Genomic DNA, 230686 nt, shown 5'->3' with positions numbered 1-230686 from the left:
CGCCGGCAGACAGGACTAACAGGCCTCCCCCTATCGCTAGATTTCCATAGATAACATAACCGACCCCGAACAAAAAGAAATAGACGGAGAAGCTCCCTACTACGAAACTGGCAATCCCTCGCGTTATACTTTCTCCTGCCACCGGCTCGGGGAAGGGAATATCTTTCGAAGTCAGGGAGCGTCGCACTTCCTCCCAACCGGGTCCTACCGGACGGATTGCCAAATAAAACTTCTCCAGCACCTCGGGCGAGCTTGGTGGGGTCAGGAAGGTCACGGCTAGCCATAGTACGGTCGTCACGGCAACGCTGGCAATTAACTGCACGTGCCCCGCAATCGGCTCGAATCCGAAACGCTCATAGCCAAACTCGAAAAACAGGGCCACGACGAAGGAAACGATCATACCCGAGATCTCGGTCGCCGCATTCACCCGCCACCAGAACCAGCGCAAAATAAAGATCAACCCCGTACCCGCACCGATCGACAAGAGAATATTGAAGCTCTGCATGGCACTCTCGAGGAAAAGAGCCACCGTCCCCGCGAGCACCATCAGGACCACCGTAGAAATCCGGCCAACGTTGACCAACTCCCTCTCGCTCGCCTCGGGTTTAATAAAACGTTTATAGACGTCGTTCACCACGTAGGACGAACCCCAGTTCAAATGGGTCGAGATCGTCGACATGAAAGCAGCGACCAGTGACGCGACCACTAATCCCAATATCCCTGCCGGCAAAAAGGCGAGCATAGCGGGATATGCCAAATCGTCCTGGATAAAGTTTTGGTCCAACGCCGGAAAAGCAGCCTGTAGAGATTCGAGGTTTGGATACACGATTAAGGATGCGAGGCCCATTAATATCCAAGGCCACGGACGCAGTCCGTAGTGAGCTAAGTTGAAGAAAAAAGTCGCTCCAATCGCGTGCCGCTCGTTCTTGGCGGAAAGCATTCGCTGAGCGATGTATCCACCACCACCCGGCTCCGCTCCCGGATACCACACACTCCACCATTGTACCGCAAGCGGTACGATAAATACTGATACAACCATCGTCGAGTTGGAGAAGTCCGGGAGCAAGTTCAGCTTACCCACGACGTTCGGATGCGTCAGCAACCCATCCAGCCCTCCCACTTCCGGCATGCCCACGATCAGCGAGGTAGCCCAGATCGACCCTATCATAGCGATTCCGAATTGGATAAAATCAGTGATCAAGACACCTCTCAGACCTCCGAGAGAACTGTAGACAACAGTGATCGCCGAAGCGATCAACAACGTCTCAACTGGCGACAGACCCAAGACAACTCCCCCTAGCTTGATAGCGGCCAAACACACGTTGGCCATTATCATCACATTGAAGAAGACGCCAAGATAGATCGCTCGAAACCCGCGCAGAAACGCGGCCGACTTGCCGCTGTAGCGCAGTTCGTAAAACTCTAGATCAGTTGAAACTTTGGACCGACGCCACAGGCGGGCGTAAACGAAAACCGTCAGCATCCCCGTCAGCAGGAAAGCCCACCAAACCCAATTCCCCGCGACTCCATTCTGGCGCACGATGCCTGTTACCAAGTTCGGCGTGTCGATCGCGAAAGTGGTCGCCACCATCGAGACGCCTAACAGCCACCAAGGCATACTCCGACCCGAGAGAAAGAACTCCGAAGAAGAAGTACCTGCGCGCCTCGAAACCAATAAACCTACAATGAGCGAAACCACAAAGAATACGGCAATAATGATCCAATCGAGAGAGGATAAGGACATAAGTTTTCGGGGAATATTAGATTAGAGGAGTAAGAAGGAGGGACGACTCCTACGTCGTCCGCTTTGCAGAATCAGAAACTCATTTAGCCAACAACCGCTCAACAGCGTCCACTACCTGCAGCTCAACCTTGGCCACCGGCTCTCGAGCCCGTTCCAAAATCGCCGCAGACTCAGTCGCTTCGCCATCCAAGGAAGATAATGCCAACTCCGCCAAATCTCGCAGAGCTTCTGACAATGGCAATGCTTCCCGTAAAGCCGGTGACCGAGCGGCAAGCTGCGAAAGTGCCGTATGGTTTTCAGACCACTCTTCAAGTTGAGCTCGAATAGCAGCCTTGTCCTCCGCGCCTCCCATTTCCAGATACTGATCGACTAAAGCACCAAACCGCCGAGCATCCTTCGCATCCGCTACTGCAACATCAGGAAGAAGGGTGTACGGCGAATAGGAGCGATAGCTGAGATCTGAGTTACGACGGTAGATTTTAAGCGGTTCCACTACATCCGCCAATACGCGGAGAGGCTCCGTCTCGTACCCTCCTGCCAAACGGCGCATCATCATCGCCCGGTTCTTCAGGTGCGTTAACCCCAGCTCCTCAAGCTGCAAAGCGATCGTATCCAATCTACGGTACATATCCTCTACATCGTCTACAGATTGATCAGACCAGAGACGTTCCGCGATCGCCGCCGTACGCGGCCAAATCCTGGAGTCTATCGTTTCGACTGTCACGTGCTCGCTCCACATGGTCGCTTCTCCACCGTACACCCGCGAACGCTGGTCTTCGTTTAAATCGATATCCGCTGGCAGTGGGTCCACAAGGTAATGGTCACTCGCGGGTTGCATTAGATCGATATAGTAACCGTTGGACAAAATGCTTGAATAGCCAGCTTTAGCGGCCGCAACCATCGAGTCCTGACCTCTCCAAGAATGGATCATGATATTGGTCGGCATGTCCGGCTGCAGGATCTCGTCCCAACCGACCATTTTCTTTCCAAGTTCATCAAGGATGGGAATCAGGCGCTTGTTGAAATAACTCTGCAGCTGGTGATTGTCCGCAATTCCTCGTTCCTTCATGAAGGCCTGAATATGATCAGCCTTGTCCCAATGATGCCCCTCATTTTCATCGCCACCGATATGGAAATACTCGTCGGGAAATATAGCGGCCATCTCAGTAAAGACTGCCTCAAGGATTTCGTAGACGACGTCCTTTGTCGGATCCAATGTCGGATCAAAAATGCCCCAACCTCTCTCGATCTCGTAAGGTCCGGGTAAGCTCGCCATCTCGGGGTGGCCCACCAGCCAAGCGGTCGCGTGACCAGGGACGTCAAATTCTGGATACACCCGAATCCCTCTATCAGATGCATACGCCACAATCTCCTTCAATTGATCCTGAGTGTAGAACATCCCATCCGAGCCCATCTCGTGCAACTTCGGGTAGCTCTTGACCTCAACACGAAACCCTTGGTCTTCAGTCAGGTGCCAGTGCAGAACGTTCATCTTCACTGCAGCCATTCCGTCCAAATTTCGCTTGATGACATCGAGAGGCATGAAATGACGAGCGGAGTCGATCATAAGCCCTCGCCACGGAAAACGTGGCATGTCCGAGATGCTGGATACAGGAAAGTAGTAGCCTCGGTCGTCCGCTGACAAGAGCTGCAACAGAGTCTCTAGACCGTGCATGGCTCCCAGGTCTGTCTCCGCTTCGATGCGAACACCCGCAGCCGTCACCGACAAGTGATAGGACTCCTCCTCTCCCAAGTTAACTTGCCCAGGACGCTCGACTACGATTTCAAGCCCTACTTCAGACAGGTTTTCGCCTTTTTCCACGTAGTCTTGCGGAAGGAAGAGCCCGGTCCGCTGATCAAGCCGACGAAGAAATCGGCTCGCAGCCGGGTACATGCGCTCATCGGGCTCTCCGCTAACTTTCACTGTAAACGTATCATCGATGCGAAAGCGACCTTCTCCCACGAGCACCTCGCGCGGCACAGGAATCAAATTTGAAAAAGCGGGCTCGCTCTCCAATACGCTCCCTAAACTGATATAACTTACTCCCATGACCAATGCTACCGCTACCGTTTTTAAGAGACGCTTACCCTTCATAATTTTCCTACCATTTTTTGGATACGATTTAGAACATCCGATTTAAAGCGATCCAAGTGGCCTTCCACAAAGTCCTGCACACTTAGAGATTCATTCGACACTAATGGACCGAGATCCATGGCAAAGGTGTACCCACTTACCTCATCCACCTCGTGGGATTGGTAGAAGGTCGCATTGGCGTGGCGGCGGCCTAAGGTCGCGTTCACATAGTCCTTACCTCCCACAACTTGTGACTCGAAGACCGCAACAAGGTCGCGGGCGAGGATTGGATATTCGTCAGCTGGCAAGGCAATCTTGTAAGCGTCATCCATCCAATCCAAGTCTCGCCAAACTTCGCAACCGTAAATCCGCTCCGGCCGATGCTCAAGCGGCATGCTCCTGAGAGCCTCCAAACACCGTGCCAATACAGCGATATGCGTATCGTGCTTGTCCGCCGGATTGTGCAGGTAAAGCGTATGGGGACGGCACGCATCTAGCAGCGTGAAAAGCTCGACTTCAACTTCCACCGACGCATCCGCATCCTTCACGATACGGCTGGGCACACCTAACTGGGACTGAATCGAATAACCTCCCATATTGGCCGCACGGTTCTGCTCACGGTAGCGAACCTCTTTCATCTGCTCGTCCGTGAAATCTCGATACGCTCCTACGCGGGCACTGCCTCCGCCATCTGTCACCGTTACTCCCGCAAACCAGTTCGAGGCCGATCGATAGCAAGCTGCGATCCCGTGGTACGCAAAGATCTCCAAATCATCTTGGTGAGCACCGATGCCCATATGCGTCACCCGTGCTTGAGCAACCTGCAGACTAACGCCATCCGGTATGTAATGCTTGTCCATACTATTTCTCGATCCCCTTCGATGGCATCTTCCAACGCACAAAACACTCGATCGCCTCGTACTCTGCCAGGCCAAGCCGATCGTATAAGGCAGCGGTTTCACGATTGCATTCGATCGCCTGTTCCCAAGCTTCACTCTGCTCGGGGTTCATGACGGGCAGTTGGCTGCGTTGGGATCGATGCTGGTAGATCGCCTGCGCCTTGGCTTTCACTTCGTCGGGGCTACAAGGCACAGACATTTCAACTTGATGGATCTCCCACTCGCGCCCATCGCTGCGGTACAGCCAAACATAACAATCATCGATCCACGGTTCGACCGACAATCCTCGTATCGCGTCCTCGAATACGGAAAAGCATTTTGCCTGTACGGAGCTAGGATCCGCGGCTTCGCCCGTGACGAATACTTGGTGCGGACGAATTTCCTGCAACAAGGTTCGCGTGGCAGCCACATCAGATTCCCCCGTCTCGAATCGGCGATACCGGCCGTTTTCATAGAACGGTAAATCCAAAAACCGAATACAACCCTTCGGTAAACTGCACATCTCCAATGAAGCCCTCGCTTCATTTCTGCGTATATAGGATTTGAAGCGTCTCAATTTCTCGGAGTCTTCAGAAAATGCTCCTTTAGCATCAAGCTCGTCCAGGACCTCGGAAGCGATACTAGCTCCGCCTGCTTCCTGCATCAGATCCGCTGCCCAATTCGCTTCCTCGTCCGGCACGCCGAGGTTTCCGGAGGTGAGATAGGCCACCGTGACTTCATGCCCGTGAGCGACCAGTCGACTAAGCGTTGCTGCCATCGACAAGACGTCATCCTGCGGCTCCGGGCTTAAAACCAGAACCCGCTTCCTCGCAGGCAAGGCACGCTCCGGACGGTAGGTGTCGTCAGCATCTGGCTTGCCTCCGGGCCAGCCGGTAATGGTGTGTTGCACCTCGTTGAATACCCGGATGTTCAACCCATAGGCAGGACCTTTCTCCGTAACGAGTTCCGAAAGTCCATTCTCCTGGTAATCCTTGTCTACAAGTTTTAACAGCGGCTTGCCCAACTTGAGAGACAGGTGCGTCACCGACTCGCGAGCCAACTCAGGCGTCCATTCCGGAAAGCCCACCAGCCAAGGGCACTTGTAACGGATCAATTCCGAAGCCGAAGCTGTATCCAAAACGAAGGACACGTTTAGATGCTCTTGCAAAAAGCTCGCTGGCAAACTCTCTACCGGAGCATCTTCCACAGCCGCCTTGACGACTTCCGCCTTGGAACGCCCCCACGCGAGCAGGTACACTTTTCGAGCGTCCATGATCGTCTCCACTCCCATGGTTACCGCATAACGAGGCACATTGTGCTCACCCTGGAAATCGCGTGCCGCGTCCTGCCTGGTCAAGCGATCGAGCGTGACAAGCCGCGTTCGCGAACTGGGGCCCGACCCTGGTTCGTTAAACCCGATGTGACCTGTGCGGCCGATTCCCAGGATTTGCACATCGATCCCGCCACAGGCCAAGATTTTCTCTTCGTAGGCTTGGCATGCTTCAAAGACTTCGTCACGAGCCACAGCTCCTTGAGGGATGTTGATCTGCGATTCCGGCAAATCGATATGATCGAAAAGCTGCTCGCGCATGAAACGATGGTAGCTCTCAGGGTGCCTCCCATCGATGCCGAAATATTCGTCCAAGTTGAAGGTGGTTACATTCGCAAACCTTAGCCCCTCTTCCCGATGCATTCGAATTAACTCCCGATAGAGCGGAACCGGTGTAGACCCAGTCGCCAAGCCAAGAACGAATGGCTTATCCTCATTTTGGCGAAGGCGAATTGCGGCAGCAATTTCTTTGGCCACTTCGCAAACCGCCGCTTGGGCATCGTCGAAAACTTTTACCGGAATGCGTTCATACAATTCTTGTCCGCTGCGGTCACTCATAAAGCTGTGGAGTCGAGTTCGATGGGGTAAAGGGAAGCGTCGGCAAACAATATACGACAAATATCGATGGCAAATATTTGCAAAGATGATCGATTGTTTGATATTTCCGATCACATGCAGAGTCCCTTCGAAATCGCCGCCGCCCAGTTGGTCCAATTGCAAATGCGGCCACCGGACGATTACTTCCACGGTTTGAAGGCCCGTAACCTTTGCGTCGCCGACAACCTCGTTGTCTTTCTCAGAGAACAAAAGAGTGAACTCCAGCGACGCAATTTCGAAAGTCGCCCCCACCACCGCTTCGTGCTCATAGTCTGCTTCAAAACTGAAGGATCCATAAACGTAGACGGCCGCATCTTCCATCTCCGTCCGGGCGATGCCTTTCTGGTCAAGCCCTACCAGTTCCACTTCTATATGGAACTTTCGGACGAGTCCTTAAACTGGCTATTCCTCACGTTCGAGACTCGCAACGCCAAGCCGTTCGACATCTTCGCCAACACCCCCATACGCCTCAGCGCCGAGCGCTGCAGCGAAGCGGTCGAAATCGCAAAACGCTACACCTTACGCGAATCGCTCGACGAGGTGACGCTCGATATGACGACGTTCGCCGCTTCCGATCTGCTGAACAAACTCCGGGCCCACTCGCTCAATCGTTCGCGCGAACTGATAGATTCTCCCAAGTACCCATCTGCTGGATACGATATCGTGGATCGCATCAACTCACTCCTGGAGCATCGACTCGCCGACAGCATCAGCATTGTCCAAATCGCGGAAGCCCTTTCCCTTTCAGAGAGCCACCTGCGGAAACGCTTCAAAGTTCTGACCGGCATCAGCTTGGGAAGCTACCTCGTCCACTATAAACTAAACCGCGCCGTGAAACTGCTCGTCCATTCCGACGATTCACTCACTCAGATCGCCCTCGACTGCGGCTACGAATCCCTCGCCGCCTTCAGCCGTAGCTTCAAAAAGCAACTTGGCTCCACACCCTCCAGCTACCGCAAGACCGCACGCTTCGAAAAGGCGAGGTAGCGCTATCACAAACATAGCGCCGCGCTTCAACCCTACGACCTCGCCATAGTGGATCGGCAGACAAAAAGAGACCTACTCGCTGACGAGTAGGTCTCCAAAATCTTGATACAGTTTGTAGTATTAATAGCCGTCTTGGTAACCGCCACGACGATCTCCGCCGCCACGACGATCATTACCGCGGTGACCGCCACCGCCGCCGCGACGATCTCCACCGCCGCCGCTACGGTATCCACCGCCGCCGCCGCGCGGACGATCTCCGCCGCGGAATCCGCCACCACCACCGCCGCCGCCGCCGCCGCGTGGCGCTCGTGGCGCTCGTGGTGTTGCTTCGCGAACCGAAAGCTCACGTCCATCGAGCTCTTGCCCGTTCAATCCGGCGATAGCTGCCGCGCCTTCATCGGCATTATCCATCGTGATGAACCCAAAACCACGCGAGCGACCCGTTTCGCGGTCGGTGATGATCTTGAGTTGTGAGACCGCGCCGAATTGTTCGAACGCGTCTTGCAGGTCTCCTTCTGATAGCCCGAAGGAGATGTTTCCTACGTATATTTCCATTTATCTGATATTTTGAGCGTCGTATTGAGAATAGGCAGTTTCAAACAGCGACGCTACAACCGGAAAATACCCCGAACCACCCAGAGATGGTTTAACTTAAACGAAGCTCAACACGCATCAGATTTTCCGCAAACAAGCGAGCGGAAAAGCGAGGCCTCACGCAACAACACCTACGCTTTTCCACCTTCGTCACACAGAGAGCTGCACTTTGCAATCCACCGAAGATGTCTCGGCTTCTTGCCGAATTTTAGACCCAGAAAAATGGGCGTCACCGCAGCGAAATATCCCCTCCGACGCGTCAATACTAGTTGAGACTTTTTCTCAACAAACCCTTGACTCGTTATTGAGACACAGTTTCATTCGCCGCCTTTGTCAATCTGTTGATACTGAGTTTCAAGAACGATTCTGAATAAGACCGCTCAACACCCGATTTCACCTAAAAACGCCATGAACGGTAACCAAAATTGGACACGCCTCGCAGTCGCAGGTATCGCCAGTATCACCGCTTTCGGAAGCACGCTCAACGCCCAGGACAACCTCCCTAGTCGCGAGGAGATGTGGGCCATCATCCAGAAACAGCAGGAGCAGATAGACTCCTTGCTCGACCGCGTCGACGCCACCGAGGGCAACCTCGTCGAAACCAAACAAGCCATCGAGGTCACCGCGAACCAAGTCGAGACCACCGCGACTTTCGTAGAGGGCTACGTTGCCTCTGGCGCAGCTGGTGAGGGCGACTCCGGACGCACGCATCTCGGCGGCTACGGCGAGCTCCACTACAATTTCGGCAAGGCCGACAAAGCGGACTTTCACCGCTGGGTCCTTTTCCTCGAACATTCCTTCAATGACAAGGTTCGCCTCGTCTCAGAAGTCGAGCTTGAGCACTCCATCGCCGGCGATGGTCAAACCGGGGAAATCGAGCTCGAGCAAGCCTATGTCGAATTCGATATCAACGAGAGCGACACAGCTAAGGCCGGCCTCTTCCTGATCCCAGTCGGCATTCTCAACGAGACCCACGAGCCCGCGACCTTCTACGGAGTCGAGCGCAATAACGTGGAAAAGAACATTATCCCAACCACTTGGTAGGAAGGCGGCGTCGCTTATCGTCACACCAACGACGCAGGTTGGGCTTTCGACGCGGCTGCCCACACCGGCCTCTTTTCTCCGACATCCGGCAGCAAGGCTTTCAACATCCGTAGCGGCCGCCAAAAGGTGGGCAACGCGGAAGCTTCCAACGGAGCCATCACCACTCGCGCTACCTACACCGGAACACCTGGCCTCCAAGTTGGAGTCTCCGCTCAGTACCAAGCTGACATCGCCCAAAGCACTTTCTCGGAAACCATCGACGCCACGCTCCTTTCCGCCCATGCGGATTACCAACGCGGCGGGTTCGGTCTCCGCGCCCTCTACGCTCGTTGGGACCTAGGTGGAGCAGCCCCAGGAGTTTCAGGAGCTGACGAACAATTCGGCTACTACATCGAGCCGTCCTACCGCTTCGAAACCGATGCTGGAGACGTTGGCTTCTTCGCCCGCTACAGCGTTTACGACAACTACGCCGGAAGCGCCTCCAACACAGAAGACGCCTTCTTCGATATCGGCATGAACTACTGGCCGATCGAAAACGTAGTCCTCAAGTGGGATGTACAATTCACCGATTACGCCGACTCCTCCAAGGACGAGGAAATCATCAATCTCGGAGTCGGCTACCACTTCTAATATTTCGGAAACACTAATACTCGAAGCCGAAGGGGATTGCGCCCCTTCGGCTTCTCCGTTCTCTCATCTTCGATGACTACGCTTACCCAGAAATGCCTCGCTGCCCTCGCCGCGCTTGCTTTCGCGTATTCGTCTTTTGGCGACACTCCGAACGAGGATGTATACCTCGCACCCGACGTTTTCGTGGCAGAGTCCTTTGACGGTGCCCCACCTAAGCCCGCTGTCCTCTGGATTACCAAGGAACTCAAGCCGGAAATCCAGAAGATACTCGGTCACGACTACCCAGCGCTTCGTGTACGCTACTGGTCTGAAGGCGAACGATCCGCTTGGATACTGGAGGAGATAGGCAAGGTAAAGCCTATCACCGTCGGCATCGTAGTTGAGAGCGACAAGATTGTCCGGCTGAAAGTTCTCATTTACCGAGAAAGCCATGGCTGGGAAGTGAAGCACAGCTTCTTCACCGACCAATTCAAGGAGGCAGAGCTCACCAAGAAACTACGCCTCAACAAGAACATCGACGGAATATCCGGAGCCACCCTTTCGGTCAACGCCCTTGAACGTCTGGGAAGGCTCGCTCTCTTCCTCGACCAGTGCCGCGCCCAATGAGCAAGCCGAAGCGAGTGCCCAGAAAACGCCGCGGCCCCGGACGCGCCCTCCTTCGCTTGCACCGACGCGTCGGAGTCGCCCTTTCAGCAATTTTTATTCTCATCTGCCTCACCGGTATCCTTCTCAATCACAACGATGACCTCGACTTCCAAAGTCGCCCCATCGAAGCGGATTGGGTATATGACTGGTATGGACTCAAGCCCGCCGGGAAGCTGGTCCACTACCTGCTGCCAACCGGTAGCCTCTCTTCGCTGGACGACCAACTTTTTCTCGACCAGCGCAGCCTCGGACACTTTCCCAACCCCCGAGAGATTGCTGTACTCGAAGATATCTACGCCATCGCATTTCCCAACAGCATCTTACTCATTACCCCAGAGGGCGATATCATCGAAACGCTATCCGATTCAAACATCCCCGGAAGCGAAATCTCCAAAATTGGAACGACTGACCATCGTACCCTATTTATCAATACAGAGCTCGGCCAATATCGTTCCGACGAATCCATACTCGTTTGGACCCCGACCGCGACTAAGCTCGAACTCGCAACTATCGAAGCGAGCCCCGCACCCGAAATATTGGAGAAAAAGCTCCTTAGATCGTTTCGCGGAGAAGGCATCACGTGGGGCCGTGTCATCCTCGACATTCATACAGGTCGCTTTTTCGGTGGCGTCGGAAAGTGGATCGCAGATCTCAGCGCCATTGCCCTCATCCTGCTCACGCTCACCGGGGTGTACTACACCATGAGGTACCTGAAGAAAGCGCGCGAACGCTCCTGATACAAACTAGCCATGATTTCCTCTCGACGCCGTTTCATTAAAATCGCTGCCACGAACTCTGCTGCCTTCGCGCTCGCCAGTCAGACTCGACTTTTCTCCGCGCTACCCTCCGCAACGCTACGAAAATGGGAGGGCATCGTGCTCGGTGCACAGGCAACGATCCAGCTGAACTGCGAGAGCGAGAACAAGGCCGAGAGGGTACTCAAGAGCTGCGTATCCGAAATCCAACGACTAGAGAACATATTCAGCCTCTACGACGAGAGATCGAGTCTCTCCCTTCTGAACCGATCCAAGCGACTCTCTTCGGCGCCTACAGAGCTTGTCGAACTTCTTCGCTACGCCCAATCCTTCGGGCAAAGTACCCGCGGGATTTTCGACGTGACCATCCAGCCTGTCATCACCGCTTACCGAGAGCACTTCGAGGCGAATGAGTCAGGACTTCCCTTAAATCTAAAAGAAGCCCTACACGCTGTCGATTACCGCCACATCAAAATCAACCGCCGAGACATCGAACTCTCGCATCCCCAAGCAACCGTCACCCTAAACGGAGTTGCTCAAGGATACATCACCGACAAGATAGCAGAGTTGCTCCGTGGCGAAGGCTTCGGCCACACGCTCATTGACCTTGGCGAAAAGCGAGCCCTCGACAATCATCCAAGCGGACGGGACTGGCAACTCGGACTGGCAAACGGCTTCGGTTTGCACGAAGTGGCAGAGCTCAACAACAACGCCTTGTCATCCTCTGGCGGATACGGAACCTCCTTTGACTCGACCGGTAAACACCACCACCTGATTGACCCGCGGACCGGACTATCCGTCAACCATCACGCCTCCGTTCACGTGATCGCAAAAACAGCCACGCTCGCCGACGCTCTTTCGACCACGCTCGCCACCTGCTCTCGCGAAGAGGCAAAAGAGATTGAACAGAGCTTTCCCGAAGCCCGCGTCGCTAGATCTTAAACTCGCCCACCTTGAGCGAATGGTTTTGGGGCTGTCCGAGATGAGCTCATCTATCTCAGCAAAGAGATGGTTCTCGAGCAAACCGACGGTTCGCCAGCGATACGATAACGGCGAGCGTCAGCCTGTTGATGGTCCAGAATAAGGATACTATTTTCATCGCGATTCGTCCCTAGGCAGGCTATCGACGCTTCGATTTTTACGTACCAGACGATCGCGATTGAGAGCCGTTTTGAAAGACTGCAGCCTACCCACTCGACTTATGGCCTGCAAACGCGTCGAACAGTGAAACTGCTCGAATCATCCTCGAATCCGCCTAACCCGTAAACCGATTTAAAGAATCCTTGAACCTCAGCCCCGCTTTACACACTCACTCCTTACAATGCTACTTCCAATCATCGCACTCGTTATCGGCCTGATCGTCCTTATCTGGAGCGCCGACCGCTTCATAGACGGAGCATCCGGTGTGGCAGGGCACTTTGGAATGCCGCCACTTTTAATTGGCATCATCATCGTCGGCTTTGGCACTTCTGCTCCTGAGCTCGTCGTATCCGCATTCGCCGCCGCCCAAGACAACCCAGGCCTCGCCCTCGGCAACGCATTCGGCTCCAACATCGCCAACATTGCCCTTATCCTCGGCGTCACCACCCTTATCGCACCAATCACCGTACGCTCTAGTATCCTCAAGAAAGAGCTACCTATCTTATCGTTCGCCACTATCGTCGTCGGCTACCTTATCTGGGATCTCGATATCTCAAGAAATGACGGAATCATCATGCTGGTCGTCTTCGCCGGCATCATGGCTTGGACCACCCGAGAGGGCATGAAAGGCAACAGCGACATCCTAGCCCAAGAGTTTACCGAAGATCTGAACAGCAAGAAAAGCTCTCTTGGAATGTCCTTCTTCTGGCTGATCCTCGGACTCGTCCTCCTCCTCGCTAGCTCCCGCTCCATGGTTTGGGGCTCCGTCGAAATCGCTACTCAGCTGGGCGTGAGCGACCTCGTCATCGGTCTCACTATCGTGGCAGTCGGCACCTCCTTGCCGGAGCTAGCCTCCTCCATCGCCGCAGCACGCAAAGGAGAACACGATATCGTGATCGGCAATATCATCGGCTCAAACATGTTCAACACGCTCGCCGTGGTGGGAATAGCCGCCGTAATCCGTCCGTTTCAAACCGTATCCGAAGTGCTCACCCGCGACCTGCCCAGCGTCGCCATCCTTACCGTCGCCCTCTTTTTCGTCTGCTACCGAAAAGGTGGTGAAGGTCGCGTCACCCGCATCGAAGGCACGCTATTGGTGATAGCCTTCGCTGGATACAACAGCTGGGTATTCCTCAGCCAGTAGCGGCGTCCTGACTCGTTAGGATTGCGGCTCATCCGCAAACTGCGTTGCAGGATCCCACAAAGAAGCGAGGCCGCATCACCAGCCTCGCTTCGGAGAATCCATCTCTTGTTAGGAACAATATCTATCGTTAAAAAAATCTAAGAACCAAACAGGTTCACGATTCCGTAACGGCCTCTCCAACCCTTTCCTTTAAGCGTTCTCGCGCAAATGATGGAGAAAAGCGCTCATCGTCCGGCGGACGGACTCTAGCGATTTCCTCCCGGCGAGCCAAATCAGACGGGGCGAGTTGCAGAATCAACTCCCAGCAACAAACGCCGGAAAATCCACTTCCGTCATCGATCGGTAACATTTACCTGCTAAGTTCTGAGCGAAAACGGTTTCCAAGTCGCTCGACATCGCTTTCACTCCCGTCTCTCCCGATTTCTTACCGCTCCCTCCGCCGTGATCGAAGCCAATAAGCTTACTAAAACCTTCCGTGACCGGAAACGCGGGCTCGTTCGAGCTGTCGACCGCGTCTCTTTCAACTGCCAGCCAGGCCAGATCTTCGGCCTCCTCGGAGCCAACGGAGCCGGCAAGACCACGACCTTGCGTATGCTAGGCACTTTGCTGGAACCTACCCAAGGTTCCGCGACCGTGGCAGGATTTGACGTCGTCAAGCAGCCAGAAGACGTGCGCCGTTCCATTGGCTTCCTGTCCAACGGCACCGCCCTTTACGGCCGCCTCACTGCCCGCGAGATGCTCGAATACTTCGGCCGCCTCAACGGCATCGAGGGAGCCGCCCTGCGCAGCCGGGTCGACGAGCTTATCGAACAGCTGGAGATCGGCGAATTCCAAAAAGGCCGCTGCGACAAACTTTCCACCGGGCAAAAGCAACGCGTCTCCATCGCACGCTCCATCATCCATCGCCCGCCCGTAATGATATTCGACGAGCCTACCACCGGACTCGACGTCATGACCTCCCAAACCATCATGGGCTTCATCGAGCAGTGCCGCGACGACGGACTGACGGTCGTCTTCTCCACCCATATCATGAGCGAAGTGGAACGCCTCTGCGACCAAGTCGCCATCGTGCATCACGGCAAGATCGCCACCGAGGGCACAGTATCCGATATAAAAGTACAAACCGGCGAAGAGGTCCTCGAAAACGCCTTCCTAAAAATCGCCCACGAACTCGACGCCAAGGTCGCTGCCAAAGAGTAGCCTAAGAGAGCACCTTTTCGAGACCTTCAAGACTCATTCTTCACTTCTCACCCATTCGAATGTCCCTCACCCAAGTCATCTTTCTCAAGGAACTCCGAGAAACCCTACGCGACAAACGTGTCATACTCGGCGTCATTGTTTCTCCTCTGCTGCTCACCCCTTGCCTCATGGGCGCGGTCATATTCTTCGGCAGCAAGAAGGCCGTCGAGCAACAGACAGCCACTCTCGAAGTCGGAATTTACCAAGAAGCGGAATTTCCAGAACTCACAGATTTCATCGAAACCAACGAATCCATCGAAGTCTCCCGCTACCAAAGCCGAGACGAGTCGATCGACGCGATCAAGTCCTTCCAGTCCCGCGCCGTGGTGGTTATTCCTCCTACAGCCCGCTCCTCCTTCCAATCCCAAGGCACCGCTCCCATAGAGATCCTCTACGACCAAGCCAACGAGAACTCCGGCAACGCCCACGGCCGCTTAAGAGGAGTCCTCAATGAATTCAACAAGCAACAAATCAAATCGCGTCTAGCTTCCGCCGACCTCGACGAAAGCTTCATCCAGCCTACTCAGATCAATTCTACCAGCATCGCCGAAGATACTGCCGTGTCAGGGTTCGTGCTTTCCATCTTCCTCCCCTACATCGTGATCATGGGCGCCGCCTTCGGAGGCTTGAACACCGCCTTCGATCTCTGCGCCGGCGAAAAGGAACGCGGCACTATGGAAACGCTGCTCGTCTCCCCCGCTTCCCGAAACGACATCGTGCGCGGCAAGCTCTACACCATCTTCGTCGTCAGCCTCCTCTCCGCGATCTGCTCCATCCTCGGGATCGTAGCTGCCATCAGCTTCGGCCAGCAAATCGTCAGCAGCCTTTTCGGGGAATCCTTTTCCCTCTCCTACGTGAACCTGGCAGCCCTCGTGGCCATCGTCGTTCCGCTTGCTCTCCTAAGCTCGGCCGCCCTCCTGCTGGTCTCCACCTTCGCCCGCAACCCCAAGGAAGCTCAGGCCTACATCTTCCCCTTCATCGTCATCTTCCTCTTTCCCGCGGCCCTCTCCTTCGTCTTCGACGCCGAGAGCCCCCTCTACGTCGGCTTCATCCCCGTCCTCAACATTGCTCTCTCCATGAAGCAACTCCTGAGCGACGCCTTCGACCTCCCTTTCTTCACCGTCACCCTCGCCAGTTCGCTGGCGTACGCTTGGCTCTCCATCCGTCTCGTCGCCTCCTTTTTCCAACGGGAATCCATTCTCTTCCGTTCATAGTATCGATTAGTTTTTCTAATTTTATCTGTTCCCAGAATAAGCATTTGCATTTAGCGACCTAAAGCATAAGCTTCTCTGCTAATTAACAATTTCTAATCACTAGCGTTTCTAACCAATCCCTAGCATAGCCATGAGCAAACCAGTCATCTTCAACAACACCGTGCTTCGCGACGGACACCAATCCCTCGCGGCCACTCGCATGACCACCGCCCAAATGCTCCCTGCCCTCGAGGTCTTGGACGGCATGGGCTTCGGCTGCTTGGAAACTTGGGGCGGCGCCACCATCGACGCCGGCCTGCGCTTCCTTAAGGAATTCCCCTTCGACCGCCTCGACGCCATTCGCTCCCGCACCAAGTCCAAGCACATGATGCTGCTGCGCGGGCAGAACATCGTCCAGTACGCCCACTTCCCAGACGATATCGTCGAAACGTTCATCAAGACGTCCGCCAAGCACGGCATGGACATCTTTCGCATCTTCGACGCTCTCAACGACCCGCGCAACATGCGCACCGCCATCAAGGCTGCTAAGCAGGCCGGTAAGGAAGCTCAAGGCGTCATCTGCTACACCACTTCCCCCGTCCACACTACCGATGCCTTCGTCAAGCTCGGCCAGGAGCTGGAAGAATTAGGCTGCGCTTCTCTCTGCTTGAAGGACATGGCCGGACTCGTTCCTCCGCAGCAAGCCTATGACATCATCAAAGGCCTCAAGGACCGCGTGAAGATCCCCGTCGTCATCCATACCCACGACACCGCCGGACTGGGAGCCACCACTTACTACGCCGCCGTAGAAGCGGGAGTCGACTCCATCGACACTTCTATCATCCCGTTCGCCAACGGTACTGGCCAACCGGATACAGCCCGCATGCTCTCCCTCCTTGAGAACCACCCCCGTTGTCCGAAGTACGACCTCGACGCCCTGCAGTTCCTCCGCGAACACTTCACAAAGGTTTACGAAGAACTTAAGGACTTCACCAGTTTCTCCAACGAGCGCGTCGACTCCGACGCCCTCAAGTATCAAGTCCCAGGCGGCATGCTATCCAACTTCCGCAATCAGCTCAAGGAGCAGAAGATGGAAGACAAGTTCGAGGACGTCTTTAAGGAAATCCCCGTCGTTCGCGAAGCCCTCGGCTGGATACCGTTAGTTACGCCCACTTCCCAAATCGTCGGCGTGCAAGCCATGCTCAACGTCAAGTTCGGCCGCTGGAAGAACTTCTCCCCCCAGGCTACAGACATCGCACTCGGCTACTACGGTCGCACTCCCGCCCCCGTCAATCCCGAGGTGCAAAAGATCGCCGCCCAAAAGTCCGGCAAGGATCCTATCACGAAACGCCCAGCCGACCTTAAGGATCCTGGCATGGACGCCCTTCGCAAAGCCCTCGCGGCAAAAGGAATGCCCACCGACGATGAACACTGCGTTATCCAAGCGATGTTCCCTCAGGAACTCGACGCGTATTACAAAAGCAAGGACGCGCCAGCTCCAACACCTTCACCCGCTCCTCAAGCGACTGCCGCCGCAGCTATAGCTCAGACCGGCCCTTCGGAAACGATCGAGCTCAGCGATTCAGCCCGACGCTACAATATCGCAGTCAAAGGCAAAACCTACTCCGTTGCTGTCGAAGAAAGGTAGTTTTAATTTAGATACACATTCCAAGACCCGCTCCCTGAGCGGGTCTTTTTCTTGTGGGAGCTTCTACTCCCGATCCTTTACCAGCAACAATTCCACTCTTTTAATTTCCCTCAGGATCCGGTTGCTGTGCATCTCCATCCAAAAGTAGATCTTGATCATGGAGTTTATCAAAACCCCCAGCACGCATACGCCCGCCCAGATGAGTTGATCTTTTACCACATCCGCAGCGGCAAACTTGAAGCAGGCCCAGATCGCAAGTCCTGTTCCCGCCGCTCCAAAAACGAAGCCCATCAACATCGTCCAGCGATGCCTTCCCCGGAAAGGAGACAGCACCTCGGCGACCATGCTTTGGTCTTCCAATAACTCTTCGCCATCAAACCCATCCCTCAACGCAGCCCTAATCTTTTCATCAATATCACTCATCGTATTTTCCTTTCGAGTTTCGCTTTCAACTTTTCCCTAATGGCGAATAAGCGCGACTTTACGGTGCCTGCTCGCAGTTCCATGGCCTCTGCTACTTCCGAAACAGAGAGCCCAGTTTCATAAAACAAATGTATCAGCATTCTAGAACCTGTATCCATTTTTTGGATTTCCTCTAGAAGCTCTGAAACAACCATGCTCTCGCCTTGAGCTTCATCCCCCTGAACTTCAACGTTGGACTCCAGTGCTAGCTTCTTCTTTCGGTCGCTCTGTTGTTTACGTAGCCAATCGATGCATCGCCGCCGAGCGATGCGAAAGGCCCAGCTGCAAAAGACGGAGGGATCATCGAGTCGCTTCAATCCGCGAGCTATCGATATCCAAGCCTCTTGGGCGATTTCTTCAGCAGCGTGACTTTCCTTAATGATGAAGCGAATCAAGCGAAAGAGGTCCTTGCTCCACGTCTCGTACAGGTCGGTAAACGCTGCCTCATCGCCGCCTTGAGCTTTGAGGACGAGCAATTCCGTCAATACCTGTTTCGCGTCGCGCTTCATGATCCGTTTCCCAAGCAGTCGTCAAATAGAGCGGTACGGTTCGAAAAACTTGGTGTATCACTCTCGCCCTCAATAGGGGCGAAGATTTGGCAGCGCTCACTCAAGGACTAAAGCTCCGCACTACCTGCACTGTCCCCGAAAAAAGGCGTACCGACTAAGTCGATACGCCTTTTGAAATTTATCCTTTCGATTGTTGCTTAGAGCGGGAGGCACGTTTCACCCATGAGGTGCTGGTCCACCGAGCGAGCCGCTCCGCGACCTTCGTTGATCGCCCAAACGATTAGGCTCTGTCCTCGGCGAGCGTCGCCCGCAGCAAAGATGCCGTCTACGCTGGTCGCATACTTGCCATAGGTTGCCTTCGCATTACTGCGCTCGTCTGTTTCAACGCCGAGTTGCTCGATAATGGTTTGCTCCGGTCCGAGGAACCCCATGGCGAGGAGGGCCAGCTGAGCAGGCACTTCCTTTTCGCTGCCTTCGACTTCGGCGGGGATGAAGCGTCCTTCTGGATTCTTCTTCCACTCGACTTCCACGGTTTTGAGAGCGCGGAGGTTGCCGTCTTCGTCGCCTAGAAATTCCTTGGTCATGACCAAGTACTGGCGTGGGTCTTGGCCTTGTTTCGCGATCGCTTCTTCCTGGCCGTAATCGACCTTGAGCACGCGAGCGTACTGCGGCCACTCGTTACCGGGAGCGCGTTCTTCTGGAGGACGTGGCATGATCTCGAGCTGGATGACGCTTTCGCATCCATGGCGAAGCGAAGTCCCCACGCAGTCCGTGCCGGTATCGCCACCACCGATGACGACGACATTCTTGCCCGTGGCGGAGATGTAGTTGCCGTCCTCGTGCTTGGAATCGAGCAGGCTTTTGGTATTGGCACCGAGGAACTCCATCGCGTAGTGAACGCCCTTGAGCTCGCGGCCCGGGACGGTAAGATCGCGAGGCTTAGTCGCTCCGGTACAGATAACCACGGAATCGTAGTCGTCCTTAAGACGAGTCGCGGTGATGTCCTTGCCGATCTCGACGCCGCAGCGGAATTCGATGCCTTCGTCTTCGAGCAGCTTGATGCGGCGTAGCACCACATCCTTCTCCAGCTTCATATTAGGAATGCCGTACATGAGAAGTCCGCCTGGACGATCGGCGCGTTCGTAAACGACTACCGAGTGTCCGGCTTGGTTGAGCTGGTCAGCACAAGCCAGACCTGCTGGACCGGACCCTACGACTGCCACTTTCTTGCCAGTACGCTTGGTAGGGACATTCACTTCCACCCAGCCCATTTCGAAGGCGCGATCAATGATCGAAACTTCGTGGTGCTTGATGGTCACTGGCTTCTGGTTGATACCGAGTACGCAGGAGCTTTCGCACGGAGCGGGACAAACGCGTCCGGTGAACTCCGGGAAGTTGTTCGTCTTCATCAAGCGACCAAAAGCATCCTTCCAGCGGCCCTTGTACACCAAGTGATTCCACTCGGGGATCAGGTTGTTGACGGGACAGCCAGCGATGCCGGTGAAGTGCTGCGAATCGCCTGCGTGGCAAAACGGTACGCCGCAATCCATACAACGAGCAGCCTGCGCCTTGATCTCGTTTTCTGGCATTTCTTCGTGCACTTCTTCCCAGTCGCTCAAGCGAGCGATTGGATCACGATCATGCGCGTTCTGACGGTCTTGTTCTAAAAATCCTGTAGGTTTTCCCATGGTCTTCGTTCTCTTTCGGGTGTCTGCTTAGGTGGTGGGGTTATGCCATGGAGGCGAGATGCATATCGAAGGCTTCTACCGCGACGTCGTACTCGTTCTCGAACTTGTTCGTAGCGCGCGCCTTGTCCATGAGCTCGAGCATCCGCTCGTAGTCGACTGGCATGACGAGGACAAACTTCTGTAGCGAAGCTTCCCAATCTTCGAGTAGCTCCTTGGCCACGTCGGAACCCGTTTCCTTGCGGTGGCGTTCTACGAGGCTCTTTAGTTCGTCCTTGTGCTCGTCCTTTTCGACGGAGCCAAGGCGAACCATTTCCATGTTGCACTTGGAGGCGAAGCTTCCGTCGCTATCCAGCACGTAAGCTACGCCGCCGGACATACCAGCTGCGAAGTTGCGTCCTGTTTCGCCAAGGATGACGACACGGCCGCCAGTCATGTATTCACAACCATGGTCGCCAACGCCTTCCACGACGGCCGTTACACCGGAGTTACGAACGCAGAAACGTTCGCCCGCCATACCGCGAATGAAAGACTGACCGGCAGTACCACCGAAGAAGGCGACGTTACCGATGATTACGTTTTCGCGTGCATTGAAAGGAGCGGCCTTGTCTGGATAGACGACGAGCGTTCCACCCGAGAGGCCCTTTCCAAAGTAGTCGTTGGAATCGCCCTCGAGCTCAAAGCGAACGCCCTTCGCAGTGAAGACGCCGAAGCTTTGACCGGCAGAACCATTGAATTTCACATCGATGGTATCGTCCGGCAAACCGTCTCCCTTGTAGATCTTGGAGATTTCGTTGGAAAGCATAGCACCCACCGAACGGTCTGTATTCACAATCTCATACGACAGCTTGACTGGCTCGCAGTCGGCAAGCGATGCGGCAGCGTCCTTGATGAGCTTGCGGTCAATAATATCGTGGATCAGATGCTTCTGCTCAACGGTCTGGTACAGGCTGTCTTCTTCGTGAGCGTCTTGCTTAAAGAGGATCGGCGAGAGATCCACTCCCTTGTACTTCCAATGATCAACGTCTTCGCGGAATTCGAGGCACTGGCTTTGGCCCACCATTTCGTCAACGGTGCGGAAACCAAGTTCAGCCATTATCTCGCGAAGGCCTTCCGCCATCATGGTGAAGAAGTTTACGACGTGCTCAACCTTGCCACGGTAACGGCTGCGGAGTTCGCGGTTCTGCGTGGCAACGCCAACTGGGCATGTATTCAGATGGCACTTACGCATCATGATACAACCTTCAACAATAAGAGCCGCAGTAGCGCTTCCCCACTCTTCCGCACCGAGGAGCGTAGCGATCGCCAAGTCACGAGGCGTCTTGAGCTGACCATCCGTCTGCACGACAATACGGCTACGGAGACGATTGCGAACGAGGGTCTGGTGAGTCTCAGCGAGGCCGAGCTCCCACGGAAGACCCGCATGTTTGATGGAGCTTAGGGGCGATGCGCCAGTACCGCCGTCGTATCCAGCAATCAATACAACATCGGCATAACCTTTACAAACACCGGCGGCGATCGTGCCAACACCTGCTTCGGAAACGAGCTTTACATTAACACGTGCGTCGCGGTTAGCGTTCTTCAGGTCGTAGATCAGCTGCGCCAAATCCTCGATCGAATAGATATCGTGGTGAGGAGGTGGAGAGATGAGTCCTACACCTGGAGTGGAGCCACGCGTTTTGCCGATCCAAGCGTCGACCTTATGGCCGGGTAGCTGTCCCCCTTCACCTGGCTTCGCGCCCTGAGCCATCTTGATCTGAAGCTCGTCGGCGTTGGTCAAGTAGTAGGAGTTAACGCCGAAACGTCCGGATGCGACCTGCTTGATAGCGGAACGCATGGAGTCGCCGTTTTCGTCCGGGGTGAAACGGATCGGGTCTTCACCCCCTTCGCCAGAGTTGGACTTGCCGCCGAGACGGTTCATCGCGATCGCGAGGGTGGTGTGAGCCTCCCAAGAGATCGAGCCGAAGGACATCGCTCCGGTGGCGAAGCGTCTGAAGATCTTTTCGGCCGGCTCGACTTCCTCGAGCGGGATGCTCTTGCGGTCGGACTTGAACTTCATCAAGCCGCGCAGCGTGTAGGCTTCCTTGGACTGGTCGTCAATGTTGCGAGCGTACTCGCGGAAGACATCCGAGTTGTTAGTCGCAGTCGCTTGCTGGAGCAGGCGAATGGTAGTCGGATTGAAGAGGTGGCGCTCACCGTCACGACGCCACGCATAGCTGCCACCGGATTCGAGTTCGTCTTCGTCGAAAATGTCGTGGTCCTTCGGAAAACCAGCGCGATGCTTGGCGAGCGCTTCGCGAGCAATTTCGTCTACCCCGATGCCTTCGATGCGGCTGACCGTGCCCGCAAAGTACTTGTCGATAACCTTCTTGTTGACCCCGAGAGCTTCGAAGATCTGGGCACCTTGGTAAGACTGCAGCGTCGAGATTCCCATCTTGGAGAAGATCTTGAGGAGGCCACTGTTAACCGCCTTGCAGAAGCGCTTGTAGAGCGTCGCGTCGTCGAAGGTCACATCGATCACTCCCTCGTCGCGAAGAGCGCTGAGCGTCTCCAGGGCTAGGTATGGGTTTACCGCAGCCGCTCCGTACCCGACGAGGGTGGCGACGTGGTGTGTTTCCCAGACGTCTCCAGCTTCCACCACGATTTCGGCATCGGCACGGAGGCCCTTACGGATGAGGTGGTGGTGAACCGCTCCCGTCGCAAGCAGCGATGGCACAGGCGCGTGGTCACTGTCGATGCTACGGTGGGAAAGGATGATGATCTGATAGCCTTCGATGGCGGCATCTGCAGCGTCGCGGCAGATTCGTTCCAGCGCGTGCTCGAGGGCGCCTTCTTTGCCATTCGCTGGGAACGTACAATCGATCGCGCGAGCTTGGAAATGATCGTGGTCGATATACTTGATCTTGAGCAAGTCCTCGCTGGAGAGAACGGGCTGGCGAATCTCGATCTTGTGGCAATGACGTGGCGTCTCGTCGAGCAGGTTCAACGAACCGCCGATGTAGCTCTGTAGCGACATGACCATCTCCTCACGAATCGGGTCAATCGGTGGATTCGTGACCTGGGCGAAGAGCTGTTTGAAGTAGTTGGAGAGGTGCTGCGGCTTGTCGGAGAGGATAGCCAACGGATTGTCCGCGCCCATGGAACCGAGCGGCTCTTTAGCGGTGCCAACCATACCGGCGAGGATGAGGTTGAGATCTTCCTCGGTGTAGCCAAAGGCCTTCTGGCGGTTTTGCAGCTTGTACTTGCTCTTCGGAGTCACCGTGATTTCCGCCTCGGGAAGGTCCTCGAGGGTGATCTTATGCTCCTTGAGCCACTCGCCGTAAGGCTGGCGGGAGCTGACTTCGTGCTTCACTTCGTCGTCGGAGATGATCCGTCCCTGAGCCAAGTCGGCGATGAAGATCTTGCCTGGCTGGAGACGGCCCTTGCGGACGACCTTGGACTGGTCAACCTTCAAGCTGCCGGTCTCGGAGCCCATAACGAGCATGTCGTCATCGGTAACGAGGAAGCGGGAGGGACGGAGTCCATTGCGGTCGAGAGTCGCGCCGATGACGTTACCATCGGTAAAGGAGATAGACGCAGGTCCGTCCCATGGCTCCATGATGCAGGAGTGGTACTCGTAAAAGGCGCGCTTAACAGGATCCATATCGTCCTGCTTTTGCCACGCTTCTGGAATAGCCATCATCATCACGTGAGCAAGCGGACGACCGCTGAGCACGAGCAACTCGATTACCATGTCGAGGTTGGCCGAGTCGGACATGTGGCTGTCACAGATCGGGTGGAGCATCTTGAGCTCCTCCTTGCTGAAGTTGCTGGTTTCGAGCAGCACTTCGCGAGCTCGCATCCAGTTAATGTTGCCGCGGACCGTGTTGATCTCACCGTTGTGGGAGAGGAAACGGAAGGGCTGAGCCAAACGCCAAGCTGGGAAGGTGTTGGTCGAGAAACGGGAATGGAACATCGCGAGGGCTGAGACCACCTTCTCTTCCTGGAGATCGAGGTAGTACTCGCGAACCTGGGCTGTGGTGAGCTGGCCCTTGTAGGTTATAGTGCGCGCCGACATCGAGATGATGTAAAAGTCGTCGCCAATGCCGCTTACGGTTTCGCGGGCGAGGTGGATCGAGTAATTACGAGCTACGTACAGCTTACGCTCGAAGCCTTCCGCATCGAGATCCTCGGGCTTGGCTACGAACACCTGCTCCACGTTTGGCTCCGTTTCGAGAGAAGCCTGTCCTAGGCCGGAATTGTCGCGGGGAACTTCGCGATAACAAATCACTTCGAGGCCAAGAGTCTGGAGATTGCGATTGAGCAAGTCACGGCACTCCTCGCGACGAGTCTCGTCCTGAGGGAAGAAAATCATGCCCACACCGTAGGCACCCGCGTGCGGAAGGCGGATGTCGCGCTTGGCAAGGTCTTCCTTGAGGAAAGCATGCGGGACCTGAATTAGAAGCCCGGCACCGTCACCACAGCAAACATCGTAGCCCGTGCCGCCACGGTGCTCCATGTTAGTTAGCATCACGAGAGCGTTCTCGATCACATCGTGCGACTTGCGGCCCTTCAAATTCGCCACAAAACCGATACCACAACTATCGCGCTCCAACTCTGGGCAATAGAGCCCCTTCTTTTCTTTTTGGTTATCGATCATATGCCTAAAATCTTGGTGTTATCTCAAAAATGTAAGTCGCTATTTACGTGGTGGTTACACGACAAAAAAACGGCTACTATTAGTAGTCGTTGTTCTGCTCATCGAAAACTATAAATTATAGTTATATAAAGTTGTATTCGATAAGTCGCACCCCACAAGCTAAAATATGGTCGCCCCCAATTTTCGCTGAGGATCGGTGCGGGACTTACCGAAGGACCTCACCCAGCGTGTGAAGCCACGCAGGGAGGCAGCACAAGAGCCGTTTGGCGGAAAGCTTTCAAGGCAAATTTAATCCGAGGGCTTGGGTCGCCCTCGCAGGCTCTTGGTCTTGCCGCGGATGGACTTTCCTTTCAGCCGCCTCTCTTTGGCCCCGCGAGTCGGTTTAGTGGGGCGACGCTTCTTTGGGGCGACCAAAACGCTCGCTACCAACTCGGAAAGGCGAGCGAGAGCCGCCTCCTTGTTCGCTTCCTGAGATCGAGAGTCTTGGGACTTGATCACTACTAGGCCATCGTCGCTTATCCGGTGGTCCTTTCGCTCAAGAAGCCGATTCTTGATTGCTGGAGGAAGCGAGGAGGTTCGAATATCGAAAAATAGCTGGATCGCGGTGGATACCTTGTTCACGTGCTGACCGCCTGAGCCTTGGGCTCGGATGGCTTTTATCTCAATCTCCTTCAAGGGGATCCCTATTCTGCTCGACACCCGCAACATCCCCCCACCCTAAGAGGGAAGCGTGCCGCCATGCCATCCAATAAGGAAGCGACTGACTCCACGATTGACGGATGCCTACCTCTTAAACACAAGTTGCCGCCATTTCGCCACCGCTGCTCGCCATGATCGCTCTTCAGAACATCACCCTCCAATACGGAGAACGCTATCTCTACAAGGAGATCAACGCCACCATCACCTCCCACGACCGTATCGGTCTCGTGGGCAGCAACGGCGCCGGCAAGAGTACCTTGCTGAAAGTTCTTTGCGGACTCGAGGAGTTCGACAGCGGCAAAGTCGACAAAGCCAACTACGTCACCTTCGGCTACCTCCCCCAGGACGGTATCGAAATGCATGGCAAAACTCTCTTCGAGGAAACGGAGACCGCCTTCGCCGACATCCTCGGCCTCAAGGCTAAGATCGAGGAAGCGGAAGCTCGTCTCGACGAAATGGATACCTCATCCGAAGAATTTTACGAAACCCTCGAACTCATCGGAAGCTGGGAGCACCGCCTGGAGGACCTCGACGTCGGCAAACTACCGTCCCGCATCGAGTCTGTGTTGCTTGGCTTGGGCTTTTCCACCAAGGACATGAAGCGCAAGACCGAGGAATTCTCCGGCGGCTGGCAAATGCGTATCGCCCTCGCCAAGCTGATTCTCGCCCAGCCGTCCCTTCTCCTTCTCGACGAGCCGACGAACCACCTCGACATCACCTCTCAGCATTGGCTCGAATCCTACCTGAAGTCCTACGAAGGCTCGCTGCTCATGATCTCTCACGATCGCGGCTTCCTCGATGAGATTTGCAACCGGACTTTCGAACTTTCTCTCGGCAACCTCTACACCTACACCGGAAACTACAGCGTCTACGAACGCCAAAGCGCAGAGCGAAAGGAGCTACAGCTCAAAGCCTACAAGAGCCAGCAAAAGGAGATCGCCCAAGCCGAGCAGTTCATCAACCGCTTTAAGGCGAAGGCTTCCAAGGCCCGCCAGGCCCAGTCTCGCGTCAAGCAGCTCGATAAGATCGAACGCATCGTCATCGACAAGGAAGAGGACTGGGTCTCCTTCTCCTTCGCACCGCCGCCCCACTCTAGTCAAACCGTCATCAAGCTAGACAGCCTCAGCAAATCTTACGGCGACCACGAAGTCATCAAGGACGCCGACCTGCGCATCGAGCGCGGCGACCGCATCGCCGTGGTCGGCGTCAATGGCGCCGGCAAGACCACCATCGCCAAAATCATCGCCGGAGTAGAACCTTTCCAGTCCGGCGAACGAGAGCTCGGCGGGGCCACTCAGCTCTCTTACTTCGCCCAGCACCAAGCCGACGAGCTCGACCAAAATCTCACCGTGCTCGAAACCATGGAAGAGGTCTCCTCCGGGAAGAACGGCACCTCCATCCGCGGCATCCTCGGCACCTTTCTTTTCCGCGGCGACGACGTTTTTAAAAAGGTCAAAGTCCTATCCGGCGGAGAACGCAATCGCCTCGCTCTCGCCAAGATGCTGGCCCAGCCGGCAAACTTCCTCATCCTCGACGAGCCGACCAACCACTTGGACATGCGTTCCCAAGACGCCCTGCAGAAAGCCCTCAAGGAATACACCGGCGCCTACCTCATCGTGACCCACAACCGCGCCTTCATCGACCCGATTGCCACCAAGGTCCTCGAAGTGCGCAAGGACGGGCTCACCCTCTTCCCAGGCAACGTCAGCGACTACCTCAACCACCTCGACCAGCTCGAAGCGGCCAAAGCACGGTAGCAGAATGGGAGCGTGCGCTCGCCACGCTATTCCCGCGCGGATCTGACCTCCATTTTCGGGATTCCACCTGTTCCAAAAATGGGACGAATCGATGTAGCTCGATCCCGATCAATTTCAGGAAAACTTTTATTTAGCTCCAAAAGAAAGACTTACAAAAGATCAACTCAAACTTGGCACGGTGTGTGTTTAAGGGAAGGCACGTTCAACGAAACGAAGTTCAACCTTAACAACCATACACACCATGATCACAGTAATCGTATATTCCGTTCTCATTCTCAGCTCGCTCGTCTACGTCACCATTCAAGACCTCCTACGCGGCTAGAACCTCAAGATCCATAATTTGGATACTTCAAGACGCCAACCAAAGCCGAGGGAAGCGAGGAGCGCGAAGCGCTAGAATCGCCCATCTCCCCTTCCCTCGTTTAGCAACTACTCCACGAAACCGCGCCACAGAAGCACCGAACAGAGCCTCCACCCTACTAATCGCTGCTCGCAGTCATTCACCCGTCCATCTCGTGAGTTCTACAAGGAACTTGACCGCCTTTCGCCAAGGCGAGAGAACTGAGACACCCGTGCATGACTGAAAAAACCAACAGAAAGACCCAAATCATCGAGGTCGCCTCTAAGCTCTTCTTCGAGCAAGGCTACCACGTGACTGGCATCAAGCAGATCATCGAGGCTGCCGACATTGCCAAAGGAACTTTCTACTCCCATTTCAAATCGAAGGAGGAGCTCGGACTCGAATGGCTACAACGTGGCAGCGAAAAATGGATAGCTTGCCGCAATTCCTACCTCGAGCAGTTCAGCGAAGACCCAGCTCGCAAGCTGGTCGCCCTTTTCGACTACCAGGCAAAGGCCGCCGAAGCCTGCAGCTACCGTGGCTGCGCCATGCTCAACATGCTTGCCGAAACTCCCGAGCTGGGCTGCCCCATGCGACAAGCCATTCGCGGATACAAGAAAGAGTTCCTCGCCTTTATCCGTACTCTTGTCGACCAACACTTGCCCAACGCTAGCGACGCAGACCGGGAGCAACGCGCCGGAGCCATCTACCTCCTCTCCGAAGGCGCCACGGTGGCCGCTCAAAACTTCTGTAGAATCGGTCCCATCGAAATAGCGAAAAGGCAGGTGGAGAAAATCCTCGCCGAATAAGAACTCAAGGCCGCGAAACTTCTCCCAGAGCAGGCGGTCTCGGAGAAAATAAGACTCCTACCCCCTTTCAGGCCGTGAAGAATACTACCATCCCTTTCCTGCTCCTCGTTGGCATCGTCAGCGTCATCGCCTTCCAGAGCAAACCGAGCGCCGCTTCGGACGCCGACGCTTTCATCGGCAAACCCGGTCCCGAATTCCACGCTCAAGAGTGGATTTCCGAAAAGCCTGAAATGGAGGGAAAGTACCTGCTCGTCGACTTTTGGGCGACATGGTGCGGGCCCTGTATCCGAGCCATTCCCCACATGAATGAGCTGCACACAGAGTTTCAAGATCGGCTAACTATCGTCGGCTTATCCAATGAGTCCCGCCAAAAGGTTGAGTCAATGAAATCCCCTGAAATGGAATACTACAGCGCCCTCGACCCCTCGAGCCGCATGGCGGGCTTCTTCGAAATACGCAGCATCCCTCATGTCGTTCTTATGGATCCAGAAGGCATCGTCGTCTACAAAGGCCATCCCGCCTACCTCACCACGAGTAAGGTTGAAGAGCTGCTCTCCTCAAACTAGGCGGTTCAATATCGCATTATCCCGAGCGGCATCTCAATCAGGAGTGCCGCTTTTTTGTGTCTGTCGCATGCCACCGAGAGTCTCCCATTCCTGCAGGGCGTGGGTTAAAACAAGCCAGTGTTCCCCGGACCTCCTCCCTGCTCAGTCATCTGCAACAAACGTCTCCATCACTTTAAAAAACCCACATGATTCTCAATAACAACACTTTAACCATCCGTAACCCAAACGTCTCAAACATTTTCCTAGCACTTTTTTAGTTTTTCGAAAACTATCGGCAATCAAACCGACCGACCGGTCGCTTTATCTGTTACAAATTCAAACACAAGCCAACGAATTGCCATGAAGTCCAACATCGAATCCTCTCCTATCCAGTCCGCGTCAGAACTCATCCGCCAAGGACGGAACTACGCCTACGGGTTCACTCGCAACACCCACGACGCCGAGGATCTCGCCCAGCAGGCTTGGCTCAAGCTGGTGCAAAAGTACGGCGAGGTCACGGACCGACGCCTGCTCTACCGAGCTATCCGCAACCTTTTCATAGACGGCGTTCGCCGGGCCAAGATCGTACAGTTTGACTCACTTGAGGATCGCGACTTCGCCATCGGTCGCGAACAAAGCTTCGGAGCCAATACCGACATCGATTCGCTTCTCAGCGTGCTCAGTGATAACGAGCGCACCTACCTGAAGATGAACGTAGTCGAAGGCTATACCGCTTCCGAAATCGCGGAGCGTACCGGTGTGCCACGCGGCACCATCCTCAGCCACACGCACCGAGCTCGCAAGAAACTGCACAAGCACTTCGAGTCCGAGTTCAACGAAGTGCAAGAGGAAGAAGCCGAATTGGCTGTAGCGGTGTAACGCCGCAACGAAACGAAACCGACATCCACTTTAAGAGGTCTACAGCAAATCCTGCTGTCAGGGGCGGAGCCTTGCCAAGAAACGGGGCACGCCCTGCAGCAAGCCTAACTTAAGCTTAATCAAATGACTATTAGCACAGTCAGATTGAAGACGCGCCAGCTGATCCGCGGGACCGCTCTCCTGCTAACTATACTCGTTGGCACCACGCTTGAAGCCGACCGCGAGATCGATTCCTTCACGATCCGTATGGAAAACGATGCTCCTGCCGGAACTGATTCCCGCTACACCGCTGGCACCGAATTCGACTTTGCATACAGACCGTATAACAAGCCCAACGAGAGCGCGAGCTACCACACTACGCTCGCCCTCGGACAGCTCATCTTCACTCCTGAAAACCTCGTTGCCGAAGAAATCGTAAAGGACGACCGGCCTTACGCAGGATGGAGCTACCTTCGATACGGCACCCACAAGAGCACTTACAATTCGCTCAAGTCTTGGCAACTCACGCTCGGTTTAGTCGGACCCAGCTCCTTCGCCGAAGATATCCAGCGGGCCGTGCACGAGTTGATAGACGACCGTATGCCGCTGGGGTGGCACAACCAGCTATCTGATGAATTCGGATACGCGATTGAACACAGCCGCAGTAAGACTCACATCGACTGGCAGCTGGGGGATGAACTGAATTTACAATTCTCCGAAAGCAATCGCGTTTCGTTAGGAAATATTGACAGCAGCCTAAGCCAAGGTTTTCAAATCCGTTTCGGCAAAAGGCCCGACATCGCTCATTCCTTTGATAGAATAGGCTCTCCCGCAACTGGCGTCACCCCGCGGGCTCCTTATCTCGCGGTACCTAAAGAACTACGTCCGTCGCGGGTTTACTGGGTACTCGGGGGCAAAATGAGCTACGTCGCTCAAAACCTGTTCATCGACGGAAACTCAAATGGCAGAAGTCACAGCGTCACTCGCAATCCTTGGGTCCAAGAGGTAGAAACTGGTTTATCGTATTCGAAACCTGGATTCAAACTCTCGGCTTTGATGATTTACCGCAGCGAGGAATTCCGAGAACAAGAAGGAGGCCAAAGCTTCGCCTCCGTTAGCCTCACTTTTCGCCGCTAAGGCCAGCTAATACCCGGTCCGCTCCATAGATCCCCAACAGAACAAACAGGAAGAAGAGCACCGTGGGAAACGAGCCTTGCCCCAAGATCACAATCGACGGTCCAGGGCATAGCCCGACCATCCCCCAGCCGATCCCAAAAAGGATACAGCCAGAGAAAAAACGCACGCCCATCCGCTCCGGATCAGAACTTACTCTGAAACGTTCCGGCGAAACCCAAGCAGCTATTCGCGTACCCAAGAGATAAATACACACAGCTGGCCCCAAAACAAAGAGCAGCGTTATATCCCAATCACCAAAGAAGTCTAAGAAACCACGCACCTTAGACGGTTGCGACATCCCCGAAACGCCTAGGCCTAGAGCAAATACCACGCCAGCAAGGAAAGCGAAAACGTTCTGTTTCATTATGAAGTTCCTCCCATTACGAGGACTGCAACCGCACCCGATACGATAAAGATTACGGTCGCAACTACGGAATCGAGATCCAGATTACCCATGCCACACAAGCTGTGACCGCTCGTGCAACCTCCCGCTATCCTTGCTCCGCCTCCGACCAGCAAGGCTGCTAAGCCTAAGACCCACAGATCGGCGCTCAATGGCTCCGAGATCGCTGAGGGGTAAATCCAGTTCAGAGAAAGGGCCGCTAAAAGCATTCCAGCCAAGAAACTCAGCCGCCATCCCGCAACCGTAAGCTTGAAGCTTAAGGCTTTACTCAAAAAGCCTGAAATTCCTAGAGGATATCCTAGCGCCAAACGCAAAAACAGAGCCGTGCCTCCCAGCAGTACTCCTCCAGCCAAAGCACTAAGGTAATCGTTCATAGAGCGAAAAGAAATATCGCTATCCTCCTAAGGTCAACTCTCGCCACCACCCTTTCCGAGTGCTCGATGGAAGAGTCACAGTGGCCGTATTCGTCAAAGAGTTACGGAGCGCCCAGCACAGACTCATCCGATCAATTCGGACTCAGCACTATGAAATATGAGATAGAGAGCGCTGATCGCACGATGAGATTTGCCTTCCAGTCCCGAATCTCAAAAGGTGAAAAGACGCTATAAACTATAACTTTCTACCCGTTCACAGCATGAGCTCTGCCCCTATCCCTAGAAGAGACTTCATTAGGAAATCAGCCGTCGGTCTCGCGGCTGCCGGTATCACCTCTCGAGCTCTCGCGTCCGCCGAAACGACTATGCAAACGAAACCGCTCCATCAATCCCTGCCGAAATGGAAAGGCTTCAATTTCCTCGATTTCTTTGTGCCTAACCCTCAGGAAGGCCGACCGAAGACCGCAGAAGAGAGTTTCAAGTGGATGCGAGACTGGGGATTCGACTTCGTGCGCATACCCATGGCGTATCCATATTTCCTAGACATAGATTACGATAGAGATATCACTCCGGACGAGGTCTATGAGTTTTCCGAAAAGAAGGTAGCGGAAGTCGATGCCATTATCGAAAAGGCCCACAAATACGGCCTGCATGTCAGCCTAAACCTCCACCGAGCCCCAGGCTACTGTATCAATGCTGGCTTCCATGAACCCTACAATCTCTGGACCGACCAAGCCGCCCTTGATGCTTTTTGCCACCACTGGGGCATGTGGAGCAATCGCTACAGCGGCCTTTCGAAGCAGCTCATCAGCTTCGATCTCCTCAACGAGCCATCCCTGCGCGAGGACATGAACGACCAGCACGGCAAACGTGAAACTGTGCCACCGGAAACGTACCATCGGGTTGCTAAGGCTGCAGTGCAAAGTATCCGTCAACACGCCCCCGACCACCTTATCGTAGCCGATGGGAACAATGGTGGACACGTCGCCGTACCCGAGCTCGCCGACCTGGATATCGCCCAAAGCTGCCGCGGCTATTTCCCTTTCGATATCTCCCACCACAAAGCGCCGTGGGTCTACAAAGACACAGAGAATCTGCCTCCCCCTAAATGGCCCGACGGCCCCGGGGCCAACCGGAGAGCCCTCGAAGAATTCTACAAGCATTGGTTCGACCTACAAGACCAAGCTGTCGGCGTGCACTGCGGCGAATGTGGTTGCTACAACGAAACTCCACACGACGTATTTCTAGCCTGGTTCGGAGACGTACTTAGCGTGCTCGCGGAGCGAGACATCGGCTTCGCGCTTTGGGAAATGCACGGCGACTTCGGCATCCTTGACTCCGGACGCTCCGACGTGGATTACGAAGACTGGTACGGGCATAAGCTCGACCGCAAGCTTCTCGAGCTACTGCGAAAGGTCTAGACCACCCAGATTCAAGCGTCGCCTTGATGCTCTGATCGGCGCGGAACTGTCACCCGTCGATCGAATGTATTGTTGCCAGCAGCAGCCGAGCGAAGTCTATTCGATCCGCATTTTGCCCATGAAAGATTCGCCCGAATACCAAGCCGAACTCCAAGACCTACAACGCGAGCTCGTCCTCCTGCAGCAAGACATCGCCAACAACAACAAGCGGCTGCTGATCATTTTCGAAGGGCGCGACGCCGCTGGAAAAGGCGGCGCCATCCGCCATTTCACCCGCCATCTCAACCCGCGGGCCATGCGCGTCATCGCCCTTCCGAAGCCGACAGAAAAGGAGCTGGGGCAATGGTTCTTCCAGCGTTACTTCCTCGGGCTCCCTAACCCTGGCGAAATCATTTTCTTCGACCGCAGTTGGTACAACCGGGCCGTCGTGGAACCCGTCATGGGCTTCTGCACCAAGGATCAATACGAAGAGTTCATTGGGCAGGTGAACAACATCGAGAAGATGCTCATCGACGATGGCATCCAAATCATAAAATTCTGGTTCTCCATTAACCGCACTGCCCAGCACGACCGCTTCGAAGCACGAAAGTCCGACATCCTAAAGCAGTGGAAACTCAGCACCGTCGACGCTCTCGCCCAAGAGAAATGGGACGATTTCACTTTCTACAAGGAGAAGATGTTCGAACGCACTCATACCCTCAGCTCCCCTTGGGTGATCGTGAACGGAAACCACAAACCCAAAGCACGCCTCGAATCGATTCGCCACGTGCTCACCCAGTCTGACTACGAAGGCAAGGGCACAACCGGCACACGGCTACACCCGGACCCCAAATTAATTCGCCCCTACGACCTCGACTACCTCGTGGCTAAACGCGAATCCGATAGGCTCTGAGTAAAGCCGGACAACGAGGGTCGGACAAAGCGACGTGAAATCGCTATTCGTACCCAATTTATTCATACAATCTAGACGTAGCTTAAGTCCCCTCGCGCAACCAGGCCCGAGCCAACTCGATTTCGGTAAAGTCGTAATAATTCACGTCCGCCTTGGTAAAGGGTTTGCACAAGGTAGCCATTGCCTTTTCCCAGGTCTTGTTACCCACGATCGCCATGCGGAAAATTGCATTATAATGATGCAAGCCGAACTTCGCATCCTCAAGAAGGCCATCTAAGGTCCAGCCATCGAATTCAACGCAATCGAAGAGCAAGCGAATCTGCCCGAACCTCGCCACCCCATCATCCACAACCGGGATAAACTGCTCGCAGTCTGCCTGCGTCAGCTTTCCGCAAACCTTAACCTCAACGATCTTGCCATCAGCCCAAGTCCGGACCTGCAAGTCATGCATCTTTATAGCCATGAGAATCCTTCTGTCTACGCGGAAGGCCTCTCCTTCCGATTCGAAGAAACTTAAACGCAGTGCTCACTATTCGCAAACTCGTCCCACGAATATATAAAATTAGTCCCGAGCGGAGGTCGTCGCTATTTCGAAACAAACTTGCCCCCATCTATCTCCTAACTATTCCCAAGCACACTCGAAATCGCACCGCAAAGCACCGAATACCATGAAACACTCACTCTACGACATCTCGATACTCTCGAAGCACCTAAGCCGCAAAGGCTTGGGCGAACGCGAGCTTCGTCGTAGCAACCGCCTGCTCTTCCGTGAATTCAAACAGCTCGAAGAAATTGGCTGGGACAAGCCCCTTCTTGAGGACATCAAAAACAACTTCGAGACCTCTTACCTCACACTCGTTTCCCGCATCGATTCCAACGTCGACGGCGCCAGCAAGCTGCTCTTCGAAACACGGGACGGGAAAAAGATCGAAACCGTCATCCTCCGTATCGCCACCGGACGCACCAGCATCTGCGTTTCCTCCCAAGTGGGCTGCACCGAAAAGTGCCGTTTTTGCGCAACCGGCGAGCTGGGCTTCTTTCGCAACCTCAAACGCGAGGAAATCCTCGACCAAGTCGTACAAGCTGGCCGCATCCTTGCTTCCGAAGACCGCAACCTCCGAAACATCGTCTTCATGGGCATGGGAGAGCCGCTGCGCAACTACGAGAACCTCATGGGCGCCCTCGAACTGCTGACCACCCAAAACGTCTTCGATTTCGCCCCAAAACGCATCACGGTATCCTCTTTGGGGATACCGGAACTGATTCTCAAATTTGCCCGACGCTTCCCCCAAGTCGGATTCGCGCTCAGCCTAAACGGGTCCAATGACGAGGGACGTAGTGCCGTGATGCCCATCAACGACCGCTACCCCATGTCCCAACTCCGCTCCATGCTCGAAAAGCTAGAGGAGATTCGCGGCACCGGCGCCATGATCGAGTACATCATGTTCAAGGACCTCAACGACAGCCTAGAAGCCGCTGACGAAGTTGCCGCATTCCTGAAAGGTCTCGACACCCACATAAACCTTATCCCCTATAACCCCGACTACTCCCTCGACAAGTCCTACCTCCCTTCCGACACCCCAACCATCGAGGCCTTCAAAGAGCGCCTGCAAGACGCCGGATACACGGTTACCCGACGTTTCTCCCTCGGCCAAGACATAGCTGCCGCCTGCGGCCAGCTCGCCAATAAGGGCTAGGGGCGGCTTTCCTCCAAAACACGGGGAACGACAGTGCTTTCTCTCTCCATTTGACCATTTTCACCCTTTACCTAAGGTCTTGGTACAACCCTACCCATGAAGCTACAAAACGCCCTAATCGTCGCCTTACTCCTTACCGTGCCTGCACTTCTCTCTGCGGCCCAGCTTAAGCTTAGCCTGAACAAGACAGACGGAGTCTACCAAAAAGGCGAAACCGTCGAGCTAAGCTTCTCGGCTGATAGCGAGCAAGACGCCCCTCTCCAACTGAAAATCCAGAAGAACAACCAGGAGGTGGTAGATCAAACCCTCGCCCTCCCCTCAGGTACCTCAAACCACACTTTCCAATACACGTTCAACGAAGCAGGTAGCATCATCTTCGAAGCCCACTACGGCGATGCCAGCGATACAATCGGAATCGTCATTTCACCGGACGAATTAAACCCTGGCAGCCAGCGTCCCCAAGATTTCGATACTTACTGGACCAAGGAAAAAGCGAGGTCGAAAGAGCTTCGACTCAAAGTTGACCAACAAGCTATCGAGCTCGATCCGAGCGAAAGCGGCCACGAGGCCTACGACGTCGAAATCAACAGCCCCGGACCACAACCGATGCGGGCAATCTTCGCCAAGCCAGCAAACGCGCAGCCGGGTACCCTACCCATCGTCATCCAATACCGAGCGGCAGGTGTCAAAGGAGAGTGGTGTCGCGCCAATACCCACGAGGCCCTTAAACTCTCTAAACGCGGCAACGGAGCCCTCGCCCTCGACACCAACGCCCACGGCATGCTCAACCACGAAGAGGAGGCCTACTACGAAGATCTGGAGAGCGGACCGCTCAAAAACTATTCCGATTTGGGCAATACCGACCGCGACGCCTTTTATTTTCGCTTCATGTACCATCGCATGCTCCGAAGCATCGAGTTCATGACTCGCCAACCCGAGTGGGACGGCAAGCGAATCCTCGTGATCGGCGAAAGCCAAGGAGGTGGCCAAGCGCTCGCCGCAGTTGGGCTAGACCCGCGTGTGACCGCCGCTGTCGTCAATGTCCCTGCCATGTGCGATTGGGGAGGTCCGCTCGCAGGACGAAAAGGTGGATGGCCCAAACCCATCGATTGGAACAAGGGCAATCCTGAGATTCTAGAGGCGGTTCCCTACTTCGATGCCGCACATTTGCTGACGGGCTCGCAAGCGACCATCTTCGCCGAGATAGGCCTGATAGACCAAACGTGTCCCTCAACTTCGATCTACGCTGCTCTGAACCAAGCTGACGGAAAAGTCATCAGCTACCCCGTCACATATCGCGAGCACGGCTGGCCAAAAGGCGAAGACCGCGAGCACTGGGATGTGCACGCTTTCGCCGCGAGAAACGCCTTCATCGAAGACTATTTGAAATAAGCTATGCTACTACTGGGCAAACACAGGCCCATCTACCCAGCTAGCGATTAGCTGAAAATCGCCTTAGCGATGCGTCGCCATGCGACGCTCGCGAGCAGTGCGGTTCAGGGCAGACTTGATGAGCTCGGCCCTCTTCTTTTGAGCTTCAGTTAGCTCAGGGCGCACGGCTTGCTTCTGCTCTTCTTCAGACCGCTGAGCTTCAGATTCTCTACGGGTAGTATAAGTTTGGTAATTCATAACGACGATAGGAGTTTGTATTGGAGTGTCCCTTTTGGGACGAGCACAGGAGAGCGAACGAGCTCCCTTCCAATCGAGCCATTCGCGTACTTTTGGTGAGGCGCCTTGAAAGGCGCAAAAACCGGAATTCTAGAGGAATTCCGGTCGTACCAGATCCAGATTTCTTCCCAAATGCATGCTAATTGCCAAGATGGGATCGAGAAAAACGGACCACTTGAACGAGTACCCTAGCCAAGCTTCCCCAAAGGTAAAGCAATGTAAGTCGATTTCACAAAACAATGCGGATCGCTAATACACCGGGACAAAATTGCTCCACCTTCGGGAAACAAAAAACCATGCTGTCGCATCGGTCCTTTCACAAAGACGCGACGCCAATGAGACACTTTTTACGATCGTCCCTACAGGTTTTCCAAAGCTCGAATCATTTCCGCAGCTTCTACCGGCTTGTCGAAAAAGCGGTCTACGCCGACCCGTTCCGCCTCGCCCCGTAATCCTGGGTCTACACAGCCTGTAAGCATGAAAATAGGAGCTGAGGAGCGCAGCTTCAACTCGCGAATCGTATCGATCCCGCTCGTTCCATCCATCCTCTGGTCCACCACGGCCAGCTGGTAATCGATCGGCCGCAGGGCATCGATCACCGAATCTCCATCTTCCGCCGTCAAGACATCCCAGCCATAGTGGCTAAACAGCATATCCAATGACTCCAAAACCATGGGATCGTCATCGATAATGAGCACTCGGTTGCGCCCGCCCTGTTTACCCTTCGACAGCATCAATATTTATTCTCCAATCAACTTCTTTTCCCATGCTCGCTCCGCTTCCATCACCCGCTGAAGGAATGCCTCCTCGCCTTGCAATGACGGCATCGAACTTGGGTCAACTGGAAGCCAAATATCGAAGCGAACACCTCCCATTTCAGATTTCTCAGCGCTGATCGAGCCGGAATGGTGATGAATGAGGAAAAAGGCCGCCAAGAGGTTGATTCCATACTGATCAGGCTGGCCTCGACGGGTGAAGAACGGGTCGAAAAGGCATTGTAGATTCTCTGCCGTCAGCCCTGGTCCGTCGTCCTCGAGAACCGCACGCACACCAGCCTTGCCATCAACTGAATCCTGCGATTCCAGGGAAATCCGAATCGTACCCCCTTCGTTCGCATTCGCACTCTCATCCTTCAGAAGCAATTCGAAAAGACGGGATATCATTCCTCGACTCGCTGCGATCGGAGGAACTTCTCCAGCCGAAAATTCCACCGTGATAGAGCGACCTGAGAACACTTCGCTCTCTCGCTCCAAAGCTTCGCGAACGACAGTAGCCAGGTCGACCTGGTCGTCGTCTGGCACGGGCGGCGGTTCCGGGATTTCCTGCACCTCCTTGAGAAGATCCAACACTTTCTGCATCGAATCCTGAGCGGTGGTATAAAAGTCGTTCCAGTAATTCGGATTACGCAAGCTGTCCAGACTCACGTTCTCGCTCTGAAGCTTGAGCGGAGCGAGGTCGAGAAAGGTCTTAACCGCGGTCAGCCCGTTGCGCATGTGATGGTTCAACCCGGCCGCGAAAACCCCTAGGCTAATCAAGCGATCCGTCATCATAAGGCGCTGCAGAGCAGAGAGCTTCTCCCGCATCAAAAGGTCGCGCTCACGCTGTATCAGGTAAAATTCCATGGAGCGCATCACGTTCATCTCCAGCTCCGGAGTTTCCACGGGCTTAGTGATATACTTGTAGATGGCTCCTACATTTACTGCATCGATCGCCGCTTGGATGTCCGCGTAAGCAGTACAAAGAATTCGGATAGTGCGCGGTCTCGCTGCCCGGATCTTTTCAAGCAAATCCGTTCCTTGATCTCCAGGCATCCGCTGGTCTGTCACGATGACCGCAAACGAGTCCGGATTTTCCTCAAACTTCGCCCAGGCCTCTTCCGCATTGTAAGCAGGCACGATATCAAAAGTATCCATAAGATACTCACACACTAAGTCTGTGGTTTGAACTTCGTCGTCTACGAAGAGAACTCGATATTTCTTATAGTCGTATTGGCCTGTCATTTAGAGTCGGATACAGTTTTTTGAGTTGTTGAGTATGCAGGGAAAGTCATCGAGAACCGGCACCATTGGCCTGCTTCGCTTTCCACGAATACAGTTCCTTGATGCTGCTGGATTATTCGGTGGCAAATGCTTAGGCCGAGGCCCACGCCTTGTCCAACCTTCTTGGTCGTAAAGAAAGCATCAAAAATTCTCGCCAGAGCTTCCTTCTCGATACCCATTCCATTGTCTTCGAAACTGATATGTACGCGCTCAGAGTCCACTTGGCAGCTCACGTTCATCTCCCGTTTCTCTGCGCCTTTTTCCCGAAGGCTGTCTACGGAATTTTGCAGCAGGTTGATGAATAAGTGTACTAGCTGGTTCTGGTTTCCCCGAATCAAAGCTGCACCTTGCAGGTCTTTTTTTAGGCTGATCTCCGATACGGGAATCTGCACGAAGCGAATTGCATTTTCCAGAGCCGCATTCAAGTCGACCTTATCAAATCGCTTTGTGTCTGGGTGGGTGAACTCGCGAAGACTCGAAACGATCTCGGATACACGCCGAATCCCATCATGCAGATCGGCTAAGGGCTTTTCCAAAAGATCGGGCTCCGGATGAGGCGAGCGAGAAAGCCGCTTCTTGATCAAGTGTATCGATGTAGTGGCGAAGTTGAGCGGATTATTCACCTCGTGCAGCAACCCAGCGCTAAGCTGACCTAGAGACGCCATCTTGGCCTGCTGCACCATTTGCGTCTCGGTCTGCTTGATTAATTCGAGAGCCTCTTCGAGTCGCACCGTACGGTCTTCGACCTGCTGTTGCATTTCGTACACCGATGCAAGATTGCGACAACGAGCAAGCAACTCGGTCGAGGAAAAAGGCTTCGTCAAAAAATCCGTCGCCCCAGCGTCAAGCGCCTGAAACTTAGACTCCTCGTCCGCCCGAGCAGTCAGAATCACGATCGGCACTCCGCGATGACTTGGCATCTCACGCAGGCGACGCGTCGCTTCGATCCCATCCACCCGCGGCATCATGAAGTCGAGCAATATTAAATGGTGGCGCCGTTCCGCGGCTATCTTCAGGGCTTCAGCCCCATCACGAGCCTCGTCGATACGGTACCGCCCGCGCAACTGAGAGCGGAGAAAGCGCATCATTTCAGGCTCGTCATCCGCAACGAGAATTCCGGGTAGCTCATCTTCTTCGGGACCCTCGCCTCGTACAACCGCGCCCTCAGACCGAGCACTCGTATCCGCGCCATTGCTACTTTTGGCATGAGAAGGGAAGAAATCTGCCCGTCGATACAACTGCTCCAGCCACTTCGTATTCACGCCCTCATTACTATCTGGAGCCTCCGGAGTGACAGGTTCCAGTGGTACGGATACATCCAAATCTACCTGCATCGTAGTGCCCTCTCCAAGCACGCTTTGAGCGGAAACCCCTCCGCCGTGGAGCTGGGCCAAGTCACGAACTAAAGCCAATCCAATCCCGACGCCTTGATAACGCCGGTTCGAAGCAGTCTCGGATTGCCAAAAACGATCAAACACGCTGGCCAATTCCTCGGGAGCAATTCCTTTGCCCGTATCGATCACCTCGATACGCAGGAGATTCGCCTCGCGACGAGCGCGTAAGACAATTCGTCCACCGGGCGGAGTAAACTTGATAGCGTTAAAAAGTAGGTTCAGCAAAATCTTCTCCACCTTCTCCCGATCGAGATTAACCGTCTTGTCCGCTCCCGCCTCGATCTCCCACGAAAAGTCCAAACTCCGCTCTTGGGCCATCGGATAGAAGGATCGACATACCCCCTCCAAATAGGCGACCAACTCTACGCTCGCTGGGCGGAGCTTGAGCGACCCTGCGTCGAGACGGACGAGGTTGAGCAAATCGTTAATCAGACGCATCAAACGCATCGCATTCTGCTGCATGATGTCGAGCAACTCCTCGCGTTCCTCTTCCGAAAAATCTTTGCCCGGACGCCGCATTCGATCGAGCGGTCCAATCAAGAGAGTCAATGGCGTCCGCAGCTCATGACTGATATTGGCGAAAAAGTTCGTCTTCGCCTTATCCATTTCAACCAGTTTCAAGTTCGACGCCTCTAACTCCTCTCGATTAGCGTCCAACTCGTGCCGCAATCCGAACTCGCGATAACGCATGCGGTTGAGAAAAAAGCTTCCCGTCACCACAATCACGCCAGTCAGCACGATAAAGTATAGATTGTTGATTAAGAGCGAAAGCGAACTGTCACCATGGAAATAACAGGCCGCCCCATACATGACTAGTGTCAACAAAACGGATACAAGGCTCTCAACGAAATCGACCTGGGCAACCCACGCCAAACCGATCAAAACCAAATTCAAGCCTGCGTAGTAAGGCGAGTATACGCCCTCAGTATAATAAATCATCAAAGCGATGAACAAGGATGGCTGCGTATACCAAAGCAGTCCGAAGAGGCGGTAGTAGCGCTTCCCAAAGGCTTGCCCCAAGGACCACCAAATTCCGAATACAATCGCAGAACAAAGAACTCTTAACTGAAAGAAAAAGCCGAGTTGATCGGGATAGACGAAGTAGTCGAGCAACGCACCGAAAGGCATCAGGAATACAACAAGGAGACAGCCAACTCTAGAGTTCGCTATACGAAAGGACTTGTTGTAATCGATGAAACGCTCGCGAAGCTCCTCCTCGCTCCAACCCGACTTTCGAGGCTCACTCATCCGGCTTTCGCACTTCCAAGAAGATGTTAACCCCCGTCTCATCTTTATGGACCTTGACGGCTTCAGGATCAGCGGCCCTCGGGGCGAGGTTCGCCAACTCGTCCGCATCGCGGTAGATCAAGTGCCACTCCATCACGTATTCCATCATGTAGCGGACTGGATTGCTCGAATCTACGTTGGTCGCGACTAGCAAGCCGCCTGGTGCCAGCATCTCGTAAAACGTCTCCAAAAGCCGCTGGCATACTCGATCCGAAAGGTAGTCAAACAGTCCAGCGCAATAGACGACATCATAGCGTTGAACACCCTCGTCCGAATCGCCGATTCGTGCCCCCTCCCGCAGGATTTGGTTTACCGAGCGTTGGATCATGCGAAGGGGAGTGGAGCGCCGATGCTTCGCTTTGATATCACCTAGCAATTGGGCCGTTCGGTCGATTGTTTCTTTATTGAAGTCGAGCAGAGCAAAGTCTGCTCGTTCACACAAATCGTCGTCCATGAGAAACCCCTGCACCTCGCGAGCTGGGCCACAGCCAAGGTTGAAGATTCGCGCGGTCTTGCCCGCGCGCATGCGGCGGCGCGTTTCGGACGATAGCATGCCCATCAGGTAGGTTATGCGGTTACGGTGGGCCTCTGCTGGGGGCGCCGCTACGAAAAAGCTGTTAACTATCTTGGCGAAGATAGAAGCTCCCTCCTTCGGGTCGCGCAAAATCATGTTCACCATTTCATAGTCGCCCGCGTAACCGAGAGGCTTCTCGTAAGTGCGATGCACGAAAGGAGCGCACATGACGAGAGGGTGAAGCTGGCGGCGGCAGTAGGCCCGGTGAATGGACGCCGCCTCGTCGGCTACTCTCTCCGTGACGACCTCAAATTTCTTGAACTGCTCGGCAACGACAGGGAGTACCATTGTATTCACTCTTTCGATCACCTGCACCTCGTTGCGTGCGCGGTCGGGTGGAGGTGACGAACGTACAGCAATCTCCAATTGCTCGGTCCAGCGCTGCAAGTCCGTCAACAAGGTCTCGATGTCCGAAACGACAACCTTCAACTCGGGGGAAACCGCTTCGAGCTTGCTCCAATCCTTTATCAGGCGATCGAAGTCTGAAGCCAGCCGCTCGACTTGGGTCGCCGGAGACAGGATTTCCACATCCATCCAGCTCTCGTCATCCAGGGTAGCCTCGCAGACCAGCACCAGGCCCGTGTTCACCATGTTGCTCACGATGGCCCGACCGCTGTAGACCTTACGCGAATTTATGATGATCTCAAATTCACCCAACACCTCGGACAGCTGCAAGATGCTGTAAGGATTGTAGACCTCGAAGGTGACGAGATAACGGGTCATCCGCATCAAGGTGGCCCTTAATTGGGTCCCCTGGCTGTTGCGGCAAATGATAATACTTTCGTTTTCTAGGTCTTGGCTGCTGTTCATCTACAAGCGGGAAGCTGGACGGTAAATGTGGTTCCGCGACCGGGTCGCGAACAAATGGTTATCGATCCCTTGGCTCCCTCCACAATGTGGCGGGCGATAAAAAGCCCCAACCCGGTACCTTTCTTTTTGGTAGTATAGCGCGGCTCAAAAACGCGTTGGGTCTCACTCGGCGCGATCCCGTCGCCATTGTCGCGAACCGTAAACTCTACGGATTCGTCCCGCGAATACGCCCGGAGGATCACCTTCCCAAAGGCTCGAGGCGATGCTTCTATCGCGTTCTGCAGGAGATTTACTAAAATCCGAGCCGTCGCATGGCGGTTTAGCTGGGGGATGACATCACCCTTCTCCACGTCCATTATCAAAGACACTTCCTTGGCTTCCGCTCTCAGGCTAACAAATCCCACCGCCTCCTGCGATATCTCCTCAAGGGTCGCATAATCGTTTACCAAAGTGTGCGGCTCGGAAAACGCTCTCCACTGGTCAATCAAGGACCCGAGGTAAGCCACATTCTGTTCGATCATTCGGGCGAGCTTGCGACGTGTTTCCTCGTCGTCCGTACCTTCCTTGAGAAGCAGGGTTAAGGCCTGCAGACTGGTCAAGGGGTTGCTAACGTCATGCAAGAACGTGGAGGAAACCAATCCTTCCTCTGGCACCTCATAGCGGCTGCGCTCTTCACCCACCCGCAACTCTTGGGCTTCCGCCTCTTCTTCATCCACGAGCTCCTTCAGGCGAGAACGCAACTTCGCCGCATCGAAGGGCTTGTGCAAGCAGTCTGACGCCCCCAAGCGCATGGACTCCTCCACTACGTCCAAAGTCGCGTAACCCGTTAAGATTATGACTCGCACCGATCGGTCTAGAGTCCGAATCGATCGCAGCGCCTCCAATCCATGCTGGTCGGGCAAATGCAAATCCAATATCACCACACTCGGCTGGATCGTATCGAAGAGCCGGATGCCGTCTCGCACTGTATCCGCCGCATAGGGCTCGTAGTCATCCTTGAGCAACATCGAAAGCGCTGCGCTCACGGAAGGGTCGTCGTCGATGAGTAGTATTTTTTTTTTATTATTCGTCAAAACGGCACTCTCCCAAATCTTAAAAGCACAGTTGTAGGATCACTCAGGAAACATACAAGTGCCAAAGCCCAATATTGGGCCCAAGGCTAGCCAATTATGCATTACAGTAAATGCCTTTCACTGATAAAGTTAGGGGAAAAATGTAGCGTAATTTACGGAGCCATGGAGTACTTACCCTAAGCACCAAAAAGACCCCTCAGAAGCCGCGGAGCGATCCACCTTATGCGCTTTCGATTTCATATTGCCCCCTCCGAGCGAACTCAGAAGACGACGCCTCCTACTATAGGACACTCTCTGGTCGACATTTATCTGGACGATCAGAAATCATAGATGCCACGAGCTATAGGACCTAAATCGATTGGCGAACGAGCGAGAAAAGGACGCCTCCAGAATCCAAATGAAACGAAACGATCCTCTCAAAGCCTCCACCCTCCTCGGCTTCCTCACTGCCCAGCAGGGTCCCTTTGCGTGGTTTCATTTCTGGCGAACCTTCAGCGTCCTTGCAGTCGTCCCCTTTCCGCTGATCACCCAATACATAGTCGACCACTCCATCCCCCGCAGCGACATGATGGAGATGCTACTGTTCTGCGGATACGGCTTAATCCTTATCTTCATCCACTACGGTGCCATGTACTTCGCCCTGCAGATATTGTCCAGCCGCGTGCAGGTGGTTATGGTCAGCCTGCGCTCGCGCATCTTTCGCAAGCTCCAGTTCATGCACTTTGGCTTCCTAGACAAAACTCAGACTGGTCGACTTCTCAGCAAATACGCTTTCGACACCCAAAACATCGAAGGCGCGGTCATACCCATCCTGTTAAACATAATTCCGGAAATTATCCGCTCCGTCGCCCTCATCGCTACCCTCGTCTGGATCAACCCATGGAACGCTCTTTTCGTCTTCACCACCGTCCCCATCTTCGCGCTGATCCGCTTCCGCTACACTGCCCGCATCGAGCGCAAGAACCGCGAAGTCCGCCTCGCCCGCGAAAAACTAACCGGTAAGGCGAGCGAATACATCTCCGCCCTAAAGTTGGTTCGCGGATACGGCCAAGAGCCTCAAGTCCAAGGCGAACTCGACGGCGTCAGCGACGCCTACTCCTCTACCCGCGTCAGCCAAATGCTCGTCAACCAAGGCATGAACGTGGCCGTCTTTACCATGCACTCCGCTATTAATATCCTAGCGGTCTGCTTCGGCGCCTACCTAGTGATCATCGGAAAAATGAGCATTGGCGCACTCATCGCTCTGGTAGGCGCCCTCCCCACCATTCTCAATCCTATCAATATCTTCGCCCAATTCAGCATCCAGTATTTGCTAGCAGCCGAGAGCTATAACAGCATCAAGGAGCTCATCGACTCCGACTACGTGGAACAGTGACGAGGCCAGGAACGCCCAAAGTACTTGCGTGGCGCAGTCGACTTCCAAAATGTCGCCTTTTCCTACAAAAAAGACGGGGTCAAAGTCCTCCAAAATATGGAGCTCTCAATTGCCCCGGGCGAAAACGTCGCCTTTGTCGGTGGATCCGGTTCTGGCAAGAGCACCCTCGTCAACCTCTGCTCGGTCTATACGCCCCGGAGGAAGGCCGCATCCTCATCGACGGCCAAGAACAAGCCATTATCGACATGCGTCACCTCCGTCGGCAATGCGCCATAGTCATGCAAGACAGTATCCTGCTTTCGGGTACCATTCTCGAAAACATCCGCTTCGGCCGTCCGGAAGCTACCGAGGAAGAAGCGATCGAAGCCGCTCGCCAAGCTAACGCTTGGGAATTCATCTCCCAACTCCCAGATAGCATGCAAACCCGAGTCGGAGAACGAGGAGCTAGCCTCTCGGGCGGCCAACGCCAACGCATCGCCATCGCCCGCGCCATCTTGCGCGACCCCGCCATCCTCGTGCTCGACGAAGCCACTTCCGCCCTCGACAACGAAAGCGAAAGACTCGTGCAGAAAGCCCTCGAGACCCTCGCCCAGGGCCGAACCACCATTACCATCGCCCACCGGCTCAGCACCATTCGCAGCGCTGACCGCATTGTAGTGGTAGAGTCAGGACGAATCGTCGAAACCGGTAGCTACGGCGAACTCTCCCAACGCAACGGAAGCAAATTCCAGAAGCTCCTTGCCGCCCAACACTAATCCTACCAACGCATACGTAGCCCTACCTTCACGCTTCGCCCCGGCACGGGCGTCAAATCTTTAAGGTAGAAACCGTGCGGACGCCCTTCCTCATCGCTAAGATTGCTTCCAACCCAAAAGACATCGACCGTCCCGCGCGCCGACTCCCGCAATCGACAATTCACGTCTGCGCCCCACATGAAGTAACGATCCGTCGGCAGCTCATACGGAGCCAAGTGAGAAGCTGCCTCATGTAGGCTACCTTCCCAACCGAAAATCCACTTACCCAAGCTGTACTCCATTCGCGTTGATACCCTCCGCGTCGAAATCGGCGGCAAATTGGTCCCGAAACTCTCGTTTGTCGCACGCGTCTGTTCCATCAACAAGTCGATGTAAAGATGGTGGCCCTCCTCCTCGGTTGCGTGATACCTCAAATCTAATTCGAAAGCGTAAAACCGTGCATCCGCGGCCGTCACGACCGAAAACCGTTCCCACGTCGTCACCTTCGAACACTGAGTGCTGGTAAGTGCTATAACTTCCTTAGACCTCCAAAACCTTAGACTTCGGACTAGGGGCTCTGTTCTCTTGAGCTCAAGACCTGAAGCAGGCTTGTCACCATCACGATCTCCCATTCACTCTCGAACGATACAGCCACGTTCATGCCAGAGCCAAAACAAACCAATAAAGACCAAGTCTACGCCGACCCCCGCGGCCAAGTCGCGGCCTTCGCTTTCGACGAAACCGTAGCCGAAGTCTTCGATGACATGATCCGCCGGTCCGTACCCGGTTATGGCATGACCTTATCCCTCCTCGGAATCATAGCCCAACACTACGCCAAGCCAGGCACTCGCATCTACGACCTCGGTTGCTCGCTCGGAGCCGGCATCGCCTCCATGGGCGCCAAGCTAAAAACGCAAGACGTCACCTTCGTAGGCGTCGACAACTCCGCCGCCATGCTCGACCGCTGCCGCCCCAACCTCGCCGCTGTCGAAAAAGCTCACCGCATCGAGCTCAGCTGCCAGGACATACAGGACACCCTTATCGAAAACGCCTCCATCGTCGTCCTCAACTTCACCCTGCAGTTCATTCCGCAGGAGGAACGGTGCGCCCTGCTCACCCGCATCCGCGAAGGCCTCATACCCGGCGGCGTACTGGTGCTGTCCGAAAAGATCCTCTTCGACGACCCGCAAATCCAAGCCGACCTCACCACCCTCCACCACGACTTCAAACGAGCCCATGGCTACAGCGACCTAGAGATCGCCCAGAAGCGAGCCGCCATCGAGAACGTACTCATCCCCGAAACGATCGACGCCCACGAAACCCGCCTCTCGCAAGCCGGCTTCGCTCGCGACGAAATCTGGCTGCAATGCTTCAACTTTGCCTCCTTCCTCGCCTTTAAGTAAGATTCTCCCACAAATCAATCGGAGCTTCACGAATTCAACAACAGCCGATTCGCGCAAATTTGCGAGATTCGTGGGCAAAAATTATGTCACCACTTTCCACCTACAAGAAACTCTACGAGAAACTCGCAGACACCGATCTTGAGCCTTGGATCCCCACCCTTCGCCAAACCGTCGAGCCGACCATCCTCGAGTCCAACAACGGACACCTCGACCGCTGGTTAAACGCCATCGACGCTCTACCCGATGTAGGCGGGTGCTTGTCACGCGATCTCTCAACCTCCCCTGCAATCCAAATCGGCCTTCCAGAAGATCTGGATACAAACCAGCGTGAGTCCCTGCCAGAGACCCTTCATAACTTCCGCCCTTGGCGAAAAGGCCCATTCGACTTTTTCGGAACCCATATCGACACCGAGTGGCGCTCCGACCTCAAGTGGGACCGTCTCCTAACCAGCATCTCAGATCTTGCCGGACGGCTCGTCCTCGATATCGGATGCGGCAGCGGCTACCACTGCTGGCGCATGGCTGGCGCTGGAGCCAAGCTCGCCCTTGGCACCGACCCCTTCCTCCTCTACGTCATGCAGTACCTTGCCGTACGCAAATACTTGCAAGAGCCCCCGGTCTGGGTCCTGCCCTTCGGCATCGAAGGCCTCCCTCCCGCTCTTCCCGTATTCGACACCGTATTCAGTATGGGGATACTCTATCACCGTCGTTCCCCAATCGACCATCTCTACGAACTACGAAATTTCCTGCGCCCCGGCGGCGAACTGGTGCTCGAAACCATCGTCGTCGACGGCCCCCTTGGCTACTCTCTGGTGCCCGACCAGTACTACTCAAAGATGAAAAATGTCTGGTTCATTCCCACCGTCGAAACCCTTGTACAATGGATGACCCGATGCCGCTATCGAGATATCAAGGTCATCGACGTATCCACTACAACAACTCAGGAGCAACGTAGTACAGACTGGATGGTCTTCCAATCGCTCAAGGACTTCTTGGACCCGAGCGACCCCAGCAAGACCATCGAGGGTTACCCCGCCCCTAAACGGGCCGTCATCACCGGCTCCGCACCGTAGGAAACCGGATAATTGGTCGCAGAACTATTCTACCCCAAACTACCGACGATCTCAACAGCTCTCGGGGCACTCGCTACGCTTGCCTGATCGTAGACGTTTATTGAATCTATTCACCCTTCTGTACCACGACTCCTCCCCATGGAACTTTCCAACCAGCTGCCAATTTACCTGATCCAAGACTTCGCTGTCGTACTCGTCTCCGCCGCGATCGCAAGTTGGGTCTGCCGCAAGATCGGATTGTCCTCCATCGTAGGCTACCTACTCGCCGGCATCATCGTCGGCACGCCTCAAATCACATTCCCTTACGTCACGGATACCCTCCGCATCCAGCTTCTCTCGCAAGTCGGTTTGGTATTCATCATGTTCTCCATCGGCATGGGCTTCCGGCTCCAACGCTTTAAGCAATTAGGCATCGGCGTCCTCATCGCCACCTTTTCGACCGCCATGCTAGTACTCTCACTCACCCGTTTCATCGGCGGTCGATTGGGGTTCAGCGCCGCCGAATCCCTCTTCCTCGCTGCGATGCTTATGGTTAGCAGCTCCGCAGTCATTGGAAAAACCCTGCAGGAAAACGGCCTCACACATCGTCGCTTCGGACAACTTGCCCTGGGGATGACGCTCTGCGAAGACATGGTCGCCATCGTGCTGCTCGCCTTCCTCGGAGCCTACACCTCCCTCGACCCTGCGGCCAGCGGAGACTGGACCAGTATGCTGGGCAAGGTGGGCATGCTCCTCGGCTTCGCCAGCCTTATTCTAATCCCCGGACTCGTCCTCGTTCCTCGCCTCCTTAGGCACCTTAGCAAGGGTGGCGAAAACAACCGTGAGCTGGAGAGTCTTGTCGCCCTCGGCCTGCTCTTCAGCATGGCTTTCCTTACGCTTTGGGCAGGATACTCACTTGCCCTTGGTGCCTTCCTCTGCGGCATGATCATCGCCGAAACCCCCAAAGTCCGCCTCTTTAACGAAAGCTTCTCAGGACTGCGCGACATGTTTGTAGCCGTCTTCTTCGTCGCCATCGGCATGGCCGTCGATATCACCCAGCTACCTTCCGCCCTAGGCCTCATAGCCCTAGGCGTAGCGTTAGCCCTGGTCTTACGCTGGACCGCTGCAACCTTCTCACTCCTGCTGGTAGCCGAAGATCCAGAAGACGCCCTGAAAGCCGGTATGTCCTTAACCCCCGTGGGCGAATTCTCCTTCGTGATCGCCGGCATAGGCATTGCCGCTGGGGCCATCGGTGAAAACTTCCAAATCGCCGCCGTGGGAATCTCCTTTGCCACCACGATCCTATCCCCGCTCATTCTCTCTAAACGCGAGAACATCATCCGCTTCTTACCTTTGCACAAGCTCCCCATCCTGCCCGCCTACCAGCGCCTTTGGCAAAAGGTTGGGCAGCGCCAAGACAAGAGCCTCCTCTGGCGCATCGTCGGGCCACGCCTCTGGCAAATCGGAGGATGGCTCGTCTTCGTCACTGCACTACTCGTATTCAGCGAACCCTTACACGACTTTCTCAGCCAGGATAAACCGCATTGGAAAAATCACTACAGCTGGATCTACTGGAGTGCCACAGCCCTGTTCGTACTGGCCCCCGCCCTAGCCCTCTTCCGCAACGTAAACGCCATCGCTTCCATTGTCGGCGAATCGGTTTCCCACGGGCTACGCAACCGTAAAGCTTTTCGTCAAACGGTTATCGTGCTCATGCGCGGTCTCGGCCTGTCAGGCCTCGCCCTTTGGATAGCCAACTTCCTACCCATCAGCCTAGACACACCCGTACTCCTAGCCGCCGCCGGTATCACCGTCTGCATAGCCCTCTTCTTTGGCTGGCGCCTCATCGTTCGGTTGCAAAGCGACGCAGAATTCGCCATCCACAGTGCCGTCAACCAAGAAACCCCGCTCGAGCGAGGAGCCCGCACCCTTCAGCAAGCGGGTTCCGACTGGGGCGTACGTCTTGAAGACTGGGTTCTCGGGGATTCCGCCCAAGCGGGAAAGAGCATAGGCGAGCTTGGCCTCCGCAAACGCTGCGGAGCCACCATCGTGAGCATCGAACGACACGGCTACTACTTGCCGACCGTCGGCCCCAATACCCACCTTTTTCCCGGCGACCACATCTTCGCAACTGGCTCTCGAGAAGAGCTGCAATCTCTCCGCAAAATCCTCAGCGAATCTCCCGATGACGACAGCGATGCCATCGACTTCAACGATGCTATTTTAAGCTCTCTTACGCTGGAACCAGGCTCCCCCACTATCGGGGCTACGCTACGCACCCTCAAGTGGCCGCGCCTTATTGGCGTACAAGTGGTTGCTTTTCGCCGAGGGGAACAGCCTCCAAGCCCGCCCAACCCCGACGAAACATTGCAAGTAGGTGATCAACTTCTCCTGGTAGGCACCGCAAATTCCCTAGCCGACGCCCAAACCCAAGCGGCCCCTCAAGCGAGTTAAGGTCGATCCGCAACTCGCTGCGGAATCGCTCAACCCAATACCACTGAAGCCACGCCCCTCACTAAGCTTCCAAGCAGGGGTGGCTAAAAAAATGGCTAAAGCGACTTTGCGATCTCATCGGTCAAGGATGCCAAAGCGCTCACATGAGCTCGTACTGCGGCAGGATAGCCACCTTCTCCAATTCCCATCTGGATGGAAAAAGCACTTCTTTGCGCATCGTCTCCCCGTATACGCCAAACTCCCTTGAGGATCACTCGGCCCGATGCCGTCGCGTGAAAAAGCTCTACCTTTAAATCAATTTTCATCGGAACAACCTCTCGATCCACATACTTCAGACGAGAAACCAATTCCGCTTCCAAAACGCGTCGCATCCCTTCTTCCATTGGCTCACTCCATAGATGATACTGAGCTGGACGTATCTCATTATCGGATACACCTAGCATAACACTCGAGCTCTTGAGGTAAGCCGGGAGTTCAATGTTCGCTACTTCGACAAACTCTCGAGGAAGGTCATTTACCGACGGCTGGAGCAGATAATAATGCACCTCGGCTGCGGGTCGAGATTGGCAGCCAACGAGGACGACCACCCCGACCCACATCAAGACGGCCCGAATGGCTCGTTTCGTTTTACTCAATTGCAGATCGTTCATTTCGCGGCCTTGGGTTCAGGGTCTGGCTTCGACGGCTTCGAGAATAAGATGGCATTGGGTTGGCGCTCGAGCTTTTGGGCCAAACGCTGCAAGTCAGAAAGGGCCGCATTCAAGCTTCTGAAACTTGCCTCCAGTTCTCCGTACATTTGCGAATCTGGCGAGAGCCCAGAAACCGCAGATTCAACTGCATCCAAGGTTTTTCGAAAAGAGTGGGGAAGGGTTAGGGCTCCTTCACTAGAAAGTAATGTATCCAGATTACCAATCAAGCCTCTCGAATTATCGAACATCTCACGGGCGTGAGCAATTGCCTCCCTGACTTCCACTGTAAGAGCCTTTAAAGGTAGAGAATCAACGGTATTGAGAATCCCTACAATCCTACGCTCGATCTGCTCTAATCCGACCGACTGAGTTGGAAAAACCTCGTACTCCCAATCGACTCCGGAATCCGCATGCACATCGTCGCCCTGCTCATAAAAGTCCAAGCCTACAAAGAGGTTCCCTGTCAGCAAGCTGCCCCTCTGCAAAGCTGCCCGTAAGCCAGAGTCAATGTGTTGCTCCACTAGCTCCTTCATTTGTGCCAATCCCTCCGGCGAATCGTCCAATTGAAAGTGCCCGGGAAAAATCCGGATCAAAGCAGGCACTGGCACTTCCTCCGTCCCGAAAAAATTAGTGCCCCGTAAGTAGGAAAAGGATACATCTTCGACGTGCCCCACTTGGATCCCGCGGTATTCGACAGGTGCCCCGACTTTCAAACCGCGAACCGAATCATTAAAGAAAAGCAAGTACTGGGCATAGTGGCGGTATGGGAAGCGGTCGATGTCATCCTTGGACTCGTACAGCCAAAAAGAGTCTCCGTCCGACACCTCAGCACCTGCCACCCTGCCCTCTGGCAGATCAAAAGCGACTCCCCCCGCCAAGATCGACTCCATCGAGTCAGCATTGATTGATATGCCATCCGAATCCGCTTTCAGCTCGACCGCGCTGGCTTTCCAGAAACGGGTCGGCGAAGTGACCAACGCGTCAAAAGGCGCTTCAACAAAAACTTCGTAGCGAAACCGATTGTTTTCGAATTCGAACTCAGTCGCGTCGACCTGTCCCACCCGACGCCCACGATAGAGGATCGGATCTCCGCAATTTATCGCGCCCGAATCCTCGCTGAACAAGCTTATCCGCAGACCCTTCGCTGAAGGAGGAGTCGCTGGCGGAGCTTCGAGTCCCACGAACTCGCTCCAGCCTTCGTCGCTTTCTCCCGGCTGCAATACAATGTACGCACCGGACAATATCGTCCCCATCCCTGAAATACCGCCAAGACCGATACGCGGGCGGGCTACCCAAAATCTACTGTCCTCTCTCAGGAGAGAAGCCGCTGTTCGTTTGATGCGTAGCGATACCACCACAGACTTGTTGTCGTCGCTCAAACGCACATTTTCCACTAGTCCAATTTCGATGCTACGCGTCTTCACCTTGGTGCGCCCAGCTTCGATCCCGTCCGCCGTATCGAAGCGTATTTCGACAACTGGATCCGCATTAACCACCGCGTTCAAAAGCATCCACGCACCCAACAAGAGGGCGAGACCGGGTATTATCCATATCGACGAAATTCGCCTTTGCTTCCTGACTTCCGCCTTATCCATGATTCATCTCTTCCTCTCTCCTTTTCGCAACAGCATCCCAAATCAAACGGGAGTCAAACGCATGGGCCGCCAACATCGTACTGATTACAACTCCGGCAAATGCCAAACCGGCAGGTCCTGACTCTATCTTCAATAGTCCCCCAAACTGTACCAACGCAACCAATACAGCTACCACGCAAATATCGATCATGGACCATCGACCCAAAAGCTCTGTCAAAGCATACAACTTGCTATGCTGCGAGCGGCTTATTCGATATCCCCCGGAACTGATCCAACACAGCCAAAACAACGATAGGATCTTTGCCACCGGAACGATCACGCTCGCTAAGAAAATTATACCCGCCGGCAGATAGGATTGGTGATGCCAGAGTTGAATAACCCCTCCTACGATTGTGCTTTCCGTGGGGGACCCAAGGTAGCTCGTCCTCATGATCGGCAGAAGGTTTGCCGGTAGGTATAGAACCACTGCCGTAACCAACCACGCCAAGGTACGCTGCAGGCTGTTATGCCTGCGCGGCTCAATTTTAGATGAGCACAATTCGCAACGAGACGCCGATCCAAGTTTGTTCAAAGTACCGCAGTGGAGACACAAGCATGCACCTTCCGCCGCAGCGCGCCTCGTTACTATTTCTACCCGATCAGTCGACATATTGATGTAAGGAAAAAATCACCCGCTTCGTATCCAAACTCGAATACGCAGCGATAAGATAGACAACAAAGACCACGAAACTCCAAAACGAGACCCCAAAACTCACCTCAGCAAGGGAAGCTACCTTGATCAGACTCACCAGTGTTCCCACCAAAAAAACGTCTGCCATACACCATGGATGCAGATGCTCGATCAAGCTCGCCACCCGCTTCCAGCGTAAACTGGGATTCCCTCTCAAAAAAGCGACCGACAATCCAAAGATCGCAAGGCATTGCAGCATCGGACTACCAACGAAAAACAGCCCTACTAAAACTCCCAGCAAAGGCCTTTCCAGAATCAACGCCCAGGCCACACCGACTACCGTTGAGGACGATTGTCCACCCGCACCCCTCAGCGATAAATAACTGAATGCCAGCGAGACAAACAACGCAATCAGCGCTAACGACGAAAAAACAACCACTCGAGCCCAACCCCCTTTGAAGCGTTTCGCTATCGTAGTCCGGCAGCGAGGGCAGCAGGCCTCCTCGCGCTCCGCCAGAACCGGAACCTCCATAGGCAAGTCACATCGCGGACAGGCAGTATAAGGCTGGAGGGAGACTTCAGGCATCAAACAAGAAGGAGGAACGCTCCAAAACTGTCTCAGCCATTCCCGTAGGTCAAGCGCCCGCGAACCTCAAAACGCTCCCCTTTTGACGGGCACCGTCTCGGCATAGCCTACCCATGGACCCTCCGACCGACCCATCATTGCTGACCAAAACCAACTCGACGGATCCGTCCAAGCCTGACCATCCTGGGAAACCACCCGCTCCCGTACCTCCAGGCACTCCCCATCACGCGTCGCCATAACACGTCCCCACAAGGAACCGTCCACCGCCATGAAGATTGGCATCGGCTCCGTGTCGTATCCAATTGCTCGATAACAATCTGCAGAAAGGTGGTATCGCCGCGTAGCCCTATCAATCACTCGCACCGCCAAGCGACGCTCGTCCCTTCCGTAAAGTTCAATTTTACCGGGAAACCCCTTCGCATATTCTACTGCCCTTGGCTCCAATGGAATCTCGTACCAGCCTTCCCGATACAGATCTTCCTGAATCGAATCTAAGATGTCGGCACTCGCAATCGTTCCCTCTGGAAGCCTTCGAGCCGATTCGATATTGGAAAACCCGACACAGCCTAACACCAATACCAAGCAAGTTGGCGGTCCGACTCTATCCAATGAGGTTCGGACCAAGATTGATTTAGAGGGAGCGGCGCCACCTTTTACTCTACCTCCCACCCAAACGATGGCTGCCAGAACCATGGCAAACACGATCAGCCCTATCGGATCGTGCCCCCATTTACCGATATTCCAAACACCCGATTCTAGGAAAAATAAGAGAACATTTCTCAAAACGTTTCCCAAAAAGGCACTCACACCGGCTACCTGAAGGACCAACAGCGAACCTCTAAAATTGGGTTTGTGAATACAGATCATCAAGCACGCCAAGAACACCGAACTCCAAAGCATCTGTACCCCACTGCAAGGAGCGTCGATTGCGACTACCTCACCTCGCCAGTGCAACATCGTGCCTTGTGCTTCCACGCCAAATCCTAAAACGCCCAGCAACGCCGAGCTCGCTTTTCCGATCACCCACCGTAACGGAAATCCACCGTAAAACTGCAATGAGGAGATCAATGGCAAGGCCAGAACAAACAAGCCCACGTGGCCGACCCAGCACCGTCGATCTACTAACAAGGACGCTAAGGATAGCGCGACAAAAAGCGACTGTATTAGCGGCGTCATAAACACTCCACTCACAAGCGGAAGCAGCATCAACATAGCCGCTACCAAATACCGCCAAAACGCAAAACACTGACGAACACCTAGAAACGAGAACCCGAACCCCGTCGCCAAAGCAAGCACGCCCCAAGGTTCATCTGAACCATCCAACATGCGTGCTCCGTACCAACGAACGGAAGGCCAACTCGCGAGTAGGAGAAATAGGACGATCCCGTAATGCGAGGCTTTAGCCCGCATCAGCTTCCTCAGATCGAACCATCGGTGTCGCGGGCTGATGCTCCGTACTACAGAATCTTTAAATACCACGTCGAAGAAGTATCCAACTAACTGCTACAAGGACTAGACCCATCAAGGCCCACATCTCAGGCTCAGGTGTCACCGGTACCGAGCTTCCTCCGATACTCTGCGCCATACCCTCGGGAATGGGCAACGGCTGCGAAACTGTCTGCAAGCCGTTACCATCGCTCCTTATCACCTTGTCCACCGCGACGAACGAAGTGTATTTGGTGAGCAAGGAATGTTTCAGACCTAGCTTGGTGATTTTCTGCCTCCTTTCCTCACTAGGCCACAAGCCGTTATAATCGGAAATGCGGCGAATCCGCTCCCGAGCCCAAACATACTCGAGCGAACGAGACTCTGCCAAATTCACCGCATCCGACAAGTTTGTGGTCTCCTTGTACCCAGAATCACCTGCCCGTGCTGAAAGAACAATCTTGCCGGACAAGTCTCCCGCAAACTTACCAAAAACCACCATAGGTCGCTCCGCCAATAAGTCCGGCAAGGATATGGGCTCCACCTCAAAAACCTCCATGCCATCGAACGTCACTGCTAGTTCCGTAAGAATAGGCTCACTAACGTATTCAGAAAACAAATTCGCGACTCGACCAGTCTCTTTCGGATCACCCACAAAAAACGGTTCCCCTTGCCCGACCTTAGCTATGCCTTCAATTAAGAATCGGTTCGGAGCAGAGCCAATTCCGCATGCAAAAACATTCGCTTCATCCAGCCGAGAACGAATTAAATCGAAGACGCGATCTTCTACCGTCACATATCCATCGGTCAGCACTACAATATTTCTGCTAAAAGCTGGATCCCGCGGAGTACCGTAGACTGTCTTCAACGCCTGCAGCAATCGAGTACCGCCGCTTCCCCGCGTGTCGTAAAGAAATTCCACCGCCGCTAGCAAGTTTTCCACGGTCGCCGGAACAGGCTCTGGAGCAAAGGTATCCGACTCACCCGCAAATAAGATTAAATTAAATCGATCCGTTTCCTCAAGTCGAGCCACCAAGGCTTCCATCATCGCCTTCGCCGTGTTCAACGGAAATCCGTGCATCGAACCCGAAACGTCGACTACAAAAAAATATTCTCTTGGAAGCCGTCCTCTCATTCTCCCCACTGGCGGTTCCAAACTCGCCATAAAATACTTCTCTCCTCCACTTTCGCTCACCCAAACACCCGACTTAATCTCGTCACCAGATACTTGATACCGTATACGAAAGTCACGATTACCCACTGACTCCGCATCGCCATCCAGCTCCACATGTACCGTGCGAGCATTTTCGAAGACTGGCAAAGCGTCATGCGAGTCGCAGACAGCTTGCTCGATAGAAACAGCCGAGCGGATACGTGCCCTGATTCCATATTTCACTACCTCCAGGTTCCCTCCTGCTAGGAGGGGATTCTCAGCCGAAGCTTCCTCTTTCTCCGTATAACGCGATCCTACAGCTAAGGGCAATTCGAACGCGTATTCGTCCTTTTCACGTCGTATCCACTCTGCGTACTTAAGTGTCACCTCCACCACGTCGCCCGGCTGGATATTGGCCAGATTCATTTTAAAAACATTAGGCCGATTCTGCTCGAGTAAACTAGTCGTCTTCCCCTCGGCCTTTGCCATTTCGTAAGTCCGCCGAGCCTGAGACTTTTCCTGGATCTCGGCATCGACCACCCGGTCGCCAACTCGCATTGTCAAAGCAGTAACTGCGGAACGAGTCGATCCAGGAAATACGTAAACCGCCTCAATCGCTTCGCTTCCTGTGTTCGCATATATCTGAACCAACTCGACCTGAGCCAGCGTACCCACGATTTCGATACTGGTATCCACACTCTTCAACGGCAGACAATCGACAGATCCGAACGCTCCCTCCACCTTGAAGTAGGGTACCTCTGTCTCCAAACCGTCCTGGCCTCTGCCAACAGAGGCCAAAGCGCAGAGCAGAGCGATATGACAAAATAGAGCGAGCAAGTGACGAGATGGAATAGAAGAGATGCAATTCATTGCCATCTAAGCTAAACCACCTCTGCGCACCTTTTGTGAAACGAAGGTGATCTCTCTGTGAAATCCACTCCTATGTGGAAGATAATAAACAGACTAGATACTCACTCGCAGTTGATGAACTTTAACGGGCCTGTGGAGCCGGTCGACTCAAGGAAATCCCAAAACCACCCGCACGCCACCCGGCCCACGGTTTTCGACCCGCAGTGTCCCTTCGTGCAGGCCCATGATTTCCTTCACGAAACTTAGGCCCACTCCGCTGCTCTTCTCTCCCGTCTTAGGTCGGACCAAGGAATAAAACCGTTCCGTCACCTTGGACAAAGCGTAATCCGGAATTCCCGGCCCCTCGTCCTCTACGCAGACCGAATGCTTTTCGATAATTACAGAGACGCTCGAACCTGTCGGCGAGAAATCGAGTGAGTTTTGCAAAATATTTTGAATTGCCTGTCGAACCAAGAACCGTTCCCCACGGATCGACTCCGCCCCTGATCGTTGAATCGAAACAGCGACGCTTTCCTGACGAAACCGAGGCTCCAAGGTTTCCACAATCTCCTCCACCAATTCAGCCAAGTCTATCGACTCCACGTTCTGCAGAGCCCGCCGCGCCTCGACCGAGGCGAGGTCCAACATCCGGTCCACAATCCGTCTCAATCGCTCCGACTCACGCCGAACATTAGCCAAAAACTTTATCCGCTCGGCTTCCTCCATGCCGCCCTCAAGCAATTCTGCCGCGCCACTGATCCCTGAAATCGGTGACTTCAACTGGTGAGTCAAACTCTGCACATAGCGCTCCACATATTGCTTCCCCTCCAGGGCCACCCGCATCTCCTCGAAAGCCCGTCCCAACTCGTTCGCTTCGATACCAAAAAGCCGTGGATACTGGGCCTTGCGTCCATCCCGCAAGGCATTGGCATAGGCGATGAGTCGCTTGATCGGTTGGGTCAGCCAAACCGAAAGCACCGCCCCGAGCAGCAGTACCGCCACCCCAGCAATCACGACATAGAGCTCGAACCGGTCCTCTGCTCGCGAAATTAGTTCGTTAACATAGGAAGTCGGCTTCCCTACCGTCACCACGCCCTGGATACGTCCGTCGAGTCGAACCGGAGCTGCCACATAAAGGACAAGCGCTTTCTCCCCGTTTCGCGATGTCCACGTCGCCCGTGCCCCGTACTGCCCTTCCAAGGTTCGAGACACGTCGATCCATTGCGAGAAATCTTTTCCCTCGTTCGTTTTGTCGGACGAGTCGAACAACACTTTCCCTGCGGCATCGGTCAAATAGACTTCCAAGTCCACCGACTCTTTTCTCAGGGTGTAAATCTGCGCTTCGAAACGCCGCTCGTAGGCGCGTTCGAATATTTGAGCGATCGTGTCCGCCGAGAGACCCTCTCTTTCAGCAGTGTGTTCCAGCTGAGCCGCCAGGATGTTTGCCGTATCCACCAGCGATTCCTCCATCGACTCCAGATAGCGTGGCTGGATCTCCTGCGTCATAGTGGACATGATCGCATAAAAACCGCCGCCAACCACCAGGAGATAGACCAACAATATGCTCGCCCGAATCGAAATCAGCTTCTTCGGCAAGCGTAGCCAGAGCGGCCCACGTAAGTCAGGATTCGTCAGAATTCTCCAAAGCGACTTCATCTTATTATTCGAGGCCTTAGGAACGAGCTTTCAATACTGCATCGAGTATCCAATCCCACGATGCGTTACGATGTATTCATTCCCCGGTGACGCCTCTCTTAGCTTAGCTCGGATCGACTTTACATGGGCATCCACCGTGCGCTCACCACTTGCCTCAGGCTCCTCCCAAACCTGATACATCAATTGCTCCCGTGTCAGCACGCGCCCCGGGCGCTCTAGTAACACCTTCAACATCCTATATTCGTAACGCGTGAGGTTGAGCGGGCTTTCCGAGATCGATATTTGGTACCGCTCGCCATCCAACCGGAAGGGTCCCAGCTCCTTTCCTGCGGTCTCTCCGTCTGCCTCCAGCGAGGTCCCGCGACGCAGGATTACCCGAACCCTCGCTACCAACTCCCGCACGCTGAAGGGCTTGCACACATAGTCGTCTCCCCCGATCTCAAGGCCAAGGATACGATCTATCTCTTCGTTTCGAGCTGTCAGAAATATAATCGGTACTTGAGAAAAGCTGCGGATCTGCTTGCAGACCTCGAAGCCCGTCGTATCCGGGAGGCCCACATCCAAGATCACCAACACGTATTCGTTTTCGGCAATCTTCCGCAATCCTTCGACTCCCGTGGACACCCACTCGTTTTCGAAACCTTCCTTGCCCAAGCCAAAGCGAATATTGTCAGCTATACTCGGTTCGTCCTCGATAATCAACACGCACGGACGCTTCCAGTTCGATTCCAACTTCCTCACCTTACCAAGCTACTCGCCCCCTCCTCCGCTCATCAACTCTAGAATAATACACCCTATCACAATACCTCTTAACGTTGCGAAACACCGTCTAAGCCTCTACAGACCAAATCATCGTGATCGCTCTATTTGCCTATCTCTTGCTCTCACTCGGCGTTTCCTTTTTATGCTCTATCCTAGAGGCTGCGCTCCTCTCTATGCCTCCCTCATTCGTCCGCCAAGCGGAGAAGAGCGGAGCTCGCTACGGCAAACGACTCTCCCTCCTCAAGCGGGACATCGACCAATCGCTGGCTGCCATTCTCACCCTCAATACCATTGCTCATACAGTGGGCGCCGCGGGTGTCGGATCCCAAGCGGTGGCCGTTTTCGGCGAAGCCTACTTCGGTATCATCTCAGCCATCCTTACCCTCTTGATCCTTATCTTCTCGGAAATCATCCCAAAAACACTCGGGGCCCAAAATTGGCGATCACTCGCCCCGCTAACCACGTACACGTGCCACGCCATCGTCATCGGCACCTACCCCATCGTTGCCCTCTCGAAACAAATCACCGCGTTGCTGCGGTCCAGAGGCGAGCCGCACGCCAGCGTTAGTCGCGACGAAATCGTATCAATCGCGCAAATCGGAAAGTCGGAAGGCGTACTCGCAGAACGCGAATCCCAGATGATCCGCAGCCTCATTCGCTTCCGAGACCTCCGCGTCGAAAATATCATGACCCCTCGCACCGTTCTCGGCAGCCTATCTGAAGACAGTTCTTGCAGCGAAGTCGTCACCCAACCTGACATCATGCGTTTCACACGCATCCCGGTGTATTCGGACAACAAGGACAACATAACTGGCTACGTCATCAAGACTGACCTGCTTCAGTCTGTCGCCAACGAAAAACCAAAAGCGACTGTTGGCGAACTTAAGCGCCCGATCCGACTCGTGTCCGAATACGACACGCTCGCCAAGCTTTTCGACGAGCTCCTTCGCAGTCACGAGCAGATCGCTATCGTCGTCGACGAGTACGGCGGAACCAGCGGACTCGTGACGATGGAGGACCTGATCGAGACCTTAATTGGCTTGGAAATCGTCGACGAATCAGACTCGGAAGTAGACATGCGTCTCCTCGCCCGCGAACGTTGGGAAAAGCGGGCGAGAGCCATGGGAACCCTGACCGACGAACCAGACGCTTAAGCTACATCGCGCGTCTTCACCAAAAAGATAACCATGCCGACGATCATCAGAACAGGGATTACCGCCATGCCCGCCCGCTGGGAATCGAAGATACCCACCAGTTGGCCATAAAGCAGCGGTCCCAGAAACGCTGTCGCTTTGCCCGAAAAGGCGAAGAAGCCAAAAAACTCGTTGGCCTTGTCCTCCGGGGTCAGACGGCTCAGGAACGCACGACTCGCTGATTGGTTGGGCCCGAGGAAGATTCCGATCACCACCGCGCACACCCAGAACGCGGCTTTCGTAGTGATGAACAACGCAGCGGTCGTCGGCAAAACGAGTCCGATCAAAGAAATTACGATGGTAATCCGACTGCCGATTTTGTCTTCCATGAAGCTGAAAACCAGCGATCCCACTCCAGAACATACGTTCAAAGCGATTCCGAAAATCATCAGGTCCTGAAAGGTAAATCCGAATACAATCGTCGCATAGATTCCCCCAAAGGAAAAGATCGCCACCAAGCCGTCATTGTAGAAGAGACGCGCCACCAGCATCCAAAAAAGCTGCCGGTACTCGCGGATATGGCGAAACGTTTCACCGAGCCGGCGAAACGATTGCCTCGCCACCCGCAGGAAGCCATCGGGGTGCTGAGTTGCTTTCTTTTCCTTCACCCACAAAAGTATCGGAATACTAAATACGGCGAACCACACCGCCACCAGTACATTGGTCGCCCGCACATGCTGTTGGCCCTCCTTGCTCAACCCAAACCAAGGATCAGAATTGTCCGAAAGGAAACCAGCCAAAGCGATGAACAAGCAGATGAGTCCACCCGCGTATCCCAAGGCGAAGGCCTGGCCCGATACCTTGCCGTGCTTCTCCTTAGGAGCGATCTCCGTCAAGAAGGCATTGTTGAAAACGATCGAGAGCTCAGTCGCCACCAGAGCGATCCCGAAGAACCAAAGCGCCATCTTCACGTCTCCCTTCATGGGAAAATAGAGAGCCCCGATCGCCAGGCATGCCAGCAGGGTAGTCGCCGCGAGGAAGCGTTTTTTCCAGCCGAAGGCATCCGCCGCCGCGCCCAGCATCGGAGACAGCAGGGCAATAGTGAGCGAAGCGATCGCAACCGTATTACCCCAAAGTGTCGTCCCCGTATTCTGGTCTGGGGCGATAACCGTGGTGAAGTAAGTATTGAATACAAAGGTCAGGACCAAGGTTCCGAACGCCGAGTTGGCGAAATCGAAACAGGCCCATGACCAGACACGCTTAGAGGAGGATTCAGGCACGAGAACTAGCGTAGTGTTTCCCTTGAAAAAGGCGAGCCCTCAGAATTTCCTACTCCTTCTTTAGGTCGCGGCTCATCAAGTCGCTCAAAGCCTGCAGTGGCGGCTTCGACTCGTAGCAGATCTTGTAAACCTGCTCGAGGATCGGCGCCTCGATTCCTTTGCTCTGACACTCATTATGAAACGCCTTGGCGGTCCGGTAGCCTTCGACCGCCGTTCTTTGCTGGGCAATGATGTCGGCAGCCGTGCGTCCACGGGCGATCATCTCGCCAAAGGTACGGTTTCGACTCCACTCGCCGTGGCACGTAGCCACGAGGTCGCCAAAACCACTCAGCCCATAAAAGGTCTCCAGATTGGCACCAAGCGCCTGCCCGACGCGTACCATCTCAGCCACGGCTCTCGTGAGCAGCGAGGCCAACGCGTTATCGCCCAACTTGAGCCCTTGGCAGCAACCCGCCGCGATCGCATAAACATTTTTTAGGCAGCCACCCAGCTCCACCCCCTTGAGATCCCGGCTCGCGTAGACGCGCAGGTTTGGCCCGCTGATCGCATTTTGTAGGCGTTCGATGTCTCCATCTTGGCAATCATCGAAGGCGAGCGTCATCGCTGTAGGCTTGCCCGCAGCTACCTCACCCGCGAAAGTCGGCCCAGAAAGGCTCCCGACGGTAGCCCCCGGTAGCTCTTCTTTTACAATACCGCAAGGCGTCTGGCGCGTTTCCAATTCTAAGCCTTTCGCAAGGCTGACAAAGAGAACGTCTTCTTTCAGCACACCGGGCCTAAGAGCGGCTATTTGCTGGCACCAGGCGCGAAGCGCGTACGACGGTGCTCCCAGGAAAACGACATCCGCTCCAAAAAGGGATTTCGCCAGATCGGAAGTGACAGCGAGGTTTTCGCCAAAAGCGAAGCCAGGCAGGTAATCCTTGTTCTCACGATCGGCCGCCATGGCTGCCGCTTGCTCAGGCCGGCGGGCCATCAGAGTAGTGGCGAGTCCTTGGCGTTCGCAATGCAAGGCCACAGAAGTGCCCCAAGCTCCAGCGCCACAGACGGAAATTTTCAGGGGTTTGCTCATGCAGGATCCGGTTCTAAGGCAGTGCCTCCGCATGGCAATAGCGAGTTAAAGCGATTCCACCTAAGCACAGAACGGCCCTTTTTATCCGAAAATCCTTGTGTATAAGCGCTTAAATTGAAGTTTGCACTGAACACTTATTCACAAATGCCGTCTTTCATGGTATAGCGGTTCTTAACAAAAGTTCATCATGTTGCACTATCTCATATCACGACTAAGACGCTCCCCCATCCGGGAGGATGCGATGCTTAAGCGTACCGAGACGCGAGACGGCGTGAAAAATGTGCAGTTTGTCAGCTTCTTGCAGCAAAGCGGCTTCCGCAAACGGGCTCTCGACCGCCATGATAAGACCAAGCGCTTCAAAAAATCGGTAGCCATATTGGCAATCTGGAGCTTCCTGATAGCTTGCGGCTGGATCGCCTACGAAAGCGCCGAGGCCTTGGAGCTCTTTTAAAGCCCCCAAGACTTTCCTGAGGGACCGGTCCGCAGGAGAGCTTTCTCATCCTCCGATACGATCGGCGATGAACCAACAAAAAGACCGCAGCCCTCAAGCCACGGTCTTTGGAAATGAGTTAAGCCGTCGCTGTTCTACAAAGCTTTTGCCTTAAAGGAGCTTCGCAGAGTCGCAGAAACGAAGTCTCGGTTCAGCTTGGAGATGAACTCTTCAGAGATCAACTTCGGGCAAGCCGCCGAACACTCGTATTGGTTGGTACAGTTCCCGAAGCCAGCTTCGTCCATGGCAGCCACCATATTGAGCACACGCTTGTCCTTCTCTGGCTTTCCTTGCGGAAGCAAGTTGAGCTGTCCTGCCTTCGCGGATACGAAAAGCATGGCCGAAGCATTCTTACATGCCGCCACGCAAGCGCCGCATCCGATACACGAGGCTGCGTCCATGGCGAGGTCCGCTACGTCCTTGCCGATCGGAACGGAATTAGCATCCGGTGCGGCACCTGTACGAACAGTGACAAATCCGCCTGCTTGCTGAATCTTGTCGAACGCAGCCCGATCGGTGACCAGGTCCTTGACGATCGGAAACGCCGTCGCGCGGAAAGGCTCTACCGTAATGGTGTCTCCCTCCTTGAAGCTGCGCATGTAGGTCTGGCAGGTCGCCACTCCCTGTTCAGGGCCATGAGGCTCGCCGTCGATCATGCAAGAACAAGTGCCGCAAATTCCTTCGCGACAGTCGTGGGCAAAGGCGATTGGTTCATCGCCCGCATCGGTGAGGTCTTCGTTCACCACATCCAACATTTCCAGGAAGGACATGTTGGGGTTGAGGTCCTTAGCTTCGTAGTTTTCGAAGCGCCCCTCTGTTTCGCTATTCTTTTGACGCCAGACGCGTAGTTTAACGTTCATGGTAATAATTCCTTCTGTTGTTAGCTGGCTTACTTGTAGCTACGGGTGGCGAACTTGACTGATTCGTAAACGAGGTCCTCGGTGTGGCGAACCGGCTCTTGCCCCTCACCCTTATACTCCCAAGCCGCTACGTGAGCGAAGTTCTCGTCGTCGCGCTTGGCTTCGCCGTCTTCGTACTGGTGCTCTTCACGGAAGTGACCTCCGCAAGACTCTTCGCGGGTCAGAGCATCGCGGCACATGAGCTCGCCGAGCTCTAGGAAATCCGCCACACGGCCCGCGCTCTCGAGCGACTGGTTGAGCTCCTTGCCTTCACCCGGAACACGTACGTCCTCCCAGAATTCTTTGCGGAGTTCGGGGATAAGCTTGATCGCTTCTTCGAGCTTTTCTTTGGTGCGAGCCATACCACAGTGATCCCACATGATGTTGCCGAGACGCTTGTGAAAGCTCTTGACCGATTGCTTGCCTTGATTGGCAAGCAGCTGCTCGGTGCGCTCCTTGACTGCTTCCTCGGCCTTGACGAACTCATGGTCATCGGTCGACGGAGCAGAGGAGACGGACAGGTTTGCGAGGTAGTGAGGAATCGTATACGGAAGCACGAAGTAACCATCCGCGAGACCTTGCATTAGAGCGGAAGCCCCCAAGCGGTTCGCTCCGTGATCGGAGAAGTTCGCCTCACCCATGACGAACAGACCTTCGAGATTGCTCATCAGATTGTAATCAACCCAAAGACCGCCCATAGTGTAGTGAACCGCAGGGTAAATACGCATCGGAACGTCGTAAGCGCTCTCGTCGGTGATTTCCTTATAGATGTCGAAGAGGTTGCCGTAGCGCTCCTTGATGGTATCCGCTCCCAGACGCTTGATTGCGTCGCTGAAATCCAAATACACGCCGAGCCCTGTTTCACCAACGCCACGACCGTCGTCGCACGCTTCCTTGGCAGCACGGGAGGAAATATCACGCGGAGCCAAGTTACCGAAACTTGGATACTTGCGCTCTAGATAGTAGTCGCGCTCGTCTTCGGGAATTTGGCTTGGTGGACGTTTATCGCCCTTCTTCTTGGGAGCCCAGATGCGGCCGTCGTTGCGAAGCGACTCGGACATGAGGGTGAGCTTCGACTGATAGTCGCCGGAAACCGGAATACAAGTCGGGTGAATCTGCGTGTAGCACGGATTCGCGAAGGCTGCCCCTTTGCGGTGGGCACGCCAAGCTGCTGTCACGTTAGACTGGCGGGCGTAGGTCGAGAGATTGAATACGTTGCCGTAACCTCCAGTGCCAAGCACCACCGCGTGAGCGGAGTGGCGGGAGATTTCGCCTGTATTCAGATTTCGGGTAATGATGCCCTTGGCGTGTCCGTCGACGACTACCAACTCGAGCATCTCTTCGTTCGCGCAAAGCTCTACCGTGCCGAGCCCGACCTGGCGGCTGAGGGCGGAGTAAGCGCCGAGCAAGAGCTGCTGGCCCGTTTGTCCGCGAGCATAGAAGGTACGAGAAACCTGAGCGCCACCGAACGAGCGGTTGGCGAGAAGGCCTCCGTATTCACGAGCGAAGGGCACGCCTTGAGCGGCGCATTGGTCGATGATGTTGGCACTGACCTGAGCGAGGCGGTAGACGTTCGCCTCGCGAGAGCGAAAGTCGCCACCCTTGATCGTGTCGTAAAAAAGTCGATACACGCTGTCGCCATCGTTCTGGTAATTCTTGGCCGCGTTGATACCGCCTTGGGCGGCGATCGAGTGAGCGCGACGCGGGCTATCATGGAAAGTGAAGCACTTCACCTTGTATCCCAGTTCGCCGAGAGTTGCAGCGGCTGAAGAACCTGCCAAGCCCGAGCCGACCATGATAATGTCGTACTTGCGCTTGTTGGCAGGGTTGACGAGCTTGCCCTCCATTATGTGTTTCTCCCACTTTCCTTCAAGCGGGCCGGATGGTATCTTTGGATCTAATTTCATCGGAGGGAAAATCTAGTTGTTAGCCGCGAGGCGAGTTTCACAAACTTGGCAATTCGGCGTGCAGAGCTCCACCGCACTAGCCTGGAAGTTCTCGTTCCGGATCTCGACAAATCCAAAGTAGCAGGCTCCCACGATGGCCGCGTTTCCTAGGAAATAAAGGATGCAGATCGCGATCGCCACCTTGTTCAATGGCCCCGCCCAAGTGCGTGTGCGAAGTCCGATCGATTGGAACATGCTCGAAATGCCGTGGCTCATGTGCAACGATAGCAGGGCGATCGCCACGATGTAAAATAGAGACACCAGGGGATCTTGGAAACCGAGCACCATCAAGGTGTGAACGTCGAGCACCCGCACCCCGTCGAGGTCTACCCAAAACAACTCTGGGCCATACGCCTGTTTCGTAGTGAAGTGCAGGATGTGGTAGATAATAAACGCTAGCACGATCAACCCGCTCCACTTCATCGTGCGAGAGGCGAATGAAGCCCGCAGGGTTTTCTGGTCTGCGTACCCCTTCTTACCACGGGCAGCCTTGTTCTCGATGACGAGAGCCACCGCCGACCAGATGTGCAGTGCGACCATCAGGAGCAAAAACGCTCGGACCGCCCAAAGGGCAGGGCCCATGGACTGCAGCAACTGGGCGTAGGCATTAATCTTCTCCGGTGCGGAGAAAACCTGCAGATTGCCGACCAAGTGGCCAATTACGAACCCGACAAGGACCAAGCCAGTGACCGCCATGATCACTTTCTTGCCGAGCGAGGTTTTGAATAGGGCGTTGAGGATATTCATCGGATAGCTAGTCATTACATCGCTCTCGGACTATCCAAACACGGACCGCCCTTAACGAAGGCCGAAACGAGTAATGTCTTATCTTTATTGGGTCAATTAGGAATCAGACATAAATCATTCATCCCGACAAAGATAAGCTTATGCCATTCTGAGTATTAGCGTTCCTGCTAGCACTGTCCGCTATTAGGAAACCTCAAGCGACTTCCACGAACGAACTCTCGCCTCGTCGGGCTTCGAACTTGCGAGAATCAGTAGTTGTACTAACGTGTCTTTCGACACCGTTACTGTCCCGTGATTCCATCATCCAAACTCTACTTACCTAAGCGTGGCAAAAGCCAACCGTTCTCGCAGAAGGCAATTCAGCAACCATGCCTCTTCCGATGCACGCAGATCGCCCGTGACCCGACACTTAGACCGACTCCGCATCCGATAGCGTCATTTTTTCTGAATACGTTATCCTTTGAGATTTCGCCCTCGTTTTTGATTGCAGAAGTGGCAACAACCTCATCTGCAGCTTTCGAGAACAAGTCGGCAGTGTAGCCAATCCCGCCGAAACCAAATATGAGTAGGAGATTCACAATTCTATACGTCGATGACGAACCAGGAAACCTCAGCGCCTTCCGGATAACCTTTCGCCGCGATTACAATATCCTACTCGCCGAAAATGCAGAGGAAGGACTGCGCCTATTCGAGCAAGAAGAAGTCGACCTAGTCCTCTCTGACCAACGCATGCCCGGTATGAGCGGAGTCCAGTTCCTCGAGCGTGTCAGTGAGATAAATCCCGGACCTTGCCGCATCCTAGTAACTGCCTACTCGGATATCGACGCGATCCAACAGGCCGTCAACCGAGCCAGCATCTTCAAATACGTGCGAAAACCCTGGGACACCGAGAAGCTCTCCAAGACCATCGAGCAAGCGCTCGAAGTCTATGGCCTCCGGAAAATGAACCGCGCCCTAAACGACGAACTTTCCGATAAGAACAAGGCCCTCGAGGAGGCCAACTTCACTCTCCGTGAAAGCGATCAACTCAAATACGACTTCCTCAGGATCATCAGCCACGAGATGCGCACCCCACTCAATGGACTCCGTGGAGCGGCCCAACTCCTAAAAATCAACACCGACAAAGAGCCGACTTCACAGAACAAAGAGCTTGTGACCATCGTCGAGTCCTCGACGCACCGCCTGGAGCAATTTCTATTGCTCGCCGAACGCATCACCAGCCTGAAAGCCAAGCGATATAAGCTCGAATTGCAGGAGACAGATATAGCGAGACTCATCAGAAACGCCGTCTCCACCATCGCCAGCGAGCTGGAGCAAAACCAGCAAAGCGTAAACTACGAGCTCTGCCCCTATACCCATACTCTCGCTGACTCCCAACTTCTAAGCATCTGCGTGCGCGAGATTCTCAACAACGCCGTTCGGCACTCGCCTCAAAGAGGTGAAATCACCATCCGCACACACAGCGCCCACGAGAAACTGGCGATAGAGGTGTCCGACCAAGGCACAGGCTTCCCAGAACCCGTTCTGAGAAATCTCTTCAAGATCTTCATCCGCGAGGATATCGGTCAAGATCGGGGCCTAGGCCTAAATCTAGCCCTCACCAAGCTCGTCATGGATCTGCACGGCGGCACAGCCCTAGCCTACAATAATCCCAAAGGAGGCGCCACCGTCCGCCTCTCTCTGAAACACGAGCTAGCGGCCGCCAGATCCAGCACCAATGCCGGTGGCATACCAGCTCCTCAGGCGTAAGAAACGTTGGAGAGACCGGTTGCGCCCGGTCCGCGTTGCAGGAGCTGCCCTTTGCCTACCGCCGTCGCGCCCGGATCTTCAGCCACTCGGGATAGAACTGAAACAAGGCCGCCACTACTAGCGAGTGCTTAACCTCACCTCGGTGTGCCATGGCGTAGACTTCGTCTACCGCGAAAAGACGGACTTCCATTTCCTCATGCTCGTCCCAATCGAGATCGGACTGCAGCGTCACCGACTCTGCCCAAACGAAATGACAGTAGTTATCTAAGATAGCAGGGTTAGCCGCCACCTTGCCGATCACACGACAATTGCTCGCTACATAGCCCGTTTCCTCTCGAAGCTCCCGCTCCGCCGCCACCAGCGGATCTTCCCCCGCATCCATGATACCGCCCGGAATTTCCCAAGAGGTCTCCTCGATGCCAAAGCGATACTGGCGTACCAGCACCATTTGATAATCCGGCGTGACCGGTATCACATTCACCCAGTCCGAAGTTTTGAGTACATAGAAATCCCCCTCCGACTTGCGAAGCGGATGACGAAGCCGACGCGAGACAAGGTCGAAGATTGGACAATGTACCAGCACCTTTTCGCCCAGCATATCCCAGGCGTGAACCAGCTCCTCGCCCGGCGAGCCCTGCCTGTCCGAGGAACTCATAGCCTTCTACGAAATCGCTTCCGTTTGCTCTCCACGCGAAGCGGCATCGAGACGCGATTAGTTGGAGGGAGCAGGAATAGATACCTGCTGGCCAATGCGAAGTCGACGCGGATCGATACCCGGATTAGCCGCCTGAAGCTGGCTCAAGGAAATCTTATAGGCTGCCGCGATTTTGCCCAACGTGTCGCCGCTCTTGATCGTGTAGACACCCGAAGAGCCCGGCTTAGTGTCCGGAGTTTTGGGCGCAGCTGCTGGAGCGCTGGAAGGTGACGAAGTCGACGAGGGAACCACCGAGACTTGTACGCCCTTCTCCTCTAGCTCTTCGACCATCTTCTTAGCAGTCAGCGCGTCGATTGTTACTTTGCGAATGTCGCTGCGGACCTTGGTCATATCCGAGCGGATCCCGGTAATCGCTTCATTTACGCTTTTGGAGAAATTGTTCATGCTAGTCGAGAGGCTCTCGACCCTTTCAGAAGTCTCTCGGAGGGATTCCTCGAGTCCGGAGTCCTGGCTCGCCGCGTTCTCGAGGCGGACAACTTCCTTCTCTAGCTCGGCAGCGCGGGTGAGTCCCATCCAACCGATGCCCAAAGCCGCGAGAGCTACAATCACCGCCGCGATAGCGATAAAGAGCGGCGTTTTCGAAGGTGAATCCAGTTCTGAAGAAGATAAGTTTTCCATTTTTCCGAGTCCAAGAGCCCAACGAGGGGCAAATTTACCAAAAACAAGAAGCGCATTCTCAGAGCGGCGCAACGCCTATTTCCCCCCATCCCCGAGAGAAATCGAGTCGAACCGAAAAGTTTCGGAACTTGTTCTTGACAGAACCCCGGATTCCCAATCTTTTGCTCCTCCTTTTTACGGGGTGTAGCTTAGCCTGGTAGAGCGCCTGGTTTGGGACCAGGAGGTCGAAGGTTCGAATCCTTTCACCCCGACCATTTTTGGAATGGGCAAAGAACCGTAGTGATAAAACTACGGTTTTTTTGTGCCCAGAAATCGCAACGTGAAAGGATTTGAACCTGAGAATAAGGTTTTACGGAGCACCTACAGCTTCTTGTCGCGAAGTCAGTTGCCGACAATTCCAATCAAATGGAAGGCGAAGTGATAGGACAGCTCAGAAGTGAGAATTACAAAGCCGCCACCGGCACAGCACCCATCAAATTGAGATGACTCTAATCCTCCAGACTGCATAGATCGACGAAGAGCCTACCATAAGCGCGAACCAAGATGCGATTTGCACGCAACAGAAAGCAATATGCACGCATATCCGCATTATTTGAAAGAAACATTATCTCCATCCATTTAAAGAGAAGCACAACCCACCGTGAACGCACCCGCCTCTCAAAGGCATCCCTACTTGTTCCATAGGTTGACCACAAACACACATAATGTATCCGTTTTTTATTACGGATACACAATACAACGATATCTGATCTAGTCTTTCAATGCGGACTTGAGAGAATTCAAAAATACCTTTTCCCTAGAACAGCAGCGGAGCGTTTGAGCTATTGACAATGAGATAATTAGCCGAAGCACCACGACCGCTTAGGGTTTCTAGCGTAATCGAGTCCACAGCCTTGAGAGTCTCCAATGGAGTTTTATCTTTCCGGTGCACTGGTGGAAACCTCATAGATAAAATCGAATTCGAATCTCGGTTAAATTTTAAAGATTTCACAAAAGCCAGACGCCCCAAATTAATTTGAGAACAACGAGAGACTTGGCCTGCAGCTTGCAGAAAAGCGGGCAATGCCTGACGAGCCGTCGTCTCAATTCACCCATTTCTTTGGGAAGCTGGAGCCGAAACAGAAGTACGGCCAGACCCTCGCGCTTGCCCCGATAGCTCTCGCTGTTCTATCTGGATGTCACGGACCGCAATCTGCCTTGAATCCGGCGGGCAAGGGTTCCGCACCCATCGTAGACCTGACAGTTTGGCTCACAATTGGAGCAGCGATTGTGTGGTTCTCGGTCATCGGTTTCGCTGTATACGCAATTCGGCTTAATCCTTCCGCCCACAACAGGCGGCGCGCGCGCCGTCTGATTATCGGGGGTGGAGCAGTGGTTCCCACCATAGTCCTCACGGTCATGCTGTCATACGGGCTTTCGATGATGCCCGAACAGCTCGCTCCTGCTCCAGATGGAAGCCAGCGTATCCACGTATCCGGGGAACAATGGTGGTGGAGATTTGAATACGAGTTGCCAAGTGGTGAATTTGTGGAAACTGCCAATGAGATTTGGCTGCCGCTCGATGAACCTGTTGAATTTCTGCTTAATAGCCCGGATGTAATCCATTCATTTTGGATTCCATCGCTGGGTCGGAAGCTCGATATGTTACCTGGCACCGAGACAAGGCTCGCTCTTCATCCGCTTAAAGAAGGCTACTATCGCGGGGTCTGCGCAGAGTTTTGCGGTGAATCGCATTCCCTAATGGCATTCGACGTGAAGGTCGTGCCGCGACGGGATTTCGACGCTTGGCTCGAGAGACAGCGGAGCGACGCGGTTATCCGATCTCTGGAACAGGAAGGAGCTCGCACGTTTACCCGCAACGGATGTGGCGCATGTCATACCGTACGAGGCACGTTCGCCGATGGCTCAATCGGTCCGGACCTGACTCACTTCGGATCTCGTGAAAGCATTGGTGCCGGTCTTTTCAAAAACCGAAAAGACAACCTCGAAGGTTGGCTCCGCAAAACGGATACACTTAAACCGGGCGTCAACATGCCGCACTACGCGATGCTCTCCAATGCTGAAATAGGGGCAATCGCCGACTATCTTCTTTCCCTCAAGTGAGCTCAGAAAACACAGAACCAAAACCAGTGCTGAACGACGCTAATCCTTCGCAAGAACTCAAGGAGGCTCAAGAGCGGCGTCTTCTCAAGGCCTGGCAGACTCCCAAAGGATGGCGATACTGGTCGGAAGTGAACAATACCTCGGTAGGACTATGGTACACCATAGCAGCCTTCGGCTTCTTTCTTTTTGCTGGCGTATTGGCACTTTTAATACGCATCCAGCTAGCGATACCTAACAACGATTTTCTCTCCGCCGACACGTACAATCAGGTATTCACGATGCACGGCTCGGTGATGATGTTCCTCTTTGCGGTACCGATTTTCGAGGCTATCTCCATATTGTTGATGCCACAAATGCTGGGAGCCCGCGACCTGCCGTTTCCGCGTCTTTCTTCGTTCGGGTTCTGGTGTTACCTGATCGGTGGCTTATTCGTTTGCGGGTCGATCTTTTTCGATGCAGCCCCGAAAGGCGGTTGGTTCATGTATCCACCCCTCACTACCGATTATCAAACCGGAATCGGTGCAGATATCTGGCTGCTTGGCCTGAGCTTTATCGAAATCGCATCGCTCGCTGCTGCCGTGGAACTCATCGTAGGGGTTTTAAAGTGCCGTCCTCCTGGCATGAGGATCAACCTCATACCGCTGTACGCTTGGTACATCCTTGTAGTGGGGGCAATGATACTATTCGCATTCCCGCCTCTCATCGCTGGAGATATCTTGCTTGAATTAGAACGCCTGCTTGATTGGCCTTTTTTCGATCCGGAACGCGGGGGCAATCCCCTTCTATGGCAGCACTTATTTTGGATTTTCGGGCATCCGGAGGTATACATTGTATTCCTGCCCTCCATCGCACTCGTCGCTATGATCGTGCCGACCTTCGCCCGCACCCGCATGGTCGGATACAGCTGGATTGTATTGGCTGCCGTGGGTACCGGTTTTCTGAGTTTCGGGCTTTGGGTGCACCATATGTTTACCACAGGACTGCCAGGGATTTCACTTTCGTTTTTCTCCGCAGCATCAGAAGCAGTCGCAATCCCCACCGGAATCCAATTTTTCTGTTTTCTTGCGACGCTCATAGCGGGCAAAGTAACCCGATCAGTTCCCATTCTTTTCGTGTCAGCTGGTCTGGCTACTTTTATCATCGGCGGGCTGACCGGAGTTATGGTCGCGCTCGTTCCCTTCGATTTCCAGGCGCACGATACTTACTTCATCGTTGGGCACCTACATTACGTGCTCGTGGGCGGGACAATTTTTCCAATCATCGCTGGCATCTATTATTTCTATCCGATGGTTACAGGGAAGCTTCTGTCCGATAAACTTGGATACGCGTCCTTTTGGTTTCTTATCGTGGGGTTCAATGTCACATTCTTTCCGATGCATATCTCGGGCTTGATAGGAATGCCGCGTCGCGTGTTCACTTACCCAGCTGGTGCGGGTTTCGATATTCTCAACCTTGTTTCAAGTATCGGTGCTGGCATATTGGCCATCGGATTTGCGATCTTTCTCTGGGATTTTCTACGTCCTCGCAAACGCCAACCGTATGCTCCTCGAAATCCTTGGAATGCGGGCACCCCAGAATGGCTCGCACACAGCCCAAGCAAGCCGTGGGGCGTTCGTTCCGTTCCTGAAGTGAAAGCGCGTTACCCAATCTGGGATCAGCCAAATTTTGTCGAAGATGTAGACGAGGGACGCTTTTATTTGCCGGACGCCAAAGAAGAGAGACGCGAGACTTTGATTAGCTCAATCGTCGATTCGGTTCCCCAATATTGCCATCGGCTTTCATCACCTAGTTTCCTGCCACTTACAGCTGCCCTGTTCACGGGAGGCACTTTCGTCTTCGCGACGTTCCACTATTGGTGGAGCGCCGCGATTTGCGCCGGCTTCAGCTTTGCAACGATCGTCGCCTGGCTCTGGACCGGTACGGCGACCATTCCAGAAAAGCCAGACAAACGGATCAAAGGGGAACAGCGGGCTCCGCTCTACCTATCGGGCAGCAAGTCAGTGGGATGGTGGGCTATGTTTATAACTATGCTTGGCGACTTTACCGCATTCGCATCACTCATTTTCGCATATTTCTTCTACTGGACTGCAAGCGAGGAGTTCATTTCCCAAGCCATGTCGCGGGAAATGATAACGCTATTCATTGCCTCCTGTTGTTGTGGCTTGCTCGCATGGCTTTCGACGCTGCTAGCTCGAAAACTCAATAAATGGGAAACCTCGGTTCTCTACTTCGTCGCAATTGCATTCTCCGCTATCTGTTCTCTATCCGGTGCCACGTTGATTGTAATTGCATTGAGAAACTCCGGTTTCGATCCGACGGCTGACGTCTACCCGGCCATTGTCTGGGTCATCTCATTATGGATGGGGCTCCACCTTGCCCTAGGCGGTGTCATGCAATTGTACTGCTTAGCTCGCAAAGCCGCGAAGAGGATGACCGGGGAGTACGATATCGATATTCAAAACGTAAGTCTCTACTGGCACTTCGCAGCCCTGACGACCGCGATTACCATTCTAACTCTTTGCGGATTTCCGTCCCTCGCATGATCTATCAAGGAAAAGGTCCGTCCCATGAATCCAAGCAAAGCCTTTGGTTGCTGACGGCAGCTCCAATGATATGGGCAGGCCATTTCATCCTCTGCTATGTAACAACCGCGATCTGGATTGAGAAAGTCGCAGGGAGAGACGCTAGCTTGCTTCCTATGAGGCTGACAATCGGCGGGTATACTTTGTTAGCATTCATCGGTATTGGGGTTGTATTCGGGATCGGAAATCGTCGTCGCAACTTGGATACAGAAAAGAAATCCACGGACAACGACACCCCCGATTGCCGCCATCGGTTTCTCGGTTTCGCGACCATCCTGCTTTGCTGCCTGAGCGTGGTGGCTACTCTCTTTACCTCTCTGGCCGCAGTCTTTGTGCAAACCACTCACTGATGAAAATGCGCAGTGTTATAATTTTATTCTCCCTTGCCATGCTGCTCGCCCTTTGGTTTGGCCCGCTCGCAGTGTCAAGCCGCTATTCGTTTGCGGCTCACATGACAATCCACATCGGCGTTGTGGCATTCGCTAGCGCTGGGCTCGCGCTCGGTATTGCGGGAACTCGATTCGATCCGAGCCGCCGCTTCGCAGCAGCCTTCTCGCCGCTAATCGCGTCCTTCGTGGATCTCGCAATTATTTGGATCTGGCATCTGCCGTCACTCCATGAGTGGACACGCTCGAGCACGGCTGGATTCGTCTTAGAACAACTCTGTTTCTTGTTCGGCGGTATGTGGCTCTGGCTTTCTGCCTTCGGCGGTCAACGGAAATCGGAGCAGTCCCGCAATCGCCGTGCCTCAGGAGTCGCAGGGTTGCTACTGACCAGTATGCATATGACACTCCTCGGAGCACTGCTGGCCCTAACTCCTCGTGCCCTCTTTCCTAGCGAGCTGGTTTGCACCGGAGAAGCTTGGGCACTAGACGATCAACAACTGGGAGGAACGATCATGCTTCTTGGCGGCGGCATTGCGTACCTTGCGGGTGGATTGGGGCTCACTGCGTGTCTCCTCCGTGAAAAACAACACCCTACTGAAACCTCTTTGTATTCATGAATCGTCTACTGAAAATCATTGGTGCGGTCTCTCTTCTGGGTGCGCTTTTGGGTGGCATTATGGTGATCGCTGGTTTGCTGCCGCTGACAGCGAGTTCAGGGCATTGGTGGATCACGCGTGCCGCATTAGAGTTCGGAAAAAAGAGAGCCCTTTCTACCCAAAGCCATGGCATTCAAGCCCCAGACTTGAACGATCCCGAACTCATCGATCTCGGTGCGGGCGCCTACACGTTGAGTTGCATGCCCTGCCATGGAAATTTGAATACTGGCACAGGCGGTATCACCTTAGGAATGTTGCCGCAACCCCCGCATCTCAGTCATTTCATTGAGGGGTACCAGCCTCCAAAGTTGTTCTATATTATAAAAAACGGCATCAAACTCACGGGCATGCCAGCTTGGGCAGCTCAAGGCCGGGATGATGAAGTCTGGTCTATTGTCGCTTATATCACTTCTCTAAAAAAAACAGGTCACGGGCAAATCGAAGCATCGTTTCCAACCACGCCCACTCCACCTATCGAGTCGAAATCGTTTCCAGGAGACGTGATCATTGATTCATGCATGCTTTGCCACGATTCCAGTGCCGAACAACCAGATAACCGCTTCATCCCCATCCTCGCTGGCCAAAGCAAATCCTATTTGAGAGAAGCCCTTCACGCTTACCAAAAACGCGAGCGAGCCAGTGGCATCATGCAATCAGCCACGGTCTCCTTAGACGGGAGCACTATTGGCAAACTAGCAGACTACTTTGCGAGCCTTGACGCACCTTCGAAAATTCAACCCGATAAAGCTCCTGAGCTAGGGCAACAGCTCGCCCTGCATGGGGATCCCAGTAGATTGATCCCTTCGTGTATAGATTGCCATGACCCGGAAGGAGCAGAGAGAAAACCGGAATTCCCCCTTCTCTACGGCCAGCCAGAAACTTATCTCAAGACCCAACTCGAACTGTTTCGGGACGGCGTTCGAGGCGGAGGAGAGGCTGTCCACTTAATGCAAGAGTTTGCCCACCGGCTCACTGAGGATGACATCGACGCCCTCGCCGGTTACTTTTCGAAAACTGAGTGAGCGCCGCTTTCGGCACGGCCTCGCCATCTCGCGAAACCCATTATTAGCTGTTGACCAACAACGATCTGCTCTAGCCCTTTCGCCCCCTAACCATTTTAAGTGGAAACAGCACGGCGGTTCACTCGCGTTCTTTCTCTTCGCGAGAGCCCAAACCGCGGTTACTAAACGGTGTAAACCCCAAACAGTTGGCTAATGACCTCACCCTCGTCAGCATGCGATCCATGCCACCCCCAAATATTCTCTGGATCTCATTCGAAGACTTCAGCCCTCGGCTTGGCTGCTACGGAGATCGCTTTGCCCAAACACCCAATATAGACCGCCTGGCCGCACAGGGAATTCGCTACGAAAACGCCTTTGCAGTCGCAGGTGTCTGCGCCCCTAGCCGCTGCTCAATCATCACTGGAATGTATCCTACCAGCATCGGCGCCCACCACATGAGGACCACGCACGAGCATCCGATGGCGCCCGACCTCCCGACCCCCTACGAGGTCGTACCGCCGCCTTACGTTCGACTTTTGCCAGAGATTCTACGCTCCCACGGATACTACACCTGCAATAACGAGAAGACCGACTACCAATTCAGCGCGCCCTTCACCGCCTGGGACGACTGCAGCACCAGCGCCCAATGGAGAAACCGACCCTCTCACAAGCCATTCTTCTCAGTCTTCAACAACGTCCAGACCCACGAAAGCAATATGTGGCCGGACAAGGGGCCTCTTCCGAAGATCGATCCCGATAAGTTGGTCCTGCCACCACTTGTTCCAGACACTCCCGCCGCTCGCGAAGCCCTAGCTCGCCACTATGAGAACATCGCCAGTAACGACGCTTGGGCAGGGCAGATTCTTCGCGAGCTCGAAGAGGACGGAGAGCTCGAAAATACGATCATCATGTTTTGGAGCGACCACGGTGAGGGGCTTCCCAGAGCGAAACGTTGGCCCTACGACGCTGGGATAAAAGTCCCGCTTATCGTTAGGATTCCCCACTCTCTTGAAGCCGGTACCGTCAAGGAAGACCTCGTCAGCCTGGTCGACCTCGCCCCCACGACCCTCGCCCTCGCTGGCATCGACCCACCGACTTACCTCGAAGGCCAAGACTTCCTCAGCAGCCTATCCACGCCTCGTAGTTGCATATTCGCGACACGGGACCGGTACGACGAATCCTACGATCACGTCCGGGCCATACGCGACGATCGTTACAAGTACATTCGTAACTACTATCCCAATACACCCTATCTCCAGTGGATTCCCTACCGAAATCGGCATCCTGCGGTGAAGGAACTCTTCCGCTTAAAAGCATCCGGCGTACTGACAGAAGCCCAAAAATCCTTTCTCGGAAATCGCCCGGCCGAAGAACTTTACGATACCGTCAACGACCCCAATGAACTCGTAAACCTCGCTGGAAAGCCGGAGTTCGCCGAGCAGATGCAATCACTCCGCGAACAGCTCGACACGTGGCAAGCGAAGTTTGATCGGTATGGAGATATTCCCGAAAGCCAGATGGTACGCAACTGGCGGCCCGATGGGATACAACCCCAAACCGCTACACCGATAGCCCTAGCTCTCTCCGATGCGACCCTCGGCTATCGAACGGAAGACCCGCTTGCCAAGCTCGAACCGGGCGAGTTGGTCCAACTCCATTGCTCTACCCAAGGCGCATCCATCGGATACCGCTTTGAAGAAGAACCATGGCAGCTCTACACAGAGCCCTTCCTCCTTCCCGCCCACGCCACGACACTCACCGCGAAAGCGATTCGCATCGGCTCTGAGGAAAGTGCCGAGACAACCTACCGTTTAGGTTAACTTAACCCGTGAAGGTGCCGCAGTAGGAACTTCACCCGGGTGACGGCAAATCCTAGCATCATCCCGCATGAATTTACCGCCCCTCCTTCTCGTCGCCCTATTCGCAACCAACGCGGCTTGGAGCTCTGTACACCCAACCCAAGTCAGCGAAAACGGACGCTTCCTCGAAACTAGCGACGGCCAACCCTACTTTTGGCTGGCTGATACCGCCTGGTCCCTCTTCCACCACCTCGACCGCGAGGAGGCAACCGTCTATCTGGAGAAACGCTCCGAGCAAGGGTTTAACGTTGTCATGGCAGTCGCCCTCGCCGAACCAGACGGACTGCGAACCGAGAACGCCTACGGGGAACTCCCGCTACATGACCTGGACCCCTCGCGTCCCAACGAGGCCTATTTCGAGCACATCGACTTCGTCGTTGCGAAAGCGAACGAACTGGGAATCACCATCGGCTTGCTGCCGACTTGGGGCGACAAGTTCAACCTGAAATGGGGCGTTGGCCCCGAAGTCTTCGACCCGCAAAACGCCTTCGACTATGGACAATTCATTGGTAGTCGCTACGCGGATACATCCGTGGTATGGATCCTCGGAGGAGATCGCAGTCCGGAGTCGCAAGCTCACCTCGATATCATCCACGCCATGGCCCGCGGAATACAAGCGGGCGACCACCGCGGCCACCTGATGACCTACCACCCGCAAGGGCACCGGAGCTCATCGCTCTACTTCCACGAATCCGATTGGCTCGACTTCAACCTACACCAAAGCGGTCACGGCAACGTCGACTTCGCGAACTACAAGGCCACCTTACGAGACTACGCTCTCGTTCCAACAAAACCCGCTATGGACGGCGAGCCGTGCTACGAAGACCACCCCGTCAACTGGAAGCCCGAACTCGGTTGGTTCGACGAATTCGACGCCCGCCGGGCAGGCTACTGGTCGATACTATCGGGAGCCTCCGGGCATGCCTACGGCCACCACAGCGTCTGGCAGATGTGGGAACCCGGGAGAGAGCCTATCTCTAGCGCCCGCACTCTATGGCAAGAGGCCATCGACTATCCCGGAGCCCGTCAGCTCGGCTATCTTCGCAAGGCTTTCGAATCGATTCCCTGGTACGACTTAAGCCCCAAAAGCGAGTTGCTGGTGAGCGGACCCAGCACCGGCGCCAATGCCGTTTTGGTAGCGGCCAGTCCGGACCACTCCACGGTTCTAGCCTATACACCGCATGGAGAAAGTTTCACCATCCAATTGCCGGGCATAAAGACTTCAAAAATCGATGCCCAGTGGTTCAACCCCCGCGATGGGGACTCACAATCGTTTGAGCCCAGAACTCCGCAAGTCACCAACCTGTGGGAATTCAATCCCCCCTTCGGAACCGGAACGCGGCAACGATTGGCTTCTCATCCTCGATGCACTTTAAATCGAGGTAGGAATGACGCAGACACGGCCCTTCAGCTTTATCTTACACCTCTTGCCATCAGCCGCCCTCTTGGCGCTATTGATATCAAGTCAAACCACAGCCCAGGAAGATAAGACTCCACCTGATGAGGCAGCCCCCGGCGAGGAGCTGCGGTTCATCGATATCGAGTATGTCGAAAATGGGCATCCGCAGCAAAAGCTGGACCTCTATCTTCCCCATTCGGGAAACGGACCCTGGCCTGTGATAGTGTGGATCCACGGCGGTGGCTGGTTCATGGGCTCGAAAGACAATTGCTTGCCGCTTGAAATGGGATTTCTCGATGAAGGCTTCGCCATCGCCAGCATCGACTACCAACTAACAGGCGTGGCCCCCTTCCCCGCCCAGATCCAGGACGTAAAGGCAGCCGTACGCTGGCTCCGGAAAGCGGCGGCGGACTACTCGCTCGATCCGGATCGCTTCATTGCTTGGGGAGACTCCGCCGGCGGTCACCTGGCGGCGCTGCTCGGGACATCTGCTGGAGAAAAAAGCTTCTCAGTCGGCGCCAATCTGGATCAGTCGGAATCAGTGGCAGCCGTCTGCGATTTCTACGGCCCGACTGAATTTATATCCTTTGTGCAGACACCGGGCTACGAATCCCACGCCGCACCGAACTCTCCGGAGTCGCGGCTCATGGGGGCACCAGTACTCGATCGACCAGACCTTGCAAACAAACTAAGCCCACTAACATATATCGATCCCAGCGATCCTCCGTTTCTCATTATCCATGGTAGTAAGGATACAGTCGTACCCGTTAACCAAAGCGAGCAGCTCGCAAGTCAGCTCAACAGGGCGGGCGTTCCCGTATTATTCGAAATCCTCGAAGAAGCAAAACACGGAGGCCCTGCATTCTCGAGTGACGTTATAAAACAATCGGTTTTAGGTTTCATAAATACATCTTTATATGGCGGACCGCCCCACTCAAATTTAGAAGCAGACAATCAATAATTCAGAATAAATTGCCACACAGACGGGTTTCTAAAGATAAATGCCGTTTGGCTTAACTGGAAAAGCGGAGACGAAACTTCAACGAAGGCGCCAGCGAGCTATCACTCATGTAGTGACAAATCGCGTCGATCGAGTTTGTCCCAGGTCAACCCCGATTACGCAATGAGTAAGCCCCATTCCAGCTATCTGAAGAATCCCACCATAATTCGGTTATGGAGTGACGACGCCCCGAATAATAAGGCGTCAACAAAAGCTGAATACACAGAGGAGAAAAACGGCATAACGCTCATACGCTGTGTGCAAGAGCCGACTATAGAAGTTCGCCTACCCGCTAAACGTCAGATAAACACTCCAACTGTTCTCATCTTTCCTGGCGGCGGTTACGAATGCTTGGCGTATGAGTGGGAAGGAGTTGAGATTGCTAGTTTACTGAACGCCCACGGTATCGCAGCAGTCATTGTCAAATATAGACTACCCGATCCCGAATCGAATATCGCCTCGCACATCGTACCCTTGCTCGATGCAGAACGAGCCATAAGGACCGTGAGGCAAAACGCGGCTGTTTGGGGAATCGACAGAGAACGGATCGGAGTCATCGGCTTCTCAGCTGGCGGTCATTTGGCTTCCACCTTGGGAACACAGTTTACAACTGGAAACGAAAAAGCCCCGGACCCGATCGACCGGCTTTCTTCTCGGCCAGACTTCATGGGACTGGTCTATCCTGCCACCGAGTTCAGCAATTCGGTCTCCGAGTCCGCCTCGCGGGACAACTTGCTGGGCAAGGAGCCCAGCGAGCCCTTGATCGAGCGCTACTCGAATCGGCTGCATATCACACCTGAGACACCTCCCACCTTCCTGCTTCACGCATCCGACGACGAGGTGGTACCAGTTTCCGGTACCGTCTCCTTCTACCAAGCCCTACTCCGAGAAGGAGTTTATGCGGAAATGCATCTATACCCGAACGGGGGGCACGGCTTTTCCCTAGCACACGACAGGGGGCGACTGGCAAATTGGGGCCGTCTTTTCGTCGATTGGATTAAAGCCCTGTGATCTGCCTATTTCCAAAGAATCCAATCCTTGAAACGACACGTTCGTCTTAAATTTCACAGTCTCCCGCGGATGAACTTCACGAGAAAAGTCCAATAAACAAATGCCCGAAAACGCCACCCGTCTATTATCCATAGGAGAAACGATTTTGCCGAAGATCGTCACCGGCTCTTGAAGATCAATTTAAGACACCCCCCTTACACAACCCGTATTTCAATCGATCACCAAACATTTCCCTATGCCCCCTGCTAGCAAAATAGCACTCCACCTACACCGCTTGACCGACGAGCTTCCCTGCTTGCGGGCTCTGTTCGCCTGGATAGATGACGAAAGCCCGCGCCCCAACTCTTCTTGCCTCTTCCGTCGAGAGTTTGAGCTGGTCGAACTCCCGGAAAGCTACGAGATCATCGTCACCGCGGATAGCAGATACAAGCTATGGCTAAACGGCAGCTTGATTGGACGCGGCCCGCTCAAAGGCACGACTCAGCATTACCGCGCCGAGACCTACGATTTGGCGCCCTTGCTAAAGAAAGGAGGCAACGTTTTGGCGGTCGAGGTGCGCTGGTTTGGTTGGCAAGGCCCCGTCAGCGAGGTCCACAGCGAAATCGCGGGCCTGTTCGTCCAAGGCCTAAACGACGAAACGCTCGACACACCGGGCCACTGGCTCGTCACCCGAAACGCTTCCTATTCGCCAAACAGCAGCGCTCCCGAACACCGAGCTTTCCAATTTCTCGGTTGGATGGATAAAATCGACACCGCCAAACATCAAGCGGATTGGAAGGAACTCGATTTCGACGCTACGAGCTGGACTCCAGTGGTTGGCATCGGATTCCCGCCCACTCCAGACCAGTGGGGCGTCGAATCCTCTCACAATCTTGTCCCTCGAGAAGTACCGATGCTTTCAGAGAAGCAATGCGATTTCGCACGCTGCATCGTCAACAGAGAGCGTATCCACTTCCCAGTGAGAATCGAAGAAAGTGAAGGCGGCGAAATATGGCTCGACGTGGGAAGGCTAACCACCAGCTACCCGATGCTTGAATTCGAAGGCGGAAAGGATCGCGAAATCCGTGTCGTCTATGCCGAAGCCCTAGGAGAATGGGTCGATGATCCGCAGTTGGGCAGGGTCTGGCAAAAAGGTCAGCCGCGCGACGATTTCACCCGCCTCGAACCAGACGGTTACTACGACGTACTTACCCTTTCGGGCGATTCCTACCTTTTCGAACCCTTTCATTGGAGAGCCTTCTGGTTCATTAAGATCGAAATCGGGCCGGGCCAAGAAGCCGTGACACTCAAGTCCGCATCGCACCGATTCGTCAGCTTTCCACAGAAATTCAATGCTCGATTTGAGAGCTCGATCCCAGAGTCCGACAGACTACTCGAAACAAGCATACGCACGCTTCAGCTTTGCGCACACGAGACATACGAAGACTGTCCCTACTACGAACAACTTAACTATGTAGCGGATACGCGACTACAAATAATCTCAAGCTACTACCTCGCTAACCAAACCGAACTCGGTAAGCGCTGCATCCGACTCTTCCGCGATTCTATTTGCTCGAAAGGCCTTACCGCGAGCCGCGAACCCTCACGGCGACGCCAGGAAATACCAGCTTTTTCCCTTCACTGGGTTCTCATGGTGCACGATTACTGGATGTGGGTGGGAGAGCCGGGTCGCGATTTCGTCAAAACATGTCTGCCAGGAATCCATAGCGTACTCAGCTATTTCCGCGAACGCATAAACGATAAGGGCTTTGTGGGCGGAGTGAAAAGTTGGTCTTGGATCGATTGGGTAGACGATTGGGACAACGGCATCTCACCGGCCGCTCACGCCGGTACGGGCAGCTCTTACCTTACCGCCCTTTTCGCTCTGGCGGCCCACACAGTGGTCGATTTGCACGAGAAGCTGGGAGATCCTCAGGAGGCCCGCCTTTGGCAGCGGACTAGCGAGACGCTACGGCAAACGATTCGAGATCGAGCTTGGTCCCAAGAAGATGGATACTTTTCAGAAGGTCCGCATCACCAAAGCCACGAACACACGCAGCACACGCAAGCGTTCGCTATCTTGTGCGGTGCCACTACACCCGAACAAAACGCTTTACTAAAGGATAGGATCCTAGACGATCCAGAACTTCACAAGATGTCTATGTTCCAGCGCTTTTACCTTTCGCGCGCCATGCAGGAGATCGGCATTTACCATCGGCTCTTTCCCGAAGTCCTCGCTCCATGGTACCGGATGCTGGAGAACGGTTTCTCGACTTGGCCGGAAAAGGAAGTCGACCCTCGCAGCGATTGCCACGCATGGAACAGCTGGATCGCCATCGATCTCTTCGACAGCGTCCTCGGAGCCCGGCCGGCTAAACCCGGATGGAAGGAAATTGAGCTTCAGCCTCAGTATTCAATTTCCAACTACGCATCAGGAAGCTTCGAGACCCCTGTCGGTGAAATATCGGTATCGTGGTCACGAGACGAGGCTGGCACACTCGCCTTCGAAGCCAAGGTGCCCTTCGGGATCTGCACTCACCTGAAACTACCCGACGGTGACTTCCAAATTTGCGAAAACGGTGGTACGATCAGTTTCTCTTGGGGCGCCAATGACATGGCATTCGCCTAACACTTAATAAGTTCGATGTGTTTGGCCTATCGTCCTGCGGTTCCGATCAATGTCGTTATAGACATGCCCGGTACCGTGAAACTGATTTCACTGCCCGCCAATTGACTAAAGTTGATCGCCTCATGGTCTAGCGTCTCACTTGTCTGATAAGCTGTCCAACTCTCTGCGTATTCGCTATTCTTATACGATAGGCTCACAGGCTGATCGTTATCGGATTGATTGATAATCACCGTCACCAGCTCGCCGCGCTGTTCGTCAATGTACGAACTCGCCAGAATTGAATCGTTAGCACCTTCGAATCGTTCGGTCGTTACGCGCTTAGCCCCAGGTCGGATGTGCTTCCAAAAATGCATCGTCGCATAGGTTTTCTTAGTAGCATTGCGGTGGGCCATGAAATCGTGCTCGGAGCCCTGGCCGCCTTCGCCGCCAGCGAGCTGCCATCCGCAGAAGAGGCTCACATTGCTGTGCTCGAGTGCTACATGAAGCCGTGGAGCAATCCCGCTGGTTATCGGGGCTGGCCATTCGTGCTTTCCCGATCCACCTTCGGTCACCCAGTACGGCAAGCCGAATTGCTTGATCGAGTTCCAGTAGGCGACCGTAGACTGCCTATTGTCGGAACGAATCCCATCCGTGTATCCGTGAGTAGCAAAGGCGTCGAAATACTTCGCCACGTCTGGCGACATCAGGGCATCGACAAATGGCTTGTGACGCACCTCATCGCTATAGTTCGCCATGGTCATATCCTCCGGACCGAAAAACAAGGGCTTCCGCACGCCTTCGCTCTCGAACATCTCGCCCGTAATTCGAACAACTTTCGCGTATTCTTCCGCTGAATACATTGCGGATTCGTACCATTGCGTGAAGAGAAGCTCGTTTTGCAGGCTGATAGCGTAAAAAGGAGTGCCTTGCGATTCCATGTAGCGGCACCACTCCACCACCCACTTGGCGAAATGCTGGTAGTGGCTATCCCGCAAGCGATTGTCGTCGTCGTAATCTCTTTTCTCGCTGAGCAGGAAACCTCCTGCGGTTCCTTTGTGCGAATCGTTTTCCTTCATCCAATGCGGAGGGCTCCAGACCGAACCGATTATACGGACCTCGGGATTAGCCTCGACCATCGCCTTAGCCCAGTCGACATTCACCTTACCCCGCATCCCTGTGCCTTTCCACTTGAAGTTCTCGTAGGAAATATCCTTCCAATCATCGATTGGGTCCGGGCTTATCTCACCCCATATTTGCAGACGAAAGACGCTCATGCCCAACTCATTAGCGGCGTAATCGGCAAAGGTCTCGTCATAGAACAATGGAATCATCGGAGCCGTCCACCCATTTATGGAGCTGCCAAATCCCTGCACAGTCTGCTTGGTCTCGCCTGCATCGACGGACAGTTGCGTGACGTTCTCTCCTTCGCAGGAGGCGATTAGGAGGCCGGCTGCAAGCGCGACGCTAAAAAAGTGGAGTGGCTTCATTCTTCTGGGGGGCTTCGAGTGATTGGTCCAAGACGTGGATAAACAACTGATAAAGGTGATTTCTCGGCCCGAATAAAGTGATACCGTGCACCGCTGATCCCGTTATGTTCAACGGTCGTACCCGAGCTGCAACGGCAGGAAACGAGCCTGAGTTGGAATTTGCGTTTGCGACTTAACGAGATCCGTAGATTCGATAAGGGACTCTCTTGGATGGGTTGATTCCTATGCGGGAGAACCCCCGATACCTTGCCCCTAATCCTCCGATGAAAATCGTAACCAATCAGAAAGAGATCCCATGGACCTGGGTCTTCGTGCTGCTAATGCCATGGTTTGCCCACAACATGTGGGAGACGATCTCAGCTCAAGGGATGATTTTCACGCTTAGGAAATTCTATGACGACCCGGCATTTATGGGTCTGATCCTGAGCACCAACTACGCTTTCAGCCTCACTGTTGGCTCTGTGGTAGCGTTTGTCACCGACTACATTTGGACACCTATGGGACGCCGACGCCCCGCTCTCATGATCGCCTTCTTCGGAGGAGCTTTGATGAGCTTTTTCATTCCATTCGCCTCGACTGGTTGGGCTGTGATTCTATTCATCATCGGATATCAGTTCGTGGTCGACTTCGCGGTTTCATTCGAGCCGCTGACAATGGAGGTCGTACCGCCTCAGCAACGCGGTCGGTCTGGATCAGTCACGCATTGGTACAAGACCGCGGCCACCGCCGTCACCTTCGGCGTATTAATCGCTAACTTCGACAACGAGTTCGATCTCGGTTGGATCCAGTTCAACGGCGAGAAGCTGATGTACTGGACGAATTCCGTGGTGCTCGCACTTTGCGGCTGCCTTATCCTCTTTTTCGTAAAGGAGAAAAAGCCGAAGCATTTCGAGCGGCAATCTATCCGTAAACTCCTAGTTCAGCGTTTCTTTATCGAGCTGACTCGCCCGACCATCCTGCGCCTGATGGGCCTGGCGCTCGCAATTCAAACCTTATGGTTCGGGCTCCTGCAATACGAAGGGTTGCTCATCACCGAACAATGGGGGTATGAGAAAAGCGAATACGGATACTTGTCTACCGCTAGCCTTATCGCTACGGTGGCCCTAGTCCCCTTCGCCGGTTGGCTGTCGGACCGCTTCGACAGATTGTTCCTGTTAAAAGCGGGGCTGATCGGGGTCGTTGTCCTCAAGTTTATTTTCTATAGCTACATCGAGTTCGTGGTCGTCGGGCAACCGAGCATCTACGCTGTCTTCGCCATGGGAATGATAAAGTCTACCGCCGGGGGCCTCATCGCTGTAGCCTGCATCCCGCTGCTTTTCGACTTCGTCCCCAACGCTCGACTCGGTACTCTCGGATGCGGTCTCGGCTTCACGTTCGCCTTATCAAGCTTCATCGGTACGAACGTCATGGGCAACTGGATCAAGTTCGCTTCCCGCACCGTGTACGACATGCCCGAAGGCACGTACTATTACTTCGCCGGCTATCACTGGCTACTCCTCACCGGCGTCTTAGGCATCTGCTACGTCTTCTACTTCCAAAGGGCAGAGAAACGCGGAGCGATCGTCCGTATAAGCAAAGCGGAGCGTGAGGAGTCCGGCGAAGGAGAAGGCTGACCTTTCAAACTCAGACGGGGGCTTGCGCTGTCGAAGCACTGTACCACTCCGCATCACGGTCCAGCGGCACCAGCAGACGGGCGCCAAGCTTTGCAAGTTGGCAAACCAGCTTTACGGGATAATCTACTTCAACAAGTGCGGCACTTTTCCCGTTAAACATGGTCGTATGTTCCGAGTGCGGACCAGCATCGACTACAGCCGCACCCCCCCCCAACGATTCCCGTCGCTACCGATTTCACCCCAAGCCCAGGAGCCCCCATGTCCGATACCCCGTCCAGCAGTCACGCCCACCCGCGGGTCACTATGTCGACCATCGCCCAGCAAATCGGCGTTACCAAAACCACCGTCTCTCTCGCCTTACGCGACCATCCGAGTATTTCAAAAGCCACAACCGAGAAGGTTAAGACACTCGCGAAGAAACTTGGCTACCGACCCGACCCCGCCATCTCAGCAATCGCCACCCAGCGGTGGAGTATTGGCTCGCCCAGCAGCGGACGCGTCATCGCCTATCTTCGCCACGAACACGAGCATGCGAAGTCGACTCAAGGCGTCTACCTCGAGGCGGCGAGTCGTCGAGCCTATGAATTGGGCTACAAGCTAGAGCCTTTCAACGTCGACGAGTATCCAAACGCCACGTCGATCAGCAGAGTACTCTACTCGCGCGGCATTCGCGGAATCATCGTTCCGCCCATCGCCAACCCTAATTCTAAGCGAGTGCTCTACATCGAGTGGGACAAATTCACCGCTGTTTGCTGTGGCATAGGCCGCGTAAAACCACAGCTGCACACCGTCACTCCAGACACTTTCGCTCACACGCACCTCGTCTGGAAAGTGCTGCAAGAGGCCGGTTACAAGCGAATCGGAGCAGCCCTGATGAAGCACAACCCGCTCGCTTACGACGATCTACTAAGAGTGGGGGCAAGTACCGCAGCCATCCATTTGCTCGAACTCGAGGAAGCCGCTAAAATACCGATTTTCACCGGAGAGTTCGAGGACAAGAAATCGTTGATCAACTGGTACGAAAAACATCGTCCGGAAGTGCTGCTTGGCTTCAACCAATCGGTATGGGAAACACTGGACGAAGCGGGGTTCGACCTAGCAAGTGAAACTGAGTTTGTAAGCTTGCTCACCCCAGAAGGTTGCGAATGGAGCGGCATCGTCCACCACTACGAAGAAATCGCCGTGAAAGCCGTCGAGCTCCTCGACAGCGAACTCCGACACAATCAATGGGGCCTCCCAAAAAACCCAAACACCATGCTCGTCGTCCCCAAGTGGAACGATGGCAACACGCTCCGCGTGAAACCCGAGCTGCATGAGGGACGAATTGTATCGATAAAACCCCACGAAATTGAGGCGCCTGCACTCAAACCACTGGAAGAGCCAGAAGCCCTAACCACAATCAATTACAGTCGATAGACACTTTCTCATTCCCCGCCTTGAAGACGAACACGGAAACCCGCCTGTCCCGCTTCGGCCGCATGTGCCGGCAAAACGACTTCAAGTCGTTTAAGTCCGTCCATCTGCTTGTCAGCTGGATGTGGAGGACTCTGCAAAGAAACGACATTCAGCGCAGCCCCTGCTGGCTCCAATACTTGAATACGCAACGTTTCTCCGTCTTGCCTTAATACAGTGCCTTCGGGACTGGTCTCAACCTGAGCTTGGGTCGTAAGCTGCCACGCTACCTTCTGTGCTTCCCCAGAGAAGACCACATGGTCACCGATTTCCACGGTTCGATCGTCGATCACAGAGAAAGTCCGTTCCGCCTTCTCCACCTTGGATCCGAGCGGTTCTGATAAATCGACGGTCGCGGTGCGAGCCTCTCCATCGAAGGAAGTGATATTGGCCATTCCGCTAGCGATGTGTAGGGAGTCTGCCACCGTGAGGGTACTATGCCCGAAATTATTCTTGGTGAGAAGGTGCCAACGAGCACTGTCCTGCGCGCTCGACCAAAGATTTCCGCCGTGCTCTGAAAAGTAGGCTTCGAGTTCCGAGTAGCCTTGGTTACCCATATCGATGGCCCAGCGAACCCCGTCGAGCTCTAAGATAAACGAACCTGCATCCATATTCCCATGACCATTGGTGGCTTTGCCGCCCTTAAACGCTAGATACAGAGCTTTAGCGTCTTCGTGACTCGAACGGAAAACTCCGATAGGATTATCTCCGTGACCTACCCAGTTCAAAGGCAGCGGAGACGATGAGCGTTCTTGAAATTCGAGAAACCAAATAAACTCCACGGGCAGTAATCGCCCTGACGTGCTACTCGGTGGGAGGACCAAATCCCGCAACCCAATCACCTCTTCCCGCTGCAAGTAACGGACTTGGCCCGTCTCCTTCGCGAACCAAGATTGAGCAGACATGTAGCCGCCTGACGTTTTGCTGTCATAGAAATCATAATACATACCGCTCGGAGCATTGATGAGGTGTACGAAGTCCGCGCTCTCGATGAATCCCACTGCGTCATCGAGACGAAAACGATCTCCGAGCGCCGTATCCAACATATCGAACAGAACGACATTGAACTGTGTTCCGTAACCCCAATACATCGCCCCTTCGACGTAAACTCCATCCGGTCCGTACGTCTCCAAGACACGTGGCAGATGCTCGATCATGCGGTTAATCGCATCAGTCGCTAATTCAGGATGCTCCTCAGCGAGGACTAACGCAGCGGCTACGATGCCAGCATTACAGACTTGATTCCAGTTGTTCGAACTGACGAACGCGCCCCTATTTTCAGGCTGGGCTCCTGTCTCAAGACCAAGTTCGAAAAGAGCCCTGCGAGCAGTCTGCGATACTCCCGCATCGAGGTCGTCCCCAACCCAGTCCAGCGCCAAGGCAACTCCTAGCGACATTTCAGCCGTATCAAGAAAATGGGACGGATTCCAGTCGTCGAAAGAGCTGACCGCTAAAAGCACTTCCTCCAAGCAGTTCAGGTACTTTTCATCTCTCGTCATCTTCCAAGCAAAGGAAAGGTAAACCAATCGCTTTAGGCCCTTTCGCGAGACCGCCAGCAGGCGTTTTCCGTCCAACTTTCGCTCCAGCATCGGCAAGTCAATAATACCATCCGCCTGCGACATGATAAACGCATGGTAGGCAGCGGCAGCTTCATCGTTTTCAACCGCTTGCGTTATCGATTGCTCCAAGCCGTCCCGCCAGATCAATCGCGGACGGGCGGATTCTCGCAGAGTCTGGAGAAGCCACTCGGAATCGATCTGCTTCCGCGGCTGGCTTTGGGCTACTAGGTTTGTGGACAAAATGATGAAGAGGTTTAACAAAACAAGCCTGGCGATCCGAATCATACTAAAACGCAAACAGCACCATAGCCCGCCTCAAGCTTCATTCAACTTAACCCGTTGAAATATTGAAGTAACGAAAAGCGGTCTTGGATTCTGACTCACCTGTTTCCGACATAATCCTGGCCTCGAGCTCGGGGTGCATTCAGCCCCTGCCAAGTCACCGATGATGCACAACGCCCCTCAAATCGCTAATAGTCCCCCGAAATGGCCGTGGCACAGTTAGTGCAACGCGTTTGCGATGCCAGAAACAAGCGGTTCCCCTCTTCCCGAGCCTATCCCAATAACGCTCAAAATTAACGGATCGTCCCACTCTATTGAAGTGAGACCGTGGAGCACCCTTCTGGACGTCCTTAGAGATCATATCCACCTCACGGATACGAAGATCGGTTGCGATCATGGACAATGTGGAGCCTGTACGATTCTCCTCAACGGCCAGAGAATTAACTCCTGCCTCAGTTTAGCTGTCATGCACAACGGCGACGAGATAACAACGATCGGCGGCATCGCTGATTGTGAGAACCTACACCCATTGCAGCAAGCGTTCATCAAGCACGACGCGTTGCAATGCGGCTATTGTACACCCGGCCAGATCTGCTCGGCCATCGGACTCGTATCCGAGGGTCATGCCAAAAGTCGTGAGGACATTCGCGAGCTGATGAGCGGCAACCTCTGCCGCTGCGGCGCCTACACCAATATCGTCGATGCCATAGAAGAAGTTATGCGCAGCGAATCCTCTACGACATGAGACCTTTCAAGTATAACAGACCCCTTGATCTTGCCACTGCTAGCAATGCAGGCACTAGCGGATCATTCATCGCAGGAGGGACGAACCTACTGGACTTGATGAAGTGCGACGTCGAGCAACCCAGCCAACTCGTCGATCTAAACCATCTCGGTCTCGGCTCCATTTCGGAAACGGCTGACGGCGGACTCGAATTAGGAGCTCTAGCGACAAATACTACTACTGCCTACCATCCCATCGTCCAAGAGCGCTACCCGATTCTCTCGCGAGCAATTCTCGCCGGAGCCTCACCACAACTAAGAAACAAAGCAACAAATGGTGGGAACCTCTTGCAGCGGACACGCTGTCCTTATTTTTTCGATACAGACTCACCCTGCAACAAGCGTGTACCTGGCTCCGGCTGCCCTGCTAAAGAAGGGTACAGCAAACTGCACGCAATCCTTGGTGCCAGCGACAGTTGCATCGCGACCCACCCTTCCGATATGTGCGTCGCCTTGCGGGCGCTCGACGCTACGATCCGAGTTTCAGGTCCCCATGGAGAACGCCGAATCGAATTCGCCGATTTCCATCGATTGCCCGGCGACCAGCCGGAGATCGAAACAAGTCTTGAAAAGGGAGAAGTCATCACCGCCATCCTACTACCGGCGGATGGCTTTGCGGATAACTTCGCTTATTTCAAGGTCCGCGAACGTGCCTCCTATGCCTTCGCCCTTGTTTCCGTAGCGGCGGTCGCTCGCCTGGAAGGCAACCAGCTGAAAGAGGGACGCGTCGCCCTAGGTGGAGTCGCAGCAAAACCTTGGCGAGACCTCGAGGCCGAATCCCTACTCTGCGACCAACCCTGCAACGCCGAAACCTTTGGAAACTTTGCGGACGCTCTCCTGCAGTCAGCTAAGACATATCCCGGAAATAGGTTCAAAGTACCCATGGCCCGCGCAGCCATCGTTCGAGCTCTAAGCGAGGCAACCCACCTAAACCAGTTATAAGCCATGCCGACGAAACACATAGGGCAACCCTACGACCGATCAGATGCGCGAGACAAGGTGCTTGGGCGCGCGACCTACACAGCAGAGCACTTAGTGCCCGACCTCTTGCACGGACATGTCATTTCGAGCAAGATAGCATGTGGCCGTATCACCCATTTAAATACTGATCACGCTCTAAAAATCCCAGGGGTTATCGCTGTGCTCAGTCACAAAACCGACTTCAAGACCGCGCGATTCGATCTGAGCTACAAGGACATGGACTCGCCACCAGGCTCGCCCTTTCGGCCTTTCAGTACACCAGAGGTAAAATTCGCGATGCAGCCAATCGCCCTCGTGGTCGCGGAATCCACAGAGTTAGCCCGCTACGCCGCCAGATTGGTTGAGGTAACCTACGAGGTCGACCCCCATAACACCGACCTCATGGGAAGCCTTTCCGAGAGCAAAGCCGGCAAAGGACTGCGAGCTGGGGTAGAGTCGCCGTCCAACCGCGGGGACTTCCGGGCAGCTTACAACAAGTCAGAAGTTCAGACTAGCAGCGACTACCTTCACCCCAGCCAGCATCACAACCCGATGGAGATGCATGCCTCGATCGTGCACTACCACGACGAAAAATCGCTAACCATTTACGACAAAACTCAAGGGGTCAAAAATTCGCAGCACTATGTGACCATGGCCTTCGGATTGAGGAAGAAGAACGTTCGCGTGCTATCTCCCTTCGTCGGAGGCGCCTTCGGTTCGGGATTGCGGCCACAATATCAACTTTTTCTCGCCACCCTAGCCGCCCTTGAGCTGAAGCGGTCGGTCAAAGTTCAACTGACACGGCCGCAGATGTTCTCTTTCGGCCATCGCCCCAAGACCCACCAGACCGTGTCTCTAGGTGCGAGCCGCGACGGAAAAATCAACGCCATCTTTCACCACGCCGTCGGCGAGACCTCCCGTTTTGAGGACTATATAGAAAACGTGGCTACGTGGGCCGCCAAGCTCTACGATGCGGAAAACGTAGAACAGCAATATCGTATCGTTCCATTGGATACCTACACTCCTCTTGATATGCGAGCTCCGGGAGGAGCCTCGGGTCTATATGCCTTAGAGTGCGCCATGGATGAACTGGCCACCGAACTAAAAATGGACCCCCTGGATTTGCGACTGAAAAATTATTCAGAAGAAGACCCGAGTGCGGGAAAGCCATTTTCAAGCAAAGCCTTGAAGGAATGTTTCGCCCAAGGCTCTACTCGCTTTGGCTGGGACAGCCGTCATCAGAGAACGGATACGCCCTATGGCAAGCACCGCGGCAGCGGGATGGCCACTGGGATTTGGGATGCACTGCAGTTCCCGACTCGAGCTGCAGCCACACTGGCATCCGACTTGAAACTAGAAATTCGGATCGCCACCGCCGACATCGGCACAGGCACCTATACAATCATGAAGCAAATCGCGGCTGAAGAGCTCGGTCTCCCAACCGAAAGCGTCGACGCGAAACTGGGAGATACCGACTTCCCTTTCGCTTTCATCCAAGGCGGGTCTGCAACCGCTGCTTCGGTCGGTTCCGCAGTACGCAAAGCATGCCGCAAGGTTCAGAAGCAATTACTCAAAGAAGCGGGTAAAATGAAGAATTCCCCTTTTCAACACGCGGACATAGATGACGTAGTATTCGAAGACGGACTGCTAAAGCGAAAAGACGATCCGCAAATGCAGACCTCGCTGAAACAGATCTTCGCAGATCGTGATATCGACCAAATCGACAAAAAGTGCACCTGGACGCCCAACCTATTAAAGCAGCGTAAGTACTCTATGAATACACATTCCGCTGTTTTCGTGGAGGTCGAGGTAGACGCCGACGTTGGGTTCGTCTCGGTCGAACGAGTTGTCGTCGCAGTCGCCGCTGGACGTATCCTTAACCCCAAGACAGCTCGTAGTCAGATCCTCGGTGGTGTTGTTTGGGGCATATCCATGGCCCTGCACGAGGAATCCTACATGGACAATTCCCTGGGACGCTTCATTAACCACGACTTCGCCAACTACCACATTCCAGTGAATGCCGATATAAAGGATATCGAAGTAATCTTCGTCGAGGAGGACGATACAGTCGTGAATCCGCTTGGAGTGAAAGGACTGGGCGAAATCGGCCTCGTCGGCGTGCCCGCCGCGGTGGCGAACGCAGTTTTTGACGCGACTGGCAAGCGTGTGCGCGAGCTACCGATAACTCCAGATAAACTATTTGCAGAACCTTAAGGACAAAAAAGCGCCGACCCGAAGGTCGACGCTTAGACGTTTAACTAACTCAGTTGAACCAGCCCCGCCAGCACTGCTAGCGGAGCTTTATATAAAGATTAGAACAGGAAGTTCGCGCTGAAGGTGTAGGTGCGTGGATCGAGGTAGTAGAAGTAGGTATCCAGCGAATCGGAGTTTGGGTTGTACTGGGACCCGAGCACCTGCAAATCGTCGTTGTCCAAGGCATTGCTGATGTTCATTTGTAGACGAACATCAACCTTTTCGCTGACGGTGAACTCGTAGCTAGCCATCGCGCTGTAGGTTGTGTACGCCCCACCCCAGAAAGTGCGCGGCTCCGGGCTATCAACCGAACCAGGGTCGATCCCGAGGATTGCATCTCCTCGGTAATTGAATCCACCACCGAGGGTAAGCCCCTCGAAAGCTCCGTCGTTGAAAGTGTAAGCCGTGAAGAGGTTCGCGCTCTCGGGGCGGTAGTTAACTTCTCCTACACCTTCGCCAGCTTGCTTGTAGGTGAGGAATTCCTGCAGTCCATTGACGAGATCGCCAACCGTGTTGTCTCCTAAGAAGCCAGGCGACGAATCGAAGTCATAGGTAAGGCCAGCGTTCGCATTCCAAGTATCGATGTGCTTGGACATATACGCGTCAAGTCCTGTACCCAAATTCGAGACGACATTATCCGCATCGCTGTAGTTGAACGAAATGCGCCAATTCTCGGTTGGGTTGGCCACGATCTCGAGTTCGATTCCATCGGATACCTGCGACTTAGTTTCCGCCCCGCCAACTTGGTGGCCGTTTGGATTCTCTGTATCAGTTTCCCAAAGCGGATCGCTCGGGTCGGTGCGACCAGCAGCGTTGTTATCGATGGTTGTCCAGATGGCATTGATGTAGTTAACCACGTTACTGGTAAATCCTCCGCCTACAGCGTTGTCCTGAGAAACTTTATAGTAAGCGAGGGTAGCATATACCTTCTCATTTAAGTTCACCTTTACGCCAAAGTCCTCGCCGGTGCCTTCTAAGGCTCCGATTTCCATGTCCGTACGGAGATCTCGGTCTTCAAAGCGCTGAGCGCCTGCTTGGGTTTGGAAGTTCGTAGACTTGTTGGCAAAAATGCTCAGCCAATCAACTCCCGGGATATCGTAGACAAAGCCGATGGAATAGGTGTCACCGCTTTCGGTCTGGGCGAAACTTGGAGCTTCGAGACCAGTGACCTCACCAAGGTCGTCGTTAACTCTACCCCAGTTGCTGATTGAAACGTCATCGCGACGAGCGCCTAAGGTGGTTACGAGCGAATCGTTCAGTAGCTTGCTCTGGAGGGCAATCGCAGTAGACTCGATTTCAAACTCGCTTCGGCTCATGCTATTGCGAATCCACCCCGGCTGGAATGCGTATCCAAGGCTTGGATCTTCTCCCCATAGGATGCTGCTCGGTAGCGGGTTTTCCCAGGGATCTGGCACACCGCGCTCTGACAAGTTAGGTGACATGTAGTCGACGTGGACTGCGCGCCCGGGATAATTTGCTGAGTCAAACCAACGATCGTTGCGGGGGCGATTCGGAGATACGTTCGTCTCACGATATCCTTCCGAAAAACGTCCCGTGGTGGACTTTTGAGCGAAGGCCATGAGGTTGTGCGTGCCCCACTTGTCGCCTGGCTCAATCTTGTAGTTGGCGCTGAGGCGAATATCTTCCTGGGTTTCCTCGAGGTTTGTGTAGCTCGGGTTAGCGAGCACGAGGGTCTTGTTGAGCATTGGGTTGTTGATCAGCGAATCGAAGATCAAGGTGCCCTTACCTGCGCCCGGTTCCCCGCGCTCTCCGTGCGGCGGTGCGAGCTCCGCGTTGTAGGAGCCATCGTTGTTAAACGTTGGCAAGGTGCTCATAATATCCAAGTTGTACTTGATCTCGTTGAAGCCGACCACGTTCTTGTTCTGGCGTTCGTTCGTAGAATCGTTTGCCGTCAGGTTGAGGTTTAGGTTCTGACCAATCCGGTGATCGATCGAAAACCCTAAGGTCTGATAGTCGTTATATTGATTCGCTCCGGGACCCACTGGGTTCGCCCGGCGCGGTGCGACAGATTCATCATGATAAAAGGTAGGCGTATCAAATACGTTAACAGGACCCCCTGACACACGATAATAGCGTCCACCTTCTTCGCGACCTCCCACGTGGATAAACTTGCCGGCGAGCGGTCCCGTGGTCATGAGGATGTTAGGAGTACCGAGGTGGTGAGAGCGGCGCTCGAAATCGTCCGGATTTCCTGGTGTGAGATAATCGGGAAGGCCGTTCGAGTCAGGATTGACCCCAAAGCCCCAATATCCAGCTTGCGGAAGGTTGTCGCGCTTTTGCGTGTAGTTGTCATCGCCTGCTTCCCATGGGGACTCAGGAGTACCGTAGTCGAAGTAGTGAGAGCCATTCCACTCCCACTGTCCCACACCATCGAGCGGAGCCCAAGGGCGTACCCGGTTTTGGTTTAAAACACCCGCCTCGCCCGTGAAGCGAATCTCGGTGTTCTCGGAAAGGCGTGCGGTCGCAGCCAAGGCGAATCGTTCTTGGTCGTCACGCGCAAAGTCCTTCCAGCCATCTTTCTGCTGGTTCAGGTAATTGAAGCGAACCCCGAGCTTGTTGTCCAAAAACGCTTGATTGGTATCGAGAGTATAACGCATCAAGCCGTAATCACCCACCTTCACGCCTAGATTCGTGAACTCGGTTTCGGTAGAGGCGCGCTTGACTTGCGTATTAATGATACCACCCGGACCGCCGACACCGAATATAAGCGAATTCGGACCGCGAGCGATTTCGATACGTTCTATATTGAAGCTGTCCGATGCGATGAGCGTCGAAAAGTAATCGCGTGTCGCGGCGGCGTTACGATAACCGCGTACTTGAAAATTGTACTCGCTTCCCACGAGCCCGTTTCCCGTGACCGCCCCGGCATTGGTTCCGCCGCCGCCAATATCATTGCCGGCGTTTAAGCCGTAGCCAATGGCTTCGTTAATATTATCCGCGCCGATATCCTTAATGTACTGATCAGTCATTACGGACAAAGCAACGGGAGTATCGGCGAGCGAAGTGTTCAATCGACTACCAGCGAGTGTCGAGTTGGCTCGGTATCCTTGGTCTTTCGAACCATCGACGACAAACGGAGAAATGTTGAATACTTCTTCAGATTCCTCCTGTGAATATAGCGAAACGCTCGGCATCGCCAGCAAGGCAATACTCGAAACGGCTAATGCGGTTCTTCTTGTTTTGATCATAGGGGTACGAATGGGTTATGTTCGGATCACCTTGGACTTGGGTGGAACAGGGTGACGGTAGGTTTGGTAGGTTTAATAGGGTAAACTTGAAAGTGCTCATAAAAGTACCTCTACCACGGTCTCGATAAATTCAGCTTAGCACTTAACTCGTAAAACAAGGGTCATACCAACCTCTTCAAAGGAGTTAACCCGATGTACAGCAGGAACGAAGACATAGCTTTTTCCCTCGATCTGTATCTTCCACACCGCCTCGCGTCTTACTATTTAGCCTGCGGACTACGCACCTCAAGCACTGCGCTGAGAGGGAGCACGGACTCGCAAGTAAGTTCCAAACGGTAGCGCCCAGCCAAAAGCGGAACGGAAAGGGCCGTAGTCTCAGGCTCGGCAATCAACTCTGTACCAGCCCGCAGGGCAAGCGATTCGTTAACGGAAGCGAACTCGCTAACTTTCCAGTGACTATTTTCTTCCACGGGGACCCATGCTTCCCCACTATGTACTGACAATTTCAATACATTACCCGATACAGTAGAATATATGACACCGCTCGCCTGTAACAAAACAGGCTCATTACCCTCTAGCACGAATTCGAGCGCCAACGGATCCGAGGCACTCGTAGTTCCGAATACTCGAGCTTGCTCTACCCCATCGGTCTCGCTGATAAGCCGCGGAGCATCAATACCACCGACACTGTTGGACACTAAATAGAGACCAGGACCCGCTATCTCATTTTCACTAACGGCGTGTTTCGGGCGAAGGACTTCCTCTGCTCGGTAATCAAGTTGAAGCAGTGGCAGTTCCCCTTCCGGTCCCGCAAGATCCATCTCCAACCTCGAAAACGCTGCTCCCGATTCGCCCGCCCGTCTCAGAGAAGCGAGCTTTACAAATGCCTCTACCCCCACACGCGAACCGAGGACTCGGCCGACCAAATCGTCAGCCCGCACGTGAATTCCACCAAACAACCGCGACAGGCCAGCCTGATCAGCCGCATCGTAATAGGTCGCCCACTGCAAAGTGACGTCCGAGCTGGGACCAGCCTCGAATTCTAGGAAGGCATTTTCTGGAAATACAAACTGACCCATCCCCCCTGGGAAAAACGGATCACCTGTCAACAGGGTCATCACCTCGGCCCCTGCTCGGCTAAAAGTGCTGTGACCCGAAACGTAGGCTGCGAATGCGGGAGTGACGAAGGTGCTGCGTTGGTATGGCACCCAATCTTCAGCCAGGATCCAGCCAACTCCTCCTACCTCTGTATGCGAATCGCCGGGTTCGCCAGCCCAAGCGAAGACGGCGACTTTGCCTGTACTCTCGCTAAGGTGCTCGTGCCGTTGCCCCTTTGCGACGCTCTCCGCCGAAACGAGCTCGATCAATCCGGGGATCAGAGGAAACCCGTCAGGATGAAAGGAGGGCAGAGTTGGATCACTCGACTGACCATTACCCCCGAAGTAGCGGATCATCGTAATCGGCCGCGAATAGTCGTACTGACGCTTCAGGGTCCAGGCTGCAACCGCCGCATCATGCATGGCTCCGTTTATTGCAAGGTATGCTGTGACATCCCACTCGAGCCAAGTAAGCTTCTCACCTTTTCCCATGAACCGTCGTTCAAACAAGGGATGGTCGCTGATCTCGTTGTGCAAGGTATTCCAATGCCCCGGAGGCGTTTCTGAGGCAGGACCGTCGGCCCAAAACTCAGCCAATATCCTTCCGTAGTCCGCCCGCTTTACCCAGTTGGGTGCATACGGCTGGCCGTTGAAAGGATTAATAGGTCGCCCTGTTCCATCATTCGTACCGAGCGGGTTTCCGAGCAAGGCACTCGGCGAGATATCGATCAATTCGTTGTCCTCAGGATTCAAATACGATGAGTAGCGCAGCACTTCTATCGCAGCCTCTTTGAATATCTGTTTTCCTTCGCCCACATATTGTGGCGGAGGGCCAGGATCGAAGCTGATTGTGCTTGGGGTCGGCTTGGGCAAGGCAAAGGTTTTTACCTCTCGCCAGCTCACGCCGAGAAAGCTCTGGGTCAATTCTCCAATCGGTATCCCATTTTGCGATACGGCGTCTTGGAACAAGAGCGGCTGCCAACGATTGATATCGACCACTTGCGTACCGCGCAGTGAAACCGGCATGGGTTTGTTGACCGGCAAATATCCACTCGTGTCCGCGTACTCTTCAAGTTCGTTCGCACCATCTGCGTAGTTGATTTCCAATACCGAGTTTCCAATTCGATTTCCCACCGCTGCAGGGCTGTCACCCTCGTCCGTCTCATTGTCGGGATCGAAACCCAGCTGCTCCATTAGCCACCGAAATCCATACAATGACGCCTGCGCCCCCGGACTCTTCTCATAGCGCTTCGCGAGTAGCGTGTAAGCGGCGTGGCTAATCGCTTCACGCTGGGCAGCTCTCCTGTCGTCACCCCACGCGTCCTCAGGCAACGTCTCCTTATGAAACGCAGGATCTGCGTTATCCCATTGTCCGACTTCATAAGCCCAATATGCGTCCCACATGGCAGCTGAGAGATGGTATAGATTACGCGAGTGTTTGGTTGGGTCGGGAAAATCCCGTCGTATCGCTTCCAATAGAAATTCATTCCACCAACGGGCGACAGAATGTTCCTCCAAATTGAAATCAAGCGTGAGCTCCACCTCGCGGCTGTGCACCGTCGTATCACCATTGGTTACTTCTGCATAGTATACGCCTTCGTCGAAATTCGCTGTGCTTTTGATCAAGAGCTCACGACCCGTCGCGCCCGCAATGGCTTCGCCATCTTTGAACCATTGGAGCGAGGGTTCAGGGTAGCCCTCAACCTCCGCTCGCAACTCCACGCGATCGCCTATCCCTATCAGCTTTGGAACTTCCGGATGAAAGCTGAAGTACGGCGATGCGACACCCGTAGCGGGTTCGATTAACTCGTGTACTCGATTTACAGATACATTTTCGAGGCCTTGTACAATCCCAGAGGGCCAAGTGACCTCGATGTGGTCCACTGTGTCATCGCTAGTCCCTAGTCCAAAATGCAAAAAAGACTCACGTTGTCCGATATAGGCGTTGGTCGGATTATATATAAGAGTTTGCGTCGCACCCGCTTCGGTGACGCGGACCAAGGCTCCATAGCCATCCCGGTTAGATCGCGTACCAGTGAACGCGAACCGTATCCAGTTGTTACCGTTCTCCGAAGCGTCGCTGCGGTAGACTACCGGATCGCTGAAGGCGTTGACCACCACTAGGTCTTCGTCGCCGTCGTTATCGAAATCCAAGACCAGCAAAGCACGGCCGTAAGCGGTGTCCTCGATGCCGGACTCTAGTGTTGCGTCGTCGAATTTTCCCGAACCGTCATTCAGGAACAACGTAGTCGGGTCGTCTGCAGATCCTGGATTGGCTTCCGGATCATCGGGCACGGGCATACCATTGGTGACCACAAGATCGAAGTCGCCATCGTTGTCGTATTCAAAAAACGAAGCGCCCCAACCCCAACCCGGCCGTGCCACGCCGGCTAACTCAGAGACCTCCTCGAAAACGCGGTTTCCTATATAACGGTAGAGCTTGCTGCCGGAGCACAGTCCTTCCGTTTGGCAATGTAGCTCATCGAAGATCGCGGAAACGTAGAAATCCAAGTAGCCGTCCGCATCGCAGTCTGCCACCGCGACGCCCATGCCACTCCGGTCCAAACCTACGCCCGAGACTTGCGTCGTCTCCTCGAAAGTCCCGTCACCGTTGCTCCAAAACATCCGGCTCCGTATGAAGTCGGCGACCAAGGCGAGGTCCGGCCACGAGTCGCCATCAAAATCCGCCCACCCCGACGAAAAGCTCCATTGGGAACTATCGAAGTCACCAATGTCCAATCCAGCCCCGATGGTCGCGTTTTCAAAATGCCCGGGTGCCTCTTCCCCACGATTTCGCAGAAGCGTGGAGTGACGGTCGCTGTCAATAGTACCCTGAATTCCCCACTGGCTTACGTAAATGTCGAGGAAGCCGTCGCGGTTATAATCGACCAATCCTACGCTGTACCCATCGTGGTCGAGCTGCGTAACTTGGTTCGCCGCACCTCGCTCTGCTGAGCGTTCCACGAAATGCCCTGTCCCGTCGTTTAAGTAGAGCAGGAAATGCTTCGAGGCATAGGGGACCATAAGGATATCTGAGTCACCATCGTTGTCGAAATCTCCGGCTCCGAAAGCCGCGGCGTCGATTTCACCAACAAATCCACGTTCGTCCGCTTCATTTACGAATGTACCATCCCCCTGGTTTATGTAAAGCAGCGGGCGCCCTTGGTACCTCGCCAGCAAGATGTCGCTAAATCCGTCCCCGTTCACATCTACCACCGCCGCTCCGCCGTGGTTGTTTATGTCATCTTCGATCGTAGCTTGAACATTTTCCAGACCGGTTGTGCCAGATACATCGAGAAACGCCGCTTGGCATAGGGAACCGGTCCCGAGAAATAGGGAAAGCGCTGCGCAACCTGCAATGAATCGATTGAAGGGCATCTTCTGGGGCATTCGAAATGCAGCGGATGAGAGGGGCCTTACCGCTGTTCTCCTTAAATGGTAGGGGAGTGACTTCAGTTAACCCCTGCAGCCTTTTATCCCGTAAAGTTAGCTTTGCTTAGCGGGAAGAGCTTCGAATACTCAAAAAACGTAAAGGCTGCACAATCCACTGAAGAATCCCAACGGATCAAGCAGCAAGCCCTCTCGGTCTGCGTCTTTACAAATCAACTACTTCACAACTCGCCAGAGCTTGAGCGTCAACTGTAACGCAAGTATCCCAGATCCACTTTGGACCTGGGATAACAAAACGGAAAATTCGATTAAGGTTGAAGAGCCGGATCGAGCGATGATCAGGAGAGCAAAAAACAAGGACCTTCAATCAACGCGAGCGGGACCGTCAATCGGCAATTCCCCTCGAACTCCTGAAAGCTACTTCGATTCCAGAAAGTCGTTAACCTCTAGCCAATAGATGAAGCTATCGAACCACTTGTTGCTTGTCCGGTCAGGGTTTCCGAGTCCAAACCCGTGCCCACCATTCTGATACATGTGTAGCTCAACCGGAATTCCTGCATCGTACCAAGACTTGATCACGCCAAACTCGCCATTGAAGAGGAAATCGTCTGACGCGATTGCTGAGAACATTGGCGGAGCGTCCTTAGGCACCTCGACCGGCCCCATTCCACCGTAGACTGGACCGATGAAGGCGAGATCCATGGTTTCGGAATTCAAGGTGCAATGCATGGTAAGACCCGCGCCCGCTGAAAAACCGATCATGCCGATACGGTCGGTGTCGACTCCCCACTCTTCCGCTCGGTCTACGATCATAGCATAGGCCGCCTCTGCGTCTTCGAGCTGGTTGTCTAGGTTCATGCGAGGACGACGTGGTGGCTCAGCATCCTCTCCGTCCTCAGAAGCTCTGGAAGGGCCCCGATTCATCATCTCGCGGAAACCGTCGAGGGTTTCAGCGGTCGGGTGAAGTCGATATTTCAATACGAATGCGGCAATACCGCGCTCGTTTAGCGCTTCGGCAACTTCCCAACCCTCGTTGCCAAGGGACAACCAACGAAAACCACCACCAGGCGTCACGATAACAGCAGCGCCATTCGCCTTTTCTGGATCTGGCAGAAACGGCGTCAGAGTCGCCTCGGTGATATTTCGAGCCATCGGGTCACCCCACTGGCGAAACCAGCTTTCAGACGCAGGTTGGTTTTCCACACCTCCTGTATTAAGGGGGATCGCATTAGGCTCATCAGGAGCATCAAGGGGGTAGATCGTTCCGTCCTGCCCTCGGGTCAGGGGGGCGAGACAAAGTGTCATCAAGGCTAAGACTGTAGGGTATTTGGGCATTTTTTCGTGTGTTTATTAGTTAATTTCACGAGCGGTTAGCTCATTGTTTATGCAATGAATTTATTAGGCAATTCGGCATCGTCTCTATTTCGACGCTCATATTCTAAATACGGGAGAGGCTTCAGCGAACCGCCAAAAATCTGATTTAAAATTTGCCCGAGCTTGGTCTGTCGTTAGTGCAACAAGGGCTCCCGGTCGCACTTTCGAACTTCCTTGATTGGAGAAAGTGCTACTTAATAGGCCAAGTATCTACCCTGAATGGCTCACAGAATAAGCGAGAATTCCAGCCCCTCCGCTCCCTCGGATCCCCCCAAGGGCTACCGCCTAAATCGCGATGTTTATGACAAACTCCGCAGCATCGCTCGAAACCGGATGTCCCGCCAGCCTTCCGAGCACGTCACCCTACAGCCTACTGTTCTCGTGCACGAAGCTTGGCTGCAATTGAACAAGAACGAACGGAGCTGGCAAAGCCAAGGTCACTTCATAGCAAGCGCAACGCTAACAATGAGGCGTATCTTGATAGACCACGCCCGACGTAAGTCGACGATCCGCAAGGTCTTGGGAAATAAGACGGAAGAAACCGAGACGATTCGCGCGGAAACTCCAAACGAATACGTCCTCGAACTGGACGAGGCGATTTGCGCCCTAGAGGCGATCTACCCAACGCACGCCCGCGTCGTCGTGAGCAAATTCTTCGGCGGGCTTCTCAACAAAGAAGTCAGTAGCGAGCTCGGGATAAGCGAGCGCAGCGTCGAGCGTTATTGGGCATTTTCAAAAGTGTGGCTACTGCGCTGGATCGAGAACCAGCAACATAGGTCGGCATCAAGCTGATGCCCTGCTTTTCTCCGCGTAATGTCACGTCTTGCAAGCAATGAAACTTCCCTCGGAAAAAGAAGAAGAGGTATTCTGTAACGCGCTCGAGATCGAAGCTCCGCTGCAGCGAGAAATCTACCTTTCCCAGACTTGCACCCCAGAGATGCGGGAAACAGTCGAGGCCATGCTGCGCGACTTCGAAAAGGCCAACACAGTTTTTGATGAATGCTCAAAGAGCTTCACCTGGACGGAGGAAATGGAGAGAGAGGCCATCGATGCGACGAGCGGCGACTACTACATTGGCTCAACCATCGGAAACTATCACATCACTCGCTTCCTTGGAAAAGGAGGCAGCAGCTTTGTCTACGAAGCTCAGCAAGAAGTACCGGTAAGGCGCACAGTTGCCCTGAAAATCCTTCGCCCCGGCTTAGACTCTCATAAGGTTATCGATCGCTTCAACGCGGAACGGCAAACCTTGGCCATTATGCAGCATCCGAATATCGCGAGCGTATTCGATGCAGGCACGACAGACAGAGGTCACCCTTTCTTCGTGATGGAACGAGTGGAAGGGACGAGAATTACAGATTTTTGTAATGACAATCTAGATACGCTCGAGGATCGGATCAAACTTGTGATCAGCGTTTGCGGCGCCATTCAGCACGCCCACCAGAAAAGGGTCATCCACCTCGACCTCAAACCTTCGAACGTCTTGGTGAGCCAAATAGAAGAGAGCGCGGTACCCAAAGTCATCGACTTCGGCATCGCGCAAGCCTTCGCAGATCAATCGGATCCCCAAGCAGACAGGCAGAGCCCACAACTAGCCGGAACGCCGCAGTACATGAGCCCCGAGCAAACTGCTGGCCGCAATCTCAGCGACACCCGAAGCGACATTTTTAGCTTGGGGACCATCCTGAAGGAATTGACCCGGGATTACTTGACAGCTGCCAGTCCCACCCGGCTAAGCAATATCGATGCGCCTCGCTCGGACTTAAATCTAATCATCTTAAAAGCGACCGCCCACAACCCCGAGGATCGCTACCACACTGCTCTCGGGCTGGCCAAAGACCTAGAGAATTTTCTGCAAGGTCGACCGGTCGAGGCTCACCCACCCTCGAACCTCTACCGTTTCCGAAAATTATTGGGCCGAAACCGCCTTACCAGCGGAGCTCTGGCTTTAGCGACCGTAGCCATCCTCGGAGGACTGACGACTTCGACCATACTCCTATTCAGGGCTCAAGCCGCGGAACAACAGGAACTTGTGCTCAGATTGGCGGCGGAGGAACGCGAGCTCGTTACGAAGACCGCAAACCTGATCATGCAAGGGAAGCTCTCCGAAGCCGACGATGAGATCTCTAAGCTCGCGGGTCCGCTGACTCAAACCTCCGTGGAAGCGAGCTTCGTGTTCTGGGAGCTTGGAATTTGGAACGGAATGAGAAAAGGGTGGAACACAGCAAGCGAGAGGTTTCTCGCCCTCGCTCGCGTCAACCGCTTTGACGAAACGGACCAAAGCGACAAAGCCACCCAAAAATATCTACCAATCGGCCCCACGCTCATAGAGGCCGGGAAGATCGATCAATATTGGAAATTCCATCAAGACCTGATCGAACGGAAAGGGCATTCGGACAACCCAATCGCTGCGGAGCAGCTTCTCAAAGGTGGACTGCTTTTGCCCGCTGATAAAGAATGGCTCTCCAAGCTCGGCTCCCTAGCGGCGGTTGCAGAAGATTCACTCGCGCCCAACGACTTCGACCCCTCAGACTGGCTACAGGCCTGGCGCTGCGCGATACTGGGTCTCTGGTACTACCGAAACGAGGATTACGAGACCTCGATCATTTGGAGTGATCGAGCCATCGGTTTTCAGGACGAGCAGTTCTGTCGCAGATACTATTGCGAAACGATAAAGGCGATGGCCTTCCATCACCTCGGCTATGAAAAATTAGCTATGTCAGAATTGGATGCAGCGCGGCGTACAATCGAAGCTACGCTCGCCGGCCCACTCGAGTATCATATGCAGGGCTTTTGGCACGATTGGGTAGCCGCCGGTATCCTTCTTCGGGAGGCGCAGCAGCTTCTATCTGGTGCGGAGTCGCCCCTTTAGCCTACAAGCAAGCCAGCCACCCCAATACCGCCAATCAGACCTCGATAAGCGAAACGTTGGCGGATTCTCGGCTCCTGATTCGTAAGAGCAATGGAGGGCCTCTTCCCTCGCCTCGCGAAAACGGCCAACCTGACTTCGCAGCCATAAACTCAATACACGGTTTCTATCTCTATATGAAAAGTATAACAAAACTACTCGTCCTCCTATCGTTCGCAGCCAAGGCATGCATGCTCTCAGTTGTTGCGGATTCAGCTGATCAAAAAGAGACATTCGTCATCGTACATGGAGCCACTGCAGGGGCTTGGGAATGGAAACGCACCGGAGCATTCCTTCAAGAGGACGGTCACGATGTCCACCGCATCACCCTCACGGGCCTTGGCGAGCGCTTCCACCTCGCAAATGCTGAAGTAAACCTCGATACCCACATCGACGACGTAGTGAACGTCATCCTCTTCGAAGATTTGCATAACGTCGTCTTATCCGGGCATAGCTACGGGGGCATGGTCGTCACTGGAGTGATGAACAAGATACCTGAGCGAATTAAGCACGTGATCTACCTCGATGCCGCAGTTCCAGATGACGGACAGTCGATGTACGACCTCGTCGGTGGAGCACCTCCCACCTCCAACGTCGTTGATGGGCTCGTACGCTTCCCCTGGTACGACGAAAAAGCCCCTTTCCCGAAAGGCATGCCGCACCCGGAAAAGACGTTTAGCCAACCCGTCGCATACAACGATCCTAACGCACTCGCCCTGCCCGTCACATTCGTGGCATTCATCCCCGCCGATCAAGACATTGAAGAGCGGTTGAAAGACAACAAAAGCTGGCAGAAAGCCGAATCTCGTGGCTGGTCCACTCGTACCTTCCCCGGAGGCCACGTCGCCCAGCAGGAGGATCCTCGCGGTGTAGCAAGCCTCATGGAAGACTGTATCTCAGACACGAATACACCTAAAGCTCAGAACTAGGAACCGCGATGAAAATCCCCAAGAAACGGTTTCTGCACCTAGTTTTTCTGGCTCTCGCTCTGTGGTCCTACCTCGAACACCAAGCCCACGCCTCCCCTGAAAAACCTCACCTCAACGATTCATCAGCGAATTAAGATGACACTTAAATCAGTATCCATTTTTTCATTCATATTCCTGTCTAGCGTTTGCTACGGCCAATCCTTCAGACTCAATCCTATTGTTTCACCAGAGGTTCATCCTGACAAAAGGGTCACATTCCGTTTCAACGCACCTAATGCCGAAAAGGTTGAACTAAGCGGACAGTTTCAAAGCGTAAATCGACAGCTTCAGCAGCGTGAAGATGGAATTTGGACCGTAACGGTCGGCCCTATCGAGCCCGACCTTTATCCTTACAACTTTGTCGTCGATGGTTTGGGCACCAACGATCCTAACAACCAGTACTTGTTTCCGAATGAAGGTTTCAAAGCGAGTCTACTGGACGTGCCGAGCGAGGAAGGTTCCATTTACGCGCAGGAGGATGTCCCGCACGGAAAAGTGAGCTACCATTTCTACGAATCGGAAATAGTAGAGGAAACACGTTCCTTCATCGTCTACACACCTCCTGGGTACGAAAAAGGCAGCAATAGCTACCCGGTCTTCTACTTAGTCAGCGGAACCACTGACACGGAGGAAACTTTCTTCAAGGTTGGTAAAGCAAACTTCATTCTCGATAATCTCATCGCGGCCGGAAAGGCCAAGCCAATGATCATAGTGATGCCCTACGGCAATATGCGGGTGGGCACGCCTCGACCCCACACGCCGGAGGCTGCCCTGATGTACGATCGCTTTGCCGAGGTTCTCATGCAGGAAATCCTCCCGTATGTTGAAAACAACTACCGCACAAAAATCGATAGATCCAGCCGCGCGATCGCTGGATTCTCGCGTGGTGGCGGCCAGTCGCTTTTCACTGGTTTCAAGCACATCGACGCTTTCGCTCACATTGGCTCGTACAGCGCCTACCTCACACCAGAAGTGTTCGAGACTTACTTTGGACAGCTATTAGAGGACACCGAGAAAACTAATCGAGCACTCGAGACAATGTGGCTCGGGGTGGGCAAGTCAGATTTCCTGTATAAACCAGCCACGGAGTTCATGGACTATCTGGAAGACAAAGGAATCGAGCGCGAGACGCTGATAACGGAAGGTGGCCATACTTGGATGAACGCCCGCATTTACTTGTACGAAACAGCTCAGCTCTTCTTCCAGTAGTCTTCTAGATCCTTTACCAGGACGCGACCTAGACTATCAGAAGGTCCTCGCCAAGTCACCGTCACAATTCGCCGCCGTCCACGATATTGTAGATAACTAACATCGCTAACTACATTCAGAAAGAAGGGGGTGCAAAATGTGCACCCCCTCAAACAAACCAGAATTTCAGCTGTGCCTCGAAGGCTAAAACAGCTACTTGAGCCCTATCTCGATTTGCGTCAGCGAATGCGCTGGGAATCGGTAGCTAATTATATTCTTCTCGAACTTGATAGCTTCCTCGTCGATGTCCACTTGCTCTTCTGTTGCCGTGTTGGTCGCTTCAATGCTATCTCCCGTTACGGTACGTACCATAGCCGATCCTGTGTAGTCACCGGACTGAAGTTCGATATCTGCAAGCATCGCGTCCTCGCCGCTACGGTTTACTACGTTTAGGAATAGGGCTCCCTTTTCCTCATTTAGAACTGCAGACACATCCAAGTAAGGAATCTCCTCAAACAGTTCGTTGCTGTAGCTCTCACATCGCGAATAAACATCGAGCGATACGCCACGGCAGTTGTTCGAAAAGAGGAAGAACGGGTAGTAAAGTGAAGTCCGATAGTCGCCGTCCTCGGTGATGCCCGTCAAACTAGTAAGGAAGGTTAGGTTCGCCATCTTCACTATATCTGCATTCCGTATAAAAGCGTTCAGGTGCTGGGAGAGCAGCAATGGACCTGCTATACTATTACCACGGGCACCGTACTCATCGAACGATATATAGACCTCATGGTCAGTTTCAGCTTTCGCCCTCGCCTTTTCGATTAGCCCCTTAGTGATAACTATCTTCTCTTCGATATCCATCCCGAGGGACATAGTGTCGGCGAAGGTCGGCTCCTCCAAGGCTCGCAATGCTTGCGTGGCGTAGCGGTGAATTGAGATATAATCGATATCTTCGACCATCTGATCGAGAACGTAGTCGTTCCAATCAACCCAACCGTCGTTAGGATCGTAGCTAGTAGTAACGAGAGGGTAGTTCGATGAACCAGAAGCAACGAGCTTGATATCCTCGTCTACCATTTTCATCACCTTAGCAGCCTCTGTGGCGAACCGGACATACTCTTCCTTTGTCTTATAACCAATTTGCCAAGGCCCATCTGCTTCGTTTCCGAGCGCCCAGTATTTTACTCCGAACGGTTCAGGATGCCCATTTTTGGCTCGAAGGTCGGCGTAATGGGTACCCACAGGAGCATTACAATACTCGACCCAATTGCTAGCATCGTCGATCGTGCCGGAGCCACCGTTCACGCAAATGAAGTTCGCTGCTCCCACCAGATTGCAGAATTCCACGTACTCATCCGTTCCCATCTGGTTGCTTTCCGGGCGGGTCCGAGAGCGATCAAGTTTCACAGGGCGATCTTCTTTCGGTCCAATGCCATCTTCCCAGTTATAGCCGGAAACAAAATTCCCTCCGGGCCAGCGAATCACGGGGACCTGTAGTTCCTTTACCTGCTGGAGATAATCTTTTCGGAATCCGTTTTTATCAGCCAATGGCGACTCAGGATCATAGAGCGTCCCATATACAACAGGGAAAGCCCCAAGAGGTTCAAGGAAGCTTCCAAATATATTCGGATCGATAGCGTCGACCGTTCGATCCAAGTCGATTTTTATTTTTGCGGGCTCCGCACTGTGAACAGTTCCAGCAGCTAATGTTGCCAAAACAAGTAGACAAAGGGTTGGTTTAAACATATTTTTTTGGGTTATGGTTAGGGGTAAATTCAATTTCTGAGAGTCCTATTTTTTAGCAAATCGGTTCCGAAACCGCAGGAAACCCTACGCTGGCGAGCATTCTAAACTCCACGAGGCTCTCGCATTGGACCGCTTGATAGTAGGTTTCAAACATCGGGCCGTATCCTCAAACACCTCCATTTTCGCCACCGAAAAGGGAGATTTTTGTGCGCTTCAAGTCCCCATCGTCAGAACTCGTCCCGTAATAGATTTCATAGACGCCGGGCGTGATTGCCATGCCACGCTGCTCCCAATCGTAGAATTCGAAGGATGATGGCGGAAGCTCGATGGTTGCCACGCCGCTCTTCCCGGCTGGCACCTCGACGCGTGCGAATCCTTTCAGGCTCTTAAGCGGTCCATCGACATCGTTCTCCTTGCGGATGTATACTTGTACAACCTCGAGACCATCGCGATCACCGACATTGCGAACTGGGACTGTAAGCGTTACGGAATCGGTCGTAGTTAGTTTCTTCTTACTCAATTTCGCGGTACCGAGTTCGAATTCAGTATAGCTCAATCCGTAACCAAACGGGTAAAGGGCATCCTCCATGTAACGGTAGGTCCGCCCTTCCATGGAATAATCTTCGAAATCGTTCAACTGGTCAGAGCTCTTGTAAAACGTGATCGGAAGTTTACCTGATGGATTGTAGTCACCAAACAATACATCGGCTATCGCTTGTCCTCCGGACTCACCTGCGTACCAAGCTTGCAGAATCGCATCGCAAGACTCGGTCTCAGGCGTCAAGGCAATGGCAGATCCGGAACAATTCACGAATACCACCTTTTTACCGCTTTCCTTGAGAGCTTTCAGGCAATTACGTTGCACGGCAGGCAACTCGATATCCGTTCGGTCACCACCCTTGAATCCCGGAAACGAAACAGGCATCTCCTCACCTTCGAGTTGACCTGAAAGTCCACCCACAAAGACGACCGTCTCGATTCCTTCCAGCTTTTCTATCAGGCGGGTGTAGTCTACGTCGACTTCCTTGCCGAAGGTAAACTCGATGTTCGCTTGCCAGTTGTTCAATTGAGCATAGCGAATTTCGATCTTATAGGACTTCCCAGCCTCGACAACAAAGGGTTGGCGCGATGGCAGGGTACGCCAATTTTCGTACCTCTGAATGGACTCACCATTCACCAACAATTCAAAATAACCCGTGGCTCCCCCCTTAAATATGATCTCTTCGCTGACTTCCGGTACAAACTCAGTCTCATACAACGCAGAGAAGCCCTCGAGCTTCACCCCTGATGCGAATTCGTGCTGTCCCGCAGTTGTCTTCTTAAGTGGGTTAGCAATCTGATCGATAGCGACTGACTCGCCGTCGCGTTCTGGGTTGTTCCAATAACTTGCCTTGAAGCCGGCCTTGCCTCCGATAGAGGCGTTAGCGATGTAGCTTTCTGTCACCTTATCTTCCACCAAGTCGCAACCTTTGTCGTAAAGTATCCGTTTTTCGGATATCTTAGACTTTACTCCCTCAAGTATTGTGATCGTGCGAACTGGCGTACCGTTGTAGTTACCCCAGAGCATGGGCTCGTCATCCGCGTTCGGGCCGATCACTGCAATTCTCTCTGCATCTTTGGAAAGAGGCAGGATATCGTCTTCGTTCTGAAGCAGTGTCAGCGACTGACGTGCCATATCCAGAGCTAGTCTCCGATGCTTTTCGTTATTTAAGACAGAGGCTGATATTTGAGCCCAAGGCACGATGGAGTCGTCGTCCATTTCTCCCAGTTCGAATCGACCGACCAAGGTCCGCATCAAACTCTTGTCGATATCAGACTCGTCGAGCAGCTTTCTTTCAACCGCTTCAGGTAGGGTCGCGAAGGGATAATTTTCCCAAATACACTCTACGTCGGTACCGGCTAGGACTGCTTTCGTAGCTGCATGTACTGGATCAGAGGATACATTATGCGTCGTGTAGAAGTCGGTGATCGCTCCACAATCCGATACAACGATGTGCTCAAATCCCCACTCTTCGCGCAAAATACGCTGCAACAGCTGACGACTTCCGCAACATGGCTCGTCGTTCAAGCGCTGATACGCGCACATGACCTGCCGTACATCGGCTTCCTGCACTAAGGCCTTGAAGGCAGGCAAATAGGTTTCGTAGAGCACTCTGGGATCAACATTGTTGAGATTAAGCTCATGCCGGCTCCATTCCGGACCAGAGTGCACTGCGTAATGCTTCGCGCAGGCAAGGAGCTTGCGGTACTTAGCGTCTTCGGGGCCTTGCAACCCCTTGACGACCGAAACACCCATCCTTGATGTTAGAAAGGGGTCTTCGCCATAAGTCTCTTGTCCACGTCCCCACCGTGGATCACGAAAGATGTTAACATTGGGCGTCCAGACGGAGAGACTGAGGAAGCGCTTGTTTTCGTTTCCATCGTTTATCCACTGGTGGTACTTCGCTCTCCCCTCGTCCGAAACCGCGTCGAAGATTTGATAGACGAGATCGTCATTAAAAGAGGCTGCCATCCCGATCGGCTCAGGAAATACAGTTACATCGTCGTTGTTAGCGTAACCGTGCAAAGCTTCGCTCCACCAATTGAAGCGCTTGATGCCCAAACGAGGAATCGGCTCAGACTGATCGCACATCAGAGCAGCCTTTTCCTCTAAGGTAAGCCGAGAAATTAAATCCTTGGCACGCTCTTCAAAGCTCAATTCGGGATCCTGGTATGGAAACGGTTGAGAGACGGCAGTCACCACAATGAGGACGCTTAAAATCGAGGTTAGTAGTCTATTCATATCAAAAAGTGAGGTACCAAGAGCGATCTGGCCAAAATTGAGCTCTTCAAACGAGGCATGCCGGATCTATCGAATCAATCTCCTACACGTTTTCACCCGTAAAATTCCGCCAAAAAAATCCAATTCAAATCCAGCCCGTAAGCGCTGAGCGACTGAAGCTATCGCTAAAATTCCTATCGATGAAAAATCCATATCGCAAATAGTACTAATCACTGTATATAAACAGAATTAATTTATTACATTAGCATCGGCCATAAGATTTCGCCTGCCAAGGTCTCAACGTACCATTTCAGCGAGATATCGATCCAAATCTTCCGATGGCAACTTCCAGTTCAAGGCGTCTAGTATCTTCCTGAACGATTCTAAGGCACCATCCGACAGCTGTCTCAGTTTCTCATCCGTCGCTTCCTGGACGCAAATTTCCAACTGCTTCTTCGCCTCTTCGATCTCATTGGCGCCAATTAACACGAGCGCCAGATTCACCCTCAAATCCCAGTCTAGATAGTCCACGTTTCCCCTTTGAATCGTACCGCGCAAAGCTGAGACCGCCTCGTTCAGCTTACCCTTATCTCCCAGTGCTAGAGCAAGCTCTGCACGCGTGAGATGAGTGACCAACCTGTCTGGAAAACCCATCGCCAATGCTGCATGCACCTTCATCGCATTCTCAGCTGATCTAGAATCGATGAAATACTCGGTCAAGCGGGCCAAGGCGTCCTCTTGCATCTGATTCTCTATGGTCCTGAAAATAACCACTCGCTCGTTTTCGAAACCATCTACATGAGGAATGTCATACCTCATGGGCCTGAGCCACAACGGAGGCAGCCACTGCTTGAGAAGGAGCGCAAACGATTGATCGATCTCGTTGCTTCCGATTATTGAGTACTGCTCCAAATAGGGGTCCCAAGATGGATCAATGATGAAATCCACAGACCTGCCATCCGCAATCGCTTGGGCTTCATCTGCTGTAGCAGCAGCACATAAACGCACCGCAGCTGAAAATCCTTCAATGTTTTCTGGATACGGAGTACTTAGAACTTTTAGGTTTCCGAAATATGCGAGAGCTGCCGCTGTGTTCGGCGAGGTCAAGATCACCGGACGCTCGGGATTTTGTCGCAGCGAGAGCCAATTCGCGAGATCTCGCTCCACTAGAGAAATGAGCTCTACTTCGCTGACTGCATCACCTGAATCCGAAAACTGATCCTTAAAAACCAACGATGATCCAACGACCAGAGAGCAAACCACCACTCCAACATTGGCAGTTCGGTACCACCCTTGTATTTTTTTTATTGATACGGCAACTGTCGCCAAACCAAGAGCAAGTATTTGAAAATGAGCCCACCATCCCATAGCGAAAACAGCGAGCGTCAATGCGACTACAATGGGAACAAGACCCAATAGCACGATCCCTTGTTCAGCTACCGGTCGCCTTGTACTCGACAGATAGACGATCGCGAATACACCTATTAAAATTGGGATGCACAAGGTTACGATTACCAACGGATTGGCTCCCCCTTCCGCTAAGAACTTGATTGTGCTTCCTGAATCTTCCGGTAACGACGCTCGAGAAAGATCCAACCCTACCTGATTTACCGCCCAGTCCGTTTCGGAAGTCATGATCAGTATTAGGCCCGCAGTACTCAAGAGAACCAGAGTGCCAGCTTGAATGACTTTCCTTCGTCCCGACGAAGGACTAACACCCCTTAGGAAAACAAGCAACTCCCCCACGCAAAGCCAAACCACTGCGTAAACTGGGTTGACAAGTCCCATACCCCAAGAAGAAGAATCAAGAACGCGAATGCCGTTCTCTAGTAACCAAATAGTTAATACAGAGATGCAGCCACTCCAAGCCCACGCTCGCCAAGCGACATCCGGAAGACCCTTGATTGCACTTTTGTCCTGCTTCTTGCGGACATGCCCTAAAGCCCATTTCAAGCCACCCGCGAAAGCGAGAGCTAATATCAAAACGCCACCTCCGCTAGGGCTTAACCAAAGTGAAAAACCACCGGAGATTCCCGCAATAATCGCCATTCGCTTGGATGCCACAATCTCATCTCGATTGCAGGACTCAACTAAGGGGATCAGCAACGGCAGGACTGCGAAGAAGCTGAAGATAATTCCTAGCGCAGTGTCATCCGCTTGCCCCGGGAAAAAGCTAGCTCCGAGCGGAAAGAGGGCGATAGCCCCAGCAGCGAATAGAAGAGTGCTTCTCCATGATAAGCGCCTCAATAACACAGACGCAAAAACGATAGCTAGAACCTGTAAAATAGGATCAGCATAAAGCGCGGCCCTCTCCACTGACACACCCAGGGGAACGCCTGTGAAAATGGAAATAAGCCATGCGAGCCCAATCAACCACCAACGGTACAACGAGGGTGTTAAAACAGGACGACCGTCTGGTGCATTGTCGTAATTTACCCGTTTCAGATCAAACGTCCCTTCGTCAATCATCTGTTGACCCTGCATTATCCACTGATAGGTCCGTACATTCCTCTGAGGTACGATAAGCTTCCGCCTGCCCTCCTCGTATCCAGTCGACGATTGACGATCTATCTCGATAGCGCTCCCACCACCTAGTTCAGACACATAGTCAATGTGCTCGATTCTCGAGAAATGCCCCAGACCTAAGACCAGAAGCGCAACCGCGACGATCCCCAACCTCCGCCAAGCATTTATATCAATTCGTCTAATCATAAGAAGTATCGGAGACTAGAGAACTGCACGATCCCGAAGGTGGGCGAGCCGCTTTTCTCACTAAACAAGGACCCAAGACAGCGAACAAGCGACCTACTACTATCTTGAGATCTTCAACCTTCAGGATGCTACCTCCTGAGGGCCTACAACATAATATTTCCATGGTGATCATTCGTATATAGTTTGATAGAAGCCTGCCCTCTTAGCTTCGATCTTCCTCGAGCCAAAGCAGCCTAGAAGTACCTCTCTCAATTCTAAGCGCCCCCGATTCAACGTCCTCGATATCAAACTCGTCAACGGTCCCATCGGGCCAATGCACTTCGATAAAGTCGATAACCGCCGTCCTCGAATAGCCGAAGGACATTATTGCTTCCGATTGAGTCGAGTGCCCATTAGTCGAATACAACTCTCCCACTCGAACACTTCCATCATGATACCCCACCCGGATCTTGGATCCGAGCGCAGAAGGATTCGTCCCTACTTGGGACAACGAAATCGTCAATGAAGCTCTCTCTCGAACCCTTTTGTTCATAAAAAGAATTGGATCCTTCGCACCTCGAGTCGCGAGTAGGTCAGGCCAACCATCTCTATTGAAGTCCAGGGTACCGAGAGCACGTCCCTCTCCAGGTACCACGAAACCTGAACTCCCGGAAGCAAGCTCCTCAAACCCACCCTGTCCGTCACCCTGCAGCAGCAAACCGATACCTCCATACCAAGGACCCGACACTGCAGTGGATGAATTCTGTACCAAGGCGATGTCCACATGAGTATCGGCATTCCAATCACCCAAGGCGATTCCTTGGGTAGCTCCTAGCTGAGCGAGGCTTGGGAGTGGCTGGAATCGATAAGGTCCTTTTTCACTGCTCAAAAGAAGGCCGCTGCGTAGTTCACTCACTCGATAAACTTCCGCGTCTGCCAGGGACTCCGGCGAGAAGATTTGCTCCAAAGACATCTCCGCAAACTTATCTGAGGTTCCAATCAGTTGTCGTAGCTCGGGGTAGACCGAAATCAAATCGAACCGATTCCGACGCGGGTAACGAACTCCATCCACACGCTCAAACTCTAAAAATGAAGACTTACCTCGGCTGCCAAACTTTCCAAATAGCATTTCAATTGGATCTTCTTCACTAGCCCGATAAATGGTATTCAATCCAGCATTACCGAGCACATAATCCAATTTTCCGTCGGAATTAAGGTCCGCAGCAGCGATAGAGGTCCACCATCCGCTTCCCGCACTTGAAAAGCCCCATTCCTCAGTAGCATCCGTAAATCGTTCGCCGGCTTCGTTACGCAAGAATAGCGGCGTACCCCAAGAAGTGGAAAGTACTAAATCGACCCAACCATCCAAGTCGACGTCTGAGCAGATGCCTGCCGTCACAATGCCTATTTGCCCCTCGTTCGGCAGTCGAAGCGCAGCGAAGTCCTCCCATCGTGCCCCATTCGTCATAAGCAAAGCGCTTCGAGACAAAATCGCGTCTTTGTTTTTCGGAATGCTACCGCTGATAAAAATGTCCAAGTAGCCATCCCTGTCGAAATCCGCAGCTGCTATCACCCCCGCCAAAACTGAAACATCAGGGAACAGTGAGCTCGTGTCCATTTTGAAATTGCCGTCTCCATTTCCCAGATACAATTCAACACCCGCCCCCGCGATAGGCTTTACTGCGGTTTCTCCGATATTAGAAACAAGAAGGTCCAGATATCCATCCTCGTTGGCATCGAAGGCTAGGTTCGGCCCAATTCCCGAACCTACTTCTAAAGCCTTTAAGCTCGCTGAGGTCCACGGTGCAACTAAGTCCTGGATCAAGCTCGGGGAGCTGTTATTGGTACCTCCAAGTAGAGCATCTGTTTTCCCATTTGAGTTAAAATCTCCCAAGACAAGACTTGGCCCCTGAGGTTCGCTCGACCACGGCTCTAGGAGGTCGTCTCTTTTTCTAGGCATCTTTAAAACCGAGCGGTCAACGTTTTCACCTTCACTATCAAGCTGGACAACTTCGAAAAGTCGTCCTCCTCCGGACGATTCTTTCGTCTCATCCGATCCAGTGCTCCCTTCTCGTAAGCGATAGCGAGACCCGGCTTCCAAGTCCTGCCACACGTCGACGATTCCACTCGGCCACTTTACGGTCAGCTCTTCCACAACAGCGTTCTTGCCTAATCCGAAATGCACGATCGGTTCGCTCGTAGACTGGTAGCCTCGGGCATTCGACAACTGCTTGGTTTGGACACCACCTTCTGTGCGTAATGAAACTATCGATCCGATCCCGAACGAGTTGGATTTAACTCCCTCTAATTCGAATATGACTCTATTCCCACTCTTAGAATCATTACGATATATCAAAGGGGGTTCGTTGAAACGAGCTACCACGAAGTCGAGGTCGCCATCGTTATCGAAATCCCCCGATGCAGAGCCAAACGAGACACCAGCTTCTTCGATTCCGCTAGACGCGTCGAGCTCGCGGAATAACAAACCATCCCCTCCTTTAAACAACAAATCGCGCTCCTCCAAAACGGGCGAATTCTTTAAGATTGCGATTCTAGCGGTTGCCGATCGAGCTCTCGCCACTTTAACCAGGAGATCTAAATTATGATGCTCCCGATTCATTCCATTCGTAACGAAGAGGTCCTCAAAACCATCGTTGTCCAGATCTTCAAAACGCGGACTCCAAGTCCAGTCTGTGGCGTCTAGCCCCGCAGCAAAGGCCGCCTCCCGCAGATAACCTGATGGCGTAGCAAGAAATAGACAATTTCGCGGTCGTTGAATGGCCTTTCCTACCATTCGCTCAATAGGCGCAAAGCGAGCGGACACCATAGTGCGGTGGTCTTTGAACCGTGTCGTAGCTGCCATATCCGCTACGAACAAATCCAAGCGTCCATCTCCATTAACATCAGCAATATCACAGCCCATCGCCGAGTACGGAACTAAAGGCAATACTTCGGACGCAACGTCACTAAATGTTCCGTCCCCATTATTACGATACAGGAGATCAGGTACTGCAAAATCGTTGGCTACATAGAGATCAAACCACCCGTCTCCATCGTAATCCCACCAAATCGCTGAGTGTCCCTGAGTTTCTGGACGTACATCCAACGAACTAGACACATCCTCAAAATAACCGTCTCCAATGTTTCGGTACAAAAAATCTTCGCGCCCATCTGGTTGGCCCGAAAAGCTCAGTAAATTTGTTTGGATGTAAACATCCAATAAGCCATCTCGGTCGTAGTCGAAAAACGATGCCATAACACTTGAATCTTTGAGATCAAGGCCTCGGCTCTCTGCTTCTTCTTCAAATGTTCCATCTCTCTGATTTATGAACAGCTGGTTAGGCTCATTAAATCGGCAAACGTACAAATCCAACCAGCCATTGTTATCGATATCCACAAAGGATACGCCCTGGTTCCACGGCTTCTCGCTAGTATCGTCGGACTTAAAAAAGGCGAATGACCGGTCGAAAAACGATTCCTGCACTTTAACACCCGAATCTTCCGACACATCTAAGAAACGGTTATCGCCCAAGTTCCGATAGAGTCGAAATTCGCCCGTCTTGTACGCTATTCCGACATCCGGTTTTCCATCCCGATCGTAGTCACCAACCGCTAATCCTGTTCCGAGGGATCCATTATTAAACTCTCTGAACAGTGTGCCCCAAGCCCTCGGGTCATTGTACTCGTTGACCTCATTCAACCCCGTCTGATCTGAATGCAAGGCACGTAGTCGAATGCCCTCTTCCCCATCAATCTGTGGCGTTTCGAATGGCCGGCGATCAAGGCCCTGCGCTGCAGCAAGAAACCCATTAAAGACTAAAAAACAGTGAGCCGTCACCAAGGCCAACACAGGCCGTCTCGAATTAAACATAAACAGTATCCGCTTCACTACCACAACAAGGAATCGGAAAGGATCGCTTCTGTGATTCACGAAATCAACTTCTAACTCAAAACAAAGCCAACCAATCGTACTGTAACGCTCTCACATTCAACTTTCTGTTCGTGAGATAAAACAAAAGATGTGCGTCCCACCATTACAGCAGGACGCACACTTTCTTTTGCTACATTTTTCGCTACAACTTAGAACTCAAAACTATTTGTAATAGACCAGACTTCTGACGGCGCGACTCGATACCCTGCCGCAGTTCCATCCGGCTGAGTCGTGATTGGAATCAACCCCTCACCCTCAAAGGCGTTTCGCACATTGACCTGGATGGACCAGTCTATGTTATCGCTAATCGCCCTTTGATATCCGACCCAAAGGTCAATATTCATTTCATCCGGCCCCCAATATGGGTTATCTATATCGAAGGTAACACCACCGTCGTCGTCGAGTAGCGGACGGTACCCGATAACAACCTGATCTTGCCAGCGAACTCCACCGCCGACGTTGAGGCCCTTGAACTTACCATCGGTGAATCCGTAGTTGGTTATCAAGTTAACGCGCCACTCACGAAGCTCTGGTGCGTTCGTCCCTTCCTGAAGCTTTCGTGAAGTCCACTCGGAATTGACGTTCGTATTCCACTGATAAAGAGCTGTTTCATTACCTGCTCCACCCCACCAGATACGCAAGTCACCCGCGGCTGTGTTCTCTAGAGTATCAGTGTACTGCTCCACGAAAGCAGCCAAGTTCTCACCACCGATATTACGTCTCACGGCCTTAGTCCGTGTAGCGTTCAGCATGATATTCCAGTTATCTGTAGGACGCGCTGAAAGTTCGATCTCATAACCCTTGGATACGCTATCTTCCGTAAGCTGGAAACCATTCGGCACCGAAGAACCAACTCCTTGTGGAGAGGTCGCGTCGAACGGAGCGTCAAGATTGACGTTCCACGCATCGTAGAAGCGAGGATCGACCTGAGCCTGCCACGTCCGCCATGCAGCAATTGCTGCAGCCTCGCGGGCCTGAGCGTCCGCGAGCGTTTCACCTTCAGCCAAACCGTAGTTGTACTGGGAATCTTCCGGATCTGGATTAGCTACGGCATCCGCAGGAGTGTCGCCAGTCCAGTCAAATTCGAAGTGGTTTACCCAATTCGCAGACCATGCTTGCGAAGCACCTAGGAACCAAGCACCACCCAAGCCAGAGCTGTTGGCAGCTGTGACTTTGGTCTCGTATTTGTTGATACGCAAAGAATAGCGATTGTCCTTTGTCGCGAGCAATACTCCCATATCAACGGTGTCGCCTTGCGGGAGTGGTATCGGTTCGCCGTATACATCGACACGAGCAGCTTCCGGCTGGAAGTTACGCGAGTTATTGTAAAACAAAGAAACGTCAACTGGCAGCCCGTCATCAAGGAACTCATTCAAATGTGCAACCGCACTCCAGCTCTTAGATGTCTCTGTGATCGAGCTATATAGAACGTCGTCCGATTCGATGTTGTAAACCTCTGGGCTAAGATCGATATGACCGAAACCATAGGCGTACTGCGATGGGCTATTGGTGTTTCTAGAAACAGACCAACCTTCTGCGGTATCCTCACGAATACCCCAAGTCCCTACGAGAGCACCATCCCAAAGGTGACCCTGCCATACGAGTGCCTTCGATTCTACCTTGCTGTTGTCTAAACCTGCAGAGGTAGTCAGTAGATCACGGTTGCCATCTTCCGAATCCGTCACGGAGAACGGGTAATTTACCCATCCGACGTAGTTAGCCGGATTTACGTTTTGGGTCTCCACGCGGCGATCTTCTGCTGTTGGATTTCCTGGATCATCTAGGCTTGGTGGGAGGTAATAGTTATTTATCCACTCCGCAGCAGGATTAACATAGTTGGGATCGCTCGGATCGAGCGGCCACTTCCAGGTTGAATCAAATGCTGCAATGGTTCCACCGCTCACGTTTATCGGGGCGCTGAGGGCTGGAATTCTAGCACCGGTTGCCGAGCTAGCGCCTAGCAATGATGGACCCATGTACACAACTGGATTCGGAGTGAAGAGATAAGAATTGAAGTCATCCGAATCCGTCGCGCTAACGAACTCGCGGTACTGAGGATCCAGTATGGCATATCTCTGCCAGCTTCGAGCATCGGTATCGCGCGTATCCTCAGCGAGTAATCCAGTGAACGTGTGCTTGCCAAGGAACTTACGCCATGACGCGCCGTCACCAGCATCGTTGAAATCATAGGTTCCGAACAAGGTCAAGCGAGTCGAACTACGCTCAGAATTGAACGAGTTATTCCCTCCTGCACCGTTATCGCTGACGAATGGTCTGCCCACATTTGGATTTGGCGTGCCGTCTTGGAACGGCTCGCCGTCTAGGCCGTCTGGAGTACCATCCGGATACACACTCATAATATCAATGTGAATCGCCTGGTTTCCGCCTGTCACAAGACTGACTTGGCCATTGTCGTAAGACTGAGAACTGTGAGCTATTTCCCAACCAATCTTATCGCCAAGGTAGGTTTGCGATAAGTTCGCGTTGTAGCTATCAAATTCCTGCCACTCGTTCTTGTTGGGTCCATCAAGAAGATTGTTGTAGAAATCGAAGATGCTTGGATCCGTTAGGTTGTAGTTCTTGTGGACGCCAAACTCTGAATAAGGAAGGCCGGCAAGCCTTGCGAAGCTGGAATACCCGTTGATCGCACCTTGACGGTGGAACGAAGTGATTCCTTGAGACCTGTCCACCTCGCCTTCAGTATTGATAGCGCGTTGCTGCCGCCACTCGGGAATCATGAAGCTTGGTGTAGCATCAGCTGAAGTGAAGTAGCCCAAAGGAGCTCCCTGGCCGCTAGCGAAGGAACCAATCCACGGGTTATAAGCTGGATTCGCCTGTCCGGTACGTGGACCACCATTAATCGCCGGACGCTGTTGACCGTGATTGGCACGACCCGTATTGTCGTCCTGCAACTGCCAAGGATTGAAAGTCTCCTGGTTAAGGTAGTTGTAGGTCCGTCCCGCCTCGTACTGTCCGGTCGTCTCATTGAATGAGTATCCACCCTGATACGTTCCAGACTGGAACCAGGGAGTTATCGCATCAATAGGAGGGATCGAGCGAGGGTTGTTACTATCAATTTCCCCCGATTCGTAATTCGCCTTAAACGTCGTGCGAACTCCTTCACCATTCATGAAAGATGGATCGTAGCGCAAAGCTAGATACAAACGCGTATCCCTATTGAAAGCCGGGTCTTGTTTGTACTTTTCGTCGTCGTACAAAGTAGCGACTCTGATCGCCAACTCGTCTTCTAGAACAACCTTGTTATAGTTGAGCGAGTAACGAGTAGTTCCGTGTTGGTCAAATTTTACATCTACTTTGCCTCCATCTTCGAAAGCGGCACCCTGCAGACCGACATTGATCAATCCAGCAGGACTACCTTGTCCAAAAAGAATGGAGTTAGGACCACGCTGTAATTCCACACGGTCGATATTATATCCATCCCAAGGAATGTCTGAGATGAAGTAGTCGCGACTGTTATCAGCATTGGTCAAACCGCGAACGCGAGTGTTGGCCGATGGGTTAACGAGATTTGCTCGCTCGTCGAGAAGTCCACCGTCGCCTAAACCAGCGAAGTTGCCTTCCACGCTTCCAACCTCGGTGCCCACAGTGTACTGCAACAGCGTTTTGTTGTCCGTAGCTCCAACGTCGTCAAGGAACTGTGTGGTGACCACGGATATAGCGCTACCGACGTCGCGCAGCTTTGTGTTTAGTCGGTTACCTGCTAGAGTATCGACTGCCTGATAGCCCTGATCATCGTCACCCGAAACCTCGAAAGGGGAGAGTTCGAATATTTCTTCATCTTGGACGTCCTGGGAATAGACGAGTGGGGCCAATAGAAGCGCAGTGCCACATAGAGCAGCACTGACACCGCCTCTAGACATGTATCTATTTGGGGGTAGGGTTTGTTTAGTCATAGTTTATATTTGGTAGTAGGAAAAAGCAGTAGAAAAAAAACCCTTCACCCAGCTTCGAACGGGTAGTTTCGTTGTCCTATATTCATCGGTATCAAGCTACGACAGACGCTGCATGACTACATGTAGCGTCTAGAAAGACCCTCCCCAAGGGGGGCACTAGCTCAGGGACAAAACAAGGCAACGGTTCGACCGAAGAACGGTAAGGTAAGAGTTGAACAAGGGGGCGATGTAATCTCAGACGCGGGGGCAAAGGAGGAATTTACGTGGACATAGTCCGCCAAATTTTAACCTTTCGTCAAACCGGCATTAGACAGGAGGATTATTCCATCTTTCGATATACGGTATTATACCAACACCGAGCACCTTCTCGAACTACTCATTATGAACTAACCATGTAAGAAGTAGGCGTTAGATCCACTAGGTGAACACACTTTTCAACTCCAATACGAAATATTCCCATAGCGATGACCGACTGAGATGTCTGAGACGATCAAGCGGACTTACATGCGGGAGCGTCTTCCACAAAGACGATTGGATTATTGGAACCTGTGATAGAAAAAAGGCGTTCAGAGACCAACTGGGGAGAGCACAAGGGTGGACAGCGTCGTGCCAAACGCAACCGTTGCCAGCCAGTAGCAGTATCTAGACACTGCTCGCTGCGGACTTAAAGGCAGTAAATTAGAGGCAGTAAACTTCCACAACCTCCAGATTTCAGTGAGGAATCTGCCAAAAATTAGCGATCGTCGCTCGTTATTCGATCTCGATGATCCCAGTCTTGAGGGCGATCACCAACGCTTGAGTCCGGTCGTACGCTCCCAACTTCGAAAGGATGCTAGCCACGTGTGACTTTACAGTGCCCTCGACTAGACCGAGGCGCATAGCGATTTCCTTGTTGCTCCCACCTTTGGCCAGTTCACCCATGACTTCTATTTCGCGTGGAGACAACTGGACTAGCATGCGCTCCCCTATCCGAGCAGCCACGCGTGCAGGTACATACCGTTCGCCTTTGTGCACTACTCTAATGGCATCCAGCAAGCGCTTGACCGGCATGTCCTTAACTACAAACCCGACGGCCCCGGCATGTATCGCTTGATATGCCTCCTCACCTTTCGAGTAGTTACTGAAAACGATGATTCGCGGATGCTTGAACTGCTCACGTAAAAGTCGAATCGTCTCCAACCCTCCAATGCCTTGCATTCGTAGGTCTAGGACAACTACGTCCGGTCGGCAACTCTCGTACGCCTCAACCGCTTCCTCACCACAATCAACCTCCGCAACGACTTCGATATCGCTCGTCGCCGCTATCGCCGTAAGCAGACCCATGCGAATGACCATGTGATCGTCCACCAGCATGACTCGAATTTTCTGACCTGATTCAGACGTTTTCATAAACTCTTTCTCTGGCTTCAACTGGGACCGACACGCAAATCCTCGTCCCTTCGCCCAACACGCTTTTCAGTCTCACTGCCCCGTTTAGACACTTCGCTCTCGACTGGATACCCCTCAAGCCAAAATGCCCCATTCCTGATACCAGCGCTTTATCAGGATCGAACCCCTCTCCGTTGTCACCGATACATAGCCCAATCTCGCTCTCGGAGTAGTCGAGCTCGACCCAGATCCTACTAGCACCCGAGTGCCTGATCGCGTTCGTCGTCGACTCTTGCGCGATTCGCAGGAGATTATGACGGACCCTATAGGGTAATCTAACTGCTTCACCGCTTTCTCTAAACTCGACGATTGAGGTCTCGGAATTCATTACTGAAACCAGTCTCTTTAACACATCGCCCAGCTCCGAATCGTGAAGTGTCGTATCCAAATCCCAAACGAGATGCTGCACCTCCTGGCGCACGTAAGAAACCATATTCCTCACTACCTTGAGACGTGACCGGACTCCATCTGACAAGCGCGACGTTTCAAGAGTCGCATCTAACTGGATGATCGCCCCAATGATTCCCTGCTGGAGGCTATCGTGGATTTCCGCTGCCAAGCGATTGCGTTCAGCAAGCGTAGCAGAATTTCTCGTCTCTTCATTGAGCCGATCCATCGTAGATCTCAATTGCCTTGTTCGATCATCTACCAAGCTTTCCAATTCACGATTTCGCTTTCGGACAATGTGCCCAGAATACTTCATGGCGCCGCCAAGGACACAAAAGAAAATTAACCCATACAATGCGTAGGTCAGTCCGGATCGGTACCAAGGCACCAAAATCTCGAAATCGAGCATTTCCCAATATTCGGCGCGATGACTTTCATCCGCCAGGCGAACCTGCAAGGAATAGCTTCCGGCGCCTAAATTTACAAATGTCAGAAGGGAGTTCGAGTCGACTCGCGTCCATGGTTCCTTCTCAGAAAGACGATAATCGTAAGTGGGCGAACTTCTCAATCCATACCCATCGGAAAAAAGCCTGAAGGATACCCTGTTCCGAGAATAAGGGAGGACGTATTTATCCTGTAGATTTCTCGTTTCAGGGAAGATATGCTCAACCCGATCAACTCCTACCTGGAAAGAAACCAGAACGGGTTTCGCTGCTTCGCGGCTGCTAACGATCCCACGATTCCTAACTTTCATCAGTGAACGTCCGGCCACGATCCAAATCCCTCCCTCCTCAAGAATCCGAACGCGCGGATAGCGATCGTTGATCATGTCCAGACCATAGGCATCCAGAACATAACCGTCATCCTTGGGAACAAAGCGAACCACGCCTTCGGTATGTGTCGCCCAAATGACGCCATCGAACCCCTTGGCCACACGGTCAATTCGCTTCGTGTATTGATTAAGCAAGTCATCGAGCAACGGAACGTCACACCAGTCATCTATGCTTTCATCGAAAAATTTTCGATCCCCCTGCTGGCCGTTTAATACCACGATGTCATCTATTACGCCCACATTCACCCATCTGGCCGAGGTCCACTCTTCGCTCCGTAGCACAAAACGTTTTATCTCGCCTTCTTCCAGCGAGATTCGAGCCGTGCCCTCACCTCCCATCTCCACCCAAAGCGCTCCTTTCGCCACATGCGAAATCGGACCATAATTCAAACCCTCTACCCGAGGAGCGACCTCCACCCACTCTTCTTCCCGTAAACCAAGCGCCACAATATGCTGAGTCCCAATAGCGAAGCAGAGTTCGTCGCTCACCATCGTCACGTTCAAGAGGCCTTCCACCTCAGCGACTTGCCTGAACTCACCATCTGGCAAGAGCGAATAGACGACGTCATAGTCCCCCACCAGCACTCGTCCGCCTCCCGCTGTTAAAAAGTTCACTCCTCCCTTTAACTGCGATCGCGAAAGCGTGAAATGACTTGCCCTGCCCTTTCCAGAGCCGAACGCCTCGTATAGTTTTCCGTCCGAAGCGACCAAGAGGCGATCGTCGAGCATCTCGATCTGAGGCCATTCCAAGCTCAAACCGAGACGCTGGCCGAAATCAGTTAAAGGGCTACCATATTGAACTTTGTCGATCGATCTCTCTGTAACCACCCAAAGCACCCCTGGCTCATTCGCCCCCAGGTTGAACACGCGATGGTACTCAGGACTCTCCAAGGCCAAGGTCAGCTCCCCTTCTTCGTCTATAAAGTATATTCCCTTCCCCAAAACCGCGACTGCGATTCCTCCCTCAATCAATGGCTGCAAGCCGGAGATTTTTCCGGTCAGTCCCAACTCGTCTTGTACGCCCCAAGGCTCCAAAAGCGCGCCATCAAAAACCCAGAGTCTATCTCGGGAATCCGACAACAAAGTCTCAGTCTCTCCTAACGGAGCGGCGTACTCGAGACGGCGTCCTTCGGGATGCCCCAACGGTCGCAGGCGACCCGCCTCGATGTCGACACGACAAATCCCTTGATCGATCGACGATGCGAAGACCTGATCTCCTACTCTAAACAGGCGATTCAACGCGGCGGTGGGAAAACAAAGCGACTCGCCGCTCGCGAAATCATGGAATGCGATTCCATTCCAGCTCCGGAAATAGACGCCGCGGCTCGTCCCCACGATCTCGTCGAACACAGCCGTCTTAAGCCATTCCTCCCCCGAGCATGCGGCAAGCGACTCATCGACAACCTTCCCGTCTTTGCCATATCCCACCAATCCGTAATCCCCAAACGCACCATAATAGGAACGCCCATCCGCTCCCACCAAGACATAGAGCATCTCCCCTTCATCGCTCGAAATGCTGTCGCTCAAGTTCAGCCAAACCGTATCATTTAAAACAGCGTAAGTACCTTCCTCCACGACCACCAATCGACCAAAACCATCGAATCCTAGGCGAGCGCTGCGAGACACCGAGCCAACGCTCTCAAAGGGGTAAGCCTTGATAGGGGGAAGGCCTTCAAAGTGCAATTCGGATGCGAAAAGCGAAAGACTTCCGCCAAGCATAAAGGCCGAAATAAGCAGAAGAGTTCTCATTCGGGACGGAAAAGTGGGGGGGTAGGATTATGAGATTAGGGATCAATCCTCTCGCTTCGCCTTCACAACACAAGTCAGAAGACGCCATCCGATGGCTCCCCTATAGACTCACCGATAAACGACCGGACAATCCTCTTGCTACCTTTTCTGCAAAAATTGAAAAGTAATCTCATGCCCGACTTCTCCAAAAAAACTCTCGCCCTCACAATCATCGCAGGCCTCGCCCTCTTCAGCCCCTGCCTCTCGATGTCGAAACCGATAGCTTCCGCGAAACCGGAAAAACTCGGGATGTCGAGCCAGCGACTCGAGAGGCTCGACTCTGTTTTGCAGAAAATGGTCGACGACGGAGAACTCCCCGGGGCTGTAGTGCTCGTAGCAAGACACGGTCAAAGAGCTCACCTTGGCGTCTACGGGAAGCAAGACATCGAAAGTTCGGCACCCATGAGCGACAAAACTATCTTCCGGATCGCTTCCCAGACGAAAGCCATCGTGAGCGTCGCTACTATGGCCCTGCAAGAGGAAGGGAAGCTACTCATCAGCGACCCCGTATCTAAATACCTGCCTGAATTCGCTAACACCCTCGTCGCCGAGACCAACGAGGCAGGCGAGCAGGTGAACGTGCCTGCCAAACGCCAAATCACTATCCGCGATCTCCTCACTCATACATCCGGTATCGGCTACGGTCGCGCCAGCGACCCGCTTTGGCAGGAAGCCGGCATCGACGGCTGGTACTTTGCAGATCGAGGCGAACCCATTCGCGAAACTGTTCGAAAGCTTGCGTCCCTCCCCTTCGACTCACACCCGGGCGAGAAATTCGTATACGGTTACAATACCGACATCCTCGGAGCCCTGATAGAAGTCGCATCAGGCTTGCCTTTAGACGCTCTGCTAACCCAGAAAATCCTCGATCCGCTCGGCATGGATGATACCCACTTCTACCTCCCCAGCGAAAAAGAGAAACGCTTTTCAACGGTGTATTCATATTCCAGTGACAGGGGACTTAAGCGAGGACCAGACGAGGGTACGATGGACGCCCAAGGCCACTACCTGGACGGCCCACGAGTGAGTTTCTCCGGAGGCGCTGGCCTACTTTCCACTGCAAACGACTACGCTGTTTTCCTTCAAATGCTCCTCAACGAGGGAGAGTACGAGGGCACGCGAATCCTCTCACGCAAATCCATCGAGCTCATGACCCGTAACCATCTCGCCGAAGGCGTCGAGTTTCCTTGGGACCGAGGGACTGGGTTCGGTCTCGGATTCTATGTCATCGAAGACCTCGGAAGGCGCGGTGTCACAGGATCGGACGGCGAATACGGATGGGGCGGCGCCTACCACTCGACCTACTGGGTCGACCCTAATGAAGAGCTCGTCGTGGTTTATTTCACCCAAGTTAGGCCAGCCGACGGCCTAACGGACCACGGTAAACTCAGAGCCCTTGTCCACCAAGCCATCGTCGACTGAATCGATCAGGCGGGTCCCTTCGCTCGACCCACCCTCGCATCCACCCCTGTCCACTCCTCTTTGGTGAGGGCCCAGCGCTCGTGGTCTTTCCACTCCCCTCCGACCTGCAGGTACTTGGGAGAAAAGCCTTCGAGACGGAAGCCCAAACGCTCCACCAAGCCTCGCGACGAAAAATTACCGGGTTGGATATTCGCTTCCAGCCGATGCAGTCCGTGCTCCGAAAAAGCTCTCTGCACCACCAGAGCCAAGCCTTCCTTCATCAACCCTTGTCCTGCAAACCCAGTCACTGCCCAATAACCTACGTAGGCATTCTGGAAGGCGCCTCTCACAATTTCGCCAAGGTTGATTAGACCCGCGATGCGATCGTCGCTAACGCAGCACACAAAATATCCAGCATGCCTAACATCTTGGATACGATCCAAATACTTCTCGTAGCCTCTCAACTCCCGGGCTGGATACACCCAGGGTTGGTGCAAAGTGACGCTCGCCTTCGTGGCCGCGACAAACTCTTTCCCATCCCTGCGCTCTGGATGCCTGAGATATACCCTCGTCATTTGCAGTTAACCTAAAGCTGCCTATTAGTAACTCAACTAAACACCACGCTTCTAACCCCGATCAAGGTCCGTACGCCATCAAGTTCGTTGCCAAGCCCAGCTTGTTCCATTCTCTTGCTACCAAATGGCCATGCACAAAACGACCGCACTTCGATACGAAACCTTCGGCAAGCCCGAGGAAGCCCTCAGCCTGGAAAGCACAGAGCTTCCCGAACTCGGCCGCAAACAGGCCCTGCTGAAAGTCCTCGCCGCCCCCATCAACCCCGCAGACTTCGGACGCATCGGCGGCACGTATGGCGAGCTCGCTAAGCTCCCTGCCACAGCCGGACTCGAAGGCGTCGCCGAGGTCATCGCGGTCGGAAGCTCGGACTGCGCCTTCAGAGTAGGTCAACACGTCTTCGTGCCTAGCGTAATCGGTTCTTGGCAAAGCCATGCCATCGCCAACTGCGATGAGCTCTTCCCCGCTCCCGAAAAACTCCCCATCGAACAAGCGGCAATGGGATGGGTCAATCCCGCCACCGCATGGAAACTCATGCACGACTTCGCCAAGCTCCAAGCTGGCGACATCATCGTGCAAAACGCGGCTACATCCGCTGTAGGTAAACTTGTGATACAAATCGCCAGCCACCTCGGTATCAAAACCATCAACTTGGTGCGCAATCTCGACGCCGAGAGCCACCTCAAGAAACTCGGCGCCAGCATTGTGCTCGTCGACGATCGTGACGCAGCAAAAGCTGCCCTTGAGGAAACCTGGGGGAAACGAGCGAAAATCGCCCTCAATTCCGTCGGTGGCTCCAGTGCTCTGGGCATGTGCAAGATGCTCGCAAACGGCGGTACCCTCATCACCTTCGGGGCCATGGACCGCGAACCAGCCCCATTCCCGACGCGGTATTTGATTTTCAACGACATCCGCCTACGCGGCTTTTGGGTCAGCAAGTGGTACGCGACCGCCCCTCGCGAAGAGATCCTAGCCCTCCACAACGAAGTCTTCAACTTCATGGAAAACGCAAAAATACGCGTCCCCGTCGCGGCCACCTACCCACTCGAGGATTGGCAGACAGCTCTAGAGCACTCCCAAACCGCCGGCAAAACGGGCAAGATTCTCTTCAAGCCCTAGGAAGAGCGTCCAGTTCTCCGAAGAATCATCTTCACACTTCAACGTTCTCCCTTCACCGTTCCCTCGTGGCCGAACAACCCTACAAGTTTCGCAAAAGCGTGGAGCGACTCATCGCCAACTTTCGCGGCATCCCGGAGAACTATCCCGGCGAAGCTCCAAAAACCGAGCGCCCCATGTCCAGCGTCTTGGACCGCATCCTCACAAAATACAAAATCGGCCAAGACTCTCTCGAGAATAAGATCGTCAAGAACTGGACTCAAATCGTCGGGGCCGCGAATGCCAAAAACTGCGCTCCAAACCGCATCGATAATGGCCGCACCCTCATCATCGCCGTATCCAACCCCGTAATACGCCAAGAACTCGAGTTCAATAAGCGTCTCATCCTGCAAAACCTGCACAAAATCGAAGGAGCGAAGAAGATCCGAAACATCTTCTTCAAGTCAGGCTAAGAAGTAAACTCGCCCCAAGAAACGCTAGTCACGCGATCGCCTAAATCGATCTCGCCCTACCGGCTCCTCAGCTTCGACAGCAGTCGCAGCAGTTCGATGTACAGCCAGATCAAGGTCACCAGCAAGCCAAACGCCGCATACCATTCGAGGTACTTGGGAGCACCCTGCTCCGCGCCGTTTTCGATGAAGTCGAAATCGAGCACGAGATTGAGGGCCGCGATCACCACGACGAACAAGCTGAAGCCAATCCCCACGACTCCGCTTTCATGTATCAGCGGAATAGATACACCAAAGAATCCGAGCACCATGGAGATCATATAGACCACAAAGATGCCACCTGTGGCAGCCGCCACACCTAACTTGAAATTCTCGGTCGCCTTGATCAATCCCGTTTTGTAGGCGAACAAGAGCGCCAGCAGGGTGCCAAATGTCAGCAGCACCGCTTGGAAAACGATTCCCGGGAACTGCACTTCGAAAAAGGCAGAGAGCACACCAAGGAAAAGCCCCTCCACGATGGCGTAGAGCGGAGCAGTGAACGGAGCTGCCGTTTTCTTGAAAACAGTGATCAGCGCGATCACAAAACCGCCGATGGCTCCACCAATCATCCACGGGTACAATACCGCCGGATTCTCTCCCGCCTGCACCAGGGACATCGTCTTGTCCCACGTGAAGAGCGCCGCAACCCAAAGCAGGCAAAGCAAGATGCCAGTCTTGTTTACCGTACCGTTAATGGTCATAACCTTCGCTCCGGCGACTGGTTGATCGACACGAAACGCCTTATCTGAAAGAGCAGGGTTAGAAGTTCTCATAAACTCGGATAGTGATACCCGCCCTTCCCAAAGCAAGCACATGCGAAAAACGGTTCGAGCGGGGGCCTGCCGCCCTGTCAGCGCATACAACCGCCTACTCGATCTCCTCCAGCACGCTTTCGATCGATCGAATCTTTTCGGAGGGAAAGAAGCTGTTTATGCGGCAAATGATTTGCTGCAGGATACCATCGGGGCAAGACGCGCCACCGGTCACCAATACACGGATACGCTCTTTCTCAGGTAAGAAGGAGCGCTTCTCCATGAGACCTTGCTTGGGATCCTTGGGGTCGTAAGGGAAAATGAAATGCTCGATCTCAGACCGAGAGAGGATGTTCGCCTCGCTCTGGATGTAGAACGCCCGATCGCCAAAGCGATCCTGGCACAGCCGAAAAAGTTGGAACGTATTCGAACTGTTCTTACCACCCACCACGAGGGCCGCGTCGATGTCTTCGTCGAGTGCCTTGGCGAGGGCGTCTTGGTTGACCTGTGTTGCGTAGCAGAGCGTGTCTCCCTTGCTGCTCATGGCGAGGTGGTCCGTAATATGCGCCTCCCCATACGCTTCCGTCAGTGCCTCCTCGAGATAGGCGATAATCTTGAGAGTCTCGTTGCGTAGGAGCGTCGTCTGGTTGACGAGGGCGAGTCGATCGAGGTCCTTGCTCGGATCGAAACCGACCGAGGAGCGCGAGAGGAAGGGCTCGAACAAGCGCCGTTTTTCCTCCACGGACTGAGCCCGGATCACATCGCCCAGCAGGCCAGCTTCCTTCATGTCGCGTATCACCACCGAGGGCGCGTACTTCGCGCTGTTGGAAAAAGTAGCCTTAGTCTCTTCATGCTCAGCCTTGCCATGGATAACGATGGTGTAACCTTGCTGGCCGTAACGACGGGCCGCTTTCCAAACCTTTTCCACTAGCATGCAGGTGGCGTCGTACTGCCGAATCGGCAGGCCGCGCTCGATGAGGCGCAGCTTGTCTTCGTCGCGAGCGCCGAAAGCGGGAATGATCACGATATCCTGGTCGCTGAGGCTATCCCAGTAGGGACGCCCCGTCTCGGCTTCGAGTAGCGGTACCCCTTTGTCGCTTTGCAAGTACTTGAGCCCGCGCGACTGAAGGTCCTGGTTGACGAAAGGATTATGGATCAGCTCGCTGAGCATGAAAACACGCTTTCCAGGATTGGCCGCTAGCGTTTCGTAAGCCCTCTCAATGGCGTTTTGCACTCCGAGGCAGAATCCAAAATGGCTGGGAAGCAAAAATTCGGTAGCCCCAAAATCGAGCCGAGCAGGCGTGGTCGCAGAGCGTTCCTTAGAGCGTTTCACCGCCTTGATAGCGTCGCAAAGGGCACTGTGGTAGAGAGCAACAGAGTCGTCGTCTACCTGGTAGATCTTTCGATTCCGCTCCTTCTCCGCTCGAAAGCGGTAAATGTATTCGTTTGAATTGAGGTAGAGGTAAGGGATACGGATCGCGTTCGCTCGAATCCGGGAAACCGTGACTTCGGGAAGTTTGGTCTCCTCGTAAAATTCACGCAGCGAGAGGGCTTTCCAACCGTCTGCCGCTAACGCCTCCGGTAGCTCCATCTCATCGAGCGCCGCGAAGAACACTCCTGATTCCACTTCCACTAAATTCTCAAGCCGACCAAGTTGAGAGAGTCTGGACTTAGCTTCCTCGACCGCGTGATCGCCGACGGCGAAAGCTTTTAACTTGCCGCAGTTTTGACCGTGCTGGGTCACAATTTTGCTGTTGCCTAAAAATAAGCAAACCACATTGGCCGCTGCAAAGCTGCCGCTTTCTACGGCGATACTGGACTCTTTCGAACTCATGAGCGTCCCATTCAAGGCGCATTGCCCTCCACCGCAACGTCAGATTGCCACCGTATTGCGGGAGTCAAAGCTTCGCTTGCATGCCTTCTCTTTCTAAGCACATTTCAACATTAGAAAAACGGACGACTTCCTCCCACTATGTTAGACTCCTCGCCAAGCGACGAAACACAAAGCAAACCCGCCAAGAAACGCCGCATCGGGATCGATCTCTTCCCTCTGAGAAAAACCGCGGCTGGCTACAATGGGAAAGCGTTCTCCGGAGATTTTAGAGCAGCACTCAACGTCGCCCTTCTCGCCTTCCCACAAGGTATGGCTTACGCCGCTATCGCAGGACTGCCGCTACGCTACGGAATATTCGGCTCAGTAGTCGCCACCATCATCGGAGCGTTTTTCGCAGGGTCGAAATACATCACGCTCGGCCCGACGAACGCTACCTCCGTCATGGTCCTAAGTTCCTTTACGGTGCTCGGCATAGTATCGGAGCAAGAAGCGGTATCCAACCTTCCACTACTTGTGCTTTTGGTCGGAATCGTGCTCGTGATCGGTTCGCTCCTCCGTGTAGCAAGCCTCATCCAGTACGTGTCTCGAACCGTAATCACCGGTTACATCACTGCCGCTGCCTCTCTGATTATCGCCAACCAGCTTCGCAAGACTCTCGGCTTCGATTTCACGGCCGAGGAAAAAGCCGAGGCTTCCACCTTCTTCCAGGTCGTCGACCTGACGATACGCCACCTAAGCGAAGTGCAATGGGCAACTTTCGGGCTCAGCGTCGCTACCGCAGCCATTTTCATAGTCCTCGAGAGATTCGTCAAACGGCTCCCCAGCGTAGCAGTGACCCTCGTACTATCGTCATTGCTAGCGTACTTATGCACTCGGTACATCCCTAATTTTTCGGTAGCCCTCTTGCCCGGACTCAACGCTAGCGAATGGGGGCTCACATTTCCCGCGAACCTTAGCCAGGAGAGCATCAACCTGATGCTTTCTCCAGCTATCGCTATCGCCCTCCTCTGCACCCTCGAGGGCAACTCTATCGGCAAATCTCTTGCCGCTCGCGAGGGAGCTCGCCTCAACTCTAATCAGGAAATGTTCTCAGTCGGCATGGCTAACATCGGATGTGCCCTCTTTTCCGGTATGGCAGCTTCAGGTTCGCTCACCCGCTCCCAGCTAAACGTCGGCTCCGGCGCATTCACCCCGCTCTCAGGACTCTACTCCGGCATCATCATGTTTGCGAGCGCCTTCGTACTGGCGGGCTTCGTGCAGTACGTGCCAACCGCCGCCCTCGCCGTGGTCGTTATATCCATCGGGATCTCGCTCCTCAACAAACATCAGCTGAAGATCGTCACCAAGAGCACCCGCTCGGACAGCATCACTTTCTACGTCACCTTCCTCACTGGCCTGCTCTTCGCGCTCGATTTCGCCATCTACATCGGCACCTGCGTCTCCATCGCGCTCTTCCTCAAAAAAGTCGCCAGCCCCGAAATCGTGGAAGTCGCCATCAACGACGAGACCGGTCAAATCGGGCACCTAAGCAACAAAGAGCAACGCTCCGACCCGGAAGTGTCCATTGTGCACGTAGAGGGCGAACTTTTCTTTGGCGCCTCCGAACTCTTTCGCGACCAGATGCGACGCGTCGCAGACGACGTAAACCTCAAGGTAGTGGTCATGAAACTACGCAATGCCCACAACCTGGACGCCACCAGCTGTATGGCCCTTGAGGAACTGATAAAGTACATGAACGAGCGAGACCGTATCCTACTCGTGAGCGAGGTACGCCCCGATACCATGCGCATCTTCGAGAACTCCGGTATCATCAAGGTTATCAATCCGATAAACCTCTTCGCCGACGAAGATAGCAATCCCACGCTCTCCACCGCCAAAGCCCTCAAGCGGGCTCGCCAAATCCTTGGTGGCCGCACTCCGAAGGTCTCAATCTACGCCAAGGAAAAACGCCCCTGACGACGGCAACACCCGATAGCGGCAAACCACACTGCGGGCGGCAATCGCTGACAAACCGCACGCAGCGAAAGATGGTCCTTTGCCTCCCATCACTCTCACGAAAGTTACCACCCGCCAAAATACAATTTATCCCTTCACCCTCCGCTCTTCAGCCCTCACCCTTCCCAAATGGCAACACGCATCGCTCTCGCGGGCGCCCGATACGGCGCCACCCTCGCATCTGGTTTCGCAGACCTCGAAAACGCTGAGATCGTCGCCATCGCGGATCCAGACAGCGAGGTTCGCAGCAGCGCCGCAGCAGCGCTTGGCGTTGCTCACGATTCCCTATTCGAATCGCTCGACGACCTCCTCCTTGCTACCGAGGTCGACGCCGTTATCGTGGCCAGTCCCACCCACCTGCACGAACGCCATGTCGGTGCAGCCTTCGATCGTGGCCTGCATGTACTTTGCACCTCTCCTGTCGGCGTTCGCGGCAGCGAAGTATCGCACATCGTCACCTCCGCTGGGCTCGTAGGCAAAATGTTCATGTGGGCGAATCCGCTTCGCTTCGATCCGCGCGTATCCATCGCTCAAGCACTCGTTGAAGCGGGCGAGGTCGGCGAACCGACTCATGGCTGTGCCAGTATCCGGATTTCGGATTGGCCTCACGACGGCAATTCATGGCGACTCGAGCGTGACCTAGGAGGTGGCGCCTTGCTGGAAGTCGGCACCCAGACTCTCGACGCGCTTTGGTTCGCGATGGGAGCGCCCGATCCCGTAGAAGCCATGGCCTCCCGCTTCAGTTCGTATTCCGATCAGCACGGTAGCGATCTCGAGCATCCCGCCGAGGACAGCATCAGCGGCATGGTGCGGTTCAAGAACGGAGCCTGCCTTCAAATTTCCGCTCAGATCAAAGCAGCACTACTTCCAGGAGAAACCGCACAAAGCTTCAGTTTCATCGGTACCCGAGGCGCCATCGACATGGCCAATGGACGCCGCAACGACGCCGATGGAAACCAGTATGAATACGCCAAGTCTTCCTGCACGAGCTCGCAGCTTAGAGCTCTCGCAGTGTCCTTCCTTCAAGCTATCGAGACCAACGAAGAGCCGGCGGCTAACGGCAAGCAAGCACTCGCGTTCCACAAAATGGTAGATGCTCTTCTCACCTCCGCTCGAGAAAAACAGGCTGCCTCCATAAAGGTGGAACGCTCGCTCGACGATCTTTTTGGCGGTCTCTGAACGGATCAGTAAGTTTTCGTGTTTATAGGTGCAATAGACTCCGCTCCGACGCGTAACGTTAAAGTCGCTTGAAGTGCCGAGCATCACATTGGTGTTAGGCTCCCACACCGAATACATGAAAACGCTCAAATCCTGTCTCCTCTTCTCCATCGCGCTCGTCACGAGTATAGGTGTCGCTGCGGCAAATGACAGGAGCGATGCTACCCTGAAGGAAATTGAAATCACCAAACAAACCGATGTTCGATTTCCAGGAACGATGCGAGTGATCGGCGTGAAAGAAGGCCACGTTTCCCTCGTCGCGGCTATCGGCAGCGAGGGTGAGTTGCTCGACACCCTTATCCTCGAAAGTACCCGCAAAGCGTTCACCAAGTCGGCCCTCAAATCCCTCCAAGAGTGGGAATTCAGCCCCGCCTCCTACGATGGAACACCTCTCGCTTCTTCCATCCAAATCGACTTGAGCTTTCAGGTTGACCGCAAGCTGGCGTGGCAAACCTTCCAAGCGCCAGGACCTGCAGACATAACCCGATCCGGTACCGAAGAGCGGCCCGTCACCACCGCACAATTCGGTGAGTTGGACGCTATCCCTTTCCCCTTAGAAATCGTCGAACCCGACATCAGCGTGGACGGAACCGCAACCATCCAGTTCTACATCGACGAGCTAGGCCACGTGCGCTGTCCGCGTATCGCCTCCGCGACGAGCCTCGATTTCGGCGAGACCATGCTAGCCGCCGTTACCGAATGGAAGTTCGAACCGCCGATCGCTTCTGGAGTTCGAACCAATACCATGCTGCGGCAGACCTTTTCCTACGCGGACGGCGAACTCACCGCCGCAGAGGCAAACTAGTACCGTCCCGATACCTCACTCCTCGCCGCCCCAGATGTCCCCTGATGGGCCGATCTTGCTGCAAAGGATAACTTTCAGCGCCTTGCGAGCCCGATAAAGGCGCGTTTCGACACCCTTTATCGAGCAGCCTACTACTTCGCCGATCTCTTTGTAGCTCAGACCCTCGTACTGGTAGAGAATTAGAGTCACCCGCAAGTCGTGCGGAAGCTTGTTGATCGCGTCTCTCACGATCTCGATCCGCTCTTGATTTAAGGCTTCGAGGTCGGGCGGAATCTCGCCTCCCGCGTTGGCCAAAGGATGCACGTCTCGATCCGCCTTCGACATGTCATCGGTCAGGCTGTCATTGCCAAAGGCTGGATGCCGTCGGCGCCATCTTTCGAAATTCTTGCAGAGATTGGAAAGCGAAGTGAAAGCCCACGCCGAAAACTTGGTACCTTCCTTGAATCGGTCCCGATTCTTGTAGACCCGCACGAAAAGTTCCTCCACCAGATCGCGAGCATCGTCTTCGCTCTGAACATAGCGGTATGCAAAACTCAGGAAGGGGCGATGCCACCGCTGCATGAGTTCATTCAACGCAGTGTCGCGTCCCTTGCGCAGCTCTTCAAGCAGTGCAAGGTCGGTCTCATTGTCGGATGGCATTAATGGGGTTCAGGGCGGGGACTAGACTCTCTGAAGAGGGGTGGAGGAGAATCGTAAAGAATACCTAGAAGTGCTACCCTCGCGGGCGCTGGTTGGTCTAGTTTATTCGGCTTTGAACAATGGAAAAGTATCGTTTGCGCTGATCCACGTTCATCACGTCTCCCACCGAAGCAATCAAGTCGCTCGTCGATTTCACACAGGCCTCGTCGAGTTTCCGTTTCGCTTTCAAGTAATTGCGAATCTCGAGGTAATCGACGTACCCGTTGGTGACGCGCTCTGCTTCCAGTTCCGCCAGCAGCAACTCCAAATCCCGAACCTTACGAGAAAGGGTTCGGATCTCACGCTCGCGATCCCCGTGCAGTCGAGTGATCCGTGCAAACTGCTCTTCCGACAGGTCAAGCTCCGAGCGTAGCCATTCCATCTCGCACTCGGCATCTGCTGAAAAACAGCCAGGAGCGTAAGCATCAACGTAACTGAAGTGCGCCACGAGGCCACACGCCAAACCTATCACTAATACTGACAACGATTTCCACATATCGAACTTACTCGAATAGATAGGTATCCTTGATCAAGGGATCGATCACCTGCTTGTAACTCTCCGCGAGTTGCTCGCCGCGAACCACTTGCTGCTGCGCCACCCGGAGCTCCGCCAACAGCAAGCCTCCCAAAACGCATGCCACCACGAAAACCGCGGCATAAACAGGGCGATTCAAAATAGACTGCACCAAATTGAAGAAATTCGGTAAGGCCGCTGGCTCGCTGTCCTCGTTTGCCACACGAGCCCAGACACGAGCATTGAGGCGAGGATGTTCGATATCCACATCCTGCCAAAGCTCCAAAGCCTTGTCTAACTGTTCTGTATCTCGGTCCACGGTAGAGTATTTGATGAGGTCTGACTAATTTCGTTCGAAGCTTCTTAAAAAAGTAGCTCCGGCAGAACACACCCTACGTAGCGAAACACCCAAGTGCCAACATTCACTTCATGAAAAAATACCGACTACACTGCCTAAACAGCGAACGACGTGAATTAACACTTTAGTTACAACCGCAACCATCCCCGCCGACACCGTCTCCCCCGGTGCTAGCCTCGCGAGAGAAGGTCACGTGAGCCGACATTACGTTCTCCAACGCGTCACGATCCGACTTCATGCTATAATCAGCCAAATTTCCTTTTTGCCACGGCTCGACCGTCTGGCAGCCGCCAAAAAGCAAACATCCCATCACAGCTAGCCCCCAGCCCAAAACCCGCTTCCCGGACTCCAGATTCCAGCGTACGACACTTGGGCGCATCCTCATTTGCCCAACTCCTGCAGCAGCTCCGTGATTTCGCTCTCCAGCTCTTCCACTGTTTCACCCCCGCGCCAGCCGTAATGAACCGCTCGGATAACACCTTTCGCATCGACCAAGAACGAGGTAGGCATGACCTCCACCTCAGCATCAGCGACCAAGGATTGCTTGGCATCCCAAACCACCGAGAAACTCGGCTGCGCACGATCAAGGAACTTTTGCATCGCCTTCTCACTCGAGTCCACGCTCACCGCCAACACCTGAAATCCTGCGTCCTTATTCTCCTGATACAAACGCTCCATCTCAGGAAAAGACGCTTTGCAAGGAGCGCACCAGGATGCCCAAAAGTCCACATACGTCACCTTTCCAACGAACTCCGGAATGTCTCCCTCCAAACTAAAAGCCGCCAAATCGGGCAACGAATCCCCTTGCTCCCAAGCGCCGAGACAACTTGAGCAGCCAAGCGCCAACGCCAAAACACTTCCCCGTAAAAACTTAAGACTGAACAACGTATTCATAAAATTGTGATGTTTGATAGTTAGAGTTTCTCGAAACGAAGCATGCCTCCGCACCAAAGTTAGCTTCCATAAGCTCAGTTCCCTTTTCCGTCCCCGCCACGAAAGCTGCAGTAGAAAGGACCCCGGCTTCTAAGCAAGATTGAGCGACCACCGTGACCGCTAGCAATCCATTAGCCACAGGATATCCAGAAGACAAATCTATGATATGTCCGTAGCGACGGCCCTCATGAACGAAGTTGCGATGGTAGTCGCCCGAAGACGCAACTCCACCACCCCGTAACAAAGCGAGGCCAGTCCAGGTCGCGCCGGGTCGGGACGGATCCTCCAAGCCGATATGCCAAGCAGGCGAATCTGGAGGCGTACCCAGGACACGGATATCTTGACCGAAATCGACCAAGCAATTACAAATCCCATGAGACATCGACAATCCCGCAACCTTGTCGACCGCGTACTCTTTTCCAAATCCGCCAAAGTCGAGGCACATGCCTTTCTCCGGAAGAAACACCTCCCCGGAGCGACGTTGCACCTTCTGCCACCCTACAAGTTTCTTGGCTGCAGATATTTCTGCGGAGCACGGCAGTTCCGCACGTTTGCGGCGATAGTCCCACAGCGAAATCAGAGGCAACCCTGATGGATCGAGCTGACCATGCGTCATGAAATTCAAGTCATCGCAAAGGGCGAAAAGGTGCTCGGCCTCATCATCCACGCGAACCCAAGAAATTCCGGCCTGCCGGTTAATTTCAGACAACAAGCTTGTATCCAGAAACCGGGAATACTTTCCTTCGAAGGAACCAACCCATTCAACCGCCGATTCGGAAAAGCGTATCGCAGTAGCACGATCTTGAATCGAAAACAGAACCGAACAAGCCGTCCCTAGCGCCTGAAACTGCAAACGGTAGAGTTTCCGGACTTCGTCAAAAGTGAGTCGGCTCTCGATCTTTTTGCGATACGATGATCTGTCAGCTAAAACCACCAGTTTCCTCCAATCGTTAAAATGTCCGCGCTCGGAAATGTCTCTTCAAGCGTCTTTCCGTCCCTCCCTTTCATCTCGTAGCGCTCCCAACTCACATCCCAGGACACCGAGTCCGAAACCTTGTAAATCGCCTTTATTCCATAGGTCTCCGTCGCCATTTTCGCAAGCCGATAGTCAGCAGAGTAGTAAGGAACCAGTCCTTCTTTCGTATCCAAAGGATCGATATCGGCTCCGTTCAAGTTCGTCAGATAAAAATCTGCGGCTCCCTGAGTATAGTAGCGATAGCTTGGGCGAAGCGTAAACCTGTCGCCAAACTTCTGATACCATTCAAAGTCGAAGGTATGGCTTTCGATCCCCCACGAATCGTCAAAGTACCGGTAGTCGAAATCCACGCTGCCTCTCAAACCTGGATAAAAGCGCTTAACGTTGGCTAACCAGATCCTACGCAAGCGCTCATCCGGACGATTCTCTGGCACTTCTTGGAATAAGAAAAACTCAGGCAATACCTCGAAATTGTTGGCGATAGACTTGTATGGATCTGCCAAATACCCGTCAAACTTGCTGTAAGTGAAAGTTACGCTCGCAATCGTATTCGGATCGAGCACCTGACTGATCCCAAAGTGGCCATCGACGCTCTCTTTGTAGCGCGTCTCGGAAAAGAAACTTGGTTCGATTTCGTCGTCGATGTAGGAGACTCCATAGCTGAGTCCGGTGTTACGCTTGTTGTACTCGGAGGTATTGTAGATTGCGTAGCCCTTAGATAGGAAATCGGTTTCCTTGCTGTGCGAAAACTGGAAGGACGTTTTGTGGATGCCATTCGTCCAATCGAGATCGACCACTCCCGCCTTTCGCACATCCGTGATTTCCGAATACACTAGCTCGTCGCCCGAACGCCCGTTGGATCCCGTCGGGGTCGCTCCCGATATCGTGTCGTGCACGCCATGCAAACGCAGGGCGAGACTTTGCGTGATCGCCTTTTCCCCTCCCACATACCTCGAGACCACCCGTACTCGCCCGTCGTCCTCTTGGTAGTCCTGCCACTTCACCGACAAGTGATCCTCTGCCCGGAGTGGCTTCACCCAAGAGAGATTCAAGTAACCGCAGACTATGAGCACGCGAATCGGGACCAGCAAATAAGTGCGAGAAAGTGGCATAGTTCACATATCAGGGATACAAATTAGAATACGGCTCCACGAAAAGCCCCACGGCAACAACGCAACATAACGGCAATCTGCATCTAGGAACAAGTTTGCTAGAGGAAATTCCCAAAAGCGCTCGTTTATACCTCAAAACCCGTCACTCTTGCATAGGTAACGACTAACAAAATGACTACCTCGAAGATGAGCACCCACTACCTCTTTACATACGGAACACTGAAGAGCGACCAACCAGAGCACGCTCAACACTGCCTCCCTCCCCTTTCCATCACCCCAGCTTTGGCCTGCGGCGACCTGTGGCGCTTGCGCGAAGGCTACCCCATCCTGCAAGTCGAGCCAGAACTAGCGTTGCTCGACGCAAGTAAAGACCTCCTTGCCGACTGGCTCGCCGCCCTCGAGACCGAGTCCAAAGTAACACCTCCCGAACTCGACGGCAAATGGATCGAGGGCCAACTCTTCGAATTCCCTCTCGAGGCCGACTCTCTGAAGAAAATGGACGCTTGGGAGAACTTTATCCCTGGCGTAAAGAGCGTCTACCAACGCCGTATCATCTGGGTAAAAGACAGCGATGGCACCGACCGCATCGCCTGGGCCTACGTCTGCTACTCGCCACCCAACTGGGCCACCCTGCTCGACGAAACCAGTTGGTAATTTAGATGCAACGAATTATTGGATACAAAAAAGCAGCCAGTAAGGCTGCCTTGATCATTTCAAATTATTCAGTAATCACCCGTTTCTTAGAACGGTGATTCTTCGATATCGTCGAGGTTGCCTCCGGAAGCGCCCTCCGAGCCAGCCGCGTCGAGCGCAGGTGAAACTTCGCCACCAGCATTTTCTATCTTCCAAGACTGTAGGTTCACATAGTAGCGACCTTTGTATTCGTTGCCTCGAATGTTGAAGCTAACCTTCACGTGATCGCCCACCTTGAGCTTGTCGACCTGTTCGATCTTTTCTTTCGTAGCCTCGAACTTCACGTCTTGCGGATACTTGTCCTCGGTAGTGATGACAAACTCACGCTTCGCGAAGCCGCTAGAAAACGTCTGTGTTTCTTCGATAAGTTTTACGGATCCGACCATTTCGTACATAGACCCAAACTCTTGGCAGTCACTCAGCCGATGTTAAGCCGAAACTTCTAGAACTTACTCACAAAGCCCCACTCTCTTCCACGTCGCGCTCCGAGTCAGCGCCAATTTTCCTCGACCCACCTGGCGGGGCGAGAATAGCGGCGCACCCAGAAGCTCGTACCCTCCAAGGCCTCCTGCAGCTTCGGGTTACCGTGAAAGATCGCGATGCGCGTGCCTTTGGGGAACTGCGGCTTGACGAAATAGTTTAGCGGCGCCGTCGGCAAGCAATGGTACTTGTAGCTGCAGCACCACTCCGCCGGCCAGTACTTCAGCTTGCCGTGCTGGTGAATCGCGTCGCTGAGGTACGCTTGCTCGTTGCGAAAACGTGCCCGCACGTCCTCCAAGTTGTTCAGAAAGTAATCGAGCACATATGGATGGGCTCCGGGACGAAAGCGGAAAACGGAGGAGTTCCCCGTCACCCGCCGCGGGTACTTCCAATCATTGATGATAAGAAATTCGCCCTCTTCCTCAAAAAATGGGTCGATGCTATCAAGGATGACCACGTCCAAATCCAAGAAAAGCGTGTCGCCCTCTAGATCCTCTAGGTTTTCGGGGAACATACTGAGCTTATTCCAGCCGCGCTCGGGAGCGCCATCCGGCAGTTTCATTTCCGGCAGCGGAAAAACTTCTACATCCGCATCGATCCCCTCGGAGCGATCCGTGAAGCAGACGAAGCGGTGCTCGTACGACAAGTGTCGCTTCACCATATACTTCAGCCGGTTCACGTACTCGGGCCCATAGCGGGTACCCCATTTCATGCAGATCACGTTTCTCATGCTCGTTCGCCAAAAAGGCGAAACCCAGCACCCCACGCAAGCGGATAGTAGGAGCGACCCAACGACCCTAGTCGCTTCCTACCCTTGCGGCAGTAGCTCCATCTCCAGCAACAACTCCTCACTCAACCCCTCTGATAAATTCGCCCGGCCCGATCCGAGATAGCCCGCCACCGCGTCGACGTCCACCGACAGCCAACCCTTCAAGGTGGAAAAAACGACGGGCGAACGTGTCTCGTCCTGCAGCTCGTAGACAGAGTCGATATAACCCACCGAACTCCCAAAATCCTCGAAGCCAATTTCATACAGCGCATCCATTACCGCCCGCTGCCTCGACTGCGGACTCTCTATCGCCCGGGCCCACTCCGCCGAAGCCAACGGCTCCCGGCGCGCCTTCAATCGAGCCACCTCCGAAGCGACCGTGTCACGCTTCCGCGCCTCGCCTAGGCCATCATGGAACCCCACCAACGCCTCCTCCTTCGCCCCCAGGGTCAAGTGCTTGGCAATGCTGCGGACTCCTTTGGGCGACATTTCCGCTTCGTTCTCTAGCACCCAATCCGCAGCACCAGGGCCGTCTCGAGCTGCCCACTGCTCCGCTACCGCATCCATGACCGAGCTGTCAAACACGCCGGTGTCCAGCGCAGCCAGGCGATCCAAGGCGCTCTCAGGACCATCGGACACCATGCGATGCGCGACCTGCTCGGTGAGCTCCGCCTTCAATTCCGGGTCCGTCAACCCCGCCAGCACACCGGCCGCTTGTTCGTATTGTCTGAGCTCTCCCACCAGCACACCCATGGCGTTGGTATATAAGTCGTTTTGCAGCGCTCGGTCGATGTAACCCCCATCTTCAACAATCCACGCGACCTCGATCCAAGCAAAGGCCCCATCCGGATCACTGAGCGTCCAGCCTTTCGCAACCGAAGGCACCAGCAACTCCTTTTCTGCCGGTGCCATAGCGCTCAACAAGGCCACTCCCAACTCTGGAGAACGATGGGCGATCTCTTGCAACACCCGCCCTGCATAATCCACTGCCCGATAATCATCCAAGTCGCGGGCCATCAGCTCCACAAAATGCAACTCCAGTTGAGACGCTGAAAGCTTGTCCAAGGCCAGCTCCAAGATCAGCCCCCCTTTGCGATCACCTTCGCGAAGCACGCGATCTGAGAAATCGATTTCGTCCGTCGCCTCCTCAGCAAGCTGCTCCTGCCAAGCCGAGTGCTCATAAGGATCATCTACCGCTTCTTCTACAAGCGGACTCATGTTCGGCGGTGAGACTTCATCGGCCCCTGAATCATTCGACCCGTTCCAAATCTGCTCGAGCATGAAAGCCACGCAGAACCCCAATGCCGTCAGGGTCAAAATCGAAAAAGCTATTTTGCCGATAAGTCTCACAGGATAGAGTCGATACGCTCGAAACATTTGTCCACAACGAGCAGCCTTGGCAAGCCCCTGACCAAATCTGACCGATCCCAACAAACAAGAAGGCCGACGATCTAAGATCGCCGGCCCAGGAATCCAACTCTTGTATGTGAGCAAAATCTCCCGATCGAATATAGCCTGCTGTTACCCTAGCCGTCTCCGAAGAGACGCGTTCGATCGGAATCCTAAACCCGAGAAGACAATACCATTTTTCTGGCCGAAATCTATTGGGCCCGCTGCTCAACACCGATAAGTGGTAGTACGTAAAGTTCGTGCAAAGACGTGTGACAACTGCGCAACGCAGTAGGGAATGAGGTCCAAAGCAGTCACTTTTACCATTAAATACTTACCCTAATTCTTACCAAATTGTCATCTTTTCGCAGTTGCTCTTCCTCTGCATACGAAATTTCCCGGCGCGTAAGTTTCCCCAATTGGCAGTTTGCACGCAGTTGCTGTCAATCGTCTCCAAAGTCTCAGTACAAACTGTAGCGGCATTTCGGACCTAACTTGGAAAAAAAGCGAAGAAATTTAACCTGCACCTGCTTTCCGTCCCAATTCCCAACATCGAGCAACACCAAATTCACTCAAATCGACAAAACGCTTGACCAACCACCATCGTTTTTGATCTAACCCCCACCCTACTTCTTAAGCGGGTATAGTTTAGTGGTAGAACTCCAGTCTTCCAAACTGGTTGCGTCGGTTCGATTCCGTCTACCCGCACCACTTTACATGGCTTAACGCCCCAGGCGCTAAGCCTTTGTTGTCCTGGGAATAGACGCAGTTATTCTCCTTACCCTTCGCCAGTTCCATCCACCTTGGAGTGCGAGCTGCCAACTCCTCCCGAACAGGAGCGACTCCTTGGCCTTCCTCCAGCACAACGAGTTCCCTTAGAGGGATTGTTTCAAACCGCTTCACCAAGCCATTCGGCCACCTGCTGGAGTCCTTCATCTTGCAGCAACTAGTCGCCGAGGCAGGTTGGACCCATCCGGATCTCCGATTCTGGCACTATCGAGACAAAGACAAGGTGGAGGTAGACTGCGTAATCACTCGCGGCAACAAGGTTTGGGGAGTCGAATTCAAAGCGGCGGCCAGCGTGAACAGCTCGGATGGCAAAGGCCTGCGTCGCCTTGCCGATCAAGCGGGCAAGGATTTCCAAAGCGGGATCGTTCTCTACGATGGGAATTCCATCCTGTCGCTGGATGGACCCAACACCTTGGCTGTTCCCTTTCCACAGCTTTGGACCAAGCAAGCATAGCCGGTGTGTGCAACTTCCTTCCCTGCTGAAGCGATAAAACCTTGGATCGTTGGGTACGCGCCAATCGATGTTCCTCTGAAAGAAGTCTCTCGAACGGACCGGAAGAAGGCACAGGAAGAGTACGAGCGGCTCGAGGAAATCAGCAAACGTATCGGCTTTGACAATACAGTGGATCAGAACCTAATCACCTTCTTTCACGCGGTGACCGATCTATGAGACGAACAGGACCGTCAAGCCTCGCCTAATCGCCCCAGAGATGATCGAAACGGCTTTCCAAGGCAGCTCCCCCCTCCCCGAGGATAAACGTCCTACTCGCTCAATGTAACTGAACCATCGAAAAAACCGCGTGATAAGTCAGGCATACCCCGGTGCCCAACCACCCGGCCATAAAAAACCGCCACACGCGAGTGTGACGGTCTTTCCATGTATCAAGATTCGCTGTTGGAGATGAAGCCTAGTAAGTCCACTGGGCTTGCACACCGAACCCGAAGATGTCCGTCGAGTCACCAGTGGCGTAATCCAAGCCTACTCTAATGTTCCAATGGTCGGAGATATTACGATCTAACGCGATGCTTCCTTTGAGGAGACTTTCAACTGCGTTGGGAACCACAAGCGTGCCGAGGTTCGTCCCATTCGCTGCATCCACGTCGATGAGGACGTCGTCGTTCGAGAGATCTACCCAATAAGAAAAAGCAAATTCAGGCGAGTACCAGTTTTGCCCGCTCTCAAAGCTTATTCCTAATTCCAGAAAGTTCTGACTATCGCTAAAATCCGAAACAATCCGGCGATCGGGACCGCCGCTCTCTTCGAAACCATCTGCATCGATCTCCGCAAAACCGAAACTGAGAAACGGGTAGATCAACTGGTCCTCCCAGAGGAAATGCTCCATCTTTAGGGTGCCGATGAGAAATTGACTGTCAGTGTCGAAAACCGCAGTTGAAAGACCGTAGGTAGGGCCAAGATCACTGCTGCGATCCATCTTGTTTTCAGATGACCCTTCTCCCGCTACAAAGGTAAGAGAAAACGGATGCCAGTCATATCCAACATAAAGCCCTCCGATCCAGCCATCGTGCGTTAGGTTGCCAAAAGCCGGGTCGGGAACCTCATCGTTGATCTCCCTTGATTCGATATCGCCATCCTGGAAAGAGGCCAAAATGCCAAATCGCCAATCGGCCTTCCGGTACCCGTAGGAGAGTTGGAGCGAGTCCCACTGAGAATCCCATTGGAAACGTCCGACGTCTTGATCGATATCAAGGTCGTTACTAAAATACCCGATCGAAAAGTCCGGCTGCTTGACGTCCGAGCCGATGGCGTTTGCCGGCAAGCTACGGATATCCGCGAGACGCGCTTCGAGCGGAGCGACGTAGCTGTTCATACTGTCGAAATTTCCGACCTGAGCTTTGAGTCCCGTCCCTAGAAGGATTGCCCCAAGCAGGAGTCCATTTCGAATGTTAACCAAATGAGTCATAACTGTAATTCCCGTGTTAGATTAGTGCCTAGCAAAAGCGAAACCGTCATCTTCACACGGCCTTCGCAAACTCTTTCACTGTGCCCTTTAATTCTCGGCTAGTTTCCAGAAAACCGGAGTAGTTTCTGCCAATTCCTGCGAAACAATCCATCGAGTCGTGCCACTTGTCGCCACGAAGGAGCTGTCCGGCACCTCTTCGAAGGCGAGTAGGTCCGTTGATTTGAGCAGCGAATACTCTCTACCGAGACCCAGTCCCGTCGCTGTGATCACGAGCTCTCCGTCCGTCAGGTCGATCCGGACCTTTGGATCCGGCACGCTCGCTTCAAATCCAACTTCCGATGCGACAAACAGTCTGCCGGACGCATCTTCACTAATTGCCGCAACCTCCGGAGCTCCGGGCAAAGATGCTTGGGCAACGCTCGTAGTCAATTCTTCCCCGGCCAACGCAAAGCGAATCAACAGGTTCTCCATGCCACCGGCTATCCAATCACCTGCGGAGGAAAAATCAATCGCAGTTAGAGTTTCGCTAAACGTCTGGGAATCGCTCGCGATAACGGAGCCATCGGTCGCGAGAACCGCGAGAAAGCCATTCGCTCCTACCATGCCGAACTGACCCGCTCCATTTGCCGTGATTGCGGAAACCGATGTCGTCTCCGCTGGCAGGGTGACTTCGCTCCAACTCGTTCCATTGGTAGACCGAAAGGCGATGCCGGTTCGCCCTCCACTCAATTTCCAGCCTCCAAGCATCCAAGTCGTGGCAGTGGTATCGTAGTCGATTGTCTCAATTGATCCTTCTTGCGAAAAAGCAACCGAGCTCCAATTCACGCCATTGTCTGTCGAGCGCAGGAGATACCCTTTGCCTGTCGATTGGCCCGCAGCGATCCACGTACCGGCGCCATTTGTGGCGGCACTGGTCAAAGTCGCGAAGCTTAACGGAAAGCTCGCTTCGCCCCACGTCACACCGGCATCGCCGCTACGCAGCACCACGCCCCCTTCGCAGACCGCGATAACAACTTGGCCACTGGCAGCGAGCGCTTGCGGCTTCTCGAATGGATCCGAAGTGAAACTCACGCTAAACGAACTGCCGTCGTTGGTCGAACGGAGCAATTCCCCGTCCGTGCTAATCGCGAGCAACACGTCGCCAGCGACTTCCACATCAACAAGACCGCGATTCAGGAAAGACACCTCCCCTACCGCGAAAGGCATGAAGCCTAGCAGTGCCGCGAATACGGCTAGCGCGAATCTTAAGAAATCTTTTGCGGGTCGAATCATTGGCCAAATACGAGAAAGATTACGATAAACCCACTGCCGCGGCGGAAGATGGTAGCTCCATTCACGACCACTTCGTCAGCTTCGACAACAAGGTCAACCAGCCCGAAAGCCTGGATACGCGGTACGGAGGAAGCAACGAGGTTCGCTCCGGAAGCTTCTTCAAGCCGGAGGATCGAGCCCGAACTACTGGTGAACGTTACTGAACCCGCAGTCACCGCTCTAGAGATTACGAGGTCGCCTACCGCACGAAGCGTCAGGGATCCAGCGCCCGTTTCCAAGCGACCGGTCACATCCATGGCGAAAGCGCCTTTGAGCACGTCGATCAAAGTGGCGCCGCTGCCTGCGTTAACGAGGTTTGCGGTGAGATCGAGCTTTCCGGAAGCGACGGTGAAGGTGAGGTGTCCAGTGCCACCGAGCAAACGAACGCCGTTGCCTACAATCTCCGTCGCCGCAAGCGCTTCAAGATCGATCGAACCACCGTTGGACACGGCTTCCACTTCTGGGGAATCGAAGCTAACTGGCGTATCCGTTGAACCGATACCCGAGCGAGCGATCAGAATGACACGTCCGTTTGGTGCCTCGATTGCGGCATCGCTGTCGCTACCCATGAGCACTCGCTCGCCAGAAAGCTCTATCGTGCCATTTTCGCTGCGAACCGTGGTATTGATCACCAAGTCGCCGGCAGACTCGATTTCGATCGTACCGTTTCCGCGGTCGACAATCGCTCCGCCCTTGCTGCCGATTTCACCATCGAAGACGAGGTGGATGCTCTGGCTGGCGCTGCTCTTCAGGTCGAGACCGAAGCGACCTGCCTCAAAGGAGCCGCGGTGTTCGAAGCTCAAGCTTCCTTCAGCCTTCAAATCGGTGCGGTCCGTTTCCATAACTATCGGCGCGGATACGCTGCCAACCGAACCGGAAGCGTAGAGGCGTAGGTAACCGGCAGTGATCAGGGCCGCATCCGCCGCGCTGGAAACCGCTTTCACCGAGCCAGAAACGATCAGCTCGAGCTTACGGCCTGCGTCTAGGGAACCGAGCGTCAGATCGCCGCCGATTTGGATCAACGCGTCGCCAAGCAGAGCGCTGATCGACGAGTCAACATCGAGAGAAACATCGCCGGAGAGGTAAAGCGTGAGGCTGCCTTCGGTGGTTTGCAGCGTAGCCGCCTGAGCAGTCAAGGCATTCGCTTCCAGCTCGATCATGCCAAATACTTCGATATCCGCCTCCAGAACCAATTCGCCCGGCAAACTCCAGAACAGGCTGCCATCTTCGACCTTGACGTGATCCGTAATCGTTAAGTCACTAGATTTTTGAGACAGATAGAAACTGCCGTCGCTCTTCAAACGAGCTCCCGCGATTTCGGTTTCACCAGCCAGCGTCAAGTAGACCGAACCACTTTTGATATCCAGCGAAACGACTGGAGCCGAAACGGTGAAGGAACCTCGGCCGCTTCGGCCTACACCCTTGCTAGAGATCAAGTCAACTCGCTCGCTTGCGGTGACCGCATCGCCTGCAAGAACAACCTTCTGGAATATTCCATCGCTTGCTTCGAGCCTTGCGTTGACGGCCGCTACACCTGCATTGAGCTGGATCGCGCCGCGCTTCGCGTTGGCGAGCAGCGTATTCGCCTCTAGAGCTGCATTGAGGGTAATCGAGCTCGCGCTCACCAAGGAAAGCTGGCCGTCAACGATCATGGAAACGCCATCCGAGTCTCCGTCGTTGAGAGTGATCGATCCAATCGTAGTGGTGATGCTTGCCGATCCGGAAACCTCGAAATTGCCGAGCGCGGCGTCATTGATCGAGCTGGTCGAGCCATCGGAAGCAACGCGTGTGACCGATGTCGAAACAGCGCCAATGCCGAGGCTGCCAGCGTTCTTCAGGTAGAGATCGCCTTCCGTGATTGATGCTGAAAGCAAGCCAAGTCTCGTTTCGAGATCGTTCGCGGCGGTACCCGCACCGCTAACCGCAGCAATGCGTAGGCCTGCAGCGAATACATCGACCCAATGGTCTCCACCATCGACAACCGCGGCCGCGACTAGGGAAACGTCTGCATTCGTGCGGATACCGCCGAGGCTTATGGTTGTTGCAGCTGCGACACGAATATCGCCGTTCCCTGCGGAGAACAGGCTGTGATCCGACTGCGTCACAGCGCCGGTCTTAGCGTTGATGTCGATGGTACCGTTTCCTCCGGTTTTCACGGTAGTAGCACCGTAGAAGATAACGTCCTTCGCAGCCGCCAGGCTAATATTGCCCGATGAACTTGCGATACCAGCTTCCGCCAAAATACTGCCCGCAATCGCGTCGATCGAAATCGAACCCGAACCGTGAGCCACCACCGCATTATCGTCATCAGCAGCGCTGCCATCTTCCAAAGTGAGCTCGCCCGAAGTCGAACGGATCAGGATCGCGCCATTTCCGGAAAGAGTACGGACATCCGATTGGGTCGCATCCGCAACTGTGCTGGTTGTCATTGAGTTGCTGACACGTCGTACGCTGGCTGAAACATCGGAAATCGTCAGCCCATCGGATTCGAGAAGACTAATACCGCTGGCGTTCGCCCGAGCGCTCAGAGTAACGACGGCACTCTCGATCGAGTTTGATGCAGTACCGATTCCATTGCCCGCAACCATGCGTAATCCATTAGCGACTACATCGACGTAGGTGTCGCCTCCGTCCAGGATCGATCCGCTGCCGGCGATCAAGGAAACGTTCGTGTTCGTCGAGATGCCGCCCAGTGTGATGGTGTTTCCAGCTGCCACACGGATATCGCCATTTGCCGAGGAAAGCTTGCTCTTGTCATTAAGAGTTACACTACCGGCAGTCGCTTCGAGATCAATGGTGCCGGTTCCGCTGGTGATTACGTCTGCGTTGGAGGCGAATGTGATCGCATCGCTAGCAAGAACTGAAATGGAGCCACTTCCGGAAACGATGTCCGCGTTGGCGTTAACACCCTTGCCACTGCCGCTAGCCGAAATGAGAACGAGGCCGGAACCGTGAGCGCTGACCGCTCTGTTGTTCGTAGCGGCGGTGCCGTCGTCGAGGGTTATGCTGCCGTTGCTGGTAAGAAGAACGATTGAGCCATTGCCTGCGGTGGTGATGACATCGGACTGGGTCGCGTCGGTGACGGTCGAAACCGCAGCGTTCGCTGCCACCCGAGAAATGCTGACTACAACGTCGCCAACGACCAAGTCGTCGCTTTCGAGAATGTTAATACCGCCCGAAGTAGCGCGAGCGCTCAGCGTGCCGACTTTGGTTTCAATCGCGTTTGCTGAGCTACCTACTCCAATAGCGGCTACCAAACGGAGGCGGGCTGCTTCCACGTCGATGGCGAGATCGCCATTGTCGAGAATTGAACCGGTTTCAGCGATCAAGGAAACGTCAGCGCTGGTCTTAACGCCGGCAAGATTGATCGTACCCTTCGCCTGGATACGAATATCTCCGCTGCTCGCAGTCACATCGCTGCCGTTCGCCATAGTCACATCGCCCGCAGCAGCGATCAGCTCGATCGTGCCCGAGCCTGCGGTGGTGAGGTCCGCGTTGAGAGCGATCGCGACCGCGGAGTAGAAGCTGAGGTGTCCGGTCCCGCTGGTGGCATTGGCGTTAACCGTGATATCGCTTCCCGCGCCGTTTGCGGAAATCAGAATAACACCCGACCCATGAGCAGCGACCGCCGCATTGTCATCAGCTGCGGTACCGTCATTGAGAGTGATGCTGCCGGTAGTCGTGCGGAGAATGATCGCGCCATTTCCGCTGCTCGTGACGAGATCGGACTGAGCAGCATCAGAGATTGTGGATACCGTGGCGGCCGAGGACACACGCTCGATGCTCACAGCGACATCGTCTACGGTGATTGCGGCGCTTTCAAGAATGCTAATACCTCCGGAAGTGGCACGTGCGCTGAGGGTGGAAACGGTGGTTTCAATCGCATTCGAAGTAGAACCTACCCCAATCGCTGCGGAGAGACGCAACCCGGAAGCAATGACATCCACCGCGGCATCACCGTTATCGAGAATCGAACCGGTCTGAGCGATGAGTGAAACATTCGCCTGGGTTTCGATGGAGCCGACCAAGATAGTGTTCGCTGCGACCACTCGAATATCGCCAGTGACAGTGAAGAGCTTGCTCTGATTAGAAAGCGTTACATTTCCTGCCAAAGCGCGAAGCTCGATGCTGCCTGCAGCGGCCGCGCGAACATCCGCCGTACCGTTGAAGGTGATGGCATCTGCAGCGACCAAGGAAACGTGGCCGGTCGAGCTGACGACGTCGGCGATCGCAACGATATCGCTTCCCGTTCCACCTGCGGAAACTAGAATATTGCCACTGCCATGGGCAATGATCGCAGCGTCGTTGTCCGAAGTTGTACCGTCGTTCAGCGTAATCGAGCCAGTTGTTGTACGCAGGATGATCGAACCGTTACCCGCGGTGGTCACGATATCGGATTGGGCAGCATCCGTTTGAGTGCTGACAGAAAAATCAAACGCGGCGCGCTGGATCGAGACAGCAACATCATCAATTATCAGAGCGTTCGTCTCAAGAATGTTGATACTACCAGAAGTAGCACGGGCACTCAGCGTAGCGATAGTTGTCTCGATCGCGTTGGCCAAGGTACCGACGCCTACTGCAGCCTCGATTCGGAGACCCGAAGCGACGACATCCACGAAACTATCGCCATTATCAAGCACCGAACCGGTAGTCGCGATCAGCGAGACATCGCTGCCGGTCTCAATACCACCGAGGTAAATAGAACCTTGAACGACAACACGAATATCACCGTTCGCCGCTAAGAGTTTGCTCGTATCAGATAACGTAACATTTCCGGCAAGAGCGCGGACTTCGATGGTACCCGTCCCTGCGGTGCGAGCGTCTGCGCTGGCTGTGAAGGTGATCGCATTGGCAGCCACAAGGGAAATGTGACCTGAACCGCTCTTGATGTCGGCATTAGCAATGATGTTCTGTCCGGAACCGCTGGCGGAGATCAGCACGATGCCGGTTCCATTTGCGGAAATCGAAGTATTATCGGCGGCCGCGGTGCCGTCACTAAGAGTGATCGTTCCATTGGTCGTGCGGATGACAATCGATCCATTACCCGAAAGCGTGGCCACATCCGATTGCGTTGCTTCAGCAATCGCAGAAACAGTGGCATCTGACTCTACTCTCTGGACGGTAGTCGCTACATCACCCACAAGCAAGTCGTTCGCTTCGACGATGTTCACTCCACCTGCGGTGGCGCGGACGCTCAAACTCGTGATATTGGTCTCGATCGCATTTGCAGACGAACCAAGTCCAACACCTGCTTCGACGCGTAATCCTGCAGCAACTACATCCGTGAAGGTATCGCCGTTATCGAGTACCGAACCGGTAGTCGCGATGAGCGAAACGCTCGCCAAGGTTTCGACGCCACCGAGATAGATCGACTTGGCAGCAACCAGGCGGATGTCGCCGTTTTGAGAGGACAGCTTGCTCGTATCCGAGAGTGTGATATCGCCAGCGTTCGCTACTAAATCAATTGTGCCCGTTCCGGTGGTGGCCGTATCGGCAGTCGCGGTAAAGGTAACGCTGTCATCCGCTTGGATGGAGATGTGACCGCTTCCACTGAGTATATCCGCATTGGCAACAACATCGCTATCGTCGCCTGAAGCTGCGAGCAGGATGACTCCAGAGCCATTCGCGGAGATCGCAGTGTTGTTTGCCGCTGCAGTGCCATCGTTTAGTGTGATCGTTCCATCTGAGGTACGGAGAATGATCGAGCCGTTGCCCACTTCGGTGAAGATGTCGGACTGAGTCGCGTCAGTGATCGTGGATACAGCGGAAGTCAACGCCACCCGCTTGATGGTAACCGCTACGTCATCGACCGCAATCGCATCGCTTTCGAGGACGAACACGCCACCTGCGTTGGCACGAGCGGTGAGGGTGTCGACTGATGTTTCGATGGCGTTAGCGGAAGAACCTATGCCCACGCCTGTAACTATTCGCAGGCCAGCAGCCGCTACATCTATATAAGTGTCACCCGCGTCGGAGATACTGCCAGTTGCGGCAATCAGAGAAACGTTCGCATCGGTCTCGATGCCGCCTAGGACAATCGAATCAGAAGCAAGCAATCGGATGTCACCTTCGACGCTTTGAATCTTGCTGCTATCGGAAAGTGAAATATCGCCCGCAGCAGCGAGCAATTCAATCGTTCCCTCGCCTGCCGTCTCGAGATTTGCGCCTGCGGTCAGCTCAACGCCGCCTTGCGAGGCGAGCGTGAGATGGCCCGTACCACTGGCGATACCTGCGTTGACAGTGATATCGGCGCCAGAACCTTCAGCGGCAACGAGAACGTTGCCCGCGCCATTGGCGGAAATCGCGGAAGTATCATCCTCGGCGGTGCCGTCGTTTAGAGTAATCGATCCGGCAGCTGCACGGATCACGATGGAGCCATTACCAGAGATCGTATCGACATCGGACTGCGTTTCATCGGTCGTGGCTGTCAATTCCGCATCCGCACCCACGCGTTGCACGGTGACGTCCACATTATCAATCGTCAGACCGTTGCTTTCGAGAATATTGACGCCACCAGATCCTGCACGTGCTGAGAAGGTGGATACACTAGTTTCGATCGCATTGGTCGAACTGCCAACCGCATCAAAGACTCCGAATCCGTTTCCGGCCACCACGCGAAGGCGATTCGCGACTACGTCAGTGAATGAGTCTCCTGCATCAAGAATCGAACCGTTGCTCGCGATAAGAGAAACGTCGGCTGCAGTTTCGACTCCCCCTAGCGTGATCGAGCCCGCGGCCTCTAGGCGAACATCACCGTTCGCGGCGTCAATCAGAGCCGTGTCGTTCATTGCGATCGATCCCGTCGACGATTCAAGATCGATGGTACCGGTCGAACCTGTAGAAATCGTCACCCCTGCGGTGAGTGCGAGCTGGTCGACTGCCAAGATGCTCACATGACCGCTGCTGGAGGAAACATCCGCGTTTGCGGTCAGGGCCGCGCTGGCGGAAAGCATGATCTTGCCGGAACCGTGAGCTAAAACCGCCTCACCGACCGTCAAATCGCCACTGCCCGTGCGGACTACGATCGAGCCGTTGCCCGCCTCAGTGGTAACTCCGGCGTTTGCAGCAGCTGAGAGCGCATTGAGGGTCGCATCGATATGGACGCTATTGATCGATTTCCCCGCAGTCGCCCCAACAGTCAGCGAGCTGCTGTCGAGGAAGTTGACATGCCCGGAAGTCGTGTTCTGCGCAGTCAGGGTAGCGACTTCGATTTCGATAGCATTGTCGGTACCGGACCCAAGCAACCCAATGCCTGCGGTCGCCTCTGCGTACAGTTCACTGGCGTAGATGTTAATCGCATCTTCGAGGCGACCCTTCGCATCCAGGATGGCACCGTCTTGGGCGTCGATGTGAACGTAACCCCAAGCAGCCTGCCCAGCGAGCGATTCCGCGAGACGATCTTCGTTGCTGCGAGCATCGACCACGCCCAGCGCTACGGACTCTGTCGAACGGAGAAGAATGGACTGAGCATCGGTCTGGGCGATCGCATCGGCAGCCATTTCCAAGTATCCGAATCGTGACCACAGAACCAGCTCGCCTGCACCGTCTTCAACGATAGCCGAGGAGCCAGCGAGCATCCGCAAATCGCCATCGCTGATGATGGAGAGATTTCCAGTGGCGGTCGTAACCGCTGCATTTACAATCAACTCGACACCATTGTTCGAATCGTCCTCGGTTTCTAGGAGAAGATTGCCGGAACCGGAAGCCGTGACCGGACCATTAACCGTGAGGTCGCCTTCAAAGACAGTAACGACTACATTGCTATTGCCAGCCTGGGCTACGATTCCCGCAGCACCGATGATCAAGCTGTCAGCTTCTTCAAAGACGATGTTGCCCGAGGTGGAATTGAACGCGGTCAGCGTACCGACCGAAGTGTCGATGTCGGCAGTATTCACATCGCCGATACCATTGACGGAAATAACATGAGCCGTCGTGGAAGTAACCAAGTTCGGCGCTTCCGACGCGGTGTTGTCGACTACCTGATCGCCTGCTTCGATCGTAAGCGCACCCGTCGTTGCGGTGACGATCGAAAGAAGAGCATCCGTGCCCGCGGCGAGCGCGATATCGCCCACCTCGGAAATAGTCTGCGTACCGTCCGCCATGCGAAGTTCGCCAGCAGTCGCGGTGATACTTATCGTACCAGCGGATTCGGTGACCACGTTGGCGTTTTGGCCGATATTCAGTGCGGCCGTGATCTCGATGGAACCACCTGTCGTTTCGATAGCGATCGAATCAGCATCGACTCCATCGTTTAGTGTGATGCTTCCAGTTTCGCTGATCAACTCGATGTCGCCAGCGTCTGAAGCCGACAGATCGGTCGTGGCGGCGGAATCGGAAACATCGCTCAGGGTGTTGGCGAAGGAAACACGTTTGACGGTTACGATCGCAACGGTGCCGATAACAATGTCGTCAGTATCGCTGAAACGGATACCGCCCGCAGCCGCCGCAGCCGCAAGCGTTGTCACAGTCGTATCGATAGCATCGGACGATCCAATGCCCACACCTGCCAAAATTCGAAGGGCGCTCGCGATCACGTCGCGGCTCACATCGCCACCATCAGTCACGGAACCGTCGATCGCTTGAACCGTGACATCACCTGCACCGGCGTCGACACCTGTAAGTGCCACATCGGTCTGGCCTACGATCCGAACCGAATCGTCGTTGCTAACGATACGTCCAGTACCCTCGATCGTGACGCTACCGTTGAGAGCTTCGATATCGACGGTTCCCGAAGTGGCTGCTTCGAGCTTGGAACTGATCGTGATAGAATCGGCGGCGAGGAAAGTGATGTTGGCCGCGTTTGCAGTGACGTTTGCGTTGGCAACAATATCGGAATCAGCGCCGCTAGCCTCGACGAAGACTTGACCACTGTTTCCTGATACGACCGCAGCAGAAAGAGTGATGCTACCGGCAAGCGAACGAAAGAGGATCGATCCGTTTGCAGCGGCGTTCTCGAGCCCAGTTCCCACGATTTCGACTGCCGTTTCTTCGGTGATGACGATCAGACCGGAAGTGGTATTCACTGCGGACAGCGTGCCCGCTTCCGTATTCAAATCTCCAGCGCCCAACGAACCGATGCCAGTCGCCGCTTCGAGAACCACCAGACCAGTGGTTTGGACGTTCGGCGTTTCGGCAGCAGTATTGTCGACGATGTTCTCAGCGGAGCTGCTGACCGTAATCTGTGCGTCCGTGCTGCTTACGACTGAGAGTTCGATCGATCCCACCGCATCGAGGCTAACGTTGCCATTGACGCTCGTTGTCGAAGTGCCGTCCGTCATGCTGATACCGCCTACGTCCGCCAGCAGATCGATGGTGCCCGCGTCTCCAGTAGCGATATCGCCCTCTTGGGTGATGGAATTCGCATCTACCGAGATGTTTCCTGTCGCAGAGCGAATTTCAGCAGTTGAGCGAAGCGTAAGCGTTCCAAGATCAACATCGAGAATTACATCGCCACTGCTAAACGCACGGACCAAGGACGCTAGCTCTAGATCGCCGCTCGGCAAAGTGAGGTAGATTGATCCGCTGGATGATTGATTCGTGACGCCGCCACGGTCAACCGTGACATCCGCCAGTCCATTGAAGCCCGTCAAAACAATGTCTCCGGAAATTCGGTTGTCGGCAGTCAAGTAACGGCCTGCGAAGTTGACATCCTTTTCCGTACCAACGGAACCGATACCGGTAGCGGCGGAGAGCGTGATGACTCCGTCAGACGCGGTGGTGTCGATGTTAGTTGTTTCCGCAACCGTGTTATCGACGATGCTACCGTTATTCGTGCCATTTCCCGCGGTGACGACAACAGTCGCGACTCGATAGACCGCACCTGAATCGTTGCCTGATTCCGTGATCAAGCGAGAAAGGTAGATGTCAGCAGTCGCCTTGTATTCAATCTGGCCAATACGGTTTTGAGCGACCGCGCCATCGGCCATGGCGATCGAACCGTCTACTGCTTCTAACGTGATACCCTCGCCCGCCGTGATGTCTTGATTTTGGAAGATCGTACCCGCTTCAGCGATGACATCAACGATGCCCGCGCCCTGCGCTGTGACCGTTCCGTTGAGATAAAGATTGTCCGATGCGACTTCCAGAGAGATCGATCCATCACCAGACAAGGTATGCAAGCCATCGGCTACAACTTCCAGCTGGTCCGTGGCACGGATGTAGATATCGCCGCTCGTGCGATTGGTTGCAGTTAAGCGAGGAACTGTGATGTTAATATCCGCTGTACCCGTAGCGCCAATGCCTGTTTCGGCTTCGAGACGGAGCAGCGCTTCTGAAATGATATTCGGCGTTTCGGCTACCGTGTTGTCGATAATCGCGCCAGACACGGACACTCCGGATCCAGCAGTGATTGCAACATCTGCGCTTCCATTTTGTACCAAGGACAGTGATACATCACCGGTGGCCGCGATATCAATTCCGGCGTCGCCGGTCGAGGTCGTCGTTCCGTCCGCCATGGTCAGCGAACCATTGGTGACGTCGATATCGATCGAACCGGAGGTAGAACTCACGTCCGCGTTTTGGACGTAGTTTCCGTTTTCAACTGCGAGAGCAATTGAGCCACTACCGTGAGCCGTGATTGCTACATCCTGCGTCAGATCACCAGTGGTAACCGTCAAAAGGATTGGACCGTTTCCTGCCAACGTCGTAACAGGACCGAATACGGTGAGCGTGTCTGCTTCCGTGATGTAAATTCCTCCGGAAAAACGGTTAGTTGCAGCGAGTCCGCCAATATCCGTATCGAGGTCTTCATTACCACCGGCTCCGCCGATACCTGTCTTCGCGTCAAGAGTGACATTTCCGCTGGTGACCAAATTAGCGATTGAGTCATCAGCCGTATCTAAGTCTAGGATCGCCCCATCGGCGGTCAGAGTGATTGCTCCCGAAATCGCGTCGATATTACCGACTTCGAGATTACCCAAGCTCCCTTCAGCGGTCATGGTTACGTCGCCGCCGTTCGTGTTTACATTCTCGATCTTGAGACCGTCGATGTCCGTCAGGTTGAGAGATCCTGCTCCTGTGATTACAATTCCCGCAACGGTCTTATCGCTCGCGGACGGGATGACGCCTGCATCAATAGTCTGAGTCGTAATGGTGTCGACTACGGTGCGAAGCGTCACATCAGAGTCCGCTTCAACCGAAAGCAGGTTCGCCACGATGCGGCCACTGCTTTGAGTGATTGCCCCAGCTGGTGCGTGCAGAACGATCGAGCTGTCGGAGCCACGGGTTGCTTCGAGGATCGAAACTTCCGCAGTATCGCCATTGAGAATGATATCGCCGCCGTTTTCACCTGCAACGATTTCGATGCGGCTATCGCCGGACGAAGCCGTTGTGTAAAGACCGCCAGTTGTATTGACAGTAGCACTACCGAGCTGCGCCGTGCCCGTCCAATCAAAGGACGTTGTATCTGTGCCGGTACCGGCCACGCCACGGCCGGCATTGAGAGAGATCTTGTCGAGGGCGAAAACATCCGCGTTGACGATGATGTTCTCCGCCGCTTCTAGACGCAGCCACCCGTTGCGTTCCTCGAGAGTACCGCCCTGAGCGTTGTTGATCGTCTTGTTTATGGTAATGCTGCCAGTACGGGCAACCATGCGGAAATAGTCGACGTCCGGATTAATATCGAACGGCTGCGTAACAACGATGTCGCCGCCATAGACTTGCGTGCGATTGCGGAATTCTGCACTTACGCCGCTGAGCTGTGTGCCTACGAGGCCGAAGTAAACCGTACCGGTTCCATTCTGGGCATCACCAATATTGACCGAATTAAAACCGGGCTGAACGGCGAGCAGATCGTTGCCGTTAAGGTCGAGACGATTGAAGAATGAGGGAGCACCGATCACACTGTTTCCAATACTGATCGCACGTGCCGTGTCGTGAGGTTTGAGGGTGAGATCGGATGCTATTCCCGCGCTCGTGACAGCACCGACGAGGTCGATGTTATTGGCAGTAATCACAGCGTCGCCATCTCCGACTTCCATGAAGTTCACCTTGACCAAGGCGTTCGTGCCGGTCGTCGTCACATCAAGCGAATTCACCACGACGAACTGTTGAAAGTCTACGTTTCCGCTGGCCTGTTGTATTTGCAGGTCACCTACAAACACGTTGTTACTGAAAATAACATTAGCCGCGGCAGCGATCGTGAGCGGTGAGGTACCGAGGTTCACTTCAGCCGTATTACTAAAGGAAACCCCTCCGTTGCTACCAATCGTCAAGCTATCCGGCGTGTAGCTCGGATTGTTGCCGACGCTGGCGCCGAAGGTTACGAAGTCGCGGGCGAAAAGATCCGCTGCGCCGCTGAAGTTGAGTTGAGCAGCTGAGGCGAAGGAGATCGAGCGAACCGCTTCATAATCACTGGAGTCACCGATTTGGATGTCTCCACCCACTTCGACACTCAAATTGAAGCGAACGTCAGAAGCATTTTGAATGATGATGTTACCGGTCACATGAACCTCGCCGTCGAATGATACCGAACCAACGTTTTCAAGGATCAAGTCACCATCGATATATACGTCGTCACCGAAGTTAACCGTTTGCGCGTTCTCAATCGTCAGCGATCCAAGCGGCCCGGTGCCACCAATCTTGCCTTCGATTGTGATGTTTCCAGCAGCGTTCAGGATAACGTGCTCCGCATCGCCGCCCGCAGTACCGTTTAGCGTACCCGGATTCTGGAAAGTGATGTAGGAGCCGCTGTTGAACCGGTGCGTTGCGCCTTCGTTAATGATGAGGGCGTCGTTATAGAGGATTCCTTCAGTGACATCTGTAACGCCATCGCTGAAGTGCGAGGTCGTGCCCGCGCCATATACGATGAGCGAACCCTTCACCGTGGTGTTCTCGAAGAAAAACTCATCCCCACGCAACACCAGAGAGTCTTGGAAAACTGGAGTCGCAGTGACGACTTCGTTGCGTCCGTCTTCGCGGCCGACCTCGAAGCTACCGAAGCCTTCTTGGAAGTAGTCGATTTCGTCTTCGTCTAGACCGAAATCATATGGCTGCGCGATGGTGACGCGTGGCGTGAAAGTGTAGTTGGATCCTGGATTCGTGATTGTATAGCCAGTCACCTTGCCGTTCTCAACAACAGCGACCGCACGCGCTTGTTGACCGGGAGCAGCTATTTCTATCTGTGGCGAGTTCGTGTACCCAGAACCTGCGTTCGTTAAGCGCATTGCAGTCACCACACCAAGTTCAGATTCGTGATCGAGAGCGATCACAGCACCGCTACCGCCACCACCGGAAACTGAAACTGTCGGAGCAGTTGTGTATCCGGATCCTGGGTTCGTAATTGTGTAACCAATCACCTTTCCGAGGCCATCGATGACAGCTTCGGCTGTCGCTTGCGTGCCCCAATCAACGTCAGGCGCGCTGATGGAAAGGGTTGGAGCTGAGGTATAGCCACTGCCACCACTCGTGACGGCGCCACCAAAGAGTCCATTCACATGAGCTGTCGCAGTTGCTTGCGTGCCGCCATCTAGATCAGGAGCGGATAGCGTAACCGTCGGGTTCGACTGATAACGAGTGCCTCCATAGGTGACTTCGAGGTCTGAAACCTGTCCGTTGCGAATCGAAGAGACGCCAAACGAACGATCGCCCGGTGCATTGATGTAAATGAGCGGTGCCGATTCGTAACCACGTCCCAGCCAATCGAGCGAGAGAGAAACCACTTGGCCATCCTCGACCACTGCGCTCGCGCGAGCGCGGCTACCCGCCATGCCAAGCGGCACGATCGGACTTACAGGGCGAATAGAGAGACGATTGCCGTTGTTCGAATCGACGAAGGAATTCACATCCACGTCGTCCGCCACGATGGTGATGTTGCCATCGCCAGAGCCGAGACGGCCGCCGCGATAGAGGATGTCTCCAATCTCGTAAACCTTGCCGTTAACGACTGTCTGCTCGCCGTAGGTTTCGTAGATCGGGATGGTCTTTTCCGCATCTTGCCAAAGCAAGTCGCCGCCTGCATTGGTACGCTGGACCGGAGCTCCAAGATCTATCGAACCAGAGAACGTAGCGATGTTGATATCGGAGTCCTTTGTACTGACTCCGTTGATACCATCGCGGTAGCCGATGGAGAATCCGTCGTTTTCAAGAACGTTGATCTCACTGTTGCCCACCGATTCGGCGACCGCAACCAGATCGCGCACATCGGTCAGGATCGGTCGGTCCGCAATTCCCACTGAAGTGGCTGTATCCAGAATGAGGAAACCGTTAGCTGCCTTGATTTGCCTGGTCTGTCCCGTTGTTACGAGCTTCGAAAGACCGTTGGAAACGATCTCTACAGAAGGAGCAAGCGCGTATCCAGCGCCTGGGTTCGTGATGTTAAATCCAGTCACCTGACCGGTCGCGCTATCGATGACCGCCGTCGCCTCCGCAACACCGTCGATCTTAACGCTTGGCAAGAAGTCGAGGTTGTACCCTGCCCCGCCATCGGTTACGTTGATTGCAGTGATGCGTCCATCCGCATCAAGAACTGCTTCAGCAGTCGCGCCCATTCCACCAGATACGATATCTTCGAGCGTATTCGTATTGAGGTAACGGAAATCGCCGTTCACCCACTCTACTCCCGATCCGCTTTGCAGGCGGGTTTCGGCACTGGTGATAACGCCACCTTGGCGCGAGCGCAACGTGATCGTACCGCGACCATCGCCGGCTCCGATCGGAGAGCCCGCAGCCGAAGAACTAATCGATGCATCAAGGTAAATGCTGTTCGGCGAAGTGATGGCAACTTGCGGAACCGGAAGCGTGGAGTACTGGCTGCCTTGGTTGATGACCGATACGCCGGTGAGGGCGCCCGAGGAACCGATTTGGCCAACGCCTAGCGCGCCAGAGCCGCTGGCGCCTCCATCCACTGTAACCAGAGGATCGAAATTGTAGTTGGATCCTGGATTCGTGATGGTGTAACCAATCACCCGACCACCGCTTACGATCGGGAGAGCGGTCGCAGCGGTACCGTTTCCGCGAACATCCAAAGTGACATCACCGTTGTTTATCGCCGCAAGAGGATGCTCGACCGCGAACCCTTGGAATGTCGAAATGACAATCGTATCCGCAGAAATTTGGCTCGACTGGGTAAACTTATCGACATCGAGATCGAAGCGGCCGCTGAGATTTAAGTCGCCCACGGTCGCATGCGAAGCGACAGCGTTGACTGCAACGTTTTCGATCTCATCGCCAAAACGGATATCTTTACCTCCCTTTGAGATGACGTGATAATCGTCGACGCGACTGATCTCGAATACGCCTTGCTGCGAGGGATTGACGTTGAAGACAACCTTATCGTTGCTGCTAACGCGGTTGACGAGCGTCACGGAAACGGAGTCGCTATAGTTCTTACCCTTTGCAACGAAGTAGATATTCGAGACGCGGCCATACTTGTCGATGCTGGCTACGGCCCGCGCCCCCGTGCCAGTCGCATCGGTGATTACGACTTCTGGAACAGTTGTGTATCCATAACCGGTGTTGGAAAGCTCAGCCTTAACGATCCCACCACAATCCGTGAGCGTCACATTGCTAACAATCGCTGCGTTGAGTGGAATGAAATCGTCGTCAATGGTGATACCCGCAGCGGCGACATCCGACATGTCTTCGCCGTTGAACTCGTAAGTGTCGTTGCCGAGCCCACCCCGGAGCAACAAGCCATCGCTGTGCGTTGTCGGGTCGGTGAAGACTAGCTCGTCACGTCCCTGACCACCACGAATCTCGGTGATGTCTGGCATTTGGAATGACAAGGTATCGTTGCCGCCCGCGGCTATCGTACTGGTGCCAGTGCCCTGGATCGTTCCGTTTAACGGACTAAAGAGGTCCGTAAAATCGAGTCGGTTTACTTCTGCGGTAGATTTTAATCCCGTCGCGTCTACCGCGCCGAAGTAACTGTCGAGGACGACAAAATTATAACTGCCTGCTCCGCCTCCAACGATCGTATCGGCGTCCGAGCCTGGCATAAACGTGTTTGTGCCGCTACCGCCGGAGAGCGAGTCCTTACCTGAGCCACCTTCAATCGTTACGATACCGCCGCCAACAGAGATGACGTCATCCCCAGTATCGCCACGGATGTAGCTTTCGTCGGAGGCGTGAACAGAGCCGATGGTGATGGTATCGTTGCCGACGCCACCTTCGATCTCGACATCGATTCCATTGAGGCCGGATGCGTTGATCACATCGTTACCCTTACCCGCGTATCCAACAACTCGACTCACGCCGGTGAATGTTTTGCTGAAGCCACCGAAGCTAACTGTAACCGTCGAACCACTACCGGAGAGCGTCCAAGTTTCCGAGCCGTCGACGATCTGCGAAATCGAACGCTTGTAGAAAGGATCCTGATTGCTGATGCGCTTGGCGCTGTTTTCGCCCATGTGCAGCAGCAGCGTGCCCGAGTGTTCGACACCGTTTTCGTCAATTGTCTTGGTGAGGCTGGCGAGGACCGACGGGCCGTCGTTTCCATCTCGCTTAAGGGTGAAAACCGTGGCGCGGGCGAATTCCTTGCCCCAGCTCGCTACCGTGACGCGCTTGATTCCGAAAAGATACGGAACCGGAATCATGACTTTGGCGTACCAACGTGCGTAGACCTCGCCCTTGATCTCGATGTCAGCCAGATCGAGCGGATTCCCCGTGTAACTGACGATCGCGATCATCTCCTTCGCGCGAATTTTTCCGTCGTTGTCCGGATCGTTCAGGTTAACCGTCCCGGTCACTTCAAAACCACCCTCTACGCCGCCCGCAGCAAGGTAAACATCGACGCCGCCGTAAAGAGCGATCGTTCCCTTGACGTAGAGCTCTGGAATGTCCGCACCCGTGCCGTCCGCGTTTTCGCGGTCGCTGATGTAGAAGCCGTCGAACAGATCAAGCGGATCCTTGCTATCAATGAATTCGTAGAACCCGAGCGTGTCGTAACCAAAAGCCAGGCTCGTGCGGATCTGGAAGCCGAAGCGAACACCTGCCACAAACGGTCCGAGGCGAACGAGATCGAAATTGAAACCGGCGCTAATATTGACCGAAGGCAGCTTGAACGTAACCAGAGTCACGTTTTCTCCCATCAAGAGACGGAAAATCGTGATGGGGTCGTTCAAGATTGGGATGTCGAATCCACCCTTCTCGTTCTCGTTGGTGATTCCGTCTTGGGGCTCGTCCTTGTCGAGGTCATCGGTCGCGCCGAGAGCATTCTGGACCTTCTCCAACTCGGATTCGGAGTTGGCGATCATGCTTTGGTTACGCTGCGTAACTGATGGAGCGGAGACCTCGCTATTGTCGTAATAGATGGTTTTGCCCATACCGGGCTTCCCCGCCGGCCCGTTGGAAATCTTGGCTAGCCAGAAATTGCCGATTGGCAGATAGACGTTCGCATCGTCGGGCACTTGTGCCATGACGCCGGCGAGCTGGCGTACTAGTATCACCATTTCAATTACGGTGGCGACTGCCTTTCCGTATCCACCGCCGAAGGTGTAGAGAATGTTGGTGAGCGTAATGGTACGACCCGCGATGTCGGAAATGACAGGGATGCGTGTCTGGATCACGTCGATGATCGGATCGAGAGGCTTCATGGCTCTGTCGATCTCCTCGGCGATTGGCTTTATAAAGTCATTGAGGAATTTGCCGAGGTCGAGACGGATGTTGTTGAATCCAACTTCCGGCACCCAATCGATTTCGTCGTTTTCAACGCCTACGCCGAGACGGTACTCGACCGCAAAGTCCAAGTTAAAGTCGAGCGTGATACGTGGCACGTTCGCGTTGTCGGAAACCGACAGTACCATGCTCAGGTTGAGCACGACGTCCGCGCTCAGGGAGAGGTTGATCAACTCCGCGCCGGATTCACGAATCTCGTTCCAAGTGACTCGGTCGTCCTCGTCCGGATCGACGATGTCGATACCGATGCGGCCAGCGATGCGGGACGGCAACTCGTTGTTGCGATTAACGCCGGTGTCGCCGTCGTTGCGCTGATCCGTGGTGATCTGGTCACCTTCGAAATAGTATTCTGCGTCGCCCTTCGGATCGAGTCCGACCTTGATTTCATCAACCGCATCGAGGCGGAAGAAAAAGAGCGAGCCATAAGCGCTGAATGGCGCTACGCGGTCGTAAGGAACCATTTGGTCCGTATCACGATCTTCTTGTCCGCGATACTGGCCGAGTAAATCGAGCGCTGCGGGCACCCAATTGTTAGAATCATCCTGTGCGGCAACTACCCAAAACGCTTCGGGAGCTTCCACTTGCGGTCCACCGTTCGGCAGCTCATCTTCGCAGTCAAGAGCGCCTGAGGAACCATCATCGATCAAGACGTCCGGATAGTTGTTGCCGTTGCCATCGACCTTAATCACAGCAAGAATATCGCGGTCGCCATTGCCTTGCGGGGGACCACGCACCCAACCTTGGTGACTGGCGCTAACGCCCTCTTCCCAATCGCCAGCTCGGCGATCCCAGATGGAGAAATTAGTTCCGCTCGATGAACGAGGGCGTACTTCGAAATGATCTTCGCCACCCTTGAGACCCGCTTCGAAACGAAGCTCAAGCTCATTGGCCAAGGCGCTGCTATCCACCGTCAGATAGAAACCATCCTCAAGATCCACACCAAATCCGATTTGCAAATCCCATGCGACCTTGAAGCTGAAACCTCCGTCAACGCCAAGAGCAAGCGCGGGCTGAAGCGCATCAAAATCAAACGGAATCTCGACACCCGTATCTAGCAAGACACTACCAATGCGGAAACTAAACTCCATGGACTGGGCGCCGTAACCGCCGCCATTGGTCATGGGATTTCCGTTCGCATCGAGGAAGTCAAAGGTCACATCATCTGGACCTTCCGCGCCAACCATTCCATCGATGCCGTTGATTCCGTTTTGCTGCAGCAGAATACCAGCTCCATCGCCTCCGAGGCCGTCGTAGATTGCTTCCTTCGCGGTTTGGGCAAACTTCTCGCCTTGACCACGCAACTTACCACGCATATCGGCGAGCCAGCCATCGCGGAAGGAGAAGATGCCGCTTACGGCACTTGAAAGAGCCGAACCGATAATCGGAATGTCGAGGCTATCCAATCCGGACAACGCCGTCTGAATCATGCCGAACAATACATCGACACCGTCGAGCAAGATCGCTGGATCCCGAACGATATCGAGAATCGTTGGAGCCTGGATACCGGTGTCTTCGCTTGTTGGATCTGGAGCGAAAATCGACACGTTACCCGAAGTCGCAATTCCAATTTGGTCCAACAGCCCTGGTTCATCAGCGAGCGTATCGGAATCAGAAACGAATGTTCCCAGATCGAGGATGCGCAATTCGAAGATATTCCCACCGACTACAACGGAATTCTCGAAGCTGATATAATCTTCGTCCGGATCATAGAGAGTGAGCCCGTCGATTGTACGCGAATTAAAGGGGTTGATCGTCTCCGTCGGCGTATAGACTGGCAAGTTGACTTGAGCCGAACCTGTGAAGTTATCTACATAGCTGCTTGGCGTGAACCTGTCCTCGCCATCGACGTCATCCAAGTATAGGGACTCGGAACCGTTGGCGTCGCCGTCGTCTAAACGGAATGTCATCTTGGCCGCATTCTCGCTAGTGAGATGAACCAAGTAGGACGCTCCATTGGAGTCTCCTACGTTCGTGAAAACCGGAGCGCCATATCCATCAAGCAACGTCGCACCACCGATGTGGAGCATGCCCTTGCGGACAAAAAGGCCGATGGCGCCTTGCGGTGTGGAGAAATTCAATTCGTCGCCAATAACGATAAATTGAACATCGACGCTCGTGCCGGTGCCGGTGTTCTCGTCGTATTCATATAAGAAGTACGTTGGGTTCGCGGGATTGGTTAGATCAATCCCAACGGAAACCGTGAATTCCGCGTAGCCTTCGAAAGTGACAGGCGTCTTCGCGCCTGCGTCGACGATCCGCTTGAGGCCGCCGATTTCGCTGTCGACGAAAGCTTCATACGCGTCTGGATCGATATCGACCTGCTTGCGAACCGTTGTACCGGTCGCGTAAGTGAGGTCGATACGATAAGCGTCGTTGCTCGAATCCCAAGCAACGGAAAGGAATTCTTCGGGAAGTCCGAAGGCGGCCAGCAAACGATCGGTCAATTCCGTAGCGTCGCTCGGCGGATTCGCGGCGAAGGCGGCGATACGATCAGCGAAGTCGCCAGTGACATTCCAGAACGATCCGATGGACGCATTGATAAACGGCAGATCGAAATTCAGCAGGCTATCGTCGCCTTGCAGCATTTCGTTGATCGCGTCCAAGGCCTTGGTCAGCGCGGTGACGACTGCATCAGGAGAGAAACCACTTTGGCGTCCGATCGCACCAAACGCTGGAGTCAAATTCGGGAGGAAGCTAATCGTCGCGTAGTTCGGATTGACCGCTTCTTCGTAGGCCTTGACGCGAATTGCTCCGCTCTCATCCGCGAACTGGAAAGTCGTCGAAAGATCGCGATCAACAGAAACGCTGCTAGAAATTTCTTCGCTCGCGGTCGCGAGGTTCGTGTTAAAGTCAGCGATCAGGTCCGCCAAGCTGTTGTTGTTCGAAGCTTCGGCAACCGTAACGGTAACGACAAACTTCGAACCGGCGTAGAAGAAAGCCAAGGTCGCGTCGGCACTGAGACGACCCGTCGCCGCGCCGTTGGAATCCTTGATCTGAGTTTGGACTGGGATCGGTGTGCCGAAGTTGACGAGCTGTTGGCTGGTCAGGTCCGTTAGATCAGGAATGGAAATTTGGATCGCCGCGTCATCCGCAATCGCTCCAGCATCTGAAGAAAGATCTTCGAAGGTGATGGTCGTGCTGGCGTCAGCGTCGCCCGCTTGATTGGTGACCGTGCGAACGAGCTCCGCTTCCGGATCGGAAATGACCGAGCGGAAGGTCGGCGTTTCGCCGTCGAGGCTAACCGATGCTTTTACCGAAACCGCGCCGCCGGAGAATCCGTCGAAGTCGATTGAGTTGAAGCCGAGTTGACCGCTACCGGAAGCGCTGGCAACCGTGAAGCCGAAGTCGCCGACTGCGATTGGGTTCGCCCCGTTATCGTGGATACGGATGCCTGCTCCGCTCGAAGTTCCACTCAATCGGGAAACGTCGCTCGACTCCCCGGCCTGGTCGTCAAACTTCAGCGTCGTGACAAACGTATCATCGCGGTCCGCGGTGAGGTTCATCGAAAGCGCCCAGCTCGATTGAGTCGGGTTCTTGGCGAAGATACGGATTTCTTCCGAGGTGTTGCCCACGACTGAAACGAACAAGTCGCCGGAGAGCGAAGTGACTTCTTCGTCCGCGTCGATCGAACCGTTCGCGTTTGTATCTATATATACATTGCCGAGCAGCAGCTCCGCGAGGCTGACGAGATCGTCGAAGCCCGTGTGGCCGGTCGTTTGGGAAGCATTGATCGGAAGCAAGTACGCCTTGCTGTCGTAAGTGAAAGAAAGCTGCTCGTCGGCAGTGAGAACGCCGGTGGTGTTTTCGAGATCGTAGCTGCCGAGCTGATAGCCGTTGGTCAGCTCGATGGTCGAGTCGCTCGCGGCACGGGCGACGAACGTGTTGGAAATAAGGTTAACGGTGGCGGAGTCGCTCTGGCGTTCGGCACTGACGAGCGCGCTGTTCACATCACCGACGAGATCGTAGATGGTCGTGTTTCCTGTAGTCGAGGAGCTCGTGACGGTAACGTTGTACTTTTCGCCGAGAACCATATCGACCACGAAGTCCGCATCGCTCGCGAGAACGAAGTCGGTGATCGTGCCGCTGGTGAAGCTGATCGCGTTTTCTGGCGCCAACACAAAATCGATTGCGAACGCGAGGCCGATGTCCGGCGTGAAGGAAACGCTGCCGCTCGACTCGATTTGTCCGAAGGACGAAACGGGGAAGCTGAAAGAAACGTCGTCGCTAAAGAGGTCCGAAGTTCCCGTCACCGCGAACTGCATCGTCACCGTATTAGAGTCGCGATCGTAAAGAAGATTGCCAGACGTGAGCGGCGAGCCCGTGAAGCTGGAACTGAGGAAATCCTGAAACGCGCGAAGTCCCGCGGGACGTGTCTCCGTTGCGATGCGGCCGGTGGTGAAACCGAGGGGAACTATTTTTGCGGCATCGCCTGCGGAAACGAGTGACAGCGTGAAGCTGCTCGTCGGGTTTGCGGTCTCGCCATCCGCCAGCAGATCAGGCAGGTAAAATTCGAGATTGCCGGTGCCAGAGTTGATTGCTTCGCCGTTGGTATCGACGACGCGTACCTTAACATGGCCCGCCTTCGCGCCGAGCGCGGTGTCCACGATGCCTTGGAGGCGTGTGAGGAAAGTAGCGATATCAGACTCGCCGCCAACGCTGGCAACATCGAGCGTCACTGCGGAGTCGCTGCCGAGCTTGAGAGAAATCTTCGCTGCATCGATCAGCGGAAGCTCGAGGGGAAGCGTCGCGCGGTAGCCGCCGTTGGCTTCGGTTTCGAGCAATTCGAGTTCGTTGTCCGCCGGAATGAATCCGAACTTCGCGAGATCGCCCGGAGCATCCGGATGCGGCAGCAACGTGAAGCCGGTTACGTCCGAGCTCGCATCAGCGAAAAACGCGAGCGACTCGGAGCGGACCTGAGCTTGGACTTGGCCGAGCAGGCTGCTCGCCGCGTCGAACTGCGTGTTGATCGCGCTCGCTACGTCATTGATTGTGAAGCGCGCTCCGGCCGGTACGGTGATTTCGAAATAGTTGTCTAGGTCGCCATTCAGTACGATGGCGAACTTCATCTCTTGGCGAACGAGCGAATTGTTCGTGCCGCTGAGCAGATCGGACGCGAAGTTGGAATCGTAGTTGATCGCTACCAATTCCTTCTTGCCGGGCATCACCATCAGCACGTCGTTGATGTCGATCTTGGATCCGATCTCTGAATCAAAGAGAGATTCCCAAGCGAACAGATCGCCAAACGTCACTCCATCGAGATACGGAACGGAAACGCCAAACAGGTCGCTGTCGGAATTTTCCAGCGTGTCGTAGAGCTCGCCCACGTTGAGGATCGCTTGGATGACATCTTCCGGAGCGAGCAAGGCGAAGGCGCGCAGCTCCTCGAAATCAACCGCGGTGTACTCTGGACCGACTTCATCGAAAATGTTGTCGTCGTAAACGGTGACTTCCGTGTTGGAGGTGGTGATCTCCGTTCCGACCAAGCTGGCGGTGATTGGGAAAACCGCGTTCGCCTCGCCATTGCCTTCGGAGAAACCGGTGAGGTTCGAACCGTTTTTCGCCCAACCATCGAGCGTACGGCTCTTGTCGTTGCTGCTGTCGAAGGTCGCCGGCAGATCGACGATCACGCTGCCGTAGGCATCGTTTGTCGTGCCGCGGGCCATTCCCACTTCTACGTCAGTGTCGAGATCTGAGAATTGAAAACCGCCAAAGCCGCGCAAGGTGTTAACCGTGACAGCGCTCTTGTTGTCAGCGACTGAAGCAGTGTCAAAAGTGTGGCTGCTCAAATCGAGAACTAAGTCGATACTGTACTCAACGCCACCACCCGCAGCGAAATTCGGATCGCTGGGCAATGTCAGACCGAGGTCGTCCTGGAGCTGGGCGAGATCGACCGGATACGTTCCGGTCGGGTCAAACATGCGAAGATCAATGCTGATTGAAAGGCTGCGCCCGACATCGGAGTCGCGCTCGAAGGTCGCATCAACCGTGTATTCGGAGATCGCGTCGCTCATGCCAAAAAGGCCCGCGAGCGTGATGATCGCGTCGAGCTGGTTTTCGATTGCAGTCTCCAAGCCAGCGACGCTGGTCAGACTACTGTTATCAGAAAGGTAATTGCTAACCGTCGACTCGAGATTGAGAAACGTACTCAGATCGGTCGGCTGGTATGTCTTATTGTAGTCCGAAACTTCATCCCCATCCTCGTTGTAACGACGAGGATAAATGAGGTCGCGCAGCGTTTGCTGCACATAAGGAACAACGGTTTTGTCGTTCTCATACGGTTTAAATCCGCTGGTTCCAGTGTTCGCCGAGAGGCGAGTCGCGAAGCCCGTGAGGATGTCGAAAAATTCGTTGATCGCGCCTTGAACGCCGGCGTCTACCCAAGCGTAGTCGACGACTACCGTACTGGCGCCAGTACCCGTTTCGTCGGAGGTATTAGTGACGCTCCAAGTGAGAGAGCGAGAACCTTGCACGATTTGATTCGCGGCTCCCGTGTTCGTGAAAGTCACATCCTCAAGGATGTCTTCGTAGACCGAAGCGGCCGCATTGCCGGTCAAATTCAGCCGCTTGCCGATGGAATCGTAGCTCCAGGAAACGCCGTTTCGCGAACCGCTCGTCGCGCCAACGATGCCGAGCACATCGTTGCTCGTGGAGCCTGCGTCGACGAACGCGCTTTTCAAGGTGCCAGACGAAATCGTCAAATCGCTCACCAAGTCAATGGCGCCGTCCAAACCGTCCCAAGTCTTGGTACCGGATTGTCCTGAAATCGAAGGAGCGGCCAGAGTGATCGCCGCTGGTACGACGGATGCGACTTCGCTTGCGAGCGCGTATGAACTCTCGGAAGGCGCGCCGATGGCAAACTCTAGAGTCCAGTCCGCCTCGTTCGACGAGCCGGTTTCGTCGTCGGATGCCGCGACGTTGAGGCCAGTGACCTCGGAAATTCGATACAACAACGAAACGCCTTCTTCATCCGCTGCCAAATCGCAGCCGTAGATGAGAAGATCGCCGCCCTCTTCTACCCAAGAGCCAATCTTGCCGAGAATTTCGGCGTATTCATCAAACGTCGACAGCGACAATACATCGTCGGTACCCAAAATCAAAGCTCCCGGTCCACCGTGACTCACCAAGTGGATCGAAGATACTGGGCCGGACTCTTCTAGATAAGAAATGATTTGCTCGAACGCTCCTTGCTCGCCGTCGAGAACGACGAACTCCGCATCGTCGCGGTCTTGGCTTTCCAGATCCGAGTTTGCCGCATCCGGCGTTAGGAAAACGACTTGGCGTTCTGCAGCTTGCTGGAACAACACTTCGTCGCCACCTGTGAAAATTGCCTCTTCCACCGTAGCAGTCGCAGCATTGGCCGCCTGCTCCATCAACTCGACCTGCCAAACTGGAATTTCCGGGCCGGAGTTGAAGACACGGTCCAACCCACTCCCGTCCGTCGGGGTTGCCGACAGCAGGATTCTTGGCTCGAGGCCCTCGACAGAGAAGTCGAGTTTGCGGGATCCGGTCATTGTGGGAGGTTAGAGAAAATAGAAAAAGCTCACCTACGCCCAATATTAGCGGTGGTGAACTGGTGGATTAGGAGAGCGAGCAAGATAACATTCTCAATGCAAAAGGCTGGAGTAATTGTAAAATTCACGCTTTTTAAAATTCGTTTACAAACGCTCGAGGGTTCCACCTAGCAAATTCTTGCTGATTTCTGCATCTTGTTGAGCTACGAGTCGTCGTTGCCGTTCAGCTTGCTTTTCGGCATTTTGCTGCGCTCGCTTGAAGACTAATTTTGTCAAAAAGCGACTACCGGGCAGCTTCGCTCGGACGGCGCCTCGCATAATGCGCAGAACCCATTTCTGGCTTCGGCGTTGCGGCAGTTCATCATCTAGGCTGGCGAAGAGCCGCGAGCTTCCCTTGTCGCCTTGCCGCCCTGCTCGACCGCAAAGCTGGCGATCGACGCGTCCGGATTCATGTGCCTCGGTCAAAATGACATGCAGTCCCCCGCGCTCGGCCAATCCGGGACTGATGCGAATGTCCGTTCCGCGACCAGCCATGTTGGTGGCGATGGTAATCGATTTCGCTGAACCCGCGTCGCTGATGATCCTCGCCTCCTCTTCATGGCGAACCGCGTTGAGAACCGAAAAAAGCAATCCTCGCTGCTCCAGCATACGAGCCAGCCGCTCACTCGCCGAAACACTTCGCGTGCCGACCAGCACCGGTCGGTTTTCAGCATGCACCGCTACGATTTCGTCCACGATGGCCTGCCATTTCGCATCGTCGTTCGCGTAGAAACTTGCGGGCAAATCCTTGCGGCAATTCGGACGATAACGCGGCACCTCGATAAACGGTAATCCGTAAACTCGCCAACATTCGCTTCGCGCCTCGCGACCCGTTCCCGTGATTCCGCCAAGGTGACGAAAGTAGCGATAAAAACGCTGAAAACTCAGCCGCGCAATCGTCTCGGAAGGCGCGGATAGCTCGAGCTCCTCCTTCGCCTCGACTGCTTGGTGCAAACCCAGACGCCAGCTTCTTCCAGGCATCAAGCGTCCGGTAAACTCATCCACAATCACGACCTTGCCGTCCATGATTACGTATTGCTTGTCGCGCAGGAAGAAATGCCGCGCTTGCAAGGCTTGGTTCGCCAATTCGCTCACCCAGTCCGTCGCAGCGAGAAATCCACTTTGCTCAGAACACCAATTGGCGATCACTTCGCGTCCTGATTCGAGCAGTCGCGTTTCCCGAAAACGTTCAATGACTTCGTAATGTTCGCCGGGCAATAAACTCGCCGCTAACCGTTCGGCCGCCTGCGAGGCCTCGCGCAACACTTCGTTTTCCTGCTTTTGGCTGATAATCAGCGGCGTTACCGCTTCGTCGATCAATTGGTTGTCGGCCTCGTCAACGATCGCAGTGTGGATCCCGCGCAAGACATTTCCCGCCGGACGTATTTGTCCGCGAATCAAATGAGAGACCGCTCGACGTTCCGCATCGGAATTGGACCCGAGTAAAATCCGGTCGCGCAAAAAATCGGCGACGATTTCCTTGCCGGTGCAGTATACGATTGCGGCATCGTAGCGCTCGCGACGCTCATTGGCATCAAGTGGAGCGGTTATCGACGAGACCGTCAGTCCGCATGACTTATAAAAAACGCTTAGTGTCTCCGCGTCGCGCTCGGCGAGGTAGTCATTCGCTGTAATGATATGACAAGGACGGCCCGTCCATCCGGCGCCGACTGCCGCGAGGGCGATGGTCAAAGTCTTCCCTTCGCCGGTCGCCATCTCGGCAAGCTTGCGACGGCCAATCGCGAGCGCTCCCATTATTTGCGTGGGATAAGCGGCTAAGCTCGTTACGCGCCGCGCCTTCTCGACGATCACCGGCATGATCTCTTCTTGGACTTCCGTCCAACGTTCGCCGCCGAGCCTTCGCACTTTCGCTCGCGCTGCGTCGCGGAGCGCATCGAGATCGTGGCTTTGCAGCTCCTGCAATTTTTCTGCTTCGGCGTGCACGCGTTGGGCGATTCGCCAAAGCTCGCGGCTCTCCTTTTTGCGGGAACGCCAACTTCCCTCCCAACCATAAACCACAGCATCCAGACCTTTCGGAATTTCCGGAGGCGGCGTCACCTCCGTCCTACGAGCGTCGCCCAAGGGCGTACTAGCTGAATGCACCATCTCCACTACTATAGCTGAAAACGGCGTTGCAGCAACTGACGCAGGTCACGCGACCATTGCCAAAGCAACGGCTCGGGAGAAAGTTCAAATCGAGCTACGCCGGTGCGACCATGCCAAAGCTGGCGATCGGCGGCGGGGACTTTTGCGACCACGAGAAAAAACGGTTCCGCAGCGCGGAGGCCGGACTCGTCGTCGTATTTCACTTCTATATGCCCTCCGCCGGACCAACCAAGGGCCGCGCTAGGCAACAGCTCCTGCTTGCCGGGAATCACGCGGATTTCCGAAGGTATGAGCACTCGGCCCGCACTGCCGGGAAAACGGATTTCGCCCGCCCGGCTGGATAAATCAACCACCGCATCGGCATCGTCTTGCGAGATAACGGCCTGAAATTCCCAATCTCCCTCGGGCACGAGTTCGCCGAAGTTCGTTCCTCGAGGGAACCAGCGTCCTGTCATGTCGAGTTGGTCAGGCGACATCCACTTGCCATCGACTCGGGCAACGATCTGCAAACCTGCTTTTTCCGTTTGCAGTTCTTGTAGTCGTTTTTCCGCGACAGAGCGACGCTCCGCAAGCATAGCAAGCGCAGCTGGGTCTTCGTACATGGCTCGCCGCTCTTGGGCGGCGACTTGCTCGAGTTCAGACTCGATGGACTCGATCGCGAGCTCCAGCTCGGGACTTTCCAATCGAGCGACCACATCCCCCGCCTTCACACTTTCTGCTTCGGAACGCGACGAAACGACAAAGCCGCTCGCTCTCGAGATTACAAAGCTGGAATTTTCCGCCTTCAAAACGCCCTGTGCCCGAAAATGCCGTGGAGTGGGAATGATTCCGATCAATAAGACCAAAATCGCCAATACACCCGCAGTCACCCACCCCGCGCGACTCCGAACGCGTTCGATGCGGGGCTCGGCAACGAGATAGCGGATTCCCTGGATAAGCGGCCAAACGAACATGCCGGCGACCGTTATGATTGCCGAAAGTAGACCGAGACCGAAAAACTTATCCGCCACGAAAATGATAATCGAAAAGGTGATGAATACGCGGTAGATCCAGCTCGCGACCCCAAACAAGCTGAGCCAAGTCGCCTCCGCATTCCCTCTTGCAGGACTTTGCGAAAAACGGCCGCCGAACGGATAGCGTTCGACCAGATGCTTGAGCATGCGGGTGGCTCGTGGCTGCAAATTCGGCGAGTCGGTCAAATCGGACAATATATAATAGCCGTCGAATCGCAGCAGCGGATTTATATTAAAGAGCAGTGTCGAAACCGATGCGACAACCATGAGGTTGTAGGCCAAGGCGTTGATCAGCCCTGGACCCGTCGCTGCCCAAACAAAAGAAGCGATAGCCGCTAAGGCGATTTCCACGATCATACCGGCAGCTCCCACCCACACGCGTTTCCAACGCTCGCGAAAGGCCCAGGCAGCCGTCGCATCGACGTACGGCACAGGCGTAAAAACCAGCAAAGTGATACCCATGGCATGCACCTCCCCGCCCAAGCGTTTCACCGCAAACCCATGCCCGAACTCGTGCACCACCTTCGCCAGGGCGAACGCCAGGTAGAGTAGCGGTAAGTTCGCCGGATCCAGAACCCCGGTACTGGAATCGCTCAACCGCTCCCAATTCGAGACGACGACGCTCAGGCTCAAACCGGTTAAGATCAACCAAAACGCGGCACCGACCTTGTTGAGTAGCGGCTTCACAAACGGTAGGGTTCGCTCAAGAAAACCGTCGGGATCCCAGAGCTTTAGTCGCAGATAGAAAATACCGATCAAACGGGCTTTCCATTCGCGGGCTTTGCGCTTCTTCATCCGCTCAAAGAGCTGCTTTACGTCCGCTGGAGCATCGGAGATCACCAAATTCGCCGCGTAGAGCTGCGAAAGCATCTGCACGACTTCCCCCTGTCCGGGAGCTCGATCCTGATTTCGGTCGAGACAGTTCTTCCAAATGTCGTCAACGGTCCGCGCGCCATCGAGGCGGCCGATGAAGTCCCACGCCTCGGGACGAAACCGGAAATACTGGTCGCCATACGAGTCGTGGGCGATGTACCAGGTCTCACCGCGGAAGTACTGCTTGCGCACTTTCACGGAGGGACGAAGCCGTATCCGTTGCTTTGCTACGCGGTGCCAGGTATCGCTAAATAGATTACGCTCAGTCGACATCGCGGATTACCACCAAAGCTTCATTCTCAGGAAATCGACCAAGCGATGCGTCGCCCACCAGGCGAGCGTGCGCTCGCCGCCGTCGAGCTTTACGACGCCGCTCATGCCGGGACGCAGCCACTCAGCGTCTTCCATCAGACGAGCACGGATGATGAAAAAGTTTCCTTCGCTTTCTGGCACGGCACCTGGCTCGATACGCTCGATTTCGATTGGGAATCGCTCATCTGGACGGCTGGCAAAGGCGAGTTCGCCAATCCGCTTGTCGGAAAGCAAATCGATGTCCCGTTCGGGCAGCTTGATCTCGACGAACAGTCCCTCGAGCTTAGCCACTTGCATCAGCACCGCGCCCTGCTCCATCGGCGCGCCGATCCGGTCGCGTAAGTCTCCAGCAATCACCACCCCATCAAACGGCGAGCGAATCGATGCGCGGTCTAGACGAAAGCGGACCAACGCCAAGCGAGCCCGCGCCTGCTCAGCCATCGCTTTCGCCACCCGCAAGTCTGCAGGCTTTGATTCCGCTTCCGCTCGTTCGGCTTCCGTCTGGTAACGTTGAATTTCAGCGAGAGCGTCAGCCTCTTGCACGCGAAGATCGCCGCGGTCGAATTCGACCAATGGATCCCCCGCATTAACCTCGTCGCCGGGCCTGACGTTCACTTCAGCCAAGTAGCCTTCAAATGGAGCAGGCAAATGAGCAGACCGCTCCGGACGAACGATAAACGTGCCGTCTACATTGTAGGCGATCGGTACCGTCAAGCTCACTATCAGAAGGATCATTCCAGTCAAAGCGGCTACCTTCATCCAAGTGTGCTTCGGACCCACAAGCTTCGATAAGCCTTTTCTCCAACCGCGTGCCCAGCGAGCTCCAAACCAGCGATCACGCTGCTTAAGATCATTTAGGTAACGGGCCGTCTGGTCGCCAATAACACGAAGTCCCAAGGCATCTTCTTCCGAAAAGGTCGCGGCTTCGCGCTCGAGTAAAAGCACTCCGCAAGTCTCACCGTCCACGCGCAGCGGCGTGGAGAGCAATCCTTTTAGGTGCTGTTCATGCCCGTAGCTTTCGTGGTCGCGAGCGATGACGTCGCTCTCAGGCAACGGTGGCCAAAAAATCTCGTCCTCTTGATCGCGAGCTTCCTCCATCGCGGCCTCCAAGCGCTGCACGCTTTGCTTGGCGCGCTCAAACTTTTCAGTGCCACTCATCGCAACCGCTTTGACGTACGGAGACTCAACCCAACCAAAGGTCACGCGGGTCGCTTCGAAACGATTCGCCGCTTCGTTGACGAGCGCCATGGTCGCGGAGCTGAAACGTCGCTGAGCATTCACCGCAGCCAAGACCTCGAGCGCTCGGCCCGTACGTGCCATTTCGTCCTCGAGCTGGCGCTGACGCAACTGCTTAAGATAGAGCCGCGGCGTATCCGCCAAGAAAGACATCGCGCACAAGCAAGCTGCTAAGCTGCCTTCGCTGCCGACCGTTAACTCGAGTTCGAGCAAACTATTCGACGGGCCGTCCTCAGTCTCGAGCCGAGCAAAGACTAAACGCTTCAGACCCCCGAGACTGATTTGCCCGAAGCCTTCGGTGAACGCGCTCTGCGATAATTGATTAAACTGGCGCTCCGACGTGCGACTAGCGGTTTGAGCGCCTGCTGGCCACGCCCCAAGGGCACGCCACTGCTCTCCAAAACGAACGAGAGCACGGCTGCGGCTGGCACCCGCTATCTCCGCCGCAACTTCACAGAACAATGTCCAAAATTCGTCGGGTGGCCCTTCGAAAAATCGGCAATGTTCCAGCTTGCGGCGAGACTCGGAAGAAAGCGAAAGTTGAGAGATCGGTTGGTCCATGGCGTTCGGTCTCTACGATTAACCTTCGAGTGCGATCTTCGCTCGTAGTCCTGCTTTCACTACATGGTCTGGGTTATCGATTAGCACGCGGACGCGCATCAGACCGCTCGCTGCATCGACTCGGGGATCAACAAAGTCGATCTTGCCGGTGAAGCTTCTTTCTGTATCCAAATCCGGGAAGACCACGTCCGCCGCAGCGCCGACTTCGAGCGAGCCGAGGTCTTCCGCCTTCGCGTAGAACTGAATGTATAGCTTCTCGATATCGACAACGATGTAGACGGACTCGTTTGGCGTAACCATTTCGCCAACTTCCGCATGACGCTCCACGACGATACCGCTTATTGGCGCCTTGATTCTGCGAAGCTCGAACTGCTCGCGGGCGATCTCGTACTCAAGACTCGCGAGGTCCAACTCGATCTTACGATCAAGCATCTCATCTTCACTGATAAGTTTATCGCGAAAGAGGTTTTGCGTTCCTTTGTATTCAAATTCCTTCTTCTCGCGAGCAGCCTTAGCTCGATCCATCTGTAGCTCCTCGACGCGCGAAAACAACCGTGTTAGAAGATCGCCTTCCTTCACTTCGTCGCCTTCGCTCGCGCCTTGCTCGATAATCTGGCCTTGGACCGGACTGGAAACCGTCACCTCACGAAATGGCAACGCAAGCCCGTCGTACTGCTTTGCGGAAACGCCTTGCTCCGTCGCCAACGAGATGATTGCGCAAACCGCGAATGTAGAAAGAACCGAGCCTTGCATGATCAGCTTCCTTCTCCTTCGATGGTCACGTTGAAACCAAGCTCCTCTGGAAGCACGCCGAGCACTAAGTAAAGTTGCGTCACCGCTTTTTGGATATCCACCTCAGCGGCCAAGGCACGCGTCCGCACAAAGCTCAGCTCGCGTTGCTGATTGAGCACATTGTAGCTGGTGGTCATGCCGGATTCGAGACGGCGTTGCTCGGCCGAAAATGCCTCTTCAGCGAAGCGCACCGCATCGTCGATCAAAGCCCGTCGATCCTGAGCCGACTGGACGCTGTCGATCGCATTATCGAGAGCAGTCATCAATTGAATCTCGGTGCTCTTGATTTCGTAAAGGGCCTGCATTTTGCGTTGCTCAGCGACCGCAGCACGGGCCTTGTCCGCCTTGCGTTCGAGCGGAATCGAGAAGACGAGGCCGAACCCCCAATCCGGATCATCACGATTCCCGAAATCATCATAAGCGTTTTCGAAATTGCCTCCTAGGCCATTGTATCCAAGCGACAACTTCAAGTCTACCTGCGGGTACGCGAGGTTCTTCGCGTACTTTACGCGAACGTCTTCCGCTTCCGCCGCTTCGAGTGCAGCTTGATAGATCGGGCTATTTTCCAGCATTTCGTTCGCAAGCGTATCGCGATTAAGTAGTGGAATCGAAAGCAGCCCTTCCGCATCGGATACAGAAAATTCCTTTTCCCCGAATGGCATCGTTCCACCGGTCAATTCCCTCAGCGTGTTCAAACGCGTCGAGTAGAATGTCTCCGCACCGAGCACTTCTTCACCCGTTTCCGCGACTCGCACCTGAGCTTGGGAAACGTCGATCGGCGACATCATTCCTTCATCCACTCGACGTTGGTTCTCTTTAAGAAGCGTATTCGCCAACACTTGGGAGTCCTTCTTCACACGAATGTTCTCCTGGGCGAATTCGCTTTCGAAAATCGCGTTCAGCACCTGGCCAACCATTTGGTTGAGGGTGGCACGCGTTTCGTACGTCGCCGTGTTGATAGCGGAATATTGCAGGCGGACCTCAGCCAGGTTAGCATTCGCGCCGAATCCTCGGGCCAGTGGTTGGGTAACGGTCAACGCCGCGACAGATTGATGCTCCGGGCCGTAGAGCGAAGAGGCACGGCGATTGTACGTATTGTCGATGTAGGTTGCACTGGTGGAGATTTCGTATTGGGTACCCAATGACAAGCGCCCGCCGATACCAGCTTGATAGGTCGCAGTTTCTTCGTCGAATATGCGGGCGGCTTGCCCCACTCCAAGGAATTCTCGCTGGTTCAGAGCGCGATTCGAACTGTCGTACCTTGCGGACGCAGAAAAGACAGGCGTGAACGCTCCCTTAGAAACCACTAGCTGACTTTCGTTGATTGTGATGTCTAAACGCTTTGCTTGCAGCGAAAGGTTATCCTTAAGGGCAGCAGCAACCACAGCCTGAGGAGAAACGATATCTCCAGCAGATACGGACTCCGCCTCGCCTTGAGCCAGTACCGCCGTAGGCGAAACCATGGCAGCAAACGCCATGAGTGATGTCGCAAGGATACTTGTCCCTATTTTGGATGCAAACGTGCGATTTGCCTCGTCAGTTTGTGTAGGTTGACCAGTCCGAGACAAAGTCCCGTTCATGCATGTGAGATTGTTCATTCGCTCAGCTCGAAGTTGTTTTAGGCACAGAAAGAGCTAGGTAAGGAGGCCGCGAATTACTCATCTGGCAATGAAGAATTCACTCTACACCATGCGTTTATGTTTTTTTAGCGAGTGTATCCACAGTAGCTGTACACAGAAACTAGCCTAGACACCCTAAGCTAAATAATAATAGCTAATCGCAATCCCCTAAACATGGTCTCAATCGCCAAACAGCTCCGAATAGCTTCCAGAGGCTAAAAATAGTAACCTATTTGACGATATCTTCAGCTCATTGCGGAAATGAGGAAAAGATTTCGAGTAAGTACTATGCCGAACAGCGGTTTATTCCGAAATTCCGGTTTGACCTCCAAGTGTCAAACTGGTGTCATAGTAAACGTTAGGTCTCTCCAATTGAGACACTTATGAAAGCCCAAAAGTGTCTTCCAAACTGGTTGCGTCGGTTCGATTCCGTCTACCCGCACCACTTTCCATGGCTTAGCGCCTCAGGCGCTAAGCCTTTTTCGTTCTGGGAATAGATGCAGGTTCATTCTCCTTACCCTTCGCCAGTTCTGTCTCACCTTGGAGCGCGAGCTGCCAACTCCTCCCGACCAGGAGCGACTCCTTGGCCTTCCACCAGCACAACGAGTTCCCGTAGAGGGATTGTTTCAAACCGCTCCACCAAGCCATTCGGCCACCTGACGATCGCCTCGCGCACCTTCCAGGCCTTACCCAAACCAAAAGTCAGCAGCGACTCCGATTGCGAAAGATAACTCCGAGTCGGCATCACCCTTCTGCTGAGCGAGCGATTCCCGATTCTTAACTCTACTTCAGCTCCAATAGCGTCCCGGTTGCTCTCAGTACCCACAAGTTGTATACGTACCCAATTGTTCTCGCCGCCGCTACGACTCTGCAGGAGCAGCGGCCGCCCCCCGTTTTGCGTTATCACGAAATCGAGAGCTCCATCTCCATTGAAATCAGCGAAGGCGGCCCCCCTGCCCACTACCGGCTGAAACAAGTCCCTGTTCCCCGCCTCCTCCGCAATCGGTACGAAGCGTCGCTCCATCCTCGCCCCGCCATTCCAAAACAATTGGGCAGATCTGCGAAAGTCCCTGCCTTCTTCGAGCTGGTTGATCCTGCGCTCGAGGTAGCCATTTACCGCCAGCATGTCGAGCCGACCGTCTAGATCGCAATCGAAGAAAAACATTCCGAAGCGCTGCAAGGCGGCCTCGTTGTCTTCAGCCCCAATCCCTTCTGAGAAGATCAACTCGTCACCCAGACTCTGGTAGTACTTCGAAAACTCGTTGGCAAAGCTGCCGACCCCTTCGCCCAGCAATCCTTCGTTCTCCAAGCGGACCGCATCGATACCCATCGACTGACTGTTCGCGCCCAAAGCCTCCAAACTCCCGCTCGCCTCCTCGAAACGGCCATCCTTTACGTTTCGAAAAAGGAAGTTCTCGCGATCGTGATTCGCGATCACCAGATCCAGCCAACCATCATTATCAACGTCAACCGGAGCCACCGCGAGCGAGCGAGCGAGCGGAAATCCTGTATCAGGGTCGATCAGCTCGAAGCCATTATCGCGAGCCACCTCCCGAAAGGTTCCATCCCCATTATTTAGATACAAGTAAGGGAAGGTCCCGGTGAAGTTTACCTGCGGTCCATATCCATGCCCAATTCCCGCGAGCTTGAACGACATTTCGATACCCAACTCCCTGGGCCACCGCACGTAATTGCAAACGAAGAGATCAAGCAAACCATCACGGTCAAAGTCTACCCAAGCCGCGCTCGAGCTCCAATCGTTTGCTATGCCCGAGACGCCGGCCGAAGTGCTGACATCCGTAAACTGCTTTCCACCAATATTTCGAAAAAGACGATTTTCCCCCACCGCCGTAACGAATACGTCAACCCAACCGTCGTTGTCGTAGTCACCCACTGCGACCCCCATCCCATAGAGCGACACTGCCAAACCAAATTCTTTCGTCCCGTCCCTAAACGAACCGTACCCATCGTTTATATACAAAGCCAACGTCGTATCCCTTTCAAAGTTCTTTCCCTCCCATGGCCAGTAGGTCGAATTCACGAAAAGCAAGTCTTGGTCACCATCCCGATCGCAGTCGAAAAAAGCTACGCCGCTTCCCATCGACTCTGGCAACAGGTCATCCGAACTCGCCCCATTATTGTGCACGAAATCAATTCCAGCGGCCTGCGTCACCTCTTGAAATTCGAGTTCAGGTGGGCGCTCGGACAAAAGTCCGGACGAAAATAGCCAAAAGCACGAAACCACTAAAACGATAGAGCCCAACAAGGTGAAGCAAAGCAGCGGCAGCGATGGGCCGCCCTCTTGCGAGGACCCCGATTTCTGTACCTGTTTTTCCATCACAAACGCATTCCAGTCGACCTCATAAAAAGGCTAGCCAATCACCCATTGCGAGTGTTTTCCTTGACCCCGTGGCCACCTCCGAGACCGATTCGAAATCCCCATCCAGCCGAGGTGGCACGAAGTCCTTCGTTTTGCTGTTCCTGCTCTGGACCGCAGTCGGACTCTCATTCGCCAGCCAGTTCTACCTTTCCAGCTCTCTTTCCGGGAGACCGGTATCATGGGGCCAAGCGATATCCTACTCCCTGGCCGATTGGTACGTGTGGGCCTTGCTTTCCCTCATCGTGCTTCGACTCGCCCACCGCGTCCCAATCGAACGCCTTCGTTGGTCACGGCACATGCTGGTCCACCTCATCGCCAGCATTCTCATCGCTCTCGCCTACGCCTTCATTCGCGCCTTGGTCGCTCAAGCCCAGACTTGGCTAATCGGAGACTACGCATCCTTTCCTCAAGTCGCCGAACCGCTCCTATTCAAGACCTACCTTTTCAACTTCATCGTGTACTGGGTCATCCTCTCAGTCGCCCAAGCATTCGACTATTACCGAAAGTACCACGAACGCGAGCTCGCCACCCTTGAGCTGGAAAGAAGCCTCTCCGAAGCTCGCCTTCAAGCCCTGCAGACTCAGCTCAATCCGCACTTTCTCTTCAACGCCATGCATAGCATCTCGGCTCTCATGCACAGCGACGTCGATGCGGCGGACTCCATGCTCGCCCGCCTTTCCGAGCTGCTACGCCTCACGCTTAAAACAGACGGAGCCCAAACCATCTCCCTAACGCAAGAGCTCGCTATCCTCGAACGCTACCTCGACATCGAGCGCGTTCGCTTCGGCGACCGACTCACCATCGAGACCCGCATCGCTCCCGAAACACGGGACTGCAAAGTTCCATCTCTCATCCTGCAACCCGTAGTTGAGAACTCCCTACGTCACGGCATCGCTCCACACGCCAGACCTGGCACCTTGCTCATAACTTCCGAACTGATCTCCGGAACGCTTCGCATCACCGTTTCCGACAACGGTGGTGGCTTGCCAGAGCAAATCAAACGGGGTATCGGTCTTTCCAATACCAGCGCCCGTCTCGCGGAGCTCTACGGAGACCAACAGTCGTTCTCGATTTCCAACAATACCGAATCCCCCGGCACCACGGCCATACTGAGCCTACCCGCCCGTCAAACTTAACCCCCTCACACCCGCATGCGTTGCCTCATTATCGACGACGAATCCCTCGCCCGTAGCCGCCTCCGCTCGCTCATCGAAGCGGATGGTCGCGTGACCGTGGCAGACGAAGCCTCGGACGGAGCGAGCGCGTTGGAGAAGATTGCCGAGCACAAGCCGGATCTCGTCTTCCTCGACATCCAAATGCCCGAGCTCACCGGAATCGAGGTCGCGACACGCCTCCAAGACTCGGATCTCCCCCTGCCCATTATCATTTTCGTTACCGCATACGACGAATTCGCGCTCAAGGCTTTCGACCTGCACGCCATAGACTATCTTCTCAAACCGTTCGACCGATCCCGCTTCGTCACTGCCCTAGAGAAAGCGATCGGAGCCCACCAGTCCCGCGATTCCGCAGACCTACAGAAGCAGCTCGCATCCCTCATTTCCACCTACAATCCGGCACCTCCCGTTTCCGTAGATAGACTCCCCATCAAGTCGGAAGGCAAGATCCTGCTTCTTCCCGTCGACGCGATCAACTATATCTCCGCCGCTAACAACTACGTCGAGATTCACGCCGAAAACGCCACCCATCTCATGCGCGAAACACTCAGCGCTCTCGAAGCCCAGCTCGATCCAAAAAAGTTTCTCCGCATTTCACGATCTTCGATCGTGTCCATAAACAGAATACGTGAGATCCATCCACTTTTTCACGGCGAACACACTCTCGTCCTCTCGACCGGTACAAAACTCACAGCCTCCCGCTCCTACCGAGACGCCCTTAAGCCCTTCCTTGGCAAGTAGCTAAGCTCTACCTTGTTCGTAGGGCGCGGCGCTCGCGCCCTACGGGTTTCAGGCTTAACAAAGGAGAGCTAAAAGCACAACCTCCTCCTTCACCTAGCCATCACTCAACCGGCGTGAAGAAGTAGAGCGGACCGCTTGTTCGAGCGACGAGCAAGCCCGGCTTACCATTCTTGCTCGGCAATATAGCCAAAGCCCGCGTCTCGCCAGGTACGCTGATGCCGCTCTGGTTAGGCCACATCGGCTCAAAAGAGCCTTTTCCATCTCCTGCTAGTAAGATACCTAGGCCGCCATCGAAGCGGCCCGTACTCGGCTCAGCGCCGAAATTATTTCCTGCGCAAAACACATCGAGATTTCCGTCTCCGTCAAAGTCACTGATCGAAATCGCATGTACCGGAGCGGCTTGCGCCTCGGAACCCAATCGTTCGAAGGTGAACGTTCCATCCGCGTTTTGAAAAAATACGCCGCTACCCAGCTCCGTAGCCTCCAAACGTCGCGTTCTTCCTAGCTGCTCAACCGTGAAAATCTCGTCGACCGAAGCGCGCGAGTAGTCTTGGTAGGTAGCAAACTTGTTCGGCAACCAAGGAAAGGCATAGGCCAGTTTGCTGCGACCGCGCACTGGGCACAATCTCCCGCTATCGTATTGAGCCTCCACGATATGGTTGCGGCCCTGGCCACCGAAATCGCCGACCAGAACAACCGTCGGCTCCTCCGTCGAAGCATGATACTTCGTATTCAAACCTACATTACCCGCTACGATATCAAGACGGCCGTCTCCGTTCAGATCCTCTACCGCTACAGCGCTCCACCAACCCTTGTAAGGCGCTAGCCCCAAGGCTGAGCTTCTATCTTGGAAGGACTTTCCGTCATTCGCGAAACAGGTAATCGGCCCCCATTCGATCGCGAGCAACAAGTCGACCTTTCCGTCGGCGTCGATATCACTGAAGGCCGCATCCGTAACCATGCCCACGTCCTTCAATCCGGGAGCCCAAGCCTCCGTCACATCGGTGAACGTTCCGCCGTCATTGCGAAATAAAAAGCTTCTCGGCGTCTCCGGCCATTTTCCAGGAACGAAACGCCCTCCGACAAAAAGATCCATATCGCCGTCACCGTCGAAGTCAGCAGCTGCCACTGCTCCCGTCGCTTCGCCCTCAGCAGGCAACGCCGAACCCGCGAGCGTAAACGATCCGTTGCCATCGTTGAGGTAAAGTCGGTCGACCAACAGCGCGTCGCCACGTTCTGGCTTCACGCCGCTGGCGGCCACATACAAGTCCGGAACTTGGTCACCATTAGCGTCAAAAAAGATAGCGGCCACATCGTCCGCCTCCGCTTCGTTCGCCCAGGCTTGACTAGAGCTTTTTTTATAAACTCCAGAACTCGTTCCGAGATAAAGCACGCCCGCTTGTCCTGCCGGACCGGATACGAATATATCGATATACCCATCCCCATCGACGTCGCTCGCAGCTAAAGCAGGCCCTTGTCCATTCAAGCGGCGGGGCAACAGGCGCTGGCGGCTTAGCTCGTCAACATTCCGCAAGTCGCTTTCGAACTCCAAGCCGTGCTGTTGAGCAGATTCGGAAAACAAAGCGTCAGGATTTCGCGCGGTCGCTACCACTGCGGGGTTGAGCACAGGGTTATCAATCGCCGGCTCATTGATCACTACTCGATGCCCTGCGGGCAAGTCTTCCAACACTGACATTTGTCCACGGGGCCAACGCACCGTTAACTGTGAAACTTCCTCTTCATCACCCAATCCGAAGTAAGCCAGTACCGGCTCGCTGGATACAATTCCGCGCTCTCCGTAGAGCTGTCGCACCTGCTTCCCGGATTGCGTTTCGATCGTAATCTCCGCTCCGACGCCACGTCGATTCGGGGCGTCGCCTTCGAGCTCGACTACGAATCGATTACCGGACGTGAAGTCGTTGCGTACTATTGACGGCGGCTCATTGTAATTTGAGTAAACAAGATCCAGGTCACCATCTCCATCCATATCCGCCGTGACACAGCCAAAAGAGATTCCGTCATGGTCTATTCCCCACTCTTTGGATACATCTTCAAAGGTTAGGTTTCCATTGTTCCGGAACATCATATTCGTCTCGTTCCTCGGAGGAGCGTTCTTCCAGACAGCCGCTCGAGCTTGCAGCGTTCGGGCCACGTTCTGCTTGTCTATCAAATCCGCATCGATGAAGTTGCGAATCATCCCGGTCGTAAACATGACGTCGATCAGGCCGTCGCAATCGAAGTCGCCCATACGCGTAGCCCAAGTCCATCCCGTCGCCTCCATGCCTGCCATATGAGCAATTTCCTTGTAGCGATCGTTTCCAGCATTGAGATAGAGCGCGTTCCACATGTATTGGGGAATCAAATCCGCCACCCGCTCCATGTCCCACAAACCGCGACCCATCTCCTCCATCCCCGCCACGTACTCCTGTCGTGTCCGGTCACGCATGTCCGCTACGAAGTAGTCAACTAAGCCATCGTTGTTCAAATCGCCAGAATCGGCCCCCATGGAAAAGTAAGTCACGTGCTGTAGTCTTTCATCAACTACATCGACGAACGATCCGTTTCCTTCGTTCAAGTAGAAGCGATCCGGCGTTTCGAAATCGTTGGCCACATATACATCCGGCCAACCATCTTGGTTGGCGTCGAACCAGATCGCGGTGTGGCCTTGGGTCTTCCCCCAGATGCCCGAGCGAGCGGTCACGTCCAGAAACTGTCCGTCTCCGAGATTTTCCATCAAGTAATCGCGACTGCCTTGCGGGCTCACCGAAAAGTCTAGGATATTGGTCACGATGTAGCAGTCCAAATCGCCGTCGCGGTCGTAGTCGGCGAAGCTCGCATGAACCGAAGCATCGTTGATATCGAGTCCGTACTCGGCCGCCCGTTCCTCGAAGGTCGCGTCGCCATTGTTCACAAAGAGCAGATTCGGCGCGTCATAGCGACAAAGGTAGATATCCATCCAACCGTCTTGGTTGATGTCCACAGCGGCCGCTCCTGCCTTGCCATTGATCATCTCATCCGCAGCCACCCCTGCAACACGGGCGATATCTACAAACTTGTAGTCCACAGTCTGCAAGTAGAGCGAACAGGGCCCGTTCTTTGATACGGAGTAAATGTCCAAACGCCCGTCCATGTCGAAGTCTGCCACCGCAACACCCGTCTCCAATGCGCCCAAGGTCAGCTCGCGAAATAAGCGGCCCCACATCCGTGGGTCGTTGTATTCGTTGCGAGACGTTATAGCCGTGCTCTCAGGTTCGAGGCGCAGGAAAGGCGTTCCCTGTTCCTCTGCTTGAGAGAGCGGGCGAAGCTTTTTCAGGGTATAGCTTGTATCAGCGTGTATTAAAGATACAGATACAAGAATGATTGGTAGAATAGGGAACGGGTTTCTCATGGCGTAAAGGGGTAGGATTTCTAAGTTGGCGTCTTATTTCGTTTTCTGAAGGGTGTTTTCGAAGATCCAGTCGGCGACCGCGAGGCCCGCTTTTTGTCCTTCGATGTTGTCGGACATCACGTGGATACCACCCCAAACGCGGCTCATACCAACCTCGCGTCGGGCATCGGATAGCTTTTCGTAATGCCGCACCGCACCCGGCAGGCCATCCGAGTTCACTGAGAAAGAAATGTCGTCTCTGCCCACGCAATGCTCGATCATGCGCGACATGGCGGCGGTATAGGTGCTGTGCCCCGAAGTGTAGGACGGGAAGGCAGGGGAAGGCATGTTTGGGATGAAATCAGGGTTTTGCAGGGCAACTGGGTTGTCCTCCTCACGAATTTCGCGAATTGCCGTTTCAGGGCGCCAAGTGCTGTAGTAGTACTTGGTCTCCCAAGCGGTGATGCCTGCGTCTGCTCCAGCGATGTTGAGCATAGCAAAAATGTAAGCGGTCCGATAGACGTCCTCGTCGATCCCCTCTCCACGCACTATCGTTCGGCAAATTTCGTTCCAGTGTCCCGGAGGCGTGGCCGAGCCCAGATCGTCCGCCCAGAACGGAGTGCTGAGAGTTTGATACTCTGTACGCTCCGCACCGTCGCGCGGCCCAACCTTGTTTACGAAGGCGATTTCCTGGGCGTATTCCTTGGAATCATGCGAGAGTGGCGGCGGAGCGCGGAACTGCTTGGAAGATTCGAGAGCGAAAGGCTCAACCTCGCCGAGTCGGGGAGTCACCGGCGGACGGAAGCCCGGAGGCGTTTCGCGCCACTTGCCGATCTCGCTACTCACGTAGCTGCCCTGACTAGGCAAACCAAGTCCAGCCGTCGAACGCTTCTCAAGAACGCGGCGCGCTACTTCTTCACCCCAAGCGATTCCCGCATCTCGAGACTCTCCTTCCGGTACCTCCGAGAGAGCAGTTTGGTAGGCGAGCTCGATCACTCGCGGATTCGCCACGTTGCCCCAAAGCTGACTCAGTATTAAGTGGCCTGCAGCCGCTAGGGCAGCTTCCAGGTTAGCACCATCAGGAGCCTTTTCGTTCACCAACCAACCTTCACGCTTCCTTTCGAAGCTGTTGGCAATATCGAACAGGGCGATATGAAAGGTCGCGAAGTGGATGCCCGCGACTGGCGGCGGATTACGCGATAGACGCGTAGCGTTAACCACTTGGTTATTCCAGAAAAGAATGGGGTTCTCCGCTGCAGTAGAGGGACTTGCTGTAACTATAATTCCTATACATATAAACAGTAGAGCTCGAATCTTATGTTTCATAAGGAGTGTCAGTAAGGGAAAGATGCTAGTAAGTAAAAACAGACCCGAGGTAGAAGAAATCGATCTCCTCAGATGGCCCCGATTGCTCGATCGCCGATTCTGGGAAGAAGTGTGCGTATCCAAAATCTACGGCCAAGTGTCGACCTATCTGCCAACGACCGCTGAGGTCCGCTTCCCAGCCGATACGTGAGGACGAGTAGACATTTCCAGCCCGTACGACACCGCCGCCTGGATTGTAGATTGCATCGTTGCTTGAATCTGACCAAAAGCTGTGAGCCGCTAGATTAAGAGTTAACTTCGACTGAGGCTTCCAAGCAAGGCCAAAGCTTGTATCCAAAATATTCTGGCGCCCTATTACGTCTGCAATCCCGAAGTAGGCATGCCCGAGCGGATACAGCTGATTAAAGGTTCCCACATCTCCTCCGAATTCGTCATCGCCACTCGCCCAATCAAAGCCAGCCCATGCTTTCAGCGAGTTGTCGTCGCTAAGCTTGTAACCGAACTTGCTGGCGAGCGACCAGGCATTCACATCGAAGTTCCCGATGTCGCCCAACTGATAGCTCAATTCGTATTCGTAGTCCATTCGCTCTCCCAGTGGAGCCCATTGGCGTAGCCCTAGCGTCCACCGACGGTCCACACCTGAGGTGCCATTGAAGCTACGTCCCGCGAACTCGTTTCGCAAAGCGTAAAGCTCGATCCCTCCTCCTGCATGAGCGCCTGTTCTCTTAGCATAGATTCCATAGAGGAGCTGATCGCTGTCTCCTTCACCGAGACCACTTGAATCGATCGGAACGAACATCGCGCCAAATGTATCCACATTCCAATCATTCACATTATGGGTCAAGCGAGCACCGTCCCAGGTGCGCAAGGAATTCGCCCAAGGCAAGGAACTCACCAGACGCTGCGAACCAAAGGCAAACTGCTGTCGGCCAACTCTCAATCGCATAGAGTCACCGCCTCTCAACTCCACCTCGGAATCGAAGAATAGCTGCTGCAGCTCGAATTCGTCTTCGTCGATGGAGCGGACCCCACCTGGCAAGTTTCGATCGGAAGCGTAGGCGCCTTTCACTTCCGCAAAGATCCGTGCCTTGTCCGGCAGGTGAAAATCTCCATGCGCTCGAAATCGAGTCAGAAGAAAGGAGTCGTCATGCGAAACGCCAACAGGACTGCCAAAGTTGAAACCTGACCAGTCCTCACCGCGAACACGGAAGTCGCCTCCAAAACTAGCCCAAAACTCCCCACTGGATCCGAGCGGAACATACTTGATCGCATCAAAAGAATCGGAGTCCCCAGGAATACCCTTCTCAAGAGCAGACCAGTCTTCAGCCCAGCGAAGGAAGCTGTACGCTGGCCGCGACGTTGGCACCTGCCCAAAGAGACTGAAATGTAAGCAAATAGCAGATACAGCGAGTAAACCGGTCAATAAACGAGACCGTCCAAGCAGTTGGTTGTTCTTCATAGGGCGTTAGGCCGTGACCGGCTCGAGTTCAGTTTCGGTTTTGGATTGCTGCTGCCAGATCAAAAGAGCCAACGCGAGCGGGGCGGCGTAGCTGCCGAAACGCTCGATCACCTCCCAGACCGGAGCGCCCGACACGACAAAGAGCGATTCTGTAGCGATCTTCCACATACAAATCCCTAGAAATACGCCGGCTCGCGGCAGTACCAAAGCAATCGCGACCATGAAGAACTCGATGGCACCTACGAATGGTACCAGCCCTTCGGCATTTTCAAAGCCGAGCGCTGCGTAGTGTTGGGCGAGGCCCGCTTTCTGAGCGAAAAGGCCCAAACCGGCATGCCCGAGCAGCAACGTTAGCGTCGTGGCCCGAAGAGTAAGCATGAGCTGGCCGCGCTTTTCTTCGTCAAGGTTCGGCCATACGGACGGAAGACGAGCGAACAGCGCCCCGCTCGTTCCGACGACTACCAGGATCGCGAACGGCACACCGTAGTTGCCTGCCCGTTCGAGAAACTCCCAAACCGGTTCGCCGGCCAATGGTCGAAGCAAAGCAGTCCACGTTGCCCAAAGCCCAGCCCAGATGAAGAGTGCCCTACAGGGCCAAAGTAAAGCGAGGATTCCCATCGCGATGTCCATGGTGCCGACGATCGGCATCATCGGCCAGGCTGTATCTTCGCCTATTCCCGCGACTGCGAAATATGGCAACCATGCTGACTTCGTGATGATGCCAAAGGCGCCATGCCCGATGAAGCAACCGGCCACGCCGATGCGCAAAATCCAAGGCAGAACCTTAGTGAGGTAATTGTCTGAGTTGTTGGAGTCTTGAATCGAGTTCACAAATGCCTGGGTAAAGTGAGATTATGGGCGTAGCGGCTGTAGCGAATTTTCGAATACCCAGTCGCCTATCTGCTTTCCGCAGACGAGAGCGACGTCGATGTCCATCGGGGTGTGAATGCCGCCGTAAATGCGGCTTTGGCCCACTTCGGTGAACGCTTCGGAAAAGCTATCGTAACTTCGCACCACGCCCGGCAGGCCATCGGATCCGATCGAGAAATGAATCTCGTCCGTGCCAAAATAGTTCGCCAGCACTCGTCCTGCCGCCGTGGAAAAAGTCATGTGAGCGGAGGTGTAAGACGGAAAAGGCAAGGAGGGCATGTTGGGGATGAAGTCGGGCTTCTGCTCCACGTGCGGATTATTTTCCTTGGTCAGCTCCCGCAGATCGGTTTCCGGACGAGCGACGTTGTAATAGTATTTGTTGTCCCATGCCGAAATGAACCCGTCGGACGCGGCGAAGTTCAGCAATGCAAACAAACGAGCGCACTCGACAGTGCTGAGTCCTTTTTCCAAGGCGATCTCGGTCGCTATCATATTCCAGTGCCCCGATGGGCCGCTCGAGCCCAAGGCGTCCGCCCAAAAGGCCACACTCAAAGTGTCGTATTCGGAACGGTTAGGGTCGTCGCGTGCTCCATGCTCGGCGACCACCGCCAATTGCTCGGCGTACTCCTTCGAGCCGACAGGCGGAGGCTCCGGAGCCCGAAACTGCTCCGGCGAAGTCATTACGAAGGGGCGAGTGCTCGCCATTTGCGGAGTCACCGCGGAGCGGAATTCGGGAGCGGTCGGACGCCATTTGCCCGGCTGCTCGCTCGGACTGTACTTGATTCCAGAAGGACGTTTGAAACCGCTGTCTTCCCGGTCCTGCAAAACTGCGTTGGCGACTTCGACACCCCAAGCGATCCCGTCCTCTTTTGATTTCCCGTCTTCTATGGCATTGAGCGCCTTATCGTAGGCGAGTTCGAAGTTTCTCGGATTCGCCTGCTGTCCCCAAATCTGCTTTAATACCGTGTAGGCGGAGCTGGCGATTGCCGCATCCATGTTCGCTCCTTCAGGGGCCTTGCCTTCGACGAGCCATGGCTCCCATTCACCTGCGATTCCATTCACAGCGTCCGCGATCGCGGCGTGATAGGACCCAAACCACAAAGCGATGGCTGGAGGAGGATTTCTAGCCAGGCGCGTCGCGTCGAGAGCTTGCTTGTTCCAGAACAGAACCGAGTTCTGCTCCAAGTGACTGGAGGGGCCAGCTAATAGATGCGAAGCTGCGGTGAGGCACACCGCAAGCACGAGCGAGGTAAGCTTTGAGTTTTTCATTGGCAATAGAGGCAACCGACAAATCGGTGGGGTGGGATTGGGACGATTCTCATTAAGTCCCCTAATTACGCCTATGAGAACTCCTTTGGGATGAACCGCGCCGTCTCGTGGGGCGAGTTGCAGGATTCGCGGGGCGAACTGCTATCGACCTGAGTGCTCGACTTACCGCCAGTCGGGAAACAGGTGGAAATCTTCTTGAAATCGAACTTTGCCAAGGCGTTCCTTTTTCACCCAACTGCTCCCCTCCGAACCTCGCCCAATACGCGCTAGACTACCGACCGATCACAGCTACCCTCGCTCCTGATGTATACCTGCATTCGAACGCTCGTCGCGCTTTGGCTACTGCTGGCCGCCCCTATAGCCAGGCCTCAATCCAGCCCCTTGCGAGCCCCGAGCCCTGCCGATAATTCGACCGCCCCTCTCCCTCGATTTACCCGCCTCGACCCCGAACGAACCGGTATCCACTTCAAAAACACCTACGACGATCCCGATATGTGGGGACGCCGTTACCGGGAATTTACCCTCGGCTCCATCGGAGCTGGCATCGCCACCGGCGACTTCGACCAAGATGGCCAACCCGATATTTACGCCGTATCCAAAACCGGCCCAAACAAACTCTACCGTCAAACGGGTGACCTGTCATTCGAAGACGTCACCGAAATGGCAGGCGTGGCCGGACTCCCTGATGCTTGGGCAACCGGAGCCACCTTCGTGGATATCGACAACGACGGCTGGCTCGACCTCTACCTCTGCCAATTCGACGCGCCCAACCAACTCTACATAAACCAGAGGGACGGAACCTTCTCCGAACAGGCTCAGGCCTTTGGCCTCGATATCGTGGACGCCTCCGTCATGGCCGCATTTTCCGACGCGGACCTCGACGGCGACCTCGACCTCTATCTCGTCACCAATATCCTAGACTACGCCCAAAACTACCAGGGTCGCCCCGACTACTTCTTCGAAAACGACAACGGATTCTTCCGCGACGTTACTGAAAGATCCGGTATCGAGGGCGTTTCCCAGGGCCATTCCGCCACCTGGTGGGACTACGACCAGGACGGCTGGCCTGACATCTACGTGGCCAACGACTTCGAAAAGCCAGACCGACTGTATCGAAACAATGGTGACGGGACGTATACCGACGTCCTCCCGCAAACCTTTCCCCACACGCCTTATTTCTCCATGGGAGCTGACTTAGGAGACGTGAACAACGACGGCTTGATGGATTTCTTCGTGAGCGACATGGCAGCGACCTCCCATCAGAAAAGCATGCGAGGGATCGCCGAACTCAGTCGAGGTACCTGGGAAAACGAGCGACTCGATTCTCTTTTCCCCATGTACATGCGCAACGCGCTTTACCTGAACAACGGAACCGACCGCTTCAACGAGGTCGCCTACCTCGCAGGCCTCGACGCCTCCGACTGGACCTGGGCCGTGAAGTTTGCCGACCTCGACAACGACGGATGGACCGACCTCTTCATTACGAACGGGAACATCCGCAACTTCATGGACGCAGACTTGCTCGAGAAGCAAAACGTCGCCTCCTCCCTCGCCGCCCGCATTCGCGTCTACCGAAACGCGCCTCTTCTCAACGAGCGGAACCTAGCCTACAGAAACAATCGCGACCTCCGCTTTTCGAACGTATCCGAGGATTGGGGACTGGACTATCTTGGCGTTTCCTTCGGAGCCTCCTACTCCGATCTCGATCGCGATGGCGACCTCGACATCGTCGTCAACAACCTCGACGAAAACCTTCTCGTCTATCGCAACAACACCCAGAACGCAGGCTTCCTCGTTCGCTTACAAGGCGTATCCAGCAATTCCTACGGCATCGGTTCCTCCGCTCACTACGAAAGCCCGACCGGCACCCAAACCCGTCAGCTCACCCTCGCTCGCGGAGTTCTTTCCAACGACGAACCGCTTCTACACTTCGCCCCGGGCACCTCTGACACTACAAACAGCAAGCTAACAATCCATTGGCCTTCAGGACAGGTTTCCACACTCCAGCAGCCCCAAGCAGGCAATATCTACACAATCTCTGAGCCTGAGTCTCTCGACTCAAGCCCTCGACCCAAAACCTCCAACGAAAAAGCTGAGACCCAATTCACGGAAGTCAGCTCCGACCTCGGCTGGCAATACCGACACCAGGAAGACCGCTACAACGAGTTCGCCGAGCAACTACTCCTGCCCCGTCGCCTCTCGAAACAAGGCCCAGCCCTCGCCTACGACTCCAACTCGGAAACCCTCTTCGTTTGCGGGTCCGCCGATCAAGCATTGCAATCGTTCGCGAAAAACGGAGTCAGCAGTCCCCAACCATCAAAACTCGATAATTCGTCTCCCAAGTCCGATACTCTCGCGCTTCTTTCCCTCAACGGTTCGCTGCTCACCCCCAACACTCTTCTACCACGAGTTCCAAGCGATTCGCCAGTTCCCTCCACCTCCGTAATCACCGCCGGTGATTTCGACTCAGATGGAGACCTCGACATCTTCCTAGGCGGCAGGCATACCCCAGGATCGTATCCAGAAACGCCAGACAGTTATCTTTTAGAAAACCGCGATGGAACCTACATCGACGTCACGGAGGAAGTCGCTCCCGACTTGCGAAAAATCGGCATGGTAACCTCCGCCATCTGGAGCGACGCCACGGGCGACGGAATTCCCGACCTCCTGCTCGCGCTCGACTGGGGACCCGTGACCCTTTTCGAAAACAGCGACGGCAAGCTCACAGACGCGACCTCCAAATCAGGGCTGGCTTCCTACCTCGGCTGGTGGAACTCAATCGCACCGGCCGACTTCAACGGCGACGGCCTGATTGACTACGTCGCAGGCAACACCGGCCTTAATACCAAATACAAAGCCAGTTCCGAATTCCCTACCGTACTTTACTACGGCGACTTCGACGACTCGGGCCAAAAGCAAATAGTAGAAGCTCAATTCGAAGACGAAAATTTGTACCCAATCCGTGCTTACAGCAAACTCCGTTTCGAAATCCCTTCGATCGCAGACAAATTTCCCACCTTTGCCGACTTCGCCCGCGCAACGCTCCCCGAAATCATAGACACAACCAAACTCGACACGGCCACGAAGCTCGAAGCAAACACGCTCGCGAGCGGAGTTTTCATCAACAACGGAAATGGGACCTTCTCGTTTTCCGAACTTCCTCGCCTGGCCCAAACCGCACCTGTATTCGGGATTGCCGCACAAGACTTCGACGGCGACGGATTCACAGACATTTTCTTAGCCCAAAACTCCCACGCCCCCGAGCCCACTACCGGCCGCTTCAGCGGTGGGCTCAGCCTGCTTGTCCTCGGAAACGGCGATGGCACGTTCCAGCCTGTTCCCTCTGCTCAGAGCGGTCTCGTAGTTCCCGGCGACGCTAAATCGACTATCACCCTCGACCTCGGAAACGACGGCTGGCCCGATCTCGTAGTTGCCCAAAATTCCGACAGGCTACTCGCATTCCAAAATTTCGGCGTTGAAGGGCATCGTTCCTTTGGCGTTGAGCTGGAGTACACCCAGTCGAACCCGCACGGCTACGGTTCAAAAGTGACGATCATACGAAAGGACGGCACGAAAACAACCGCCGAACTGACCAGCACCACAGGCTATCTCTCGCAATCTGAACCGAAGTTATTTTTCGGATACAAGGAAAGCAATAAGCCCACCGAAATCATCGTCGCTTGGCCCAAAGGCAATAAAACGTCCCATCCCTTCGAAAGCACCCCGAACGTAACGCTCCGCACGTCTAGCTCCCAGAACTAGATTCAGATAGGTTTAGAAGCATCAGACTCGGACTAAACAAGAGGACCGCACCGTGGCCGAACTACGAGCTCCTTTCGACCTTTCGCCCGCCGCCATATCGAAGCACCTCAAGGTACCTCGAAAACGCGTCGCTCATCTATCGCCTTAAGGACGGAAAGAAGCATCGCTTCAAGTTGAATACCACACCCCTGCAGGACGCCAAGCAGGCCATCGACCAGCTCGCTGCCTTCTGGAGCCAACGCTTGGACAAGCTCGATACTTTTGTTAGCAAAACGAAAAAATTCTAACCCTACGAATCCAACAAACCATGAATGACATATCCGTAAGCGATCGCGCCCAACTCAAGATTGAGCGTGCCGTCCAATCTACAATCGAGGAAGTTTTCGACGCCTTCACAAATCCCGAAAAATGAGCCAATGGTTTTTCGGGGTTCCCGGTGGCTCTGCCATCAACGAACAGGATTTCAAGGTCGGAGGTCGTTACCGAGTAGAAATGATCCACCCGAAAGTCGACTCACCCGAAAGCGAAGATTCTTGCGCCGAGGCTCCCGTGCACTACGGCGAGTACCTGGAAATCGCTCGCCCTTGTCTCCTCGCCTTCACTTGGATCGACGACGGCTTCGTTAGCTACAGCACCGTCACCATCGAGCTCGATACGGCTGGCGATAAAACCCGGCTTAAACTCACGCACGACTTGCCAACCGACAAGGTAGCTGCCCACGAGCACGGCTGGAATGCATGCTTGAACAGCATTGGCAACTCCCTCGCCTGAAAGCTTCAACCTCCGAGCGTTGGAATCAGCGTTCCATCCTCGCCTTCGACTTTAAGGGCGAGCCAAGCAAAGCTTGGCTCGCTCTGTCCCAGGAGAAACCCAAAGCGACTTCCCCCAATCGGGTGATGTACAGTCCTTAGGCGAGAAGGTTATTCTCTTAGGTTAACCTTTCTCTCCACCCAATTACCCTAATTAGGATGACTCTGCGCCCTCACATTTCTTTCGACATTATGCTCCCAAAATCCACCCTACTTCTCTTAGACACCCTTCTTGCTACGCCCCTTACACAAACACCGATACCTCCTTCATCGGCATTTTAAACCAGCCGATTAACGTATCCACGAGTTAAAGACAGATTCGATGCTCGAGCACTCCTATTCGGCGACCAATACTCACCTGCTTTGGCTTACGCTATGCTCGAGCATCCTTTTCTTTCAGGGATGCTCTCAAAAACCAGAAGCGGATACCGCTGCCCTGCCGCCCATTGCCGCCCACGCGAACGCGATCGACGACCTAGATCGATTTCCAAACCGCCAGGAATTGGGGGCACATGCCGAGGGACGCCCTTGGGTCGCGCACATTACTTCGACGGACCTAGACCAAGACGGAAAAACGGACGCCCTTTTCTGCGAGGCCCAAGAAAGCAGGATATATTGGCTACGCCAAACTTCCCCCGGTAATTTCGAAGAGCTAACCATCGCAGAAAAGATGAGGGCTCCGGTTCACGTTGAAGCGGTCGATATGGACAAGGACGGCGACCTCGATGTGCTCGTAGCGAGCATGGGACAAGTGTTTCCCAACAACGACCGAATCGGATCCGTCATCATCCTGGAAAACGACGGCCGGCAGAATTTCACCCCACATTGGATTCTGCAGAACGTGGCCCGCGTCACCGATCTACGAGCCGCCGACCTCAACCGCGACGGAGAACTCGATCTCGTTGTAGGACAATTTGGATACGATCAAGGCGAGATCCGCTGGATGGAACGTACCGGTCCTTGGGAATTTGAAAGTCATAACCTGCTGAACCTTTCGGGAACCATCAACCTTTCCGTGGCCGACTTCAACGGTGACAGCGCGCCGGATATTGTAGCGATGGTTTCCCAGGAGTGGGAGCAAGTCTGGTACTTCGAAAACTCGGGAGAGGGATCTTTCTCAAGCCGGGCGATTTGGAGTTCCACCAACGAGGACTACGCTGCAAGCGGACTCTCCCTCTGCGACCTCAACCGAGACGGAAAACCGGACGTCCTCTTTTCCAACGGTGACGGTTTCGGTCCCGTAGGCATCCCCGGCCCACGCCCTTGGCACGGGGTTCAATGGCTGGAGAACAAGGGTAACGGCTCCTTTCGCTTCCATCGCATCGGCGATTTGGCCGGCGCCTACTCGCCGATAGAAGTCGATGTAGACAAAGACGGCCACATGGACGTCATTGCTGTGAGTTCATTCAACGATTGGTATAAGGCCGACGCGAAATCTCTGGTCTGGTTTCGCAATGACGGACGAATGCAGTTCACCCCGCACGTGATCGCCTACGAGCCCATCCAGCTACTCTCTATAGTCACCGGAGACTTCTACGGCAACGGCAAACCCTCGCTCATCACAGGTGGCTTCCACGCGTATCCACCCTACAACGACAGAATCAGCCGTATCCTGCTCTGGTCGCAAGAGAAGCTATGAGCAGAACAACGATATGGACTCTAGTCGGAGGGCTCTTCGTAGTACTGGTAGTTGGAGGATTGTGGGTGTATCAGCCCCATGCTAGAGAGACTCGCTGGCACAAAGAAGCCATCGCCGCACTTCCGCCCGTCCCGGCGGATGCGACCTATCCTGAGTTGATCGCGCGGATCGAGAATGCCGAAAAGCAAGTACGCTCCGGAGATAATTGGCGCAGCCAATTGGGAAGCCTCGCTTCACTGTACCACGCCAACGGATACACCAGCGAAGCCGTATCCCTCTACGGAATTCTTGTTCGGACTGACGAAAACAACGGCCGCTGGACAAACCGGCTTGCCTCCCTTTACGCGCTCTACGGACAACTGGACCAATCGATGCTCCTTTGGCAACGCACCACCCAAATCGCCCCCAGCTACTTGCCAGCTAAGTTAAATCTCGCGGACGCGATGATTAAGACGAACCGAGCACCCGAAGCAGCCCCGATCTATAAGACAGTTCTGATAGCGGACCCGAAAAACCCATACGCCATAGCTGGGCTCGCACAGGCCGATATGGCCGCAGGCCATTGGGAACGAGCCAAGGAGCGGCTCGAGGGCGCGGGCCTCGCAACTGAAACAGGAATCGGGGAGAACACCTTGGTGACCGTTTACGAGCACCTCGGAGAGATCGACAAAGCGAGAGCGCTTCGCAGTCGAGCCAAGAGCACCGACTCCTACATTGAGGTTCCCGACCCGTGGATCGATGAGGTGAGCGAAGACTGCTACGACCCGTATCGCCTGACCCTGGAGGCCGGAGCGGCCCGCCGAAAAAGAGAGCTGCCGCGAGCCCAACGATTGTTGGAAACGGCGATTCAAGTGGACCCCGAGTACGCTCATGCCCATTTCCAGATGGGACTGCTTCAGCTTGAACTCCAAAACCGCCAAGCCGCAAAGGAGGCTCTCCGCCAGTCGGTAGACCTCGACCCAAGCTACGGCGACGGTTGGTCGCAGCTCATTGCGATCAGTACCTCACAACCCGAAGCCGCCCGCCTCCTCGAAGAAGGCCTGCGCAAGTGCCCCGACTCCCCTTCCCTGCACTCCCTCAACGGAAATCGCCTCAGAATGCAAGGACGTCTCGACGAGGCGCTTGAGGCATTCAAGAAAGTCGCGGAGCTTCGACCGGCAGAGATACTGGGGCTTATCAATTGCTCGCAAATCTACTACCAACGCGGGCAAACGGAACTTGCCGTGCAAACGCTGGAAGACGCGCTCCAAATCCTACCCGAAGACCCGATCGTGCTTTGGACACTGGCCGTGCATTGGATCGAAACGAAGAACGAGGCGAAGGCGCTCGAGCATATCGAACGCTGCCAAGCTCAGCCGCGCGTCCCCCCAGCTAACCTTCAGCGAGCCAAAGATGCCTTCCAGTCCACATTCGGGAACTCTCCGTGGTAAACGGTATCCAGAAAACAACGTCACAATCCCAGCGACGAGTCCGATTCAACATCTGTCAAACCCAGCGGCAAGCTTGGCTAAGCGCGAGAGCGGCGGCTCGCCACCAGTCCGACCAGTCCGAGACCGGCGGAAATGCCTCCGCCAACGAGCAAACCGGTGGCTTCATCCGACGGTCTGTCGGTGAAGAATTCCTGAACCCGCGAGCTGGTGGTTTCCAACTCGCGAAAGCCAAACGCCAACAACACGAGACCGGCCGTCAGCAGAATAATCGAAATGGTTCTCATAACACTCAAAGAGCCACCTAAACGACGGAAGGTTCCGCCTAAATGACAGAGTTCCCGATCTCGTGTTACATCTCTTGGCGCTCAAAGTGCAAGCGGGGTATATATGAAATCAGCTCGCAACCACCTCTACCGCGGCACTCTCAGCCCATTGCGCGTCGCAACGTTCGACATGCACCTAACGTGCATTTCCGCACCTTCGGGAATAAAAGCCCTCCCCCAACCATGAATCCGCCGTCTATTCAGAATCCGCCCAGCGCCCCAGATCGTGGACGCTACATGCAGGAGGTCCTGCGAGACATCGACGCGCTTGAGCACATGCTCGAAGAGGGGCTTCTGGAGACGGACGTCCGCCGTATCGGAGCCGAGCTCGAACTCAATTTCCTCGATTCCAACTTCGCCCCAGCCTTTGTCGGCCCGGAAATAAAGACCGAGCTGAACGACCCCGCTCTCACTTCCGAATTCGCCCGATTCAACTTGGAAATGAACGCTCGCCCCTCCCTGCTCGCGGGCCGGAGCTTCGCCGATCTGCATCGGCAAATCGACGAGACCCTCGAAAAGGTGCGATCCGCAGCGGCGCGGCGCGATTGCCACGTGCTGCTCACCGGGATCATTCCCACCCTCTCCGACGAACACATTACTCCAGAGGCCCTGACACCTGAGCCTCGCTACCAGAAACTTTACGACATTCGCAGAAAACTCAAAGGAGAGGCCTACGAGTACCGGATCCGCGGAGCAGACGAACTCATCACCCGAGACAGCGTCGCCCTGTTCGCCGGATGCGTGACCTCACAACAGTGCCACCTGCAAATCGACGCTTCTGACGCAGTCGACACCTACAATTGGGCGCAACTCGTCTCCGGCCCCGTACTCGCGGCCTGCGTCTATTCGCCACTGTTTCTTGGTAAACGGCTTTGGCACGAAACGCGGTTAGCCCTTTTCGAGCAGGCCGCCGACACCCGACGCCCAGACAACGACATTATGCGGCGACGGCCACGCGTACTTTTCGGCGAGTCGTGGCTCAAGCGCACCGTGCTCGAACTCCCGCAGGAGGACGTGACCGCTTTCGAGCCCTTTTTCACCTACGAAGGCGCACCCGATCCACTGCAGGAGATCAAGGAAGGACGCGTGCCCAAGCTAACCGCCTGGAGCACCTTCAACGGCTCAATCTATCGCTGGAACCGCATCTGTTACGGAGTCCTTGACGGCAAAGCATCGCTGCGAATCGAAAACCGAATTCTCCCCTCAGGTCCTACTGTAGTCGACATGGTGGCCAACGCTGCATTCTGGACCGGTCTAGTCGCTGCAATGCCGCAAAAGTATCGCAACCTACCAGACCAGATCCCCTTCGACGATGCGAAATCGAACCTCTTCAACGCGGCGCGGCACGGTCTCGACTCGAGCTTCCGCTGGATCGACGGCGCCACGCACACTGCCCGAGAGCTCATCCTCGACGAACTCATCCCGATCGCCCGAGAAGGCTTGACCCAAGCATCTGCTAATCCAGAGGACATCGACCGCTACCTCGGAATCGTCACCCAACGCGTCGACTCGGGACAGACAGGCGCACGCTGGATGCTCGACTCCTACACCCAGCTGCTAGCAAAGGGCAAAGCCGACGAGGCTCGTACCGCCGTCACCGCAGGCATGGTCGCCCGTCAAGAAAGCGGGAACCCCGTTCACGAATGGAGCCCCGTCGAACAAGCCGAAGCCGGTAACTGGCGCCAACGCAACGGAACCGTGCGGAGTTTTATGAGTACCGATCTCGTAAAAGTTCGCACTGACGATGTGGTCGACATGGCAGCCCATTTCATGGAGTGGAAGCGAATCGGCCACATTCCCGTGGAAGACCACGAGGGCAAGTTTCGCGGTATCATAACCAAGGATACAATCATTAACCACATGATCAGAGAGCGAGAAGAGGCGGGCTCGAGCCGAGCCTCGGACGTCATGCTGGCTGATCCCATTACCATCGATCCGGACACAACCGTTACCGAAGCCATACGACTGATCGTCGAAAAGGAAATCACCTCGCTGCCCGTCGTGGTAGACGACCGGATCGTCGGTATCGTAACCGAGCGCGACTTCGTTGATGTCGCCGAATCCCTCATATCCGAACTCGAAGACGCAACCGCGTCGTGAAACAAATTCCCACAAAACCACTTCGCCAAATCGATATAGACGACCATGTCCTCGGCAGTTATGACAGCGGACATGACGGCCCCTTGCTGCTCGCTATCGGCGGCATCCACGGCAACGAACCGTCGGGCGTGCAAGCGATCGAAGCGGTGCTCGAAGAACTGCACCGTCACCAGCCTAATCTCCACGGACGCTTCCTCGGCTTAGCTGGAAACATAGCCGCGCTACAGGCCCGGCGCCGCTATATCGACGAGGACCTCAATCGCTGCTTCCGTTCCGAACGGGTGGATGCCAGATCAGCCACGGAGAGCGTGGAGCAAGGTGAACTCGCCGCCCTGGTGAGCCTGATCGACGAGTACGCCGGCGGACACGACGACGTCTGTTTCATCGATTGCCATACCACCTCTTCCCCTTCCGTTCCCTACCTGAGTGTAAACGCCCACCCGCCCAGCCTCATCATGATGGAGGACTTCCCCCTTCACACCGTGATCGGCCTCGAGCGGTCCATCCCCGGCTGCTGCGGCGAATTCCTCAACCAGCTCGACTATCGCGGTTTCACCTTCGAAGCCGGCCAACATGAGGCCGAAACCTCGCGCGAACACCACCAAGCCACGATTTGGCTCCTGCTTGCTAATGAAGGCGGGCTAACGCTCCCCGACCCCTCTTTCATCGACCGTCAGGAATCACTGCTGCGCCAGACACTCGGCGAACCCAAACGCCACTTCGAGCTCACAGCCCACTATCGAATCGCAGCGGACGAGAACTTTCGCATGCGACCGGGCTTCAAAAACTTCGACAAAGTCGCCAAAGGGCAACCGCTTGCCGACAACAACGATGGGCTCATACGCTCCCCCTCCGATGGCCGTATTCTCATGCCGCTCTACCAGTCAGAAGGGGACGACGGATTCTTCCTCCTCTCGCCCTCCGACTAGGAGCGTCGCCAAAGCGACCCTCGTTTCGTGCCCAGACAACAGGCCTTTCTGTATCCAAAAACCTACTTCAGCTCCGACCCGAGAAACGCCTTGGCACGCTCGGTCTGTGGATTCGCAAGGAACTCGCGTGCCGGTCCCTCTTCCACGATCTTGCCGTCAGCCATGAACACCACCCGGTCTGCCACTTCTCGAGCAAACCCCATCTCGTGCGTAACCACCACCATCGTCATACCGCCTTTAGCCAATTGCTTCATGACCGCCAGCACCTCGCCCACGACTTCGGGATCGAGGGCCGAAGTTGGTTCGTCGAACAACATCACCTTAGGCTGCATGGCCAAAGCCCGAGCAATCGCTACCCGTTGCTTCTGACCGCCGGACAAATTCCCAGGATAGGCCGCGGCCTTGTCTGCCAAGCCGACCTCACGCAATAGTTTCGTCGCCAACTCCCGCAGCGGTCCGTCCTCCAACTGGCGCACTTTGGCCGGCGCCAGCATGACGTTTTCCAGAACGTTCAGATGCGGAAACAAATTGAAGTGCTGAAACACCATCCCTACCTCGCTACGCAATTCCTTCACTTCCTTAGGCAATGTTTGGTAAGACTTCCCTTCCAGCGATATCTCGCCCTGATTCGGCGTATCCAGTAGGTTGATACAACGAAGGAGAGTACTTTTCCCAGAGCCAGAGGGTCCAATCAAGCAGACCACCTCTCCTGACGAAACGGCAAAGTCGATTCCCTTCAGGACCTTCAATTCGCCAAAACTCTTTTGCAATCCTCGTATCTCAATCATGGATTTTAAAGCGCTCCTCCAAACGGTTGAAGATGCGAGTAGCGATAAAGGTCAAAACGAAGTATAACAAGGCGATCGCAAAGTAGGTGGGGAACGCCGCGTAGGTTCGCGAAATATAAAGCCGGCCTTCCTTCACGATCTCCGTCACCGCGATGGCTGACAGCAATGAAGTATCCTTGAGCAGCGTCACGAACTCGTTGCCCAAAGCCGGAATCATCCGTCGCAAGGCCTGCGGCAGGATCACGAAACGCATCGCTTGGATGTAGCTCAATCCCAGCGACTCCGCCGCTTCCAACTGCCCTTTACCCAACGAAGAGATGCCCGCCCTTAAGATCTCCGCAATGTATGCTGCGGCATTGAGCGTGAACGCTACTGTGCCCGCCACCAACGGGTCAAAGGGAAACGGTTGCCCGAAAAGCTGCTGCAGCAAACTGGGAAAACCGAAGTAGATAAACAAGATCTGAACCAGCAATGGAGTCCCGCGAAAAACGTCGATGTATCCAGAACACAATACACGCAAAAAACGTTCCTTCGAAATCTTCCCTAGGCAAACGAACAAGCCCAAGAGCAAGCCCAGCCCCATCGATAGCAGGGCAACCAGCACCGTATAGCCCGCACCTTTCAAAAGAGCCGGAAAGCTCCCTACCAAATGCTGGAAAAAATCCGTCAGCATTACTTGGAAGCGTCCCCGAAGTACTGGGTCGCGAGTTGGTCCCAAGTGCCATCCGCTTTCACATTCGCCAAGCCGGCATTCAATTTCGCCAGCAATTCCTCGCGGCCTTTAGCCAAGGCGAAACCATACTCGTCGCTGGCCAGGGTTTCGCCGACAATCTTTATCTTGTCCGGATGCTTGGCGACGAAGGCTTCCGTCACTGGCTTGTCGTTTATCACCGCGTCGACGCCACCATTGAGCAGCTCCATCATCGCTACCGAGACGTTGGGGAAATATTTTACGCTACCTATCGCCTTAGCGGCCAAGAGTTCTTCCGTCTTCGCCGCGCCTGTGGTGCCTTGCTGCACCGCGATCCGCAAGCCCTTCAGGTCATCCACTCCACCCACATTCATCGCATTGGGGCCAACCGCCACGACCAAGCCAGCTTCGATATAAGGGTCGGTAAAGGCCACCTGCTTCTGTCGGAGCGGCGTGATCGACATGCCTGACACCGCGATATCGATGTTGCCGCCTTGCACGGCTGGCACCAAGGAATCGAAATCCATATCGCGAAATTCCAAGATCAAACCTTGGTCTGCTGCGATCGCCTTGATCAAATCGATATCGAACCCAACGATCTCGCCCGCATCGTTCGTCATCTCAAACGGCGGATAGGTCGCCTCCGTCCCCACCAGTAAAGCTCCGTCTTTAGCGCCTCCGCCACACGCGGTCAGAAGGACCGAACCAGCTAACAAAATCACACCACTCCAAAACCATTTTTGCATATCAAAAACCTTCGCAACAGCTCGAAAGGCGCCAAGCCCTGCTCGCGCTCGTTTTTCACCTTATCGGCGAAGATTTTCGGTACATCCGCATTTCGCAGGGAAAGAGCGTTCAGGTCATATTCCGGAACGCCAAGATTCTGTGCAGCGGACCTGTTTGAACCAGTCGCTCTGGGGACCGGGGTGTGGACGGAAGACTTCCACGTCGTCTGCACTGCGGGAGCAACCCTCCTAAAACGAGGGGCTAAAAAATGTTAGCCTCGATTTCCAACAGAACGCATTCAAGGCACAGTCAGCTGCTGCCCGTTGCAGGATGTATCCAAATCTCTAAGAAACGGTCCCGCTCGCTCCGCCCAGTCACTGGCATCGCCATAGCCACCGGCTCCTTCGCCGAAACAGCTCCGCAACATTTGCGTATCAATAATTCCTGGGTTCATGGCAGCGACAGCGACGCCCGTGGGTAACTCTTGAGCCATCGCCTGACTAAGTCCTTCGATTGCCCACTTCGTGGCGCAGTACGGAGCCACCTCCGCGGAAGCGGACCGCCCCCACCCCGAACTCAGGTTCAGCATGATTCCACCGCCCTTGGCGATCATCATAGGAGCGAAGTGCCGCAGGACATTGGCGACTCCCTTGATATTGACGTCCACCACCTGCGAAAACTCCTTTTCGGGCACCTCCCAAAGAGGGGCATTCCCATTGATGATGCCAGCATTGTTGAGCAAAAGATCAGGAGATCCCAAGGCCGCCTCTACTTCCGCCGCAAACAATCCGACCGCTGCGTCATCCGTGACATCCACTCGCTCGAAGTGCGTTCTCGCCCGTGGCTTACTGTCGACCAGCTCGTGTATCGCTTCGGCATTGCGACCACAACCGCTGACCGTCCACCCCTGCTCCAGAAACCATTCCACCAAGGCCCTGCCCAATCCCTTGGTGCATCCCGTAATGCAAATGTGCCTGCTCATGCGAACACCATCGCACCCATCACCTCGCTGCGCAACCGAGTAATCGAAACCGGCATTTAAATACACTCCCCAGGTTCGCAGATCGTAGGCAAGGCCTACCCCAACCGACCGGCCGCAGATACTTCACTCGAACCCGTGCACAAAACAAAACCCCGCTTCCGAGGAAGCGGGGTTATTAAACTATTCGAGTTTACTGTATTCGTTTAAACAATATAAATTAGCCACGGCTTGCTTGAGCCATGCCGCCACTGTATCGGAATGTGTGCACACTGCTTTCGTCGGCATCACGCAAAGCGGTATTCTCATCTATGCGTTCGGCAGACTCGAAATCTTCGTCGGTCACCGATACGATCAAATCGCCATCGCGTGTGCCGCTAATCGTGTCCGTGCTGACTGCGAAGTAGTCGAAGCCATACATTGACGACGTCGCGAATGGCTCGGCACTTCGTATGATTACATAGGGCACTTCTCCCGACTGCATGTCCACGATCCAATCGTGAACCTCGCCGTGCGTGGCGCCGTTTGCGCCTTTCACGTCGCTACCAACTAAGTCCATCGCAGCAAACTGTCCAGAACGGACACCAGTCTCGGAATCGCGGCTTGTTTTTAACGACTCCGTGTCCAAGCGCGGATGCTTCTCCAGCTCCTCCATACTAAGGGAAGTGCTCAGATTGTAGCGATCGATATCCGAAATAGATAGTTGGTCAAAGCTTACATAATGCTCGCTTCCACCCAATCCCAAGAATCCCGTACCGACGGCGATTCCCTCGACTTCACCCGTGTCCGTGGACAGGACGAAATCGTCGATAACACCGGCCGATGAACCGTCTTTCAGGTTCAGGTCCATGCCTTCTATCGCACGTGCGGTCATCGCTTTCTCTGCCTTCGACTCCTTCATATCCGACTTCGAGGCGTTCTTGTTTTCGTAGTCACCCGCCAATAGGGAGCTGGCTGAAATCAGAGCGGCTCCAGTCAAAGCGCCAATCGTCAAGGTGGTTCGTTTAGCTATATTTTCTTTCATTGTTTTCTCCTTTGTTAGGTTTTCCCTGTGACCCGCAACGGCTGTGCCAGCTTTGCAGAAAAACTCGCCCGAAACGATCCAAGGCACTGAACCATGGCTCCTTACAAAATTCATTTTCCCTGCGAAAAAGATCCTCCCGCCTACTCGGTTCCGCTCAGCCGCGAACCCGTTTGCAGAACACAAGTCAGCAAGTGCAACCTGCACCCCCTCTCTCGAGAAACATCTCGAATAACACTATAACGTCCTCTCGTTTTCGAGAGCCCATGCAATGTTCAAGAGCCAAGTACCGCTGACTCTCGGCTCACGGATCTCGTAGTCACTAAAGCGGGGCATGCCTGCCCACTATATATTTAAACGGGCCGCTAAGGTATTGTTTACTCTTTCGAAGCGAACGGACGCTAGCCCGACGACTCTAGTCGGTAGTTATCTACCGTCTTGGTAATTTTGACGGTATCAATAGGGGCAATCGTAGATTCGAGTTTGGCCAGACGAATTGGTTTTATAATATAGCCTAGAGCTCCTAACTTTTTTGCCGAACGAATATCACGATCATCGTTTGAGGTTGAGCAAACAATCGTCGGGATGCGCCGCAAGTCCCCTTCCTCGTTCATCTTTTTCAGGAATTCGAATCCGTCCATGATCGGCATGTTTATATCGAGTAGAATGAGGTCGATAGGCTCATTGCTCTCGTCCTTAAGAAATCTCAGGGCTTCCTTGCCGTTCTCGACAGTATAAATATTTAATTCCAGGTGATCCAGATTCTTCAACGACATTTTCGTTAGAAACAGGTCGTTCGGATTATCATCGACTTGCAGCACGTTTGCGATTCGCATCCCTTCGCCGCCTACCCCGCCCGCTGGAGCTTTCTCACCTGTCTTCGTTTCCAATTCTTGGATACCGAGCGGTAAGGTGAATTTGATCACGGTGCCCTGCCTGTGATTCGGCTCGATCCAAATCTTGCCGCCGTTTCTCTGCACAATCTTGCGGCAAATGCTCAACCCGAGCCCAGTGCCGCGACGACGCCCATTCTCAAGTCTCACAAAGGGGCGAAAGACTTTGTTTCTCATAGACTCCTCGATCCCTGGCCCGTTGTCCGCAACGGAGAATTCAACCCACCCTTTCTCCTCGACTGAGGAGATCCTTACTTCAGCCAATGACTCGTGCGCAAAATTCAAAGCGTTGCTTATCAAGTTTTGGAAAAGAGATACCACCAACGTCTCGTTGGCGAAGACGGGGTGGAGGTTTTCGTAAGCGATCCGATTCGGAGCCTCTCTAATTTGACGGGACAAATTTTCTAGCGCCTGTTCCACAAGCTTTTCAGTCGAATGACTCTTTGGGGAAAGCTCCTCGGGCTCGTCGTCGAGCTGTGTATAATTGTGTACCATGTCGACCAGCTTCTCCATGTGGCCTGCAGCCGAGTCGACGATTCGAATGTACTGTTTCTGGTCAGAAGGATCTGCGCCTTCTTCCATCGCCAGCTGGGAGAAGGAACGAATCGAACGAATTGGTTCCTTGAGGTCGTGGGCGAGAGCTCGCGTGAACACCGTCAGAGACTCCTGCTGCTCCTTCATTTTACGCTGCATTTCCTGCCGCTGGCATGCGTTTACGATGATCTGGTGCAGTATCGATTTATTAATCGTCGACTTCAGAATATAGTCTTGGGCACCGAGCTGCAACGCTTTCACAGCAACGCTTTCGCTCCCCAATCCCGTCAACAAGATGATGGGCAATTCAGGGCGTTCGGCTCGTATCTCGGATAGGATAGACAAGCCATCTTTTCCCGGAAACGAATAGTCCAATAGCGCGCAATCTGGCTCAAGCGCTTCCACCATTCGCAAGCCCTCTTCCCCATCTTTGGCTTCGAAGACTTCATACCGGTCGCTCATTGTACGCTCCAACGACCTCCTCACGAGCTCCCGGTCCTCTGGATCGTCGTCAATCACTAGAATCCTTCTACGACTCCTCGCCAGTGGAGGCGTATCCACTTGTGTTTGATCTACAGTTTTAGCGCGAACAAGCGACCTCGACTTCTTACCGCGAGAAAGTAAGCTATGGAACTTACTGATATTCTCCTCCCAAGAGTTTCCAAATGGATCGCTGATAAGGAAGACGGGGAGATGGGGAAAAGAACTCCGAAGGGCCTCGAGGCGTGCAACTCCGTTTCCCGAGTTGAGAAGGCACTCTAGCAGAAGCAAATCCGGCTTGATCGCTTTGATCTCACTTTCGAAATCCGCGTCGAGATCGACTACGGTTAACTCGAAACCGTCAAGGCCCTCCCACCAGGCGTCCTCCGATTGAGTATTATCGCGTTCCCTCCCAGAGACAAGGGCCAGAATTTTCACTGTATCATTCATTTTCTAAGACTTAACTTTCGGTAATAATGCGACCTCGAACCAGTAGTCCTTCATGCGGGCGACAGCAGCAACGAGACTGTTGAACTCAACTGGCTTCTGGATGTATGTGCTGGCTCCGAGCTGATAGCAAAGCTCTATATCCTTCTCGTCTGATGAGGTGGTCAACACGATCACCGGCACTGCGCAGATCGAGACGTCTTGCTTGATTTTCTTCAAAGCGGCTCTGCCGTCCATACCTGGCATATTGAGATCCAACAAGATCAGGCACGGGTGCGTCTCAGGAGATCGCCCTTCAAACTTCCCGCTCCGCTTAAGATAGTCGATACCGTCCTTCGCAGAGTGGCACCATTGGATCGGGTTCGCGAAATTGGCCGCTTCGAAACTTCGCTCAGTCGCCTCGTAGTCGTCCGGGTTGTCGTCAATTAAGAGAATCGTCGCTTTGTCATTCATGAGCTCGAAGGTAGAATACGCACAATGCTAGCGGAGGGTGAAATAGAAGGTAGTCCCTTCACCTAGGTTCGATTCGAGCGAAATCTTTCCCCCATGGCGCTCGATAATTTTCTTAACAAACGTGAGTCCCGACCCTGTGCCTCGACTGTCGTCCGATTCGTTGTTGAGGCGCTTGAAGATCCGGAAAATGTCTTCGTAAAATTCTGGGTCGATCCCGATCCCGTTATCTCTCACGTAGAAAACTTCCCGCAAATCCTTCCATGTCTCAAGGTATCCCACCTCGATCGTCTTCTCAGCTGATTCATTGTACTTGACCGCATTGGTAATCAGGTTCCGAAAAACCTCCTTGGTCCTCACAAAGTCGCAAGTATATTTCGGTAGGTGTTTTTTGACTACGACACTTGCATTCGTTTCTTCCAAAGTGGACTGCATCATCAACTTTATTTCCAGAATCAACTTGGACATGTCCACCTCGCACACCGCTAGGTCCTGGCGACCCAGGCGCGAGAAATAAAGCAAGTCATCGATCAAGGACTCCATCCTGCCGCATAAGAAACGCATTCGCTTCAGGCGGCGGACAGCTTTCTCGTCCAACTCATCTTGGTAGTCCTCCTCCAAGAAACGCGCATTGTTGGTCAAGCCGCGCAAAGGCTCCTTTAGGTCATGGGAGGCGATGTAAGCGAAGTCGTCCAACTCTTGGTTACTATCTTTGAGCTGGCGAATCATGCGCAACCGCTCCTGCTCTCCTCTCCTACGCTCCGTAATGTCTCGAATGATACCGATGTACGTCTTCTTTCCGGAAACCCTCATCTCGCTAACCGCCAGATCCATGGGAAAGACCGTACCGTCCTTGCGCTTCGCCGTCACTTCGCGCCCAATCCCGATGATCTTCCTATCGCCGGTATGGTGATAGTTATCCAAGTATCCATCGTGCTCGGAATGGTAGGGCTCGGGCATAAGCACCTTCACGTTCCGGCCCGCCACCTCTTCGCTGGCGTAGCCGAAGATGCGTTCCGCAGCTGGATTGAAAGTCTGGATACAGCCCTTCTCGTCGATGGTGATCAGTCCATCGACCACCGCATCCATGATCCCCTGGAGTTCAGTTGTGAGGCTATCCCGCTCGAGCTCAGTCGCTTTCCGCTCGGTGATGTCCCGGATGATTCCCACGAACATCCGTTTGCCCGCGACCTTCATCTCGCTGACAGCGAGTTCCATCGGGAAAATGCTCCCGTCCTTGCGTTTCGCAGCGACTTCACGGCCGATGCCGATAATCTTGCGCACCCCTGTGTCACGGTAATTGTGCAAATACCCATCGTGTTCGCCATGGTAGGGCTCAGGCATGAGCACTTTCACATTTTGGCCAGCCACCTCCGAACTTTCGTATCCAAAAATCCGCTCCGCCGCGGGATTAAACGAGTGAATGTCACCCTTGTCATCAATGGTCACCAAGCCGTCAACCACGGCATCCATTACCCCTTTCAGCTCAGCCGTCAGCCGTTCCGCGCTCTTGCGCTCCGTGATGTCACGCACGATTCCGACATATAGGCTTTGGGTATCGATCTCCATGGCGCTGATTCCGAGCTCGATCGGAAAGACCGAACCATCCTTGCGCTTGGCAAAAAGTTCCCGCCCCGCAATGCCCATAACCTTTGCTTCTCCCGTGCGGTGAAAGTTCGTTAAGTAACCGTCATGCTCAGAGTGATACGGCTCAGGCATGAGTACATTCACGTTTTTGCCGACAATCTCCTGTGACTCGTAGCCAAAAACCCGCTCTGCCGCGTTGTTCACCGACTGGATAATCCCCTTTCGATCAATTGCTATAACACCGTCGACGACGGTATCTAAAACCGCATGCAGAAAATCCTTAGATCGAGGGGCGTCGTGCTTCACTGAGAGAGAATTGGATCATATAGAAAAAGGCGAAACATGACCACGCAGAGGGCAACACATGAGCAGGTCAGGCAAGCAGCTAAACTAGCCAAATCCAACACACGGTCAAGGTGACGGGACCGATAAAATCCAACTCCCCTCCTGACCGACCCAAAGCGTTTAATATTCCCGACGAAACAAAACGCGCGAGATAAGGAATCTCCCGAATGTCGACTGCCACAAGGCACTACCCTTTTCCCTCTATCGTCTCTATTTTCCCCAAGATTACATGATCAAAAAAGACCGAACAACTTTCGTCGAGGAACGCTCGGCGACGGTCGCCACTCATCACCGCTCGTATCCATCTACTGGATCATCCAGAGAGCCGTTGATCCCCGGCAGACAACCCTCGCACAGTCGGTCAACCGATCTTCCGACAACAAAGACGCGGAGAGAATGGGCAGCCCTAAGATCTGATGCGCTACTCGGCGACACGTGAGGGTGCTATTAGCAGCAAGACGTAAACGAATTGTAAAACCAAAGTTACCTAACGGCCGATGAGCACTACACCCTAAATTGGTTCTGAGTCTGCCGATACAGAAGTGATTAAATCTCCAACCCAGAACCATATTATGAAAATATCCTCCAAAACCCGCCTTAAAAAAGGTTTCACTCTAGTAGAAATGATCGGCGTTCTCGCCATCATAGCAGTCCTCGCTGTCGTTATCGCCCCTAAGGTTTTCGGCGCGATTCGTTCCTCTCGCATTAACGGAACGATGCTATCCATCGATACCTTCAAGACTATAACCACCGACTTCGTCGGCAAGTACGGCACCCTTCCCGTCACCAACAACAACAGCCGCATCGACGATCTCCTCATCGAAGCAGGTCTTTCCGATGAACGCTTCGCAGCGAAAATCGGTCTCCAGTCCGATGTCTACGCCGTTAAGGGAGCCACCTGGAAGCGCGGAACCAACGGAGCTTGGACCGCAAGCGGGGGTAGCAACCAGAGCAGCACCAGCCGCATCATCTGCAAACCCAGCAACACCACCGCCCCGAACACCGCAGGCGGTTCCAACTTCAAGCTAGATGGGTCTAAAAACATGCCCTCCGGCGCCCGCGTTATCAGCACCTTCCTCGAAAGCGTGCCGGAAGCGGAAGCTCGCGAGCTAAGCGAACGCATCGACGGAGACGCCTTGTCGACTACCTCTGGAGCCGACGCCAAGGGCAAGGTCGTGTACAACACGCCTTCCAGAGGCATCACCGACGTTTACGTGTACATGATGCACCAGTAACTCCCACGCCGCGAGCCGTCCACCGTAAGGCCAAATCCGTATCTCGAAGTACGCCAAAAGCCCGACACTACGGCTCGCGCGAGCGGCGAGCACCCGAAGCTATCCGCATCCCCCTCCCAGAAGGAACACCCAGCATGTCCGGTAATACCAATTCCAAAATGCGCTTTGGAGACCAGCTGCTCAATGCTGGTCTCATATCGAGCGAACAACTCGACTTAGCACTGCTCGAGCAAAAACGCTCGAGCAAATTGCTTGGAAACGTCCTTAAGGAACTTGGGTTCGTAACCGACCAAGAGATCAGCGCCCTGCTCGCACAAGCCGCGGAAACTGTGACAATCGATCTCGACGAGATCGAAATCGATGCCGAGACGCTCGCCACCGTTCCCTTCTCTGTAGCTAAGGAGCTGGCGCTCATCCCCATCAAGGCGGACCTGCACTCCATCACGGTCGCCATGGCTGACCCCTTCGATGTCGAGGCGATCGATAAGGTCGAACGTCTCACCCGCCTCATGGTCAACGTGGTGGCCGCCTCCGGGCAGGACATCCTAGACCTTCTCACAAAGGCCCACGACCAGTCGGAAACCGTCGAGAAAATCATCGCGGAGCTCATGAAGAGCGACCGTACAGAGGATTCGAGCGAGGCAGAAGCTCCCATCATTCGCCTTGTTAACGTCATGCTGCACGACGCCGCCGAACGCTCCGCCAGTGACGTGCATGTGGAGCCGGACGAGAAAGCCCTGCGCATTCGCCTGCGTATCGACGGCGTGCTCCAGCCCTACGTCATGATCCCCAAGGATCTGCAGGACAATGTCATCGCACGCATCAAGGTCATGGGCGGACTCGACGTATCCGAAACACGCTTACCCCAAGACGGTCGGGCCAACCTCACCTCGGGCCGTAAACAGTACAACCTCCGCGTATCGACCCTCCCGACTAGCTTCGGCGAGAGCGTGGTCATGCGTATCCTCGACCGCTCCGGTATCAGCCTCAACATCGAATCCCTCGGTATGCGGGACATCGATAGCGAGATGCTGCGAAAGTCCATCTCCATGCCCTACGGCATGATCCTCGTCACCGGTCCCACCGGCAGCGGTAAAACCACCACTCTCTACACCGCTCTCAAGGAAGTCGACAAGCACGAACGCAGTGTCTTCACCCTCGAAGACCCGATCGAATACCGCCTCGAGTACACCCGCCAAACCCAGATCGCCGAAAAGATCGGCCTCACTTTTAATAGCGGCCTACGCACCCTTCTTCGCCAAGACCCAGACGTCATCTTCGTCGGCGAAACGCGCGACAACGAAACCGCCCAGCTCATCGTTCGAGCCGCCCTCACTGGACACCTCGTGCTCAGCTCCATGCATACCAACGACTCCGTCGGAGCCATTCCCCGTATGCTAGACCTCGGAGCCGAACCCTCCATGCTCGCCTCTACCCTCAAGCTCATCATCGCCCAGCGCCTCGCCCGCCGCCTCTGCCCCCATTGCCGCGAGGAGACCAAAGACCTCAGCTACTACCGCAGCATCGTCGGAGACGCCCTGCCAGACGACGCCGTTCTCTATACCCCAAAAGGCTGCCCGGAATGCTACCACAAAGGCTACCGCGGACGCGTGCCCATCTTCGAAACCCTTTGGATAGACGACGACATCAAGCAGCTGATACCCACCGCTGACGTCTCTGCAATTTCCCGGCTCATGCGAGAGAAGAGCATGAATACCCTCTTCCAAGACGGCATTCGCCGCGCCCTCCGCGGAGAAACCTCCATCGAGGAAGTATTCCGCGTCGCCAACCAGCACTAGTATGCCGCTGTTCAACTACACCGCTATCGACCCGCATGGACGCCAATTCTCCGACACCCAGTTGGCGGACAGCGTCGTAGCGCTCGAATCCGTCCTGCAAGCCCAGGGAGCTTGGCTGGTGAAAGCCCGAACAGCCAAAGCGGGGGCCACTTCCAGCAATTCGAGAAAGGCTCATGCAAAAACGAAAGTTGCCCGCTGGGACCTCATAAACCTCTACACCCAACTCTCCCTCCTCCTCAATGCCGGCGTCACCCTCGCCCAAGGACTGGGAAAGCTAGCCGTCGATCTGGAAGGCAGCAAACTGGGCCCCGTGGTACGCACCCTCGCTTACGAAGTCGAGTCAGGTACACCCCTTCCCCAAGCCCTCGCCCTATTCCCCCGCACCTTTTCAAACCAAGCCATCGCCCTCGTCGAAGCAGGCGAAGCCAGCGGAAAGCTACCGGAGTCCTTCACTAAACTCTCCGCAAACCTGGAATGGACCGACGGACTCATCTCCACCGCCCGCCAGGCTCTCGTCTACCCGATGCTTATCTCCTCCGCAGCCGTCGGGTTGGTGGTGCTCCTCTTCACGTTCGTCGTTCCCCGCTTTCAGGAAATCTTCGACCAGATAAACACACCCCTGCCGCAAGTGACTTTAGTGGTCCTCGCGATCAGCGAGTTCTTCGCCTCTTACTGGTATATCTGGGGATCTGCCGTCCTCTTGATTCCCGTCCTGCTGAGCCTACCCGGGAAGTTCCAGCAAGCTGCGGTCCTCAAGGACAAAGCCATTCTCAAACTCCCTTTCCTCGGCGAGCTCGCCCAGTGCCTAGCTATCTCCCAATTCTCCACGACCATGGAGATGCTCATCAAGTCAGGCATCCCTCTCGCCAAGGCCCTCGAGCTTTGCGCCCGCCAAAGCGGCAATAGCCTCATCACCATCGCTAGCAATAACGCACGCGCAGCCGTCAACGAAGGGCGGCCAATGAGCGAGGAGCTGTCCAAGCACCCCATCTTCACCCAAACCTTTATCACCATGGCCCAGACCGGCGAAAAGTCCGGTCAGCTGGATACTACGCTCAAGAAGGTAGGCGACTACTACAACATGATCGTGCCTCGCAAGATCAAGGCGTTCTTCTCCTTCTTCGAGCCGGCCATCATCCTCAGCCTCATCGTCGTGGTCGCCACCGTGGCGGTCGCGTTGGTGCTACCCATCATGTCAATATGGGACATGTAACGAAGCATAAGATACATAACAGCGTCGACGCCGCCTCGAAGCAGCGTCACGGCTTCACCTTGATCGAGATGATCGGTGTGCTGGCCATCATCGGCGTGCTCGCAACCCTCATGGCCCCTAACGCCATTCGCGCGATTGATAGAGCTGCCACCAAGTCCGAGTCCGCCACCCTCTCCACTCTGGCCCACAGCCTGAAGAGCTACCTCGTCGAAAACGCTGCCCTGCCCCCCACCTCGACTTGGACCACCTCACTCTCGACCTATACCGACCTCAACGCCAACAGCCTCGCCGTCAACAACCGTAGCGTTGGTCGAGTCCTCATTTACGACCCGGCGAATTCGCCCGCCCAACGCGCGATCTTCCTCTCCGGCATGCGCGGCGGCCTGACCCTGCCCAGCGCGGCCAACATCAACACCGCTGCCCGTTTCGCAGCCATCTGGGACACCGCCGACGGCGAAATCCCACCCACCAGCTCATGGAGTTCCTGGTCTAAGTGGACCGCAGTATCCGGCTCCGCCGACTACCTCCTCATCGAGCGTGTCAACCTGAAGTCCATCTACCTAGACGAGCTGAGAACCAACTCCGTAGCCATCAACAATACGACCACCACCGCCACAAGCTACGAAGTCTACAACCGCGTCGGAGCGAAGCTCGCCAACTCCATCATCGCCCCCAGCGGCTCCGTTCTCCTGAGCAACCTTGCCAAAGGAGACCGCGTGCTCATGTACGCGACCGCCTCCTACTCCAGCCTCGTCTACTCCCACATTTGCGAGGGAGACGATAAGTCATTCGACCTTTCCGACTGGATCGCGAGCGCTCGCTAAAAACGTCTTCTGAAAACCGAAACCCACGTGAACGAAACACCCACAGCGACCTCTCTCGCGCCTCCTCCACCCAGTACCGAACTACTGGTGAGCGACTACCAGCAGTCGCCCAAGGACGTGCTCGCAGTCGCGTGGATAGGCACCCACTTCGAAGCCGCTGCATTCCGCAAAGGAAAAGCCGTTTCCGAGCCTGTATCTCACCCGGACTGCGGATCGAGCGACGCGTTTGACACCTATCTCGACGAGGCGCTCGCCACCCTCGGATTCAAAGGATCGAAAGCCGAACTCATTATCGACGGAGGACTGCTGGACAGCATCCACATCACCGTCCCACCCATCTCCAACCGGCTACAAAAAAACTTCATCCGCGAGAAAGCCCGACGCCTTCAAACCGACGGCGCCGCCATCGTTTGGGAAAGCCACCGACTCGCCGCCGCGAAATCCGGACAACGCGCCCTACTGCATAGCATCACGAAAGAGGCCTTCAACGAGCTCGAAAGCCAATTCGAGAGACGCGGCCTCACCTTGAAGAAAGTGCTGCCCTTCATGGGTTCCGCCACCCAGCCCTTCAAGGACATACAAACCCCCGTCGACTCAGCCAGCATCGTGCTCGCCCCCATAGGCTCGAACTACAAGATCCTCGCCATCGACAACAATGGCGACCTCCAGTTCGCCCGCGATCTAAACAAGGAAAACGGAACCGACCCCCAACGCGTCGCCGTTGAGATAAACCGCTGCATCCTTTTCACCCGCCAGCAATTCGGAAAACCGGTTTCCCAAATCGTCACGGTCGGCCTGCAAGCAGCGCGTTTCAAGGCCGTCATCAAAACCAAGCTCAACGGCGAGATTCCTGTCAAACACCGCCGCGACGGCAAAAACCTTTGGCTATCGCAACTCCACCTCTCCAACTCCTTAAACCTCGCCAAAGAGAGCGTAGCTCAAGACCGCCAGCTACGGATGCGCAAGTTACTCACCGGCGGGACCTGCCTGCTCGCCGGCGCAGCTCTGCTCGCTTACACCTTCCACACGGAGGTGGAACACAAAGATACTCTCAGCCGCATCGCGCGTCTCGAAACAAACGAGCAGGATATGCGGACCAGCGTGGTAGAAGCCGCGGCCAATGAGAGCGAAGCCCAAAACCTCACGAGCTTCCTCGCCGAAGCGGAAACCAAAGCTCGTCCACCCATCGAGAAAGCCCTCCTCAACTTTCTGGCCGATCACTATCCATCCGATACCTGGACCTCGGAACTCGCAACCAACTGGATAGCCGAAGATGCAGCATGGGCCGTTCGCATCCTTCTCGTGACTGAGGCCGACAGCGACGGAGCCCAACGGCGAAAGGAAGATCTGCAAAAAGCGCTCGGAGCCCCCCCTTTTTCCATGGTCTTCCCGCAGAACCTCCTCGCTCGAGTCCGCAACGTAACCAGCAACTCCAGTATTCAGGACTTGGAGACAATATCTATCGAAGGAAAAATCTACACCGGAGGCTCACATGCACAATAAAGATAAACCAAAGACAAATCAGCCCTCCGGTTTCAGTCGCAGCTTCGCTCGAGCTCTGCCTTTCGAACACGCATGGCTGCGCTACCTCACCTGCCTGTGGCTAGGCCTCGCCCTCGCCAGCGCTACTTGGGCCCTTCTCGTTACCCAGCCCGCTACCGACCAGCGACTCATGCGCTCTTCCTACCTCATCGAATTGGAAGGCGAGCTAGAGCAAGCCCGCGCCAATGCCCAACACTTCGACCTCCCATCACTCCGAGAAAGAGCCGACAGCGCAAGAAGGCAGCTTCACCGCAACGCCGAGGCCCTCGACCTAACCATCCTGCAAATCATAGACCAGCTGAACCGGCTCGGATGGAAGGCCATCGTATCCAGCGTCGAGCGCGACACCTCAAGCAGCGAGCAGCTCACATACACGACCTATCAACTCGAGTTCAAAAAAGACGCCAGTCCTCCCGAAGTAAGCCAGGCTGAAACCGCTGAATCAGAACAGCCGCTCAGTTCCGATATTTACGCATTCCTCGAGACGATTTCCATGAGCAAGAAGCAAATAGCGATCGACCAACTGGAAATCCTAACCAGCGACGGAAGAAGCGCCAAGGTCTTCGCAAAGTTGTCAGCGGCTATCCTCAAGTAGCATGAAGAAGCATCTCAACAACCCTTGGGTTTCCGGAACGCTCGCCCTCCTAGCCGTGCTGCTGGTAGCGAACAGCGTCATGGATAGCAGCACCCCCTCTCCCTCTTACTCCGTCGAGGATACGGTCGACGAATACGAGCAAGACGAAAACGAGGAAACCGCCTTCTCCGACCCGATCGGAGCCGTCTTCGACGCGAGCTCCATCAAAGAGCTCGCCGCCCAAAGCTCACCCCGAAACATCTTCGAACGCCAACTCGAAAAACCGGAACCGAGCGAGGAAATCGAGGAAGTAGCCCTGGCCGAAACGACCATCAAGGTAAAGGGCATCTGGATACAAAACAACTTGCGCTACGTGATCATCGACGACCAAACCCTAAAACCCGGTCAGTCTATCGAGCGCGTGCGCGTCCTGAGCATCGAAGAACAGGGCGTTTGGGTTACCTCCAATGACGAACAACACTTTATAGAACCCGGTCAAAGTTGGACCTACCGGTATCCAAAAGCCAAAGACAAATCTCCAAACTAGACCCACTTCAAAACGATGAGCAGCTATCTCCCACCCACCGTCAAAGCCGTGCGATTCATATCGTTTGCGATTGCCGCAATCGCGCTCGCCTCAACTGCGATCGCCCAATCCGATTTCGTCAGCAACTCAGCCACCGAGAGCAGCCAGCTGAACTCCCAGGACAGCCAGCAACTCTTTAGCTTCAAAGCTGTAAACGTCGACCTGCAACAAGCGCTCGCCACCTTCGCTGACGCGAATGACCTGAACATCATCCCCGATCAGGACATCCTCGGCTCCATCACCGTTTCCTTCAAAAACCTGCCGCTCGACCTCGCCATGGACGCCCTCATCGACGCCCACGGCTACTACTTCACCAAGAAGGGCAACCTCATCCGCGTCCGCAACTTCCAGACCCGGATCTTCGAAATCGATTACATCAACACAATCCGCTCCGGAGCCGGATCAAATGACATCCAATTCAGTTCCGGTGGCGGCAGCAGCGAACAAGGTACGACCATGCGCGTCAGTGCCGACTCTACCATCGACTTCTGGAAGAGCATCACCGATCAGCTCGAAGACATCGTTTCCGAAGAAGGAACCTTCACCGTCAACAGCCTCGCCGGCCTCGTCAGCATAACGGAGCGCTATAGCAAGATGTCCGACATCGCCGCCATCCTAGAACGCGTCAGCGAAAGCGTCGTCCGCCAGGTCGAACTTGAGGTAGAAATCTACGAAGTCTCAATCTCCGACTCCGAGCAACTCGGAATCAACTGGGGTGCCGTATCCAATCGATTGGATACAAACTTCACCGGCTCGCTCGTCATCCCGAGAACCTCCATCGGAAGTAGCTTCGAAGGAAACACCTTCACCGCATCCTGGACCGATTCCGACAACTCCGGAAACACCGCCCTTCTTGAAGCCCTCTCTCAACAGGGCAACGTCAAGGTCCTATCAAAGCCAAAGCTACGCACCATCAACAACCAGCCAGCCGTCATCCGCGTCGGGCAAGACATCCCCGTCTTCCGCCAGACCGTCACCCAGTCTCCGGGAAATCCTCCCATCCTTACGACCCAAGAGGAGATCGAAAACATCACCGTGGGTACCATCCTCTCCATCACGCCGCAGATCTCCTCCAATGGCATGATCACCCTCGACGTGTCCCCCGCCGTTAGCCGCCTGATCCGCAACGAAGTCTCAGCTGTGACCGGCGCTTCCGCCCCCGTGATCGAAGTACGTCAAGCCTCATCCATCGTCCGTATCCGAGATGGAAATACAGTCGTACTCGGCGGACTCGTGCAGACCCAAAATACCAAGACCCTGCGAAAAATCCCACTCGCTGGAGACATTCCACTGCTCGGAAAGCTATTCCGCGGATACCGCGACGCTTCCGTCAACAACGAGCTCGTCATCATCCTCACACCCAAAATCGCAGAATGACCACTCCGAATCCAAAAAGCGCTAATCCATCCGCCCCGGATAGACGAAATCGCGATTCCCGTATCGCCGTCTGCTGCGCCGATCCCGCTCGATCCCAACGCTACGCTAAAGCGCTGCAACTCGCTGGCTTCGTCTTCGCCCGCGATGTCTCGCCAGAGACCCTCGTCTCCTCCAAGTCGCGCCCAGGCGTCATCGACCTGCTCATTTGCGACGCCAACCACCCGCCTAAGTCAAACGACCCAGAGCACTGGACTTCGATTCTCAGAAAGACCCAGCCTTCCATCGGAGCCATCGCCGTCACTTTCCGCGAAGATCCACGCTGGATAGTGGAGTGCGTGAGACGAGGCGCCATCAATTGCCACTTCTCCCACGATGACGAATCCATCCTCGTTGAGATCTCCTCCGAGTGCGTCGATCGCCACGAAAGCGGCGTCGATAACCTCAAGACACTCGAGGAAAGAAGACGAGCCATCGTATCCACCCAACTGCGCAAAGCGATCTGCGACGAGGCCATCGACGTATACTTTCAGCCCATCGTAAACTGCTCAGACTGGTCATGCGGTCGCGTCGAAGCCCTAGCACGCTGGACCGATGACTCGCTCGGAGTCGTTTCCCCAGTCGAATTCGTCACAGCGGCCGAAGAGGAAGGCTTCGTATCAACCCTCGGACAGCTCGTCCTTCGTAAATCCCTCCTCGCCCTCGCTGACCTCGGAGCTCGGAAGCACACACCCCTCTTTTCCATCAACGTCTCCCGCCGCCAGTTCGACAACCCGAACCTGGTGAAGGAATACCTGACGACCGTTCTGGAGTACGGAGCGAGCCCCAGCCAAATAGTGATCGAGGTCACAGAGACCGCCAAATTCGAAAACGACGTCTTGGCCCTGTCCCTGATGCAAGACTTCATCGACGCTGGGTTCCAGCTCGCTGTAGACGACTTCGGAACCGGCGAGTCCTCCTTTCTCCAAATGTCCCACATCCGATACAGCGAGCTGAAGATCGACCGCTCCCTTGTCTCTTGCATCTTCGAGCCATCCGGCCTGTCCATCATGCGGTCCGTCATTGGCATGGCCAAGTCACTCAACATGCATCTCGTGGCAGAAGGCGTCGAGGACCAGCATACCGCCGAGCTGCTCAAGAGCCTCGAGATCGACTTCTGCCAAGGCTACCACTTCGCACGCCCTATGGCCCTCGAGAATCTGAAGAGCTTTCTCGACGATAACAGCGACATCAACGCTAGCACGGAGACATCCCGTTAAGATGGAAACCGAATCCCACGAAAAAATGAAGGTGCTCTTGGTGGACATGTCACCCATCTCCCGAAAGCTCATTCGGAAGATCTTGAGCAAGAATGGCTACGAAGTTGCCGAGGCCGCCCGCGGAGAGGAAGCCATACAGCGCCTCCAAGCGGAATACTTCCACGTCGTCGTCACGGGTCTCGTCCTGGACGACATGAGCGGCAGCGACCTCTGCTCCGTCATACGAGCGTTGGACCTTCCCCGCTACACCTACATCATCGCCCTCTCCAGCAAAAGCAGCATCAAGGACGTCACCGACGCGATAGAAAGCGGTGCAGACGAGTTCATGAACAAACCGGTCATCACCCCTCTTTTGCTCGCCCGTCTCCAACTCGCCCAGCGTATCATCGACCTAGAAGCGAAGCTGAAGCTGGTAGAGATGCAGAGCCAAGATTTGCTGATGAAGGATGCGCTGACGGAGGTCTATAACCGCCGCCGTATCCAAAATGACCTGCCAGCCGAGATCAAGCGAGCCTCTCGCTACCAAAAAGCCCTCTCGCTCGTCATTTGCGACTTGGACCATTTCAAGTCCGTCAATGACACCCACGGCCACCTCGCGGGAGACAAAGTCCTCAAAGAAGTCGCTCAGCGCCTCAAGAACAACTGCCGCAAGGATATCGACTGGGTCGCAAGATACGGAGGAGAGGAGTTCGTTATCGTCCTTCCAGAAACTCAAGTTGAGGGCGCTCTCGCCTTCGCGGAGAACGTCCGCCAAGTCATCGAGTCCGAGCCTTTCGCTATATCAAGCAGCCAATCGATCAAGGTCACCATGAGTTTCGGGGCCGCAGGCTACAGGGAAATACTCGACGGAAACGTATCTCCCGAAGAAATCCTAGGCCAGGCCGACCTCTGCCTCTATAAAGCGAAAGAGCAAGGACGCAACCAAGTCTGCTACAGCCCCTGCGTACAGCACGGTCCCAACTAAAAGCCAGGCACCCGCAGCGTCCCGGGTGTGCCCAGCCGCTTGAAAACCCGCCTCCTAGCCGATGATCCGGCAAAACGAACCGGACGACCCCCTTCGAGGGGACTGTCGCCGGCAACTCGCCCCTATTGCGGCGCTCCAGATAGACCACGAACCTCCTGATGCAATAGGCCGTCCAACGGCGGCTCGGGGAAGGGGTTCTCTCGACTCCAAGCGGATTCAGCACGCTCCATCCACTGTGGAGCAACGCCGGCAAACTCTTCAAAACACACAAGGGGATGAGGTTTCGCCTAGAGCAACAGAACTAAGCACAAAACAGATTAACGAACGCGTAATTCCACCTATTTTTACCTTGTGTCAAGACCCCAAACCGGCAATCTCCCAGAAGTCGCTTGTGACAAAATATCCAATTCCCGAAAAAGTGCATATGACCCCAGAACCGCACATATCCACGGCCCTAGCCGGATATTCTACCCACTTAACCGTTGAAAACCGAAAATATCATCAGAAGTGATATGTGCACCAAAACTACATAGAATAACACTGATGGCAGAAAATATGATTATATAACTGAATAAAGGAAACGTACTCGAATCGAAGGAAGCAGCATCCTTAAGCAGTGCGACCACGACATTCA

158 protein-coding genes and 2 tRNA genes (1 of these 160 cut by a window edge) are annotated in these 230686 nt (G+C 54.4%); 77 read left to right on the top strand and 83 right to left on the bottom strand.

Annotated elements, in window-relative coordinates; translation table 11 throughout:
• The 4 genes from QEH53_RS13625 to nagB all read right to left on the bottom strand — a co-directional run.
• Positions 1-1744: the 5' portion of a sodium:solute symporter family protein gene (locus QEH53_RS13625; protein WP_309023758.1), read on the bottom strand. The gene continues 38 nt to the left of window position 1, outside the view; only the first 1744 of its 1782 coding nucleotides appear in the window; it begins with the start codon at positions 1742-1744; the stop codon falls past the left edge of the window.
• Between the two features lie 79 nt (positions 1745-1823).
• A complete protein-coding gene (locus QEH53_RS13620; protein ID WP_309023757.1) occupies positions 1824-3839 on the bottom strand; it encodes a family 20 glycosylhydrolase in 2016 nt (671 codons plus the stop codon).
• Positions 3836-4678, bottom strand: coding sequence for a PIG-L family deacetylase (locus tag QEH53_RS13615; protein ID WP_309023756.1), 843 nt, complete (start codon positions 4676-4678; stop codon positions 3836-3838). Before QEH53_RS13615 ends, QEH53_RS13620 begins: the two co-directional genes overlap by 4 nt.
• 1 nt (position 4679) lies before the next feature.
• Positions 4680-6584: a glucosamine-6-phosphate deaminase gene (gene nagB, locus QEH53_RS13610; protein ID WP_309023755.1), complete on the bottom strand. Its 1905-nt coding sequence runs from the start codon at positions 6582-6584 to the stop codon at positions 4680-4682.
• A 66-nt stretch (positions 6585-6650) separates the two neighbouring features.
• Here nagB and QEH53_RS13605 point away from each other — a divergent pair, with 66 nt between their 5' ends.
• Complete coding sequence (locus QEH53_RS13605) at positions 6651-7610, top strand: AraC family transcriptional regulator (protein WP_309023754.1); 960 nt, start codon at positions 6651-6653, stop codon at positions 7608-7610.
• Between the two features lie 120 nt (positions 7611-7730).
• Here QEH53_RS13605 and QEH53_RS13600 read toward each other — a convergent pair whose 3' ends face one another.
• Positions 7731-8165, bottom strand: coding sequence for an RNA-binding protein (locus QEH53_RS13600; protein WP_309023753.1), 435 nt, complete (start codon positions 8163-8165; stop codon positions 7731-7733).
• Positions 8166-8612: 447 nt separating this feature from the next.
• Here QEH53_RS13600 and QEH53_RS13595 point away from each other — a divergent pair, with 447 nt between their 5' ends.
• From QEH53_RS13595 to QEH53_RS13555, 9 genes are all read left to right on the top strand, one after another.
• Positions 8613-9248 (top strand): hypothetical protein, encoded by a 636-nt coding sequence (locus QEH53_RS13595; RefSeq protein WP_309023752.1) that lies wholly within the window; start codon positions 8613-8615, stop codon positions 9246-9248.
• 126 nt (positions 9249-9374) lie between these two features.
• A complete protein-coding gene (locus tag QEH53_RS13590) occupies positions 9375-9878 on the top strand; it encodes a hypothetical protein (RefSeq protein WP_309023751.1) in 504 nt (167 codons plus the stop codon).
• 72 nt (positions 9879-9950) lie between these two features.
• Positions 9951-10484, top strand: coding sequence for an FMN-binding protein (locus QEH53_RS13585; protein ID WP_309023750.1), 534 nt, complete (start codon positions 9951-9953; stop codon positions 10482-10484).
• Complete coding sequence (locus QEH53_RS13580) at positions 10481-11260, top strand: PepSY-associated TM helix domain-containing protein (RefSeq protein WP_309023749.1); 780 nt, start codon at positions 10481-10483, stop codon at positions 11258-11260. Before QEH53_RS13585 ends, QEH53_RS13580 begins: the two co-directional genes overlap by 4 nt.
• A 12-nt stretch (positions 11261-11272) precedes the next feature.
• Positions 11273-12220 (top strand): FAD:protein FMN transferase, encoded by a 948-nt coding sequence (locus QEH53_RS13575; RefSeq protein ID WP_309023748.1) that lies wholly within the window; start codon positions 11273-11275, stop codon positions 12218-12220.
• 379 nt (positions 12221-12599) lie between these two features.
• Entirely contained in the window at positions 12600-13562 is a 963-nt protein-coding gene (locus QEH53_RS13570) for a calcium/sodium antiporter (protein ID WP_309023747.1), read from the top strand.
• Positions 13563-14003: 441 nt separating this feature from the next.
• On the top strand, positions 14004-14762 hold the full coding sequence (locus tag QEH53_RS13565) for an ATP-binding cassette domain-containing protein (RefSeq protein WP_309023746.1): 759 nt from the start codon (positions 14004-14006) through the stop codon (positions 14760-14762).
• A gap of 59 nt (positions 14763-14821) precedes the next feature.
• Positions 14822-16015 carry an ABC transporter permease gene (locus QEH53_RS13560; RefSeq protein ID WP_309023745.1) on the top strand — a complete coding sequence of 398 codons (1194 nt, stop codon included), beginning with the start codon at positions 14822-14824 and terminating at the stop codon, positions 16013-16015.
• 130 nt (positions 16016-16145) lie between these two features.
• A complete protein-coding gene (locus QEH53_RS13555; protein ID WP_309023744.1) occupies positions 16146-17642 on the top strand; it encodes a pyruvate carboxylase subunit B in 1497 nt (498 codons plus the stop codon).
• A 63-nt stretch (positions 17643-17705) separates the two neighbouring features.
• Here QEH53_RS13555 and QEH53_RS13550 read toward each other — a convergent pair whose 3' ends face one another.
• The 5 genes from QEH53_RS13550 to arfB form a co-directional block, all read right to left on the bottom strand.
• A complete protein-coding gene (locus tag QEH53_RS13550) occupies positions 17706-18065 on the bottom strand; it encodes a DUF6768 family protein (RefSeq protein WP_309023743.1) in 360 nt (119 codons plus the stop codon).
• On the bottom strand, positions 18062-18613 hold the full coding sequence (locus tag QEH53_RS13545) for an RNA polymerase sigma factor (protein WP_309023742.1): 552 nt from the start codon (positions 18611-18613) through the stop codon (positions 18062-18064). The genes QEH53_RS13550 and QEH53_RS13545 overlap by 4 nt, the downstream gene beginning before the upstream one ends.
• Before the next feature lie 197 nt (positions 18614-18810).
• Positions 18811-20301 carry a glutamate synthase subunit beta gene (locus tag QEH53_RS13540; RefSeq protein WP_309023741.1) on the bottom strand — a complete coding sequence of 497 codons (1491 nt, stop codon included), beginning with the start codon at positions 20299-20301 and terminating at the stop codon, positions 18811-18813.
• Between the two features lie 40 nt (positions 20302-20341).
• The gene (gltB, locus tag QEH53_RS13535; protein ID WP_309023740.1) at positions 20342-24937 is read right to left on the bottom strand and encodes a glutamate synthase large subunit; all 4596 of its coding nucleotides are present in this window, start codon (positions 24935-24937) and stop codon (positions 20342-20344) included.
• Positions 24938-25225: 288 nt separating this feature from the next.
• Positions 25226-25645, bottom strand: a complete 420-nt coding sequence (gene arfB, locus QEH53_RS13530; protein ID WP_309023739.1) for an alternative ribosome rescue aminoacyl-tRNA hydrolase ArfB — start codon at positions 25643-25645, stop codon at positions 25226-25228.
• Positions 25646-25767: 122 nt separating this feature from the next.
• On the opposite strand from arfB, the gene QEH53_RS13525 reads away from it, so the two are divergent.
• From QEH53_RS13525 to QEH53_RS13505, 5 genes are all read left to right on the top strand, one after another.
• Positions 25768-27393 carry an ABC-F family ATP-binding cassette domain-containing protein gene (locus QEH53_RS13525; protein WP_309023738.1) on the top strand — a complete coding sequence of 542 codons (1626 nt, stop codon included), beginning with the start codon at positions 25768-25770 and terminating at the stop codon, positions 27391-27393.
• 576 nt (positions 27394-27969) lie between these two features.
• The gene (locus QEH53_RS13520) at positions 27970-28542 is read left to right on the top strand and encodes a TetR/AcrR family transcriptional regulator (protein WP_309023737.1); all 573 of its coding nucleotides are present in this window, start codon (positions 27970-27972) and stop codon (positions 28540-28542) included.
• A gap of 74 nt (positions 28543-28616) precedes the next feature.
• Complete coding sequence (locus tag QEH53_RS13515) at positions 28617-29108, top strand: TlpA disulfide reductase family protein (RefSeq protein WP_309023736.1); 492 nt, start codon at positions 28617-28619, stop codon at positions 29106-29108.
• A gap of 339 nt (positions 29109-29447) precedes the next feature.
• A complete protein-coding gene (locus QEH53_RS13510) occupies positions 29448-29966 on the top strand; it encodes an RNA polymerase sigma factor (protein ID WP_309023735.1) in 519 nt (172 codons plus the stop codon).
• Between the two features lie 123 nt (positions 29967-30089).
• Positions 30090-31082, top strand: a complete 993-nt coding sequence (locus QEH53_RS13505) for a lipid A deacylase LpxR family protein (RefSeq protein ID WP_309023734.1) — start codon at positions 30090-30092, stop codon at positions 31080-31082.
• Here the strand turns inward: QEH53_RS13505 and QEH53_RS13500 are convergent.
• The gene (locus QEH53_RS13500) at positions 31066-31485 is read right to left on the bottom strand and encodes a DUF6691 family protein (RefSeq protein WP_309023733.1); all 420 of its coding nucleotides are present in this window, start codon (positions 31483-31485) and stop codon (positions 31066-31068) included. The genes QEH53_RS13505 and QEH53_RS13500 overlap by 17 nt on opposite strands.
• Positions 31485-31898, bottom strand: a complete 414-nt coding sequence (locus QEH53_RS13495; RefSeq protein ID WP_309023732.1) for a hypothetical protein — start codon at positions 31896-31898, stop codon at positions 31485-31487. Before QEH53_RS13495 ends, QEH53_RS13500 begins: the two co-directional genes overlap by 1 nt.
• Before the next feature lie 260 nt (positions 31899-32158).
• Between QEH53_RS13495 and QEH53_RS13490 the strand changes: the two genes are divergently transcribed.
• Both QEH53_RS13490 and ppk2 read left to right on the top strand, forming a co-directional pair.
• Positions 32159-33319 carry a cellulase family glycosylhydrolase gene (locus QEH53_RS13490; RefSeq protein ID WP_309023731.1) on the top strand — a complete coding sequence of 387 codons (1161 nt, stop codon included), beginning with the start codon at positions 32159-32161 and terminating at the stop codon, positions 33317-33319.
• Between the two features lie 118 nt (positions 33320-33437).
• Positions 33438-34211: a polyphosphate kinase 2 gene (gene ppk2, locus QEH53_RS13485; RefSeq protein ID WP_309023730.1), complete on the top strand. Its 774-nt coding sequence runs from the start codon at positions 33438-33440 to the stop codon at positions 34209-34211.
• Between the two features lie 82 nt (positions 34212-34293).
• Here ppk2 and QEH53_RS13480 read toward each other — a convergent pair whose 3' ends face one another.
• Complete coding sequence (locus QEH53_RS13480) at positions 34294-34674, bottom strand: STAS/SEC14 domain-containing protein (protein ID WP_309023729.1); 381 nt, start codon at positions 34672-34674, stop codon at positions 34294-34296.
• A 205-nt stretch (positions 34675-34879) separates the two neighbouring features.
• Between QEH53_RS13480 and rlmN the strand changes: the two genes are divergently transcribed.
• Together rlmN and QEH53_RS13470 are read left to right on the top strand one after the other, a co-directional pair.
• On the top strand, positions 34880-35908 hold the full coding sequence (gene rlmN, locus QEH53_RS13475; protein WP_309023728.1) for a 23S rRNA (adenine(2503)-C(2))-methyltransferase RlmN: 1029 nt from the start codon (positions 34880-34882) through the stop codon (positions 35906-35908).
• 96 nt (positions 35909-36004) lie between these two features.
• Positions 36005-37300, top strand: a complete 1296-nt coding sequence (locus tag QEH53_RS13470; protein WP_309023727.1) for an acetylxylan esterase — start codon at positions 36005-36007, stop codon at positions 37298-37300.
• A 63-nt stretch (positions 37301-37363) separates the two neighbouring features.
• On the opposite strand, the gene QEH53_RS13465 is transcribed toward QEH53_RS13470, so the two are convergent.
• The 6 genes from QEH53_RS13465 to QEH53_RS13440 all read right to left on the bottom strand — a co-directional run bounded on the left by QEH53_RS13465 (position 37364) and on the right by QEH53_RS13440 (position 44753).
• On the bottom strand, positions 37364-37537 hold the full coding sequence (locus tag QEH53_RS13465) for a hypothetical protein (protein ID WP_309023726.1): 174 nt from the start codon (positions 37535-37537) through the stop codon (positions 37364-37366).
• Between the two features lie 398 nt (positions 37538-37935).
• Entirely contained in the window at positions 37936-38310 is a 375-nt protein-coding gene (locus tag QEH53_RS13460; RefSeq protein WP_309023725.1) for a response regulator, read from the bottom strand.
• Between the two features lie 6 nt (positions 38311-38316).
• A complete protein-coding gene (locus QEH53_RS13455) occupies positions 38317-39576 on the bottom strand; it encodes a hybrid sensor histidine kinase/response regulator (RefSeq protein WP_309023724.1) in 1260 nt (419 codons plus the stop codon).
• Entirely contained in the window at positions 39573-42257 is a 2685-nt protein-coding gene (locus tag QEH53_RS13450) for an ATP-binding protein (RefSeq protein WP_309023723.1), read from the bottom strand. The genes QEH53_RS13455 and QEH53_RS13450 overlap by 4 nt, the downstream gene beginning before the upstream one ends.
• Entirely contained in the window at positions 42250-43680 is a 1431-nt protein-coding gene (locus tag QEH53_RS13445) for a methyltransferase (protein ID WP_309023722.1), read from the bottom strand. Before QEH53_RS13445 ends, QEH53_RS13450 begins: the two co-directional genes overlap by 8 nt.
• On the bottom strand, positions 43677-44753 hold the full coding sequence (locus tag QEH53_RS13440) for a hybrid sensor histidine kinase/response regulator (RefSeq protein WP_309023721.1): 1077 nt from the start codon (positions 44751-44753) through the stop codon (positions 43677-43679). The genes QEH53_RS13445 and QEH53_RS13440 overlap by 4 nt, the downstream gene beginning before the upstream one ends.
• Positions 44754-45150: 397 nt before the next feature.
• Here QEH53_RS13440 and QEH53_RS13435 point away from each other — a divergent pair, with 397 nt between their 5' ends.
• From QEH53_RS13435 to QEH53_RS13425, 3 genes are all read left to right on the top strand, one after another.
• Positions 45151-46128 carry an ABC transporter ATP-binding protein gene (locus QEH53_RS13435; RefSeq protein ID WP_309023720.1) on the top strand — a complete coding sequence of 326 codons (978 nt, stop codon included), beginning with the start codon at positions 45151-45153 and terminating at the stop codon, positions 46126-46128.
• A gap of 96 nt (positions 46129-46224) precedes the next feature.
• Positions 46225-46404, top strand: a complete 180-nt coding sequence (locus tag QEH53_RS13430) for an ATP-binding cassette domain-containing protein (RefSeq protein ID WP_309023789.1) — start codon at positions 46225-46227, stop codon at positions 46402-46404.
• On the top strand, positions 46374-46883 hold the full coding sequence (locus QEH53_RS13425) for an ATP-binding cassette domain-containing protein (protein WP_369426444.1): 510 nt from the start codon (positions 46374-46376) through the stop codon (positions 46881-46883). The genes QEH53_RS13430 and QEH53_RS13425 overlap by 31 nt, the downstream gene beginning before the upstream one ends.
• Positions 46884-46885: 2 nt before the next feature.
• Here the strand turns inward: QEH53_RS13425 and QEH53_RS13420 are convergent, their stop codons facing one another.
• Entirely contained in the window at positions 46886-47365 is a 480-nt protein-coding gene (locus QEH53_RS13420; protein ID WP_309023719.1) for a hypothetical protein, read from the bottom strand.
• Positions 47366-47521: 156 nt separating this feature from the next.
• Between QEH53_RS13420 and cmoA the strand changes: the two genes are divergently transcribed.
• The 3 genes from cmoA (at position 47522) to QEH53_RS13405 (ending at position 51771) form a co-directional block, all read left to right on the top strand.
• Positions 47522-48265, top strand: coding sequence for a carboxy-S-adenosyl-L-methionine synthase CmoA (gene cmoA / locus QEH53_RS13415; RefSeq protein WP_309023718.1), 744 nt, complete (start codon positions 47522-47524; stop codon positions 48263-48265).
• Between the two features lie 83 nt (positions 48266-48348).
• Entirely contained in the window at positions 48349-49338 is a 990-nt protein-coding gene (gene cmoB / locus QEH53_RS13410) for a tRNA 5-methoxyuridine(34)/uridine 5-oxyacetic acid(34) synthase CmoB (RefSeq protein WP_309023717.1), read from the top strand.
• A 138-nt stretch (positions 49339-49476) separates the two neighbouring features.
• A complete protein-coding gene (locus tag QEH53_RS13405) occupies positions 49477-51771 on the top strand; it encodes a cation:proton antiporter (protein WP_309023716.1) in 2295 nt (764 codons plus the stop codon).
• Positions 51772-51866: 95 nt separating this feature from the next.
• On the opposite strand, the gene QEH53_RS13400 is transcribed toward QEH53_RS13405, so the two are convergent.
• The 8 genes from QEH53_RS13400 to creB all read right to left on the bottom strand — a co-directional run bounded on the left by QEH53_RS13400 (position 51867) and on the right by creB (position 61135).
• On the bottom strand, positions 51867-52421 hold the full coding sequence (locus tag QEH53_RS13400) for a PqiC family protein (RefSeq protein ID WP_309023715.1): 555 nt from the start codon (positions 52419-52421) through the stop codon (positions 51867-51869).
• On the bottom strand, positions 52418-54055 hold the full coding sequence (pqiB, locus tag QEH53_RS13395; RefSeq protein ID WP_309023714.1) for an intermembrane transport protein PqiB: 1638 nt from the start codon (positions 54053-54055) through the stop codon (positions 52418-52420). The genes QEH53_RS13400 and pqiB overlap by 4 nt, the downstream gene beginning before the upstream one ends.
• Positions 54048-54704 (bottom strand): paraquat-inducible protein A, encoded by a 657-nt coding sequence (locus tag QEH53_RS24190; protein WP_345785719.1) that lies wholly within the window; start codon positions 54702-54704, stop codon positions 54048-54050. Before QEH53_RS24190 ends, pqiB begins: the two co-directional genes overlap by 8 nt.
• Complete coding sequence (locus QEH53_RS13390) at positions 54694-55164, bottom strand: paraquat-inducible protein A (protein ID WP_309023713.1); 471 nt, start codon at positions 55162-55164, stop codon at positions 54694-54696. Before QEH53_RS13390 ends, QEH53_RS24190 begins: the two co-directional genes overlap by 11 nt.
• A 213-nt stretch (positions 55165-55377) precedes the next feature.
• A complete protein-coding gene (locus tag QEH53_RS13385; protein ID WP_309023712.1) occupies positions 55378-56721 on the bottom strand; it encodes an archaeosortase/exosortase family protein in 1344 nt (447 codons plus the stop codon).
• A 58-nt stretch (positions 56722-56779) separates the two neighbouring features.
• Complete coding sequence (locus QEH53_RS13380) at positions 56780-58759, bottom strand: VIT domain-containing protein (protein WP_309023711.1); 1980 nt, start codon at positions 58757-58759, stop codon at positions 56780-56782.
• Positions 58760-58906: 147 nt separating this feature from the next.
• On the bottom strand, positions 58907-60394 hold the full coding sequence (creC, locus tag QEH53_RS13375; RefSeq protein ID WP_309023710.1) for a two-component system sensor histidine kinase CreC: 1488 nt from the start codon (positions 60392-60394) through the stop codon (positions 58907-58909).
• Between the two features lie 30 nt (positions 60395-60424).
• Positions 60425-61135 carry a two-component system response regulator CreB gene (gene creB, locus QEH53_RS13370; protein WP_309023709.1) on the bottom strand — a complete coding sequence of 237 codons (711 nt, stop codon included), beginning with the start codon at positions 61133-61135 and terminating at the stop codon, positions 60425-60427.
• Positions 61136-61248: 113 nt separating this feature from the next.
• On the opposite strand from creB, the gene QEH53_RS13365 reads away from it, so the two are divergent.
• On the top strand, positions 61249-62310 hold the full coding sequence (locus QEH53_RS13365) for a hemolysin family protein (RefSeq protein ID WP_309023708.1): 1062 nt from the start codon (positions 61249-61251) through the stop codon (positions 62308-62310).
• Here QEH53_RS13365 and QEH53_RS13360 read toward each other — a convergent pair.
• Entirely contained in the window at positions 62307-63569 is a 1263-nt protein-coding gene (locus tag QEH53_RS13360; RefSeq protein ID WP_309023707.1) for an MFS transporter, read from the bottom strand. The two genes, QEH53_RS13365 and QEH53_RS13360, sit on opposite strands and share 4 nt — an antisense overlap.
• A gap of 49 nt (positions 63570-63618) precedes the next feature.
• On the bottom strand, positions 63619-64635 hold the full coding sequence (locus tag QEH53_RS13355; RefSeq protein ID WP_309023706.1) for an NAD(P)H-dependent glycerol-3-phosphate dehydrogenase: 1017 nt from the start codon (positions 64633-64635) through the stop codon (positions 63619-63621).
• A 187-nt stretch (positions 64636-64822) separates the two neighbouring features.
• Between QEH53_RS13355 and QEH53_RS13350 the strand changes: the two genes are divergently transcribed.
• Positions 64823-65086 carry a hypothetical protein gene (locus QEH53_RS13350; protein ID WP_309023705.1) on the top strand — a complete coding sequence of 88 codons (264 nt, stop codon included), beginning with the start codon at positions 64823-64825 and terminating at the stop codon, positions 65084-65086.
• A gap of 134 nt (positions 65087-65220) precedes the next feature.
• On the opposite strand, the gene QEH53_RS13345 is transcribed toward QEH53_RS13350, so the two are convergent.
• Genes QEH53_RS13345 through QEH53_RS13335 form a run of 3 tightly spaced genes read right to left on the bottom strand, consistent with a single transcriptional unit; the run spans position 65221 to position 68717 of the window.
• A complete protein-coding gene (locus tag QEH53_RS13345) occupies positions 65221-65985 on the bottom strand; it encodes a succinate dehydrogenase/fumarate reductase iron-sulfur subunit (RefSeq protein WP_309023704.1) in 765 nt (254 codons plus the stop codon).
• A 29-nt stretch (positions 65986-66014) separates the two neighbouring features.
• A complete protein-coding gene (locus tag QEH53_RS13340; RefSeq protein WP_309023703.1) occupies positions 66015-67931 on the bottom strand; it encodes a fumarate reductase/succinate dehydrogenase flavoprotein subunit in 1917 nt (638 codons plus the stop codon).
• A gap of 12 nt (positions 67932-67943) precedes the next feature.
• Positions 67944-68717, bottom strand: a complete 774-nt coding sequence (locus QEH53_RS13335; protein WP_309023702.1) for a succinate dehydrogenase cytochrome b subunit — start codon at positions 68715-68717, stop codon at positions 67944-67946.
• Positions 68718-69278: 561 nt separating this feature from the next.
• Here QEH53_RS13335 and QEH53_RS13330 point away from each other — a divergent pair.
• Positions 69279-70466, top strand: a complete 1188-nt coding sequence (locus QEH53_RS13330) for a hybrid sensor histidine kinase/response regulator (RefSeq protein WP_309023701.1) — start codon at positions 69279-69281, stop codon at positions 70464-70466.
• A 55-nt stretch (positions 70467-70521) separates the two neighbouring features.
• Here QEH53_RS13330 and QEH53_RS13325 read toward each other — a convergent pair whose 3' ends face one another.
• Together QEH53_RS13325 and QEH53_RS13320 are read right to left on the bottom strand one after the other, a co-directional pair.
• On the bottom strand, positions 70522-71121 hold the full coding sequence (locus tag QEH53_RS13325) for an NUDIX hydrolase (RefSeq protein WP_309023700.1): 600 nt from the start codon (positions 71119-71121) through the stop codon (positions 70522-70524).
• Positions 71122-71178: 57 nt separating this feature from the next.
• Positions 71179-71799, bottom strand: coding sequence for a LysM domain-containing protein (locus QEH53_RS13320; RefSeq protein ID WP_309023699.1), 621 nt, complete (start codon positions 71797-71799; stop codon positions 71179-71181).
• A 177-nt stretch (positions 71800-71976) separates the two neighbouring features.
• On the opposite strand from QEH53_RS13320, the gene QEH53_RS13315 reads away from it, so the two are divergent.
• The 11 genes from QEH53_RS13315 to QEH53_RS13265 all read left to right on the top strand — a co-directional run bounded on the left by QEH53_RS13315 (position 71977) and on the right by QEH53_RS13265 (position 86404).
• Positions 71977-72053 (top strand) — tRNA-Pro (locus tag QEH53_RS13315).
• Positions 72054-72861: 808 nt separating this feature from the next.
• Positions 72862-73902: a cytochrome c oxidase subunit II gene (coxB, locus tag QEH53_RS13310; RefSeq protein ID WP_309023698.1), complete on the top strand. Its 1041-nt coding sequence runs from the start codon at positions 72862-72864 to the stop codon at positions 73900-73902.
• Between the two features lie 26 nt (positions 73903-73928).
• Positions 73929-76445, top strand: coding sequence for a cytochrome c oxidase subunit I (gene ctaD, locus QEH53_RS13305; RefSeq protein ID WP_345785722.1), 2517 nt, complete (start codon positions 73929-73931; stop codon positions 76443-76445).
• Positions 76442-76834, top strand: a complete 393-nt coding sequence (locus QEH53_RS13300) for a hypothetical protein (RefSeq protein WP_309023696.1) — start codon at positions 76442-76444, stop codon at positions 76832-76834. Before ctaD ends, QEH53_RS13300 begins: the two co-directional genes overlap by 4 nt.
• 38 nt (positions 76835-76872) lie before the next feature.
• Positions 76873-77487 carry a cytochrome c oxidase assembly protein gene (locus QEH53_RS13295; RefSeq protein WP_309023695.1) on the top strand — a complete coding sequence of 205 codons (615 nt, stop codon included), beginning with the start codon at positions 76873-76875 and terminating at the stop codon, positions 77485-77487.
• On the top strand, positions 77484-78548 hold the full coding sequence (locus QEH53_RS13290; protein WP_309023694.1) for a c-type cytochrome: 1065 nt from the start codon (positions 77484-77486) through the stop codon (positions 78546-78548). Before QEH53_RS13295 ends, QEH53_RS13290 begins: the two co-directional genes overlap by 4 nt.
• 221 nt (positions 78549-78769) lie before the next feature.
• Entirely contained in the window at positions 78770-80347 is a 1578-nt protein-coding gene (locus tag QEH53_RS13285) for a sulfatase (RefSeq protein WP_309023693.1), read from the top strand.
• Between the two features lie 67 nt (positions 80348-80414).
• The gene (locus QEH53_RS13280) at positions 80415-81875 is read left to right on the top strand and encodes a DUF4038 domain-containing protein (protein ID WP_309023692.1); all 1461 of its coding nucleotides are present in this window, start codon (positions 80415-80417) and stop codon (positions 81873-81875) included.
• Positions 81841-82746 (top strand): alpha/beta hydrolase, encoded by a 906-nt coding sequence (locus QEH53_RS13275; protein WP_309023691.1) that lies wholly within the window; start codon positions 81841-81843, stop codon positions 82744-82746. The genes QEH53_RS13280 and QEH53_RS13275 overlap by 35 nt, the downstream gene beginning before the upstream one ends.
• Before the next feature lie 162 nt (positions 82747-82908).
• Positions 82909-83796 (top strand): alpha/beta hydrolase, encoded by an 888-nt coding sequence (locus QEH53_RS13270; RefSeq protein WP_309023690.1) that lies wholly within the window; start codon positions 82909-82911, stop codon positions 83794-83796.
• A 235-nt stretch (positions 83797-84031) separates the two neighbouring features.
• Positions 84032-86404, top strand: coding sequence for an alpha-L-rhamnosidase C-terminal domain-containing protein (locus QEH53_RS13265; RefSeq protein WP_309023689.1), 2373 nt, complete (start codon positions 84032-84034; stop codon positions 86402-86404).
• Positions 86405-86430: 26 nt separating this feature from the next.
• On the opposite strand, the gene QEH53_RS13260 is transcribed toward QEH53_RS13265, so the two are convergent.
• Positions 86431-87870 carry a glycoside hydrolase family 30 beta sandwich domain-containing protein gene (locus QEH53_RS13260; RefSeq protein WP_309023688.1) on the bottom strand — a complete coding sequence of 480 codons (1440 nt, stop codon included), beginning with the start codon at positions 87868-87870 and terminating at the stop codon, positions 86431-86433.
• Positions 87871-88133: 263 nt separating this feature from the next.
• On the opposite strand from QEH53_RS13260, the gene QEH53_RS13255 reads away from it, so the two are divergent.
• Together QEH53_RS13255 and QEH53_RS13250 are read left to right on the top strand one after the other, a co-directional pair.
• Positions 88134-89483, top strand: coding sequence for an MFS transporter (locus tag QEH53_RS13255; RefSeq protein ID WP_309023687.1), 1350 nt, complete (start codon positions 88134-88136; stop codon positions 89481-89483).
• Between the two features lie 258 nt (positions 89484-89741).
• Positions 89742-90899 carry a LacI family DNA-binding transcriptional regulator gene (locus tag QEH53_RS13250; RefSeq protein ID WP_309023686.1) on the top strand — a complete coding sequence of 386 codons (1158 nt, stop codon included), beginning with the start codon at positions 89742-89744 and terminating at the stop codon, positions 90897-90899.
• An 8-nt stretch (positions 90900-90907) separates the two neighbouring features.
• Here QEH53_RS13250 and QEH53_RS13245 read toward each other — a convergent pair whose 3' ends face one another.
• Complete coding sequence (locus QEH53_RS13245; RefSeq protein WP_309023685.1) at positions 90908-92734, bottom strand: heparinase II/III family protein; 1827 nt, start codon at positions 92732-92734, stop codon at positions 90908-90910.
• Between the two features lie 280 nt (positions 92735-93014).
• On the opposite strand from QEH53_RS13245, the gene QEH53_RS13240 reads away from it, so the two are divergent.
• From QEH53_RS13240 to QEH53_RS13230, 3 genes are read left to right on the top strand one after another with little or no spacing between them, the layout of a single operon-like run.
• On the top strand, positions 93015-93521 hold the full coding sequence (locus QEH53_RS13240) for a 2Fe-2S iron-sulfur cluster-binding protein (protein ID WP_309023684.1): 507 nt from the start codon (positions 93015-93017) through the stop codon (positions 93519-93521).
• A complete protein-coding gene (locus QEH53_RS13235) occupies positions 93518-94501 on the top strand; it encodes a xanthine dehydrogenase family protein subunit M (RefSeq protein ID WP_309023683.1) in 984 nt (327 codons plus the stop codon). Before QEH53_RS13240 ends, QEH53_RS13235 begins: the two co-directional genes overlap by 4 nt.
• Positions 94502-94504: 3 nt before the next feature.
• Positions 94505-96733: a xanthine dehydrogenase family protein molybdopterin-binding subunit gene (locus QEH53_RS13230; protein WP_309023682.1), complete on the top strand. Its 2229-nt coding sequence runs from the start codon at positions 94505-94507 to the stop codon at positions 96731-96733.
• A 98-nt stretch (positions 96734-96831) separates the two neighbouring features.
• On the opposite strand, the gene QEH53_RS13225 is transcribed toward QEH53_RS13230, so the two are convergent.
• The 3 genes from QEH53_RS13225 to QEH53_RS13215 form a co-directional block, all read right to left on the bottom strand.
• Positions 96832-99981, bottom strand: a complete 3150-nt coding sequence (locus QEH53_RS13225) for a TonB-dependent receptor plug domain-containing protein (protein WP_309023681.1) — start codon at positions 99979-99981, stop codon at positions 96832-96834.
• Between the two features lie 260 nt (positions 99982-100241).
• Positions 100242-104468 (bottom strand): FG-GAP-like repeat-containing protein, encoded by a 4227-nt coding sequence (locus QEH53_RS13220; protein WP_309023680.1) that lies wholly within the window; start codon positions 104466-104468, stop codon positions 100242-100244.
• A gap of 417 nt (positions 104469-104885) precedes the next feature.
• Positions 104886-105773, bottom strand: coding sequence for an alpha/beta hydrolase (locus QEH53_RS13215; protein ID WP_345785721.1), 888 nt, complete (start codon positions 105771-105773; stop codon positions 104886-104888).
• A gap of 288 nt (positions 105774-106061) precedes the next feature.
• Between QEH53_RS13215 and QEH53_RS13210 the strand changes: the two genes are divergently transcribed.
• The 5 genes from QEH53_RS13210 (at position 106062) to QEH53_RS13190 (ending at position 110927) form a co-directional block, all read left to right on the top strand.
• Positions 106062-106634, top strand: coding sequence for an ECF-type sigma factor (locus QEH53_RS13210; protein WP_309023678.1), 573 nt, complete (start codon positions 106062-106064; stop codon positions 106632-106634).
• 40 nt (positions 106635-106674) lie between these two features.
• A complete protein-coding gene (locus QEH53_RS13205; RefSeq protein WP_309023677.1) occupies positions 106675-108714 on the top strand; it encodes a serine/threonine-protein kinase in 2040 nt (679 codons plus the stop codon).
• A gap of 173 nt (positions 108715-108887) precedes the next feature.
• Positions 108888-109679, top strand: a complete 792-nt coding sequence (locus QEH53_RS13200; RefSeq protein ID WP_309023676.1) for an alpha/beta hydrolase family protein — start codon at positions 108888-108890, stop codon at positions 109677-109679.
• Between the two features lie 8 nt (positions 109680-109687).
• Positions 109688-109813: a hypothetical protein gene (locus QEH53_RS13195; protein WP_309023675.1), complete on the top strand. Its 126-nt coding sequence runs from the start codon at positions 109688-109690 to the stop codon at positions 109811-109813.
• 1 nt (position 109814) lies between these two features.
• Positions 109815-110927 (top strand): alpha/beta hydrolase-fold protein, encoded by a 1113-nt coding sequence (locus QEH53_RS13190; RefSeq protein ID WP_309023674.1) that lies wholly within the window; start codon positions 109815-109817, stop codon positions 110925-110927.
• 192 nt (positions 110928-111119) lie between these two features.
• Here QEH53_RS13190 and QEH53_RS13185 read toward each other — a convergent pair whose 3' ends face one another.
• The 7 genes from QEH53_RS13185 to QEH53_RS13155 form a co-directional block, all read right to left on the bottom strand.
• Positions 111120-112649: an alpha-L-arabinofuranosidase C-terminal domain-containing protein gene (locus QEH53_RS13185; RefSeq protein ID WP_309023673.1), complete on the bottom strand. Its 1530-nt coding sequence runs from the start codon at positions 112647-112649 to the stop codon at positions 111120-111122.
• Positions 112650-112815: 166 nt separating this feature from the next.
• On the bottom strand, positions 112816-115431 hold the full coding sequence (gene xyl3A / locus QEH53_RS13180; RefSeq protein ID WP_309023672.1) for a xylan 1,4-beta-xylosidase: 2616 nt from the start codon (positions 115429-115431) through the stop codon (positions 112816-112818).
• Between the two features lie 276 nt (positions 115432-115707).
• A complete protein-coding gene (locus QEH53_RS13175) occupies positions 115708-118122 on the bottom strand; it encodes a hypothetical protein (RefSeq protein WP_309023671.1) in 2415 nt (804 codons plus the stop codon).
• Positions 118123-118324: 202 nt separating this feature from the next.
• Positions 118325-121822, bottom strand: a complete 3498-nt coding sequence (locus QEH53_RS13170; RefSeq protein WP_309023670.1) for an FG-GAP-like repeat-containing protein — start codon at positions 121820-121822, stop codon at positions 118325-118327.
• A 359-nt stretch (positions 121823-122181) separates the two neighbouring features.
• Positions 122182-125946, bottom strand: coding sequence for a TonB-dependent receptor plug domain-containing protein (locus QEH53_RS13165; protein WP_309023669.1), 3765 nt, complete (start codon positions 125944-125946; stop codon positions 122182-122184).
• Positions 125947-126696: 750 nt separating this feature from the next.
• Positions 126697-127335 (bottom strand): response regulator transcription factor, encoded by a 639-nt coding sequence (locus QEH53_RS13160; RefSeq protein WP_309023668.1) that lies wholly within the window; start codon positions 127333-127335, stop codon positions 126697-126699.
• Positions 127322-130342 carry an ATP-binding protein gene (locus tag QEH53_RS13155; protein ID WP_309023667.1) on the bottom strand — a complete coding sequence of 1007 codons (3021 nt, stop codon included), beginning with the start codon at positions 130340-130342 and terminating at the stop codon, positions 127322-127324. Before QEH53_RS13155 ends, QEH53_RS13160 begins: the two co-directional genes overlap by 14 nt.
• 171 nt (positions 130343-130513) lie before the next feature.
• Here QEH53_RS13155 and QEH53_RS13150 point away from each other — a divergent pair, with 171 nt between their 5' ends.
• A complete protein-coding gene (locus QEH53_RS13150) occupies positions 130514-131803 on the top strand; it encodes a serine hydrolase domain-containing protein (protein WP_309023666.1) in 1290 nt (429 codons plus the stop codon).
• A 5-nt stretch (positions 131804-131808) separates the two neighbouring features.
• On the opposite strand, the gene QEH53_RS13145 is transcribed toward QEH53_RS13150, so the two are convergent.
• A complete protein-coding gene (locus QEH53_RS13145; RefSeq protein ID WP_309023665.1) occupies positions 131809-132357 on the bottom strand; it encodes a GNAT family protein in 549 nt (182 codons plus the stop codon).
• Positions 132358-132487: 130 nt separating this feature from the next.
• Between QEH53_RS13145 and QEH53_RS13140 the strand changes: the two genes are divergently transcribed.
• Positions 132488-133474 carry a 2-enoyl thioester reductase domain-containing protein gene (locus QEH53_RS13140; RefSeq protein WP_309023664.1) on the top strand — a complete coding sequence of 329 codons (987 nt, stop codon included), beginning with the start codon at positions 132488-132490 and terminating at the stop codon, positions 133472-133474.
• 65 nt (positions 133475-133539) lie between these two features.
• Positions 133540-133923: a DUF721 domain-containing protein gene (locus QEH53_RS13135; protein WP_309023663.1), complete on the top strand. Its 384-nt coding sequence runs from the start codon at positions 133540-133542 to the stop codon at positions 133921-133923.
• Between the two features lie 56 nt (positions 133924-133979).
• Here the strand turns inward: QEH53_RS13135 and QEH53_RS13130 are convergent, their stop codons facing one another.
• On the bottom strand, positions 133980-134732 hold the full coding sequence (locus QEH53_RS13130; protein ID WP_309023662.1) for a Bax inhibitor-1/YccA family protein: 753 nt from the start codon (positions 134730-134732) through the stop codon (positions 133980-133982).
• A gap of 94 nt (positions 134733-134826) precedes the next feature.
• Positions 134827-136545: a 4-hydroxy-3-methylbut-2-enyl diphosphate reductase gene (gene ispH / locus QEH53_RS13125; RefSeq protein ID WP_309023661.1), complete on the bottom strand. Its 1719-nt coding sequence runs from the start codon at positions 136543-136545 to the stop codon at positions 134827-134829.
• A 138-nt stretch (positions 136546-136683) separates the two neighbouring features.
• Here ispH and QEH53_RS13120 point away from each other — a divergent pair, with 138 nt between their 5' ends.
• The 3 genes from QEH53_RS13120 (at position 136684) to QEH53_RS13110 (ending at position 140563) form a co-directional block, all read left to right on the top strand.
• Positions 136684-138501, top strand: a complete 1818-nt coding sequence (locus QEH53_RS13120; protein WP_309023660.1) for a SulP family inorganic anion transporter — start codon at positions 136684-136686, stop codon at positions 138499-138501.
• Positions 138502-138669: 168 nt separating this feature from the next.
• Entirely contained in the window at positions 138670-139719 is a 1050-nt protein-coding gene (locus tag QEH53_RS13115) for a Gfo/Idh/MocA family oxidoreductase (RefSeq protein ID WP_309023659.1), read from the top strand.
• Positions 139720-139834: 115 nt separating this feature from the next.
• Positions 139835-140563, top strand: a complete 729-nt coding sequence (locus QEH53_RS13110; RefSeq protein ID WP_309023658.1) for an energy transducer TonB — start codon at positions 139835-139837, stop codon at positions 140561-140563.
• Positions 140564-140578: 15 nt separating this feature from the next.
• Here the strand turns inward: QEH53_RS13110 and QEH53_RS13105 are convergent, their stop codons facing one another.
• The 7 genes from QEH53_RS13105 to QEH53_RS13080 all read right to left on the bottom strand — a co-directional run bounded on the left by QEH53_RS13105 (position 140579) and on the right by QEH53_RS13080 (position 145134).
• On the bottom strand, positions 140579-141202 hold the full coding sequence (locus QEH53_RS13105) for a sigma-70 family RNA polymerase sigma factor (protein WP_309023657.1): 624 nt from the start codon (positions 141200-141202) through the stop codon (positions 140579-140581).
• 97 nt (positions 141203-141299) lie between these two features.
• A complete protein-coding gene (locus QEH53_RS13100) occupies positions 141300-141623 on the bottom strand; it encodes a hypothetical protein (RefSeq protein ID WP_309023656.1) in 324 nt (107 codons plus the stop codon).
• A 121-nt stretch (positions 141624-141744) separates the two neighbouring features.
• Complete coding sequence (locus QEH53_RS13095; RefSeq protein ID WP_309023655.1) at positions 141745-142074, bottom strand: hypothetical protein; 330 nt, start codon at positions 142072-142074, stop codon at positions 141745-141747.
• 163 nt (positions 142075-142237) lie between these two features.
• Positions 142238-142423 carry a DUF4266 domain-containing protein gene (locus QEH53_RS24185; protein WP_345785720.1) on the bottom strand — a complete coding sequence of 62 codons (186 nt, stop codon included), beginning with the start codon at positions 142421-142423 and terminating at the stop codon, positions 142238-142240.
• Between the two features lie 71 nt (positions 142424-142494).
• The gene (locus QEH53_RS13090) at positions 142495-143007 is read right to left on the bottom strand and encodes a TlpA disulfide reductase family protein (RefSeq protein ID WP_309023654.1); all 513 of its coding nucleotides are present in this window, start codon (positions 143005-143007) and stop codon (positions 142495-142497) included.
• Complete coding sequence (locus QEH53_RS13085) at positions 142985-143980, bottom strand: FAD:protein FMN transferase (RefSeq protein ID WP_309023653.1); 996 nt, start codon at positions 143978-143980, stop codon at positions 142985-142987. Before QEH53_RS13085 ends, QEH53_RS13090 begins: the two co-directional genes overlap by 23 nt.
• Complete coding sequence (locus tag QEH53_RS13080; RefSeq protein ID WP_309023652.1) at positions 143971-145134, bottom strand: DUF3570 domain-containing protein; 1164 nt, start codon at positions 145132-145134, stop codon at positions 143971-143973. Before QEH53_RS13080 ends, QEH53_RS13085 begins: the two co-directional genes overlap by 10 nt.
• 171 nt (positions 145135-145305) lie before the next feature.
• Between QEH53_RS13080 and QEH53_RS13075 the strand changes: the two genes are divergently transcribed.
• Positions 145306-145788 carry a gamma-glutamylcyclotransferase family protein gene (locus QEH53_RS13075; RefSeq protein WP_309023651.1) on the top strand — a complete coding sequence of 161 codons (483 nt, stop codon included), beginning with the start codon at positions 145306-145308 and terminating at the stop codon, positions 145786-145788.
• Positions 145789-145874: 86 nt separating this feature from the next.
• Here the strand turns inward: QEH53_RS13075 and QEH53_RS13070 are convergent, their stop codons facing one another.
• From QEH53_RS13070 to QEH53_RS13060, 3 genes are all read right to left on the bottom strand, one after another.
• Positions 145875-146222 carry a DUF3127 domain-containing protein gene (locus QEH53_RS13070; RefSeq protein WP_309023650.1) on the bottom strand — a complete coding sequence of 116 codons (348 nt, stop codon included), beginning with the start codon at positions 146220-146222 and terminating at the stop codon, positions 145875-145877.
• Positions 146223-146317: 95 nt separating this feature from the next.
• A complete protein-coding gene (locus QEH53_RS13065; RefSeq protein WP_309023649.1) occupies positions 146318-147037 on the bottom strand; it encodes a hypothetical protein in 720 nt (239 codons plus the stop codon).
• Positions 147038-147115: 78 nt separating this feature from the next.
• Entirely contained in the window at positions 147116-148294 is a 1179-nt protein-coding gene (locus QEH53_RS13060; RefSeq protein ID WP_309023648.1) for a hypothetical protein, read from the bottom strand.
• 808 nt (positions 148295-149102) lie between these two features.
• Between QEH53_RS13060 and QEH53_RS13055 the strand changes: the two genes are divergently transcribed.
• The 3 genes from QEH53_RS13055 to QEH53_RS13045 all read left to right on the top strand — a co-directional run bounded on the left by QEH53_RS13055 (position 149103) and on the right by QEH53_RS13045 (position 149924).
• A tRNA-Gly gene (locus QEH53_RS13055) sits at positions 149103-149176 on the top strand.
• 97 nt (positions 149177-149273) lie between these two features.
• Positions 149274-149708 (top strand): DUF4143 domain-containing protein, encoded by a 435-nt coding sequence (locus QEH53_RS13050; protein WP_309023647.1) that lies wholly within the window; start codon positions 149274-149276, stop codon positions 149706-149708.
• Between the two features lie 3 nt (positions 149709-149711).
• Positions 149712-149924 carry a hypothetical protein gene (locus QEH53_RS13045; protein WP_309023646.1) on the top strand — a complete coding sequence of 71 codons (213 nt, stop codon included), beginning with the start codon at positions 149712-149714 and terminating at the stop codon, positions 149922-149924.
• A gap of 238 nt (positions 149925-150162) precedes the next feature.
• Here the strand turns inward: QEH53_RS13045 and QEH53_RS13040 are convergent, their stop codons facing one another.
• From QEH53_RS13040 to QEH53_RS13000, 9 genes are all read right to left on the bottom strand, one after another.
• On the bottom strand, positions 150163-151176 hold the full coding sequence (locus tag QEH53_RS13040; protein WP_309023645.1) for an autotransporter outer membrane beta-barrel domain-containing protein: 1014 nt from the start codon (positions 151174-151176) through the stop codon (positions 150163-150165).
• An 87-nt stretch (positions 151177-151263) separates the two neighbouring features.
• Positions 151264-152448, bottom strand: a complete 1185-nt coding sequence (locus tag QEH53_RS13035) for a hypothetical protein (RefSeq protein WP_309023644.1) — start codon at positions 152446-152448, stop codon at positions 151264-151266.
• Entirely contained in the window at positions 152445-177611 is a 25167-nt protein-coding gene (locus QEH53_RS13030; protein ID WP_309023643.1) for a DUF4347 domain-containing protein, read from the bottom strand. Before QEH53_RS13030 ends, QEH53_RS13035 begins: the two co-directional genes overlap by 4 nt.
• A 144-nt stretch (positions 177612-177755) precedes the next feature.
• On the bottom strand, positions 177756-179756 hold the full coding sequence (locus QEH53_RS13025) for a prepilin peptidase (protein ID WP_309023642.1): 2001 nt from the start codon (positions 179754-179756) through the stop codon (positions 177756-177758).
• 8 nt (positions 179757-179764) lie between these two features.
• Positions 179765-181915 (bottom strand): hypothetical protein, encoded by a 2151-nt coding sequence (locus QEH53_RS13020; RefSeq protein WP_309023641.1) that lies wholly within the window; start codon positions 181913-181915, stop codon positions 179765-179767.
• A 6-nt stretch (positions 181916-181921) separates the two neighbouring features.
• Entirely contained in the window at positions 181922-183751 is a 1830-nt protein-coding gene (locus QEH53_RS13015) for an efflux RND transporter periplasmic adaptor subunit (protein ID WP_309023640.1), read from the bottom strand.
• Between the two features lie 18 nt (positions 183752-183769).
• Entirely contained in the window at positions 183770-184504 is a 735-nt protein-coding gene (locus QEH53_RS13010) for an efflux RND transporter periplasmic adaptor subunit (RefSeq protein WP_309023639.1), read from the bottom strand.
• 2 nt (positions 184505-184506) lie between these two features.
• Entirely contained in the window at positions 184507-186141 is a 1635-nt protein-coding gene (locus tag QEH53_RS13005; RefSeq protein ID WP_309023638.1) for a TolC family protein, read from the bottom strand.
• Between the two features lie 556 nt (positions 186142-186697).
• Positions 186698-188500 carry a CRTAC1 family protein gene (locus QEH53_RS13000; protein WP_309023637.1) on the bottom strand — a complete coding sequence of 601 codons (1803 nt, stop codon included), beginning with the start codon at positions 188498-188500 and terminating at the stop codon, positions 186698-186700.
• Between the two features lie 71 nt (positions 188501-188571).
• Here QEH53_RS13000 and QEH53_RS12995 point away from each other — a divergent pair, with 71 nt between their 5' ends.
• Positions 188572-189678 carry a histidine kinase gene (locus QEH53_RS12995; RefSeq protein ID WP_309023636.1) on the top strand — a complete coding sequence of 369 codons (1107 nt, stop codon included), beginning with the start codon at positions 188572-188574 and terminating at the stop codon, positions 189676-189678.
• A gap of 15 nt (positions 189679-189693) precedes the next feature.
• Positions 189694-190458, top strand: coding sequence for a LytTR family DNA-binding domain-containing protein (locus QEH53_RS12990; RefSeq protein WP_309023635.1), 765 nt, complete (start codon positions 189694-189696; stop codon positions 190456-190458).
• Positions 190459-190558: 100 nt separating this feature from the next.
• Here the strand turns inward: QEH53_RS12990 and QEH53_RS12985 are convergent, their stop codons facing one another.
• Genes QEH53_RS12985 through QEH53_RS12965 form a run of 5 tightly spaced genes read right to left on the bottom strand, consistent with a single transcriptional unit; the run spans position 190559 to position 198749 of the window.
• A complete protein-coding gene (locus QEH53_RS12985) occupies positions 190559-193846 on the bottom strand; it encodes a VCBS repeat-containing protein (protein WP_309023634.1) in 3288 nt (1095 codons plus the stop codon).
• 33 nt (positions 193847-193879) lie between these two features.
• Complete coding sequence (locus QEH53_RS12980) at positions 193880-195151, bottom strand: vanadium-dependent haloperoxidase (protein ID WP_309023633.1); 1272 nt, start codon at positions 195149-195151, stop codon at positions 193880-193882.
• A gap of 25 nt (positions 195152-195176) precedes the next feature.
• Entirely contained in the window at positions 195177-196610 is a 1434-nt protein-coding gene (locus QEH53_RS12975; RefSeq protein ID WP_309023632.1) for an alginate export family protein, read from the bottom strand.
• 6 nt (positions 196611-196616) lie between these two features.
• Complete coding sequence (locus tag QEH53_RS12970; protein ID WP_309023631.1) at positions 196617-197441, bottom strand: hypothetical protein; 825 nt, start codon at positions 197439-197441, stop codon at positions 196617-196619.
• Positions 197442-197462: 21 nt separating this feature from the next.
• Entirely contained in the window at positions 197463-198749 is a 1287-nt protein-coding gene (locus QEH53_RS12965; RefSeq protein WP_309023630.1) for a phosphatase PAP2 family protein, read from the bottom strand.
• A gap of 303 nt (positions 198750-199052) precedes the next feature.
• Between QEH53_RS12965 and QEH53_RS12960 the strand changes: the two genes are divergently transcribed.
• The 4 genes from QEH53_RS12960 (at position 199053) to QEH53_RS12945 (ending at position 206389) form a co-directional block, all read left to right on the top strand.
• Positions 199053-202511 (top strand): FG-GAP-like repeat-containing protein, encoded by a 3459-nt coding sequence (locus QEH53_RS12960; RefSeq protein ID WP_309023629.1) that lies wholly within the window; start codon positions 199053-199055, stop codon positions 202509-202511.
• Positions 202512-202919: 408 nt separating this feature from the next.
• Positions 202920-203282, top strand: coding sequence for an SRPBCC family protein (locus QEH53_RS12955; RefSeq protein ID WP_309023628.1), 363 nt, complete (start codon positions 202920-202922; stop codon positions 203280-203282).
• 360 nt (positions 203283-203642) lie between these two features.
• Positions 203643-204959, top strand: a complete 1317-nt coding sequence (locus tag QEH53_RS12950) for a VCBS repeat-containing protein (RefSeq protein WP_309023627.1) — start codon at positions 203643-203645, stop codon at positions 204957-204959.
• Positions 204956-206389, top strand: a complete 1434-nt coding sequence (locus QEH53_RS12945; RefSeq protein ID WP_309023626.1) for a tetratricopeptide repeat protein — start codon at positions 204956-204958, stop codon at positions 206387-206389. Before QEH53_RS12950 ends, QEH53_RS12945 begins: the two co-directional genes overlap by 4 nt.
• 77 nt (positions 206390-206466) lie before the next feature.
• Here QEH53_RS12945 and QEH53_RS12940 read toward each other — a convergent pair whose 3' ends face one another.
• A complete protein-coding gene (locus QEH53_RS12940) occupies positions 206467-206673 on the bottom strand; it encodes a DUF3185 family protein (RefSeq protein WP_309023625.1) in 207 nt (68 codons plus the stop codon).
• A gap of 222 nt (positions 206674-206895) precedes the next feature.
• Between QEH53_RS12940 and QEH53_RS12935 the strand changes: the two genes are divergently transcribed.
• Together QEH53_RS12935 and QEH53_RS12930 are read left to right on the top strand one after the other, a co-directional pair.
• Positions 206896-208812 (top strand): CBS domain-containing protein, encoded by a 1917-nt coding sequence (locus QEH53_RS12935; RefSeq protein WP_309023624.1) that lies wholly within the window; start codon positions 206896-206898, stop codon positions 208810-208812.
• Positions 208809-209741, top strand: coding sequence for a succinylglutamate desuccinylase/aspartoacylase family protein (locus QEH53_RS12930; RefSeq protein ID WP_309023623.1), 933 nt, complete (start codon positions 208809-208811; stop codon positions 209739-209741). The genes QEH53_RS12935 and QEH53_RS12930 overlap by 4 nt, the downstream gene beginning before the upstream one ends.
• 62 nt (positions 209742-209803) lie before the next feature.
• On the opposite strand, the gene QEH53_RS12925 is transcribed toward QEH53_RS12930, so the two are convergent.
• The 8 genes from QEH53_RS12925 to QEH53_RS12890 all read right to left on the bottom strand — a co-directional run bounded on the left by QEH53_RS12925 (position 209804) and on the right by QEH53_RS12890 (position 218643).
• Positions 209804-210529: an amino acid ABC transporter ATP-binding protein gene (locus QEH53_RS12925; RefSeq protein ID WP_309023622.1), complete on the bottom strand. Its 726-nt coding sequence runs from the start codon at positions 210527-210529 to the stop codon at positions 209804-209806.
• Entirely contained in the window at positions 210522-211202 is a 681-nt protein-coding gene (locus tag QEH53_RS12920) for an amino acid ABC transporter permease (RefSeq protein ID WP_309023621.1), read from the bottom strand. The genes QEH53_RS12925 and QEH53_RS12920 overlap by 8 nt, the downstream gene beginning before the upstream one ends.
• Positions 211202-211966, bottom strand: coding sequence for a basic amino acid ABC transporter substrate-binding protein (locus QEH53_RS12915; protein WP_309023620.1), 765 nt, complete (start codon positions 211964-211966; stop codon positions 211202-211204). The genes QEH53_RS12920 and QEH53_RS12915 overlap by 1 nt, the downstream gene beginning before the upstream one ends.
• A gap of 278 nt (positions 211967-212244) precedes the next feature.
• Positions 212245-212928, bottom strand: a complete 684-nt coding sequence (locus QEH53_RS12910; RefSeq protein WP_309023619.1) for an SDR family oxidoreductase — start codon at positions 212926-212928, stop codon at positions 212245-212247.
• A gap of 217 nt (positions 212929-213145) precedes the next feature.
• Entirely contained in the window at positions 213146-213949 is an 804-nt protein-coding gene (locus QEH53_RS12905; protein ID WP_309023618.1) for a PRC-barrel domain-containing protein, read from the bottom strand.
• A gap of 398 nt (positions 213950-214347) precedes the next feature.
• Entirely contained in the window at positions 214348-216303 is a 1956-nt protein-coding gene (locus tag QEH53_RS12900) for a response regulator (RefSeq protein WP_309023617.1), read from the bottom strand.
• Positions 216304-216306: 3 nt separating this feature from the next.
• Positions 216307-216753, bottom strand: coding sequence for a response regulator (locus tag QEH53_RS12895; RefSeq protein ID WP_309023616.1), 447 nt, complete (start codon positions 216751-216753; stop codon positions 216307-216309).
• 27 nt (positions 216754-216780) lie between these two features.
• Entirely contained in the window at positions 216781-218643 is a 1863-nt protein-coding gene (locus tag QEH53_RS12890; protein ID WP_309023615.1) for a PAS domain S-box protein, read from the bottom strand.
• Between the two features lie 611 nt (positions 218644-219254).
• Between QEH53_RS12890 and QEH53_RS12885 the strand changes: the two genes are divergently transcribed.
• The 10 genes from QEH53_RS12885 (at position 219255) to QEH53_RS12840 (ending at position 230052) form a co-directional block, all read left to right on the top strand.
• On the top strand, positions 219255-219917 hold the full coding sequence (locus QEH53_RS12885) for a prepilin-type N-terminal cleavage/methylation domain-containing protein (RefSeq protein ID WP_309023614.1): 663 nt from the start codon (positions 219255-219257) through the stop codon (positions 219915-219917).
• 134 nt (positions 219918-220051) lie between these two features.
• Entirely contained in the window at positions 220052-221716 is a 1665-nt protein-coding gene (locus QEH53_RS12880) for a GspE/PulE family protein (RefSeq protein WP_309023613.1), read from the top strand.
• A 1-nt stretch (position 221717) separates the two neighbouring features.
• Positions 221718-222929, top strand: coding sequence for a type II secretion system F family protein (locus QEH53_RS12875; protein WP_309023612.1), 1212 nt, complete (start codon positions 221718-221720; stop codon positions 222927-222929).
• Entirely contained in the window at positions 222917-223753 is an 837-nt protein-coding gene (locus QEH53_RS12870) for a prepilin-type N-terminal cleavage/methylation domain-containing protein (RefSeq protein ID WP_309023611.1), read from the top strand. The genes QEH53_RS12875 and QEH53_RS12870 overlap by 13 nt, the downstream gene beginning before the upstream one ends.
• 27 nt (positions 223754-223780) lie before the next feature.
• Entirely contained in the window at positions 223781-225256 is a 1476-nt protein-coding gene (locus QEH53_RS12865) for a hypothetical protein (protein ID WP_309023610.1), read from the top strand.
• Complete coding sequence (locus QEH53_RS12860) at positions 225246-225890, top strand: hypothetical protein (protein ID WP_309023609.1); 645 nt, start codon at positions 225246-225248, stop codon at positions 225888-225890. The genes QEH53_RS12865 and QEH53_RS12860 overlap by 11 nt, the downstream gene beginning before the upstream one ends.
• Position 225891: 1 nt before the next feature.
• Positions 225892-226416, top strand: a complete 525-nt coding sequence (locus tag QEH53_RS12855; protein ID WP_309023608.1) for a hypothetical protein — start codon at positions 225892-225894, stop codon at positions 226414-226416.
• 15 nt (positions 226417-226431) lie between these two features.
• Positions 226432-227832, top strand: a complete 1401-nt coding sequence (locus QEH53_RS12850) for a secretin and TonB N-terminal domain-containing protein (RefSeq protein WP_309023607.1) — start codon at positions 226432-226434, stop codon at positions 227830-227832.
• Positions 227829-229088, top strand: coding sequence for an EAL domain-containing protein (locus tag QEH53_RS12845; RefSeq protein WP_309023606.1), 1260 nt, complete (start codon positions 227829-227831; stop codon positions 229086-229088). The genes QEH53_RS12850 and QEH53_RS12845 overlap by 4 nt, the downstream gene beginning before the upstream one ends.
• A gap of 1 nt (position 229089) precedes the next feature.
• Entirely contained in the window at positions 229090-230052 is a 963-nt protein-coding gene (locus QEH53_RS12840; protein ID WP_309023605.1) for a diguanylate cyclase, read from the top strand.
• Positions 230053-230686: the final 634 nt, after the last annotated feature.

The sequence above is a fragment of the Pelagicoccus sp. SDUM812002 genome (assembly GCF_031127835.1).
Lineage (GTDB): Bacteria > Verrucomicrobiota > Verrucomicrobiia > Opitutales > Opitutaceae > Pelagicoccus.
The sequence above is the reverse complement of the archived record's forward strand: the minus strand, read 5'-3'. Positions and strand labels throughout refer to the sequence as shown.

Bases quoted from the DNA above. Each gene is read 5' to 3' on its own strand.
- QEH53_RS13105 (WP_309023657.1), bottom strand. From the start codon at position 141,202: ATGCCATCCGACAATGAGACCGACCTTGCACTGCTTGAAGAGCTGCGC.
- QEH53_RS13425 (WP_369426444.1), top strand. From the start codon at position 46,374: ATGCGTCACCTCCGTCGGCAATGCGCCATAGTCATGCAAGACAGTATC.
- QEH53_RS12935 (WP_309023624.1), top strand. From the start codon at position 206,896: ATGAATCCGCCGTCTATTCAGAATCCGCCCAGCGCCCCAGATCGTGGA.
- QEH53_RS13075 (WP_309023651.1), top strand. From the start codon at position 145,306: ATGACTACCTCGAAGATGAGCACCCACTACCTCTTTACATACGGAACA.
- QEH53_RS13000 (WP_309023637.1), bottom strand. From the start codon at position 188,500: ATGGAAAAACAGGTACAGAAATCGGGGTCCTCGCAAGAGGGCGGCCCA.
- QEH53_RS13060 (WP_309023648.1), bottom strand. From the start codon at position 148,294: ATGAGTCCGCTTGTAGAAGAAGCGGTAGATGATCCTTATGAGCACTCG.
- creC (WP_309023710.1), bottom strand. From the start codon at position 60,394: ATGAAGTCGCTTTGGAGAATTCTGACGAATCCTGACTTACGTGGGCCG.
- QEH53_RS13195 (WP_309023675.1), top strand. From the start codon at position 109,688: ATGAAAATCCCCAAGAAACGGTTTCTGCACCTAGTTTTTCTGGCTCTC.
- QEH53_RS13030 (WP_309023643.1), bottom strand. From the start codon at position 177,611: ATGACCGGATCCCGCAAACTCGACTTCTCTGTCGAGGGCCTCGAGCCA.
- QEH53_RS13355 (WP_309023706.1), bottom strand. From the start codon at position 64,635: ATGAGCAAACCCCTGAAAATTTCCGTCTGTGGCGCTGGAGCTTGGGGC.
- QEH53_RS13010 (WP_309023639.1), bottom strand. From the start codon at position 184,504: ATGCAAGGCTCGGTTCTTTCTACATTCGCGGTTTGCGCAATCATCTCG.
- QEH53_RS13320 (WP_309023699.1), bottom strand. From the start codon at position 71,799: ATGGAAAACTTATCTTCTTCAGAACTGGATTCACCTTCGAAAACGCCG.
- QEH53_RS13145 (WP_309023665.1), bottom strand. From the start codon at position 132,357: ATGACGAGGGTATATCTCAGGCATCCAGAGCGCAGGGATGGGAAAGAG.
- QEH53_RS12880 (WP_309023613.1), top strand. From the start codon at position 220,052: ATGTCCGGTAATACCAATTCCAAAATGCGCTTTGGAGACCAGCTGCTC.
- QEH53_RS13230 (WP_309023682.1), top strand. From the start codon at position 94,505: ATGCCGACGAAACACATAGGGCAACCCTACGACCGATCAGATGCGCGA.
- QEH53_RS12895 (WP_309023616.1), bottom strand. From the start codon at position 216,753: ATGAATGACAAAGCGACGATTCTCTTAATTGACGACAACCCGGACGAC.
- QEH53_RS13215 (WP_345785721.1), bottom strand. From the start codon at position 105,773: ATGACACTTTGTCTCGCCCCCCTGACCCGAGGGCAGGACGGAACGATC.
- QEH53_RS13225 (WP_309023681.1), bottom strand. From the start codon at position 99,981: ATGATCAAAACAAGAAGAACCGCATTAGCCGTTTCGAGTATTGCCTTG.
- QEH53_RS12925 (WP_309023622.1), bottom strand. From the start codon at position 210,529: ATGATTGAGATACGAGGATTGCAAAAGAGTTTTGGCGAATTGAAGGTC.
- QEH53_RS13435 (WP_309023720.1), top strand. From the start codon at position 45,151: ATGAAACGAAACGATCCTCTCAAAGCCTCCACCCTCCTCGGCTTCCTC.
- QEH53_RS13100 (WP_309023656.1), bottom strand. From the start codon at position 141,623: ATGGAATGGCTACGCTCGGAGCTTGACCTGTCGGAAGAGCAGTTTGCA.
- QEH53_RS12850 (WP_309023607.1), top strand. From the start codon at position 226,432: ATGAGCAGCTATCTCCCACCCACCGTCAAAGCCGTGCGATTCATATCG.
- QEH53_RS13090 (WP_309023654.1), bottom strand. From the start codon at position 143,007: ATGAATACGTTGTTCAGTCTTAAGTTTTTACGGGGAAGTGTTTTGGCG.
- arfB (WP_309023739.1), bottom strand. From the start codon at position 25,645: ATGTTGCGGGTGTCGAGCAGAATAGGGATCCCCTTGAAGGAGATTGAG.
- QEH53_RS13255 (WP_309023687.1), top strand. From the start codon at position 88,134: ATGAAAATCGTAACCAATCAGAAAGAGATCCCATGGACCTGGGTCTTC.
- QEH53_RS13585 (WP_309023750.1), top strand. From the start codon at position 9,951: ATGACTACGCTTACCCAGAAATGCCTCGCTGCCCTCGCCGCGCTTGCT.
- QEH53_RS13570 (WP_309023747.1), top strand. From the start codon at position 12,600: ATGCTACTTCCAATCATCGCACTCGTTATCGGCCTGATCGTCCTTATC.
- QEH53_RS13540 (WP_309023741.1), bottom strand. From the start codon at position 20,301: ATGGGAAAACCTACAGGATTTTTAGAACAAGACCGTCAGAACGCGCAT.
- QEH53_RS13190 (WP_309023674.1), top strand. From the start codon at position 109,815: ATGACACTTAAATCAGTATCCATTTTTTCATTCATATTCCTGTCTAGC.
- QEH53_RS12900 (WP_309023617.1), bottom strand. From the start codon at position 216,303: ATGAATGATACAGTGAAAATTCTGGCCCTTGTCTCTGGGAGGGAACGC.
- QEH53_RS13520 (WP_309023737.1), top strand. From the start codon at position 27,970: ATGACTGAAAAAACCAACAGAAAGACCCAAATCATCGAGGTCGCCTCT.
- ispH (WP_309023661.1), bottom strand. From the start codon at position 136,545: ATGAGTTCGAAAGAGTCCAGTATCGCCGTAGAAAGCGGCAGCTTTGCA.
- QEH53_RS24185 (WP_345785720.1), bottom strand. From the start codon at position 142,423: ATGGGATGTTTGCTTTTTGGCGGCTGCCAGACGGTCGAGCCGTGGCAA.
- QEH53_RS13490 (WP_309023731.1), top strand. From the start codon at position 32,159: ATGAGCTCTGCCCCTATCCCTAGAAGAGACTTCATTAGGAAATCAGCC.
- xyl3A (WP_309023672.1), bottom strand. From the start codon at position 115,431: ATGAATAGACTACTAACCTCGATTTTAAGCGTCCTCATTGTGGTGACT.
- nagB (WP_309023755.1), bottom strand. From the start codon at position 6,584: ATGAGTGACCGCAGCGGACAAGAATTGTATGAACGCATTCCGGTAAAA.
- QEH53_RS13155 (WP_309023667.1), bottom strand. From the start codon at position 130,342: ATGAGAACTCTTCTGCTTATTTCGGCCTTTATGCTTGGCGGAAGTCTT.
- QEH53_RS12960 (WP_309023629.1), top strand. From the start codon at position 199,053: ATGTATACCTGCATTCGAACGCTCGTCGCGCTTTGGCTACTGCTGGCC.
- QEH53_RS13295 (WP_309023695.1), top strand. From the start codon at position 76,873: ATGCTGCTCGCCCTTTGGTTTGGCCCGCTCGCAGTGTCAAGCCGCTAT.
- QEH53_RS13260 (WP_309023688.1), bottom strand. From the start codon at position 87,870: ATGAAGCCACTCCACTTTTTTAGCGTCGCGCTTGCAGCCGGCCTCCTA.
- QEH53_RS12980 (WP_309023633.1), bottom strand. From the start codon at position 195,151: ATGAAACATAAGATTCGAGCTCTACTGTTTATATGTATAGGAATTATA.
- QEH53_RS13605 (WP_309023754.1), top strand. From the start codon at position 6,651: ATGGCAAATATTTGCAAAGATGATCGATTGTTTGATATTTCCGATCAC.
- QEH53_RS13595 (WP_309023752.1), top strand. From the start codon at position 8,613: ATGAACGGTAACCAAAATTGGACACGCCTCGCAGTCGCAGGTATCGCC.
- QEH53_RS13130 (WP_309023662.1), bottom strand. From the start codon at position 134,732: ATGAGAACTTCTAACCCTGCTCTTTCAGATAAGGCGTTTCGTGTCGAT.
- QEH53_RS13020 (WP_309023641.1), bottom strand. From the start codon at position 181,915: ATGTCGACTGAGCGTAATCTATTTAGCGATACCTGGCACCGCGTAGCA.
- QEH53_RS13480 (WP_309023729.1), bottom strand. From the start codon at position 34,674: ATGGCTATAAAGATGCATGACTTGCAGGTCCGGACTTGGGCTGATGGC.
- QEH53_RS13280 (WP_309023692.1), top strand. From the start codon at position 80,415: ATGAATTTACCGCCCCTCCTTCTCGTCGCCCTATTCGCAACCAACGCG.
- QEH53_RS12855 (WP_309023608.1), top strand. From the start codon at position 225,892: ATGAAGAAGCATCTCAACAACCCTTGGGTTTCCGGAACGCTCGCCCTC.
- rlmN (WP_309023728.1), top strand. From the start codon at position 34,880: ATGAAACACTCACTCTACGACATCTCGATACTCTCGAAGCACCTAAGC.
- QEH53_RS13240 (WP_309023684.1), top strand. From the start codon at position 93,015: ATGCCAGAAACAAGCGGTTCCCCTCTTCCCGAGCCTATCCCAATAACG.
- QEH53_RS12945 (WP_309023626.1), top strand. From the start codon at position 204,956: ATGAGCAGAACAACGATATGGACTCTAGTCGGAGGGCTCTTCGTAGTA.
- QEH53_RS13465 (WP_309023726.1), bottom strand. From the start codon at position 37,537: ATGAATTACCAAACTTATACTACCCGTAGAGAATCTGAAGCTCAGCGG.
- QEH53_RS12870 (WP_309023611.1), top strand. From the start codon at position 222,917: ATGGGACATGTAACGAAGCATAAGATACATAACAGCGTCGACGCCGCC.
- QEH53_RS13250 (WP_309023686.1), top strand. From the start codon at position 89,742: ATGTCCGATACCCCGTCCAGCAGTCACGCCCACCCGCGGGTCACTATG.
- QEH53_RS13290 (WP_309023694.1), top strand. From the start codon at position 77,484: ATGAATCGTCTACTGAAAATCATTGGTGCGGTCTCTCTTCTGGGTGCG.
- QEH53_RS12915 (WP_309023620.1), bottom strand. From the start codon at position 211,966: ATGCAAAAATGGTTTTGGAGTGGTGTGATTTTGTTAGCTGGTTCGGTC.
- QEH53_RS13065 (WP_309023649.1), bottom strand. From the start codon at position 147,037: ATGAGAAACGTGATCTGCATGAAATGGGGTACCCGCTATGGGCCCGAG.
- QEH53_RS12860 (WP_309023609.1), top strand. From the start codon at position 225,246: ATGCACAATAAAGATAAACCAAAGACAAATCAGCCCTCCGGTTTCAGT.
- QEH53_RS13525 (WP_309023738.1), top strand. From the start codon at position 25,768: ATGATCGCTCTTCAGAACATCACCCTCCAATACGGAGAACGCTATCTC.
- QEH53_RS13025 (WP_309023642.1), bottom strand. From the start codon at position 179,756: ATGGTGCATTCAGCTAGTACGCCCTTGGGCGACGCTCGTAGGACGGAG.
- QEH53_RS12910 (WP_309023619.1), bottom strand. From the start codon at position 212,928: ATGAGCAGGCACATTTGCATTACGGGATGCACCAAGGGATTGGGCAGG.
- cmoA (WP_309023718.1), top strand. From the start codon at position 47,522: ATGCCAGAGCCAAAACAAACCAATAAAGACCAAGTCTACGCCGACCCC.
- QEH53_RS13325 (WP_309023700.1), bottom strand. From the start codon at position 71,121: ATGAGTTCCTCGGACAGGCAGGGCTCGCCGGGCGAGGAGCTGGTTCAC.
- QEH53_RS12975 (WP_309023632.1), bottom strand. From the start codon at position 196,610: ATGAAGAACAACCAACTGCTTGGACGGTCTCGTTTATTGACCGGTTTA.
- QEH53_RS13150 (WP_309023666.1), top strand. From the start codon at position 130,514: ATGCCCGACTTCTCCAAAAAAACTCTCGCCCTCACAATCATCGCAGGC.
- cmoB (WP_309023717.1), top strand. From the start codon at position 48,349: ATGTCACCACTTTCCACCTACAAGAAACTCTACGAGAAACTCGCAGAC.
- QEH53_RS13555 (WP_309023744.1), top strand. From the start codon at position 16,146: ATGAGCAAACCAGTCATCTTCAACAACACCGTGCTTCGCGACGGACAC.
- QEH53_RS13205 (WP_309023677.1), top strand. From the start codon at position 106,675: ATGAAACTTCCCTCGGAAAAAGAAGAAGAGGTATTCTGTAACGCGCTC.
- QEH53_RS13550 (WP_309023743.1), bottom strand. From the start codon at position 18,065: ATGAGTGATATTGATGAAAAGATTAGGGCTGCGTTGAGGGATGGGTTT.
- QEH53_RS12920 (WP_309023621.1), bottom strand. From the start codon at position 211,202: ATGCTGACGGATTTTTTCCAGCATTTGGTAGGGAGCTTTCCGGCTCTT.
- QEH53_RS13270 (WP_309023690.1), top strand. From the start codon at position 82,909: ATGAGTAAGCCCCATTCCAGCTATCTGAAGAATCCCACCATAATTCGG.
- QEH53_RS13210 (WP_309023678.1), top strand. From the start codon at position 106,062: ATGGCTCACAGAATAAGCGAGAATTCCAGCCCCTCCGCTCCCTCGGAT.
- QEH53_RS13070 (WP_309023650.1), bottom strand. From the start codon at position 146,222: ATGTACGAAATGGTCGGATCCGTAAAACTTATCGAAGAAACACAGACG.
- QEH53_RS13235 (WP_309023683.1), top strand. From the start codon at position 93,518: ATGAGACCTTTCAAGTATAACAGACCCCTTGATCTTGCCACTGCTAGC.
- QEH53_RS13600 (WP_309023753.1), bottom strand. From the start codon at position 8,165: ATGGAAATATACGTAGGAAACATCTCCTTCGGGCTATCAGAAGGAGAC.
- pqiB (WP_309023714.1), bottom strand. From the start codon at position 54,055: ATGGATAAGGCGGAAGTCAGGAAGCAAAGGCGAATTTCGTCGATATGG.
- QEH53_RS13115 (WP_309023659.1), top strand. From the start codon at position 138,670: ATGGCAACACGCATCGCTCTCGCGGGCGCCCGATACGGCGCCACCCTC.
- QEH53_RS13005 (WP_309023638.1), bottom strand. From the start codon at position 186,141: ATGAACAATCTCACATGCATGAACGGGACTTTGTCTCGGACTGGTCAA.
- QEH53_RS13175 (WP_309023671.1), bottom strand. From the start codon at position 118,122: ATGATTAGACGAATTGATATAAATGCTTGGCGGAGGTTGGGGATCGTC.
- QEH53_RS12885 (WP_309023614.1), top strand. From the start codon at position 219,255: ATGAAAATATCCTCCAAAACCCGCCTTAAAAAAGGTTTCACTCTAGTA.
- QEH53_RS13080 (WP_309023652.1), bottom strand. From the start codon at position 145,134: ATGCCACTTTCTCGCACTTATTTGCTGGTCCCGATTCGCGTGCTCATA.
- QEH53_RS13120 (WP_309023660.1), top strand. From the start codon at position 136,684: ATGTTAGACTCCTCGCCAAGCGACGAAACACAAAGCAAACCCGCCAAG.
- QEH53_RS13110 (WP_309023658.1), top strand. From the start codon at position 139,835: ATGAAAACGCTCAAATCCTGTCTCCTCTTCTCCATCGCGCTCGTCACG.
- QEH53_RS12990 (WP_309023635.1), top strand. From the start codon at position 189,694: ATGCGTTGCCTCATTATCGACGACGAATCCCTCGCCCGTAGCCGCCTC.
- QEH53_RS13200 (WP_309023676.1), top strand. From the start codon at position 108,888: ATGAAAAGTATAACAAAACTACTCGTCCTCCTATCGTTCGCAGCCAAG.
- QEH53_RS12965 (WP_309023630.1), bottom strand. From the start codon at position 198,749: ATGAAAAACTCAAAGCTTACCTCGCTCGTGCTTGCGGTGTGCCTCACC.
- QEH53_RS13345 (WP_309023704.1), bottom strand. From the start codon at position 65,985: ATGAACGTTAAACTACGCGTCTGGCGTCAAAAGAATAGCGAAACAGAG.
- QEH53_RS13265 (WP_309023689.1), top strand. From the start codon at position 84,032: ATGCCCCCTGCTAGCAAAATAGCACTCCACCTACACCGCTTGACCGAC.
- QEH53_RS13575 (WP_309023748.1), top strand. From the start codon at position 11,273: ATGATTTCCTCTCGACGCCGTTTCATTAAAATCGCTGCCACGAACTCT.
- QEH53_RS13495 (WP_309023732.1), bottom strand. From the start codon at position 31,898: ATGAACGATTACCTTAGTGCTTTGGCTGGAGGAGTACTGCTGGGAGGC.
- QEH53_RS13470 (WP_309023727.1), top strand. From the start codon at position 36,005: ATGAAGCTACAAAACGCCCTAATCGTCGCCTTACTCCTTACCGTGCCT.
- QEH53_RS13285 (WP_309023693.1), top strand. From the start codon at position 78,770: ATGCCACCCCCAAATATTCTCTGGATCTCATTCGAAGACTTCAGCCCT.
- QEH53_RS13185 (WP_309023673.1), bottom strand. From the start codon at position 112,649: ATGTTTAAACCAACCCTTTGTCTACTTGTTTTGGCAACATTAGCTGCT.
- QEH53_RS12955 (WP_309023628.1), top strand. From the start codon at position 202,920: ATGAGCCAATGGTTTTTCGGGGTTCCCGGTGGCTCTGCCATCAACGAA.
- QEH53_RS13300 (WP_309023696.1), top strand. From the start codon at position 76,442: ATGATCTATCAAGGAAAAGGTCCGTCCCATGAATCCAAGCAAAGCCTT.
- QEH53_RS13140 (WP_309023664.1), top strand. From the start codon at position 132,488: ATGCACAAAACGACCGCACTTCGATACGAAACCTTCGGCAAGCCCGAG.
- QEH53_RS12985 (WP_309023634.1), bottom strand. From the start codon at position 193,846: ATGAGAAACCCGTTCCCTATTCTACCAATCATTCTTGTATCTGTATCT.
- QEH53_RS12905 (WP_309023618.1), bottom strand. From the start codon at position 213,949: ATGAAAGAAAATATAGCTAAACGAACCACCTTGACGATTGGCGCTTTG.
- QEH53_RS12875 (WP_309023612.1), top strand. From the start codon at position 221,718: ATGCCGCTGTTCAACTACACCGCTATCGACCCGCATGGACGCCAATTC.
- QEH53_RS13380 (WP_309023711.1), bottom strand. From the start codon at position 58,759: ATGAATTGCATCTCTTCTATTCCATCTCGTCACTTGCTCGCTCTATTT.
- QEH53_RS12840 (WP_309023605.1), top strand. From the start codon at position 229,090: ATGGAAACCGAATCCCACGAAAAAATGAAGGTGCTCTTGGTGGACATG.
- QEH53_RS13335 (WP_309023702.1), bottom strand. From the start codon at position 68,717: ATGAATATCCTCAACGCCCTATTCAAAACCTCGCTCGGCAAGAAAGTG.
- QEH53_RS13450 (WP_309023723.1), bottom strand. From the start codon at position 42,257: ATGAGTGAGCCTCGAAAGTCGGGTTGGAGCGAGGAGGAGCTTCGCGAG.
- QEH53_RS24190 (WP_345785719.1), bottom strand. From the start codon at position 54,704: ATGTCGACTGATCGGGTAGAAATAGTAACGAGGCGCGCTGCGGCGGAA.
- QEH53_RS13220 (WP_309023680.1), bottom strand. From the start codon at position 104,468: ATGCCCCAGAAGATGCCCTTCAATCGATTCATTGCAGGTTGCGCAGCG.
- QEH53_RS13460 (WP_309023725.1), bottom strand. From the start codon at position 38,310: ATGCTGTCGAAGGGTAAACAGGGCGGGCGCAACCGAGTGCTCATTATC.
- QEH53_RS13580 (WP_309023749.1), top strand. From the start codon at position 10,481: ATGAGCAAGCCGAAGCGAGTGCCCAGAAAACGCCGCGGCCCCGGACGC.
- ppk2 (WP_309023730.1), top strand. From the start codon at position 33,438: ATGAAAGATTCGCCCGAATACCAAGCCGAACTCCAAGACCTACAACGC.
- QEH53_RS13160 (WP_309023668.1), bottom strand. From the start codon at position 127,335: ATGAAAACGTCTGAATCAGGTCAGAAAATTCGAGTCATGCTGGTGGAC.
- QEH53_RS13385 (WP_309023712.1), bottom strand. From the start codon at position 56,721: ATGCGGGCTAAAGCCTCGCATTACGGGATCGTCCTATTTCTCCTACTC.
- QEH53_RS13350 (WP_309023705.1), top strand. From the start codon at position 64,823: ATGTTGCACTATCTCATATCACGACTAAGACGCTCCCCCATCCGGGAG.
- QEH53_RS13500 (WP_309023733.1), bottom strand. From the start codon at position 31,485: ATGAAACAGAACGTTTTCGCTTTCCTTGCTGGCGTGGTATTTGCTCTA.
- QEH53_RS13445 (WP_309023722.1), bottom strand. From the start codon at position 43,680: ATGAACAGCAGCCAAGACCTAGAAAACGAAAGTATTATCATTTGCCGC.
- QEH53_RS13505 (WP_309023734.1), top strand. From the start codon at position 30,090: ATGACTATTAGCACAGTCAGATTGAAGACGCGCCAGCTGATCCGCGGG.
- QEH53_RS13340 (WP_309023703.1), bottom strand. From the start codon at position 67,931: ATGAAATTAGATCCAAAGATACCATCCGGCCCGCTTGAAGGAAAGTGG.
- coxB (WP_309023698.1), top strand. From the start codon at position 72,862: ATGCCTGACGAGCCGTCGTCTCAATTCACCCATTTCTTTGGGAAGCTG.
- QEH53_RS13040 (WP_309023645.1), bottom strand. From the start codon at position 151,176: ATGACTCATTTGGTTAACATTCGAAATGGACTCCTGCTTGGGGCAATC.
- QEH53_RS12940 (WP_309023625.1), bottom strand. From the start codon at position 206,673: ATGAGAACCATTTCGATTATTCTGCTGACGGCCGGTCTCGTGTTGTTG.
- QEH53_RS13545 (WP_309023742.1), bottom strand. From the start codon at position 18,613: ATGAAGCGCGACGCGAAACAGGTATTGACGGAATTGCTCGTCCTCAAA.
- QEH53_RS13510 (WP_309023735.1), top strand. From the start codon at position 29,448: ATGAAGTCCAACATCGAATCCTCTCCTATCCAGTCCGCGTCAGAACTC.
- QEH53_RS13035 (WP_309023644.1), bottom strand. From the start codon at position 152,448: ATGATTCGACCCGCAAAAGATTTCTTAAGATTCGCGCTAGCCGTATTC.
- QEH53_RS12950 (WP_309023627.1), top strand. From the start codon at position 203,643: ATGCTCGAGCACTCCTATTCGGCGACCAATACTCACCTGCTTTGGCTT.
- QEH53_RS13615 (WP_309023756.1), bottom strand. From the start codon at position 4,678: ATGGACAAGCATTACATACCGGATGGCGTTAGTCTGCAGGTTGCTCAA.
- QEH53_RS13015 (WP_309023640.1), bottom strand. From the start codon at position 183,751: ATGGACCAACCGATCTCTCAACTTTCGCTTTCTTCCGAGTCTCGCCGC.
- QEH53_RS12845 (WP_309023606.1), top strand. From the start codon at position 227,829: ATGACCACTCCGAATCCAAAAAGCGCTAATCCATCCGCCCCGGATAGA.
- gltB (WP_309023740.1), bottom strand. From the start codon at position 24,937: ATGATCGATAACCAAAAAGAAAAGAAGGGGCTCTATTGCCCAGAGTTG.
- QEH53_RS13620 (WP_309023757.1), bottom strand. From the start codon at position 3,839: ATGAAGGGTAAGCGTCTCTTAAAAACGGTAGCGGTAGCATTGGTCATG.
- QEH53_RS13405 (WP_309023716.1), top strand. From the start codon at position 49,477: ATGGAACTTTCCAACCAGCTGCCAATTTACCTGATCCAAGACTTCGCT.
- QEH53_RS13430 (WP_309023789.1), top strand. From the start codon at position 46,225: ATGGAGCTCTCAATTGCCCCGGGCGAAAACGTCGCCTTTGTCGGTGGA.
- QEH53_RS13400 (WP_309023715.1), bottom strand. From the start codon at position 52,421: ATGAACGATCTGCAATTGAGTAAAACGAAACGAGCCATTCGGGCCGTC.
- QEH53_RS13455 (WP_309023724.1), bottom strand. From the start codon at position 39,576: ATGACAGGCCAATACGACTATAAGAAATATCGAGTTCTCTTCGTAGAC.
- QEH53_RS13560 (WP_309023745.1), top strand. From the start codon at position 14,822: ATGTCCCTCACCCAAGTCATCTTTCTCAAGGAACTCCGAGAAACCCTA.
- QEH53_RS13165 (WP_309023669.1), bottom strand. From the start codon at position 125,946: ATGACTAAACAAACCCTACCCCCAAATAGATACATGTCTAGAGGCGGT.
- QEH53_RS13330 (WP_309023701.1), top strand. From the start codon at position 69,279: ATGAGTAGGAGATTCACAATTCTATACGTCGATGACGAACCAGGAAAC.